Source organism: Metabacillus idriensis (assembly GCF_009674765.1).
GTDB classification, from domain to species: Bacteria; Bacillota; Bacilli; order Bacillales; family Bacillaceae; genus Bacillus_P; species Bacillus_P idriensis.
This window is the reverse complement of record NZ_WKKF01000001.1, coordinates 1,325,390-1,556,075: the sequence shown is the minus strand read 5'-3', so window position 1 is coordinate 1,556,075 and position 230,686 is coordinate 1,325,390. Positions and strand designations below refer to the sequence as shown.

At 40.6% G+C, this 230,686-nt stretch carries 247 protein-coding genes, 2 pseudogenes and 1 riboswitch (2 of these 250 cut by a window edge); of the genes and pseudogenes, 59 read left to right on the top strand and 190 right to left on the bottom strand.

Annotated elements, in window-relative coordinates; genetic code table 11:
* From GJU41_RS07745 to sspL, 3 genes are all read right to left on the bottom strand, one after another.
* On the bottom strand, positions 1-63 hold the 5' portion of the coding sequence (locus tag GJU41_RS07745; protein ID WP_070877425.1) for a hypothetical protein. Its footprint begins 294 nt before the window's first position; only the first 63 of its 357 coding nucleotides appear in the window; its start codon is at positions 61-63; the stop codon falls past the left edge of the window.
* A gap of 68 nt (positions 64-131) precedes the next feature.
* Positions 132-311, bottom strand: a complete 180-nt coding sequence (locus GJU41_RS07740; RefSeq protein WP_070877424.1) for a hypothetical protein — start codon at positions 309-311, stop codon at positions 132-134.
* Between the two features lie 276 nt (positions 312-587).
* The gene (gene sspL / locus GJU41_RS07735; protein WP_070877423.1) at positions 588-731 is read right to left on the bottom strand and encodes a small, acid-soluble spore protein L; all 144 of its coding nucleotides are present in this window, start codon (positions 729-731) and stop codon (positions 588-590) included.
* Positions 732-849: 118 nt separating this feature from the next.
* Between sspL and GJU41_RS07730 the strand changes: the two genes are divergently transcribed.
* Entirely contained in the window at positions 850-1,014 is a 165-nt protein-coding gene (locus tag GJU41_RS07730) for a hypothetical protein (protein ID WP_170292737.1), read from the top strand.
* A 354-nt stretch (positions 1,015-1,368) separates the two neighbouring features.
* Complete coding sequence (locus tag GJU41_RS07725; RefSeq protein WP_070877422.1) at positions 1,369-2,148, top strand: hypothetical protein; 780 nt, start codon at positions 1,369-1,371, stop codon at positions 2,146-2,148.
* Between the two features lie 38 nt (positions 2,149-2,186).
* Here GJU41_RS07725 and GJU41_RS07720 read toward each other — a convergent pair whose 3' ends face one another.
* Positions 2,187-2,489 carry a hypothetical protein gene (locus GJU41_RS07720; RefSeq protein WP_070877540.1) on the bottom strand — a complete coding sequence of 101 codons (303 nt, stop codon included), beginning with the start codon at positions 2,487-2,489 and terminating at the stop codon, positions 2,187-2,189.
* Between the two features lie 119 nt (positions 2,490-2,608).
* A complete protein-coding gene (locus GJU41_RS07715; RefSeq protein WP_212031433.1) occupies positions 2,609-2,941 on the bottom strand; it encodes a hypothetical protein in 333 nt (110 codons plus the stop codon).
* 137 nt (positions 2,942-3,078) lie between these two features.
* Between GJU41_RS07715 and GJU41_RS07710 the strand changes: the two genes are divergently transcribed.
* The 5 genes from GJU41_RS07710 to GJU41_RS07690 all read left to right on the top strand — a co-directional run bounded on the left by GJU41_RS07710 (position 3,079) and on the right by GJU41_RS07690 (position 6,054).
* A complete protein-coding gene (locus GJU41_RS07710; RefSeq protein WP_154318222.1) occupies positions 3,079-3,642 on the top strand; it encodes a cysteine dioxygenase in 564 nt (187 codons plus the stop codon).
* A gap of 55 nt (positions 3,643-3,697) precedes the next feature.
* Positions 3,698-4,015 (top strand): hypothetical protein, encoded by a 318-nt coding sequence (locus GJU41_RS07705; protein ID WP_070877420.1) that lies wholly within the window; start codon positions 3,698-3,700, stop codon positions 4,013-4,015.
* A gap of 117 nt (positions 4,016-4,132) precedes the next feature.
* A complete protein-coding gene (locus GJU41_RS07700; RefSeq protein WP_070877419.1) occupies positions 4,133-4,507 on the top strand; it encodes a nucleotide excision repair endonuclease in 375 nt (124 codons plus the stop codon).
* A 309-nt stretch (positions 4,508-4,816) separates the two neighbouring features.
* Positions 4,817-5,095: a DUF1292 domain-containing protein gene (locus tag GJU41_RS07695; protein WP_070877418.1), complete on the top strand. Its 279-nt coding sequence runs from the start codon at positions 4,817-4,819 to the stop codon at positions 5,093-5,095.
* Between the two features lie 173 nt (positions 5,096-5,268).
* Positions 5,269-6,054: a phosphatidate cytidylyltransferase gene (locus GJU41_RS07690; protein ID WP_070877417.1), complete on the top strand. Its 786-nt coding sequence runs from the start codon at positions 5,269-5,271 to the stop codon at positions 6,052-6,054.
* A 68-nt stretch (positions 6,055-6,122) separates the two neighbouring features.
* Here GJU41_RS07690 and GJU41_RS07685 read toward each other — a convergent pair whose 3' ends face one another.
* Positions 6,123-7,244 carry an NAD(P)/FAD-dependent oxidoreductase gene (locus GJU41_RS07685; protein ID WP_070877416.1) on the bottom strand — a complete coding sequence of 374 codons (1,122 nt, stop codon included), beginning with the start codon at positions 7,242-7,244 and terminating at the stop codon, positions 6,123-6,125.
* Positions 7,245-7,381: 137 nt separating this feature from the next.
* Between GJU41_RS07685 and GJU41_RS07680 the strand changes: the two genes are divergently transcribed.
* The 3 genes from GJU41_RS07680 to GJU41_RS07670 are packed head-to-tail and all read left to right on the top strand — an operon-like array spanning position 7,382 to position 9,099.
* Positions 7,382-8,365 carry a hypothetical protein gene (locus GJU41_RS07680; protein WP_224771368.1) on the top strand — a complete coding sequence of 328 codons (984 nt, stop codon included), beginning with the start codon at positions 7,382-7,384 and terminating at the stop codon, positions 8,363-8,365.
* Between the two features lie 29 nt (positions 8,366-8,394).
* Positions 8,395-8,775, top strand: coding sequence for a DUF948 domain-containing protein (locus GJU41_RS07675; protein WP_070877415.1), 381 nt, complete (start codon positions 8,395-8,397; stop codon positions 8,773-8,775).
* Between the two features lie 33 nt (positions 8,776-8,808).
* Positions 8,809-9,099: a hypothetical protein gene (locus GJU41_RS07670; RefSeq protein ID WP_070877414.1), complete on the top strand. Its 291-nt coding sequence runs from the start codon at positions 8,809-8,811 to the stop codon at positions 9,097-9,099.
* A 147-nt stretch (positions 9,100-9,246) separates the two neighbouring features.
* Here GJU41_RS07670 and GJU41_RS07665 read toward each other — a convergent pair whose 3' ends face one another.
* Positions 9,247-9,696 (bottom strand): cupredoxin domain-containing protein, encoded by a 450-nt coding sequence (locus tag GJU41_RS07665; RefSeq protein WP_070877413.1) that lies wholly within the window; start codon positions 9,694-9,696, stop codon positions 9,247-9,249.
* Positions 9,697-9,827: 131 nt separating this feature from the next.
* Between GJU41_RS07665 and GJU41_RS07660 the strand changes: the two genes are divergently transcribed.
* Entirely contained in the window at positions 9,828-9,992 is a 165-nt protein-coding gene (locus tag GJU41_RS07660; RefSeq protein WP_154318221.1) for a hypothetical protein, read from the top strand.
* A gap of 37 nt (positions 9,993-10,029) precedes the next feature.
* On the opposite strand, the gene GJU41_RS07655 is transcribed toward GJU41_RS07660, so the two are convergent.
* On the bottom strand, positions 10,030-10,311 hold the full coding sequence (locus GJU41_RS07655; protein ID WP_070877412.1) for a hypothetical protein: 282 nt from the start codon (positions 10,309-10,311) through the stop codon (positions 10,030-10,032).
* Between the two features lie 217 nt (positions 10,312-10,528).
* Here GJU41_RS07655 and GJU41_RS07650 point away from each other — a divergent pair, with 217 nt between their 5' ends.
* From GJU41_RS07650 to GJU41_RS07530, 26 genes are all read left to right on the top strand, one after another.
* On the top strand, positions 10,529-11,785 hold the full coding sequence (locus tag GJU41_RS07650; protein WP_070877411.1) for a M20 family metallo-hydrolase: 1,257 nt from the start codon (positions 10,529-10,531) through the stop codon (positions 11,783-11,785).
* Positions 11,786-11,806: 21 nt separating this feature from the next.
* Positions 11,807-12,028: a DUF3311 domain-containing protein gene (locus GJU41_RS07645; RefSeq protein WP_070877410.1), complete on the top strand. Its 222-nt coding sequence runs from the start codon at positions 11,807-11,809 to the stop codon at positions 12,026-12,028.
* Positions 12,028-13,494, top strand: coding sequence for a sodium:solute symporter family protein (locus GJU41_RS07640; protein WP_070877409.1), 1,467 nt, complete (start codon positions 12,028-12,030; stop codon positions 13,492-13,494). Before GJU41_RS07645 ends, GJU41_RS07640 begins: the two co-directional genes overlap by 1 nt.
* A gap of 79 nt (positions 13,495-13,573) precedes the next feature.
* The gene (locus GJU41_RS07635) at positions 13,574-15,223 is read left to right on the top strand and encodes an amidohydrolase (protein ID WP_070877408.1); all 1,650 of its coding nucleotides are present in this window, start codon (positions 13,574-13,576) and stop codon (positions 15,221-15,223) included.
* A gap of 208 nt (positions 15,224-15,431) precedes the next feature.
* On the top strand, positions 15,432-16,109 hold the full coding sequence (locus GJU41_RS07630; protein WP_070877407.1) for a Dph6-related ATP pyrophosphatase: 678 nt from the start codon (positions 15,432-15,434) through the stop codon (positions 16,107-16,109).
* A gap of 65 nt (positions 16,110-16,174) precedes the next feature.
* Positions 16,175-16,358: riboswitch (cobalamin riboswitch) on the top strand.
* Positions 16,359-16,487: 129 nt separating this feature from the next.
* A complete protein-coding gene (locus GJU41_RS07625; protein ID WP_070877406.1) occupies positions 16,488-17,036 on the top strand; it encodes a cob(I)yrinic acid a,c-diamide adenosyltransferase in 549 nt (182 codons plus the stop codon).
* A complete protein-coding gene (locus GJU41_RS07620; protein WP_070877405.1) occupies positions 17,020-18,561 on the top strand; it encodes a cobyric acid synthase in 1,542 nt (513 codons plus the stop codon). Before GJU41_RS07625 ends, GJU41_RS07620 begins: the two co-directional genes overlap by 17 nt.
* Positions 18,554-19,609: a nicotinate-nucleotide--dimethylbenzimidazole phosphoribosyltransferase gene (gene cobT / locus GJU41_RS07615; RefSeq protein WP_070877404.1), complete on the top strand. Its 1,056-nt coding sequence runs from the start codon at positions 18,554-18,556 to the stop codon at positions 19,607-19,609. Before GJU41_RS07620 ends, cobT begins: the two co-directional genes overlap by 8 nt.
* Before the next feature lie 34 nt (positions 19,610-19,643).
* Complete coding sequence (locus GJU41_RS07610) at positions 19,644-20,633, top strand: ABC transporter substrate-binding protein (RefSeq protein WP_070877403.1); 990 nt, start codon at positions 19,644-19,646, stop codon at positions 20,631-20,633.
* On the top strand, positions 20,596-21,663 hold the full coding sequence (locus GJU41_RS07605; protein WP_070877402.1) for a FecCD family ABC transporter permease: 1,068 nt from the start codon (positions 20,596-20,598) through the stop codon (positions 21,661-21,663). The genes GJU41_RS07610 and GJU41_RS07605 overlap by 38 nt, the downstream gene beginning before the upstream one ends.
* A gap of 17 nt (positions 21,664-21,680) precedes the next feature.
* The gene (locus GJU41_RS07600) at positions 21,681-23,024 is read left to right on the top strand and encodes an ABC transporter ATP-binding protein (protein WP_070877401.1); all 1,344 of its coding nucleotides are present in this window, start codon (positions 21,681-21,683) and stop codon (positions 23,022-23,024) included.
* Positions 23,008-23,970, top strand: a complete 963-nt coding sequence (cbiB, locus tag GJU41_RS07595; RefSeq protein WP_070877400.1) for an adenosylcobinamide-phosphate synthase CbiB — start codon at positions 23,008-23,010, stop codon at positions 23,968-23,970. The genes GJU41_RS07600 and cbiB overlap by 17 nt, the downstream gene beginning before the upstream one ends.
* Position 23,971: 1 nt before the next feature.
* Positions 23,972-25,033, top strand: a complete 1,062-nt coding sequence (locus GJU41_RS07590) for a threonine-phosphate decarboxylase (RefSeq protein WP_070877399.1) — start codon at positions 23,972-23,974, stop codon at positions 25,031-25,033.
* Positions 25,030-25,605 (top strand): bifunctional adenosylcobinamide kinase/adenosylcobinamide-phosphate guanylyltransferase, encoded by a 576-nt coding sequence (locus tag GJU41_RS07585; RefSeq protein WP_070877398.1) that lies wholly within the window; start codon positions 25,030-25,032, stop codon positions 25,603-25,605. Before GJU41_RS07590 ends, GJU41_RS07585 begins: the two co-directional genes overlap by 4 nt.
* On the top strand, positions 25,602-26,360 hold the full coding sequence (cobS, locus tag GJU41_RS07580) for an adenosylcobinamide-GDP ribazoletransferase (RefSeq protein ID WP_070877397.1): 759 nt from the start codon (positions 25,602-25,604) through the stop codon (positions 26,358-26,360). Before GJU41_RS07585 ends, cobS begins: the two co-directional genes overlap by 4 nt.
* Complete coding sequence (locus tag GJU41_RS07575; protein WP_070877396.1) at positions 26,312-26,929, top strand: histidine phosphatase family protein; 618 nt, start codon at positions 26,312-26,314, stop codon at positions 26,927-26,929. Before cobS ends, GJU41_RS07575 begins: the two co-directional genes overlap by 49 nt.
* Entirely contained in the window at positions 26,881-27,288 is a 408-nt protein-coding gene (locus tag GJU41_RS07570) for a bifunctional adenosylcobinamide kinase/adenosylcobinamide-phosphate guanylyltransferase (RefSeq protein WP_070877395.1), read from the top strand. Before GJU41_RS07575 ends, GJU41_RS07570 begins: the two co-directional genes overlap by 49 nt.
* 308 nt (positions 27,289-27,596) lie before the next feature.
* The gene (locus GJU41_RS07565; RefSeq protein ID WP_070877537.1) at positions 27,597-28,877 is read left to right on the top strand and encodes an MFS transporter; all 1,281 of its coding nucleotides are present in this window, start codon (positions 27,597-27,599) and stop codon (positions 28,875-28,877) included.
* Between the two features lie 127 nt (positions 28,878-29,004).
* The gene (locus GJU41_RS07560) at positions 29,005-29,529 is read left to right on the top strand and encodes an SRPBCC family protein (protein ID WP_070877394.1); all 525 of its coding nucleotides are present in this window, start codon (positions 29,005-29,007) and stop codon (positions 29,527-29,529) included.
* Positions 29,530-29,639: 110 nt separating this feature from the next.
* Entirely contained in the window at positions 29,640-30,422 is a 783-nt protein-coding gene (locus tag GJU41_RS07555) for a nucleotidyltransferase domain-containing protein (RefSeq protein ID WP_070877393.1), read from the top strand.
* 75 nt (positions 30,423-30,497) lie between these two features.
* A complete protein-coding gene (locus GJU41_RS07550) occupies positions 30,498-31,172 on the top strand; it encodes a GNAT family N-acetyltransferase (protein WP_070877392.1) in 675 nt (224 codons plus the stop codon).
* Positions 31,173-31,326: 154 nt separating this feature from the next.
* Complete coding sequence (locus GJU41_RS25370; protein WP_318185329.1) at positions 31,327-31,740, top strand: hypothetical protein; 414 nt, start codon at positions 31,327-31,329, stop codon at positions 31,738-31,740.
* Between the two features lie 59 nt (positions 31,741-31,799).
* Positions 31,800-32,549: a hypothetical protein gene (locus tag GJU41_RS25365; protein WP_318185328.1), complete on the top strand. Its 750-nt coding sequence runs from the start codon at positions 31,800-31,802 to the stop codon at positions 32,547-32,549.
* Positions 32,550-32,673: 124 nt separating this feature from the next.
* On the top strand, positions 32,674-33,030 hold the full coding sequence (locus tag GJU41_RS07540; RefSeq protein WP_070877391.1) for a hypothetical protein: 357 nt from the start codon (positions 32,674-32,676) through the stop codon (positions 33,028-33,030).
* Positions 33,002-33,454 (top strand): LAGLIDADG family homing endonuclease, encoded by a 453-nt coding sequence (locus tag GJU41_RS07535; protein WP_154318219.1) that lies wholly within the window; start codon positions 33,002-33,004, stop codon positions 33,452-33,454. The genes GJU41_RS07540 and GJU41_RS07535 overlap by 29 nt, the downstream gene beginning before the upstream one ends.
* Before the next feature lie 20 nt (positions 33,455-33,474).
* Positions 33,475-33,846: an rRNA methyltransferase gene (locus GJU41_RS07530; protein ID WP_070877389.1), complete on the top strand. Its 372-nt coding sequence runs from the start codon at positions 33,475-33,477 to the stop codon at positions 33,844-33,846.
* Between the two features lie 533 nt (positions 33,847-34,379).
* Here the strand turns inward: GJU41_RS07530 and rbsK are convergent.
* The 16 genes from rbsK to GJU41_RS07450 all read right to left on the bottom strand — a co-directional run bounded on the left by rbsK (position 34,380) and on the right by GJU41_RS07450 (position 49,159).
* Positions 34,380-35,261, bottom strand: a complete 882-nt coding sequence (gene rbsK, locus GJU41_RS07525; protein ID WP_139149131.1) for a ribokinase — start codon at positions 35,259-35,261, stop codon at positions 34,380-34,382.
* Positions 35,262-35,295: 34 nt separating this feature from the next.
* The gene (locus GJU41_RS07520; protein WP_070877387.1) at positions 35,296-36,576 is read right to left on the bottom strand and encodes a TRAP transporter large permease; all 1,281 of its coding nucleotides are present in this window, start codon (positions 36,574-36,576) and stop codon (positions 35,296-35,298) included.
* Positions 36,577-37,077, bottom strand: a complete 501-nt coding sequence (locus GJU41_RS07515; protein ID WP_070877386.1) for a TRAP transporter small permease — start codon at positions 37,075-37,077, stop codon at positions 36,577-36,579.
* Positions 37,078-37,141: 64 nt separating this feature from the next.
* Complete coding sequence (locus GJU41_RS07510) at positions 37,142-38,068, bottom strand: TRAP transporter substrate-binding protein (RefSeq protein ID WP_170292736.1); 927 nt, start codon at positions 38,066-38,068, stop codon at positions 37,142-37,144.
* Between the two features lie 151 nt (positions 38,069-38,219).
* Positions 38,220-38,696 (bottom strand): RpiB/LacA/LacB family sugar-phosphate isomerase, encoded by a 477-nt coding sequence (locus GJU41_RS07505; protein WP_070877384.1) that lies wholly within the window; start codon positions 38,694-38,696, stop codon positions 38,220-38,222.
* 104 nt (positions 38,697-38,800) lie between these two features.
* Positions 38,801-39,820, bottom strand: a complete 1,020-nt coding sequence (locus tag GJU41_RS07500) for a LacI family DNA-binding transcriptional regulator (protein ID WP_083328258.1) — start codon at positions 39,818-39,820, stop codon at positions 38,801-38,803.
* A 348-nt stretch (positions 39,821-40,168) separates the two neighbouring features.
* On the bottom strand, positions 40,169-40,474 hold the full coding sequence (locus GJU41_RS25360; RefSeq protein ID WP_070877383.1) for a Zn-ribbon domain-containing OB-fold protein: 306 nt from the start codon (positions 40,472-40,474) through the stop codon (positions 40,169-40,171).
* Positions 40,475-40,479: 5 nt separating this feature from the next.
* A complete protein-coding gene (locus GJU41_RS07490; RefSeq protein ID WP_139149130.1) occupies positions 40,480-41,616 on the bottom strand; it encodes a thiolase domain-containing protein in 1,137 nt (378 codons plus the stop codon).
* A complete protein-coding gene (locus GJU41_RS07485; RefSeq protein WP_070877382.1) occupies positions 41,613-43,094 on the bottom strand; it encodes a class I adenylate-forming enzyme family protein in 1,482 nt (493 codons plus the stop codon). The genes GJU41_RS07490 and GJU41_RS07485 overlap by 4 nt, the downstream gene beginning before the upstream one ends.
* On the bottom strand, positions 43,082-43,570 hold the full coding sequence (locus GJU41_RS07480) for a PPC domain-containing DNA-binding protein (RefSeq protein ID WP_154318218.1): 489 nt from the start codon (positions 43,568-43,570) through the stop codon (positions 43,082-43,084). The genes GJU41_RS07485 and GJU41_RS07480 overlap by 13 nt, the downstream gene beginning before the upstream one ends.
* Positions 43,571-43,597: 27 nt before the next feature.
* Positions 43,598-44,368 carry an SDR family NAD(P)-dependent oxidoreductase gene (locus GJU41_RS07475; protein WP_070877380.1) on the bottom strand — a complete coding sequence of 257 codons (771 nt, stop codon included), beginning with the start codon at positions 44,366-44,368 and terminating at the stop codon, positions 43,598-43,600.
* Positions 44,369-44,403: 35 nt separating this feature from the next.
* Positions 44,404-45,738, bottom strand: a complete 1,335-nt coding sequence (locus tag GJU41_RS07470) for a TRAP transporter large permease (RefSeq protein ID WP_154318217.1) — start codon at positions 45,736-45,738, stop codon at positions 44,404-44,406.
* Complete coding sequence (locus GJU41_RS07465) at positions 45,735-46,226, bottom strand: TRAP transporter small permease (protein ID WP_070877378.1); 492 nt, start codon at positions 46,224-46,226, stop codon at positions 45,735-45,737. Before GJU41_RS07465 ends, GJU41_RS07470 begins: the two co-directional genes overlap by 4 nt.
* A 17-nt stretch (positions 46,227-46,243) precedes the next feature.
* Positions 46,244-47,245, bottom strand: coding sequence for a DctP family TRAP transporter solute-binding subunit (locus tag GJU41_RS07460; protein ID WP_070877377.1), 1,002 nt, complete (start codon positions 47,243-47,245; stop codon positions 46,244-46,246).
* Positions 47,245-48,021 carry an IclR family transcriptional regulator gene (locus tag GJU41_RS07455; protein WP_170292735.1) on the bottom strand — a complete coding sequence of 259 codons (777 nt, stop codon included), beginning with the start codon at positions 48,019-48,021 and terminating at the stop codon, positions 47,245-47,247. Before GJU41_RS07455 ends, GJU41_RS07460 begins: the two co-directional genes overlap by 1 nt.
* A 319-nt stretch (positions 48,022-48,340) precedes the next feature.
* Positions 48,341-49,159, bottom strand: a complete 819-nt coding sequence (locus GJU41_RS07450) for a glycerophosphodiester phosphodiesterase (RefSeq protein WP_070877534.1) — start codon at positions 49,157-49,159, stop codon at positions 48,341-48,343.
* Between the two features lie 214 nt (positions 49,160-49,373).
* On the opposite strand from GJU41_RS07450, the gene GJU41_RS07445 reads away from it, so the two are divergent.
* Complete coding sequence (locus GJU41_RS07445) at positions 49,374-49,820, top strand: hypothetical protein (RefSeq protein WP_154318215.1); 447 nt, start codon at positions 49,374-49,376, stop codon at positions 49,818-49,820.
* Positions 49,821-50,024: 204 nt separating this feature from the next.
* Positions 50,025-50,381 carry a hypothetical protein gene (locus GJU41_RS07440; RefSeq protein ID WP_154318214.1) on the top strand — a complete coding sequence of 119 codons (357 nt, stop codon included), beginning with the start codon at positions 50,025-50,027 and terminating at the stop codon, positions 50,379-50,381.
* A 47-nt stretch (positions 50,382-50,428) separates the two neighbouring features.
* Here GJU41_RS07440 and GJU41_RS07435 read toward each other — a convergent pair whose 3' ends face one another.
* Positions 50,429-51,850 carry an alanine/glycine:cation symporter family protein gene (locus GJU41_RS07435; RefSeq protein WP_070877374.1) on the bottom strand — a complete coding sequence of 474 codons (1,422 nt, stop codon included), beginning with the start codon at positions 51,848-51,850 and terminating at the stop codon, positions 50,429-50,431.
* Between the two features lie 173 nt (positions 51,851-52,023).
* On the opposite strand from GJU41_RS07435, the gene GJU41_RS07430 reads away from it, so the two are divergent.
* The gene (locus tag GJU41_RS07430; RefSeq protein WP_070877373.1) at positions 52,024-52,332 is read left to right on the top strand and encodes a hypothetical protein; all 309 of its coding nucleotides are present in this window, start codon (positions 52,024-52,026) and stop codon (positions 52,330-52,332) included.
* 199 nt (positions 52,333-52,531) lie between these two features.
* Here GJU41_RS07430 and parC read toward each other — a convergent pair whose 3' ends face one another.
* Positions 52,532-54,952 carry a DNA topoisomerase IV subunit A gene (gene parC, locus GJU41_RS07425; RefSeq protein WP_070877372.1) on the bottom strand — a complete coding sequence of 807 codons (2,421 nt, stop codon included), beginning with the start codon at positions 54,950-54,952 and terminating at the stop codon, positions 52,532-52,534.
* A 4-nt stretch (positions 54,953-54,956) separates the two neighbouring features.
* A complete protein-coding gene (parE, locus tag GJU41_RS07420; RefSeq protein ID WP_070877371.1) occupies positions 54,957-56,924 on the bottom strand; it encodes a DNA topoisomerase IV subunit B in 1,968 nt (655 codons plus the stop codon).
* A gap of 332 nt (positions 56,925-57,256) precedes the next feature.
* On the opposite strand from parE, the gene GJU41_RS07415 reads away from it, so the two are divergent.
* The 3 genes from GJU41_RS07415 to GJU41_RS24910 are packed head-to-tail and all read left to right on the top strand — an operon-like array spanning position 57,257 to position 58,645.
* Entirely contained in the window at positions 57,257-57,853 is a 597-nt protein-coding gene (locus GJU41_RS07415) for a PadR family transcriptional regulator (RefSeq protein WP_070877370.1), read from the top strand.
* Positions 57,854-57,872: 19 nt separating this feature from the next.
* Entirely contained in the window at positions 57,873-58,172 is a 300-nt protein-coding gene (locus GJU41_RS24915) for a hypothetical protein (RefSeq protein ID WP_070877369.1), read from the top strand.
* A complete protein-coding gene (locus GJU41_RS24910) occupies positions 58,166-58,645 on the top strand; it encodes an MFS transporter (protein WP_070877368.1) in 480 nt (159 codons plus the stop codon). The genes GJU41_RS24915 and GJU41_RS24910 overlap by 7 nt, the downstream gene beginning before the upstream one ends.
* 125 nt (positions 58,646-58,770) lie before the next feature.
* Here the strand turns inward: GJU41_RS24910 and GJU41_RS07405 are convergent, their stop codons facing one another.
* Positions 58,771-59,184, bottom strand: a complete 414-nt coding sequence (locus GJU41_RS07405; protein WP_070877367.1) for a CoA-binding protein — start codon at positions 59,182-59,184, stop codon at positions 58,771-58,773.
* A gap of 115 nt (positions 59,185-59,299) precedes the next feature.
* Here GJU41_RS07405 and plsY point away from each other — a divergent pair, with 115 nt between their 5' ends.
* The 3 genes from plsY to GJU41_RS07390 all read left to right on the top strand — a co-directional run bounded on the left by plsY (position 59,300) and on the right by GJU41_RS07390 (position 61,489).
* Complete coding sequence (plsY, locus tag GJU41_RS07400; RefSeq protein WP_070877366.1) at positions 59,300-59,884, top strand: glycerol-3-phosphate 1-O-acyltransferase PlsY; 585 nt, start codon at positions 59,300-59,302, stop codon at positions 59,882-59,884.
* Between the two features lie 113 nt (positions 59,885-59,997).
* Positions 59,998-61,116, top strand: a complete 1,119-nt coding sequence (locus GJU41_RS07395) for a CapA family protein (RefSeq protein ID WP_428842544.1) — start codon at positions 59,998-60,000, stop codon at positions 61,114-61,116.
* A gap of 70 nt (positions 61,117-61,186) precedes the next feature.
* Positions 61,187-61,489, top strand: a complete 303-nt coding sequence (locus GJU41_RS07390) for a HesB/YadR/YfhF family protein (RefSeq protein ID WP_070877364.1) — start codon at positions 61,187-61,189, stop codon at positions 61,487-61,489.
* Positions 61,490-61,501: 12 nt separating this feature from the next.
* Here the strand turns inward: GJU41_RS07390 and GJU41_RS07385 are convergent, their stop codons facing one another.
* The 7 genes from GJU41_RS07385 to acnA form a co-directional block, all read right to left on the bottom strand.
* Positions 61,502-61,804, bottom strand: a complete 303-nt coding sequence (locus GJU41_RS07385; RefSeq protein WP_070877363.1) for a hypothetical protein — start codon at positions 61,802-61,804, stop codon at positions 61,502-61,504.
* 8 nt (positions 61,805-61,812) lie between these two features.
* Positions 61,813-62,229, bottom strand: coding sequence for an acyl-CoA thioesterase (locus tag GJU41_RS07380; RefSeq protein ID WP_070877362.1), 417 nt, complete (start codon positions 62,227-62,229; stop codon positions 61,813-61,815).
* 126 nt (positions 62,230-62,355) lie between these two features.
* A complete protein-coding gene (gene tlp, locus GJU41_RS07375) occupies positions 62,356-62,586 on the bottom strand; it encodes a small acid-soluble spore protein Tlp (RefSeq protein ID WP_070877361.1) in 231 nt (76 codons plus the stop codon).
* A gap of 94 nt (positions 62,587-62,680) precedes the next feature.
* Positions 62,681-62,824, bottom strand: a complete 144-nt coding sequence (locus tag GJU41_RS07370; protein WP_070877360.1) for an acid-soluble spore protein N — start codon at positions 62,822-62,824, stop codon at positions 62,681-62,683.
* Positions 62,825-62,892: 68 nt separating this feature from the next.
* Positions 62,893-63,033, bottom strand: coding sequence for an FbpB family small basic protein (locus tag GJU41_RS07365; protein ID WP_375142520.1), 141 nt, complete (start codon positions 63,031-63,033; stop codon positions 62,893-62,895).
* Positions 63,034-63,138: 105 nt separating this feature from the next.
* Positions 63,139-63,651, bottom strand: a complete 513-nt coding sequence (locus GJU41_RS07360) for a TlpA family protein disulfide reductase (protein ID WP_070877359.1) — start codon at positions 63,649-63,651, stop codon at positions 63,139-63,141.
* 158 nt (positions 63,652-63,809) lie between these two features.
* Positions 63,810-66,536, bottom strand: coding sequence for an aconitate hydratase AcnA (gene acnA, locus GJU41_RS07355; protein WP_070877358.1), 2,727 nt, complete (start codon positions 66,534-66,536; stop codon positions 63,810-63,812).
* A 242-nt stretch (positions 66,537-66,778) separates the two neighbouring features.
* On the opposite strand from acnA, the gene sspO reads away from it, so the two are divergent.
* On the top strand, positions 66,779-66,928 hold the full coding sequence (gene sspO / locus GJU41_RS07350; protein WP_070877357.1) for a small acid-soluble spore protein SspO: 150 nt from the start codon (positions 66,779-66,781) through the stop codon (positions 66,926-66,928).
* 34 nt (positions 66,929-66,962) lie between these two features.
* On the opposite strand, the gene GJU41_RS07345 is transcribed toward sspO, so the two are convergent.
* A complete protein-coding gene (locus GJU41_RS07345; RefSeq protein WP_070877356.1) occupies positions 66,963-67,226 on the bottom strand; it encodes a hypothetical protein in 264 nt (87 codons plus the stop codon).
* Between the two features lie 130 nt (positions 67,227-67,356).
* Here GJU41_RS07345 and GJU41_RS07340 point away from each other — a divergent pair, with 130 nt between their 5' ends.
* From GJU41_RS07340 to GJU41_RS07315, 6 genes are all read left to right on the top strand, one after another.
* Complete coding sequence (locus GJU41_RS07340) at positions 67,357-67,503, top strand: small acid-soluble spore protein P (RefSeq protein WP_070877355.1); 147 nt, start codon at positions 67,357-67,359, stop codon at positions 67,501-67,503.
* Positions 67,504-67,764: 261 nt separating this feature from the next.
* Positions 67,765-68,169, top strand: coding sequence for an Hsp20/alpha crystallin family protein (locus GJU41_RS07335; RefSeq protein WP_070877354.1), 405 nt, complete (start codon positions 67,765-67,767; stop codon positions 68,167-68,169).
* Positions 68,170-68,303: 134 nt separating this feature from the next.
* Complete coding sequence (locus GJU41_RS07330; RefSeq protein ID WP_070877353.1) at positions 68,304-68,483, top strand: hypothetical protein; 180 nt, start codon at positions 68,304-68,306, stop codon at positions 68,481-68,483.
* Positions 68,484-68,610: 127 nt separating this feature from the next.
* The gene (locus GJU41_RS25355) at positions 68,611-68,898 is read left to right on the top strand and encodes a YflJ family protein (protein WP_318185314.1); all 288 of its coding nucleotides are present in this window, start codon (positions 68,611-68,613) and stop codon (positions 68,896-68,898) included.
* 147 nt (positions 68,899-69,045) lie between these two features.
* On the top strand, positions 69,046-69,240 hold the full coding sequence (locus GJU41_RS07320; protein ID WP_070877352.1) for a hypothetical protein: 195 nt from the start codon (positions 69,046-69,048) through the stop codon (positions 69,238-69,240).
* Between the two features lie 71 nt (positions 69,241-69,311).
* Positions 69,312-69,737: a DUF2621 domain-containing protein gene (locus GJU41_RS07315; RefSeq protein WP_070877351.1), complete on the top strand. Its 426-nt coding sequence runs from the start codon at positions 69,312-69,314 to the stop codon at positions 69,735-69,737.
* A 62-nt stretch (positions 69,738-69,799) separates the two neighbouring features.
* Here GJU41_RS07315 and GJU41_RS07310 read toward each other — a convergent pair whose 3' ends face one another.
* From GJU41_RS07310 to GJU41_RS07300, 3 genes are all read right to left on the bottom strand, one after another.
* On the bottom strand, positions 69,800-70,282 hold the full coding sequence (locus tag GJU41_RS07310) for a CcdC family protein (protein WP_070877350.1): 483 nt from the start codon (positions 70,280-70,282) through the stop codon (positions 69,800-69,802).
* 108 nt (positions 70,283-70,390) lie between these two features.
* On the bottom strand, positions 70,391-70,750 hold the full coding sequence (locus GJU41_RS07305) for a response regulator (RefSeq protein WP_070877349.1): 360 nt from the start codon (positions 70,748-70,750) through the stop codon (positions 70,391-70,393).
* 113 nt (positions 70,751-70,863) lie between these two features.
* Positions 70,864-71,571, bottom strand: a complete 708-nt coding sequence (locus GJU41_RS07300; protein ID WP_070877348.1) for a cytochrome c biogenesis CcdA family protein — start codon at positions 71,569-71,571, stop codon at positions 70,864-70,866.
* A 268-nt stretch (positions 71,572-71,839) separates the two neighbouring features.
* Here GJU41_RS07300 and GJU41_RS07295 point away from each other — a divergent pair, with 268 nt between their 5' ends.
* Positions 71,840-72,019 carry an aspartyl-phosphate phosphatase Spo0E family protein gene (locus GJU41_RS07295; RefSeq protein WP_083328251.1) on the top strand — a complete coding sequence of 60 codons (180 nt, stop codon included), beginning with the start codon at positions 71,840-71,842 and terminating at the stop codon, positions 72,017-72,019.
* 70 nt (positions 72,020-72,089) lie between these two features.
* On the opposite strand, the gene GJU41_RS07290 is transcribed toward GJU41_RS07295, so the two are convergent.
* The 6 genes from GJU41_RS07290 to yneA form a co-directional block, all read right to left on the bottom strand.
* Positions 72,090-72,308, bottom strand: a complete 219-nt coding sequence (locus tag GJU41_RS07290; RefSeq protein ID WP_070877347.1) for a YneF family protein — start codon at positions 72,306-72,308, stop codon at positions 72,090-72,092.
* Between the two features lie 85 nt (positions 72,309-72,393).
* The gene (sirA, locus tag GJU41_RS07285; protein WP_070877346.1) at positions 72,394-72,840 is read right to left on the bottom strand and encodes a sporulation inhibitor of replication protein SirA; all 447 of its coding nucleotides are present in this window, start codon (positions 72,838-72,840) and stop codon (positions 72,394-72,396) included.
* A gap of 140 nt (positions 72,841-72,980) precedes the next feature.
* The gene (tkt, locus tag GJU41_RS07280; RefSeq protein ID WP_070877345.1) at positions 72,981-74,987 is read right to left on the bottom strand and encodes a transketolase; all 2,007 of its coding nucleotides are present in this window, start codon (positions 74,985-74,987) and stop codon (positions 72,981-72,983) included.
* 176 nt (positions 74,988-75,163) lie between these two features.
* Positions 75,164-75,394 carry a DUF896 domain-containing protein gene (locus GJU41_RS07275; RefSeq protein WP_070877344.1) on the bottom strand — a complete coding sequence of 77 codons (231 nt, stop codon included), beginning with the start codon at positions 75,392-75,394 and terminating at the stop codon, positions 75,164-75,166.
* 63 nt (positions 75,395-75,457) lie between these two features.
* Entirely contained in the window at positions 75,458-76,108 is a 651-nt protein-coding gene (locus GJU41_RS07270) for a YneB family resolvase-like protein (RefSeq protein WP_070877533.1), read from the bottom strand.
* A 13-nt stretch (positions 76,109-76,121) separates the two neighbouring features.
* Positions 76,122-76,436: a cell division suppressor protein YneA gene (yneA, locus tag GJU41_RS07265; RefSeq protein ID WP_070877343.1), complete on the bottom strand. Its 315-nt coding sequence runs from the start codon at positions 76,434-76,436 to the stop codon at positions 76,122-76,124.
* A gap of 158 nt (positions 76,437-76,594) precedes the next feature.
* Here yneA and lexA point away from each other — a divergent pair, with 158 nt between their 5' ends.
* Together lexA and GJU41_RS07255 are read left to right on the top strand one after the other, a co-directional pair.
* Complete coding sequence (lexA, locus tag GJU41_RS07260) at positions 76,595-77,215, top strand: transcriptional repressor LexA (protein ID WP_070877342.1); 621 nt, start codon at positions 76,595-76,597, stop codon at positions 77,213-77,215.
* A 97-nt stretch (positions 77,216-77,312) separates the two neighbouring features.
* The gene (locus tag GJU41_RS07255; protein WP_070877341.1) at positions 77,313-78,770 is read left to right on the top strand and encodes a magnesium transporter CorA family protein; all 1,458 of its coding nucleotides are present in this window, start codon (positions 77,313-77,315) and stop codon (positions 78,768-78,770) included.
* 65 nt (positions 78,771-78,835) lie between these two features.
* Here the strand turns inward: GJU41_RS07255 and glnA are convergent, their stop codons facing one another.
* From glnA to hflX, 4 genes are all read right to left on the bottom strand, one after another.
* Positions 78,836-80,170 (bottom strand): type I glutamate--ammonia ligase, encoded by a 1,335-nt coding sequence (gene glnA, locus GJU41_RS07250; protein ID WP_070877340.1) that lies wholly within the window; start codon positions 80,168-80,170, stop codon positions 78,836-78,838.
* Between the two features lie 66 nt (positions 80,171-80,236).
* Positions 80,237-80,641: a MerR family transcriptional regulator gene (locus GJU41_RS07245; protein WP_070877339.1), complete on the bottom strand. Its 405-nt coding sequence runs from the start codon at positions 80,639-80,641 to the stop codon at positions 80,237-80,239.
* 87 nt (positions 80,642-80,728) lie between these two features.
* A complete protein-coding gene (locus GJU41_RS07240) occupies positions 80,729-81,997 on the bottom strand; it encodes a methionine gamma-lyase family protein (protein ID WP_070877338.1) in 1,269 nt (422 codons plus the stop codon).
* Positions 81,990-83,273 carry a GTPase HflX gene (gene hflX / locus GJU41_RS07235; RefSeq protein ID WP_154318213.1) on the bottom strand — a complete coding sequence of 428 codons (1,284 nt, stop codon included), beginning with the start codon at positions 83,271-83,273 and terminating at the stop codon, positions 81,990-81,992. The genes GJU41_RS07240 and hflX overlap by 8 nt, the downstream gene beginning before the upstream one ends.
* Positions 83,274-83,454: 181 nt before the next feature.
* Between hflX and GJU41_RS07230 the strand changes: the two genes are divergently transcribed.
* Positions 83,455-84,057, top strand: coding sequence for a trimeric intracellular cation channel family protein (locus GJU41_RS07230; RefSeq protein WP_070877337.1), 603 nt, complete (start codon positions 83,455-83,457; stop codon positions 84,055-84,057).
* Between the two features lie 119 nt (positions 84,058-84,176).
* Here the strand turns inward: GJU41_RS07230 and spoVK are convergent.
* The 4 genes and pseudogenes from spoVK to GJU41_RS07210 all read right to left on the bottom strand — a co-directional run.
* Positions 84,177-84,995 (bottom strand): annotated as a pseudogene (spoVK, locus tag GJU41_RS07225) (stage V sporulation protein K); the annotation flags it as partial.
* A gap of 610 nt (positions 84,996-85,605) precedes the next feature.
* Positions 85,606-85,830, bottom strand: coding sequence for an RNA chaperone Hfq (gene hfq / locus GJU41_RS07220; RefSeq protein ID WP_070877335.1), 225 nt, complete (start codon positions 85,828-85,830; stop codon positions 85,606-85,608).
* Between the two features lie 27 nt (positions 85,831-85,857).
* Entirely contained in the window at positions 85,858-86,808 is a 951-nt protein-coding gene (gene miaA, locus GJU41_RS07215; protein ID WP_070877334.1) for a tRNA (adenosine(37)-N6)-dimethylallyltransferase MiaA, read from the bottom strand.
* Positions 86,809-86,920: 112 nt separating this feature from the next.
* The gene (locus GJU41_RS07210; protein WP_070877333.1) at positions 86,921-87,298 is read right to left on the bottom strand and encodes a YmaF family protein; all 378 of its coding nucleotides are present in this window, start codon (positions 87,296-87,298) and stop codon (positions 86,921-86,923) included.
* A 176-nt stretch (positions 87,299-87,474) separates the two neighbouring features.
* Between GJU41_RS07210 and GJU41_RS07205 the strand changes: the two genes are divergently transcribed.
* Positions 87,475-87,954 (top strand): RIP metalloprotease, encoded by a 480-nt coding sequence (locus GJU41_RS07205; protein WP_070877332.1) that lies wholly within the window; start codon positions 87,475-87,477, stop codon positions 87,952-87,954.
* Positions 87,955-87,989: 35 nt separating this feature from the next.
* Here the strand turns inward: GJU41_RS07205 and mutL are convergent, their stop codons facing one another.
* From mutL to GJU41_RS06555, 130 genes and pseudogenes are all read right to left on the bottom strand, one after another.
* Positions 87,990-89,831 carry a DNA mismatch repair endonuclease MutL gene (gene mutL, locus GJU41_RS07200; RefSeq protein WP_070877331.1) on the bottom strand — a complete coding sequence of 614 codons (1,842 nt, stop codon included), beginning with the start codon at positions 89,829-89,831 and terminating at the stop codon, positions 87,990-87,992.
* 16 nt (positions 89,832-89,847) lie between these two features.
* Positions 89,848-92,436, bottom strand: a complete 2,589-nt coding sequence (mutS, locus tag GJU41_RS07195) for a DNA mismatch repair protein MutS (protein ID WP_070877330.1) — start codon at positions 92,434-92,436, stop codon at positions 89,848-89,850.
* Positions 92,437-92,726: 290 nt separating this feature from the next.
* Positions 92,727-93,272 (bottom strand): outer spore coat protein CotE, encoded by a 546-nt coding sequence (gene cotE, locus GJU41_RS07190; protein ID WP_070877329.1) that lies wholly within the window; start codon positions 93,270-93,272, stop codon positions 92,727-92,729.
* 581 nt (positions 93,273-93,853) lie between these two features.
* A complete protein-coding gene (locus tag GJU41_RS07185; protein ID WP_070877328.1) occupies positions 93,854-94,285 on the bottom strand; it encodes a YlbF/YmcA family competence regulator in 432 nt (143 codons plus the stop codon).
* A gap of 3 nt (positions 94,286-94,288) precedes the next feature.
* Positions 94,289-95,818: a tRNA (N6-isopentenyl adenosine(37)-C2)-methylthiotransferase MiaB gene (miaB, locus tag GJU41_RS07180; protein ID WP_070877327.1), complete on the bottom strand. Its 1,530-nt coding sequence runs from the start codon at positions 95,816-95,818 to the stop codon at positions 94,289-94,291.
* Between the two features lie 254 nt (positions 95,819-96,072).
* A complete protein-coding gene (locus tag GJU41_RS07175) occupies positions 96,073-97,251 on the bottom strand; it encodes a glycine C-acetyltransferase (RefSeq protein WP_070877326.1) in 1,179 nt (392 codons plus the stop codon).
* A gap of 154 nt (positions 97,252-97,405) precedes the next feature.
* Positions 97,406-98,446 carry an L-threonine 3-dehydrogenase gene (tdh, locus tag GJU41_RS07170; protein WP_175443518.1) on the bottom strand — a complete coding sequence of 347 codons (1,041 nt, stop codon included), beginning with the start codon at positions 98,444-98,446 and terminating at the stop codon, positions 97,406-97,408.
* Between the two features lie 199 nt (positions 98,447-98,645).
* Positions 98,646-99,512: a 2-oxoacid:ferredoxin oxidoreductase subunit beta gene (locus tag GJU41_RS07165; RefSeq protein WP_070877325.1), complete on the bottom strand. Its 867-nt coding sequence runs from the start codon at positions 99,510-99,512 to the stop codon at positions 98,646-98,648.
* On the bottom strand, positions 99,513-101,252 hold the full coding sequence (locus GJU41_RS07160) for a 2-oxoacid:acceptor oxidoreductase subunit alpha (RefSeq protein ID WP_154318212.1): 1,740 nt from the start codon (positions 101,250-101,252) through the stop codon (positions 99,513-99,515).
* A 237-nt stretch (positions 101,253-101,489) separates the two neighbouring features.
* Entirely contained in the window at positions 101,490-102,407 is a 918-nt protein-coding gene (locus GJU41_RS07155; RefSeq protein ID WP_070877323.1) for a dipeptidase, read from the bottom strand.
* 197 nt (positions 102,408-102,604) lie between these two features.
* A complete protein-coding gene (gene spoVS / locus GJU41_RS07150) occupies positions 102,605-102,865 on the bottom strand; it encodes a stage V sporulation protein SpoVS (RefSeq protein ID WP_029281188.1) in 261 nt (86 codons plus the stop codon).
* Between the two features lie 199 nt (positions 102,866-103,064).
* On the bottom strand, positions 103,065-103,859 hold the full coding sequence (locus tag GJU41_RS07145) for a TIGR00282 family metallophosphoesterase (RefSeq protein WP_070877322.1): 795 nt from the start codon (positions 103,857-103,859) through the stop codon (positions 103,065-103,067).
* 93 nt (positions 103,860-103,952) lie between these two features.
* Positions 103,953-105,515, bottom strand: coding sequence for a ribonuclease Y (gene rny / locus GJU41_RS07140; protein ID WP_070877321.1), 1,563 nt, complete (start codon positions 105,513-105,515; stop codon positions 103,953-103,955).
* Positions 105,516-105,882: 367 nt separating this feature from the next.
* The gene (recA, locus tag GJU41_RS07135) at positions 105,883-106,920 is read right to left on the bottom strand and encodes a recombinase RecA (protein WP_070877320.1); all 1,038 of its coding nucleotides are present in this window, start codon (positions 106,918-106,920) and stop codon (positions 105,883-105,885) included.
* 454 nt (positions 106,921-107,374) lie between these two features.
* Positions 107,375-108,631: a competence/damage-inducible protein A gene (locus tag GJU41_RS07130; RefSeq protein ID WP_070877319.1), complete on the bottom strand. Its 1,257-nt coding sequence runs from the start codon at positions 108,629-108,631 to the stop codon at positions 107,375-107,377.
* 25 nt (positions 108,632-108,656) lie between these two features.
* Complete coding sequence (gene pgsA, locus GJU41_RS07125) at positions 108,657-109,235, bottom strand: CDP-diacylglycerol--glycerol-3-phosphate 3-phosphatidyltransferase (RefSeq protein ID WP_070877318.1); 579 nt, start codon at positions 109,233-109,235, stop codon at positions 108,657-108,659.
* A 72-nt stretch (positions 109,236-109,307) separates the two neighbouring features.
* On the bottom strand, positions 109,308-110,201 hold the full coding sequence (locus tag GJU41_RS07120; protein ID WP_070877317.1) for a helix-turn-helix domain-containing protein: 894 nt from the start codon (positions 110,199-110,201) through the stop codon (positions 109,308-109,310).
* A gap of 18 nt (positions 110,202-110,219) precedes the next feature.
* On the bottom strand, positions 110,220-111,011 hold the full coding sequence (locus GJU41_RS07115; RefSeq protein WP_139149129.1) for a DUF3388 domain-containing protein: 792 nt from the start codon (positions 111,009-111,011) through the stop codon (positions 110,220-110,222).
* 242 nt (positions 111,012-111,253) lie between these two features.
* The gene (locus GJU41_RS07110; protein WP_070877316.1) at positions 111,254-111,511 is read right to left on the bottom strand and encodes a DUF3243 domain-containing protein; all 258 of its coding nucleotides are present in this window, start codon (positions 111,509-111,511) and stop codon (positions 111,254-111,256) included.
* 80 nt (positions 111,512-111,591) lie between these two features.
* Positions 111,592-112,314, bottom strand: a complete 723-nt coding sequence (gene ymfI / locus GJU41_RS07105; protein ID WP_070877315.1) for an elongation factor P 5-aminopentanone reductase — start codon at positions 112,312-112,314, stop codon at positions 111,592-111,594.
* 84 nt (positions 112,315-112,398) lie between these two features.
* Positions 112,399-113,685, bottom strand: a complete 1,287-nt coding sequence (gene yfmH, locus GJU41_RS07100; protein ID WP_154318210.1) for an EF-P 5-aminopentanol modification-associated protein YfmH — start codon at positions 113,683-113,685, stop codon at positions 112,399-112,401.
* Positions 113,682-114,965, bottom strand: coding sequence for an EF-P 5-aminopentanol modification-associated protein YfmF (yfmF, locus tag GJU41_RS07095; protein WP_070877313.1), 1,284 nt, complete (start codon positions 114,963-114,965; stop codon positions 113,682-113,684). Before yfmF ends, yfmH begins: the two co-directional genes overlap by 4 nt.
* A 276-nt stretch (positions 114,966-115,241) precedes the next feature.
* Positions 115,242-116,459, bottom strand: a complete 1,218-nt coding sequence (gene bcbE, locus GJU41_RS07090) for a bacillibactin exporter BcbE (RefSeq protein ID WP_070877312.1) — start codon at positions 116,457-116,459, stop codon at positions 115,242-115,244.
* A gap of 147 nt (positions 116,460-116,606) precedes the next feature.
* Complete coding sequence (locus GJU41_RS07085) at positions 116,607-117,551, bottom strand: ABC transporter permease (RefSeq protein WP_154318348.1); 945 nt, start codon at positions 117,549-117,551, stop codon at positions 116,607-116,609.
* 15 nt (positions 117,552-117,566) lie between these two features.
* The gene (locus GJU41_RS07080; protein ID WP_070877310.1) at positions 117,567-118,613 is read right to left on the bottom strand and encodes an ABC transporter permease; all 1,047 of its coding nucleotides are present in this window, start codon (positions 118,611-118,613) and stop codon (positions 117,567-117,569) included.
* A complete protein-coding gene (locus GJU41_RS07075) occupies positions 118,610-120,139 on the bottom strand; it encodes an ABC transporter ATP-binding protein (protein WP_070877309.1) in 1,530 nt (509 codons plus the stop codon). The genes GJU41_RS07080 and GJU41_RS07075 overlap by 4 nt, the downstream gene beginning before the upstream one ends.
* 257 nt (positions 120,140-120,396) lie before the next feature.
* Positions 120,397-121,443 (bottom strand): BMP family lipoprotein, encoded by a 1,047-nt coding sequence (locus GJU41_RS07070; protein WP_396653188.1) that lies wholly within the window; start codon positions 121,441-121,443, stop codon positions 120,397-120,399.
* A 103-nt stretch (positions 121,444-121,546) separates the two neighbouring features.
* Positions 121,547-122,272: a GntR family transcriptional regulator gene (locus GJU41_RS07065; protein WP_070877307.1), complete on the bottom strand. Its 726-nt coding sequence runs from the start codon at positions 122,270-122,272 to the stop codon at positions 121,547-121,549.
* 492 nt (positions 122,273-122,764) lie between these two features.
* Complete coding sequence (locus GJU41_RS07060; protein WP_070877306.1) at positions 122,765-125,122, bottom strand: DNA translocase FtsK; 2,358 nt, start codon at positions 125,120-125,122, stop codon at positions 122,765-122,767.
* 377 nt (positions 125,123-125,499) lie between these two features.
* Positions 125,500-125,724, bottom strand: a complete 225-nt coding sequence (locus GJU41_RS07055; RefSeq protein ID WP_070877305.1) for a YlzJ-like family protein — start codon at positions 125,722-125,724, stop codon at positions 125,500-125,502.
* Positions 125,721-126,473, bottom strand: coding sequence for a ClpP family protease (locus GJU41_RS07050; protein ID WP_070877304.1), 753 nt, complete (start codon positions 126,471-126,473; stop codon positions 125,721-125,723). Before GJU41_RS07050 ends, GJU41_RS07055 begins: the two co-directional genes overlap by 4 nt.
* A 128-nt stretch (positions 126,474-126,601) precedes the next feature.
* A complete protein-coding gene (locus tag GJU41_RS07045; protein WP_154318209.1) occupies positions 126,602-128,266 on the bottom strand; it encodes a ribonuclease J in 1,665 nt (554 codons plus the stop codon).
* A gap of 173 nt (positions 128,267-128,439) precedes the next feature.
* Entirely contained in the window at positions 128,440-129,312 is an 873-nt protein-coding gene (gene dapA, locus GJU41_RS07040) for a 4-hydroxy-tetrahydrodipicolinate synthase (RefSeq protein WP_070877302.1), read from the bottom strand.
* Positions 129,313-129,347: 35 nt separating this feature from the next.
* Positions 129,348-130,562: an aspartate kinase gene (dapG, locus tag GJU41_RS07035; RefSeq protein WP_070877301.1), complete on the bottom strand. Its 1,215-nt coding sequence runs from the start codon at positions 130,560-130,562 to the stop codon at positions 129,348-129,350.
* A 70-nt stretch (positions 130,563-130,632) separates the two neighbouring features.
* Positions 130,633-131,676: an aspartate-semialdehyde dehydrogenase gene (asd, locus tag GJU41_RS07030; protein WP_070877300.1), complete on the bottom strand. Its 1,044-nt coding sequence runs from the start codon at positions 131,674-131,676 to the stop codon at positions 130,633-130,635.
* Between the two features lie 139 nt (positions 131,677-131,815).
* Positions 131,816-132,415, bottom strand: a complete 600-nt coding sequence (gene dpaB / locus GJU41_RS07025; RefSeq protein ID WP_070877299.1) for a dipicolinate synthase subunit B — start codon at positions 132,413-132,415, stop codon at positions 131,816-131,818.
* Positions 132,412-133,314 (bottom strand): dipicolinic acid synthetase subunit A, encoded by a 903-nt coding sequence (gene dpaA, locus GJU41_RS07020; RefSeq protein ID WP_154318208.1) that lies wholly within the window; start codon positions 133,312-133,314, stop codon positions 132,412-132,414. The genes dpaB and dpaA overlap by 4 nt, the downstream gene beginning before the upstream one ends.
* Positions 133,315-133,570: 256 nt before the next feature.
* On the bottom strand, positions 133,571-133,828 hold the full coding sequence (locus tag GJU41_RS07015) for a YlmC/YmxH family sporulation protein (RefSeq protein WP_070877297.1): 258 nt from the start codon (positions 133,826-133,828) through the stop codon (positions 133,571-133,573).
* An 81-nt stretch (positions 133,829-133,909) separates the two neighbouring features.
* Positions 133,910-135,151 (bottom strand): M16 family metallopeptidase, encoded by a 1,242-nt coding sequence (locus GJU41_RS07010; protein WP_070877296.1) that lies wholly within the window; start codon positions 135,149-135,151, stop codon positions 133,910-133,912.
* Positions 135,152-135,207: 56 nt separating this feature from the next.
* Positions 135,208-136,167: a polysaccharide deacetylase family protein gene (locus GJU41_RS07005; protein ID WP_070877295.1), complete on the bottom strand. Its 960-nt coding sequence runs from the start codon at positions 136,165-136,167 to the stop codon at positions 135,208-135,210.
* Between the two features lie 127 nt (positions 136,168-136,294).
* On the bottom strand, positions 136,295-138,412 hold the full coding sequence (gene pnp / locus GJU41_RS07000; protein WP_070877294.1) for a polyribonucleotide nucleotidyltransferase: 2,118 nt from the start codon (positions 138,410-138,412) through the stop codon (positions 136,295-136,297).
* Positions 138,413-138,678: 266 nt separating this feature from the next.
* Positions 138,679-138,948 (bottom strand): 30S ribosomal protein S15, encoded by a 270-nt coding sequence (gene rpsO, locus GJU41_RS06995; RefSeq protein WP_070877293.1) that lies wholly within the window; start codon positions 138,946-138,948, stop codon positions 138,679-138,681.
* A 124-nt stretch (positions 138,949-139,072) separates the two neighbouring features.
* The gene (gene ribF, locus GJU41_RS06990; RefSeq protein ID WP_070877292.1) at positions 139,073-140,023 is read right to left on the bottom strand and encodes a bifunctional riboflavin kinase/FAD synthetase; all 951 of its coding nucleotides are present in this window, start codon (positions 140,021-140,023) and stop codon (positions 139,073-139,075) included.
* Between the two features lie 41 nt (positions 140,024-140,064).
* The gene (gene truB / locus GJU41_RS06985) at positions 140,065-140,979 is read right to left on the bottom strand and encodes a tRNA pseudouridine(55) synthase TruB (protein WP_070877291.1); all 915 of its coding nucleotides are present in this window, start codon (positions 140,977-140,979) and stop codon (positions 140,065-140,067) included.
* A 75-nt stretch (positions 140,980-141,054) separates the two neighbouring features.
* Positions 141,055-141,411, bottom strand: coding sequence for a 30S ribosome-binding factor RbfA (gene rbfA, locus GJU41_RS06980; RefSeq protein ID WP_070877290.1), 357 nt, complete (start codon positions 141,409-141,411; stop codon positions 141,055-141,057).
* Positions 141,412-141,426: 15 nt separating this feature from the next.
* The gene (locus GJU41_RS06975; RefSeq protein WP_070877289.1) at positions 141,427-141,705 is read right to left on the bottom strand and encodes a DUF503 domain-containing protein; all 279 of its coding nucleotides are present in this window, start codon (positions 141,703-141,705) and stop codon (positions 141,427-141,429) included.
* On the bottom strand, positions 141,702-143,891 hold the full coding sequence (infB, locus tag GJU41_RS06970) for a translation initiation factor IF-2 (RefSeq protein ID WP_154318206.1): 2,190 nt from the start codon (positions 143,889-143,891) through the stop codon (positions 141,702-141,704). Before infB ends, GJU41_RS06975 begins: the two co-directional genes overlap by 4 nt.
* Before the next feature lie 19 nt (positions 143,892-143,910).
* Positions 143,911-144,213 (bottom strand): YlxQ family RNA-binding protein, encoded by a 303-nt coding sequence (locus GJU41_RS06965; RefSeq protein WP_070877287.1) that lies wholly within the window; start codon positions 144,211-144,213, stop codon positions 143,911-143,913.
* Between the two features lie 4 nt (positions 144,214-144,217).
* The gene (gene rnpM, locus GJU41_RS06960) at positions 144,218-144,493 is read right to left on the bottom strand and encodes an RNase P modulator RnpM (RefSeq protein WP_170292734.1); all 276 of its coding nucleotides are present in this window, start codon (positions 144,491-144,493) and stop codon (positions 144,218-144,220) included.
* A gap of 13 nt (positions 144,494-144,506) precedes the next feature.
* A complete protein-coding gene (gene nusA, locus GJU41_RS06955) occupies positions 144,507-145,640 on the bottom strand; it encodes a transcription termination factor NusA (RefSeq protein WP_154318205.1) in 1,134 nt (377 codons plus the stop codon).
* A 36-nt stretch (positions 145,641-145,676) separates the two neighbouring features.
* A complete protein-coding gene (gene rimP, locus GJU41_RS06950) occupies positions 145,677-146,150 on the bottom strand; it encodes a ribosome maturation factor RimP (protein WP_070877284.1) in 474 nt (157 codons plus the stop codon).
* 320 nt (positions 146,151-146,470) lie between these two features.
* Entirely contained in the window at positions 146,471-150,772 is a 4,302-nt protein-coding gene (locus tag GJU41_RS06945) for a PolC-type DNA polymerase III (protein WP_154318204.1), read from the bottom strand.
* A 125-nt stretch (positions 150,773-150,897) separates the two neighbouring features.
* Positions 150,898-152,601, bottom strand: coding sequence for a proline--tRNA ligase (locus GJU41_RS06940; protein WP_070877282.1), 1,704 nt, complete (start codon positions 152,599-152,601; stop codon positions 150,898-150,900).
* Between the two features lie 105 nt (positions 152,602-152,706).
* A complete protein-coding gene (rseP, locus tag GJU41_RS06935) occupies positions 152,707-153,969 on the bottom strand; it encodes an RIP metalloprotease RseP (RefSeq protein ID WP_070877281.1) in 1,263 nt (420 codons plus the stop codon).
* A 15-nt stretch (positions 153,970-153,984) separates the two neighbouring features.
* The gene (gene dxr, locus GJU41_RS06930) at positions 153,985-155,130 is read right to left on the bottom strand and encodes a 1-deoxy-D-xylulose-5-phosphate reductoisomerase (protein WP_070877280.1); all 1,146 of its coding nucleotides are present in this window, start codon (positions 155,128-155,130) and stop codon (positions 153,985-153,987) included.
* Between the two features lie 36 nt (positions 155,131-155,166).
* Positions 155,167-155,961 carry a phosphatidate cytidylyltransferase gene (locus tag GJU41_RS06925; protein WP_070877279.1) on the bottom strand — a complete coding sequence of 265 codons (795 nt, stop codon included), beginning with the start codon at positions 155,959-155,961 and terminating at the stop codon, positions 155,167-155,169.
* A gap of 15 nt (positions 155,962-155,976) precedes the next feature.
* On the bottom strand, positions 155,977-156,750 hold the full coding sequence (gene uppS, locus GJU41_RS06920; RefSeq protein WP_070877278.1) for an undecaprenyl pyrophosphate synthase: 774 nt from the start codon (positions 156,748-156,750) through the stop codon (positions 155,977-155,979).
* Between the two features lie 124 nt (positions 156,751-156,874).
* Entirely contained in the window at positions 156,875-157,432 is a 558-nt protein-coding gene (gene frr, locus GJU41_RS06915; protein WP_070877277.1) for a ribosome recycling factor, read from the bottom strand.
* A gap of 2 nt (positions 157,433-157,434) precedes the next feature.
* Positions 157,435-158,157: a UMP kinase gene (pyrH, locus tag GJU41_RS06910; protein WP_070877276.1), complete on the bottom strand. Its 723-nt coding sequence runs from the start codon at positions 158,155-158,157 to the stop codon at positions 157,435-157,437.
* A gap of 148 nt (positions 158,158-158,305) precedes the next feature.
* Complete coding sequence (gene tsf / locus GJU41_RS06905; protein ID WP_154318202.1) at positions 158,306-159,187, bottom strand: translation elongation factor Ts; 882 nt, start codon at positions 159,185-159,187, stop codon at positions 158,306-158,308.
* A 172-nt stretch (positions 159,188-159,359) separates the two neighbouring features.
* A complete protein-coding gene (gene rpsB, locus GJU41_RS06900; RefSeq protein WP_029281282.1) occupies positions 159,360-160,058 on the bottom strand; it encodes a 30S ribosomal protein S2 in 699 nt (232 codons plus the stop codon).
* A gap of 152 nt (positions 160,059-160,210) precedes the next feature.
* Positions 160,211-160,684, bottom strand: coding sequence for a DUF6115 domain-containing protein (locus GJU41_RS06895; RefSeq protein ID WP_070877274.1), 474 nt, complete (start codon positions 160,682-160,684; stop codon positions 160,211-160,213).
* Positions 160,681-160,821 (bottom strand): hypothetical protein, encoded by a 141-nt coding sequence (locus GJU41_RS06890; protein WP_154318201.1) that lies wholly within the window; start codon positions 160,819-160,821, stop codon positions 160,681-160,683. Before GJU41_RS06890 ends, GJU41_RS06895 begins: the two co-directional genes overlap by 4 nt.
* A gap of 149 nt (positions 160,822-160,970) precedes the next feature.
* The gene (locus GJU41_RS06885; protein ID WP_070877529.1) at positions 160,971-161,738 is read right to left on the bottom strand and encodes a FliA/WhiG family RNA polymerase sigma factor; all 768 of its coding nucleotides are present in this window, start codon (positions 161,736-161,738) and stop codon (positions 160,971-160,973) included.
* 48 nt (positions 161,739-161,786) lie between these two features.
* On the bottom strand, positions 161,787-162,284 hold the full coding sequence (locus tag GJU41_RS06880) for a chemotaxis protein CheD (RefSeq protein WP_070877273.1): 498 nt from the start codon (positions 162,282-162,284) through the stop codon (positions 161,787-161,789).
* Between the two features lie 4 nt (positions 162,285-162,288).
* Entirely contained in the window at positions 162,289-162,918 is a 630-nt protein-coding gene (locus tag GJU41_RS06875) for a chemotaxis protein CheC (RefSeq protein ID WP_070877272.1), read from the bottom strand.
* A gap of 11 nt (positions 162,919-162,929) precedes the next feature.
* Positions 162,930-163,391 (bottom strand): chemotaxis protein CheW, encoded by a 462-nt coding sequence (locus GJU41_RS06870; RefSeq protein ID WP_070877271.1) that lies wholly within the window; start codon positions 163,389-163,391, stop codon positions 162,930-162,932.
* A gap of 27 nt (positions 163,392-163,418) precedes the next feature.
* Complete coding sequence (locus tag GJU41_RS06865; protein WP_070877270.1) at positions 163,419-165,419, bottom strand: chemotaxis protein CheA; 2,001 nt, start codon at positions 165,417-165,419, stop codon at positions 163,419-163,421.
* Between the two features lie 15 nt (positions 165,420-165,434).
* Positions 165,435-166,481 (bottom strand): protein-glutamate methylesterase/protein-glutamine glutaminase, encoded by a 1,047-nt coding sequence (locus GJU41_RS06860; RefSeq protein ID WP_070877269.1) that lies wholly within the window; start codon positions 166,479-166,481, stop codon positions 165,435-165,437.
* Entirely contained in the window at positions 166,482-167,351 is an 870-nt protein-coding gene (locus GJU41_RS06855) for a MinD/ParA family protein (RefSeq protein ID WP_154318199.1), read from the bottom strand.
* Positions 167,351-168,451, bottom strand: coding sequence for a flagellar biosynthesis GTPase FlhF (gene flhF / locus GJU41_RS06850; protein ID WP_070877267.1), 1,101 nt, complete (start codon positions 168,449-168,451; stop codon positions 167,351-167,353). Before flhF ends, GJU41_RS06855 begins: the two co-directional genes overlap by 1 nt.
* Positions 168,448-170,481: a flagellar biosynthesis protein FlhA gene (gene flhA, locus GJU41_RS06845; protein WP_154318198.1), complete on the bottom strand. Its 2,034-nt coding sequence runs from the start codon at positions 170,479-170,481 to the stop codon at positions 168,448-168,450. The genes flhF and flhA overlap by 4 nt, the downstream gene beginning before the upstream one ends.
* A gap of 42 nt (positions 170,482-170,523) precedes the next feature.
* Positions 170,524-171,606: a flagellar biosynthesis protein FlhB gene (gene flhB, locus GJU41_RS06840; RefSeq protein ID WP_070877265.1), complete on the bottom strand. Its 1,083-nt coding sequence runs from the start codon at positions 171,604-171,606 to the stop codon at positions 170,524-170,526.
* Between the two features lies 1 nt (position 171,607).
* A complete protein-coding gene (fliR, locus tag GJU41_RS06835; RefSeq protein ID WP_154318197.1) occupies positions 171,608-172,381 on the bottom strand; it encodes a flagellar biosynthetic protein FliR in 774 nt (257 codons plus the stop codon).
* 3 nt (positions 172,382-172,384) lie between these two features.
* On the bottom strand, positions 172,385-172,654 hold the full coding sequence (gene fliQ / locus GJU41_RS06830) for a flagellar biosynthesis protein FliQ (RefSeq protein ID WP_070877263.1): 270 nt from the start codon (positions 172,652-172,654) through the stop codon (positions 172,385-172,387).
* Positions 172,655-172,670: 16 nt separating this feature from the next.
* On the bottom strand, positions 172,671-173,336 hold the full coding sequence (fliP, locus tag GJU41_RS06825; protein ID WP_070877262.1) for a flagellar type III secretion system pore protein FliP: 666 nt from the start codon (positions 173,334-173,336) through the stop codon (positions 172,671-172,673).
* Positions 173,333-173,989, bottom strand: coding sequence for a flagellar biosynthetic protein FliO (gene fliO / locus GJU41_RS06820; RefSeq protein WP_224771179.1), 657 nt, complete (start codon positions 173,987-173,989; stop codon positions 173,333-173,335). Before fliO ends, fliP begins: the two co-directional genes overlap by 4 nt.
* 21 nt (positions 173,990-174,010) lie before the next feature.
* On the bottom strand, positions 174,011-174,373 hold the full coding sequence (gene cheY, locus GJU41_RS06815) for a chemotaxis protein CheY (protein ID WP_070877260.1): 363 nt from the start codon (positions 174,371-174,373) through the stop codon (positions 174,011-174,013).
* Between the two features lie 21 nt (positions 174,374-174,394).
* Positions 174,395-175,516, bottom strand: a complete 1,122-nt coding sequence (gene fliY / locus GJU41_RS06810) for a flagellar motor switch phosphatase FliY (protein ID WP_224771175.1) — start codon at positions 175,514-175,516, stop codon at positions 174,395-174,397.
* Complete coding sequence (gene fliM, locus GJU41_RS06805) at positions 175,509-176,507, bottom strand: flagellar motor switch protein FliM (RefSeq protein ID WP_070877259.1); 999 nt, start codon at positions 176,505-176,507, stop codon at positions 175,509-175,511. Before fliM ends, fliY begins: the two co-directional genes overlap by 8 nt.
* A 36-nt stretch (positions 176,508-176,543) precedes the next feature.
* Positions 176,544-176,969: a flagellar basal body-associated protein FliL gene (gene fliL / locus GJU41_RS06800; RefSeq protein ID WP_070877258.1), complete on the bottom strand. Its 426-nt coding sequence runs from the start codon at positions 176,967-176,969 to the stop codon at positions 176,544-176,546.
* Positions 176,962-177,183, bottom strand: coding sequence for a flagellar FlbD family protein (locus tag GJU41_RS06795; RefSeq protein ID WP_070877257.1), 222 nt, complete (start codon positions 177,181-177,183; stop codon positions 176,962-176,964). The genes fliL and GJU41_RS06795 overlap by 8 nt, the downstream gene beginning before the upstream one ends.
* A 45-nt stretch (positions 177,184-177,228) precedes the next feature.
* Positions 177,229-178,182: a flagellar basal body rod protein FlgG gene (flgG, locus tag GJU41_RS06790; protein ID WP_070877256.1), complete on the bottom strand. Its 954-nt coding sequence runs from the start codon at positions 178,180-178,182 to the stop codon at positions 177,229-177,231.
* An 84-nt stretch (positions 178,183-178,266) separates the two neighbouring features.
* Positions 178,267-178,632 (bottom strand): TIGR02530 family flagellar biosynthesis protein, encoded by a 366-nt coding sequence (locus tag GJU41_RS06785; protein WP_070877255.1) that lies wholly within the window; start codon positions 178,630-178,632, stop codon positions 178,267-178,269.
* 8 nt (positions 178,633-178,640) lie between these two features.
* Positions 178,641-179,078 (bottom strand): flagellar hook assembly protein FlgD, encoded by a 438-nt coding sequence (flgD, locus tag GJU41_RS06780; protein ID WP_070877254.1) that lies wholly within the window; start codon positions 179,076-179,078, stop codon positions 178,641-178,643.
* Between the two features lie 14 nt (positions 179,079-179,092).
* A complete protein-coding gene (locus GJU41_RS24905) occupies positions 179,093-181,330 on the bottom strand; it encodes a flagellar hook-length control protein FliK (protein ID WP_224771366.1) in 2,238 nt (745 codons plus the stop codon).
* A gap of 32 nt (positions 181,331-181,362) precedes the next feature.
* Positions 181,363-181,959, bottom strand: coding sequence for a MotE family protein (locus GJU41_RS06770; RefSeq protein ID WP_070877252.1), 597 nt, complete (start codon positions 181,957-181,959; stop codon positions 181,363-181,365).
* Positions 181,960-182,403, bottom strand: coding sequence for a flagellar export protein FliJ (gene fliJ / locus GJU41_RS06765; protein ID WP_070877251.1), 444 nt, complete (start codon positions 182,401-182,403; stop codon positions 181,960-181,962).
* Entirely contained in the window at positions 182,400-183,722 is a 1,323-nt protein-coding gene (fliI, locus tag GJU41_RS06760) for a flagellar protein export ATPase FliI (RefSeq protein ID WP_070877250.1), read from the bottom strand. Before fliI ends, fliJ begins: the two co-directional genes overlap by 4 nt.
* A gap of 7 nt (positions 183,723-183,729) precedes the next feature.
* Positions 183,730-184,488, bottom strand: a complete 759-nt coding sequence (gene fliH, locus GJU41_RS06755) for a flagellar assembly protein FliH (protein WP_170292733.1) — start codon at positions 184,486-184,488, stop codon at positions 183,730-183,732.
* Positions 184,481-185,499, bottom strand: a pseudogene (gene fliG / locus GJU41_RS06750) (flagellar motor switch protein FliG). The gene fliH and the pseudogene fliG overlap by 8 nt, the downstream one beginning before the upstream one ends.
* Positions 185,500-185,512: 13 nt before the next feature.
* A complete protein-coding gene (gene fliF / locus GJU41_RS06745) occupies positions 185,513-187,105 on the bottom strand; it encodes a flagellar basal-body MS-ring/collar protein FliF (RefSeq protein WP_154318196.1) in 1,593 nt (530 codons plus the stop codon).
* An 81-nt stretch (positions 187,106-187,186) separates the two neighbouring features.
* Positions 187,187-187,492 (bottom strand): flagellar hook-basal body complex protein FliE, encoded by a 306-nt coding sequence (gene fliE / locus GJU41_RS06740; protein WP_070877246.1) that lies wholly within the window; start codon positions 187,490-187,492, stop codon positions 187,187-187,189.
* 12 nt (positions 187,493-187,504) lie between these two features.
* The gene (gene flgC / locus GJU41_RS06735; protein WP_070877245.1) at positions 187,505-187,957 is read right to left on the bottom strand and encodes a flagellar basal body rod protein FlgC; all 453 of its coding nucleotides are present in this window, start codon (positions 187,955-187,957) and stop codon (positions 187,505-187,507) included.
* 2 nt (positions 187,958-187,959) lie between these two features.
* Positions 187,960-188,349 carry a flagellar basal body rod protein FlgB gene (gene flgB, locus GJU41_RS06730; RefSeq protein WP_070877244.1) on the bottom strand — a complete coding sequence of 130 codons (390 nt, stop codon included), beginning with the start codon at positions 188,347-188,349 and terminating at the stop codon, positions 187,960-187,962.
* A gap of 285 nt (positions 188,350-188,634) precedes the next feature.
* Positions 188,635-189,414, bottom strand: a complete 780-nt coding sequence (gene codY / locus GJU41_RS06725; protein WP_070877243.1) for a GTP-sensing pleiotropic transcriptional regulator CodY — start codon at positions 189,412-189,414, stop codon at positions 188,635-188,637.
* Between the two features lie 27 nt (positions 189,415-189,441).
* Positions 189,442-190,845: an ATP-dependent protease ATPase subunit HslU gene (gene hslU, locus GJU41_RS06720; protein ID WP_070877242.1), complete on the bottom strand. Its 1,404-nt coding sequence runs from the start codon at positions 190,843-190,845 to the stop codon at positions 189,442-189,444.
* A 19-nt stretch (positions 190,846-190,864) separates the two neighbouring features.
* A complete protein-coding gene (gene hslV, locus GJU41_RS06715) occupies positions 190,865-191,407 on the bottom strand; it encodes an ATP-dependent protease subunit HslV (RefSeq protein ID WP_133311073.1) in 543 nt (180 codons plus the stop codon).
* 25 nt (positions 191,408-191,432) lie between these two features.
* Positions 191,433-192,341, bottom strand: a complete 909-nt coding sequence (gene xerC / locus GJU41_RS06710; protein ID WP_070877240.1) for a tyrosine recombinase XerC — start codon at positions 192,339-192,341, stop codon at positions 191,433-191,435.
* A gap of 62 nt (positions 192,342-192,403) precedes the next feature.
* Positions 192,404-193,711 carry an FADH(2)-oxidizing methylenetetrahydrofolate--tRNA-(uracil(54)-C(5))-methyltransferase TrmFO gene (gene trmFO / locus GJU41_RS06705; protein WP_070877239.1) on the bottom strand — a complete coding sequence of 436 codons (1,308 nt, stop codon included), beginning with the start codon at positions 193,709-193,711 and terminating at the stop codon, positions 192,404-192,406.
* A gap of 53 nt (positions 193,712-193,764) precedes the next feature.
* Positions 193,765-195,840, bottom strand: a complete 2,076-nt coding sequence (gene topA / locus GJU41_RS06700) for a type I DNA topoisomerase (RefSeq protein ID WP_154318195.1) — start codon at positions 195,838-195,840, stop codon at positions 193,765-193,767.
* A 222-nt stretch (positions 195,841-196,062) separates the two neighbouring features.
* On the bottom strand, positions 196,063-196,887 hold the full coding sequence (gene dprA / locus GJU41_RS06695; RefSeq protein ID WP_224771365.1) for a DNA-processing protein DprA: 825 nt from the start codon (positions 196,885-196,887) through the stop codon (positions 196,063-196,065).
* A gap of 173 nt (positions 196,888-197,060) precedes the next feature.
* The gene (sucD, locus tag GJU41_RS06690; RefSeq protein ID WP_070877236.1) at positions 197,061-197,963 is read right to left on the bottom strand and encodes a succinate--CoA ligase subunit alpha; all 903 of its coding nucleotides are present in this window, start codon (positions 197,961-197,963) and stop codon (positions 197,061-197,063) included.
* A gap of 18 nt (positions 197,964-197,981) precedes the next feature.
* Positions 197,982-199,142 (bottom strand): ADP-forming succinate--CoA ligase subunit beta, encoded by a 1,161-nt coding sequence (gene sucC, locus GJU41_RS06685; protein ID WP_070877235.1) that lies wholly within the window; start codon positions 199,140-199,142, stop codon positions 197,982-197,984.
* 157 nt (positions 199,143-199,299) lie between these two features.
* Positions 199,300-199,602, bottom strand: coding sequence for an EscU/YscU/HrcU family type III secretion system export apparatus switch protein (locus GJU41_RS06680; protein ID WP_154318193.1), 303 nt, complete (start codon positions 199,600-199,602; stop codon positions 199,300-199,302).
* Complete coding sequence (locus tag GJU41_RS06675; protein ID WP_154318192.1) at positions 199,599-200,870, bottom strand: hypothetical protein; 1,272 nt, start codon at positions 200,868-200,870, stop codon at positions 199,599-199,601. The genes GJU41_RS06680 and GJU41_RS06675 overlap by 4 nt, the downstream gene beginning before the upstream one ends.
* 13 nt (positions 200,871-200,883) lie before the next feature.
* Complete coding sequence (locus GJU41_RS06670; RefSeq protein ID WP_154318191.1) at positions 200,884-201,660, bottom strand: ribonuclease HII; 777 nt, start codon at positions 201,658-201,660, stop codon at positions 200,884-200,886.
* A gap of 97 nt (positions 201,661-201,757) precedes the next feature.
* The gene (ylqF, locus tag GJU41_RS06665; protein WP_070877231.1) at positions 201,758-202,615 is read right to left on the bottom strand and encodes a ribosome biogenesis GTPase YlqF; all 858 of its coding nucleotides are present in this window, start codon (positions 202,613-202,615) and stop codon (positions 201,758-201,760) included.
* An 80-nt stretch (positions 202,616-202,695) separates the two neighbouring features.
* Entirely contained in the window at positions 202,696-203,229 is a 534-nt protein-coding gene (gene lepB, locus GJU41_RS06660; RefSeq protein WP_070877230.1) for a signal peptidase I, read from the bottom strand.
* A 132-nt stretch (positions 203,230-203,361) separates the two neighbouring features.
* Positions 203,362-203,706 (bottom strand): 50S ribosomal protein L19, encoded by a 345-nt coding sequence (gene rplS / locus GJU41_RS06655; protein ID WP_029281375.1) that lies wholly within the window; start codon positions 203,704-203,706, stop codon positions 203,362-203,364.
* Between the two features lie 165 nt (positions 203,707-203,871).
* Positions 203,872-204,603: a tRNA (guanosine(37)-N1)-methyltransferase TrmD gene (gene trmD, locus GJU41_RS06650; RefSeq protein WP_070877229.1), complete on the bottom strand. Its 732-nt coding sequence runs from the start codon at positions 204,601-204,603 to the stop codon at positions 203,872-203,874.
* Positions 204,600-205,124 (bottom strand): ribosome maturation factor RimM, encoded by a 525-nt coding sequence (gene rimM, locus GJU41_RS06645; protein WP_154318190.1) that lies wholly within the window; start codon positions 205,122-205,124, stop codon positions 204,600-204,602. Before rimM ends, trmD begins: the two co-directional genes overlap by 4 nt.
* 12 nt (positions 205,125-205,136) lie before the next feature.
* A complete protein-coding gene (locus GJU41_RS06640) occupies positions 205,137-205,517 on the bottom strand; it encodes a YlqD family protein (RefSeq protein WP_070877227.1) in 381 nt (126 codons plus the stop codon).
* A 92-nt stretch (positions 205,518-205,609) separates the two neighbouring features.
* On the bottom strand, positions 205,610-205,840 hold the full coding sequence (locus GJU41_RS06635; protein ID WP_133311086.1) for a KH domain-containing protein: 231 nt from the start codon (positions 205,838-205,840) through the stop codon (positions 205,610-205,612).
* 11 nt (positions 205,841-205,851) lie between these two features.
* Complete coding sequence (rpsP, locus tag GJU41_RS06630; RefSeq protein ID WP_070877225.1) at positions 205,852-206,124, bottom strand: 30S ribosomal protein S16; 273 nt, start codon at positions 206,122-206,124, stop codon at positions 205,852-205,854.
* Positions 206,125-206,218: 94 nt separating this feature from the next.
* Entirely contained in the window at positions 206,219-207,562 is a 1,344-nt protein-coding gene (ffh, locus tag GJU41_RS06625; RefSeq protein ID WP_070877224.1) for a signal recognition particle protein, read from the bottom strand.
* A gap of 12 nt (positions 207,563-207,574) precedes the next feature.
* On the bottom strand, positions 207,575-207,907 hold the full coding sequence (locus tag GJU41_RS06620; RefSeq protein ID WP_139149128.1) for a putative DNA-binding protein: 333 nt from the start codon (positions 207,905-207,907) through the stop codon (positions 207,575-207,577).
* Between the two features lie 665 nt (positions 207,908-208,572).
* A complete protein-coding gene (ftsY, locus tag GJU41_RS06615) occupies positions 208,573-209,562 on the bottom strand; it encodes a signal recognition particle-docking protein FtsY (RefSeq protein ID WP_070879149.1) in 990 nt (329 codons plus the stop codon).
* A gap of 14 nt (positions 209,563-209,576) precedes the next feature.
* The gene (gene smc, locus GJU41_RS06610) at positions 209,577-213,143 is read right to left on the bottom strand and encodes a chromosome segregation protein SMC (RefSeq protein ID WP_154318189.1); all 3,567 of its coding nucleotides are present in this window, start codon (positions 213,141-213,143) and stop codon (positions 209,577-209,579) included.
* A gap of 422 nt (positions 213,144-213,565) precedes the next feature.
* Positions 213,566-214,297 (bottom strand): ribonuclease III, encoded by a 732-nt coding sequence (gene rnc, locus GJU41_RS06605; RefSeq protein WP_070879147.1) that lies wholly within the window; start codon positions 214,295-214,297, stop codon positions 213,566-213,568.
* Between the two features lie 99 nt (positions 214,298-214,396).
* Positions 214,397-214,630 (bottom strand): acyl carrier protein, encoded by a 234-nt coding sequence (gene acpP / locus GJU41_RS06600; protein ID WP_070879146.1) that lies wholly within the window; start codon positions 214,628-214,630, stop codon positions 214,397-214,399.
* Between the two features lie 93 nt (positions 214,631-214,723).
* A complete protein-coding gene (gene fabG / locus GJU41_RS06595; RefSeq protein WP_070879145.1) occupies positions 214,724-215,464 on the bottom strand; it encodes a 3-oxoacyl-[acyl-carrier-protein] reductase in 741 nt (246 codons plus the stop codon).
* Complete coding sequence (fabD, locus tag GJU41_RS06590; protein ID WP_154318188.1) at positions 215,464-216,408, bottom strand: ACP S-malonyltransferase; 945 nt, start codon at positions 216,406-216,408, stop codon at positions 215,464-215,466. Before fabD ends, fabG begins: the two co-directional genes overlap by 1 nt.
* A 3-nt stretch (positions 216,409-216,411) precedes the next feature.
* Positions 216,412-217,422 carry a phosphate acyltransferase PlsX gene (plsX, locus tag GJU41_RS06585; RefSeq protein ID WP_070879143.1) on the bottom strand — a complete coding sequence of 337 codons (1,011 nt, stop codon included), beginning with the start codon at positions 217,420-217,422 and terminating at the stop codon, positions 216,412-216,414.
* On the bottom strand, positions 217,406-218,005 hold the full coding sequence (fapR, locus tag GJU41_RS06580) for a transcription factor FapR (protein ID WP_070879142.1): 600 nt from the start codon (positions 218,003-218,005) through the stop codon (positions 217,406-217,408). Before fapR ends, plsX begins: the two co-directional genes overlap by 17 nt.
* 112 nt (positions 218,006-218,117) lie before the next feature.
* Positions 218,118-220,151, bottom strand: a complete 2,034-nt coding sequence (gene recG, locus GJU41_RS06575) for an ATP-dependent DNA helicase RecG (protein ID WP_396653203.1) — start codon at positions 220,149-220,151, stop codon at positions 218,118-218,120.
* Between the two features lie 7 nt (positions 220,152-220,158).
* Positions 220,159-221,046, bottom strand: a complete 888-nt coding sequence (gene sdaAA, locus GJU41_RS06570) for an L-serine ammonia-lyase, iron-sulfur-dependent, subunit alpha (RefSeq protein ID WP_070879140.1) — start codon at positions 221,044-221,046, stop codon at positions 220,159-220,161.
* 36 nt (positions 221,047-221,082) lie between these two features.
* Positions 221,083-221,745: an L-serine ammonia-lyase, iron-sulfur-dependent subunit beta gene (gene sdaAB / locus GJU41_RS06565; protein ID WP_070879139.1), complete on the bottom strand. Its 663-nt coding sequence runs from the start codon at positions 221,743-221,745 to the stop codon at positions 221,083-221,085.
* 181 nt (positions 221,746-221,926) lie between these two features.
* The gene (locus GJU41_RS06560; RefSeq protein WP_070879138.1) at positions 221,927-223,603 is read right to left on the bottom strand and encodes a DAK2 domain-containing protein; all 1,677 of its coding nucleotides are present in this window, start codon (positions 223,601-223,603) and stop codon (positions 221,927-221,929) included.
* A 17-nt stretch (positions 223,604-223,620) separates the two neighbouring features.
* Positions 223,621-223,983 (bottom strand): Asp23/Gls24 family envelope stress response protein, encoded by a 363-nt coding sequence (locus GJU41_RS06555; protein WP_070879137.1) that lies wholly within the window; start codon positions 223,981-223,983, stop codon positions 223,621-223,623.
* 277 nt (positions 223,984-224,260) lie between these two features.
* Here GJU41_RS06555 and rpmB point away from each other — a divergent pair, with 277 nt between their 5' ends.
* Complete coding sequence (rpmB, locus tag GJU41_RS06550) at positions 224,261-224,449, top strand: 50S ribosomal protein L28 (RefSeq protein WP_070879136.1); 189 nt, start codon at positions 224,261-224,263, stop codon at positions 224,447-224,449.
* Between the two features lie 208 nt (positions 224,450-224,657).
* Here rpmB and spoVM read toward each other — a convergent pair whose 3' ends face one another.
* From spoVM to rlmN, 7 genes are all read right to left on the bottom strand, one after another.
* Positions 224,658-224,738: a stage V sporulation protein SpoVM gene (gene spoVM, locus GJU41_RS06545; protein WP_003328987.1), complete on the bottom strand. Its 81-nt coding sequence runs from the start codon at positions 224,736-224,738 to the stop codon at positions 224,658-224,660.
* 138 nt (positions 224,739-224,876) lie between these two features.
* Positions 224,877-225,518, bottom strand: a complete 642-nt coding sequence (locus GJU41_RS06540; RefSeq protein WP_154318187.1) for a thiamine diphosphokinase — start codon at positions 225,516-225,518, stop codon at positions 224,877-224,879.
* A gap of 324 nt (positions 225,519-225,842) precedes the next feature.
* Positions 225,843-226,490, bottom strand: coding sequence for a ribulose-phosphate 3-epimerase (gene rpe / locus GJU41_RS06535; RefSeq protein ID WP_070879133.1), 648 nt, complete (start codon positions 226,488-226,490; stop codon positions 225,843-225,845).
* A gap of 2 nt (positions 226,491-226,492) precedes the next feature.
* Positions 226,493-227,377: a ribosome small subunit-dependent GTPase A gene (gene rsgA / locus GJU41_RS06530; protein WP_154318186.1), complete on the bottom strand. Its 885-nt coding sequence runs from the start codon at positions 227,375-227,377 to the stop codon at positions 226,493-226,495.
* A gap of 28 nt (positions 227,378-227,405) precedes the next feature.
* Complete coding sequence (gene pknB, locus GJU41_RS06525) at positions 227,406-229,382, bottom strand: Stk1 family PASTA domain-containing Ser/Thr kinase (protein ID WP_070879131.1); 1,977 nt, start codon at positions 229,380-229,382, stop codon at positions 227,406-227,408.
* Positions 229,376-230,137 (bottom strand): Stp1/IreP family PP2C-type Ser/Thr phosphatase, encoded by a 762-nt coding sequence (locus tag GJU41_RS06520; RefSeq protein WP_070879130.1) that lies wholly within the window; start codon positions 230,135-230,137, stop codon positions 229,376-229,378. Before GJU41_RS06520 ends, pknB begins: the two co-directional genes overlap by 7 nt.
* 4 nt (positions 230,138-230,141) lie before the next feature.
* Positions 230,142-230,686, bottom strand: partial view of a dual-specificity RNA methyltransferase RlmN gene (gene rlmN, locus GJU41_RS06515; protein ID WP_070879129.1) — the 3' portion only. It continues 547 nt past the right edge of the window; the window shows 545 of its 1,092 coding nt (coding positions 548-1,092); the start codon falls outside the window, past its right edge; its stop codon occupies positions 230,142-230,144.

The window sequence follows — 230,686 nt, the reverse complement described above, 5'->3', positions numbered from 1 at the left end:
AGCAGCGGCTTGAATTAGATTCATTTTCGTTCTATTTAGCATGTTAGAAAAATGAATATCCATATGGCTTCTCCTTTCATTTTTGTGATCAGGAGAACCCATCACAGTTCGTTCTCCCGATCAGCTGAATTTTACTGATTTTGATCCGGCTGTGCAGAAAATTGGTTATTTGCCCCTTGGCTGCTCATTCCCGTTAATTGCGGCATCATATTCTGAAGCTGTCCTCCGCGGCCTGTCATCAAACTGTATGCAGCTGCGCCAATGCCGATAGAAGCAATGATGGGAAGGATTTGGATATTATTTTTATTCATTTTCAATCACCCGTTTCATAATTACTTTTTTTAATGCAGTTATAGGTTCTGTCTTTTTCTAAAATCTAAAGCTAACAAATCCTTCCTGAGTGATTATTTCTTTAAAGCGGCAAAATAGTAAATAGCCTCTCTTTTTACAAGAGAGGCTTTATTGCATACTATTCATAAATTGTTTTAGTTGTCAGGTAAGCAACAATATATCGTTCAGGAGCTGAGCCAATCCTATAACAATTAATAGCTAAGGAAAGAGAAAGAGGCAGCATTGCCTCCCGTTTTCTAAATTTTCGTATTGGATTTTTTAGCTCTATTCTCAAGCTCGCTTTTAGGTTCAGATGAAAACTCAGTATCTTTTCCATGGCCCTGAGGATTCACGCTGGGTGCTGCTTTACCGCGGTTTGATCCTGTAAATTTACTGCTCATTCCATTCACCTCCACACATAATATGCCCTAAATAAAGGATTTAAAAAGCAGATTGTGGTGACCCTCGGAAAAACGTTCTTAAAAACGAATCATATATTAATTCAAATATAGGAGGACTATGATGAAAACGGTCATTTCAAATAAAGAATTAGCATTTTTAGTCGACATAGCGACAAAATCTGATGTATCAAAAGAAGACTTCAAGGTGTTCGTTCAATCAAAAAAACTTGAAAGAGAAATAAAGGTCTACGTAAATGATAAATTTATGTCCTTACTTAAATAGTCGGCTGTTTTTTCTGTGGATGAACAAATGAATTAAATCTCTTGTAAATTCAATTCATTTATTTTTTTGCATTAAAAAAATGAGAACCCTTACATTTTTCTGCATTGGTATCTTAATTTCGTTCACACCGAAATAAGGTGCCTGAAAAGTTTATCCCCGTTCTGAAGATTAGTTCTAAAAAAACGATTCATGGCATTCATGCTGCCAAAGAACTCTCCATTAATTCTCAATTTCCTTCTATTTTTCTGTTAACCAACACTTCGCTTAATTTTAAGCCCAAACATATGAGGGTCACATGGAAAAAGACACCTACATAGACTATAAAGAATGAATAGGAGAGGAAGGAGGGAAAACGTGTCCAATAACGACAGCCATAAAGGTCAATCAAAGGCTTATTTAACGATTCCTTCAACAGCGAGTACTTCAAATCAGGAATACTTCCGGGTCAATTATATGCAAGACTTTCTGAAACATCAGCAGCAAGTAAATACTGAACTTTCACATGCAGCAAATGCCTTAAACAGCTTACTGCATGAGTCCAGAACAGAGCAAACGCAGCACTTTCATGCTGTTTACCGGAAATTAGAAAAACAGGAAGCTGCGACATCACCGCTGCTGTCAAATATAGAAACACAGCAGTCTGCATCAAAAATAATGAGTGAACGATTAGAAATCCTGGAAAATTCAAACAAAGAAATGATGAGCAAGTTATTAAGTGAAGGTCATGTAAGCCAGGCAATTATTGATCAGCTTACATTGCAGGACCAGTCTATAAGAGAACTTTCAGGGAGATTTAAAACGTATGAGAGTTTACAGGGGAAAATAATAGACCAGCTGGATTCGCATGCTGAACTTAAAGAACAGATTAAAAACAGGCTTGAACTGCAAGAGGTGTTTCATCAGAGTGTAATCGAGAAAATCAATCATCAAGAAGCTTTGACCGAGAAAATTTCAAGAGATATAGCTCATTTAAAATCGGTTATTTTTGAAAGAGTTTCTTATCTCGCTGAAAAAGCAGAAGAGAATTTAAAGATAACAAAAGAGTATATATTTAATCTTTTTACAAAGAGTGAATCTTTTAAAGAATATACGATTACAAAGCCTTCAAAGAAAAAGGATCTTTCAAACCTTTAACACAAAAAAACCAACTTCTGTTGGGTTTTCTCATGTCATCATTTATTTTTCCATTTAGAAATCTCTTCCGTTGCCACAAAAGCAAGATCGTCATTTCCAAACAGGGAGAGTACACCAAGAAGTGTATCGTTTGAAATTTCGCCAGCTTCCTCTTTGGGGACAGTTAATTCGATTGCTTGCTTCAATTCATGATTTTCCGCCTGATTAGGGTATGCGCGTACATAAAGTTCTGCAGGGTCAAGATCATGATTGATGCACCATTGGGCAAAGACAAGTATCATCATTTGCTCGTCGCGCTGATAATTGCGGATGATTTGTTCTTGTGTTTCTTTAGAATTCATATCGAAAAGCTCCTTACTATGTACATTTCTTTCCCTATCATAGCACAGGATTTTACGCTTGTAATGATTAGAAAAAAGAGGCTTCATAAGGAAACCTCTTCGATTCATGAGTTTAGCTGTTAATAATAGAATGGATATGGGATGAAAAATGGAAAGATAAACGCGTAATACGGAAAACGGCGTCTTCGGAAACGGCGGAATCTTCTTCTATATCCATATTGCCTGTTCGCATCCATTTCACTTTCTTCCACTTCTTCAGGAATCATCATCGTGACACCCTCATTATCCATATCCTCGATAATTCCTTCAACTTGAGAGCCATCTGACATTCGTGCAATGACATAAAAATTCATATGCCTTCTGCAAGTGCTCATTGCATCTTCTCTAGTTTCATATGGTTCTTCCTGCGTCCAATTCCCAGGGTAATACCCATATTGGTAATTGTTCATCATAATCCCTCCTCTGCGGTTTAGGTTATTCACCCACATCGAAACATGTGACAAAGTTGCTAGAAATTTTTTTACATATGGATAAGATATCGAATCATAATGTTTAAAGTGATACTTGAACTTGAACGGAGGTTACTATTTTGAAGCTAATTGATAAAGTCCAAACCATTCTTGGAAGTATTCAAACTGCGTCAAAAATGGAATTATTGGAAGCTTTAAAAAATCTGAATATACAGCTTGAAGAATTAGAACCATTTCTTAACAATGAACTAAATAAACCATACTACCGAAAGCTCCTTTATAAAAATGAATCACTTGAGCTGCTTGTGATGAACTGGTCAGCACTGGAATGTGCGCCTCATGATCACGGGAAGTCGCATGGGTGGATTCAAGTCATTAACGGAGTTTCTGAAAACACTATATATGAGGTGAAAGAGAATCAAATGCCTTCTGAACTATTCACAGAGAAAGAAGAGAGCGGGAAGATCTTTTTTGCGCCAATAGGAGGCGTGCATAAAATGGGGGAGGCACAAGGCACCAACCTTGTCACTATCCACCTTTATTCTCCGCCAATTACAGGAATGAAGGTGTATGATCTGGAAAAATGTGCAGCATGTGTAGTTTCTGATGATTGCGGAGCATGGTGGCCAGATGAGGATTTTCAAAAGGTGAAAGAAATAAAACTGAAAAAAGCTGCGGAATGAATTCGCAGCTTTTTATTATGCTGAAATTGGATATAACTATATGGAGGTGATTTTAATGAAGCGGCCGACACACCTGATCATTTTCTTTATGGCAGGACTTTTCCTTTATTATGCCTGGACAGGCTTTGTAAAAAGCGAACTCACAATTACAACACATAAAGGGTCCATTTTGGAAAAGTACGAGACTGCAGACATTTTAGAATCAGGAATGAATGTCATGTCTCAGCCTGTCTATCATGTTAAACTTTCAACAGGTGCCCGTCTGCAGGTATCTGCATTTGTCTATAGCACCCTCAAGACAGGGGAATCAGCCGTTTTCGCAGAAAAACAAAACCATGTGTACCTTATAGCTGAAAACAAATTAATATATTGAATACTCTTTTTATAAGATTTGGTGGCATTTTCCGCTATACGTATGAGATAATACATAAGTTCATTTTTCGCACGAATTTGATAAGAACAAGTCACATAATATAGGAAGTGAATCTTAATGATTAAAATTGAAATCCCTAGAGCAGATGTTGTCCTGACAAGAAATCCGGTTAAAGGTCAGCCTGTTGAAGCTCCATTAAGCAGCGAATACGGTTTTACTGATTACAACAGAATTCCCCGCGATAAAGGCGGAATATTCATGTTTTACAATATCAATGATGAGCTTTTGTTTGTAGGCAAAGCACGCAAGCTTAGACAAAGAATCAAAAAACATTTTGAAGATACTGTATCTCCAATCAAAAACAACCGTGATGAAGTACATGAAATTGCCGTTTGCATCGTAGACAATGCAGTAGATCGTGAAATTTACGAGACATACATTATTAATGAGCTTCAGGCTAAATATAATGTAGATAAAGTATTTTATAAATAACGAAAGATAAGCATTCGGCCCTGCCGTATGCTTTTTTATTGGCTCGATTAATTTTGTTAAGGCTCTCATAAGTATTTTTGATAACCTGCCTGATCTATTTTATTAGAGCTATCTACTTTTTACATGTCTTTATAGAAAAGAAAAACAGCTTCGTTAATGAATCCGCTGCTGTAAAACGGTTAATAGGTAATTACCGTTTAAAGTGTTATAATAAATTGGTTTCAAAAGAGGATTATATTATTTGAGTTAGGGAAAATAACTAAAGCAAAGAATTCATCCAAATTTCAACTAATGGAAGGAGATTTTACGATGGATAAAATTGAAGTAGGCGAGATTTTTACAATCAGCGATGAGAACGATCAGGAGCAGGAAGTAGAAGTTCTTGGGGTATTAGAAGTAGACGGCACTGAATATGTTGCAGTTGGTTTTGTTGAAGAAATTCAGCAAGAAACAGACGAAGACATTGACATCTACTTCCTTCGTGTAGACGAAGAAGGAGACTTCACTGCCATAGAAAGCGACGACGAGTTCGATAAAGTATCGGCTGCGTTTGATAAATTGATGGAAGAAGAAGCAGAAGAAAACTGATCTACATAATTTTAAGACCAAGTGCTTTTATGCATTTGGTCTTTTTTATTTATCGATGGATTTTACTAGAAATACAGGAAATTTCTATTTAAAGATACAGATTTGTTTTTCGTTTTTCTTATCTTTATAGTACAATCAATTCTAATGGAAAAAAAGATAAGGAAGTGTAACAAATGAAAGAACGCATCATCACCGGCATTATTATCTTGATTTTATTCATGATTCCATTCTACATTGGAGCATTTTGGTTTACTTATTTAGCCATGATCTTAGCCATAATTGCCTTTCATGAATTGACAACCATCATTAAAATCAGAAAATACGGGACGAAATATTTTGTTGGCCTTGCAGGAATTGTGCTGTTATTTCTCCCGCTGCTTCCGTTTTTGAATGTAACGTTTGAGATTATCCAAATTAAAGTGCTGCTTGCACTCGTTTTATTTTTCCTGACATCCACCGTTTTTAATATTGAATATTCGATCGAAAAAGCTGGAACGCTGCTAATCGGTGTTCTCTACATTGGATTTGGCTTTGTGTTTTTGGCAGAAGCGAGAATTGATGAAGGCCTTATTTGGACACTGGCAGTATTAATTTCAATATGGGCAACTGACTCAGGGGCCTATTTTGTCGGCAGAAAGTTTGGCAGAACGAAGCTTGCTGAAAAGGTAAGCCCCAATAAAACCATTGAAGGTTCAATCGGGGGCATCATCATTGCTCTCATTATTGGTCTTGTCATGCAAATGAGTTTTCAGCCATTTGACAATTATGGTGAAACAGTCCTTCTGATCTTTGTCGTTTCTATTGCCGGTCAAGTTGGAGACCTTGTAGAATCAGCTTTAAAACGCCACTTCAAAGTAAAAGATTCAGGCAAGCTGCTTCCTGGACACGGAGGCATTCTCGACAGGCTGGACAGCTGGATCTTTGTTTTCATCGGATTGAAGTTAATAGGATTAATTTAGAGGATATACGATTATCGTATATCTTTTTTTATCCAAAAAATATAAAATTCAAAAAGGGAGGGAGATCTTCAGTCCCCCAAAGCCCCTTCAATTTTATATAGATCGAGGTCAATCTCAAGTTCCATGCCAAGTGCAAGCTTTGAAAGCTCTCGGCCAATAAAAGGACCCATCGTCAGCCCCGATGCTCCCAGTCCGTTTGCAGCTGCTAATCCTCTCCAGCCCGGTACGGAACCTACTACAGGCAAAAAGCCCGGTGTAAATGGCCTGAAACCTGTTCTGGCTTCAAGAAAGGTACTTTCATCTAGGCCTGGAGCCGTTTCTAATGCTTTATTAAAAACCTCCCGCAGACCGCCTGCTGTAATTCTGGTATCGAATCCTTCAATCTCATTTTCATGCGTGGCTCCGGCCACAATCCGCTGTTCATCAAATGCAAGTAAATATTGATCACTTGGAGGCATGACTACAGGCCAGGAATCCGTATTTGCGTCTTCTAATTTCAAATGGGCAATCTGAGCTTTTTGATAGGTAACCTTAAAAGTTATGCCAAGAGGTTTTAGTAATTCATTTGCCCAGGCTCCTGCGCAGATTATGACCGCATCTGCAGAAAAATCTTTCCCATTAACAAACACTCCTGTCACTTGGTTGCCTTCATATTGAAGTTTAGCATCCCCATGAATATAAACGGCTCCCTTTTTCTCGGCAGCTCTTAAAAGGGAGTCTCTTAAAGCACGGCCATCAACACGTGCAGCTCCTTCAATATGAACGGAGAAATAGTCATCTGACAGCGGAGGAAAGCTTTTTTTTGTTTCTATTTTGGATAATGGAGTGATTTTGCCGATTTCCGGTGCATCTTCTTTTCTTTTAATAGCCCGTTCTTCAATTTTCTTAATCTTATCTTCATCACGATGCAGGATAATCGCGCCTACCCGCTTATAACCCGTATCTGATTCACCTTCTTTTTCTAGTTCATCAATTAATTCTGGATAGTAACGGGCTCCGCCTTTGGCAAGCTTATACCAGGCTTGATTTCTGCGCTGTGATACCCAGGGGCAGACGATTCCGGCCGCAGCATCTGTTGCTTGTCCTGCATCTTTGCGGTCTACTATAGTGACCTCAGCTCCGAATTTAGCTAAATGATAGGCAGTCGAAGCTCCTAAGATTCCTGCACCGATTACGATGATTTTTTTCATTTACATTCATCCTTTTAAAAATTCATTACTCTTACTATACACGATTGTTCTCATCCTGCGATCGTTATGATTTCATCCTAACCAAAGATAAGAGCGCATAGAATAGTGTATCAAATGTTTCAATAAAGAGGTGCAGAATGAATCCGATAAATAACAATTATTTGCCATTGATAAAGCATTTTCTACCGCATGAAGCTGAAGTGCTGGAAATATTGCATCCAACGAACCGCCAGGCCATTCTTGTTGGTGATATTGACGGAGACCAAATCATGGAAATAGCCGCTGCCTATAGATACAAAGGGGAGCATTATGTTCTCATATTAAAAAATGTTCACAATTCATGGCAGCAGGCAGCAAATTTGAAGGGAAACAGTCCTTATTTTGCTGATTTTTATCTTAATACTCCTGAGATGAGCCGTTATATTGTGACCGAGGAAAAAGGAGACGTCACTGGAGATGGCATACCTGATACCGTCTATCTGACTGCCGATCAAACTCCGGACAGTCCATTTCTGCAGAATATCACGCTAAATGTTAAAAATGGAGGCACCGGACAAGTGCAGCAAATCACTTTAAAAGAGAATGCCGGATATGATCCATCTTTGTTTTTGGGTGATTTCACCGGCAATAAAGCAGAAGATATTTTAGTAGTCATAAACTCAGGCGGCAGCGGAGGCATTCTATTCACCTATGTTTTTTCCTATATGGACAGGAACTTCAAACAGATTTTCGACTCTGAAACGTTTAATGAATCAAATAAATACGAAGTTTTTTATCTAGATCAATTCAAGGCTCAAGTAAATAGTTTAAAGCCGGCTAAAACATATATTCTTGACCTTCAATATAAAGGGCAGGAGTACCTGAACGAAATTTATAATAAAGACGGCACTTTAAAGAAACCTGTTGAGGGCTGGGTAGCTCCGCTTTCAGGACTGTACCCGGTCGACTTTGAACGGGACGGCATTTATGAACTGGATGCGTATCAGAATATCCCAGGCAGGTACAGTGCAGATGGGTTAGGTTACATGATGAATGTTTTGAAGTGGAACGGACGTGAATTTGTGACGGATCGGCAAAGCATTGCGATTTTTGGGAAGGAAACTGAGCAGCAAATAACTTAATGACAAACGATTAATACAAGCTGCGATTTATGCAGCTTGTATTTAAATCAGAAGAAGAAGCTATTCGGATTGCTATTGAAAATTTTGGCGGTAAACAGAACATGATTAAAGGGTTATCTGAGTTTTTTAAAGTGCAGAAAAAATTCCTTAACTGCATAGGGGCAATTATTGTATTTGCATTCGTGCTGGGTTGTATTTTTCTCATTTTATCCATCATGGATCAAAAAGAGTTCAATGATGAAGCAGCACAATTGAATAATGTGCAAGAGGAACAAGAGCTCATCATGAATGATGTATTTGATGTACTTGAAGATTCAAATGACCTGACGCAAGCGGATGAAAAGAATCTTATCAAGGCTTTTGAAAAATATCAGGATAAACTAAATCTCATTGCCGTTTTTCCTGTATAAGGTTTAGAAGATTGGCTGCAAGAAAATCAGCAAGTGTTAGATGGGCCAGACAGACATTTTCCAATTGATTATGTAAGAGCTGCAGCGGTAATTGGCAAAGAGGGTGTGATTAATAATAAAGAACAAATTAAACCCGGTGATTATGATTTTGGTACTGTGATTATGGCGAACAGCAAATGGATTATTCAATACGAATATAAAACCTCTTATGAAAAGACGATTGAAAAGTATGTTCAATTAAAATATTATGGTCCCACTATTTGGATCTTTTATCAGATTCCCATTTTATTTTTCACTATATTCATCGTTCTCGGTGTAGTTTGACTGTTCTTTATGAAACAAAACAAGCAATTAAAAGGAGTCATCAGTTAATCCAACTTTAAGAATATAAAGCGCATTAATGAGGGAACTTCCAGTAAAATTGGAGTTCCCTTTTTATAGATCTTATCCTATAAAAAAATAAACCAATCCTTAATCCACAACGATATACGCAATCATCGGCACACCTTGTCCGTGATGGGAGTGTGTATCGCAAATGAGACGATAAATTCCTTCTTTATCGAATTTTAATGGAATGACTGTTTTGGTCCCTTTTTTCACTGTACCGGTAATGTCCGTTCCTTCAATTCTGAATGGATGCTCACTGCCATTCACTCCATGAATCGTTAATGTTACTTGTTTTCCTTCAGGCACATAGATCGTTCCCGGGTCCCATCTGTAGGCTTCAATCTCTTTTCCGTCATCCGTTTTTGATTTGAATTCCCCTGTGACCATATTGATTTCCAGGTTCCCGCTGTTATTTTCGATTTTCAAGGTCGGAGATGCTATCGGACTGAAATAATACCAAATGCCAATTCCTATTAAAGCAAAAAGTGCCGCTCCAAATAAAATCCACTTCTTTTTAATTAAGACAAAGCGCATGACTGTACCTCCTATCTCTATTTTTAAATTTATATGACAGGAGGGAGGTAAACTTGTCTGATCATTTCAAGGAAAAGGACGAATAGATACGTTTCCAAAAACAAACCCTTTAAGAAAAAGGAGGTTCAACCATGAAAAAAGAAAAAGATGAGTCGTTTTTGAAGCTGAAAGATGGCCAAGCACATCCCAATTTCAAGGACATATCAGGAGACTCCGTAGATGAACTCAGAAATACAGAGTCTGCCAACATCATGTTAGGCGGAGATGAAATCAAGCAGCAGAATGAAAATCTGTAAAACCAAAAAAGGTATGTCGCATGCGACATACCTTTTATTATTCCTCATTAAAGAACTCACTGCTGAACAGGTTATATGAATCCTCTTCTTCCTCTTCTTTATCAACCGAGCGCACAGTGTCAGAGTAAGATTTTCTTCTCCGGTTTAAATCTTTGAATTCCGCTTCTAAAAATTCTGCCTGATCGTGCGAAAGCTTAATGGTTACTTCATTATTATTTTTATCCGCAGCTTTTAAAAGCACATAGCTGTCTACCGAATCACGCAGCGTAACGTTGCTGAGCGTTAAATTCATATTAGTTAGTTCGTATCTTGCTTTCATTGATGAATGGACCTCCAGTGGCCGTATATATTATACATTCTATTTTATAGATATAAATAGAAAAGTACAACGAACCGGCAAAATAATTCTAAATAACCATTCTATTGGACAAAGTGTAAAAACATATCATGATTCATTTTACGTTAAGAAAAATGAAATAGAGAGAAATTTGCTATACTATTAATACAGAATATTCTATAAATTCACACAGGAGGGGATACGATTGACAGAAAAAACACTGACAATAAACAAAACCCGGCTGGAAGAAAGAATACATGCTCTATCACAGATAGGGAAAATAAGTGATACAGGTGTATGCAGACTTGCTCTGTCTCCTGAAGACAAAGCAGCAGTCGAAACGGTAAAAGGCTGGATGGAAGAAGCAGGATTAACGGCAAGAATCGATCACTTTGGAAATCTGATTGGCCGTCTTGAAGGAAGGAATCCTGAGGCTCCCGTATTAATGCTGGGTTCACATATTGATTCACAGCCGTATGCAGGAAGGTTTGATGGAGTAATCGGGGTCATAGGTGCGTTAGAAGCCGCTCAAACATTGAAAGAGTTGAATATTACTCCAAATATGCCGATTGAGATCGTCGCGTTTTGCGATGAAGAGGGCTGCCGTTTTAACAAAGGATTGTTTGGAGTTAGAGGAATCCTTGGCAAACTGGAAGATGGCGAGTTAGACCGGACAGATAAAAATGGCATCACTCGAAAAGAGGCATTAATTGAATTTGGATGTGATCCTGAAAAATTCAAGGAATCAGAATATTCTGCTGGAAGCATTTCCGCATTTATTGAGCTGCACATAGAACAAGGGCCCATTCTTGAAGCAAAAGATACACCCGTTGGAATTGTAACAGGCATTTCAGGACCCTTATGGCTGACGGTAGAACTGGAGGGCTTTGCAGGTCACGCCGGCTCTGTTCCTATGCACATGAGACAGGATGCACTGGTTGGAGCAGCCAAAATCGTTGTTGCGCTCAATGATTTAACAAGCGAGGATGTTTCGGCGCCAACAGTCGGCACAGTTGGAAGCATGAAGATCTTTCCTGACTCACGAAACATCATTCCCGAAAAAGTCAGCTTTACAATCGATTTAAGAGATATTGAGATTGAAAGACGCGATCTTATTGAACAGCAGCTGAGAAAAAAAATCCACACGATTTCAGAGCAGCATGGACTGACTTATACCATTTCAGAAGATACAAATAGTGAACCGCGCTATTGCTCTGAAAGAATAAAAAAATTGATGAGTAAAGAGAGCGCAAACATCGGGCTGAATGCGATTGAATTAATGAGCGGACCGTTTCATGATTCGCTGGCAATGTCGTATGAATGTGATTATGGAATGATTTTTGTCCGCTGTAAAGACGGCATCAGCCATAATCCTAAAGAGTTTTCAACTATTGAGGATATCTCGCTTGGAACGGAGCTATTATACAGAACGGCTATGAAAATGGCTTTAGATTAAAGAAAGAGGAGGAGATGAAGGATGAGCAGCCGTAAATTCACTGCCCTTTTTATAACTGTTGGACTGATTCCTTTTATGATGCTGGTTTTTCCATTTTTCGAACTTGGCAATCGGGCAACTCCCATTATCCTTGGACTGCCTTTTTCATTTTTTTGGGTCATCCTGTGGATTGTCATTACATTTGTTGCCTTAATAGGTTTATATTTTCTTGATCCTGAAAAAGACGCAGAGGAGGACCTATAATGCCCAACTGGCAAATCGCTTTAATCATGATGGTTGCTTACTTAGTAGTTGCATTAATTATTGGAGTTGCTGCAGGTAAAGGCAGAGATGGGGGCTCACTTGAGGAGTTTGCAATAGCTGGCGGAAAGCTGGGATTGTTCGTTATGTGGTTCCTGATGGGCGGAGCTGTATTCAGTGCCTTCTCGTTTCTTGGAGCTCCAGGATGGGCTTATTCAAAAGGTGCGCCGGCACTTTATATTATTACTTATACTGCCTTTGCAATCTTACCCTGGTATATTATCGGTCCAAAAATAGGGAAAATCGGGAGAAAGTACAATCTGTACACCGTTGCAGCCTTTATGAAAGGAAGGTACAACAGCCCTATTTTAGGCATACTTGTCGGCCTAATCGCATTATTTGCATCTGTTCAATATTTGGCCACTCAAATGACAGGTATGGCTCATATCTTTAATATCATGACAGAGGGCCGGATTCCATTTTGGCTTGGAGCCCTTGTATCATACGGGATTGTGGTGATTTATGTTGCAACCGGCGGACTGCGGGCTGCGGCATGGTCAGATGTTTTTCAGGGCTTATTGATGATTATTATTTCCTGGGTAGTCGGATTGTCCATCGTTAATCAATTGCACGGCGGGACAACAGACATGTTTGCTAACATCATAAAAGAGCAGCCTGAATTTCTCCAAATCGGAAAATCAGGCTCAACGATGGATCCGACTGCCTACTCAACAACTATCTTGGTATCCGTAATCGGCTTTATTATGTGGCCTCATTTATTTTCAAAATCATATGCATCTAATTCAAGAACCATTAAAAAGACGGTACTCGCTTACCCGATATTCGCCTTGTTCCTTGTGCCGCTATTACTAGTGGGATTTGCAGCAAAGGGTGTCGTAGATGCGGGTCAGCTTGAAAATGCAGATCAAGTTCTGCCATTCTTAATAACCACTGTCATGAATATGCCTGGATGGGTTTACGGGCTTGTCGGAGCCGGTGCTCTGGCTGCTGCAATGTCTACAGCTGATGCCATTACTCACAGCGCTTCACTCGAAGTGACAGATGGTGTCGTCAAAAACATCTGGAAAAACCTTTCTGATAAAAAGACGCTGCTTATTATGAGAATCGGTGTTTTTGTCATCGGTGCTCTTGCGTATTACATTACGATCTTTGGCGGTCAGGGATTAATAGCTCTATTATTGGGGGCATATGGCTCGATCGTCCAATTCGCACCAGGAGTTTACAGCGCTTTATACTGGAGACGGGCAACTGCAGCTGGCGTAATTTCCGGATTACTGGTCGGCACCGTTGTAAACTATTACTTCCAGCTCGTAGCAGCTTCAACTCCATTTGGCATCCATGCCGGCATCTTAGGATTGATGGCTAACGTAGTTGTCATGGTGACGGTTTGCTATTTAACAAAGCCTCAAGAAGCAGAGGACGCAAAACGATATATCGATGTTGCTTAAATTTTTATAAAAAACGCGCCGGTTTCCTTGTGTTCTAAGGTGCCGGCGATTGTTATTTCAGGCATGAAAGGAGAACATAATGAAAGCAGATTTTGTCTTTATAAATGGAGAGGTTCTCACAGTTGATGAAACAGATGGAATAGCTGAAGCCGCTGCAGTCCAAGGCAGCAGAATCATGGCAGTCGGATCAAATGACACAATCAGAGAGTATATCACTGATGAAACAACTGTCATTGATCTTAACGGAAAAACGCTTATGCCGGGCTTTATTGATGCCCATATTCATCTCACAATATACGGGACGAATTTATTGGGAGTAAGCTGCACAGACCCTTCTATTCAATCACTGTCAGATCTATTTGAAGCATTGAGAAAAAAAGCAAAAGAAACTCCTCCGGGACAATGGATTCGCGCCACTGAATTCAACGAAGGAAAGCTGACTGAACAACGTTATCCTACAAAACAAGAACTTGACCAACTATCAACTGAGCATCCAATCGTCATTGTCCGCACGTGCAATCATACTTCAATTGCAAACAGCAAAGCGTTAGAAATGGCCAAGATTTCAAGAGATACGAAAGATCCTGAAGGCGGAATCATCGAACGCTTTCCAGATGGAGAATTGACTGGAAAACTGATTGAAAATGCGCATATGCAGCTTTTTCAATATGCAGGTTTCAGTGAAAATGAAGTGAGAAAAGGAATGAAATTAGCTTCAGATGCATTTATTAAAGCGGGCATAACAAGTGTTCATGATGCAGGCGGATATGGCGACGGTGCTGACACGCTGCGCATCATGCAGCAGGCCGTCCAGTCAAATGATATTCGGGTAAGAGTCTATGCAATGATTGGTTCATTAACCAGCTCTCATGATTTCGTCCGCAAAATGCTTGAAGCAGGTCCGATTACCGGGCTTGGAAATGACCGCTTTAAAATCGGTCCTGCTAAGGTTTTTACAGATGGCAGCAGTGTAGGACCTACAATTGCAACACGGGAACCTTATACTCATAGCTCCAGTGATTATGGAATTCTATACTACACACAGGAAGAATTAAACAGGATCTTGGGGGAAGCACATAAAAAAGGCTTTCAAATTACGGCTCATGCACAAGGTGACAGAGCGATTGAAATGCTGCTTAATTGTTTTGAAAAGGCACTCAATGATTTCCCGCGGCACAATCACCGCCACCGGATTGAGCATGCGGGTATTGCTTCTAATGATCTTCAGGAACGAATAAAAGATCTAGAAGTTGTCGTAACACCAAATCCAGTCTTTATGTATGCCAACGGAGATAAGTATCTTGAGTATTACGGGGATCGTGTGAATGTTATGTACCCAGCACGCGGCTTTCTAGAAAAAGACATAATTGCTGCATTTGGATCAGATGCCCCGGTGACTTTTCTTGATCCGCTGCTCGGAATCCATGCTGCTGTTAACAGAGAGTCAAGCGGCGGTTCACCCGTTGGAAAAAACCAATGTCTTTCTGTGTTGGAGGCTATTCGCGCCTATACATGGAACGGGGCTTACGCAAGCTTTGAAGAAACCAGCAAAGGCAGCATTGAAGCTCAGAAATTGGCAGATTTCGTTGTGCTAAGCGAAAGTATATTAAAAGTGGATAAAAAAGAAATTAAAAATGTCAAAGTGGTATTAACAATGATTAACGGGGAGATTTTATATGATTCTCAAAACCTGCTAGAAAAAGGGAAAATCAGTAAAGTAATTCGATGATTCAGAAGCAAGAGACGCCGAAGTGGATAATTATTCATTTTGGTGTTTTTTGATAGAAAAATAGCCGTCTTAAGAAGCAACTTATTGTATATTAATACAACTTTATCATTTAAGACGGCAATTTCTTTTGACTTGTGATTTCTTTTGAATCATAATCAAAATGGAAAAAAGCAAAGCATACATAAAAAGAATGAAAGCGGTGAATCGAATGAAGAAAAAGATTGCCCTATCATGGAGCGGCGGCAAAGATGGCTGTATGGCACTCCATAAGCTAATTGCCCAGGGCCATGAAATTGCCTGTCTTGTAACCACTGTACCAGTGGAGCTGGAAAGAACGTTCGGACATGGCGAGAAAATGGAAGCGATTCTATTACAAAGTGAAGCATTAGGTATTCCTGTGCATTTTATTAGATGCACATTTAAAGGATATACTCAAAGTTTTATAGATTCACTTAGAGAGTTGAAGGAGAACTATCATCTTACAAGTGCAGCTTTCGGAGATTTGTATCTTGATGAACACCGCAGCTGGGGAGAGAATGCAGCGAACTCTGCCGGGTTAGAAGCACTGTATCCGCTCTGGATGGAGAAGAAGGAAGCAGCGCACGCCCTTCAAGCTTTTGTAAATAGCGGATACAAAGCTGTCATCATCAGAACTCAGGATGATGTGCTTGATAAAACATGGCTTGGCAAGGAAATTGATCAGCAGCTAATAGAAAAAATGAAGTCAATGCCTATCTGTCCTATGGGTGAGGCAGGGGAATATCATACCTTTGTGTATGATGGTCCATTATTCAAAAAGCGAATCCAGATGACATTTGGCGAGAAAACACAAATGGAAACTACGACTCGTTTGGAGCTTGAAGGTTTAACCCTCATCGTGAAATAGTCTGACTGACGTTTCAGAAAAAAGATTTTGATGACATATCCAGTTTTATAGATTACAATGAACAAAAAATATGATTCTTTAAAAGTGCCTGATGAGATCAGGATAATAGGGAAACCGGTTAGAATCCGGTGCAGCCCCCGCTACTGTAAGCGCAGATTCAGTTGAGATGCCACTGACTTTTTAAGTTGGGAAGGTTCAACTGGAAATGAAGCGTGAAGCCAGGAAACCTGCTTTTAAAGATTGATTGCTTGTTTTTCGGAGGGAAGAATAAGTCAGGTACCCTTAGTTTGTATGTTTTTGCTTATTAAAGGCCTTGACTGACTTCCATTCAGTTCAAGGTCTTTTTTATGTTTATAGACAAAAAGAGGAGATGCGGGAATGACAGGAAATGATCAAAAAGGAAGAGTGCTCATTTTTACGGGCAATGGCAAAGGAAAAACAACAGCGGCCATCGGTCTTGCTGTCAGGGCAATCGGAAGAGAAATGAGAGTCTCCATCCTTCAATTTATAAAATCACCCGAAAGAACCTATGGCGAAAAAAATGTGCTTGAAAAACTCAGCGGTGCAGAGATCCATCAGCTTGGCGCCGGATTCACTTGGACAAAAACACCTGATGTGCACCGAAAAGCGTTAAAATCAGCCTGGAGTATAGCTAAAGAAAAGATAGAAAGCGGCAAGTATGAAGTTGTCATTCTTGATGAAATCAATAATGCGCTAGCTATTCAGAAGTTCCCGGTTGATGACGTTCTGCCGATAGAGGATGTCATACATACGATTCAAAACCGCCCGAACCACGTTCACATCGTTCTGACAGGAAGGGATGCAAAAGAAGAAATAAAAGAAATCGCGGATCTCGTGTCTGTCATCAATGTGGAAAAGCACTACTACGAAGAAGGTGTAGATGCTATTTATGGAATTGAATATTGAAGCACAAAAAGCATTAAAACTCATGATTCAGGGCACTCATTCTGACGCAGGAAAAAGTATGCTCGTCACAGCACTCTGCCGGATATTCAGGCAGGACGGCTATCAAACAGCCCCGTTTAAATCGCAAAATATGGCTTTGAATTCTTATATTACGAGTGATGGCAAGGAAATCGGAAGGGCTCAGGGAATTCAGGCTGAGGCTGCCCAAATAGAAGCCACGACTGATATGAATCCCATTTTGATCAAGCCATCAAAAGACATGGAATCTCAGGTGGTTTTTCATGGGAAACCCTATGCAAATATGAGGGCAACCGAGTACAGAGAGGATTTTTATCATTTAGGGCTGCAGGCAATCAAGGATTCTCTGATGAAGCTGTCAAACAAATACGAAGTCATTGTGATCGAAGGGGCAGGTTCTCCTGCAGAAGTGAATTTAAATGACCGTGAGCTTGTGAACATGAGGGTAGCAGCAATCGCAGAGGCTCCAGTGATTTTAATCGGAGATATTGACAAAGGAGGCGTTTTTGCCAGCCTGGTCGGAACCCTGCAGCTGCTGAGCGAGGCGAACCGGAACCGGATTATCGGGGTCATCATCAATAAATTCAGAGGCGATCTTTCTCTGCTGCAGCCTGGGCTGGACTGGTTTGAGAAATATACAGGCCTTCCGGTACTTGGAGTTGTTCCCTTTTTGCCGGACCTGGAAATAGACGGGGAGGATTCTCTTGTTTTAAGCCAGTATTCAAACGGCACCAACCACGATGCAGAGCTTGATGTGGCGGTTCTTAGTTACCCAAGATTATCAAACTTTACAGATATTGATCCGTTAAGGCTTGAGCCTGATGTGAATATCCGTTTTGTTAAAAAAGCAGCGCATTTTGGAAACCCGGATCTCATCATTTTGCCTGGAACGAAAAATACTGCTGAAGACCTGCTGTTTTTAAAACAGACAGGACTCTATAACAAAATAATCTCAGCTTATGAAAAAGGCATTCAACTTGCAGGGATTTGCGGAGGTTTTCAAATGCTCGGGGAAAAGGTTATGGATCCACACGGAGTTGAATCAGATCATCAGGAACTGACTGGACTTGGGATTTTCCCTGTATGTACAACGATCTTTTCTGAAAAGAAAACCATCCGTTCTGAGGGATATTGCTCATTAAAAGATTTTGAAAAAATTTCTTTATCCGGATATGAAATACATATGGGACAAACAGCATCAACACAGAAAGTGAATCCTTTTTCAGTCCTTTCGGGAATCGAAGAAGGGTGTACTGCTCGAGATGGACAGGTGTTTGGCACGTATTTACATGATGTTTTTCATAATGATGAATTCAGAGGGATTTATTTGAACAAGCTGCGTCAGAAAAAAAGGCTCGAACCGATTGAGCGCTCGCTCCGCTTCCGTTTTTTTAAAGAAAGCGAGTATGACAGACTTGCTGCCCACGTCAGAGGCTCTGTTGATTTGAAAAAGATCTATGAATCAATGAAAACGTTTTATTTAAAGGAGGTGAAACAAAATGATTGATATTTATCAGCAGATAGATGCGATAGAACCTGTCAGCAAGCAAAAAGGGCTCGAAGCTTTAGCCTATATTCATTCCTTAACAAAGCCAATGAACAGCCTTGGAGAAATAGAAAAAATTGCTGTGCAGCTTTCTGAAATCACATCTAAAGTAAAACCTGAAGTCTTCCCCCCAGGTGTCATCGTTTTTGCTGCAGACCATGGAGTAACAGAGGAAGGAGTCTCTGCCTATCCTCAAGAGGTAACGGCTCAGATGGTAAATAATTTTTTGTCTGGAGGAGCAGCCATAAACGTTTTTACAAAACGGGTAAATGGGTTGCTGGAAATTGTGGACACAGGCGTGAAAACAGATATTCCCGGTGTCCGCTCTGAAAAGATCGCATATGGAACAAAGAACTTTGCGGTAGAGCCTGCCATGACAAGAAGGGAGGCAGTCCGCTCACTGGAAGTGGGAATGCAGCGGGCAGAAGCTATGATTAAAAATGGCGCTAAGCTCCTGATCCTCGGAGAAATGGGCATTGGCAATACAACTTCAAGCAGTGCCATTGCAGCTGCTCTGAGCGGATTAAAGCCTGAGGAGCTCACTGGCAGAGGAACAGGAATCGAGTCAAAACAGGTTGCTTATAAAGCAGAAGTGATTCAAAAAGCTCTAAATAAGCTGAAGCCTGACGCAAATGACCCGATTGATGTTCTTGCTAAGGTAGGCGGTTTTGAAATCGGGGCGATGGCAGGCGCCATGCTTTACGCGGCATCAAAAAAAATTCCGGTTATTTTAGATGGATTTATATGTACAACGGCTGCGCTCGTTGCTTCTGAATTAAATCGGCATGTGTGTGATTACATGATTGCAGGTCATTTATCGGTTGAACCGGGACATCTGCATGTATTGAATTTACTTGGGAAAAAGCCGCTTGTGTCCTTGGGAATGAGGCTTGGCGAAGGAACTGGAGCTGTCCTTGTCTACCCGCTGGTTGAAGCAGCCGCTGAAATGGTGAAGGGAATGGCAACATTTGATACGGCAGGTGTATCAAAGGAACGTACAATAAAATAAAAAACAGACAATGACATAAAAGGCGGAGAAAAAAATGAAAACATCTTTCGGCACTTATTTTCATCGTATTGCCCTTATCCTGCTTTTACTGGCAGGAATCCTTTCGGGATGTACACAGGGAGAACAGACTCAGCAAGCGAGCAAGAGCCAGGAACAAACACAGCAGGCTGAAAAAAAGGGGGAAGCTTTCCCGGTAACCGTTGCAGATGATGCAGGGAACGAAATAACACTAGAGGAAAAACCGGACAAAATTGTTTCGCTGCTTCCTAGCACGACAGAAATGCTTTTTGCCCTTGGACTTGACAAGGAAATCGTCGGTGTCTCCGATTATGATAACTATCCTGAAGCAGCTTTAAAAAAGGAAAAAGTAGGAGCACAGGATTTAAATGCAGAGAAAATCATTGCCCTGCAGCCGGATGTAGCTTTTCTGCAGGATTACCATGCCCAAAATCATGGTGAAATCATCAAACAGTTCGAAGCAGCAGGCATCAAAGTGTTTATTGTCGGCTCTCAAAATTCGTTTGATCAGGTATACACTGCCATCCGCACTGTCGGGAAGGCAACAGGAACGATAGATAAAGCAGACAGCATCATCGCAGATATGGATGCAAAAGTTGAGACCATCAAGGAAAAAGCAAAAGCTGTTAAAGACAAAAAACGCGTTTGGATTGAAGTCTCACCGCAGCCGGATATTTACACAACAGGTAAAGGAACATTTATGAATGAAATGCTTGAAATGATTGGAGCTGAAAATGTTGCAGCAGCTGAAGAAGGCTGGGTAAAAATGGACGAAGAGAAAATCGTCAGCAGCAATCCGGATGTCATCATCACTACATATGGCTACTACGTCGACAATCCAGCTGATCAAGTTCTAAACAGAAGCGGCTGGAAGGAAGTAAAAGCTGTTCAGTCAAAACAGGTGTTTGACGTAAACAGCGACATGGTGACCCGTCCTGGACCCCGGTTAGCAGATGGAGTTGAAGAGCTTGGAAAACTCATTTATCCAGATGTTTTCAAAAAATAAACATCGGTTTCTTATTTTATTTGCAGCAATCTTTGCCATCATCAGCATGATATCAGGAGTCTTTGTGGGGGCGGTAAATGTTACCGTCCCTGATATTTTAAACATCATTGCAGGCAAATTGTTTCATCTTCAGCTGTTTCAGGGAGAAAAGAGCACAGAAATGATCATCTGGGAAATCCGGTTCTCAAGAGTTTTGCTCGCTTTTTTTGTTGGAGCATCATTGTCGCTTGCCGGTGCTGCGTTTCAGGGATTGCTGCAGAACCCGCTTGCTGATCCGTATACGATAGGCGTTTCATCCGGAGCTTCTCTGGGAGCGGTCATCATTATTTTTTTTCAAATTCAAATCACAATTCTGGGCAGTTTTACCCTGCCGATCATCGCAGTTCTCTTTGGAATGTTGACGCTGCTCATCGTATTTGCTTTAACTCACTTGGCAAGCGGAAAGCTTACAAATGAAACCATTATCCTCGCAGGCATTATCATTTCTTCATTTATCAGTGCGTTTATTTCCCTGCTGATTGCCTTGATTCCGCGTGAGGATATCAGTCAGATTCTCTATTGGATCATGGGAAGCGTTGCGATGAGAGGATGGGGGCACGTTCAATTAATTGTCCCATTCTTTATACTTGGGGCTGCGATCATTCTTTTCCATTATCGTGAACTGAACAACATGGCACTGGGTGAGCAGGCCGCGCAATTTTCAGGAATGAATGTAAAAAAGAAGAAAACCATTGTCTTGATTGCGGCATCCATTTTAACAGGAAGCGCTGTAGCTGTGTCAGGAGCGATCGGTTTTGTAGGACTCGTTATTCCTCATCTCGTCCGTCTGTTGGCCGGAGCGAATCACCGTCATGTTCTTCCGCTTTCTATGCTGATAGGAGGAGGGTATCTTGTCCTCGCCGATCTGCTCGCAAGGTCCATTATCTCTCCTAAAGAACTTCCAATAGGAGTCGTAACAGCGCTGATCGGTTCGCCTATATTCACTTTATTGTTAATCAAAAATCGAAAACAGAAAAAGACACATCTATAAAGGAAGGAAGGATGCATATGCTGCAGGTCAATAATCTGACTGGAGGTTACGACGGAAAAAAAGCGGTCATCAAGGATCTATCTTTTTCCATCGAACAAGGACGTTTTTTTGCTTTAATCGGTCCTAACGGCAGCGGAAAAACAACAATCATCCGGCTGATTATGGGGGCATTGCCCGTACATGATGGGGAAATCCTTCTAGGTGCAAAGCCGCTAGGTTCATATTCACAAAGAGAACTCGCTAAAAAAGCTGCCGTTATGACCCAGGAAAACGAAGCAGGGCTTGATTTTTCAGTTGAAGAGATTGTCATGCTCGGCAGGTATCCTTATCAAAAAGCGCTGTTTTTTAAAGAAAACACGGTGGCGGACGTGCAGGCGGCAGAAACTGCCATGAAGCAGACTTCCGTCTGGGAATACCGCAAACGCCCTTATCATTCCTTAAGCGGCGGAGAAAAACAAAGAGTGCTTCTTGCAAAAGCGCTGGCTCAGGAACCGGAACTGCTTCTGCTCGATGAGCCAACAAATCATTTAGACGTAAAGCATACGAAAGAGCTTTTGGAATTACTGAAAAAATTGCAGAAAGACATGAATCTGACCATCCTCGCCATTTTGCACGACCTGAATCTGGCATCACTCTATGCAGATTCGATCGGATTGCTTAAGAACGGAGAGCTGGAAGGGAAGTATGAGAGCCTTCATCTGCAAAACGAGAACACATTTTCAAATGTCTATGAAGTTAAGCTCAATTTCACTTCTCATCCATCTGTTTCAAAAACGCAAATTTCTCTCTCTCCTGAATATATGGCAGAAAAACCTGTCAATCTCCTGTCTGCTGTCCAAATTCAGCAAACAGAAAGGTCAGCATACTTAAAAATGCAGAAACCTTTCAGAACACTTTCTGCAGGGGATGACGGAAAAGGTCTTCACTGGAGCAGACAGTGGATTTTTTCAAAATCTGAACTGCCAGAGAGCGGAGATTCCATCTTTTTCTCAAGCAAACAGCCTTATATTCTCTGGTCTTTAAATGAAAACTTGCCGCAAAAAGAGCTGCATCAGAATTCGTTTATCGTAAATCAGAGCGGCTTTACGTTCTGTGCCATAGTATCTCATTCTCCTTTTGAGGGGAAAGTGCACGCCGCTATCTTGACGGATGCACCTTTAGACGACGCACATTTAATTAATTTGGCATTAAAAATAAATGCTATCAAATGGCATTCTGAGCAGAACTTTGGAAAAATCGTAGTTGGCATTCAGAAAAAACAGCAAAATCCGGCTGATCTAGAACGGATCTTTGAAGCAGCCGAAGATCTCTTGCAGACTGCTCTAAAAAGACTGGAGACTCCTCATGCAGTCTTTCGATGAGCGAACTGCCCTGCTCATTTTGCTGAGTGTATTGCTTGATCTTGTAATCGGAGATCCAAAATGGCTGCCGCACCCTGTCATCTTCTTCGGAAAGGTTATCAGCACAATTGAAAAAGCATGGAATAAAGGGGACAGGAAAAAGCTTAAAGGCATCATGCTTGCTGGGTTTCTGCCTTTTTCTGTTTTCATTATTTCTCTGTTTCTGCTAAAACTGCTTTATGCGATTTCTTATCTGCTTGGAATTGCCATTGAAATCTATCTTATTTCTACAACTATCGCCATTAAGGGGCTGAGGGATGCAGCAATGGAAGTCTATCATCCTCTAAAGTCAGGAGATCTTGCTGAAGCGCGGAAAAAACTGGGGTTTATAGTGGGAAGAGATACTGACAAGCTTCCTTCACCTGAAGTTGTCAGGGGAACGGTTGAAACGGTGGCAGAAAATACGGTTGATGCCATCATTTCCCCGCTGTTTTTTGCTATTATAGGCGGTGCACCGCTAGCCCTTGCATACAGGGCAGTCAATACACTCGACTCGATGGTCGGATACAAGAATGAAAGATTTATAGACTTCGGCTTTGGACCTGCAAGACTTGATGATCTTCTCAACTTGATTCCAGCCCGTATCTGCGCAGGGTGTATGTGGACCGGCAGTTTTTTTATAAAAAAAATGAGAAGAATACATGCCTTATCCGTAACGATAAAAGATGCACCGAAGCATCCAAGTCCTAACGGCGGCTGGCCGGAAGCCATGACTGCGGGACTGCTCGGCATACAGCTGGGCGGTGTGAATGTATATGGCGGAATTGTCTCAGAACGGGCAAGGCTTGGTGATCCGCTCGAACCTTTGACTTTTATCCATATAAAAAAGGCAATTCTCATTATGAACAGTGCCTGGATTCTTTTTTTGACAGGTTATTTGATTCTTTTTGGATTAGGGAGGCAATAATATGTGGCCACAGCACGGCGGTAAAACTGCAAGTATTAAAGCTGTTCTAAGAAAGAAGGGAATTAAAGAGAAAGAGTTCATCGATTTTAGCGCCAACTTAAATCCACTTGGAACACCACCGGCAATACTTAAAGCCATGCAAGAAAGCATTACTCATACAAGTAATATTTATCCTGACCCTGAGTATCCGGAAGAAAGAGCTATACTGGCAGCGTTTGAAGGAGTAAAACCTGAAAACGTTCTCCTGACAAATGGCGGAGCAGAGGCTATTTTCCTTGCAGCAAGACTTTTCAAAAGTGGGAAAGCAGGCATCTTTCAGCCGACATTCAGTGAATATGAGCGTGCCTGCCTCAGTAATAATATTGAGGTGACATATCTGAGCTATGAGGAGTTAGAGACGGGGTCCGGACGGTTTAATAGCGATGTCCTGTTTTTGTGCAGACCCAACAATCCTACTGGAGAAATCATTTCTAAGAAAGTGGTGATAAAACTCTTGGATTCCGCATGCCTGAATGAACAAGCAGTCATCATAGATGAAGCCTTCATCCATTTTACAGAGAAAGACGAAAGTCTGGAAGGACTGCTGCAGCACTATTCCAATCTCATCATCATTCGCTCCCTCACCAAAATATATGCCGTGCCGGGAATAAGAGCAGGCTATCTATTGGCCAGTCATTCCATCATCAAGAAACTTGAAGCCATGTCCGTTCCATGGAGCGTCAATTGCGCTGCTCTTGGCATGATTCATGCTATGCCGCATACATACGATCATTTGGCAGAAACAAAAAAATGGCTTCAAGCAGAATGGAAGCAGATAAAAACGGAGCTTCAAGCTTTAAACTTCAGCGTTTCAGCCTCAAGTGTCAATTTTTATTTAGTAAACGATCCGCTGCTTGAAAACCATGAACCCCTGCTGTTATTTCTTGCAAATGAAGGGATTCTTGCAAGACATACGATGAATTTTCACGGTATAGGAGGGTCCTCTATCCGCCTTGCAATCAGGACAAGAGAGGAAAATGAAACATTGCTTACTGCCTTAAGGAAATGGAGAAAGCAATCATGATTACCTTTATCTCAGGCGGAGCACGGTCTGGGAAAAGCAGTTTAGCAGAAAGAATGGCATTGGATGCAGCTAAAGGTGAGAAACCCTACTATATTGCAACAGCAGCTAAAGATACGGGAGAAGAAATGGCTGAGAGGATAGCGTTGCATAGAAGAGACAGGGGACATGTATGGGTGACCATTGAAGAACCCTATTTTATTGATCAAACACTCAAACACCTTCCAAATAAAACTGTGGTTTTAATAGATTGTTTAACCGTCTGGACGAGCAGTTTAATGTTCAGTGAAAACCTTTCATCAAACGAAATAGTGAAGCGGTTAGAAAAGACATTATCTATTGCCCGAAAAAAGGAATTTAACCTTTTCATTGTGTCAAATGATGTAAACGAAGGATTTCCCATTCAGGACAAGTATGTTGCGAACTATATAAGCTGTCTTGAAGCTTTACATAAACGGACTGTCAAAGAAGCAGACACAGTACTTGAAGTCATCTGCGGAATACCAGTCGTCTGGAAGATCAAAGGCGACCTGACAAAAAATGTTTCAATGATTTCACCTGGAGGGATAGTATGAAAAAAATGATGTATGGAGCGATTCTTGCTCTTCAATTTCTGACAAGGATTCCTCTTCCGGTGAATTGCCCAATGGATCACAAAACCCTTAAATGGACCTTGCGGTTTTATCCCTTCGCAGGCTTCGCAATAGGAGGAACACTTTATCTCGTATATTATTTATTGAATGGACTACTTCCGCTCTATATGCTGACACTTATCCTCCTTACTCTGTGGGTTTTCCTGTCAGGAGGTCTCCATTTAGACGGTGTCATGGATGTGGCAGACGCCGTTGGTTCTAACGGAAGTACAGAAAAAAAGATTGAGATATTAAAAGACTCGCGGGCAGGAAGCTTTGCGGTGCTGAGCGCTGTCTTTTTGCTGCTTTGGAAAAGTGTGCTGTTGTATGCAGTTTTAGAGGTTAACGAGAACATTCTATTTCTGCTGGCAATCCCCATGATGGCACGGTTTCAGGCTTTATTGCAGCTATTCTTATTTCATCCTTTTCAAAACAAGGGAATGGCGCATTACTGGAAACAGCATTTATCAAAGCGGGACGTGATCATCGCTGCCTGCTTGCTTCTTCCATTTGCAGCCTTCCCAGTGACTTTTTCTATTATGTTTTGCCTGCAGATCTGCTTTTCTTATATCTTCGGAAAATGGGCTGTAAAACAGTTTCAAGGAATAAATGGAGACACAGTCGGTGCTTCAATTGAGGGGGCTGAGCTATGGAATCTTGCCGTTCTTTACAGCTTATTCTTATTAGGCATGGTATGACGGAATGGAATAAAGAAAAACGATATTTAGGCCACACGGACCTGCCTGTAATGGAAGATTCGTATTTAGAATATGAATCTCTAAAAAAATACCTGCTAAATCATCTTCCGGATGCTTTCTATTCGAGCGATTTGCTCAGGTGTCAGCAGACAGCAGCATTTTTATTCCCAGAAGTGTCCTTTATTAAAGACCCGCGCTTGCGGGAAATCAGCTTCGGGATCTGGGAAGGCAAAACCTATGAGGACCTAAAAAATGATTTCCATTATTCCAGCTGGCTCGATAACTGGGAAATTACCAGCACGCCTGACGGAGAAAGCGGCATCGCATTTCATGAACGGGTTTCATCTTTCTTATCCGAGGTTCTCAAATCCAAACTTAGCAGCGCAGCGATTATGACTCATGGAGGTGTGATTAGAAAAATCGTATCTGACCTTGTTCCCGAAGCTTCATTCTGGGACACTTCTGTATCTTTTGGAAAAGCCATAGTACTTGAGTTGAGAGCAGAAAGGGGGACATGGAAATGCATCTCATTATCGGAGGAGCCTTCAGCGGGAAAAGAGACTTTGTAAAAAGTAAATGGCACGATGTCTCGTGGATTTCAGCATATGAAGGCCACCAAATGCTGCAGTGGAAAGAAGATAATTCTTCAAAAGCACCGCTTGTATTGGAAGGATTCGAACAATGGATCATGGAAGACAACAATGATGCTTTTAAACTTAGAGAAAACTGGCGAATTTATTTGAATGAATTGGCCGAGCTAGAGAGAGAAGTTATTATGATCATGCTGGAGACGGGAAAAGGCATTGTTCCCATTTCAGAAAAGGAACGGAGGACGAGAGACCTTTTAGGCTGGATTCAGCAGGATGCTGCAGCATTATGCAAGGATGTTTACCACATCTGGCATGGGTTGGCGAAAAAAATTAAATAATCGATTAAAGAAGGGCAGCAGCCCTTTTTTTGTTTAAGAAAAATTAATATCTCTAAGTTCCAAAAATCGTATATAATTTTCTTTGTATCTTCTTAAGATCTCTTTTTTAATGAAAACCAGGAGGGGTTTATAGGGAAGGAACAGAATATAAATGACGAATGATTTTGAGAAATGACATTATATTTAGAAAGTGTGTGTTGTTTCTGGTCTGAAAAGATAGACGAAAGGGGAACATGAGGGTAAAAAGATTTTCAACCTATTCACATCACTAATGCATGAATTTTTCAAGCTGGAAAGGCATGATGAAAATGGAAAAAAACTTAACTGAAGCTTTGCCCGCACACAGGAAGACTTCAGGAAACTTATTTAAAAACAGGATCGTGCTTGCGATCATGGGCTCGAACTTTTTGCTTCAGCTTGGCATCTGGATCAGAAACTTTGCCATCTTATTGTACGTTACTGATCTTACCAACAATGATCCTGTATATGTATCCCTTATATCCATTGCAGAATTCGCACCGATATTTATTTTTTCTATTATCGGAGGAACATTTGCCGACAGGTGGAAGCCTAAACTTACCATGGTATGGTGTGACGTACTCTCGGCCGCATCGATCTTTGTTGTTCTGTTAACTCTGATTTACGGTTCATGGCATGCCATCTTCTTTGCAACATTGGTTTCAGCGATTCTTTCGCAATTCTCCATGCCATCAGCTATGAGGCTGTTAAAACAGCACGTGTCTGAAGAGCAGCTGCAATCTGCCATGGCTATTTTTCAATCCTTAATGGCTGTATTTATGGTCATCGGTCCAGTTATCGGAACTCTTGTTTATCAATCTTACGGCATCTACACGTCAATCATTGTGATGGGAATTATGTTCCTATTATCTGCTGCTGTTTTGACCTTCTTGCCGCGTGATCTTGAAAAAGTCAAAACTGAAGAAGAATCAAGTTTCAAGAAGGAACTTGCAGACGGCTTCCGATATGTCATCGGGAAAAAAGTTTTGACTACAATGGGCGGCGTTTTTGCAGCCTGCGGTCTGGCAGTCGGATTAATCTCTCCGCTGATGATCTTTATAACGATTGAGAATCTTGGTTTATCAAAAGATTATCTGCAGTGGCTGATTATGGCGAACGGAATTGGGATGCTTGCCGGAGGCGGTATTGTCATTGCCTTTTCTAAAAAAATCTCGCCTCAAAAGCTTCTTGCAATCGGCATTTTCTCAAGCATGATCTTTACCATCAGCATCGGATGGTCAACGAGCTTTCCGCTTACCATTGGTTTACAGCTGTTAAACGGCATGTTTTTCCCATGTATCCACATCGGAATCAATACGCTGATCCTTAAAAATACAGATGAATCATTTGTTGGCCGTGTTAACGGTGTTCTTAACCCGCTGTTTATGGGGATGATGGTTGCCGGCATGTCCTTATCAGGTCTCCTTAAGACACCGCTGACATTATCAGGCGTTTACACGGTGTCAGGCGTACTATTCTTACTGGGAACAATGCTGATTCTCCCGTTATTTAAAATAAAAGAAGATACTATGGTTTCTAATCAAGTTGTGCAAGTTGGCGAAGACAGATAATAATATAGTAGAAAAGTGCTTCCATCAGATGGGAGCATTTTTTATGTATACTTATACTTCATGCAGGAATTATTGAACAGCAGGCAGAATGACATAGGGTAAAATCAATTTCTGGGAGGAATCTGATATGTCATCAAACAAAGGGATCGTCAACATGACTTCACGTATTGAGGGCAAAGAATTGATTATGGAGAGAACCTTTCATGCACCAAGAGAACTTGTATTTAAAGCATTCTCAGACTCGAAGAATCTGGAAAGCTGGTGGGGGCCCCAAGGATGGAAAACAGAAAATAAAACGTTTGAATTTAAACAAGAGGGTGTTTGGCACTATTGCATGCGCTGCGAGGATAAAAACCAAGGAGAATTTTACGGGATGGAATCGTGGGGCAAAGCTATCTATAAAGAAATTGTCGTACCTGAAAAAATTGTCTATGCCGATGCATTCTCAGATAAAGACGGCAGCATATCAGATCAAATGCCTGAAATGATCATTACCATGCTGTTTGAAGATTCGGGCGAAAATACAAAACTCACAGTCCGTTCCCAATTCTCGTCAGAAGATGAACTGAAGAAAGTCGTTGAAATGGGCGTCGAGCAGGGTATGGCTTCTCAGTTTGACTGTTTGGATGAAGTGCTTGCAGAATGGAAATAAGAAGGTTAAGAAGAGGCTGCTGCGGCAGTTTCTTTTTTAATCTAAAAATCATGCAGAGGATGAAAATGGGCATGTATACTTAAAAGAAAAACCATTTAGGAGATTACAACATGAAAGAGAAAATACTTGAAGTGCTGAAAGATATAGAAGAAACTCATCAGGTGAAAATTCTTTATGCCTGTGAATCCGGCAGCAGAGCATGGGGCTTCCCTTCAAAAGACAGTGACTATGACGTTAGATTTATCTATATACATAAAGCGGAACATTACTTAAGCATTGATCCCATTGGAGTCGGCTCCAATCGTGATGTAATTGAACGTCCGATAAATGACATCCTGGATGTTTCAGGCTGGGACCTGACAAAGGCGCTTAAGCTATTCCGAAAATCAAATCCGCCTCTGATGGAATGGATGAGATCTCCGATTGTTTATTATCAAGCTTTTTCAACAATTGATAAAATGGCAGCTCTGCAAACAGAGGTATTCACACCGCATTCTGCCATTTATCATTACTTAAATATGGCGGGCAATAACTACCGCGAGTATCTGCAAGGGGATACCGTGCGAATTAAAAAATACTTTTATGTACTTCGGCCCATACTTGCAGCCAGATGGATTGAGCAGCTCGGCGATTTTCCTCCCATGGAATTTCAAGTGCTCCTGGATGAAATGCTGCAGGGCGGTTTGCTTAAAGATGAAATTTTGACTTTGCTTGAACGGAAAATAAGCGGAGATGAATTAGACAAAGAACCTAAAATTGATGTTATTAATGAGTTTTTAGATTCTGAAATCATTAGACTTAAAGAGTACGCAAAACAATTGAACTTAAAGAATGAAGATCCTACTTCAAAATTAAACATGATCTTCAGGGACACGCTTAAAGAGGTTTGGTAAGCTGATACTTGATATAAAAAAGCATTATACATCGTCTATAGCAATGTAAGTTTTTTTGAATGAAGGAAGGTATGTATGGAGATAAGATGGGAAGTAATCACAAGTAAGCAATTAAATCATTTAAGTGAGGTTTTTAAACTCTACAACAATACATTTCCGTTCGAAGTAAGAGAGCCAGAATCTACTTTTTTAAAGAGCTTAGCCTATGCAGAAAATGAAAAGCTTAACACGTTTCGGTTTTTAGCGGGATTCGAGGGAGAGGAGATGGTTTCCTTTGCAACAGGACATTATTTGGCTGACGTAAACTCGGGCTTTATCGTTTATATAGTTACTAATCCCTTTGTGAGAAGCAAAGGATTAGGGGCAAAAACACTATTGAAAATGGAAGAATTATTAAAAGAAGACGCTTTAGCAGCGGGGAATTTATCCCTTGAATCTTTGATACTGGAAACAGAAACAGAGGAAATGGCCCATACAGCAGAAGAAAAGGAAGACTGTATTAAGAGAAAGAGATTTTTTGAAAGAAACAGCTACATCCAGTTTGAAGAAATAAATTATCTTCAGCCTCCACTGCATACTGGTGACAGCAGTGTCCCATTGAATCTATATTTAAAAACCTTGGAAGGTGACGAAATAACGGCGAAAGAGGTTAAAGAAATTGTAAGAGCTATGTATAAAGAGAAATATGATAAAGTGAATGAGATTGATAAAGATGTGCTCACAAGTTGTTTAGATATGATGGAATGTTAAGATGAATTTAACATGTGGCATACTTTCAAAAACTCTTAGACGATTTCAGTCCGTCTGGGAGTTTTTTTATTTAATCGCATTTCCATCGAAGTGGATTTGATCGGCAACATGATTACTTTTAAACTGGACATCTTAGAAATAGGAGGGATGTTCAATGGGGATTAAAATTTTGTTTGTTTTCATCATAAGCTTTCTCACTTGTTTACCAATTGCTTCAGCCGAAGTCCCGCTTAAAGCTGCATTTATCCGAGATCAACAGCTTTGGATGATAGAGGACGGCCAAGAATATCAGGTAACAGCCGGGAGTTATGTTTATGACCCAAAGTGGTCGTTTGATAGCCGGTTTATTGCATATTTAGACGGGGACAAAAATGGTGAAAAGATGTATTTGTTTATTTATGATACAAAACAGAAAAAGTGCTATCAGCCCTATACAACAGTTGAAACAAGGAATTTCCAATGGTCACCATCCGCAAACCTGCTGGCTTACAACTCTTTCGGAGTACTAAATGTAACCAAAACAGAAACGGGATCCCGAAAGGCTTTGAAAATGTATCTCTTGGAGTAAGCGATTTTGGCTGGTTTCCAGATGGAAAGTCATTCATCGTATCTTCACAAGCAGATTTATTGCCTACAGGCTGGGGACCTGTTCATCTTTTCAAAGTACCGGTGGATGCTCAGCTTGATACAACCAAAATTAAGTCATTTTATACGATTAAAACAAACACTTCAGACCTATTTGCAATTGATGCTAACTTTTTTAAATGGAGTTCAGATCAATCCTGGCTGAGCTTTCTCGCAACACCTACAGCCTCATGGTCAGCTGATAGCAATACGTTGTGTGTCTTGTCGGCATCAGGGACCAATTTTCAATCTGTAGGAAAAATGCTGATATATGAAGATTGGATACAATGGGCTCCTTCAGAAAATAAACTAGCCTACATCTCCGGTGAAGGCAGGTTTTTTGTTCAAAATAAAAAAACGACCATAGCAGACATTCCAGCTGCAGCTATTCAAAAGAAATATACACCAGCAGGTTATGTAGATTTGGATATTGAATGGCTGTCTAAGGACGAAGTCATTGTTTCACGAGCAAAAGAAAATAAAGAGTGGGAAGAGGGTCCAGTCCCGGAAATGTATACCTCTCTCTATGTTGTTAACATAAGATCAGGAAAACAAAAGCAGCTTACATACCCTAAGAAACATGAATCAGATACAAATCCTCAAGTTGTTGCTCCATATATTGCTTGGTTCAGAAAAGGAAGAAATGGAGAAATTTGGATTAAAAATGGAATTCATGCACCTGAGCAGCTATGGTTAGAGAATGTGGATGGGGATTTGACATTTTATAATAAGAAACTGAATTATACTAACTGATTTTATCTGGCAAAGACAGTAAAAGAAGAGAATAAACTAAAAAATTTTTTAATAAATATTTACAGAACACTTGTTCTTTCGTGTGATAAAATAGAATTAAAGCTAAAAGAAAGGAGAGAATCTAATGCCAAGAAATCCAGGTATAACAGACGAAACAATAATTAATATGTACAAAAGCGGCATACCTTTTAAAGAAATGGTTCAAATAAGCGGGATCTCAGACCGTGCGATTCGAAATGTGATGTATAAACACGGTGTGTCAATGAATAGGGAACAATTCTCTGGACAACCCCGTAAGCATAAGTTGAACGAACATTTCTTTAAGAATTGGACACATGAAATGGCATGGGTACTGGGGTTATTTGTAACTGACGGCTGTGTTAATAATACTCTGCATAGTGTTACGTTTTCACAAAAAAAACGAAAAAATACTTCGCTTAATTGCAAAGTACATGGACGCGGATTACATACTGGCTCCTAAATATAAAACAAGACTAACCCCAACATTAATTATTAACTCAAAAATTATAAAAGATGACTTAAACAAATTAGGAGTTACTGCAAATAAGTCATTAAGTGTTCCTTTTTCCCATGTTCCAGATGAATTTTTACCATCTTTTATATGTGGAGTGATTGAAGGCGATGGCTGGGTACAAAAAACAGGATATGTTTTAAACATTACTACCGCAAGTAAGCATTTTGCTAATGGATTATTGTTAACGTTCCAAAATTGGGATTTGCGCTCTGAAATTACGACTGAATTTAGTCAATCTAAAAATGTCATATATCGTGTTTGGGTTAAAGGAAAGTATGAACTACCTAAACTGTCAAAAATTATATATAATAACAATACTGTAATATATGATTCTTTAAAAAGAGAAAGAATGACACAGCGTCTAAATTAATTGAGCGGGAGAGAAAAAATATGTGGAAATTAGTAAACGGAAAATTAATTCAACAAACTGATACTTCAAGGGTGAAATTTAGAACAAACGTCAGCAAATCTATCATTGATCAATTAAATACATTTGCTGCTGAATATAATACTCATCCTAATTACTTATTGGAAAGTGGATTACAAACTGTGCTGAATCAAGGCGTTATTACTTATAATAAAAAACTTAGACCAAAAGATAGAATTCAATTTAAAACAACTTACGATAAGGAATTACTAACAATGGTTAAAGAATTTGCTAAGACTCATGATTTATTTGTTAATGACGTATTAGAATATAGCGTAAACTTTATAAATTTTGATAACCTTAAAAAGATTGGCCATAAACACAGAATAGAGTAGGCTGGTTATTAACCGGTTTTGATTTATAACAACGCCCCCACCATAATATATATTATAGGTAGTTATATTATAAGGTATATAATCCGTCTCATAAGCTAAGTAAACTTAAGATAGTGAGACAAAATGAAAAATTTAAGCATTTCTACTTTAGCTTCATTAAAATTGTTAAATTGCTAAATTCATTTATTAACAACATTCAACTTTAAATTGATTTTTTATTAAATGATAGTTGTATTTCAAATACTCTGGTTCGCTCCATTAGTTTGCTGCAGTTGCCAAACACACAATTAGTTGTAAGTTTGATCTTTATAATTCTTATATGTCCTCTCTTGTTTAGTTTAATTAGTTTACATAATAAATCTGAATTTAACACATTTCTTGAGTCTGGTTCTTTTTTATTTTGTATACATCAGCTTCTCTAATATTTTGTTTTATCTCTTATTGTCTGAGAACAATGTTTATATGTTGTTTATTTAGAACATAGTTTAATTTGATTTTTGATAAATAAAAAAACACTGCTTTCAGCAATGTTCTTAATCAGGTCTATTATTCAATAAAATCTTTTTTACCTCTTCTATGAATGGCATTCCGCCTTGAGCCCCAAATTTCGTCACACTTAGAGCAGCTGCAGCATTTCCAAAACGGCATGCTTGTTCTAATGAATCTCCTATACTCAAAGATACTGCTAACGCTCCATTAAAGGTATCCCCTGCTCCTGTAGTATCAACAACTTTCACTCGGTGTGCCTCTATACATTTTTGTTCCCCATTTTCAGTAAAAATAACACCTTTAGATCCGTGAGTTACAATCATTTTTTTCTGAATTGGTTTATTGTTTTTAAAATATGTCATTTCATGTTCGTTTGGTGTTAAATAGTCAGCCATCTCTAGCAGTGAGTCAGGAAGCTTCTCGATTGGAGCTGGATTTAATAGGATTTTCACACTATGTTTTTTTGCTAATTCCGCAGCTTTAATCACTGAGGAGAGCGGTATTTCTAATTGAAGTAATAACAGATCACTTTCAGCTATTACCTCTTCTTTCTCACTTATCATTTCTGGGGAAAGAAGATCATTTGCTCCTGGAACAATTATGATGCTGTTATCTTGATTGCTTACTGTAATGGAAGCAATTCCGGTTGAACTTCCTTCTATTACATTCAGATGATCCACCTGAATATTTTCATTAAGCAAACGGTCTTTTAACTCTTTTCCGAAATCATCAGACCCAACGCAGCCTATTAAAGTGACATTTGCACCAAGCCGAGAGGCAGCAACAGCTTGATTTGCTCCTTTCCCGCCTGGAAATGTTTTAAATTTTGAGCCCTTTATTGTTTCTCCCTGGATCGGGAATGATGAAGCTGTTGTTACTAAATCCATGTTTATACTTCCTACAACGGTTATTCTCGGCGTAATCAATCTTCCACCTCCAATTAATACACAAGTAAAACGATCATTCTTTTAACAATAAATCAGGTAAAAAAGTAATGATTTCCGGCACAAACACAAACAATAGCAGCAATCCTAACAAGGTCAGTAAAAAAGGTATTATTTCTTTAGTGAATTCAATGATGCTGCTGTTTGATATTCCGGTTGCAACATACATAATAACACCTACAGGCGGCGTGATCGTGCCAATCATAACATTTATGGCAAGTATGACTCCATAATGCAGTGGATCAATTTGAAATTGAGCCAGCAAAGGAAGAACAACTGGCGTAGTAATAATAATAATTGCCGTACCATCTAAAAAGCATCCTAGAACTAGTAATATTATCATTAACAAAAGCAAGATAATGATAGAGGAATCCGATATGGATTGAAATAATTCAAGCAGTCTTTGCGGACCTTGTTCAAAAGCCATGATCCATGCAAAAGGTGCTGATGCCGCTATAATGATGCCGACACTTGCTGTCATTTTAACTGATTCTAATAATTTTTTCGGTATTTCCCGCCATTTCAGATCCCGATAGATAAAGATCCCGACAAATAAAGAATAGATTACTGCGATTACTGCAGATTCAGTTGCTGTAAATAATCCTGAGAAAATTCCATAAATGATGATTATAGGCATTAAAAGTGCCCAAATGGCCTCTTTAAAAGCGAACAAGATTTTTTTAAAGCCTGCCTTATTTCTTTTTTCAAGGTTTCTCTTTTTGGCAATAATATAGGCGATCACCATTAAAGACAAACTCATCATAAGGCCTGGAACGGCACCTCCTAAAAACAGTTTTCCGATTGAAACTCCTGCTATACTGCCATACAAAATCATTGGAATGCTGGGAGGAATAATGGGGCCAACTGTAGCACTGGCACCTAGTATCGCTGATGCAAAGCCTTTGCCGTATCCTCTTTTCACCATGGAAGGAATCAAAGCTGTTCCAGTTGCTGCAGCATCGGCAACTCCTGACCCTGAAACTCCTGACATAAAAACATTTGATACAACTGTCACGTGTGCCAAGCTTCCTCTTATGTGCCCAACAAGTGTTTCTGAAAAGTTAATTAACCTCTTTGTAATTCCACCCGCTTCCATTAGCCCTCCTGCCAGAATAAACAAAGGTATGGCTAATATCGGAAAAGAATCCAATCCAAGTGCAAGACGTTGCGGCAATGTCTCCAATGTTATTGATCCTCCAAAGATTACGGCTATAAAGGAAGAACCTAATAGAGCAAAACCGACCGGAACTCCAAGTATCAGCAACAGCAGCAGTCCGCATATCAATAAAATCAGCATTTAGATTTCAACACCTTTGTTTATATTGTTGTTCAGAGTCCAGTCGCCTTTCCAAACACTGCAAGCATCAATTAATGTATAAATAAACATTAGGCTGCAAGAAACAGGTACTGATAAATAGATGATTCCGGTTGGGATTCCTAAACTTGTCGTTGGTACCATCCAGGTTTGTTGTGTTATCGTCCAGCCGTACACAATCATAAATCCAAATAAAGTGAGTAACCCAATTTGTATGGAAAAATAGATGCTTTTTTGTATCTTCTTTGGCAGAATCGTTAATAAAAAATCAATGGCTATATGTTTTTTACTTTTTAATGCAGCTACAGATCCCAATAGTACGGTCCAAATAAAGCAATACCTGGCCAGTTCATCTGTCCATACGATTTGCACCTCAAAAAAACGGGCAAAAACTCCAAGTGCTACAGCTATGCACATGATGAGAAAAAATAGACAGGCTGTTATTTCTTCAATGTTTTTTAACATCCATTTTCCTCTAGTCATCTTTATATCTCCTTATTATTAAGCTGGATCATCTTATAAAAGGTGATCCAGCTTAATATGATATTTACTTTTGAGCATCCTTTATCTTTTCGTAATATCCATTTCCTAATTTATCCTCAAAAGCTTTATAAGTATCTTTTGTAGCAGCTTTATAAGCGTCAATATCAACGTCAACAACTTTCATGCCGCTTTCTTTTAAAAGATTTAATTCTTCTTCATTCGCTTTTAATTGCAATTCAGACATGTATTCACCAGATACAGCCATAGCATCAGTGATCATTTTTTTCTGATCCTCTGTTAATCCCTTCCACCAATTAAGATTAACTGCCGGCAATTCATTCTGTGTCATATGGCCAGTTAAATTGACAACATTCTGTACTTCCTGAAACTTATTTGTATAAATTTGATTAATGGAGTTTTCCTGAGCTTCAATAGTCCCCGTTTTAAGAGACATGTATACTTCGGTAATATTCATTGGGGTGACATTTGCTTTTAATAATCTAAATGGTTCTGTATGTGCAGTTGCATCTGGAGTCCGAATTTTTAAACCTCTTATTTTCTCTGGTGTTTCAATTGTTTTATCTTTTGTTGTCACATGGCGATCCCCAACCCACCAGACCGCTTCAGGGAATATCTCTAATCCAGCTTCATTGCTTTGTAAAGCAATTTCTTTATATACATCAGTTTTAGCAAGTTTGTGAAAGTATTCATATTTTTCTCTTTCATTTTTCCCTTCGATAATATATGGAAGTGTTAATACTGAAGCCTTTGGTACAAAATTTGAAAGAACGGCTGCCGAGGGGATGGTCATATGAATTGTTCCGATTTGTGTACTTTCCACTAAGTCCTTTTCATTACCAAGCTGACCTCCTGGTATGACCTGTACTTCCATTGTACCGTTTGATTCTTCTTCAATAATTTCTTTGAATTTTATGGACCCCTTATGAATGGCGGATTGGTCATTAGTTACATGTCCTAATTTAATGACCATTTTTTCTGAATCCTTTACTTTATTAGAAGAATCAGAGGGTTCAGATCCCGCAGAATTAGCACCGCACCCGGCTAAAAGCAATGCAATAAAAAGAGAGACAAATAAATAGATTCTATACCTTTTCATAGGATTGTTCATTTGGACTCCTCCTCTATTTAGTTTTCAGATTTACAATTTTTTGGGCATATTCATTCTCCATCAAATGCAGCTTCCGAACTCTTCTTCTAAATTCTTCTTCAGTACTGAATGCTGCGTTTAAAAAAGACTCAACAAGTTCTGACATAATAACTGGACCGATGATTTGAGCACCAATGCACATAACATTTACATCATCATGCTCAACGCATTGATGAGAAGAATAAATATCGTGACAAACAGATGCTCGGATTCCTGGAATTTTATTTGCTGCAATACATGCACCTACACCTGTTCCGCAAACTAAAATGGCTCTTTCTGCTTCACCGTTTAGAACTGCCTCACATACTTTTTTCGTAATATCGGGGAAATCAATCGGATCGCTGCTAAAACAGCCAAAATCCTCAACCTCATGCCCGAGATTTTTGATAGCGTTTACAACTTGTTGTTTTAATGGAAAACCTGCATGGTCTCCTCCTACAATAATTTTCATTTTTTATCCTCCTTAAAAAATTATAAGTAAACAATTAACTGATTTAATCGAAAATCGTGTCAAACCAGTTAATCGATTAACTAATTTCGCAAAAAATATATTTATTAAATCTTACAACCGCAAGATTCCCTGATGATCATAGTGGGTTCTAAATAGATGACCTTTTGGTTTGTAAGCTCTTTTCCATTAATATTAGCGATTACAAGCTCAGCTGCCTGTGTACCTTGTTCATATGCAGGCTGACTAATAGTGGATAAAGGCGGTTCAACTATGTCAGCCCAATCCGATTCGTCATAGCCGACAATTGCAAGATCCTGTCCTATCTTCAAGTTTGTTTCTTTAATGTATTTATAAGCTCCTAAAGTCATAGAATTATTTGCAATAAAACAGGCATCTGTTCTTTCACCGCTGTTAATAAGCTCCTTCATCAAATCATAACCGCTTTTGATATCAAAATTGCCTATTTTTATTAATTCCTCATCAATAGGCAGACCATAATCTTCCATAGCCCGTTTATATCCAATCAATCGATCTCTGCCAGTACTGTAGGTTTGAGGACCTGATATGATTGAGATCTTTTCATATCCATGATTAATTAGGTGTTCAGCTGCAAGATAAGACCCTCTTATATTATTTGTCATGACTGTTTTCATTAAAGCGCTTTCAGGAGATCGGTTTAAAAATACAATTGGAATATTGGCACTTTCAAGGTGTTTAATATATTCTTCTTTATTTCCTGATGATGAAATAATTAATCCATCAATTCTTTTGCCTATTAAGATATCTAAATACTCCTGTTCTTTCACTGCATTTGATTCAGTGTTGCATAGGAGGATATTATATCCATTTTTATTAGCTTCATATTCTATCCCTCTTACTACTTTTGAAAAAAATGGATTCGTAATATCAGATATTAGGACACCGATTAATTTTGTCTCTTGGACTCTTAAGCTTTTAGCTAAAGCATTAGGCCGGTAATTAAGCGTTTCCATTGCATCGAGTACTTTTCTTTTTACATCATCACTTACAAACTTTGTATTATTTGTAACATTTGATACTGTTGCAGTAGATACTCCTGCTAAATTTGCTACGTCTTTTAGTGTTGCTTTCATTTTCTTATCCAATTTGATCAACCTTCACTGTTATTTAATCGATTAACTAGAATTTATCTTATATTCTGAAAATTGTCAACACTGTAATTGTGGTTAACTTAAAATAAATTTGTTTTCTTAAATGATTTTCGCAGCTAAAGGTATAAAACTTGATTTGTCTGCAGTTTTGCATCTTACCTTCTTGAATACTGGTAAAATGAAAAAAAAACAAAAGATATTCTCTTTTTGTTTTCCCTTATAATGATTATTTAGAACATAACACTAATAGAGAAGATAGGTTTTAAAATATATAAAAACCTATGAACCACTTAATGACAGTGAGTCATAGGTTAAAACCTTTTATATTTCATATTTTTTTATTCACAAATTAAATGTATAAACTCCATCTTTAAATGAAGTCAATATTACACTGTTATTTATGTTTACGTCTTCTTTAATCCTCCCAGTAACCCGATCTCCAGAGGCTAAATCGACAACAACTATATAATAAGGTGTTAAATGTTTAAATTCTTCAGACGAGATATGAATCTTTGTGAACGAATAAACCTTGCCAATTCCTTCTGTTTGTTGCTGATTGAATTCTGTAGACTTGCATGCTGGACACACAACTCTTTCGCGGACCGATGATTTACCGCATGATGCACATACAAACTTTTCAAAGTTCACATTGATCACCGCCTATTCTCGAAAATATGGACTGTTGAATAAGAGCCTGTTCCGCCTAAATTTTGAGCCAGTCCGATTTTTGCCCCCGCTACTTGATTACATGCGTTTCCTCTTAATTGACTTACGATCTGATAAATTTGCGCAATTCCGGTAGCTCCGATTGGATGTCCGCGTGAAAGCAATCCTCCGCTGGTATTAACCGGTACATTGCCTCCATGTTTTGTTAAACCCTGTTCAATCGCTTTCCATCCCTCCCCTTTATTTGCAAATCCCAACGCCTCAATTGCCAGAATTTCAGTCATGGTAAAACAATCATGAAGCTCGGCAACATCGATATCATCCGGACCCAGACCTGCCAGTTCATAGGCTTGTCTGGCTGATTCTTTTATTGCTGTTATGGTTAGAAGGTCTTCGATTTCCTGCGCTTGAGTAGGTCCGGAAGCTTGGGATGATGAACGTACAATGATCCCTTTTTCTCCTCTGGTTAAAATAATTGCTGCGGCTCCATCTGTTATTGGCGAACAATCAAACAGTCCAAGAGGATCCGTTATCATCCTGGCATTCATCATTTCTTCAAGTGTTGCCGCTTCACGATATTGCGCTTTAGGGTTCTGAATGGCATAGTCCCGGTTTTTCTTAGCCACCATGGCTAAATGTTTTTTTGACGCTTCTGTTTCATAAAAATACCGATTTGCTAAAATACCAAAGAATCCAGGAAATGTAAGACCCGCTTTTTTCTCATTGGATTCAGTGTCCATAGCACCGTTTATTGCCTGCATAACCGTTTCAGTTGAAGCATGCTTCATTTTTTCGACTCCAGCGACTAATACCGTATCATAGACTCCAGCCCGTATCATTTCATAAGCATGCCTGAATGCGATTCCCCCGCTTGCGCATGCACCTTCCATCTTTGCAGTTGGAATTGGTCCTAAACCTAACTCATGCGCAATGACAGAACCCAGTATTTCTTGTTCAGCAAGAACACCCGACATGAAATTTCCGGCGAATACTGCGTCTATGCGTGGAAATTCTGCCTCCTTCAGAGCACTTAAACTGGCTTCTAACAGCAGATCTTTCACTGAACGGTCTCTATGTGTTCCGAACTTGGTCATTCCTATCCCTGATACCGCTGCTTGTTTCACGCATTAACACCTCCATAGAGCTGTTTTACTTCTCGTTTTAAAATTTTTCCGTATGAGCTTTTTGGAAGCTGATCCAAAATCTGAATGACTTTTGGCTTTTTAAAGCTTGCCAAATGCTGCATGCACAGATTGATGAGCTCTTCTTCATCTGCTGTTTCACCGTCTTTAAGAACGACGTATGCTGCGATCTTTTCACCCCATTGTTCACACGGCAGGCCGATGACACAGGTTTCTTTTACTGAAGAATGCTTATTTAAAACTTCTTCTATTTCACGGGGATAAATATTCAGCCCTCCTGAAATAATGACCTCTTTTTTTCTGTCAACAAGGTGGAGGAATCCATTTTCATCTGCCCATCCCAAATCACCTGTATAAAGCCAGCCATCCTTCAATGTTTCTGAAGTGGCTTCTGGATTATCCCAGTAGCCTTTCATAACGAGTGATCCCTTGCATATGATTTCACCGATTTTTCCCTGTTCAACGCTATTCCCATTGTCATCAACAATTTTCATATCCACAAATGAACCCGTTAATCCACACGATTCTAAGTGATTTTTAAGCTCTTTTCTCGGCATGACCGTAATGGTCATCGGAGCCTCAACTTGCCCATATGTCTCAACGAAAATGTCTCCCGCTTTTGATAAGGCTGCGCTCAGTTTGCTTGAAGCGATCGGAGAGCCTGCCATATTAATGGTTTTAACATACTGAAGTTTCTTAGGATCAAATGTCGAGCTTTGAAATAATAAATTTACAATCGTAGGAACTAAAAATAGGATGCTTACTTTGTCCTTGTATATATCCTCTAAAAAATCTTCAGGATCAAATTTGTCATAGACAATTTGAGTTAAACCAAAAATCCATGAAGCGTGAGAAAGAAAATTAGAGCCATGCGTCAATGGGGCAACATGGCCAATGACATCTCCCCATGTTATCTCACAAGCCATAGAAAGAGATAAGGCACTTGAGATAATATTGCGGTGTGTCAGCATAACGCCTTTAGGCTTTCCTGTTGTGCCAGAGGTGTACATTATGGCAAATACATCATCTTCATTTATTTGCTCGTAAATAACACTCTTTTCTGTTTCTGCAAGCAGTGCCTCATATTGGTTCCCGACACTGATTTTCCTAGAACCAGACTCTAACTGATCCAGAAGCTTATCTTCTCCAATGACAATTTTAGTCCCTGATTGCTTTAACATATACTCATGCTCTTTTGGATGCAGGCGATAATTAAGCGGAACTTTGATGAAACCGCCAAATGCACACGCCAGATCAAGTTCAATATGTTCAATGCGGTTTGACATTAACGCAGCTAACCGATCACCTTTCTTCATTCCCATGTTACTCAGAATATTTACAAGTTTGTAAGCACGTTCCCCTAATTGGGTATAAGTGAAGGAACGAAAACGATCTTTCACAGCCACTTTATGACCAAACTGAACAATGGCCTTTTGCGCATAGCCAGCTATTGTTTCCATTCCGGCAGCCCCTCTTTTCCATGAAAATTAAAAATACGGAAGCCCATTTCTGGATCTTTCTCTCTTTTAACAACAGCATTTGAAACAACAGAAACTGTAAATTCAATCGTAATGGCCACCTTATTTTCGCCTTCGATAAAGTGTCCTCCAGATATGGCTCCTGTCTCATCTATAAAAACACCATGAAAATGGATATCTAAACTTTCATCTTCTTTGGTTCCTATAAAGCCTGTTCCATTTAGCAGTTCAACAGGCCTAGTTTCAGTTATGGGTTCTGTATAAGAAAGTGTGCAGTTCTCATGCTTGAGTTTCATATAGCTTACTGTTTTCAATGAACCTATACACGAAAAACTGCCTGCCTTTATGCCGTGCAGTTCACACTGTCTTAAGATTCCTGTCAGCAGATCATCATCTTTTGAGAGCGCTCCTATCAGAACACCGCTCTCAGCATCATAAACTGAATGAGATTTCCGCATTTCATTCCTCCTGTTCTTATCTCTTTCCTACGCAAAGACAGCGCCGCCGCATACTCTCAGGACTTGTCCTGTCGTGTAGCCTGCTTCAGGAAGGCTGAAGTAGCATACCGCTTCAGCAATATCTTCAGGAAGTCCCATCCTTTTCACAACCTGGTTGTCGAGATTATATGCAATTCCTTTTGTGATTGCTGATTCCACTGCTCCGGGTGCTACACTATTGCATGTAATTCCAGTAGAGCCAAGCTCCTTTGCAGCCCATTTCGTAAGGGCAATGACTCCGCCTTTGCTTGCCGCATAGGCTGGACCTGATCTCCCTTTTAAACTATCAGCATCAAAGCTTGAAACATGCCCGCCATTCATCCCTGAAATCGAACTTATATTTATGATTCTTCCATAATTGCGTGAAATCATATGAGGGTAAACGACTTTTTGCATGAAGAAAAAAGTTGCTTTTAGATTTGTATTTAAATCCTGATCCCACATGTCTTCTGTCATTTCTTCCAAGTCGAACCTGCTGCATGTTCCTGCATTATTAACTAAAATATCTATACGGCCAAATTCTTGAATAGTCTCGTCTACTAGAGTTTGAATGGCCGCAATATCACGGATATCCGCTTGATGGGATCGTACTTGTATGTCCGGAAAATGATTCGTGACTTTATCAATCATTTCGCTTGCTTCAAGCACATCTGCAATTACGATATGAACTCCTTCTCCTGCAAGACGATAGGCTATTCCCGCTCCTATTCCTCTTGAACCTCCTGTTACGATGGCTACTTGACCTTTCAGCTTTTCCATAAGATAACCTCCTATTTAGTAATAAAAATGATTTTTCAAATTCCAAATAAATCCGGTAAAAATGTTGATATAGCAGGGATATACGTAATTAACAGCAGCACGATGACAGCTGCAATTAAAAATGGCAAAATAACTTTTGAAATACGATGAAGCTTTACATTGCCTATACCGCAGGCAACATATAGGTTTATTCCGACAGGTGGTGTAAATAATCCTATTGCGAGATTAACAGTCATAAAGATGCCGAAAACAGTGGGATCAATATTGAAATGAATGATGACTGGAATCAAGATAGGAACGAAGATGTAAAATGCTGAAATAGCATCTATAAAGGCGCCGGCAATAAGCAAAATAAGATTTAAAATCAATAAGATGACAATAGGATTTGAACTGATGGATAAAAGGGAATTAGCCATATTCTCAGCTATTTGTTCTGTTGTAATGATGTAGGCAAACAAAGAGGCAGAACTTACGATTAACATGATGACTGCTGTCTGAGCGGCTGATTCATAGAGGATGCGGTAAATATTTGATAATTTTAAATCTCTGTAAATAAAGATTCCTACAAAAAATCCGTAAAATACAGCTATTACTGCTGCTTCAGTCGGAGTGAAAATCCCGCCATAAATCCCGCCAAGAATAATAACCGGCATTAGGAGACCCCAAATCGCATCCTTGAAGGCCTGAAATGTTTCTCCAGGTGTTGCTTTTGCTCTAACCTCAAGGGCTGCAGCAACTTCATTTACTTCGATATTTTGTTTCAATAAATCGCGTTTTTTCACATAGATTGCAGCAGCTATAAAACCTGCTCCTAATAAAAGACCAGGTATAACACCTGCAATAAATAATCTTCCGATTGAAACATTTAATTGATCACCTGCTACAACAGCAAAAACAATCATTGCTATACTGGGCGGAATGACAATGCCGATCGCGCCTGAACTTGCTAAAAGAGCACTGGCAGATTCTTTCTTCATGCCATTCTTCACTAAAGCTGGAATCAGGATTCCTCCAATTGCTGCGACTGTAGCGGGGCCTGAGCCGGAAATAGCGGCAAAAAAGATAGCTGTAATGACAGTAACCAGAATAATGCCGCTTTTATAATGCCCCACACATACATTTGCAAAATGAATTAACCGCTGAGATATACCTGCATACTCCATAATGACACCTGCAAGGATGAAAAATGGGATCGCGAGCAGAGTAAACTTGGCTATACTGGGATACAAAACATCAGGAAGCAAGGTCAAGCTTGAAGGACCCCAATTTAATAAGAGAACTGAAATAGAAGATGCCGCAAGTGCAATTGCGATAGGGATTCTAATCAGGACCAATAATGCGAAGAGACCGAATAACAAAAGAGCATTCATGCTTTCATCCCTCTTTCTGATTGTTTAGTTATAGTTGCCCATTCAATTGCACCTGCCTCAATGGCCCGATAGAGACAGAACAGACAGCCTATAGGAAAAACAATTGAAAACATCCATTGTTTGAGTCCAAGAGAAGGAGTGATTAAGTTTCTTTCCATTTGAAAACGGACCATTTCATACCCATAGTATGCAAACAGGATGAAAACAGCCGAAATGAGAGCGGTTCCAAAAATGATCAGTATTTTTTGGCCTAATACGTTCGCTTTCTCAAACAGCAAGGAAAAGCCAAGATGAGCATTCTTTCTAAGTCCTGCAGCAGCCCCCAGGAAGGTGAGTAAGACAAAGAGGTTTATTGTGATCTCTTCTGTAAAGGATAGAGAGTAATGAAAAAAGTACCTGGTTATTACATTAGCAAACGTAATGACAGACATCGCCAGCATGGTTGCGGCAAGAAAAAAATTTTCAATGCAGCTGATCACTTTTGACATAACCATTCATCTCCTTTTTATTTTTTAAATGCATCAAGCAGTTCTTTTCCCCAAACATCTTCATACGCGTCATAAATGTTTTCAGATGCTTTTCGGAAGGCTTCTAGTTCTTCCTCTGAAGGATACACAAATTCCATTCCGGCTGCTTTTAATGCCTCAATTTGCTCTTTCTCTTTTTCTCTTGCAAGTTCAATTTGAAATTTATTTGCATGTTTCGCTGCTTCTTTTATGATTTTTTGGTCATCTGAGTGCATGCTGTCAAATTTTTCTTTGTTCATTCCGAAAATGAGAGGATCATAAGAATAGTTCCACATTGTAATATGTTGTTGAACCTCTTCCAACTTTGATGAACTGATGACATCAATTGGATTTTCCTGACCATCAATTGTGCCTTGCTGCAAGGCTGAAAATACTTCTGAAAAAGCCATTGTTGTAGGATCTGCTCCTAAGCCCCTCCAAAGATCTGAATACATCTTAATTCCTGGAATTCGTATTTTCATATTTTCTATGTCTTCAGGAGTTTGAATCGGTTTGACACCATTTGTTACCTGGCGAAAGCCATTTTGACCAAAGCCTAAAGGCTCAATCCCGTTTTCAACAAGAATCTCATTTAACGCCCCCCCACCTTCTCCATTCATTTTTTCATCCACTTCATTTAAATCTTTAAAAAGAAAAGGAGCGCTCACTACACCTAATCGCTTTTCAAAGACGGAATAAATAATCGGAGAATGATAACTGAAATCTGTTGAGCCTTTTAAAAGCATCTCTACCCCTTTTGCTGAATCACCTGCAGATAGCTGTTCGTTTGCATATATTTTTGTTTTAATGCGGCCATCTGTCTTTTCTTCCACTTCTTCAGCAAATTTTTCAGCTGCCAGGTACCAGGTGGATGAGTCATTAACAGTTACTGACATTTTTAAATTATAGGTTTTCTTCTCATTAGAGGTAATTACACTGCTGCAACCAGCTGCAGTTAAAAGAAAGATAGCGCTTACAAAAATAAACAGAATCTTTTTCATCAGATTAGAATTCCTCCTTTGCTCACATAACCCAATCTCTTTGAAATCTCTTGAGTGGCGCACAATGCAGGTTTGATAATATCCTCAATCTGTTCATCTGTAAAACGAAAAGCCAGACCGGCAATGCACAGCGCACCAGCCAGTTCTTTTCTTCCGTTAAATATCGGAAAGGATATCCCTTTTAAACCCTTCTCCCATTCTTCTTGATCTGTTGCATATCCCCTTTCACAAATCTTTTTTAATTCAGGAAGCAAGGATTCTTTTTCAGTTATCGTGTTTTCTGTAAAAGACTTTAACGGGTTTTTTGATAAATACCGCTCAAGAAGCTGCGGAGATAAATGAGCCAGGTATAATTTTCCTGAAGCTACACAATGGAGAGGCGCTTGTTTTCCTACGTCAAGAACAATTCGGGCTGCCAGATTTGTTTCAACCTTTTCTACATAAAGCACCTGATCTCCAAGATACTGAGCTAATAGAACGCTTTCCTGAACCTTGTTGGCTATGCTTTCTAAGAAAGGCCTTGCCGTTTCAACAATATCAAGCTGATCTTGTGCTTGAAATGTCAGTTGAAACCATTTCTGAGATAAGATAAATTTTTCTTGGTTGTTTTTTGTGATATATCCCAGCTGCTCAAGCGAAGATAAAAATCGGTGCACAGTTGCTTTATTGCTGTCAAGCTTCTCTACTAATTCAATAAATGTCATCGGCTTCTGTGCAATCACTTCTAAAATTCCGAAGGATTTTTCTACTGTTTTAATCACCTCGCTGAAGATCAAAACCCCCTTTTCAGTTTCACTATGTAAAACTTTAGTTCCAATATTAGGACAGGCTCTAAATATTGTCAATATTAAGAATATTTGTACTGAAACTTCTAATGCTCTTGTTATGTCTCCTTTTATTCTTGCAAAATAAGAAATGTTTGGAGTCTTCTTTCTGTTGACGATAAAGCATTACAAATCATAATTACTTTGCTGATTGCGTCTGAGCGGTGATTTTATAAATGATTTTTTAGAACATGGTTTAATTAAATTAAATTTGGTTTTTCTATTTCAAAAAAAGGATCGACCCTCATTAAAAAGGATCGATCTTTTTTTCTTATTTCGGATCCACATAATCCGGATAATCCGTAATAATTCCATCCACTTGCATCTCTAAAAGAAAATCAGCCGTTTCTTGGCTGCGGACTGTCCATGACTGAATTTTCATTCCTTCTTCATGTACTTGATTGACAAGCTCTTTTGTGACGATTGTATAGCTTGGGTTGAAATAGTCTGCGTAAGTACTGAATTCTTTTAATGCTTGCTGTGTTGTATGTAATCGGGATGATGTCAGGACTCCGATCGGTACTTTTGGAAGAAGATTATTCATTTTCTTCATCGATTCAAAATGAAAGGATTGGATAATTGTTTTTTCATTTTGAGGCTTATCTAAATTTCTCTCTTTCAGCTCAAGAGCAACGTTCTCTTCAATTCCTGGATATAGCTCTGGTGCTTTAAGCTCGATCAATATTCCTACTTTTCCATGATACCGATCAAGGATTTCATCAAATGACGGGATCTTTTCACCTGCAAATTCTGTGCCTTTCCAGCTTCCGGCATCAAGATTTCTTAATTCACTGTACGTTAAACTTTGAACGGGACCGCTGCCATCTGTGGTGCGGTCTACAGTCGTATCATGTATCACAACTAATTCACCGTCATTGCTTCTTTGAACATCAATCTCAATGTAATCAGCTTTCATTTCGACCGCTTTGTCGAAGGCTGCAATCGTGTTCTCCGGTGCATACCCTGAAGCTCCCCGATGCGCTACATTATCAATCTTTGTTTCCGCTGCTTCGGCAAGAGATGGCTGTGTGATTGGACTAATTAACAATGCGAGTGCTATACCCGCTCCCGCTGCCCACTTTTTATTCATTTCATCGTCTCCCATTCTTTTTTTTTCCAACACCTTTAGTTTAATAGATCATTGTATATGGAATGTGAAGAGGATATATCAGGATTGTATCATTCCTATGAATAAGTTTAGGAGAATTAGCATGCCTTCCTTTACAAACATTTATTGGGAAAATCATGCAGCCAAACAGCACCTTCATGCGTGATAGAATGAGTTTTGAGGAAGTGAATAGGTTATGAAAATGGTTCTAATTCTTCTACTCTCTTTTCCGCTTCTGCTGAGCCTCGACCCTTTGATCTATGATTCAGACTATCAGGCAAGCTATCAATCTCCTGAAGGAATTATGTTTCTAAGCTATACAGAAGCGTGGGATGAAAAGAAGCTCCAGGAGTTATACAAAGAGCTGATTCAAAATAAGCACGGAGATGAGCTTGCCTTGCTTCAAGAGGTGCGGATCAGAGGCGGTTCATTAGGAAAATCTTCAACTAAAGGCAGCTTTCATGCATTAACAGACAGTATTACATTGTATCAAGGTGATAAATATACCGAAGTTTCTTCATTCAGGGATACTCTTTCCCATGAGTATGGTCATCATTTTGCTTATCATTATGTGTTTTCTCACCATCTGCCTTTTTCTGAGTGGAGTAAAATCAGAGGCATTTCTGATTCTCCCGTTCGCTAGGATGCTTTTTGGCGTTATACAGAAGGTGATCACAAATGGTACCCTCAAGAAATTATTGCTGATGATTATGTTCTCTTATATGGATCTTCTGAAAAAACGGATGTACAAGAGGTCAAGGAAAGCAATGAACCTTTTTATTTAAGAACACAGCACGAAAATGAACGCATTCCAAATGTGCTTAATAATAAAAAGATGTTTCGCTACTTGGAAGAAGCAAGCGGTTTGAAAATCGAAGATTCCCGCTACCTCAAGACTCCTGAACTGCTTCAAATCAGGGATCAGGAACTGCGGTTTCGGATAGCGGAAAAAGATCAAATAGCTTATAAACTCAATCTTGTTTTTTATGAAAATGGCGTCAGAAAAGAATCAAAAGAGATTTTAAAGATTTCTTCCAATGAGACAGAGGAATTAGTAGTACCGTTAGAGGATGATTTAAGAGGATCAGCATATACAGATGTTTCTCTCTCGATTGATGTCCTTGATTTAAATATTTCCAGAGGCTTTGAAACTGAAACATATCGTCTCACTGTTGACCGTAATTTGATGCTTTCTAAAAGATAGACTTATTAAAAAATAAAACACCGATTTTTATAATCGGTGTTTTAAAATTATTTAGATTCTTCTATCTCATTGTCTCCCCAGCATTCCGTGTTTTTAAGCCCTTTAATGGCGCTTGCTCTGAATACTGGATTCTTTCCTTCTTTACGCTGGCGTCCATAATCTTTCAAAACAGCAAATGCAAGCTTTGATAAGAGCAGAATCGCAATCAGATTCGTAACAGCCATCAGACCCATGAATAGATCAGCCATGTCCCATATCAGCTGGAAACCTGAAACAGAGCCGAATATCACCATGCCGATGACGGCTAATCGGTAGATGAACAGCACTGATTTATTGCCGTTTAAAAATTCAATATTCGTTTCCCCGTAGTAGTAATTCCCGATAACCGAACTGAATGCGAACAGGAGGATTGCAACTGCAAGGAATGTCCCTGCCCAATCTCCGATATGCGATTGCAATGCAGCCTGGGTAATCTGAATACCGTCTAATGCGGAGTCAGGAGTCGTATCAAATAATAGAATGAGGAATGCAGTTGTACTGCAGATAATGATGGTGTCAAAGAAAACACCAAGTGTCTGGATAAAGCCCTGTTTTGCCGGATGAGTTACGCTTGCCGTTGCAGCTGCATTCGGCGCACTCCCCATACCTGCTTCATTTGAAAACAAGCCTCGTTTAATTCCGTTTTCAATAGCTGCTCCAATTCCTCCGCCGACTGCCTGCTCAAAACCAAATGCATTTGAGAAAATCACGGCGATTACAGATGGAACCTCAGTGATATTTGAGATTACAACAACAAGTGCGACACCTATGTAGATTAAAGCCATCACAGGAACAATAATTTGAGTAGCTGCAGCGATGCGCTTAAGCCCGCCGAAAATGATGATTCCTGTAAAGACAGCCAGGATGATTCCCATAACCGTTTTGTTCACGTTAAACGCACTGTCAAATGCAAGAGCGATCGTATTGGCCTGAACCGCATTGAAAATTAATCCGAAACATAAAGTGATCAATACAGCAAACAGAATACCCATCCATTTTGCATTAAGAGCTCTTTCCATATAGTAGGCTGGTCCGCCGCGGAACTGATCTCCGTCTTTTACTTTGTATACTTGTGCAAGTGTGCTTTCTACAAAGCTAGTTGCCATTCCTATTAAAGCAATAAGCCACATCCAGAAAATGGCTCCCGGTCCGCCGACTGCAATCGCAATCGCAACACCTGCCAGGTTTCCTGTGCCGACACGCGAAGCTGCGCTGATAAAGAATGCCTGCAGGGACGAAATGCCTCTTTTCCCTTCCTTTGATGTCATTCCAGGTTCTTTTAAAAGCCTGAACATTTCTCCAAAATACCGAAATTGCACAAATTTTGAGCGAACAGTGAAATATAATCCAAGTCCTACAAGCAAATAAATCAATAAGTAAGACCATAGAATTGTATTTCCGCCCGATATGATGGCATTAATAAAATCCATATAAAACCTCCTGAAAATAATGAATATTTCGTTTTCATGTCAGTTCATCTAACATGACAAAGGAATATTATATCACTTTTTGTCAATTTGCAGGGGAAAAACAATAAAATTTTCTCTATGCTTAATTGGAAATGTGCGTTATGATAGTTCTATTATAAAAAAGGAGGAGTGTCATGAGACAGTATCTCTTTCTTTTTCTCATTGCCCTGCTCCTGTCAGGTACAGTTCCGCACGTGCATCAACATCACAATGCTGCTCCTGCTTTTGATCTTGAGGAGCATGTAAAACCATCCTCTGCTGATGAAAAAGAGGATCAGAAGTTCCCTTTTTTCATAGAACACAATCTGGCAGAAACTGAATCTTCTCTTTTAACTGCTGTCTTTTCCATCGCCTTGCTGGCAGGGCGGCATTTCAGGAAGAAATTTATACTGGCTGTTTTTTACCAATCATCTTATTACGGCAAAACATCGCTTCCATCCTAGAGACTAAATGTAAAGGAGGGAGACGCGATGTTCTGGCTGAGACTTATTATGGTGACAGGTTTTTCATTAACAGCTGTCAGTCTATTTTTGTATCAGGGAATCGAGATTATGCATGCATTCAGTGATTACTTTACAAAAAACAAATAAAGAAAATGAAAAGACATCCTCTTTTTTCTGAGGATGTCTTTTTTATCATTCATTATTTAGTTAAGCGCCATACTTCTTTTACAGATCCCGAATCTCCTTCATCTATGAAAAATGAACCGTTGCTGTAACGATCATTTGCTCTTAAGGTTTGAGGTGCAATTTCTTCAATCTGACCTTTTTCTGTTTTGATCATAATCGTGTCGTCCGGCTGAATGATCTGCATGCCGACTAACCGGTGAGGGTTATTTTTAAGTTCGCGCAGCATAATCAGTCCCCGTTTTGCACGTGAGGTTCGTTCAAATTCCTTGAGTGACATTCTTTTTGCTGCCCCTCTTTGTGTCACAATGACAACTTGAGGAATTTCTCCAGCTCTAAATGCTGAGCCTCCGACTACAGAGTCTCCCTCTTTTAAATTGATGCCTTTCACACCCGCTGCTCTTGCTCCTACGATGTTCACTTCATCCTCTGAGAACCATAAGCCGTATCCGAACTGAGTAGCAATAAAGAGATCATCTTTTCCAGATGTAACATGCACATCAATCAGGACATCATCATTTTTTAAATTTAATGCCATTAATGCTTTAGAATATCGCTGTGCTTTGTAAAGCTTTAACTCCGTTTTTTTGACCATGCCGTTCTTAGTGACAAACAGCAAGTATTGTTCAGTTGTAAAGTCTTTAACCGGAATGGCTTTTATAAGCTGTTCATCCCGCTCAAGATTCACGATATTGGCGATATGCTGGCCAAGGTCCTTCCAGCGGATATCAGGCAATTCATGGACAGGGCAATAGATGTAATTTCCTTTATTCGTAAAGAGAAGAACGACTTCTGTTGTGTTGACGTCATACTTGGCAAGCAAACGGTCTGTTTCCTTCATTCCAAAGTCCTGTCCGTTTGATGCTGAATAGGATCGTCCGCTTGTGCGTTTAATGTAGCCGTCTTTCGTTACTGTGACGATGACATCTTCTGAAGCAATCATCACTTCAAGATTGATTTTAATCTCCTGGATTTCATTTTCAATCACAGATCTTCTTTCATCAGCATACGTTTTTTTGATTTTTTTCAAATCCGTTTTGATGACTTGGTACAACCTTTTTTCATTGTTCAAAATTTCAAGAAGGGCTGTGATTTTTTCATCAAGCTCTTTGGCTTCATTTTGAAGGGCTGTAATATCTGTATTAGTTAATCTGTAAAGCTGCAAGGAGACAATGGCTTCTGCCTGAAGCTCTGTAAACTGAAATTTAGAAATTAAGTTATCTTTAGCATCCCGCTTGTCTTTTGAAGCACGGATAGTCGCAATTACTTCATCAAGAATTGATAATGCCTTAATTAATCCTTCAACGATATGCTGTCTTTCACGCGCTTTTTGCAAGTCAAAGTTGGAACGGTTTGTGATGACTTCTTTTTGGTGAGCAATGTACGCATCTAAGATTGTCGGAAGAGTCATTAATGTCGGTCTTCTGTTATGAATGGCGACCATATTGAAATTGTAAGGCACCTGCAAATCACTGTTCTTATAAAGATAGTTTAAGATGCCCTGTGCATCTGCTTCTTTTTTCAGCTCAACCACGATGCGCATGCCTGTACGGTCTGTTTCGTCACGGACTTCTGCAATCCCGTCAAGCTTCCGTTCAATTCTGAACTCATCCATCCGTTTCACGAGATTCGCTTTGTTCACTTCAAAAGGGATTTCTGTGATGACGATTTGCTGCTTGCCGCCTCTTATGCTTTCTATTTCTGCTTTTCCTCTAATGATAATCTTGCCTTTTCCTGTCTCATAGGCTTTCTTTATACCTTCGATTCCCTGAATGATTCCTCCAGTCGGAAAATCAGGCCCTTTAATCACCGTCATCAGTTCATCCACCGAACAGTTCGGCTGATCGATTCGTTTCATGACAGCGTCTATGACTTCACCGAGGTGATGAGGAGGAATATCCGTCGCATAGCCTGCTGAAATCCCTGTTGAGCCGTTTACGAGCAAATTCGGGTACATCGCAGGCAGGACGAGAGGCTCCTGGCTTGTATCATCAAAGTTTGGCACAAATTCGACCGTTCGTTTATCAATATCCCGCAGAAGTTCGGATGCAATCGGAGAAAGTCTTGCTTCTGTGTAACGCATCGCAGCGGGAGGATCTCCGTCATTGCTTCCGTTGTTTCCGTGCATTTCAATCAGCAGATTGCGGACCTTCCAATCCTGGCTCATCCTCACCATGGCGTCATAAACGGATGTATCACCATGAGGATGGTAGTTGCCGATAACGTTACCGACTGTTTTTGCTGATTTTCGAAAGTTTTTGTCATTTGTATTTCCATCCACATGCATAGCATAAAGGATTCTGCGCTGAACAGGCTTTAGCCCGTCGCGTGCATCAGGCAATGCTCTGTCTTGAATGATGTATTTACTGTAACGCCCAAAACGGTCACCTATCACATCTTCAAGAGGGAGATCGCGAAATTTTTCTGGCTGTGTCATTTAGTTATTCCTCCTCTGCGACGGATAAGTTCTCGTTTTCTAAGATGTTGGTTTCTTCATCTAATCCAAATGCAACATTGCTTTCGATCCATTTCCGTCTTGGCTCAACCTTGTCACCCATCAATGTTGTGACACGTCTCTCAGCACGTGCGGCATCATCAATCCGGACACGGATCAATGTTCTCGTCTCTGGATCCATCGTCGTTTCCCAAAGCTGGTCTGCGTTCATTTCTCCAAGACCTTTGTAGCGCTGTATCATATAGCCTTTTCCTATTTTTTTCAGAACAACCTGAAGTTCTTCATCAGACCAGGCATATTCCACAATCGCTTTCTTTCCTGCCCCTTTGCTGACTTTGTATAAAGGAGGCAGTGCGATGAAAACTTTGCCTGCTTCGATGAGCGGCTTCATATAGCGGTAAAAGAAGGTCAAAATCAGCACTTGAATATGTGCTCCGTCTGTATCAGCATCTGTCATAATGATGACTTTATCGTAATTGCAGTCTTCCACATTGAAATCGGCTCCAACACCTGCTCCAATGGCATGAATGATTGTATTTATCTCTTCATTTTTGAAGATGTCGGCAAGTTTGGCTTTTTCTGTGTTAATGACTTTTCCGCGTAATGGAAGAACGGCCTGAAAGCGTCTGTCACGGCCCTGTTTCGCTGAACCTCCGGCAGAATCACCCTCAACCAGATAGATTTCATTTCGTGCTGGATTTCTGGATTGGGCGGGGGTAAGTTTTCCGCTGAGCGTTGCCTCTGAACGTTTTCTTTTCTTTCCGCTTCTTGCTTCCTCACGGGCTTTTCGTGCTGCTTCCCTTGCTTGAAAAGCTTTAATCGCTTTTCTGACGAGAAGCGTGCTTGTCTCCGGATTTTCCTCTAAAAAGTAGGCAAGGTTTTCCGATACGACAGAATCAACAGCAGATCTTGCCTCACTTGTGCCAAGCTTTCCTTTGGTCTGACCTTCAAATTGCAGGAGCTCTTCAGGAATCCGAACGGAAATGATAGCTGAAAGCCCTTCGCGTATATCCGATCCATCAAGGTTTTTATCTTTTTCTTTTAAAATGCCGACTTTTCTGGCGTATTCATTAAATGCGCGGGTCATCGCTGTTTTGGAACCCGCTTCATGTGTTCCGCCGTCTTTTGTCCGCACGTTATTTACGAATGAGAGGATGTTTTCTGAATAACCGTCATTAAATTGAAAAGCAAATTCAACTTCGATGCTGTTTTGTATCCCTTCAAAAGAAACAACATTGTGCAAGGAATCTTTTTCTTCATTCAAGTATGCGACAAAGGCTTCAATCCCTGTTTCATAGTGATAAACGTCTTTTGTTTGATTCCGTTCATCAATCAGCTCAATTTTCAGGCCTTTTAAAAGAAATGCTGATTCCCGTAAGCGCTCGCTTAATGTCTCAGCGTTATAGGTTGTTGTGCTGAATATAGAAGGATCAGGTTTAAAATGAATGATTGTGCCTGTCTTGCCTGATTTTCCGAGTTTCTCAAGTGTTGTTGCAGGTTTACCGCCATTTTCAAATCGCTGTTCATAGACAAATCCATCACGGTGGATGGTAACGACAACCCATTCAGACAGTGCGTTAACTACAGAGGCGCCAACCCCATGCAGGCCGCCGCTCGTTTTATAGCCGCCTTGTCCAAATTTTCCTCCGGCGTGCAGGACAGTCATAATGACTTCCGCTGTCGGTTTTCCAAGCTTGTGCATTCCTGTGGGCATTCCGCGCCCTTTGTCCTGAACAGACACACTGTTATCTTTATGTATTTTAACGATTATATGATCTCCAAATCCGCCAAGTGCTTCATCGACGGAATTATCAACGATTTCATAGACGAGGTGATGCAAGCCTCTCGCATCAGTGCTGCCGATATACATACCCGGTCTTTTCCGCACTGCTTCTAATCCTTCTAATACTTGAATCGCATCATCATTGTAATCAAACTGCTGCTGCTTACCCAAACGATTTAAGCTCCTTTCAAAAAAACAAATGTCACGTCAGAGATTGCTGCCCTTTAAGAACGTATGTTTCTATATCATATCTTACCATCAGGCAACGTGACAAGCCCTGCACCTTTACTCTCTTTCAAGTTTACCATTGTTTAGAAAAAGTGACGTATAAAAAATAAATATCCAAGCTATATTTTATCTGCTGCTAAGGATTTCGCAAACTAAATCTTAGCAGATGCAAGCTGAAATTGAAAATATTTTGGAAAAATGTTGAAAATGCTGCCGTTTATTTATATCATAATGATATATCAGTTTGATACATTAATCCATAAGGAGGCATCTCATTGTCGATTGAACACTCTATTTTAGCTGTGATCAGTTTTACTCCCGCTACAGGATACGATATTAAAAATGAATTTGAGACCAAAGCTTCAAGTCTTTTTTGGGGCATGAGCTATGGGAGCATCTATCCCAAGCTTAAAAACCTGGAGGAGAAAGGCTACATTTATTCTGTATTAAAAGAACAGGGCGGCCGGCAGAAAAAGCAATATGAACTGACGAAAAAAGGCTGGATTGAACTTGAAAACTGGCTGTCTGAAGCCCCGTCCTATCCTTCTGTGAAAGATGAATTATTTATGAAATTGGCCGCCTGGCATACAGAAATGGATGAAAATATTCTACTATCACATCTTGAGAAAAGAAAAGCTGAAAGTACGGAGCTTCTTCAATACGTCCGTCATTGGCAGCAAAACGGCACTTCATTTATTTCAAGTATCGGAATGATTGGCATCCGCTATGCAGAAATGAAATTGGAAACTGAAATCCGCTGGATAAATGAATCTGTTGAACAATTAAAAACGGATGCTCTCCCTCCATCACAAGACCCCCGCAGCATGGAAAAAAAGCTTCTTGAAAGGCGCAACAGCAAGTTGAATTCTTGAATTTACAGGAGGTTATGCTGTGAAGGCAGGTCTATTTAAACCTTTAAAAAACCCCGCTTACCGCTCGTTATTTAGTGCACAGGTTTTTTCCGACCTTGGCAATTGGCTTGATTTTATCGCCCTCCAGGTTATCATCGCCTATCACTGGCAATACGGGGAGGGCGCGATTGCTGCATTAATCACAATTATGGCCCTTCCCTGGGTCTTTATTGGACCTTTTGCAAGCGTCTTTATCGACCGGCGGCCGAAAAAGAGAAAAAGTCGTATTTGCATGAGCTTAAAGAAGGGATATGGCATATTAACAGGACTCCTTTGTTAAGAGCATCAATTCTCTTTGCTTCCATTTCTTTTTTTATCATTTTTTTGTATGATGGCCTGTTTATCTTCATCATTCAAAAACTTGGATTTGATGATGCCAGCTACGGGGTGGTTATAAGTGCAGTAGGTATTGGCAGTGTTATTGGCTCGCTTATTATGGGACAATGGAATGCATGGCAAATGAGTTCACTGCGATTTATGGCAATGGCCACATTCTTTAGCGGCATCATTATTGTTTTTACGGGGATCGGAGGATTAAAGATGTTTACAGCGGATCATTGGATTTGGTTTACCGGCGCGTTCATGCTTGGTCTGCTCGGTTCAATGTCTTCCATTCCTTTTGGTTATTTGCTGCAGTCTGAAACGCCTAAAGAATTGATGGGAAGGGTTTCTGCTGCAGCCATGGCAATGCAGACGCTTGCTATGCTTTCCGCTCCAACAGCGGGAGCGATTTTCTCCCAATGGACAGGGTAAGCAAGTGTACTTGTTTATGCAGGGGCTGCAACGCTTGTTTTAGGAGCGATTGCTGCATTTTACAAACCATCATCTTCTCTCAAGAATGAGAACATAGGAAAATCACAGGGCCATCCCCTGTGATTTCATTTTGTTAAAGCGTGTTCTACTTTAATGCAGCGGTCCATAATAACCGTGTAGCCTTTATCTTTTAACAAATGATACGCATCCTCATTTACCAGACCTAATTGAGCCCAGAAAACATCGGCATCAATTTGTAAAAACTCCTCTGCAACAGGAAGCAAATGCTCTGACCTGCGAAAAACATTCACAATGTCAATATGGCCGTCTATTTCTTTTAATGAACCAACTGCCTTCACACCCAAAGCTTCCTTAATCGTTGGATTCACCGGAATGATTTCATACCCTGCATCCTGCATTGCTTGACTGACCATGTAAGATGTGCGCTCAGGCTGATCTGACAGCCCAACGACAGCAATTCGTTTGCTCTTTTTTAATATTTTTCCGATTTCTTCTCTGGGTGGGATGGATATACTCATAGTAAAAACTCCTTTTGCATGATTTTTTTTCGTTTCTTTTTTATGACGTAGTCTTAAGTGCTAGTTACATGATAAAATAGTTTTATTCAATTATAGATTAAGGAGAGCGGATCCATTGATTATTGCAGCCATTATTATTTTAGCTTATTTACTCGGTTCCATTCCTTCTGGCCTTATTGTCGGGAAAGTGGGATACGGAATTGATATCCGTGAACATGGAAGCGGAAATCTGGGAGGAACGAATACATTCCGTACTCTTGGTGTAAAAGCAGGACTGCTTGTGACCATTGCGGATATATTAAAAGGAACGCTTGCAGCATCTCTCCCATACTTTTTTGGACTGGAAAACGTGCATCCGCTGCTGATCGGAATCTTCGCTGTCATCGGCCATACGTACCCGCTGTTCGCCAATTTCAAAGGCGGTAAAGCAGTTGCTACTTCAGGAGGAATTCTCTTGTTCTCGGCACCGCTTATGTTCGTGACGATGCTTGCTGTCTTTTTCCTCTTCCTATACTTATCAAAGTATGTATCGCTGTCATCCATGCTTACTGGCATCTATGCAATTATTTTCAGCATTTTCATCGGTGATCCGGTATTAATTGCAGTCGTCAGCATTCTGTCCCTTTTTGTTATATACCGTCATCGCGCCAATATTAAACGTATAAGAGAGAAAACAGAACCTAAAGTAAAATGGATTTAAAGCTGCCCCCGGGCAGCTTTTTTTAAATTTTCTACAGCATATATAGGATTTCCTTTTTTTATCCTATCGTTTATGATAAGAAAAAAAGAATAATTATAGGAGAAAACAACATGATGAAGAAATGGATCCTCTCAGCTGTCGTTCTGCTGGGCTTAATCGGAACGGCATTCTTTCTTTTGGCTGAACCAAAGGAAGATAAGGAATACCCTGTGAAAGCGCATTCTGGAATGAATGTGAATCAGCCGCCCAAATCCTTCAAATCAACCGTTACACTCTCGGCAATCGGAGATATATTAATTCACGGGCGCGTATACAATGATGCTAAAACAGGCAGCACTTATGATTTCAAACCAATGTTAAAAGAGGTAAAACCTTTGTTAGGCAAGAGTGACATCACATTCGCCAATCAGGAAACAATGATTGGCGGCACTGAAATTGGTTTATCCACTTATCCATCATTTAACAGCCCATTTGAGGTAGTTGATGCTTTTCAGGATGCAGGTGTTGATATAGCCGGGATTGCCAACAATCACACGCTTGACCGCGGCGAGAAGGCCATATTGAATGCGACAGACCGCTATGATGAAATCGGGATGCCTTATGTTGGCGGGTACCGCAACAGTCAAGATGCTGATACACCACGGGTCATCAACAAAAATGGCGTGAAATTAGGGTTTTTGGCTTATACATACGGCACTAACGGCATTCCGGTTCCAGAAGGAAAACCTCATCTCGTAAACTTAATTGATAAGCCGAAAATGATGAAAGATATTGAAGAAATGAAGAAGCTTTCAGATGCCGTTATTGTAAGCATGCACTGGGGAGTGGAATATATCCGGCTTCCTAATGAGGAGCAGCAGGAGCTTGCACAGTTTCTGGCTGATCAAGGCGTTCATTTAGTTATCGGTCATCATCCCCATGTCCTTCAGCCGATGGAATGGGTAAAAGGAAAAGATGGAAATAAAACATTTGTCGTATATTCTTTAGGAAACTTCCTATCAGGTCAAGTTGGTGAATACAAAGAAATCGGCGGAATTTTCTCCATAAATCTGACGAAAGCACTTACTAATGGAACTAAAAAAGTGGAGCTGACGGACCCAGGGTTCATTCCGACAATTGTCGTCAGTCAAAACAATCGGGCTTACCGTTTAAAAGAGCTGAAAAATGTTGATCAGACGCAAAATAAAGAGATTCAAGAGCACATGTTTCAGCATTTAAATGAAGAAAAATAAAAGTAATTTGCATCATTCTGTTTTTGAATTGTCTTTTCGTGGTATCGTATGAGAGAAGGAGTGATACTCATTGAATATACATATTAGTGACAAAGCTGCAGAGTGGTATCAGAAGGAAATGAATGTTGCAAGCGGAGATTCGTTTCGATTTTTTGTACGTTACGGAGGAAACAGCACCATTCAAAAGGGTTTTTCTTTAGGTGTAGTGAAAGATCAGCCAAAGGAAGCCGGCGCAAAAACAGAAAAAAACGGGATAATCTTTTTTATTGAAGAAAGTGACATATGGTATTTCGATCAGAACGACTTGGTCATTGACTTTGACGAAAAAAAAGGGGAACCCGTTTTTGATTATAAAAAAACCGCAGATAAATAATCTGCGGTTTTTTTAACGTAAACGGAAACGCTTAATATGTTCAACAAGGTTATGTGCTTCTAATACTCGAATTTGGACATCTCCCATAAGGTCAAAATGCGGAAAATCCTTGTCATGATGAATCCACTCTTTCCTTAATCCAAAGATTTCTCCCCATTCGATGAGTTTAGGCAAATCAGAGCAGCCTGCTTTTGTAACTGCGTGAGAGGCAGGAAATCTTGGATCTGTCCAAAAATGGGTCAGAAATGCAAGCTCTCCTTTTGCTACCTGCACTTTCCAATCAGCAAGTTCTTTGCGTTTAATTCCAAATGCCACTGAAATCCCTACTTTTTCGCTTTTTCATATGCCGCGTGCCATTCCGGATATTTTTTACGGATTTGAATCGGTTTGAAATTTTCTTTTTTGACGCACACATGGTTTGAAACTGCCTGAAGAGCCAGTTCTCCCTCAGGTGTGTACATTTCGTAGCCGTATGCCACTTTGAAGCCGTTATATTCTTCTATCCAAGTATGTACTCTGACTGTCTCCCCGTATTTCATCGGTTTTTTATACTGAACCTGCAGATCAATAACTGGTGAGATAATTCCTTCTTTCTCCATATCTGCATATGAAAAGCCCAGATCAGAAATCAGCTGCGTTCTGCCCACTTCCATCCATACTAAATAATTCGCATGATAAACGACACCCATCTGATCGGTTTCTGCATACCTTATTTCTATCTCTTTTTTTGAAACATGCATATGTGTTCCCTCTCCTTATGAAGCACCAAAATTTAGGTCAATGAATAAATATTATCATACCATACGCTCTCTTTTTCATACAAAAGATAAAGGATGTCCCTTTTTTAGGACATCCCTTGTTTTTAGTTATTTATAGCCATTCTCGCGTGCAGTGGCCTCATCCCTGATTTCAGCACGGAAACCTTCAAGACTTTCTTCACGGCGGTGGTTTTTAGCTTCAATGCGTGCTCTTTCTTCGCCGCTTGAAAACTCTGCCGTCTCTTGTGCCTTTTCAATATTTTCGATTGTATTTTGGACCATATCCTGCAGCTTTTCAACATTATCTGAACGATCGTCTGGATTTGCTTTATAACCCATGTGAACACATCCTTTTTTAAAATTTGATTAAAATAAGAAGAAATGCAAACAGACGGTAAGTTTACATAATAATTTTATGGAAACATTTTTTTGCTTACTCACCTTTTGTTTGCATTACCTGAGCATGTTCATGTGATTTATTTTGCATTTTTTTCCCTTTATTCCCGCCAAAACCTCTTGATTTTGTTCCAATGTGGTTTGGAGTGAAATGGCTTTGTTTATCATTCGAGTTTGTCATGATCTTTCGCCTCCTCACTTTTATCTTCACCAGTTGTGCGGCAATCATAACAGCCAAGTGTTGGGGATTTAGCTGAGCTTATCCAGCAGCCTTTGCTCTACTCTCTCTTCGAGCCGGTTTAAAGCTTCCTGGTCCTTCAGCAATTCCTTCTTATTTTCAAGAACTAATTCCTCAAATGTCATTTTTTTAATTTTTCTCAAGCGGGACACCTCCATACGTAATATATTCAGTTTTGCCATAATCAAGAAAAATAGTACAAGTTTTTAGAAAAAACAAAAAAAGACTGTTCAAATAATATGAACAGTCTCTTACAGTTACAGTTCCAGCAGCTTTTCCATTGTTTCCTTAGTCATTGCACCGCGGGAAATATTCATAATGTTTCCTTCTTCATCCAGAAAATAAGTTGTAGGATATGAATAAACTTCATATTGAACACTTACTCTTCCATCCTTATCCAAGGCTACAGGAAAGGTAAGTTTTCGTTTGGAGATAAATGACTCAACATCTTCTCTGCTTTTTTCAGCATTCGTCATATTTACAGCAAGAACAACCAGATTATCCGGATGCTCATTCTGCAGCTTTTGCATTTCAGGCATCTCCGCTTCGCACGGCGGACACCAAGTAGCCCAAAAATTCACCATCACTTTTTTGCCTTTAACGTCATCTAACTGAACGTTTTCTCCATTTAACATTTCAAGTTCGAATTCAGGCGGCTTGTTTCCAATCTCCAGCCCTTCTTTAGGTTCTTTAGGCAAGATGGCAAACCAGACTGCATAGCCCGCTAAAAATACCAGCAGACCAATGGCGAGTATTCGTTTCAATTTCATTTCCCCCTTGCTGCTTATCCCTTATAATTCAATTATATGTAAGTGTGATGGTATTAGGACAACCACCTAAATACGCTCTATTTTATTAAATCATCTCTTTTTAAAAAGAACAATAAAACCACGAAAAAAAAGGACGGAAACTCCGTCCTTTTCATCATTTAGCCTTTAATCTTTTCGCGCAGCACCATTTGAAGGATGCCGCCGTGACGGTAGTAGTCAACTTCAACATCACTGTCGAAACGGACAAGCACTTCAAATTCTTTTACACTGCCTTCTTCATCTATTGCTCTTACTTGAACATGGTCGCGAGGTTTAACTGTCTCATCAATCAGAACTTCGATTGTTTCTTTACCAGTTAAGCCAAGTACTTCAGCACTTTCACCTTGTTTGAACTGAAGCGGCAGAACACCCATGAAAACAAGGTTGCTTCTGTGAATACGCTCAAAGCTTTCAGCAATAACTGTTTTAATCCCTAGAAGGTTTGTGCCTTTTGCTGCCCAGTCACGTGAGCTTCCCATGCCATAATCTTTGCCGGCAAGAACGACAAGACCTGTTCCATCTTGTTTGTACTTCATGCAAGCGTCATAGATAGAAGTCACTTCGCCTGTTGGCCAGTAAGTTGTGTAGCCGCCCTCTGTTCCTGGTGCTACTTGGTTTTTGATGCGGATATTTGCAAATGTTCCGCGCATCATCACTTCATGATTTCCGCGGCGAGATCCGTATGAGTTAAATTCTCTCGGACTGACGCCTTTTTCCTGAAGGTAACGGCCTGCAGGAGTATCTTTCCCGATTGAACCAGCTGGCGAGATATGATCAGTTGTAACTGAATCTCCGAATTTTGCAACAACGCGCAAGTTCGTAAGCGGCTCAACTAGACCCGGCTCTGGATTTAAATTTTCAAAGAAAGGAGGATTTTGAATGTAAGTGGAATCCTGATCCCACTGATACAATGCCTCATCTGTCGTCTGAATCGCATTCCAGCGCTCGTTATCATCAAATACTCTGCCATATTCCTGACGGAAGAGCTCCGGTGTTACCGTTTGTTTTACAATCTCATTGATTTCGTCCATTGAAGGCCAGATATCGTTGAAGAAAACATCATTGCCATCCTTGTCTTTACCCAATGAATCATTTTTAAGATCAATATTCACTGTTCCAGCTAAAGCATATGCTACAACTAACGGAGGTGAAGCCAAATAGTTCCCTTTTACAAGCGGGTGAATTCTTCCTTCAAAGTTACGGTTTCCTGAAAGAACGGAAGTCACAAGCAAGTCATTTTCAGCAACTGCTTTTTCAATCTCTTCTGCAAGCGGACCAGAGTTCCCGATGCATGTTGTACATCCATAACCGACAACATTGAAGCCCAATTGGTTCATATATGGAAGCAATCCTGAATTCTCAAGGTAGCCTGTTACAACTTTTGAGCCTGGAGCTAAAGAAGTTTTCACATAAGCAGGAACCTTCATGCCTTTTTCGATTGCTTTTTTAGCTACTAAACCAGCTCCAACCAGTACATACGGGTTAGATGTGTTTGTGCAGCTTGTAATTGCAGCAATAGCAATTGCCCCAGTTTTCATTTTTGTTTCTTCACCGTTTGCAAGCGTTACGCTGATCTCTTTATTAGCTTCAGCTGCTTCTAAACCGAAGCCCTGGTTGCCTGCTGGAGCAGCAAGAGCTGTCTGGAACGATTTCTGCATAGCTGATAGAGGAATTAAATCTTGAGGACGCTTAGGACCTGAAAGATTTGCTTCAATCTGAGACAGATCAATTTCAACAACAGATGTGTAGACTGGCTCTACATCTGGTGAGAAGAACAATTCGTTTTCTTTGCAGTATGCCTCAACAACATCTACAAGCTCCTTGTCACGGCCAGTTAACTTCATGTATTCAAGTGATTCATCATCTACTGGGAAGAAACCGCAAGTTGCGCCGTATTCAGGTGCCATGTTGGCAATTGTTGCACGGTCTGCAAGCGGAAGCTGAGGTACACCAGGTCCGAAGAATTCAACAAACTTGCCTACAACGCCTTTTTGACGAAGGACTTGTGTTACTTTAAGCGCTAGGTCAGTAGCCGTAGTGCCATTTGGCATTTGGCCAGTCAATTTTACTCCGATTACTTCAGGAACAGGGAAATATGATGGCTGTCCAAGCATTCCAGCTTCAGCCTCAATGCCGCCGACACCCCATCCTAATACGCCGATGCCATTGATCATTGTTGTATGTGAATCCGTTCCTACTAGTGAATCTGGATATGTTTCAAATGTACCGTCTGCGCCTTCAACTGCATGAACAACGTTTGCCAGGTACTCAAGGTTTACCTGGTGAACGATTCCAGTTGCAGGAGGAACAGCGCGGTAATTATTAAACGCTTTCTTTGCCCAGCTCAAAAATTTATAGCGCTCAGCGTTGCGTTCAAATTCAAGTTCCATATTAAATTGCAGGGAGTCCATTGTTCCCGCTTTATCAACCTGTACAGAGTGGTCGATTACCAAGTCTACTGTAATTTCAGGGTTAATTACATCAGGGTTGCCGCCGATGTCTGCCATTGCCTTACGGAGTGAGGCAAGGTCTACTACAGCCGGCACGCCAGTGAAATCTTGCAGAATAACACGTGATGGCTTAAATGGCACATCAAGCTCTTTTTGCTCTGCAGTTCCCCATTTTGCTAAATTTTCAACATGTTCTTTTGTGATGACTCTTCCGTCTACTTGTCTTAATACAGACTCAAGCAGAACCTTAATTGAGTATGGCAATTTCGAAATATTGCCGACTCCTGCATCTTCTAATGCTTTTAATGAGTAATAGTTGTATGTTTTTCCGCCTACTGTAAAACTTTTACGCGCTTGGAAAACATCGTGATGTGATAATTGCTGTTGTTTCGTCATATGTTTTCTCCCCTTTTAAATCAAAATCGACGTGTGTCGAAACCTCGGTCTCTCCCACCAAATTATTCGCACAATTTCATCTTAATACATGTTTTAACATAAGTAAATAACAATGCTGTTATCAAACTACATAAGTAGTTCTTATAGTTGTAAACTTCAGTACTTTTTTAATATAAAGAATTGTAAACGCGCACATCATTTCCTCTAAGAAACAAACACTATATCCATGGGGGTGAAAGACAATGGCAAAACGTAAAGCAAACCATGTCATAGAAGGCATGAATGCTGCTTCTGCACAAGGAAAAGGGACTGGATATAATGAGGAATTTTCGAATGAGCCTCTAACTGCCGCCCAGAAGCAGAATAATAAAAAACGCAAAAAAAATCAGTAATCAAAAAACGACGGATTTCCCGTCGTTTTTTAACTTATTGTTCCTCAATATTCACTTCTGCAACAATTCTTGAGAGATCTTTCCTGTATTGCTCTAAAGTTGCACGCTGTGTTTCTGAAGCCACTTCTAGTGCATTGTTAATTTGTTCATATGCTTCATTCACTTCTTCTCTTAAGTGGCTGAGCTGAATACCGTAATCTGAACTGTCTTCTGAAAGCTGCTGATAAATATTTTCCGCCTGGGCGGTTCCTTGCTGAGCAGCCTGAAAAGCCTGCTGTTTATTCTTATGATAAGGCATATAATTCCCTCCTGTAGTAATGCTGATATGTAGCTTATTGTTGGACATAAATGGTCATATTATACAGCCTTTAACTTGTATGTTTGCACCGTAAAAGTTTCATCCTATTTAGAAAGGATGGTGAAAAAACATGGCCAATAAAAATGACAGCAAAGATATGCACAAAAATGCACCTAAAGGCGATAATCCGGGTCAGCCTGAACCTTTAAGCGGATCTAAAAAAGTGAAAAACCGCAACCATACCCGCCAAAAACATAATTCTCATCACGATATGTAAATACAGCAAAATGAACGGCTCTGCAGAAGGCATCCGTTCATGTATTTTTATTTTTATGGCCAAGCATGAACGCTCCTCACTAATAATAAAATATTTTATATAGCTCCCCTCAAATTTTAGATTACTTATGAAAACTCTTCTGCTGATCACTGTAAACCCTTTCAATGCTTAAACTCTTCTATATTTGTTTTACTTCCATTCACGCATTGTCTATGAACTGAATAAGATTTAAGTAGTATGGTTTTTGGAGGTCAATATGAGATGGATAAAAAAAAGCGTTCTAAGCCATCTGATCTAAGCTGTATTGAAGACTGGATGAATCAATTTTTCACAGATCCATTCTCAGCTCTGCTTGATTACCATTCTTTCCGTGTGGATTTATTTGAAACAAGTGATGAATATATCGTAGAAGCAGAATTCACAAATGTTAATCCAGAAGATATAAAAATAGTAACCAATCAAGAAACGCTAATTATCTCTGCCCATCCTTCTCTATCTGCAAATGAAGACAAAGATCAGCTGGAAAGATCCATTCTTCTTCCTTTTTCACTTGAGAAAAAAATGATAGAAGCCTTTTTTTCAAATGACATTCTGGAAGTCAAAATATGTAAAGAAGGCAGCTGTGCCCGTTCCGGGTGTCACATCCCTGTCCAATTTACAAATTAAAGCAAGATCTTGTCTTGCTTTTTGTTTTGAGTAAATCATTTTGAGAGAAATAGCACTTTTCCGTCTTAAGTAGGTGATGGTTTAGACAAGTCCTTTTCAATTCGCATATTAGTATTGAAAGGAGCGTGAAAGGTTTGGGTGTATATATTAAAAGTCTCGTCATTCATCAAATTACAGGCGGAGTAGTGAATTTCGGAAATTCCATTCATACAGGATCTAATGAAACAAGCAAAACCGTTCAGGATTCAGAGCAGGAAACGAGCGAAACGGCACCTGAAAAGATGCCGCCGTTAAGTGTCCGATTCCTTTTTTAATCCGGATTTTTTCGGGATTTGGGTTTGAACATTTATTTCAATTTTTTTTATCTCATTGTGCCCGCAGCGAGTGCATAGCTGGTTATCGTTTAAAAGCAGCATACAATTTGTACAATAATACTTCTCCATGTCTGAACCTCCTATAGAGCAATATATGTTAGGGAGGCTTGAAAGTTTCTTTATAATGGACTGTCCTTGTTCTGAAAAACTCCTTTTTATCATATTTTCTTCTAACTATACAAAAAGGGGTTTTCTTATGGCTTATTACGGATCTAAAGGATGGTATGTTAAAAAACTGAGAGAAATAGGGATCACAAAACACCCCATTGAAAGACGGAAATTGAAATTATACAAAACCTTCGTTCTCCGCAACCTCTATTTTCAGTTTACTCAAGAAACGGATGAAACTTCCTGATTTCGGGAGGTTTCTTTTCATGAGTAAATAGGACCAAAAAAATATGTTGATTCATCAAATTTTTACAATAATAAGGAAAATAATTCTTTTTTATAGTCGTTTTTAATCATATAATGAATATGAAACTGCTGATTAGGAGGAGCGTTTATGTCGTTACTGTATGAAATACTGTATCTTCCCACAAATTCCGGCACAATACGTATTGACCTGTCTTACAAGCGCTCTTTTTATATTGCACATGCTGAGCTGCTCGGACATATCTCATCAGGCAAAGACCGAAATAAACGCAATGCAATAAAAAAATCCCTGCTTGCGCTCTCAAAACAGGTTCAGTCCGGTTAAGACAACTTTTCAACCCCTTTTTCGTGGTGTATAATAAAGGCAGACTGCAGGCTGGATCGGGGGTTTGAAAGATGTTAGACGGCTGGTTTCTATGGTTTATCCTTTTTTGGGTCGTTTTCCTTGCAGGGATGCTCGGAATAGGCGGATTTTTTATGTTCCGGAAATTTTTAAAGCGTTTACCTAAGGAGGATGGAAAATCAGACCTTGATTGGGAAGATTACTATATACAGCAAACAAGGCACCTCTGGGATGCAAGGCAAAAAGAACTTTTAGAAGACCTTGTTGAACCAGTGCCTGAATTATTCAGAGATGTCGCAAGAGCTAAAATTGCAGGCAAAATAGGGGAAATAGCATTAAAGGAAAATGCAGATCAAATCACTCAGGACTTGGTCATTCGCGGATACATTACAGCTACGCCTAAACGAGATCATAAATTTCTGTTAAAAAGGCTTAAAGAAAAAGAAATCGATCATACACCTTACAGAGCTTTATTTTAAGAAAAACACAATATCCTTCCTATTCATTAAAAAAAACCCGCCGGAATCCTCTGGCGGGTTTTTCATGTAGCCTGGATATTTGGCGGGTTAAGCTGATTTTCGAGTTTCCGGTAGGAAAGATACATGGCAATACGCCAGGGCACAATCATTCCAAACGCTAGAATCCAGAACATACCGCTCAGTTCACCAACGTCAATCGTATTGCTCAAGTAAAATTTCAATGCGATTCTAATGATCAGCAGACCAATTAATATAAACGCAAAAGCTTTAGATCTTTTTAAATAAATCTTGTCGTCTTTCACTTCAAATGTTGATGTTTTAATTAAAAAAATAGAGAAAATACATCCGAGCGTGATCGCTTCCAAAAATTCAAGCGGAGTCACACGGAACATAGGATGCAAAAACATCAATGCACCAGTGCTCATAAAGATAGGCGGCAAGATAATCTTTCTGGCACTTGCAGGCTTTTTAGAAGCTCTCATGCGTATCATCATGACACCTAATGCCATAACTATTGCAATAATTGTTGAGTAAATGACCAACATGATCAATCCTTTTCACGGAGTTCCTTATATTATAATATACATTAGTCAAAAATAAAAAACCATCTCGTCAAATTTCCGATGGTTCTTCGATATAAATAGAGTTTGAATTTAACCCAGAACACGATTAATGGCGTTGTACACTCTCGTTTCATCAAATGGCTTAATGATGAAGTCCTTCGCTCCAGCTTCAATTGCTTCAACGACCATTTTCTGCTGCCCCATTGCTGAACACATGATAATCTTTGATTCAGGAAATTTTTTTGTAATTTCTTTTAATGCTTCAATCCCGTTCATTTCCGGCATTGTGATATCCATCGTAACCAGATCCGGCTGCAATATTTGATAAAGACGAACGGCTTCTGCTCCATTTTCAGCTTCTCCAGCAATTTCATGTCCATTGCTTGTCAGTATATTAGATAATGTCACTCTCATAAACTTGGCATCATCTACTATCAGCACTTTAGCCATGCAAGCTCCTCCTCACAGTGTTACCGAAAGAAATACTACTATTCTATGAGTTATTATATCAAAAAAAGGAGCAGAAGATAGTAAAAACGACCTAAAAAATAAAAATATTAGGTCTAAAATCCTGTAAACCCTCCAAACATTCTGCTGAAGACGATAATAATCTGTGTCATCCAGTTAAAAAAGAGCATGATACCGATCACAATCATCAGCAAGCCACCGAACTTCATGATTTTTAAATTATGTTTACGTATCCATCCAAGCCTTCCAATAAAAAACGCCAAAATTAGAAAAGGAATGGCAAAACCAAGCACATAAGCAAGCATGTAGAGCATAGCAGATCCTGGATTGCTTAATGTAAGAGCGAATACGGCTGTTAAGATCGGTCCTGTGCAAGGAGTCCATCCAGCTGCAAAAGCAAGTCCTATTAGAACAGAACCAAAATAACCGGATGGTCTGTTTTTCAATTCAAAACGGTGTTCTTTCATTAAAAACTTTGGCTGGAAAACACCAACTATCACTAATCCAAAGAAAATAATGAGAATCGCGCCAATTTGTCTGATTAAATCCTTATATTCAAAAAAGAATTCCCCGATAAATGAACTGCCAAAACCGAGCGCAATAAAAATAATTGAGAAGCCAAGCAAAAAGGATAGCGTGTGGAGAAAACTCCTTTTTTGCAGCATAGCATTTTCTGTTTTAATCTCACCGACCGATACTCCAGTTATGTATGATAAAAAGGCAGGATATAAAGGCAGGCAGCAAGGTGAAATAAAAGATAGAAAGCCTGCTCCAAATGCTAAAAACAAGTTCAAATCTGTCATTTGTGTGATTCTCCTCTCTTAGTTGAGTCACATTTCATTCTAGCAAATACATCCAAAGAATTATATGTTTCACTATGTGACATTTTTATGTCAATTCCTTAACATCTATGCAAAAGGATTTCTTCCTAGAGATGATACCTTTATAATAGTCATATATTAATTGGTAAAATCCTTATTTTCCCTTCGAATTTTTTTCCAATTTAGGATATAATAGAAATTATTAGCAAGCGGATCGGTTAGAACTTACATACAGAAAGGACAAGTTTTCGTGTCTAAACAAGAATTATTGAAACTTATTGAAAAAAAACGGGCGGAAATGATCGATATCGCAACGAAAAATGGAATAAACTCAAACGTGTCCATTCAATACAGTCAGGAACTCGATCACTTGCTGAATGAATACAATCGGTATAGCTACAGTTCAATAAAAAGAGTGACTTATTCTTAAAAAAACAAACAAAAAAGCACGCTCAGGGCGTGCTTTTTATCATATAAAAATCCCGCATCACACGGAATTTTTATTTTGCTTGATTGTTCATCATTTTCATCATTTGATTGATTTTCTTTTGGGATGGTTTCATTCCCATTTGCATCATCATCATTTTTAACATTTGCTCGTTAATTGGCGGATTTTTCTTCAAGTAACTCATCATATACTGGCGAGCAATGAAAAATCCTAGTGCTACCCCAGCAATTAATGCCAGAACGCCTACTAGAATGACTACCCACAGATCCATCGTATTTCCTCCTTCATGTTGTCTATTTTACAGTGTACTAAACCATAGGATATTATACAACAAATACTCCATAATTTCTGCCTTATTAGACAAATTTTCTTTCTTTTATCGGTTTTAGCCAGCCGTATCGTTTTGCTTCAAAATCCATAGCTAAAAAACAGGAGTCAATTTTCCTGAGTATTTCAAAAAAGATCGCTTCCATATCAAAGCTTCCAATTGAAGTGACTTCTATATATTGATCTCTTACTTGAAGCAAGGCATTCCCCTGCTTGGATTCACTGTCGATGCGGTGATGCCCTTCGATATGAGCATAATTGTATCTGTTCGTTAAACTTGATTCAATCATGTGATCTATAGATTCAGCCGAAATAGACTTCGTTACGTATCTGATTTGTTTATATAGGTGATTAAATTCCAGCTGCTCAGGGCTTGTCCGGAGATATTCCTGAAAAAGATGGAACAGTTTCGCTTCTCGGCCAAAAAAGTGGTTCGCAAATTCCTCTTCTATTAAATAGACATAATAGTGCCTCATTCTTCCACCCCTCCGAAATGACTGTTATCGTCAATTATAAGGGAACGAAGCGTTAGAAATTTGTCTAAATAACAGAGGGATGCATCACTTTTTTTGTCGAAAAAGAGAGAACGATCAAAATCGTTCTCTCTCAGAGGTGATTATTGTTCAAGCAATGCTTTTACTCTTGCCATTACGTTTTCAACAGTAAAGCCATATTCTTTCATAATTTTATCTCCAGGTGCAGATGCGCCAAACTGGTTGATGGCAAGTACATCGCCTTCATCGCCTGTATAGCGTTCCCAGCCAAGAGGAGCTGCCATTTCAATCGCAAGACGTTTCTTAACCGTCTTAGGAAGAACGGAATCACGGTATTCTTTTGATTGACTCTCAAATCGGTTCCATGATGGCATGCTGACAACAGCAACATCAATACCTTCTTTAAGAAGCGCATCCTGTGCTTCAACCGCAAGGCCTACTTCAGATCCTGTAGCTAATAACAGGGCATCCGCTGTTTCCTTTTTACTTGGTGAGATTGTATATGCTCCTTTAGAAACACCATCATAGGCAGTTTCAGAGGTGCCTTTAATTGTTTTTAAGTTTTGTCTAGTAAGAACAAGTGCAGTTGGAGACATTTCTGACTCCATTGCAATACGCCATGCTGCAGCAGTTTCATTACCATCTGCAGGACGAATAACGGATAAGTTAGGCATTGCACGTAGAGAAGGAAGCTGTTCAATCGGCTCATGAGTCGGTCCGTCTTCCCCAACAGCAATACTGTCATGTGTGAATACATACGTAACAGGAAGTCCCATAAGAGCTGCTAATCTGATTGCCGGACGGAGGTAATCAGAGAATACGAAGAATGTACCTCCATATACTCGCAGGCCGCCATGCAGGGCCATGCCATTTAATGCAGCACCCATTGCAAATTCACGGACACCAAACCAGATATTTCGCCCGCTGTAATCCTTAGCTGTGAAATCTGCCGCACCTTTTATCGATGTGTTGTTAGAACCCGCTAAATCAGCTGATCCTCCAAAGATATAAGGAATGTTTTTAGCAAGACCATTTAATACCTCACCTGAAGATGCACGAGATGCAAGTGCTTTTCCTTCTTCATATACAGGAACAGCTGCATCCCAGTTTTCCAGCAATTCGCCTTTAATGCCGGCGTTCAGCTGTTTAGCAAGCTCTGGATATTCTTTTTGGTAGCTATCGAATAGAGAATTCCATTCCTGCTCTTTTTTAGATCCGAATTGTTCGGCAGATTCCTTGAAATGAGCATAAACTTCATCTGGAACGTAGAAGTCTTCTTCAAATGTCCAAGCGTAAGCTTCTTTTGTCAATTTAATTTCGTCAATTCCAAGCGGCTTGCCGTGTACGTCAGACTTGCCTGACATATTTGGAGATCCGTACCCGATTGTTGTTTTCACTTCAATTAATGTTGGACGAGTTTCATCTTGTTTAGCGGCTTCAATAGCTTTAGAAATTTCATTTAAATTATTGCCGTCTTCAACACGGATAACCTGCCATCCAATTGACTTAAAGCGATCTTCAACATTTTCAGAGAATGAGCGATCTAAGTCGCCATCAAGCGAAATATCATTTGAATCGTATAAAACGACTAATTTTCCAAGCTTCAGGTGACCTGCTAGAGATGCTGCTTCAGAAGAAATACCCTCCATCAAGTCTCCATCTCCGCAAATAGCGTATGTGTAGTGATCTACTACAGGATATGACTCTTTATTGTATGTATGTGCAAGATGACGCTCTGCCATGGCCATACCAACAGCCATGCCGATACCCTGTCCCAACGGACCCGTAGTTGCATCTACACCTGCAGTGTGATGGAATTCAGGGTGGCCTGGAGTTTTACTTCCCCATTGTCTGAAAGATTTAATATCTTCCATTGAAAGATCATAGCCTGATAAATGAAGCAGACTATATAATAGCATCGAGCCATGACCTGCCGATAAGACAAAACGGTCACGGTTAAACCATTCCGGGTTTTTAGGATTATGATTCATATATTGTGTCCAAAGTGCGTAAGCCATTGGAGCTGCCCCCATAGGCATTCCAGGATGTCCTGAATTTGCTTTCTCGATTGCATCGATCGATAATGTTCGGATCGTAGCAATAGATAAGTCTTGAATTGAATGTGACATAATTTGATCCATCCTTTCAGAAATAACTTTCTACTTTCTTATCATAGCTGTACACTCTTTATCATACAACCATTAAGCATGAAATGTAATAGTGCATTAAGATGTGTAAGAAACTATTCTAATGTATTATGTGCAAATTGAAAAGGAATACATCACAAATTGACGTATTCCTTTTGTTAATGAAGGTTTCGCTTCTTCTCGTCTTTTAATTTTTGAGGTGTGACATCCGTTCCATTCGGATCGAGGATTGTAACGCCTTTTAATGTATTTTTCATAGAGCCGCGAAACACCTGCAGGTATTCCTGTCTAAGGCTTTGCTGTTCCTTTAATTCTTCAGCTGATAAAGCGGCTGATTTAGCCTTTTTGGAAAGTTCATTAATTCTGGCCATTTTTTCTTTTGAAAGCATGTTGGTAACTCCTTTTTGTAGATTCACTATGCTATCGTACTAAAAACGACCTAAAAAGACAACTTATTGGTCTCCTGTCTGTTTCATATATTCCTGATATCTTCTATGTACTGTTGCTTTTGAAACATCGTGGCCGAAGCCTCTTAAAGTTGCGGCGATTTCGGCAAAGGTCAGTTTGTTTTGCTTTAATCGGACAATTTCTGAAACAGGGAGCTCTTTTTTGTCCTTGCCGGGGCTTTCCTTAATATTAGAAAGGTTTTTTTGAGGCTTAAAGCCATTTTTGACTGCCCGCTGCATGCCTCTTTTGATTTTCAGATTGTGAATCTTTCTTTGGTATTCTTCTACAATGCTCACAATTTCAAGCACCATGGAATCAGCCTCTGATAGCAGAAGCCTGCCGTTATGAGTAACTGAGTAGAGGGTTATTCCCTCTTTAAGCAGAAAATGAATGAGTGCAATTCTGGCATTTCCTCTTCCAAGCCTTGTTTCATCCTGGATCAGGACTGCATCCACCTGCTGATTTTTGATGCAGTCGAACAGTTCAAATATCCCGTCTCTTTCTATATCATAGCCGCTGGCCTGTTCTTCAATCACTTTTACAATATTCATGCTGTTCTGCTCAGAAAGCTTGATTAATTCTTCCTTCTGCCTTAAAAGAGATGTTTCCTGTTCTTCTTTCACTGTGCTGACTCTGCAATAGATGATGGCGTTCAGTGTTCTCACTTCCCTATTTCTTGCTTGCTATTTGATTTACCTCATAATAAGCTGTCTTTTCAATTGGTATAAAGACTTGTTCTCCAGGTTTAATGACTGCTGTTTCCATGCCGTTTTTTTCCTGAACCCACTCGACAAAATCTGTCTTAGACAGATTATGATGTTCTTTAAATTTGTCTGCAATGCTCCAGATGCTGTCCCCTTCAATAACTTCTATATTTACGTAGTGATCCATGCTGTCTTTTTCACCAGTATAAGATAAAGCAAAGACAGCGACAATAACGACGATAAAAAATGAGAGTAAATAAGAAAATGATTCTTTCAACATAATCCCCACCTCGAAATAGAATGTTTGTTCGCACTTTTGATATTTTTAGTATAATGCGAACAAACGTTTCTGTCAACGGATTTTTTCGAACTTATGTTTGTATGCGCAGGAAAAACATGCTATAATCAACATAAATTACAGGACGCGAGGTGCAAAAGATGACAAAATTATCAAAAAGACAGCAGGATATCTTAAACTTCATCAAATTAGAAGTTCAAAAAAAAGGTTATCCGCCTTCTGTACGCGAAATTGGCGAAGCTGTCGGCCTTGCTTCTAGTTCAACTGTACACGGTCACCTGGCAAGGCTTGAGAGCAAGGGCCTGATCAGACGCGATCCAACTAAGCCGAGAGCAATTGAAATTCTTGAAGAAGAGACTTCACATATTCCGAGAGCAAGCGTCATTAATGTTCCGATTATCGGTAAAGTTACAGCAGGTTCTCCTATCACAGCCATCGAAAACGTCGAGGAATATTTTCCGCTTCCTGATACATTTGCAGCGTCAGATGATCAAGTATTCATGCTCGAAATTATGGGAGACAGTATGATAGAAGCAGGAATTCTGGATGGGGATATGGTTATTGTCAAGCAGCAGAAGACGGCAAATAACGGTGATATCGTAGTTGCCATGACAGAAGATGATGAAGCAACTGTAAAACGATTCTTTAAAGAAAAAGACTTCATTCGCCTTCAGCCTGAAAATTCAACAATGGAACCTATTATTCTGCGAAATGTAACGATTCTCGGAAAAGTCATCGGGGTATACCGTAATATCCATTAAAAAATCTTTGCTGCTCAGCAAAGATTTTTTATTTTGGGTTTTATGAGGTTCTATAAGGGGAAGATAATAGTTGATAAAAATTTAGAAGAGGTAGCCTATGATATCCGAACATCAATATAATGAAATGATCGTTCAGCGAACGAATTCCCAATTCGTTTTTCCTTTTTCGTGGGCTAATGACTCCATTAAACCTTTGACTAAGGAGCTTGAAACAAACGGATTTGAATTTTTTTCAATTGATAATTGCAGCCAGCAAACTAAATATTACGGCGGGAGTATTGAGATCCCGCATAAACGCTTAAATCATTATTTCATGCCCTACATCGAACAAATATTATTTCCGGATAAATATAAAGAGAAAGCCATAAACCGCTATTCCAAACAGTTAAATTTGGATTGCAGACTAGAGACAGCCCGAAATCTAATTTCTGTGAAGGTTCTTTCGATTGATATTTATCTTTGTCCATTCTCCATCGGCATGGTTACGATTCGAACAGAACCATACAGCAGCGGTACAGATTTCACTTTAAGTGATGCACTTGATTTTATGGACCATTTCAGAGTTCTCGAACCAGCAATAACGAAGGAAAAAGGGACTGTGCTTTATTCAGGTGAAAATCGGTTTGATAGAATCCAGGATTTTATCTTTCAGGAACTTTGCCCTTATATTGTTCCCTTCATTGAAAAAAGCGAAAATGATCAATCGGCCTATTTGGGCAGTCTTCCATATTTTATTGATGAAAGGATGTTTGTATCAAGTTTTTTAATGACTGCCCCTGATGTACAAATAACAAACAATGATTTATTTCGAATCGGCCATATGAATGGATATAATCACAATAAACAACCATATATTTCTGCTAGTAATCAAAAGTATATTGAAAAATACGTAAGTGACCATGTTTATGACAGATGGTCCCCCGACAGTTTTCATATAATCAGCGACCATACATTTACGTGTATTAGCAGAGACAGCGAAAATGAAAAACTGATGGCTGAAGAGATGTACGGCCAGCTCTATTACAATATGATTCTGCATTTATTTTATAAAATTGTCCTTTTAAAGCTTTCTTACAGCTATTCACAGCTATATATTGACCAAAAACAAGATAAAATGGACAAGTTGATCAGATCTATCACAAATTTCACCGCGAAATATATTTTTTCTGAAATCAGCAGCCGTTCTGAAGGTCAGGAGCTTTCTGTCATGATGAAAGATCGCTTTAAAATTGAAATCCTTTACAAAGAGGTAAAAAACACGATGGACAGCCTTTATCAAAATCAGGAAAAGCTTGCAAGCAAACGTCATAATTCTCTATTGCTGATCTTAACCACCTATACCGTAATTTCTGGGATTTACGGAATGAATCTGGTGATTGAGGACTGGCGGGGAAAAATTAAGTGGAGCAAGCTTGCTGGATATTCTGTCTTTGAATATATTTCCCTCGTTGTAGCTTTATCTGGTATTGCGGTAGGAAGTGTGCTTGCGGGGCTTGCAATCATAAGGCTGCTTAAAGACTATCTTGATAAGCGAAAATCGGAAAACCTCGACTGAATTATTCCGAATTTTTGAGTGAATGAATAAAACCCCTCAGCAGATGCTGAGGGGTTTTAGCGGTATTAATATTGAGACATATACTGTTCTCTTTCCCAAGGGTGAACTTGAGTTCTGAACATATCCCATTCAATTTCTTTTGCTTCCATGAAGTGCTCGAACAAATGCTCTCCAAGTGCATTGATGATGACTTCGTCTGTTTTTAATAGGTCAAGAGCTTGAGCAAGTGTAGCAGGAAGATCAACGATTCCGTTCTCTACACGCTCTTCTTTTGTCATTACATAGATGTTGCGGTCAATCGGTTTTGGAGCGGCAAGCTTGTTTTTGATTCCGTCAAGACCTGCTGCAAGCAATACGGACATTGCTAAGTATGGGTTTGCAGAAGGGTCAACGCTTCGTACTTCTACACGAGTGCTAAGGCCGCGTGAAGCTGGAATACGAATTAACGGACTTCTGTTTTGTGCTGACCATGCAACGTAGCAAGGTGCCTCGTACCCTGGAACTAAACGCTTGTAAGAGTTAACTGTCGGGTTAGTAACAGCCGTAAAGTTCGGTGCATGCTTAATGATGCCGGCAATGAAATGTTTAGCTGTTTCGCTTAATTCAAGGTCGCTGTTTTTGTCATAAAAAGCATTTACGCCGTCAGTGAACAATGATAAGTTCATGTGCATTCCAGATCCGTTTACACCAAACAATGGTTTTGGCATGAATGTAGCATGCAGACCGTGTTTGCGGGCAATTGTTTTAACAACAAGTTTAAACGTTTGGATGTCATCACAAGCTCTTACTGCACCAGCATATTTGAAATCAATTTCATGCTGTCCAGGAGCTACCTCATGGTGAGATGCTTCGATTTCAAAGCCCATCTCTTCAAGTTCAAGCACGATGTCGCGTCGGCAATTTTCGCCAAGGTCAGTAGGAGCTAAGTCAAAATAGCCGCCATGATCATTTAATTCAAGAGTAGGTTCGCCTTTTTCATCAAGTTTGAATAAGAAGAATTCAGGCTCTGGTCCAAGATTGAAATCCGTGAATCCAAGGTCTTCCATTTCTTTCAGCATACGTCTTAAATTGTTACGAGGGTCTCCGTCAAATGGAGTTCCATCCGGGCTGTAAATATCACAGATAAAACGAGCTACTTTTCCTTTTTCAGAAGTCCATGGGAAGATAACGAATGTATCGATATCAGGGAAAAGATACATATCAGACTCCTCAATGCGGACGAAGCCTTCGATTGAAGATCCATCAAACATACATTTGTTGTCTAAAGCTTTTTCAAGCTGACTTACCGGGATCTCAACATTTTTAATTGTTCCCAGGATGTCCGTAAACTGCAAACGGATATATTTTACGTTTTCTTCTTGTACTAATCGTACAATATCTTCTCTCGTATACTTTGCCATTTTGAAAAATCCTCTCCTAACAATACCAAGATATATTTATTTTAATTTAAGTGAAGCTTACGTTCATCAGTGAAAAAATCTCGACATATCACCCTGTCTGAGAGATGATCTTTGAAAACGCCCTGCTTGCATAAGCTCAGCTTTCAGCAATTTTCGCAGTTCAGCATCAGAAAGATCCGGTTTTTCCACTTTCTTAGGTTGTTCATCATTCGGCAATTCAAATCGTTCTTCTTTTTTAGAGAAGATTTGCTTTATGCCTGCCATATTGACGCCTTGTTCAATAAGACTTCTGATTTCAAGTAGTGTGTCTACATCATTAAATGAAAATAATCGTCTGTTTCCTTCTGTTCTTGCAGGAAAAATCAGGCCATTTTCTTCATAATATCGGATTTGTCTGGCAGAGAGATCTGTCAGCTGCATGACAATTCCGATCGGGAATAAGGGCATCGTGCGTCGTATTGTATCACCCATTGTATTCCCTCCTTTTCTTAACTTATTCTTATTATATTCCATGTCATATAATGTGTCAACAACATGTTAGGAAAAATGACATTGAATTTATATATGGAGTAGTTCTTTTTGCAGTAGATGGTCTATAGCTGAACATATGGCAATTTTCACATGGGAATAAGTTAATCCTCCCTGCACATAGGCTGTAAATGGCGCCCGCAGCGGTCCGTCTGCTGATAGTTCAATGCTTGCACCCTGAATAAATGTACCTGCAGCCATTATGACGTCATTCTCATAGCCCGGCATATAACTTGGGTATGGCGTGACATGTGAGTTAATTGGAGATGCGTACTGAATGGCCTGACAAAAAGCAACCATTAAATCCGCCTGATTAAATTGAACAGATTGAATTAGATCAGTCCTGGCAGCATCCCAGGAAGGATTTGTATTGAGCCCTGCCATTTCAAGGATTGCCGCAGTAAATACTGCCCCTTTAAGAGCTTGAGCGACTACATGAGGCGCGAGGAAGAAGCCTTGATACATTTCCTGAAGACTATATAATGAAGCACCCGCTTCTGCTCCGATGCCCGGTGATGTCATTCTGTATGAGCATGCCTCAATTAAATCCGTTCTTCCTACTAAATATCCTCCTGTCTTAGCGAGTCCGCCGCCGGGATTTTTAATTAAAGAACCCGCCATTAAGTCCGCACCTGCATGACATGGTTCAAGCTCCTCCACAAATTCCCCGTAGCAATTATCAACGAAAACAACAATATCTTTCTTAATTGATTTGACAAAATCAATCATTTCTTTAATTTCAGCAATTGTGTATGACGGCCTAGTTGCATAACCTTTTGAACGCTGAATCCCGATCATTTTTGTTTTGTCTGTTATTGATGCTCTGACTGCTTCGAAATCAACGCTTCCGTCGGCTTTTAGATCCACTGCCTTATAGCCAATTTTAAATTCACTGAGCGAACCGACTCCGCTCCCGCGAATTCCAACAATCTCTTCAAGGGTATCATATGGTTTTCCAGTTATGTAAAGGAGCTCATCAAATGGACGAAGAACTCCAAACAAGGCGATTGAGATTGCATGTGTGCCAGAAATAATTTGAGGACGCACAAGCCCCGCTTCTCCCCCAAAAACATCAGCGTATATTTTTTCAAGAGTGTCCCGTCCGTGATCATCATACCCGTAGCCTGTTGAAGGAATAAAGTGCGAATCACTGACTCTGTGATCTCTGTAGCTTTTTAGAACACGATATTGATTGATCTCCATTCTTTCGTCGATTTCTTTATGAACCTGAGCGATTTTTTCTTCTGCCTGTTTAGATAGCTGTGATATTTTCTCACCAAATTTTAGTTGTTTAAACATTGCTGCTGCCCTTTCTATTGTACATCTGTATATGCCCGGCAACTGAGTGTGTGGGCAAATAATGTCCTTGTATTTCGTAGTGATTTGTTTCTTCATTAAATATGAAATGCCCGACCATCGTTTCAGTCTTTATAAGCGATAGCAGTCTGCCTTCACTTGCAGGAACTTCAATGATGAATGGCTCCATTTGTTCGACGGAAACAGATTGTATCTTCTTTTTAAGAAGGCTGATGTCACTCTCACTGAAAGCACTGATTTGTACATGTTCAGCTTTTGGAGATGGGACGAACTCAACTGACTGCTTATCTTTTTTATTGTATACAGTCAGAACCGGTATGGCTGAAACCTTCAATTCATCAAGCAGCTTGTATACCGTTTTTTCATGATTTTGATAGTCATCGTTTGAACTGTCAACGATATGCAGAATGAGATCTGCTTCCTTCACTTCTTCTAAAGTAGAACGGAATGCTGCTACTAACGTAGTCGGCAAATCCTGAATAAACCCAACGGTATCTGTAAGCAAGGCTTGATACCCCGAAGGCAGCGTCATTTTTCTTGTCATTGGATCTAATGTAGCAAACAGTAAATCCTCTTCAAATGTGCCTGCATCTGTAATTCTGTTAAAAAGAGTGGATTTGCCTGCATTAGTATAGCCTACGAGAGCGATTTGGAATGCTTGATTCTTCTTTCGTCTTTCGCGGTACCGATTGCGGTGGCTCACTATAGCAGAAAGCTGCAGCTTGATTTCATGTATCCTGCTTCTAATATGCCTTCTGTCTGTTTCAAGCTGAGTTTCACCTGGTCCTCTAGTACCGATTCCTCCGCCTTGGCGGGATAGATTTATACCTTGTCCGCTCAGTCTCGGCAATAAGTATTGAAGCTGCGCAAGTTCAACCTGCAGCTTGCCTTCTCTAGATTTGGCCCGAGTCGCAAAAATATCAAGAATTAATTGCGTCCGGTCGATTATCTTTATATCAAGTGCAGCCGTCAAATTACGCTGCTGGCTTGGGGAAAGCTCATCGTTAAAAATAATTAAATCCGGTTCAAGTTCTTCTGATAGAGCAATCAGCTCCTCAACTTTGCCTTTTCCTATGTATGTAGCCGGATGTATTCTTTCTCTCTTTTGAGACAGCTGAATCATCACTTCACCATTTGCTGTTTTCGTTAATGAAGCAAGCTCGCTCATCGTATAATGAAAGGCCTCGTCATCTAATTTAGGAAGCTGACAGCCAACCAGAATGACTTTTTCGATTTCAGAATATATGTTCTCTTTCAAACGTGTATCATCCTTTTCAGCAATAATTTTGCCTTACCATCATAACAAAAAAAACAGAAATTCACTAATTGTTTCCTATATAGAAAGGTTTATGAAAGAAAATGGTTGCATTTCTCCATAACGCCATATAAAATCAAGACGGTTACATCTAGAGGGCGTATTAGCAAAGGGGATTCAGGCTATGACATGGGAAGTATTAAGCATCATTGGAACGATTGCATTTGCTGTCAGCGGAGCGATTGTTGCAATGGAAGAAGAATATGATATTTTAGGGGTATATATATTAGGAATTGTTACCGCGTTTGGAGGCGGTGCAATCAGAAATTTGCTGATCGGGGTTCCGGTATCTGCGCTTTGGGAACAGGGAATGCTTTTTCAAATTGCTTTGATTGCTATGACAACCGTTTTCTTATTTCCGAATAACTTACTTAAACACTGGCAGAAATGGGGAAATCTTACGGATGCCATTGGATTATCCGCATTTGCCATTCAAGGTGCCCTATATGCGACACAAATGAATCACCCTATAAGTGCAGTTGTTGTAGCCGCTGTCTTAACAGGCAGCGGAGGCGGAATTATCCGTGACCTTTTGGCAGGACGCAAACCGCTTGTGTTAAAATCAGAAATTTACGCAGTGTGGGCAATTCTTGCCGGTCTTGTCATCGGATTTGACCTTGCCGAGTCTGCCATACAACTATACACCTTATTTGTATTGCTTGTGGTTTGCAGAGTGCTCTCTTATACGAATAAATGGAGTCTGCCGAATAAATCTCTGCATCATTAAGAAAAGCAGCAATCCTTGGTCATATCCGTTCTCACAGTGGATCTGAGTGCGGGAGCTGGACATGGATTTTTTGAGAATAATTAAATCCTGTCACGATAATAAAGCCGCAGATTGCGGCTTTATTCTTTTATGACGAGATCCTGGCTTTTGATTGTCACCAGGTCATCCCGCTGATATTGATCTGCTGAAAGAAGTCTCATTGCCTGGGACCTGATTGATTTCTCAATGACATTTCGGACATATCTTCCGTTTGAAAACTTAGCAGGCGCCATGTTTGTTTTAATCATATTTAAATGATCACGAAGCTTCCACTCTGCTTCTTTGCTGAATGTGTATTCCCTTTCATTCATCATTCTTTTCGATATCTCCATCAGCTGTTCTACAGAATAATCCGGAAAATCCACGACAAGGGGAAATCTTGAATGAAGTCCTGGGTTAAGGGACAGAAAATGATCCATTTCTTTCGAATAGCCAGCTAAAATCAGGACAAATTCATGCTGCTTATCCTCCATATGCTTAACAAGCGTATCTATCGCTTCTTTGCCGAAATCCTTTTCTCCTCCGCGTGCAAGTGAATATGCTTCATCTATAAAAAGAATCCCGCCCAGCGATTTTTTTATCAGATCTCTTGTTTTTTGTGCTGTATGTCCAATGTATTCTCCGACTAAATCTGCCCTTTCAGCTTCAATCAAATGTCCTTTTGAGAGCACATTCATTTGAAAAAACAATTTGCCTATCAGCCTGGCAACTGTTGTTTTGCCTGTTCCGGGATTTCCTTTGAACATCATATGAAGGGATTGCTTTCCAGCCTTTAAGCCTTGTTCCTCACGCTTCTTGTTAATATAAATCCATGCATAAATTTCTTTTAGCATCCGTTTCATTTCATCCATGCCTACAAGAGTGTTTAATTCAGCTTCCATTTCATTAAGAATGACATGCTGAGGCTGTGTTTTCGGAATTTTTATTTCATAAGTTGATGTTTCGCTGATTTTCTCTTGATACGTCTTTTTTTGCCCATTCAAAATCACATTAATTTGACCATTGTTTTTAAATGTGACTGCTTGATCCAAAGATGTTCACCTCACATTCTTTTACTACTATACGTCGCACCGGGCAAAATCGTGACAAATGCCTATATAAAAATATGAAAATAATTTTACTAATTGAAAAAAATGTTGATACATGCGATGTTTTGTAGTATTATGCGCTTTCCCGAGAAATATTTCCGCTTTATTTGCTAATCCAATATAGATGTATTTGAATTTAAAATCAGGGCTGTTTTCGCATTGATTGTTGTTTTCGATGATAAATGTTGTCCGTTCCATTCCGCTGCAGAAAATTGCTTTCCCCGGTCCGGGTGGAAGCCTCCTCGGCGTTGCCTGCGGGGTCTCCCATTTCCCTCTATTTCCCGCAGGAGTCAAATTCCTGCAGCATAGATCCACTAATAGTTTTAAACATATCTAGTCTAAAGAGCAACAAAGTTTACGAAAAGTGCCAAAATCAAAAATAAAAGCAGCCTCCAATGTGCTGAAGACTGCTTTCATTTCTCTATTCTAATTCAAGTGATACATTTTTCTGAGGGGCAAAAGTTGAGATCGCATGCTTATAAATAAGCTGCTGCTTTCCTTCTGTTTCTAACAGAACCGTAAAGTTATCAAATCCTTTGACAAGCCCTCTTAATTGAAAGCCGTTTAACAGGAATACCGTTACAAAGGTACCGTCTCTACGGATATTATTTAATACTTGATCTTGAATATTTACTGTTGTTTTCATGTTTCGTCCTCCTCTTTTCTCTATGTGTTATGTATTCGCGCTTAAATTAAGCTTTCCTGCTATATATGTAAAAATTTCATTGAATCTCAGCTCCATATCCAGCGGCTGGCTCATATCAAACCATTTCACATCCATTTTATTGCGGAACCAGGTAAGCTGGCGTTTAGCATATCTTCTGGAATTTTGTTTAAGCTGCTCTTTTGCATCTTCAAGGGAAACAGCACCGTCAAAATAGGCATACAATTCTTTATAGCCTATCGCCTGAATGGATTGGCAATCCCTCAGCCCAAGATGATAGAGATTTTTCACTTCTTTAATCAGGCCCTGATCCATCATAAGGTCTACTCTTAAATTAATTCTTTCGTAGAGCTGTTCTCTTTCCATTGTAAGACCTACAACCACGACATCGTACAGCAGAACCTTCTCTTGTTCCGCAAGAAAATCTGTCATTGTTTTGCCTGTACAATGAAAAATCTCCAGCGCCCTGATAACACGCCTTACATTATTGGGATGAATTCTTCCGGCAGACACAGAATCGATTTCAGCGAGTTTATCATGTATCACTTCGTTGCCAAATTCAGCCGCTTCAGCTTCAAGCTGTTTCCTGAAAACTGGATCAGAGGCGATGTCAGTGAACTGATAGTCGTATATGACAGATTGTATATATAATCCAGTTCCGCCGACGATGATAGGCATTTTGTTCCTTGCGTGAATGTCTGAAATTAATGGACGGGCAATTTCCTGAAATTCAGCAGATGAAAAATCTTCTTCTGGATTTTTTATATCTATAAGATGATGCTGTATTCCGTCCATTTCATCCGGGCTTATTTTTGCAGTGCCTATATCAAGTCCGCGGTATACCTGCATGCTGTCACCGCTGATAATTTCGCCGTTAAGTTTTTTTGCGAGCTGTATACTCAAATTGGTTTTGCCAACAGCTGTCGGTCCAATAATTACGACCAGCTTCTCTTTCTTCAACTTGCAACCACTCTTTCATTCCTTATAGTCCGCTTTTCAACATCTTATCACTTTAAATCAGTGAATACCAGTTTATTATTTCCAGTTTTCTGTTCAGCCAAACGAATGATATTCAATAACCGATTGGCCCGCTAGTTCGGCCATTCAATAAATGCTGATGAACACGCTTCTGCTGCTCAGAATAGACAACACCGCCGAACTCGACAGGCTCCGCTTCTGTATAGTTCCTGTACGTTTTCCCGGAAAATAAGTGATAGTGGGTTCCATCCAGCATTGGAATAGGAGGCCCTGTTTTTACGTAAAAACGGTGATAATGCTGATTATCAAACGTTGTTAATCCTTCAACATAATGAAAATGCTTATCATAAGAATTTCCGTTCAGAGGTTTTGAAAAACCAAGTACATAATGATAATGATTTTCTTTATATTCTGTGACTCCCTGATAAAAGTGAGCATGCGGAACAGGAAGCTGCTGCCGGTAACAGTCCATGAAAACACTCCTTTTCTCTTTATCATTCAGACTATGAAGGAATAAGGAATTAGGCGCATGAATCAGGAAAATAAATGCAGCAGTCTAGGAAATAAAGGTTAATTATAATTTTTCAGTTTTAATCCGAAATTTGAGGGAATTTAATCAGTAATTCATTTAGTAGGAGGGTCTGTTGCATGTTTCAGCTAGAGGATATGATCACATTTTTTTGGGCTTTCTTTTTCGTGCTTCCAATCGTAGCATTTATTCATCAGCTGGGACATTTTGTCTTCGTTTGGATGTTTGGAGGCAAAGCCGTTTTTATTCTAGGCAGAGGGAAACTTCTTTTCAGAATAGGAAAACTTGAAGTCAATCAATACTATTTTTTAGATTCCTTTTGTCAATACGACAGTTTGAAATGGGATAATCGCTACACACACGCATTTGTCTATGCCGGCGGGTCTCTGTTTAACCTATCAGCCATTTTGATTGTTAATACATTGATTCACACAGGTATGCTTGAACCGCATATATTTTTCTACCAGTTTGTTTATTTTTCCGTTTACTTTGTTTTCTTTTCGCTGCTTCCATTTAAATACTCAGAAAATCACTCATCTGACGGGCGGTCTATATATGATGTGATCAAGTATGGCAAAAGCTGCAGTCAGCTTGATTAGAAATAGATAAAAGGAAAGCCGGCGGGCTTTCCTTTTTACATGATGCGCTTAAACATCTTTTCCATTTCATACGTTGAATAATGAATAATAATCGGTCTTCCATGCGGACAAGTAAAAGGATCTGTTGTTTTTCTAAGCGTTTCGAGTAAAGCAAACATTTCATCATTGCGGAGATGATGATTGGCTTTAATTGCAGCCTTGCAGCTCATCATGATCGCAGCTTCTTCACGCAGCTTTTTAATATCCGCCTGTTTATGACTTAGCACTTCCTGAATGATTTCCTCAATTAACTCCCGCTCGTCTCCGCGCGGGAACCATTGCGGATGAGAGCGCACGATAAAACTATTTCCGCCAAATGGCTCAAGGAAGATTCCCACTTCAGCCAGTGCCTGCATTTTCTCGCCTATGATCAAAGCTTCATCTGCTGAATAGTGAATCGTAATCGGAACAAGGAGCTCTTGGACTTCCGTTGCAACTTGTCCTACTTTTTCTTTGAAGTATTCATAGTTGATTCTCTCCTGAGCCGCGTGCTGATCGATAATATATAAACCAGTCTCATTTTGGGCAAGAATATACGTTCCGTGCATTTGGCCTATCGGATATAGAACTGGAACTCTTGGTTCAGCCTCTGCAGCTTTCGGTTCTTCTTCATCATAATCAGCTGACTGTTCATCGTAAGTTTCAAGTTCCTCTTCGATAACTGGAAGACTTTGTTCTGTGATATCCTCTTCTGGTTCCGAAGCTTCATCCAGTTCAATCTCCTGCTTTTCCAAGACCTGCTGAACAGACGCAGCTGACATCGGCTTTTTTTCAGCATGACTGAACGTAAATGTCTGCTGTTCATCAAAACTTTTTTCTTTCCGCTTTGGCAAAACAGCTTCAGGAATCAGCTTTTGATGTGAGAATGCTTCTTTAATGCCTGCTGTAATCAGTTCATTCAATTCAGTCTCTTTGCTTAACCTGACTTCCATTTTGGCAGGATGAACGTTTACGTCGACTAAAATAGGATCCATGTTGATTTCCAGAAAGACAATTGGAAACCGGCCGATTGGAAGCAGCGTATGATAGCCTTGCTGAATGGCTTTTACAAGCGGATAGTTTTTTATAAATCTGCCATTTACGATTGTTGATATATAGTTTCGGGATGCTCTTGTGATTTCAGGCAGAGAAATATAGCCTTTCACTTCAAAATCAAGAGACTGTAAGTTAATGGGAATCATTTTCTTTGCGATTGCCAGCCCATAAATGCCCGCAATAACCTGACGCACATCACCGTTCCCGCTCGTATGCAGCATTTGCTTTCCATTATGAGTCAGCTTGAAAGAAATGGACGGGTTTGACAGGGCCAGACGGTTGACAACATCTGTAATGTTCCCAAGTTCGGTATGAACGGTTTTCACATATTTTAAACGGGCTGGTGTGTTGAAAAATAAATTCGTCACAGTAAGGTCGCTGCCTTTTCTGCTTGAAGCAGCCTCGTGGATCTCTACCTTTCCTCCTGAAAGAACCATTCTTGTCCCTGCACCAGACCCTGTGCTTGTTTTTAATTCAATATGGGAAACAGACGCGATACTCGGCAAAGCCTCTCCCCTGAATCCCAAAGTCCTGATCCGGAAAAGGTCGTTTTCGTCTTTGATTTTGCTCGTAGCATGTCTGTGAAAAGCGTTCAGACAATCCTCAGGCAAAATGCCGTCTCCATTATCAAGGATGCGGATCTTGCTTAAACCCGCTTCTTCTATGTGAATTTCAATGACGGTACTGCCGGCATCAATGCTATTTTCCGTTAATTCCTTTACAACAGAAGCCGGACGTTCGACAACTTCTCCGGCGGCTATCTTATTTGATAGTGAATCGTCAAGGCGAATAATTTTCCCCATGCTGTTCACCTCTTCATTATTTTAATTTTTTTTGGATTTGATAGAGTTCATTCATTGCATCAAGCGGCGTCATTTCAAGCAGGTTAATGGCCCGCAGCTGCTCAAGCACCAGCATGTCTTTTTTGGGAACCTGTCTGCTCTCTTTCTTTGCAGGCTGTTCATTAAAAAAGGAGAGCTGAGCTTCATCGCTTTTAAACGTTTCCGGCTTCTCAATAACAGATGCAGGGACTTTTACTGTCTGCTCGGCTTCAAGACTTTCTAAAATCTCTTTTGCTCTCTCAATCAGCTCAGCCGGCAGCTCTGCAAGCTCGGCAACATGAATTCCATAACTTTTATCTGCGGGACCTTCCTCGATTTTATGCAGAAACACAACCTTGCCGTTTTCTTCTATGGCCGATACATGAACATTCTGAAGCTGCGGCAATCCGTCAGCAAGGCTTGTCAGCTCATGATAATGCGTGGAGAACAGCGTTTTGGCACCGATATGATGGTGAATATGTTCAATAATGGCCTGAGCAAGCGCCATTCCATCATAAGTAGAAGTTCCCCGCCCAATTTCATCAAATAGAATTAAGCTATTATCTGTAGCATTGACAATGGCATTTTTTGCTTCTAGCATTTCAACCATAAAGGTACTCTGTCCTGATATTAAATCATCAGCAGCGCCTATTCTGGTGAAAATCTGATCAAAGATCGGCAGGACAGCTTCTGAAGCTGGAACAAAACACCCGATTTGAGCCAGAATAGATGTCAAAGCAACCTGTCTCATATACGTGCTCTTACCGGACATATTCGGCCCTGTAATCAAGAGCATTCCGCGTTCATTTGAGAAATAACAATCGTTTGGAACATATTCCTGAGAATTCATTACTTTTTCAACGACTGGATGTCTGCCGTTCTTAATGAACAGCTCTTGATCTGAAAAAGAAGGTTTGGAATAATGTCTTTTTTCACTGATGACAGCAAAGCACTGCAGCACATCGAGCTCACTTATGCACTTTGATAAGGATTGAAGTCTTGGAATAAATTCCTTTACTTGTTCCCGAAGCTTTACAAACAATTCATATTCAATATCTACCATTTTTTCTTCTGCTTCAAGAATGAGCGTTTCTTTTTCTTTAAGCTCAGGTGTTATGAATCTCTCAGCGTTTGTCAGTGTTTGCTTTCGTGTATATCTGCCTTCTTCAAGCAAGTGGACATTCGCTCTAGTCACTTCAATATAATAGCCGAATACTCTGTTGAACCCAATTTTCAGCGATTTAATGCCTGTACGCATCCGCTCTTGCTGTTCAAGCTCTGCTATCCATGATTTGCCGTTTCTGCTTGCATCCCTGAATTGATCGAGCTGTTCATGAAAGCCGTCTTTCATGATGTTGCCGTCTTTAATAGACAGCGGCGGATTCTCTACTAAAGCTGCATCAAGCAAGTCTGTCAGTTCTGTACAAGGATCAATTTTTTCTGCCATTTCATTTATTTGGTTATGCTTTACTGATGTTAGCACTTCTTTTATTGCAGGCACTTGCTGCAATGATTTCTTCAGCTGGATTAAGTCTCTAGCATTAACATTGCCGAATGCTACTCTCCCGGCGAGCCGTTCAAGATCATAGACTTCTTTTAGCCGTTCTCTGAGATCTTCGCGTTCAAAATAGTGATCAAGTAAAGATTGAACCATTTGAAGACGGCTTTCGATTTCATTTTTAGACAGCAAAGGCCGATCAATCCATTGCTTGAGCATTCTTGCCCCCATTGCTGTTTTTGTCTCATCAAGCAGCCAGAGCAGCGACCCTTTTTTGCCTTTAGAACGGATCGTTTCCGTAAGCTCCAAATTGCGCTTTGAATACAAATCAATTTTCATGAAATCCTGCAGCTGATAGACTTTTACTTTTTGCAGATGATCAAGGCTTCTCTTTTGCGTTTTCTGCAAATAGTTGTGAAGTCTTCCGAAGGTTTCTTTTAATCTCGCATCTTCAAGGTGGTTGATAATCGATTCAAATTTCTCTGTGCCAGAATCGATTTCAAACGAAACGGTCACTCTGGATCTTTCGGCGATTTTTTTTATATATGATTCTGAAAAATCAGGATGTACTACTAATTCCTTTGCACCCAGAGAATACATTTCATTAATAATGTCATCTATATGATTTAATAAGGTCACTTGGTTTTCACCGGTGGATAAATCTGTAACTGCGAAACCAAACTTAGAAGGAAATTCAGTTACAGAAGCTAAGTAGTTATTTTCCCGCTCCTGCAGACCTTTTCCGTTCATAACCGTTCCAGGTGTGATCAGCTGCACAACTTCGCGGCGGACAACACCCTTCGCCTGTTTTGGATCTTCTGTTTGTTCACATATGGCAACCTTGTAGCCTTTTTCAATTAATGATTCTATATATCCGGGAGCAGAGTGATAAGGTACTCCGCACATTGGAATACGTTCGGCTCCCCCGCCATCTCTGCTCGTTAATGTAATTTCAAGTTCAGCAGATGCTCTTTTGGCATCTTCAAAAAACATTTCATAAAAATCGCCTAAACGAAAAAATAAAAAGGCATCCTGATACTCTGCCTTTATTTTTAAATATTGCTGTATCATCGGCGTATATGTAGCCATTGTAATCCCCCATTGCATTTGCGTACGTTTCAAAACAAACTTTATTATAACATACATAGGTTTTTTTTTGCTTTGGCGAATCCCGGAAGGTTGTCCCAGAAATAGCATGTGAATTATAGTGATTATTATTAAAGGCTGTTTTTCGCATAGATTGTTGTTTTCGATTATAAATGTTGTCCGTTCCTTTCCGCTCCACTAATGGGTTTAAACATATCTGTTCTAATAACAACAATTTGCGAAAAGAGCCATAAAAAAGAAAAACCAGGAAGATAATTCTCCCTAGTTTCCTCTTACTCTTCGTCTCCGCCTACTAAAAACTCCGGATTCAGATCTTCAAACTCATCATCGAGATCTTCTTCCCAGTCTTCATCCGCCTCAGCAAAGGCTTCTGTATTAATTGCGACAACGACCTTTGTCTCACCGACCACTTCCGCCAAAAACTCACGCTCAGCCGAAACAACAACCTTGCTTCCGTTTGGAGAAATATTGACCTCCATACAATTTGGCTGCTGCATCACTTTTGCGATGACTTCATGCTCATCGTCCAAAAAGTTGTTATCTTTATATTTCAACTTAATGACGTCTACATAAGAAACTTTTTCAGTGACAACTTCTGTTTTCGTATTATCAGCATACGAATACCATACATTGATGTCGTAAGTACCTTCAACCTCGACTGTTTTCCCAACCTTTTTTGCATCATATTTATGGTTGATCAACCAGCCTCCTAGAATGCTTGTTGGTTTTTGCGAAGGAGCAATGCTGTGCGTGGATTGAGTAAACTTTTTGCCTTTCGCAACTATCGCTTTCGTAATTATTTCTCTGTATTCAGCCATTCGTACATACCCTCCTCAATCAATCTTCATTTAATCCTATGCTGGGCTAGTATGGTTTGTGCTACTAATATAAAGGAATAAATAATATGTTCCACCAATACATGAATCGGTATAGTTCATTGTATGCGTGTACGCCCAGATATGTGCCTAAATTTTGAAAAGAAAAAGCGGAATTGTCCGGTAATCTTAGTTGTGCACAAAGGTTTTGGCAGAAAAGGCTGTTTTTGCCTTTTCTGCTGGGTGCAGAGGTTATTATGATTATTTAGAACATAGTTTAATTAAATATTAATTTGTTGAAATAGTGGTGTTTTCGGATGAGGTTGGAGATAACGGCGTAAAAATAAATCCTATTTCAATCCGGAATCATTATTTTGAAAGAATCTGCAGATTTGCTCTGTAACAAAATAAATGGCTCTTTTCGTAGACTTTGTTGAATTAGGCCTACATGTTTCACACCTTAAGCGGTTTGTAGCGGAAGGCATTTGACTCTTGGGGGAAATAGAGGGAAATGCAATGGACAACATTAATAATCGAAAACAGCCAAATAAAAAAACACACTGATTTAACAGTGTGCTCCTCTTTCAGTGACAGGCTGAACCTGGTGAATTATTTAGTTTTGAACCTGTTTCACCGCTTAACAGATCTCCGCCGGTTGTGCGGATAATTTCATCTGTCACATGGTTTGAAATCGTGACTGCAATCAATTGAAGCAAATCATTCACTTCAACTTGAGATTCTTTGAATTCCTGAATAATTGGAAGTTCATCTAATTCTGCCTGAATTTTATCGATCTTGTCTTCTACCTGCTTCAGTGCTTCCTGCTTGCTGTAATGCTGGAAGTTAACAGCCTGTTTTTGAAGACTTTTAATGCTTGCTACTTTTTCGCGGATTTTTTGGTTCTCATTGATTTGTTCTTCCGCTTTTTTGAAAAATTCAACTTCTTTCGTATCAGCAACCATTTGTGCTAATTCACGGGCTTTTGCTACGATTTCTTCTTTAGTATATAATGACATCCCCTATTTCACCTCTATCGCTTCTTCTACCATTTCCCCATCTAAAGACCACGTTTTTGCTTTGTTTATTTTCACTTTTACAATTTGGCCGACAGCAGACTTTGGACCTTTAAAGTTTACAAGCTTGCTTTTTGTTGTATAGCCTGCAAGTACTTCAGGGTTATTTTTGCTTTCCCCTTCTACAAGCACTTCTACAACCTGACCTTCGTATTCCATCATTTTTTTAGCTGAAATTTCTTTTACAAGATCATTCAGTTTTTGAAGACGTGCTTTCTTTACTTCCATTGGAACATTATCCTGCATTTTCGCAGCAGGCGTCCCTTCACGCGGAGAGTAAATGAATGTATAAGCACTGTCGAATTCAACTTCACGGTACATAGACAGCGTTTCTTCAAATTGCTCATCTGTTTCATTTGGGAAACCTACAATGATATCAGTAGTCAAAGAAGCCGTTGGAATCGCTTCCTTAATTTTTTTCACTAATGTCATATATTTTTCACGGTCATATTTGCGTGCCATCAGCTTTAGGATCTCAGAGCTTCCTGACTGAACAGGCAAATGAATATGATCAAGCAGGTTGCCGCCTTTAGCAAGCACCTCAATCAGATGATCATCAAAATCACGCGGGTGACTTGTTGTGAAGCGGACTCGGGCTACATCGATTTTGCGGATTTCATCCATTAAATCGCCGAGGCCGTATGAAATGTCCTCAAAATCTTTCCCATAGGCGTTTACATTCTGGCCAAGGAGTGTAATTTCCTTATATCCGCCGGCAGCAAGCTTTCGAACTTCCTGAATGATTTCCTCAGGGCGTCTGCTTCTTTCTTTTCCGCGTGTATAAGGAACGATGCAGTACGTACAGAATTTATCACAGCCAAACATGATATTGACCCATGCTTTAACATTCCCTTTACGCTCTCTGGGAAGGTTTTCGATAACGTCCCCTTCTTTAGACCAAACTTCAATGACCATTTCTTTTGACATGTATGCGTCTTTAAGAATATTAGGCAAGCGGTGAATGTTATGCGTTCCAAAAATCATGTCAACATGCTGATGTTTTTTCATGATTCTTGTGACAACTGATTCTTCCTGGGACATACATCCGCAAACACCGATTAATAACCCTGGTTTTTCTCTTTTTAAAGACTTAAGATGGCCGATTTCACCAAATACTTTGTTTTCTGCATTTTCACGGATGGCACATGTGTTCAGGAGAATCACATCTGCATCTTCTGTTGTGTTCGTAGCTTCATAGCCGAGTGCCATGAAAATTCCAGCCATGACTTCAGTATCGTGCTCGTTCATTTGACAGCCATATGTGCGGATCAGAAATTTCTTTCCGTTCCCAAGGCCTCTGAACTCTTCTGAAATACTGAAATCATTTTGGTATTTCACTTCCTCTTTACCGCGCTTTTTAGCATCCTTTAAGGAAGGAGGCATATAAACGGCTTGGAAATACTTACTGTAATCCTTTTCGGATTTTTTGTCCGCCGGATTTACCTGTGTATTTTCCAAACGCTGCTTTTCATTCATGTAAAACAGTCTCCTTTCAAGCCCTTCTAACCCTACTCTCCAAGTGAGAGTATACCAATTTTATAGTATATATGTTCTTAATGAACAAAACAATATAGAAATCAAGAAAGGACATACATCTATAGTAAATGAAACGGATAAAAAAGAAAAGCGGAGCCTCCCGATAGTTCCGGGTCCGGGCTAAAGGGAAATCAGGTCTCATCACTTTTAGCTTTTACAGCTCCAAAAAAAAGAGGCCAAAGCCTCTCTTTCCATTACTTCAAAATGTTTAACTCTTTTGCAGCTTTCTCAAAAATATCTAAAGCTTTCTGAAGCTCTTCTTTTGAATGCTCGGCCGTTACGATTGTGCGAACGCGTGCCTGTCCTTTTGCCACAGTCGGGAATGCAATCCCCTGTGCAAAGACGCCATATTCTCTGAGTTTATCAGAGAATTGATGAGACAGTGCTTCATCGCCCACAATAACAGGCGTTACTGGTGTTTCGCTTTTACCTGTATCAAAACCGAGATCTTCAAGGCCCTTTTTGAAGAATTTTGCGTTATCCCAAAGCTTATCAATCAGATCAGGCTCTTCTATAAGAACATTGATCGCTTCAATACAGGCAGCTGTTACTGCTGGAGGATGAGATGTACTGAATAAAAATGGACGTCCTTTTTGAATCAGATAATCAATCAGGGTACGCGTGCTTGCTACATATCCTCCCAGTACACCAACAGCTTTACTTAATGTCCCAACCTGAATATGTACACGTCCGTCAAGACCGAAATGGTTGACTGTGCCGCGGCCGTTTTGTCCAAGTACACCTGAAGCATGTGCATCGTCAACCATAACAAGTGCATCGTACTTTTCGGCAAGTTCAACTATTTCAGGAAGCGGTGCAATATTTCCATCCATCGAGAAGACGCCATCTGTTACGATTAAACGGACTCTGTAGTCTGCTGATTCTTTTAACGCTCTTTCTAAATCTGCCACATCAACATGGTTATATACTTTGCGTGCAGCCTTTGTTAAACGGATGCCATCGATAATAGAAGCATGGTTCAGAGAATCTGAAATCACTACATCTTCTTTTGTCAAAATTGAAGAAAGCACACCCTGGTTTGTTGTAAAGCCTGATTGAAACACAAGTGCTGCTTCTGTATGCTTAAATTCAGCAAGCTTTGTTTCAAGCTCTTCATGCATGGTAAAAGTGCCGGCAATCGTTCTTACAGATCCGGTTCCCGCTCCAAATTTCTCTGCAGCTTTGATTGATGCTTCTACCAGTCTAGGATGAGTTGTTAAACCTAAATAATTGTTAGAAGATAACTGAATTAATTCTTTACCATCAATAACAACTTTTGAAGCCTGGTCTGATTCGAGCGGAATCAGGGTCCGGAATGTTCCTTGCTGTTTCATTTCGTCAAGTTCTGCCTTCAAATATTCAAAACCTTTCATCATAGCCCCTCCATTTTCATTCTAATATTTTCACTTTACAGTCAGTATTGTCTCCGCTTTTATGGTTATGTATATTGTTTTGAAAACTGTGGCGGGTATACTGCCAGTAATAGCTTATCAGCAGGGGGATGAATCCCCCTGCTGGAAAAATATATTATGGGTGTAATACGACTTTACCACATTTTCCTTCGATCATTAAATCGAAGCCTTTTTTAAAATCATCTAAAGAAAAATGATGAGTAATCAACGGTGTAACATCAACTTGCCCTGATTTTAAAAGTCTTGAAACCTGCTGCCATGTTTCATACATTTTTCTGCCCGTAATTCCTTGTACCGTGATTCCTTTAAAAACGATGTCATTGGTAATATCAATTGCAACTGGACGGACAGGGAGGCTCAGGATCGAAACACGTCCGCCATTTGTGACCATTTTGAAACCTTGATCCATTGCAATTGGATGGCCTGACATTTCACAGACCACATCTACTCCGTTGCCGTCTGTTAATTCATTGATTTTCGCCAAAGGATCCTCATTTTTTGAATTAATGACAGTTGTTGCTCCCATTTCTTTTGCTAAATTCAAGCGATAATCGTTCAAATCAAGCGCAATGACCTGTGATGCTCCAGCTGCTTTTGCAACGCCGACAGCCATAATCCCAATTGGGCCGCATCCAATGACAGCAACACTTTTCCCTGCAACATCACCTGCTAAAACAGTGTGCACCGCATTTCCCATCGGTTCTTGAATGGATGCTACATCAAATGGCATTTCCTTCGGATTTTTCCAAAGATTCACTGCAGGCAAAGCCACATACTCTGCAAAGCATCCGTCTGTATCCACACCAATAATTTTCGTGTTTTTACAAATATGATACTGTCCTGTTAAACATTGAGAACATTCATAGCAGACTAGATGAGTTTCAGCGGAAACAAAATCTCCGATTTCAACACTTGTTACTTTACTTCCGATTTCAACGACTTCACCTGAGAATTCATGGCCAAATACATAAGGCGGATTCACTCTGCTTTCCGACCATGCATCCCAAGTATATATATGAACATCTGTGCCGCAGATTGAAGTAGCTTTAACTTTGATTAATACTTCATTTTCATTAATCTGAGGGATGTCTACTATCTGCAGCTCAGCACCAAAGCCTCTGTGGTGCTTAACGATTGCTTTCATTTTTCCATTCACAATGAACACTCCTTGTTCCAAAAAGCATCAATTTTTATGAGTATATATGAAATTCTATCATCCATAAATAATGGTGTAAAGGAGGCTGTCCACTCTGTGTAGACATTTGAACACATGAGGAAAAAACTCGATTATTTTTTTATAAAACGTAAACTCAGGTAAAAAAAACGCCTATCATTAAGATAGACGTTTTTTCCCATTACATAAACTCTGAAAGCAATTCGTTGAATTTCTCTTCGCTGATTTGCAGATCAGCATGGGATAAAGGCGTTTCACTGTAGTTATGAACTAGCTCCTGATAAGAAGGCTGATTCTTGTTCTGATAAATTAAACCAGTCACAAGTCCGTTTTTCTCCATCAGCGTCTGCATGGCAGTCATGCGGTTTGATGGATCATACCCTTCAATATCACTCAGCTTTGTAAGATTTTCTTTAAACCAGTCATATGTGTTGATTTTGTTGTAAGTGACACATGGACTGAATACATTGATTAATGAAAATCCTTTATGATTGATTCCTGCTTCAATGATGGATGTTAAATCTTTCAAATCAGTTGAGAAGCTTTGTGCTACAAACGTTGCTCCTGCCGTAAGGGCCATTTCCATCACGGATAAGGAGGATTCAATTGAACCTTTAGGCGTGCTCTTCGTTTTGAAGCCGACATCACTTCGCGGAGACGTTTGGCCTTTTGTTAATCCGTAAATTTGATTGTCCATTACGATATAAGTGACATCAATGTTTCTTCTGATTGCGTGAATCGTATGCCCCATTCCGATGGCAAATCCGTCGCCGTCACCGCCAGATGCAATAACGGTCAAATCTTTATTCGCCATTTTTACACCCTGTGCGATTGGAAGCGAACGGCCATGAATGCCGTGGAAACCGTAAGCGTTAATATAACCCGAAATACGTCCTGAACATCCTATTCCTGAAACTACAGCAAGCTGATCTGGTTCGAGTCCTGCGTTTGCAGCAGCACGCTGAATCGCCGCTTGTACGGAGAAGTCTCCGCAGCCAGGACACCAGTTAGGCTTTACATTGTTTCTAAATTCCTTAAACGTCGCCATTTAGAACAACTCCTTGCATTTTGAATGAACTTCATGCGGCAAGAGCGGATTTCCGTCATATTTTAGAATACTGGAAATTTTCTCAGCATGACCAACATTCATTTTTATTAGGCTTGCGAGCTGTCCAGTTGCATTATTTTCAACAACTACAACCTTTTTAGCTGCCTTCACAAGCGGAAGCATCTCATCAGCCGGGAATGGATGAAGCAGACGGACGTGAGCATGATTAACCTTTACACCGTCTTCTTCAAGTCGGACCATCGCTTCTTCAATTGTGCCTCTAGTAGAGTTGAACCCTACGAATAATACATCCGGCTCTGGGTGAGTCAGATTTTGGTGGACAGGTGTGTCAAAACGCATATACGACAGCTTCCGCAGACGTTTGTCCATCTGTGCTTTACGGTTCGTTGCCACCTCAGAAGGTTTGCCGGTTTCATCATGTTCAACCCCTGTAACATGATGTATGCCGTTTTTCATGCCTGGCACTACACGCGGTGAAACGCCATCTTCTGTTACTTCAAATCGTTTAAAGTATCCTTTATTTTCAATCTCAGGCAGCTCGCCGCCCTGTGCAAGCTTTCCTCTTCGGATTTGAATTTTATCATATTGAAGCGGTTCTACTGTCTGTTTTCCAAGTGACAGCTGAAGATCTGTCAGCAAAATAACAGGACATTGAAATTCTTCCGCTAAATTGAAAGCTTCGATTGTATCGTAAAATGCCTCTTGAACTGTGCTAGGCGCCATAACGATTTTCGGAATTTCTCCATGAGTTCCGTAAATCATCGCCATTAAATCAGATTGTTCCTGTTTCGTTGGAAGTCCTGTACTTGGTCCTCCGCGCTGCGTATCAATAATGACAAGCGGCTGCTCCGTAATACCTGAAAGCCCGATTGCTTCCATCATCAGAGACAGTCCCGGTCCTGCAGAAGCCGTTAATGTGCGTGTGCCTGCATAGTTTGCACCTATTGCCATCGTACAAGCCGCAATTTCATCTTCCGTTTGAATTACAGTTCCGCCGAAATAAGGCAGCTTCTTAATAAGATATTCCATGATTTCAGAAGCAGGTGTAATTGGGTAGGCTGCCATGAAACGTGCTCCGCCTGCAACTGCGCCGAGTGCGATCGCATCGTTGCCGATCATAAACATGCGTTTCCTGCCGTCTGCTTTTTCAAGATACATATCATCACGGTCAAAGTTCAGTTCTTGTTTCATATAAGTTGAGCCTTTTTCAATGGCTTCTAAATTCTTTTCAACAATTTGCTGGCCTTTTTTGCCGTATATCTCCTGCACAACATTTTGAAATTGTGCTGTTCCAAGATCAAGCACAGCACTGGTTGCGCCAATTGCAACCATATTTTTCATCAGTGACGTGCCTAACTCTGTTGCAATCTGGGTGAATGGAACGGAATACAATACTGCGCTGCAATCATCAGGTATGACTGGATTAAATTTTGAATCAGCAATAACAAGACCGCCTTTGCGGAGTTCATATACGTTCACATCGATTGTTTCCTGATCAAAAGCTACTAATATATCAAGATCGTCGGAAATGGCACGAACTTGAGTTGTACTGACACGGATTTTATTATTTGTATGACCGCCTTTAATTCGAGATGAGAAATGACGGTATCCATATAAATAATAGCCCATTCTGTTTAATGCGATTGAAAACACTTCTCCGGTACTTTCGATACCTTCACCTTGCTGTCCCCCAACTTTCCATGAAAGTTGACTGATCATGTGCCTTACACCCCTTCTTAAGAAACACTCATATATTTTTCGCCCTATTTTAGAGCTCTTACACACGTTATAAACTATTGTTAGAATATGTACTAAACGTTTACAATTGTAGAACGAACATGAGAAAAAAACAAGCGTTTAAAGGAAATAAACATGTTTTCTGTGTTATTTTTTTGATTTTTAAGAATTTTATATTCATTCATTCCTTTAACCCTAATATGCAATAGAAGCCTCCATCTAAAAAGGAATGGATTCAGCAAAATTTTTATACATAAATTTTTCAACCTGGCTTTCTGAATAATGCTTCAAGAGCGTATTTAATAAGTAAGGATATTGTTCATACCCTTCAAGCCCTTCTATCGTTTCATCTATCCCGTCAAAATCAGATCCAAGTCCAACTGCATTTTCTCCTGCAAGTCCGCATACATAATCTAAGTGATTAAGAAGATGCTTCATAGAAGCCTGCGGCCCTGAAGATGTGAATTGCGGCACGAACGTTATTCCGATCAGCCCTTTTTTAGCAACGATCGCTTTAATTTGATCGTCTCTTAAATTTCTTGGATGCGGACAAAGTGCATATGAATTTGAATGACTGGCAATCGGATAGTCTGCAAGCTGAATTACATCCCAGAAGCTTCGTTCAGAAAGATGTGATATGTCTGTCCACATATGATAATGATTTAGTTTCTCGACAACATGCCTTCCATAAAAGGATAAACCTGCATTTCTGGTCTCAAGCGCTCCATCAGCCAGTAAATTGGCAAAGTTCCAGGTCAGACCGGCAGACCTGACTCCAAGCTGCTGAAAAATAGAAAGAAGGCTTAAATCATGGCCAATCGGCTCACAGCCTTCAAGAGTCAAGATGGCTCCAATCTCGTCATCCTTTAAAGCAAGAAGATCCTGTTTTGTCCGAATATGGATCATCTTTTCATACCCATTGATAATCCGATTGAAAAAAATGGAGGCCTGAGCAAAAGCAGCTTCTAATTTATTTGTGACTTCAACAGGTATAAAGATGGCAAAACATTGGACTTTTGCTCCGAACTGAAACAGCTTTTCAATGGTGACATGCAGATTCAGATCATTCCATTCACTAATTTCAGGCCTGCGCCACAATTGGTAGAGCAAATCACAATGAGCATCAAAAATTCGCACGTCAGCATCTCTCCTAAAGATAAATAAAGGGCTGTGTTCGAAAAAAGATCGCATTCCATATAATGATCAGATCTCTGATCTTCTATTATATGTATAAAAAATCCGTGACCTATGATGGAATGCAAAATCCATGAAAAGATCCAAATAAAAACAAACCTGTTTGCGTGACCCGCAAACAGGTTGATCTTTTTGTCTATTTAACGTGGCTCAATAATTAATTTAATGGCCGTACGCTCTTCTCCATCGATGAGAATATCCGTAAAGGCAGGAATACAGATTAAATCTACACCGCTCGGGGCAACAAACCCTCTGGCAATAGCTACTGCTTTTACAGCTTGGTTAAGTGCTCCAGCTCCAATTGCCTGGATTTCGGCAGCGCCTCTTTCACGCAGGACACCTGCTAGTGCTCCCGCTACAGAGTTAGGATTGGACTTTGCTGAAACTTTTAATATTTCCATTTCTAGTATCCCCCTTATTTTTCAAAAGATCGTGAATGTACGTTGGATCATGCCTTATTAGATCTGTTCGGAGGGCCCATCCCCTTTATGAAGCCTTCTGAACCTCTTTCACAGCCATTCCATTGATACTATATTCACTAGAGGGAACTAGTATTCCTGCTTGTTTTACTATTTTTTCTAAAATTTCTAAATATATATTCTATTCAAAAAACATATGATCATCATTAATTAAAATGCGGTCAATTTTTGCAGCTTTGCCGGTTTTATCTTGAACATCAATGACGACAGCACTCAGCTGTGCCTTGCCTTCCGTCACTTCAAAACGCACAGGGAGGCTTGTCAGGAAGCGTTTTATAACAGCATCTCTTTCGACTCCCAGAATACCATCATAAGGACCTGTCATGCCCACATCTGTAATAAAAGCTGTCCCTTGGTCAAGGATTCTCTCATCTGCCGTTTGAACATGAGTATGTGTTCCGACAACAGCGGTTACTCTCCCATCCAAATACCAGCCCATAGCCTGCTTCTCACTCGTTGCTTCTGCATGAAAATCGACAAAAATAATAGACGTTCTCTTTTTTGCTTCTTCAATCAGCTCATCTGCTTTTTTAAACGGACAATCGATCGGCGCAAGGAACGTCCGTCCCTGTAAATTAATCACTGCGATTTCTTTGCCATCGCATGTTATATATGTAATGCCCTTACCAGGAGTGCCTTCAGGAAAATTCGCAGGCCGAATCAAGTTAGGGTAATTATCAATGAATTCAAAGATCTCCCGCTTATCCCATGTATGGTTTCCCATTGTAACTACCTGAGCCCCAGCCTGATTCAGCTCGTGATAGATCTTTTCAGTAATCCCTTTTCCGTGTGCCGCATTCTCCCCGTTTACAATCGTCAGGGACGGTCTATATTTTCGTTTCAGCTTCGGCAAATACTCTTTAATCATATCTCTACCTGGAGATCCGACTACATCTCCTACAAATAATAATTTCATGCTTCAATTAAACCTTCTCTCAAAATAGTCTATGTGTACCCTTAAGTTTTGCACAGTTTGCAAAAAAAATAAAGCGATGCAGAAGGCATCGCTTTATTTCGCATATTCAACAGCTCTTGTTTCACGGATAACTGTTACTTTAATATGACCTGGGTAATCTAATTCTTCTTCAATCCGCTTGCGGATATCCCGTGCTAAACGGTGTGCCTGAAGATCATCAATCGTATCAGGTTTTACCATGATACGCACTTCACGGCCTGCCTGAATGGCGAAGGATTTTTCTACGCCTTCGTAAGATTCGGAAATCTCTTCAAGCTTTTCTAAGCGGCGAATATAGTTTTCGAGCGTTTCGCTTCTTGCGCCGGGACGTGCTGCAGATAAAGCATCTGCTGCCGCGACCAGAACGGCAATAACCGAAGTCGGCTCCTGATCGCCATGATGCGAAGCAATACTGTTGATGACAACAGGGTGTTCCTTATACTTCGTAGCAAGTTCAACCCCAATTTCAACATGGCTTCCTTCTACTTCATGGTCAATCGCTTTACCGATGTCATGCAGTAAACCTGCACGCTTGGCAAGAGTGACATCTTCACCCAGTTCTGCAGCCATGAGTCCTGATAAATAAGCGACCTCCATGGAATGCTTTAATACATTTTGACCATAGCTCGTTCTGAACTTCAGACGGCCCATAATCTTGATTAAATCTGGATGAAGCCCGTGAACACCAACTTCAAATGTAGTTTGCTCACCAACCTCGCGGATGTACTCATCAACCTCACGGCGTGATTTTTCAACCATTTCTTCAATACGTGCTGGATGGATGCGTCCATCTTGAACAAGCTTGTCTAGGGCAATTCTGGCTGTTTCCCTGCGAATTGGATCAAATCCAGATAAAATAACTGCTTCTGGAGTATCATCAATAATGAGGTCAATACCAGTCAATGTTTCAAGCGTTCTGATGTTACGCCCTTCACGACCAATGATGCGGCCTTTCATTTCATCATTTGGAAGGTTAACGACAGATACCGTAGTTTCAGCTACATGGTCTGCAGCACAACGCTGGATTGCAAGGGAAAGAATTTCTTTCGCTCGTTTATCCGCTTCTTCTTTCGCACGGTTTTCGCTTTCTTTAACAGTGACAGCGATGTCATGCGAAAGCTCATTTTCAACCTTTTCGAGAATGATCTGCTTTGCCTCTTCGCGAGTCAAGCTGGAAATACGTTCAAGCTCTGATTGCTGTTTACGCACCATCTCGTCCACTTTGCTTTCCATCTCTTCAATATGCTGTTGTCTTTCATTTAGAGAATCTTCTTTTTTCTCAAGCATGTTCTCGCGCTTGTCTAAAGATTCATCCTTACGATCAAGATTCTCTTCTTTTTGTAATAAGCGATTTTCTTGTTTTTGCAGCTCATTTCGTCGTTCACGAATTTCTTGCTCTGCTTCTGTCCGAAGCTTGTGAATATCATCCTTTGCCTCAAGCAACGCTTCTTTCTTCGTCGCTTCAGCATCACGCTTCGCATCTTCAAGAATTTGCTCAGCAGTACCTTTCGCACCGGCAATTTTCGCTTCTGCAATGGATTTACGAACAAAATAGCCAACAACTGCACCGACGATTAGGCCAAGCAAAATGGAGATGATCATTGTAATGGGATCCATCATTTCACCTCCTCTTGCTATGAACTTGTTTCTTGCTAGATTTAAGTGTCGGCATGTATATTGCATAACGTTCTTCAACATACAGCACAAAGCTTAAGGGTTTCATGGAGACCTTGCAGCATCTGCTGCACAGATCAACATTTGCTTTCATAGTGCCTCGCTAAAAGTTCTAACAAAATAATAATACACCCTAATTGTAAATGTGTGAAATTTTCTTGTCAAGCCTGTCATTCTGGCGTTTTTAATGCAATTGGGAATTTTCAGGCATTGCCTTACATTTCTTGAACAGGAAAAGTCAGGATTGTCTATCGATTGTATCGTGGATTTTGACTTCTCATATACAAAAAAGAGGCGATAATCGCCTCTTTTAATCTTCCAGTAAATCTAATTCTTCTTGACCATCAGGAGCAACGGCAACTTCATCCAGCCCATAGTGGCTGCGGATCTTTTCATGAATCTCTAAGCGGATGCTAGGATTCTCTTTAAGGAAGATCTTTGCGTTTTCTCTTCCCTGGCCTAAACGCTCCTCATTGTACGAATACCATGAACCGCTCTTTTGAACAATATCAATTTCTGTTCCAAGATCGATGATTTCGCCTTCTTTAGAGATTCCTTCTCCGTACATAATGTCAACCTCTGCAACACGGAAAGGAGGAGCAACTTTGTTTTTGACAACTTTGATTTTCGTTTTATTTCCGACCATCTCATTGCCCTGTTTCAGTGTTTCGGCACGGCGCACCTCTAAACGTACAGAAGAATAAAACTTCAGCGCGCGTCCGCCTGGAGTTGTTTCAGGATTACCGAACATAACTCCTACTTTTTCACGGATCTGGTTAATGAAAATGGCAATTGTTTTTGATTTGCTGATTGCTCCGGATAATTTACGCAATGCCTGAGACATAAGACGCGCCTGCAAGCCAACGTGAGCATCTCCCATTTCGCCTTCGATTTCAGCTTTTGGAACTAAAGCTGCTACAGAGTCAATGACCAGAATATCCACTGCTCCGCTTCGAACAAGTGCTTCTGCAATTTCAAGCGCCTGCTCTCCGGTATCCGGCTGTGAGAGAAGAAGTTCATCTATATTTACACCCAGCTTTTGAGCATATACAGGATCAAGGGCATGCTCTGCATCTATAAATGCAGCCTGTCCTCCCTTTTGCTGTACTTCTGCAATTGCATGAAGGGCAACTGTCGTTTTACCTGAGCTCTCAGGTCCATATATTTCTATAATTCTTCCACGGGGATATCCGCCAACCCCAAGTGCTGTATCAAGAGCAAGTGAACCGCTTGGAGATGTAGAGATCTTCCGGTCAGTCTGTTCACCGAGTTTCATAATTGAACCTTTACCAAATTGCTTTTCTATTTGTTTCAGTGCCATATCTAAGGCAGCTTGACGATCGCTCACTGAGTTTCCTCCTTTAGTTATCAACCTATTAATAATATACCTTTTATTCGAACGTTTGACAAGTAAAAAACGAACATTTATTCGGTTTTTTTACATGCAATAACAGACTGAAAATTCTATTTTCTCTTAAAGATAATAAAAATTTGCTGCCTATAAAACAGCTAAAATACTAAATTGTCTTTTTCCCGGGGTTTCAAACGCAGATCTTATAAAAAGCTATTTTCGTAAACTTTGTTGCTTTTAGACTAAATGTTTGAAACGTTAAGTGGATCTACGCTGCAGGAACTTAACTCCTGCGGGAAATAGAGGGTAATGGGAAACCCCGCAGGCAGAGCGAGGAGGCTCCCGCCCGGACCGCGGAAAGCAAGTTCCTGCAGCAAAAAGGAACGAGCAACATATATAACCAAAAACAACAATCCATGCGAAAACAGCCTATAAAAAAGAAAAATACAGCTTATTCCGCTGTATTTTCCAATAGAGTTTTTATAAGCAAGTGACAGCCATATTTCACTGTGCGCCTGCGAATGGCGTTGCGGTTGCCTGCAAGGTGAAGGAGAACTGTCTTTGTCGGCTGACCAATACATGCCAGTCCGATATAGACGGTTCCAGGTTTTTTCCCTTCAACAGGATCTTCCCCCGCAATGCCGGTAAAGCTTATCCCGATATCACTATTTGTCAGCTTCCTGATTTGTTCAGCCATTTCTTTGGCACATTGTTCACTGACAGCTCCGTGCTGATCAAGCGTTTCTTTAGATACATTTAATATGGATTGCTTTACTTCATTTGTGTAGCAGACAATTGTACCTTTAAAGACATCAGATGTTCCTTTAACGGCTGTCAGCTGATCTGAAAAAAGTCCTCCCGTTAAACTCTCAGCTGCTGAAATCGTCATGTTGCTTTGTCTGAGATGTCTCAGCACTTCATCAGCCAGGGTTGTCTGGTCATATCCGTAGAAAAAGCCGCCAACCCTGCTGTTTATTGTTTTCTCCATTTCATTTATAAGCCGCACAGCCTCAGCTTCTTGTTGATGGCGGGCCGTCAATCTGAGTGTTACTTCCCCGTCACCCGCAAGCGGTGCAATGGTCGGATTGGTTTGAGCATCGATCAAATCCTGGATATCTGTCTCAAGCTGCGATTCGCCTATGCCGAAATAGCGGAGTACCCTGGATATAATTTTATCATTCTGGCCAAGCTTCTCCCTGAAGTAGGGAAGCCCGAACTTTATAAACATTGGTTTCATTTCGCTTGGAGGGCCAGGCAGCAGCATATAAATCCGGTCATCCGCTTCTATTGCCATTCCAGGCGCCATTCCGTGCTCATTTTTCAATACATGCGAATCCTCAAGGATCCAAGCTTGTTTTTTATTGTTTTCAGACATGCTTCTTTTTACTTTAACAAAATAGTCTTCGATGCTGCGAAGGGCCTCTTCATCCGTGACAAGCTTTTTGCCCAGAATATTCGCGATTGTTTCTTTCGTTAAATCATCTTTAGTCGGTCCAAGACCGCCTGTAAAAATAATAATGTTCGAACGCTCTTTTGCAATCTTTACTGCCTGCTCAAGTCTTGCAGGATTATCACCGACAACCGTGTGATAATAGACATTAAGACCATTTTCAGCCAGCTGCTGAGATAAGAACTGGGCATTGGAGTTAACAATTTGCCCGAGAAGCAATTCTGAGCCTACTGCGATAATTTCTGTTTTTGACGTCATGTGAACTCCCCCTGTGAATGAAAAATTACTTGGAATTCAGTAATGCGGCTTTGTTTTTTGCAAAATAGTCCCATCCTGAATAAACCGTAAAGAATAATGCTACCCATAATGCGATGTCTGCAAACGGGAATGAGATGAAGATAAATGGAATGTTGTGCAAAAGAAGGGCTGATATCGCGATAATCTGAGCCCATGTTTTAATTTTTCCGAGCATGTTTGCTGCAACTACTTCACCTTCGCCGGCCAGCACAAGACGCAAACCTGTAACAGCGAATTCACGGCTGATGATAATAATCACGATCCAAGATGGTGCAAGGCCAAGCTCAACTAAGATAATTAACGCTGCAGATACAAGCAGTTTATCGGCAAGCGGATCTAAAAACTTCCCTAAGTTTGTCACCATATTAAGCTTACGTGCATAATACCCGTCTACCCAGTCCGTTGTAGACGCTATAATAAATAATATTGCTCCTGCCAGGTGTGCCACTGGAATAGAAGCATCCCCGATATATAAGGTGCCCCAGTCAAAAGGAGCGAGCATAATCACCATGAATACTGGGATTAAGAGAATTCTTGAGATGGTAATGCGATTCGGTAAATTCATGTTTTTTCCTCCAGATTATAAAAGTATGTATCAGAAAATATAAAAGAAAGAAAAGCCATCTTGAAGATGACTTTACTCCTTAGTATATACAATCTGCATATCTTGTCTTACAGTTTTTTTTGGATCAATCTGATATTCCACAGGCTGTCCATTCACTTTAATTTCAGCAGCCGAAGCATTTCCGATGACGATAAATGCTTCTGTTTCATTCGTGAAGTCATGAGCCTCGGTTTGATCTTTCTTCAGCATGCCGCTGTAGAATTTTTTCCCTGATGCATTTCGGATCTCAATCCAAGTCTGCCCTTTAGAGGTAACTTCAAGCTTAAATTCTTTGGCTTTTTTCAGCTCGTATACCGCTTTTCTGGCTGTCTTTTCTTTAAATGCAAGTTCAGAAGCCTGCTCTTCAGGTTTCTCCTCTTCAGGCTTTTCTTCTTTGGCTTTTTCATCAGCTGCCGCTTTCTCTTCTTGCTCTTTGGAGTCAGCAGCATCTTCGCCATTATCAATTGAATCATATTCATTTTCGCCGTTTGAAATCTGCTGAGCCTGATCTTCCGTTTCTTTTGCACCACCAGGCTTGTCCTTTTGGACAAAAATCCAGATAACGACCGCTACTAATAATACCAATACGATTATTAAGATTCTAGGCAAAATTTCCAATGCCTTCGATGCTGACTTTGGCAGCTCTTTATGTGTTTTCACCCTTGAAAGTTCAGGAGTTTCCTCTGAATGAACAACCGGTATTTCATTCTTATACTCATCGAAAATCCGGTCCGGATCAAGTCCAACTGTTTCAGCATACTGTTTAATAAATGCCCGCACATAGAAATTCCCCGGCATAACGCCGTAATTGCCTTCTTCAATTCCAATCAGATACCGCTTTTGAATTTTTGTCATTGCCTGGAGATCGTCAAGACTTAATTTCCGCTCTTCTCTCGCCTGCTTAAGTCGATTCCCTAGTTCACTCAACCATAACACCTTCCATATCTAAAAATCAAACCCGGAAAAACTCGATTCATCAAACATTTGAGGTCCAGTTGCTTCCTCATATGTAATCTTTTCATCCGGATCGTTTCGAAGTTCAATTATATAGTCAAAATCATCAAGTGTATACTCTGTATTTTGTACAAACATATCCGGATGTTCGACAACTTTTGTAGCAGACAGCCTCATGATTTCTCTCACAAGCTGCAAATGTTTTTCAGAGCCTCTTCTTGTGGAAACAATCCCATCAATAATAAATACATTATCAACACTGTATTCATCTGCAATGAGCTGGCTTCTGATTGTCTGTTTTAATAAAGTTGAAGACACAAAAAGCCATCTTTTGTTTGCACATACACTTGAAGCAACAATTGACTCTGTTTTGCCGACGCGGGGCATGCCTCTTATGCCGATCAATTTGTGGCCTTCCTGCTTATATAATTCCGCCAAAAAGTCCACAAGCAGGCCAAGTTCGTCTCTGACAAAACGGAATGTCTTTTTATCATCTGCATCACGCTGTATGTATCTTCCGTGCCGGACTGCAAGTGTATCTCTTAATTTAGGCTTGCGCAATTTCGTTACTTTAATATGATCCATTGTATTTAGAATGGATTCCAGCCTCTGGATCTGCTCATTATTTGAGCACTTAAGCAGCAATCCCCTGCGGCTGTCATCCACACCATTAATCGTCACAATATTTATAGAAAGCATCCCGAGAAGCGAAGAAATATCGCCAAGAAGTCCGGGACGGTTTTTTTGAATTTCATACTCTAAATACCATTCCTGCATCTCCAAAAAAGGACCCCCTTCAAAAACCAGGTCTATAACACCTATATCCTTATCATAAAGCATTTTCATGAAAGAGGAAAGAATAATTCCTTGACAATAAAAAAGGGGGTATGAGGACCTAGAATGCACCGTCTTATTTTCCAGTTATTGGTCTACCACTGACGCCATCCATCAGAATGAATCGGGTAAAAAAGACTTTATTTATTGCTTTTTTTAAAATAAAAAAAGAGAGGACCTGCGTCCCCTCTTTATCTTGTACCGTTATTTTGCACGAGCTTAACCATCATGTTTGCAATGGCATGCTGCTCCTCTTTAGAAGCTACGCTCCAAAGATCAGCAAGTACTCTTTCCTGATCATTTTTAGGATCAACCTGTTTTGCTAAGTAATCGCCGATTTCGTAAGCTAAGTCATTAACAGCTTCCGTTTTCATCCCATCTCCTTCAGCGTGGTGCAGACGGTCGCCGAGGAAGTTTTTCCATGAATCCCAGTTTTCTAAAACAGACATTATAACCCCTCCTAATTAAGTGGAATACAATGTTAGTTTGTCTTGCATGAACCGATTTATACGGATTGACTGAGAAAAATTTATGTATGCCATCCCCCGTTTACAGAAAGCACTTGCCCTGTAATATAGCTTGCCCGATTGGATGATAAAAACAAAACAGCTTCCCCAATCTCCTCCGGCTTTCCAATCCGGCCTAAAGGGATTTCATCCTTAAGATCAGCCAGGTCCTCCTCTGAAAAAGCCTGCAGCATGTCAGTAGCAACCGCTCCAGGTGCTATCGCATTAACCCTGATGCCGGAAGGAGCCAACTCTTTTGCAAGAGCTTTTACAAATGTATTTTGTCCTCCCTTAACCATACTGTATAAGACTTCACATGAAGCACCGATTTCTCCCCATATGGAAGAAATAACAATGATGCTGCCGCTTTTTTTTCTTACCATTTCAGGAATTAATTCTTTAGAAAGCATATATGGACTTGTAATTTGAAGCTGCACCATTTGACGGATTTCCGCGTCTTTTATATCCGTCATTAACCCGAAAAAACTCTTCCCGCTGTTTAAAACGAGCAAGTCGATCGCATGATCAAGCTGATCGCAAAGCCGTTTTACGCCTTCCTCCTCTGAAAGATCTGCTTTTACCGGTCTGCATTCCGTTGTCAGTTCCAGTTCCTTCATAAGCTTTATCACACTTTCTTTATTCTTGTGATAATGCAGATATAATTGATATCCTTCCCCTGCAAGCTTTTTGGCAATAGCTTTTCCGATTCCGCCGCTTGCACCTGTAATTAGTGCTGTTTTTTCCATTTTTTTCTCCTTAAATATATAAGCTGTCATTTCTTTATGTACTGAAGATCAGCCAGATAAAAAAACATCCTTAAAAAGGATGCTTTACTTAGGTACTACTTGACAGACTGAAAATAACTTTTCATCAATCACTTCATTCAGCGTATGGTGAATATCATCATTTGTCAATTGTTCAAGCGTCGGAACAACATCAAACAAATTCATTTCGTTAAAGGAATAGCGTGTAAATTGGTTGGCAATGTATTCCGGTGAATTAATCGCTCTTAAAAAAGAACCGATTTTCTTTTTCTTGGCGTTCTCAAGACGTTCTGCAGGAATCCCGTCCTGTTTTGCCTTCAGCAGAGTGCTCTTTATTTCATCAGCAAGCTGATCGGGCTGATCAGTATCTCCGCCTATCATTGCAAATCCAAAACCGCTCTCTTCCGTGTAATCAAAACTGAACGTGTCATCAATAAGGCCATTCTCATAGAGCTGAGTATAGGTGTCTGTGCTCTTCCCAAAAACCATATCAAGAATCAGGTTCATGCACAGTTCGTGTTTTAAAAGCTCTTCACCCGACCGGTCTGCCTGTTTCGCCTTCAGCCCGACTAAACACTTAGAAGATTGAACATTCATTTTAAGCTTTTCTAATGGTTTTGCTACAGTATCCGGTTCATCCACTTCTGCACGCTTGATTTCAGACTGAGGTTTAAACACTTTTTTATCCTGATTTTCTCGGATTTGAGATAGAATTTGTTCAGGATCAATCGGGCCAACAACGAAAAGCAGCATATTGCTTGGATGGTAGAACGTATTGTAGCACTCGTAAAGAAGGTCTTTCGTAATTTTGGAAATCGATTCAACGGTGCCTGCAATATCAATTCCTACCGGGTGTTTATGAAACATGTTCTGAATTAGTCCAAAATAGAGTCTCCAGTCAGGATTGTCATCATACATATTAATTTCCTGTCCGATGATGCCTTTTTCTTTCTCAACCGATTTTTCAGTAAAATAAGGCTCCTGAACGAAATCGATGAGCGTTTCTAAATTTTTTTCAACATTTGACGTGCTTGAAAATAAGTAAGCCGTTCGTGTAAACGATGTAAAGGCATTAGAAGAGGCACCCTGTTTGCTGAAATCCTGAAAAACGTCGCCGTCTTCTTTTTCAAACAGCTTATGCTCTAAAAAGTGAGCGATCCCATCCGGAACTAATTTCATATCATTTTGATCAAGAGGCACAAATTGATTATCGATAGAGCCGTATTTTGTTGTAAACGTTGCATATGTCTTATTAAACTCTGTTTTAGGAAGGACATATACATCCAGTCCATTTTTCATTTTTTCATAAAAGAGCTCTTCCTGAAGCTGATCAAACTTTATGGATTTTGTCATTGTGCACCCTCCATTCCTTTTAAGAAATAGATCGTATCCAGCTGGATTTTTTTAGCCGCTGCGATGATTTCCTCTTTTGTTACCTTTTCAATTCCCTGCAGATACTTATCAAAAGGTTCATTAATATTGGAAATAACGTTATGATAGAGAACTTCAACAGAGCCGTAGGATGTATCGATTGTTTCAAGCAGCTGATTTTTAATAACTGCTTTAGTCTGATCGATATCTTTGTCTTCAAAATCTCCATTTTTCATTGCTTCGAGCTGTTCTTTAATAATAGTCACCGCCCGCTCGTAATTCGCAAATTCAATTCCTGACATGACCATTAAGAGTCCTTTATGACTCTCGACTCTGGATGCTGCATAGTAAGCAAGGCTCTCTTTTTCGCGGACATTAATGAAAAGCTTAGAATGCGAAAACCCGCCGAAAATGCCATTGAACACTTGCAGTGCATAATAGGATTGATCTCCATATGTGCAGTTAGTGCGGTAGCCGATGTTCAATTTACCCTGTTTAACATCTTGATCTTCAATCACTTCATTCGGCTCTTTAATCTCTTTTTCAGTAATGGATTTTTCTACAGCCTGATGTGCATTTTCGTTAAAAGTGAAAAACCTTTTTGTATATTCACTGACTTCATCAGCCGAGACATCTCCGACAACATATAAATCCATTTTATCTTCTTTTAGTGCCTTTTTATAATACTCATACAAACTTGAAGAAGTAATTTTTTCAAGATGATCAATCTCTCCATTGACATGCAGTCGATAAGGTTCATCTTTGCACATCTCCTGGACGAGTCTTAAATTGGAATACCTCATTTTGTCATCATAAACAGCCTGGATGCGCTGTTTCAATGTGCGTTTCTCCTGATTAATAATTTCATCAGGGAAAGATTCTTCTTTCACTACAGGAGACAGAATGATTTCTGACAGCAGCTGCAGCGCTTTTTCAAGCAAGGGTGTCTGATCTGATAAAAAGCGTTCATTTGCAACTTCAATCCGGATCGAAATGATATGATGATCGCCTTTTTTAGATAAATCTACAAATAAAGTTGCACCGTAAAGCTCATCAAGATGCTTCCTGAGCTCGGTGCTGGTCGGAAAAGAGTTTGTTCCCCGCTGCAGCACATAAGGAAGCAGCGCTCTGAATGTGACATCCTCTTCGTTCAGCGGTGCAAGCATTTTAAATACAAGTGAATTTGTTTTGAATTTATTCGTTTGAACGGTATGCAATGTTAACCCATTAATTGATTCTATTTGTTCTTTTAAAAATTCCATTGTGACCCTCCTCGCGTGGCAGATTCCATTTTATTTTTTCCTGTTTTCTAATTTAGCGTATGGATTCATTCTAGTAATTATATCAACTTTAGGATAATTAAGGAAATGTTAACCCTGATTTATAAAATAAGGCTATTTTCGCATAGGGTGTTGTTTTTAATGATATGGTGTCCGCCGCTTTCCGCTGCAATCCACTTAAGGTTTTATACCTAAAAGCAACAAAGTTTACAAAAGAGACTAAAATAAAGAAAAGACGCAATACAGCCAATTTGCGTCCTATGCTTGTTTTAAAGCTAGTTTTGATTGCTTTGAAGGTTTGATAAAGAAAAGGACAATTAAGACCGCAATTAAGCTCACACCTGCAGAAACATAATAAACCAGATGATCTCCTACAGACATAATGTAGGCATAAACAGGCGGTCCTGCCGCAACCCCTATAAACCTCATTGAACTGTAAATCGATGTAATCGTTCCCCGTTCTTCCTTTTCCACTCCTTCTGTAATCAGGGCATCAAGTGCAGGCAAAGAGACCCCAATTCCAATTCCGCTTATAATTAAAAAAAGAATTAAAAAAGTAAAGCTATGCTGTATTCGGATGGCAATAAAAGAGACAGTCAGGAGGACCATTCCAAAAGCAATGACAGCTTTCATAAGCTGTTTGTTCTGTCCGATTTTTCTGCCTGCTATAAAAGAGCTGATGGATAGGGCAAGCAGAGGAACGGCAAGCATGGCTCCTTTATAAATCCCTTTAATGTTATATTGCTTTTCAAGAGTATCAGACAAATAAAAAAGCACCCCAAATAAGATAAACATGATAAAGCAGCCTATTGCAAAAATGGCATAGAGCCATCTTCCCTTTTCCTTAAAAATAACTCTTACACAGCTTAAAAATTCTTTTATTGACTGTTTCTCTTTTTCCTGTTTTGGTATTTTCACCAAAAAAAAGACAAGTGCTACACTGATCAGACTGAAAAAAGGAATAAACCAAAATGGCAAAAACCAAACAAAGGTTGCAAGCAGCGCGCCGATGATCGGACTTAAGACTTTTCCTGCTGTATTTGCTGTTTCAATAAGCCCTAGTCCTGAACTCACTTCTTCATCTTTTTCAAACATATCGCCGATAAGAGGAATGACAACAGGAGCAGCTCCCGCTGAACCAATTCCTTGAAGAACCCGTCCGAGAAGGATCATCGTAAAAGGATCATCCAATGTCCATGAGGCCCATCCTGATACGGCCCCTCCTGCACCTGCTATTAGCAGACATGGAACCATGACTAATTTCCTTCCGAAACGGTCAGATAAATAGCCTGCAACTGGTATGAGGAGAATGGCAACAACTGAATATACGGTTATGATGAGAGACACTTGAAATGATGAAATCCCCAACTGTTTTTCAATCAGGGGCAATACCGGAATTAACATGGAATTTCCAAGAGTCATCACTAATGGCACGGATGACAATGCGATTAAATCAAACTTCTTTTTTGCTCCCATTCTTTTCACCTTTGTTTCGTAGTATCTTGCATTGATTAGATTTTGCCTCTAAATCAAAAAACTATACTCTGACCCTTTTATGACATACATTCTTTGATATAAAAAAGCGGCCTGGCCTCAATAAATGAGGCCAGGCCGCTTCTCTGATCAACGTTTTCCTTTTTCGTAAGGAGTTCCCAGCGCTTTTGGTGCATCTGCGCGTCCTATAAATCCAGTTAAAGCTAAGATAGTTAAAACGTAAGGTGTAATTAACAAGTACATTGTCGGTATGCCTTCAAGCAAAGGCAGCTGTCCGCCGATCACGCTCAGACCTTGAGCGAGTCCGAAGAATATGGCAGCTCCCATAGCACCAAGCGGATGCCATTTACCGAAGATAAGAGCAGCAAGAGCCATGAATCCCTGTCCGCTGATTGTTGCATGGCTGAAATCACGGGCAATGATTGTCGCATAAACAGCACCGCCGACACCAGCGAAAGCTCCGCTTAAAATAACGCCGATATAGCGCATTTTCACAACATTGATCCCCATAGTATCTGCTGCCATCGGATGTTCTCCAACTGCGCGCAGACGGAGGCCAAACGGCGTTTTATACATAACGAACCAAACAGCAAACGCAGTAATAATGGCAATGTATGTTGTAATATATCCGTTTGAGAAAAATAATGGTCCAATAACAGGAATATCACTAAGTAAAGGGATATCCATTTTGCTGAAACTTTCTGTGATGCGGTCTGTTTGTCCTTTTCCATAAAATAATTTTACGAGGAAAAGCGATAACCCAATGGCAAGAAAGTTAATAGCTACTCCGCTTACAACCTGATCGGCACGGAATGTGATGGATGCTACTGCGTGAAGAATGGAAAGCAAAGCTCCAGCAGCCATTGCAACTAAAATAGACAGCCACGGAGTTGCATCTCCAAATGCATCGGCATATGTCAGGTTAAAAACGATGGCAACGAAGGCTCCAATAACCATCAATCCTTCAAGCCCTATATTAACAACTCCTGACCGTTCACTGAACATGCCTCCAAGTGCAGTGAAAATAAGCGGAGCGGCAACGAATAACGCTGTAGGGATGATGAGTTCTAGCATCTGTAGTATGCTCACTTATTTCCCCTCCTTTTTGAAACGCAGTAAAATCCAGCGAATGAAATAGCTAGAAGCGACGAAAAGAATAATCAGAGCAATGACAATTTCAACAAGCTCATATGGCACACCGGCCTCAGATGGCATGTTCAGCGCTCCGACCTTCAATCCGCCGAATAAAGCAGCTGCGAAAATGATGCCAAGTGCTGTATTTCCACCTAAAAGGGCTACAGCGATTCCATCAAATCCAACACCTGTAAATCCGCCTTTGACAGAAACATACTGGAATGTTCCAAGCCCTTCCATTGCACCGGCGATTCCTGCAAATGCTCCGGAAATGACCATTGAAAGAATAATATTGCGGCTTACATTCATACCTGCATACTGGGCGGCATCCTGATTAAATCCTACCGATCTCAGTTCATATCCTTTTGTTGTTTTTTCAAGGATGAACCACATGACAAGTGCGCCAATTAACGCAAGGAATATTCCGTAGTGCATTCTGGAATAGTCAGTCATACTCTGGAAAAACTCAGAGCTTAATGAAGCAGAAGGGAAAATGTTTTCCGATTTATCCCCTTTATCAGATAAAACATACTGAATTAAATGATTTGTTAAATATAAGGCAATATAGTTCATCATAATTGTCACAATTACTTCGTGAACCTTGAATTTTGCTTTTAATAATCCTGGAATGAAACCCCATAGTGCACCTGCTGCTGCAGCAACGATGATTGCAAGCGGCAAATGAATGATTTTAGGAAGCTCAAATGCAACTCCCACCCAAACAGCTGCAAACCAGCCTACAATCAGCTGTCCTTCTACACCGATATTAAATAAACCTGTGCGGAATGCAAAAGCGACAGCAAGTCCGGCAAAAATATACGGAGTTAACTGACGGATTGTTTCACCGATATAATAGGTATCTCCAAAGATTCCGTTCCACAATGCTGAGTAGCCGGCAACTGGATCATATCCGGTTACGAGCATAATGATCGCTCCGCAGATCAATCCAAGCAAAACAGCAATTACGGGTACGATAATATTAAAATAGCGCGCTATATTCATGATGATGCACCTGCTTCCCTGCGGCTGCTTCCTGCCATGAGCAAACCAAGCTCCTGCTCGGTTGTTTCCTTCGGACTCACAATCGCAACGATTTTTCCTTCATAGATAACCGCAATTCTGTCACTTACATTCATTATTTCCTCAAGCTCAAATGAGATGAGAAGGACGGCTTTACCTTTATCTCTTTGCTCAATTAAGCGTCTATGAATAAATTCAATCGCACCGACATCCAGTCCCCTTGTCGGCTGTGCAGCAATTAATAAATCAGGATCTCTGTCAACTTCACGGCCGATGATGGCTTTTTGCTGATTTCCTCCTGAGAGAGCACGCGCAAGTGTTGAGCTGCTTGGGGTTCTGACATCAAATTCTTTGATCAGTTTTTCTGATTTGTCATAAATCGCTTTGAAATTCAGCACGCCTTTTTTTGAATAAGGCTTTTGATAATACGTTTGCAGCACCATATTTTCTCCGACCGGAAAATCAAGCACCAACCCATGTTTATGACGATCCTGAGGAATATGGCCAACACCGGCTTCAGTAATCTGACGGGGACGCTGATTTCTTATGTCTTTGCCATTTAAAAGAATGGAACCAGACTCTGAATTCATTAATCCTGTAATGGCTTCAATCAATTCAGATTGACCATTGCCGTCAACTCCCGCGATTCCTACAATTTCACCGGCTTTAACTGATAGATTCAATGAATCGATAACCGTTACATTTCTGCTGTCTTTGACTGTTAAGTCCTGAATTTTAAGTACTTCTTCCGCTGGAACAGCTTCTGTCTTTTGAGTAGTAAAAAGAACTTCTCTGCCCACCATAAGAGCTGCCAGTTCGTTTGGATTTGTCTCAGGAACATTTACAGTGCCAATGCCTTCTCCTTTGCGAATAACCGTCACGCGGTCACACACTTCCATAATTTCTTTCAGTTTATGAGTAATCAGTATGATTGATTTGCCTTCTTTGATCAGTGTTTTCATGATGCCGATTAATTCTTTTATTTCCTGCGGCGTAAGCACAGCAGTCGGCTCATCAAAGATTAAAATTTCAGCTCCCCGGTACAGCGTTTTCAAAATTTCTACACGCTGCTGCATTCCTACTGAAATATCACTTATTTTTGCAGATGGATTAACAGCAAGTCCATATCTTTCTGAGATTTCTTTTACTTGCTTTTCTGCATCCTTTAAGTTAATTTTTCCTGTTTTAACAGGTTCATTGCCGAGAATAATATTTTCAGTGACAGAAAAATTATTGACAAGCATGAAATGTTGGTGTACCATACCTATTCCCAGATCATTAGCAATGTTAGGGTTTGTAATGTTTACTTTTTTGCCATTTACACGGATTTCACCTTTTTCAGGCTGATATAGACCGAATAATACGTTCATTAAAGTGGATTTTCCAGCGCCATTTTCTCCCAGAAGCGCGTGAATTTCACCCTTTTTGACCTGTAAATTGATATTATCGTTTGCGACGATTCCCGGAAATTCTTTGCGGATTCCAAGCATTTCAATGACATATTCCAACATGATCACTCCTTTTCCTGAAGCTCATTGATGATTAAGATGATAGATGTTAGGAAATTTAGTTTACCCTTATATATCTAGTTTCATTGACTCCCTTTTTACTTTTAAAATCACCAACTAAAAATCTATAATTCCATTACTCAATGATGTGCATATCGAACTAGTTTTCGTTTATAGACTTTTAGTCAGGCGACTTTTCAGGCTAATAAAAAGGCTAGGATCAAACTAGCCTTTTTATCAGTAATATAGTTTAGTGCTTATTCAAATGGTACCTTAATTTCACCGTCAATGATTTTTTGCTTGTATTCATCAACTTTAGCGATAACTTCTTCAGAAAGGTTATCCTGTGTAGGGGCAATTCCTACACCGTTTTCTTTAAGACCGTATTCAATGATCTCTCCGCCAGGGAAGTCGCCGTCTTTAGCTTTTTCAGCTAAGTCTTTAACAGCAACGTCAACGCCTTTAACCATAGAAGTAAGTGTTACGTTGAAGCCGTCGCCTTCGCCAAGCTCATGCTGATCGCGGTCAACTCCGATAACCCATGCGTCTTTGTCCGGATTTTTCGTTTTCAAGTCAACTGCTGCAGTGAATACGCCGTTTCCAGCTCCGCCTGCTGCGTGATAAATTACGTCTGCGCCTTGACCGTACATGATTTCAGCAACTTGCTGCCCTTTAGCTGCATCACTGAACGTACCTGCATACTGAACGATTACTTCTGCGTCAGGATTAGCTGCTTTAACTCCTTCTACAAATCCAACTTCGAACTTTTTGATTAATGAACCTTCCATACCGCCAACAAATCCTACTTTGTTTGATTTTGTTGAAAGTCCTGCAGCAACACCCACAAGGAATGAGCCTTCATGTTCTTTAAATGTGATGCTTGCAACGTTAGGCTTGTCTACTACACTGTCAACGATTGCAAAGTTTGCATCTTTCTGCTGATCAGCAATTTTTGTCACAGCATCTGTCATCAAGTAGCCGATTCCATAAACTAAATCGAACTTTTGACGAACTAGTTTATTTAAGTTTGTTTCATAGTCTGCGTCGCTTTGAGATTGAAGGTAATCAAATCCGCCTGTCCCTTTTTCAAGGCCGTTGTCCTCACCGTAAGACTGAATGCCTTCCCATGCAGACTGGTTGAATGATTTGTCGTCAACTCCGCCTGTATCAGTTACCATTGCAACAGAGTAGCCTTCTTTTTTGTCTCCGCCTGCATTGTCTTTATCTTCAGATGATCCGCAAGCGCTCAGCAATGTTCCTGCAGCAAGTACAAGTGACAATGTTAAACCTAATCGTTTTTTCACTTTCATTTTCCCCCTATTATTCATTTGAAATGTTTGTTTACAAGAGCCTTTGTCCAAAACACCTTCGTCCTTGGAACCACCTCCTTAAAATAGCAAACGTTTATTACAAGCGCTTTCTTACTACATGGAAGCTAAATTGATCAGCGCGGAAATAATTCAGTGAGAATAAAACGGGTTGATCATTTTCATCAAAATGCATTTGTTTTAAACATAGCAAAGCGGTTTCAGGATCACATTCAAGGATCGGGGAAATCTTATCGTGATATCCGATTGGTTCTATGTGAGTTACTGCATACGAAATATAGCGTCCAGCCTCGTCATGGAGCAATTCAAACAGAGATTCCTGCTCATGAATGAATGACTGCGGAAGGATATGTCTTGGTATTTTGTCAAGGCAATAAACGACCGGCTTTCCATTCGCCGTTCTGACGCGTTCAAGCAAAAAGATATCGTCGTTTGAACGGCATTTAAAGCGTTTAACATCTTCCTCGGTAGGACTGTTAACTTGTGAGGATAAAAAGATAGTGCCAGGAACCATATTGGCCTGTTCGATCATTTCTGTGACACTATTTAATTGCTCAATTCCAGAAGTGAACAGCGGTTTGGAGTTGATGAACGTTCCGACGCCATGACGGCGAATGATAACGTTCTCTTCTTCGAGAATGCGAAGCGCTTCCCTCAATGTTGCGCGGCTGACTCCGAGTTTTTTTGAAAGCTCAAATTCAGATGGAAGTTTTTCTTTTTCTACGTATGTTCCATTTTCAATATCTTCTTTAATTTTATCAATTACTTGCAAGTATAAATGACGGTTATCTGTTTTTATGGTCATATTAAGCCTCCGTCTAATCGTTTCAATCCAGAGATCAGACATCTGATGTTATACCCTTTCTCTAATCGAAAATAATATACCATGTATTCTGAAATAAATAAATAGAAATTTATTAAATTTGTCGAAAATTGATAGCCCTTTCTCACTAGTTCTTCTTTTTTTCTAGAGATTTCATCACAAAGAAGACTCTATTATTCTATTCATTATTTACTATTTTCAGTTATTATTTTTTATTTATTGGCTGTTTTCGCACATAGATTGTTGTTTTTTATTATAAATGCTGTCCGTTCCTTTCCGCTCCAGGAACTTGCTTTCCGCGGGGAGCATGGGAGCCTCCTCGGCTTGGCCTGTGGGGTCTCCCATTTTGCTCTATTTCCCGCAGGAGTCAAGTTCCTTCCGCTGCAATCCACTTAAGGTTTTAAACATCTAGACTATTAGCAGCACAGTTTACGAAAAGAGCTTAAAAAAAAGAAAGGCCAAATGCGCCTTTCTTTACGAACTTACTTCATCATAATGATCTTTTGACAGCAGCACTTCTCTTGGCTTGCTTCCTTCATACGGGCCGACAACCCCGCGGTCTTCCATTGCGTCAATCAGTCTTGCGGCTCTCGTATAGCCTACTCTGAATCGTCTTTGCAGCATTGATACAGAAGCTGTCTGCATTTCCAGAACCAGCTGAACAGCGTCATCGTAAAGATCATCACTGACCTCTTCCTTTACATCCGGAGTTTCGCTCGGTATCATTTCCTCCTGATATTGTGCTCTTTGCTGAGAAATCACATAAGATACAACCTGCTCGACTTCTTCATCTGATAAAAATGCTCCCTGCACCCTGACTGGTTTTGATGCCCCTACAGGGAGAAACAGCATATCTCCGCGGCCAAGAAGCTTCTCTGCGCCGCCCATGTCAAGAATCGTTCTTGAATCTGTCTGTGACGAAACGCTGAACGCAATTCTTGATGGAATATTGGCTTTAATTACTCCCGTAATAACATCAACAGAAGGGCGCTGTGTGGCAATAATTAAATGAATGCCCGCAGCCCGCGCCATCTGTGACAGGCGCGTGATGGAATCCTCTACATCAGATGAAGCTACCATCATTAGATCTGCCAGCTCGTCCACGATCACTACGATATAAGGGAACTCAGGATTTTTTGTTCCTTCTTCCAAGTTGGATCTTCTGATATATTCATTGTAGCCTTCAATATTTCTTGTCCCTGTATGAGAGAAAAGCTCGTATCTTCTCTCCATCTCATTGACTACCTTTTTTAAAGCTTGAGAAGCTTTTTTGGGATCTGTCACAACTGGAGCAAGCAGATGCGGAATTCCGTTATACACATTCAGCTCTACCATCTTGGGATCAATCATCATCATTTTCACTTCATGAGGCTTTGCTCTCATCAGTATGCTTGTAATAATGCCGTTGATGCACACACTTTTCCCGCTTCCTGTAGAACCAGCAACAAGAAGATGAGGCATTTTATTCATTTCTGCAAGAACAGCATCACCTGAGATATCTCTGCCAAGCCCCATAAGAAGCTTAGCCTCCGGACGGTCATTTGCTTTTGATTCGAGCACCTCGCGCAAGGAGACCATGGCAATTTCAGAATTAGGAACTTCAATTCCAATAGCTGATTTCCCTGGAATCGGCGCTTCTATCCGAATATCTTTAGCAGCAAGTGCAAGGGCTAAATCATCGCTCAGATTTACAATTTTACTTACCTTTACGCCTACATCCGGATAAACTTCATATTTCGTAACCGCTGGGCCCAAGTGCACCTGCGTCACTTTTGCTTTTACGCCAAAGCTTTGAAACGTTTTTTCAAGCTTTCGCGCATTTTCATAAATGTTCTTTTTATCCGTTTGCTGGCTGTTGACCTTCGGCTGTGACAAAAGATCAAGGGAAGGCAGCAAATACGATTTATTTTCTACTTCAGTAAATGTAATCGGCGGCACTGCAGGTTCATCGGCCGTTTCGGTTTCAGCTTTCTTTTTCGGCGTTCTGACAGGAGGCTCGGGCTTAACCTGTTCCTGCTCCTGATCAAATGCTTTAATTTCGAGTTCATTCCTGTCTGCAAAACTTGAGATAATCGGCTCAACATGAATGATTTCTGCTTCTTCTTCCTCTGCAGGATCCTCTTCATGCCTTCGCTCTTTTTTAGCCTTTTTCGTCTTTGCAGCTTCTGCTTTTTTCGCATTTTTTATCGATTGCGGCAGATTTTTCATATCTTCGTAAAAGGCAATTGCCTGTGTTTTCATAAAACGAAGAAATGGCGCAATGATTTTCCCGAGTGTTGAACCGAGAGATCTTCCAGTAATAAGCACAATTCCAATTAATATTAAAATAAAAGAAATGATGCGGGACCCCGCTGCTGCAAATAAATAATAAGATGCTGCAAAAAGAATGGCTCCAATCATTCCTCCCCCAAGATCAGGCGTTCTTATCTGTCCATTAACCTCCATGAAAAAAAGTTCCCATGTATTGGTTATGACGCTAGGCGAAGAGAGGGCGCCTTTTTTGGTAAGCATCTGAAACAGCGTGACATGACTGAGAAGCAGGATAGCAGAAAGGATGCAATACAGGCCGACAATCTGCCTTGAAAATAAGGACGGCCATCTTCGGTTCCACATCACATAACCTGATAAAACAAGCATGCCGATTAAGGCTGCCATATACCATTCCCCAATAAAAAATCTGAATAAGTAAACGAACGTTTTTCCGACAAAACCTAAATTTGAAATCGCGATCAGCGAAATAGCGAGCAGGACTAGCCCGATGAGTTCAAATTTCAGCGTTTGCCGCCAGTCATCCCCTGTTTTTTTCTTTTGTCTCCGTTTTTGTTTTGCCATTAGTTATCACCTATGTATAAAATTTGCTAATGGCTGATTTCGCATAACAGCTGTGAATCAGTCCCAGCATTTTAGTAAATATCGAGCTCTTTCTATCAGAAAAAGATAAACGTATATCTTTATAAAAGGCTCTTTTCACATTGATTGTTGTTTGAGATTATACATTTCACAAGTGGATCTCCGCTGCAGTCCACTCATGGGTTAAACATTCTTTCTAAAAGCAACAAACGATATAAAAAGAGCCATTATAAAAAACTGACCATTTATCAATTTAAGACCGAAAACAGCAAGTTTCACGAAAAAAGCCTTTTATAAACAAAGAAAGCAGCCAAATGCAGGCTGCGGTCATGTTTGTGTAAAGTTAGTATAGCATATTATCAGGAAAACGAGAATGTCATAGATATTTTTTGTCCGGGAGAATATTGCTCGTTTAGAAAATCCTGCGGATCTGTGCTTAAAAGCCGGACAATTTCATATTGGTTCTGTTCTGTCTGTCTTACTACCATTTGCATTCCATTCATTTCAATGGTTGAAACACTTTCAAAATCAGCTGTTTGTACTGGGAATATGAGTTCCTCAGGCATGGATGTGTATAAAATCATTGCAGCATTTGCTCCTCGCCGGATTCGTCTTTTTTGCCGATCATTTCATTTAGTTTCATGATCGCCTGGCCTACACCGCCGACTCCGTCAATAAGTCCATAATCGACAGCATCATTTCCGACAACATTCGTACCAATATCCCTTGTTAAGTTGCCTTTTGAAAACATAAGCTCTTTAAACTTTTCTTCCGTAATATTCGAATGTTTGGTAACAAAATTAACAACGCGGTCCTGCATTTTGTCCAAATACTCAAACGTCTGCGGCACTCCGATGACAAGCCCTGTTAATCTGACTGGATGAATCGTCATAGTCGCTGTTTCTGCAATAAAAGAATAGTCGCATGAAACGGCAATCGGCACGCCAATGGAATGGCCCCCGCCTAAAACAATGGAAACAGTAGGCTTGGATAAGGATGCAAGCATTTCTGCTATGGCAAGACCTGCTTCCACATCTCCCCCAACTGTATTCAGCACAATCAGGAGTCCTTCTATTTTAGGATTTTGCTCAATGGCCACGATTTGCGGGATGACATGCTCATATTTAGTCGTTTTATTTTGAGGTGGAAGCTGGATATGCCCTTCAATTTGCCCGATGATTGTCAGGCAATGAATTCTTGCATCCTGGGATAATTGCGGAACATTTGTCGATCCAAGCTGCTGAATTTTTTCAACTAAAGAAGGTTCCTTCCCCTCTTGTTTATCCCCATTCGGTTCTGAATTTTCCTGTATGTAGCGGGAATCTTTGCTCATGTGGCTTCACCCTTCCTTTCATGAATGTGTTTATTATTCGCAGATCTTCCTGAAAACATTCGAAAGGGGGTAAATTTAGGCAAGGCAATTCAGACAAAAAAAAGAGCCTTAAAAAAGGCTCTTTTTGATTAAATCTCCATGATGATCGGTAAAATCATCGGTCTGCGCTTCGTTTGTTCAAATAAGAAACGATTCAGCGCCTCGCGGATGTTTAATTTCAATGCAGACCATTCAATACCGTGGCCCTGCATGCTCTTTTCTACAATTTCTGTAACCATGTCAGAAGCTTTTAAAATAAGTTCTTCCGATTCCCTAACATAGACAAATCCTCTCGAAATAATCTCAGGACCTGATATCATTACTTTTTTAGAGCGGTCGAGGGTGACAACGACAATGAGAATGCCATCCTGGGAAAGAAGTCTGCGGTCTCTCAATACGATGTTTCCGATATCACCTACGCCTAAACCGTCTATCAATACATTTCCTGAAGGAACTTTGGAGATGGATTTTACTTTATGCTGAGAGAACTCAATGACATCGCCTTTTTCAACAACGAAAATATTTTCTTCTTCCATGCCGGCGGATTTAGCAAGTTTAGCATGTGCTTTTTGCATTTTATACTCACCGTTAATCGGAATAAAGTATTTCGGCTTCATCATATTCATCATTAATTTTAATTCTTCCTGACTGCCATGGCCAGATACATGGATTTGCTTTTGTCCGAAAATGACATTCGCTCCAGCACGGTAAAGCTGATCGACTGTTTTAGAAAAATGAAGCTCATTTCCCGGTACAGGTGTTGCAGAGATGATGACTGTATCATCTTTTTCAATACGAATTTGTTTATGAGCACCTTTTGCCATGCGGGTTAAAACCGTGAGGGGTTCTCCCTGATGACCTGTTGTCAGAATGGATACTTCATTTTTAGGATATTTATCGATATCTTGGACGGGTATGATTAAATTTTCACTTTCAGTGATGTATCCTAAATTTTTCGCAATTTCATAAACATTTTTGATTGAATTTCCAAGCAGGACAAGTTTTCTCTTATTATCAGATGCAGCTTCAATGACTTGGACGATGCGATTGATGTTTGAAGCATAAATCGCCACAATCGTTCTTCCATTTGCATTGTACATCGCATCTGAAATTTCATGGCCTACAACTGTTTCAGATGCTGTAAACCCAGGACGCTCCGCATTTGTACTGTCTGATAAAAGACAAAGGACGCCTTCTTCTCCTATCAGGGCCATTTTGCCTAAATCAGAGCTTGTATTAAGCACAGGTGTTGTATCAAATTTAAAATCCCCTGTATGCACAATCGCTCCAAGTGAAGTGTGGAAGCATACTCCGACTGAGTCAGGAATGCTGTGAATCGTTCTGAAGAAAGACACATTCACCCCATCAAAATCTAAAACAGTGGAAGAATCAACTTCCTGGTAATCTGCTTTTTGCTTCGGATTTAGTTCTTTTACCTTTTGGGACACTAACGCAAGAGTCAATTTCGTACCATAAACTGGAATCGACAGATGTCTCAGCACATAGAAAACGCCGCCAATGTTCTCGTCGTGACCGTGTGTTAAAAAGATGCCCTTCACGCGATCTGCATTCTCCCGCAAGTATGTAATGTCAGGAATGACCATATCAATCCCTAACATCCCGGCTTCTGGATACATTAATCCAGCATCAACGATAAAGATGTTATGATCGATTTCAATGACATACAAATTCTTGCCAATTTCTCCAACTCCGCCTAGGGCAATAATCTTGATGTTTTCTGTCTGTTTATTCAATTGGTAATCCTCCTTGAACCCGTCCAATACAACTACTGCCTATTATAACTGATGAAAGAAATGGAATACAAGGAAATAATCTCTTGGGAGCTGAGTAAATGAAAAGAAAACGAATCAATTTTCATATATTGAGATCAAAAAAAGGACCAATCCTGTGACTGGTCCTCTTGTTTTTAGATGGAATTGATGACGTTCGTTAATTCATTTCTTTCTGTTTCAGTTAATGAGATGAGCGGCAATCTTACAGGTCCTACGTCAAGACCTTTGAGCTGAAGAGCCGTTTTAACAGGTGCCGGATTTGGTGCTTTGAAAAGCTGTTTCATTACAGGAAGCAGCTGACGGTGAATCGCGCCTGCTCTTCCATTTTCACCGGTGTTAAAAGCAGCAATCATTTCCTGCATTTCGTTTCCGATCACATGTGATGCTACAGAGACAACCCCTGCACCCCCGATAGAAAGAACAGGAAGTGTCAAGCCGTCATCTCCAGAATATAAAGCGAAATCTTCCGGCGTTTTTGAAATAATTTCAGACATTGCATCCAAATCACCGCTCGCTTCTTTCACAGCAACCACATTTGGAAGCTCTGCGAGGCGGGCGATGGTATCCGGAGAAATGCTTACTACTGTGCGTCCTGGTACATTGTAAATCATAACAGGAAGCTCAGTGGCCTCTGCAATCGTTTTAAAATGCAGGTAAAGACCCTCTTGATTTGGCTTATTGTAGTAAGGTGCTACAAGCATCACTGCGTCCACTCCTGCAGCTTCTGCTTTTTTTGTCAAATCAATTGATGCTTTAGTGTTGTTGCTGCCTGTGCCGGCAATAACAGGCACTCTGCCGTTTACTTCAGAAACAACATGCTTAAATAAAGCGATCTTTTCTTCTGATGTAAGTGTAGGAGATTCACCTGTCGTTCCTGCCACAACTAATGAATCTGATCCATTTTGAATTAAGAAATTCACTAGCTGTGATGTTTTAGCAAAATCAATGTTTCCATTTTTATCAAATGGGGTTACCATGGCTGTAGATATCTTACCAAAGTCAATCATTGTGACACTCCTCTTTTTTCACTTGAATCTTAGTGTTAGTCCGAGAGATCAAATGCTTCATGCAAAGCGTTGACTGCATTAATCATATCCTCTTCTTTTACCAATACCCAAATTGTTGTATGACTATCTGCCGATTGAAGAATTTGTATGCCCTGTTCAGACAGTGCGGTTACAATTTTAGCCGTTACACCGGGCACTCCGGCGATACCCGCTCCAACTGTCGAAACTTTTGCACAATGCCTTTTGACGGCTGGTTCATAATCCATGCCTCTTAAAATTTCAATCGCAGCATCTGTTACATCTTCCGCAACCGTATAGATGACAGATCTTGGCGTGATATTGAAGAAATCGACACTGATTCCTGCGCGCGCCATTGCTTTAAATACTTCAGTCTGCACCTCGTATTGCCCTTCTTTGGCAGAGACATGAATCTGTGTGACATTTGATACGTTGGCGATGCCTGTGATCAGTCTGTCATTGATGTCGCTGCCCAGATTTTCAGAATGATGGGAGGTAACAAGTGTGCCAAGACCTTCTGAATAGGTCGAACGGATTCTGATTGGGACTTTAGCCTGCATGGCAATTTCAACAGCCCGCGGGTGAATCACTTTTGCCCCCTGATAAGCAAGGTTGCAAATCTCAGTATACGTAACCGTTGTAAGAGGCTTTGCTTTTTCAACTATTCTTGGATCAGCTGTCATGACACCTTCTACATCCGTAAAAATATCAATGAATTCTGCTTCAAGAGCTGCTCCAAGCGCTGCTGCGGATGTATCGCTTCCGCCTCTGCCGATCGTCGTTATGTCTCCGCTTTTAGTTGCTCCCTGGAAGCCTGCAACAACGACCACATCATTGTAGTCCAGCTCTCTTCTGAGACGTTCGCATCTCATATCAAGGATCTTTGCATTTGTATAGTCTTCATTTGTTAAAAATCCTGCCTGTGCTCCGCTCAGTGAAGAAGCTGCAATTCCTTCTGACTTCAGCATGCTTGTGAAAACAACAGAAGAGATTGTTTCGCCGCAGGATAACAGCATATCCTGTTCCCGCTTTGAAATCGAAGCTGTGCCGCCGTATAGAAGATTTAAAAAAGAATCTGTCGCGTACGGGTCTCCGTTTCTGCCCATTGCTGAGACAACTACAACTACTTTATACTGCTCTTTTAATGCATCACTTATATGTTTTAATGCCATTTTCCGGCCGTGATCATCTTTGACAGATGTTCCGCCGAATTTTTGAACGATTATTTTCATCCTTACACCCCGACTCTATACGTAAGAGAAGAGAGCAGGTATTATGTACCCTCGCTCTCTCCGACCCTGCTTATACTAATTTCAATTTAACAAGACTTTCTGCAATCTGAACAGAGTTCCATGCAGCACCTTTTAAGAGATTATCAGAGACGATCCACAAATGGAAGCCATTTGCACGATCAGGATCTTTGCGGATGCGTCCGACAAATACATCATTTTTCCCTACACAGTCAGCAGGCATTGGATATGTTTGTGTAAGCGGATCATCCTGAAGAGTAACACCAGGTGCATCTTTTAATAATTCATGAATGTCCAGTACACTGACAGAATCCGAATCAAGTTCAATATAAACAGATTCAGAATGACCAGTCTCAACCGGAATTCGCACACATGTAGCGGCAATTTCAAGGTTTGACATGTGCATGATTTTTTTCGTTTCATTCATCATTTTCATTTCTTCGAAAGTAAAGCCATTTTCTTCAAATTTATCAATTTGAGGAATGGCATTAAAAGCGATCTGGAAATGCTTTTTGTCGCCCTTTACCGGAAGAATTTCAGGAGTAAACTCTTCGCCTTTCAAGATTGCTTCCGATTGAGTTTTTAATTCTTCAATTGCAGCTGCCCCGGATCCTGATACTGCCTGGTATGTCGATACGATTACTTTGTTTAAGCCGTGAGCCTGGCGCAATGGTTCGAGAGCAACAACCATTTGAATAGTAGAGCAATTTGGATTGGCGATAATGCCGTTATGTTCGTTTAAATCTTCCTCATTTACTTCAGGAACAACAAGCGGAACATTTTCATCCATGCGGAAGGCACTTGTATTATCAACAACAATTGCCCCGTGCTTGACAGCTTCAGGAGCAAATTCTTTAGAAACACTGCCCCCTGCGCTGAAAAGGGCGATTTGAACACCTTTAAAGCTGTCAGGGCTTGCAGCCTGAACTTCATATTCTTCACCTTTAAACATAACTTTTTTGCCTGCTGATCTTGCTGAAGACAATAAAGTCAGTTTAGAAATAGGAAAGTCCCGCTCTTCCAAAGTCTGAAGCATTTGCTGTCCCACTGCGCCTGTTGCGCCAAGGACAGCAACATGATAACCATTAGTATTCATCAATCAAAACTCCTTCCGCGATTATCCGTATACAAGCCGGATTAACTTCATATCATATTGTGTATTAGTTTATCATAGACTAGGTGTATTCATTATACAACCATGATTTTTCTTGCCTTCTATTCTATCAAGAAGCAGGCTATTCGTCATCACGAAATTTTTCAATAATCACCGGCTGAAATTGTGAATGCTCTAATGCTGCTTCGACTGTTTCCAATAATAAGTCCATTTTAGCCACTAAAGAATTCGGCTTTTTAAAAGGAGCATCCTGGCCAAATGGAATAAAGTAAATATTCTTTGCCGCCATCAGCTTCATCAGATTTGCACCGTTTAAACCAAGCCCGTCATTCGTCGAGATGCCAAGTACTACCGGTTTGTGGTTTCTTAAAGTAGCCTTCGCAGCCATCAGCACCGGTGATTCTGTCATTGCATTTGCAAGCTTGCTCATTGAATTGCCGGTCATAGGTGCAACAACCATGCAGTCAAGCGGAATTTTCGGCCCAAGGGGTTCTGCTCCTACAATTGAATCAATGACTTTATGGCCCGTCAGTTCTTCAATCTTCTTTATCCACTCCTCACCTTCGCCAAATCTTGTATTAGTGAATTTTACTGTATTTGTGACGACAGGCATGACATCTGCTCCTTCGTCAATCAACCGTTTAATCTGCGGATAAACTGCATCATATGTGCAGTGAGACCCCGTTAGTCCAAAACCGATTCTCTTGCCTTTAACCTTCATGATGATGACCCCTTCCTTTTGGAGAATTCCTCTGTAAGCAGCGCCGCCAATACGTTCGCCACAATCTGACCGGCCGTTTTCGGTGCGACTATCCCCGGAAGACCCGGTGCGAGCAATGCTTTTATGCCCCTTTTTTCAGCATATTTAAAATCCGTTCCCCCCGGCTTTGATGCAAGGTCAATTATCAATGTGTGAGCAGGCATTTTCGAGATGACTTTTGCCGTCACGATGTGATAAGGAATCGTATTAATGCAAATGTCTATTTGAGAAACTTCGTTTTCAAGATCCTCTAGCTGAAAAGACTCAAGTCCCATTTCAATAATTCTTGCTATATGCGAAGACTTTCTTGCTCCCACCTTCACTTTTGCCCCAAGTGCTGAGAATGTGCGCGCTACGCTCATTCCTACCCTTCCAAGTCCGAGTACAGCAATTCTTGAACCGTGGATCGTAAAATCGGTGTGCTGAATAGCCATCATAATTGTTCCTTCTACGGTCGGAATTGAATTGTAAATCGCTACATCATCTCTTTCAAAAAGCTGAACAAGTTCTCGGTTTGTTCCATCAATTATTCCATCTAAGTATGGATTGCTGATTCCAGAATAAATGATGCAGTGAGGAGGTGTTCTTGCAATAATCTCCTCCGTTAACACTACTTCCTCATTAGAGAAGATTGTATCGACGTGCCCTTCTATATTCGTTCCGGGAACAGGAAGAATAATGACATCTATTCCTTCAAATTTCACTTCGGCAAGCTTTAATTTCGCGGCTCCGGTAAATCCATGATCCAGCTGGTCAAAGCCTACTAAAAAAAGCTTTGCATCAAGTTCAGTCAATTTCCGTATGACCTCCAGCTGCCGAGCATCTCCTCCAATGACTGCTATGTTAAGTCCTGTTAACATACGACCCTTTCACCTACTTTTTCGCGATGTATATATTCATAATGATTAAATCCTGAGTGAACTTACTTAAACATCTTATGTAATATCTGCGGGCGGGGTGATAGACTTTCCTGCATATAATTATGAGTCAGGCAGTTAACTTTCAACATTTTAAAATCAGCTGCAGATCAGCCTCTGCACAGAAATAATGAATCATTTTGCAGCTCGCTCTTAGAAGCTGATCCCATAAAAAAAAGCGATTGGCGTCCAATCGCTTTCACTCTAAAAGTTTTATTTGATCATCTTCAATGTCTAAGATAATCATATCTGTGCCGATCTTTTTAATGTGAAGCCAGGGGACTCTTATTTCACCTCCCTGCTTTCTGAACCCAAACCATTTGACAGACGGAATGACAAGGGCTGTTATTTGACCGGTCTGTTCATTAATCTCAAGGTCCGTCTGCCCTAAAATTCCCAATCTCTCAGCTCTTTTCACATCCACGATTTCTTTTCCGCTCAGCTCGCTCAGCCGCATGGAATCACCATCCTTTTTATCATATATATCCATTTGGACATAAAAAAGACCTGCAGGAAAATCCCTGCAGGTCTTAACTGATTATTGTTTTAAAGCAGAAGGAAGCTTTCCGTCCGGGCTGATCAGAGCAATAGAATAGTCATCTGTAAATAATTGTTTTGCAAGTGCATTTACATTATCTGCAGTAACTTCATTAATCTTTTCAATCATTTCATCGAGGCTGCGGTGACGGCCAAGAAGAAGTTCATTCTTACCGTTTCGGCTCATGCGGCTGTTGGTGCTTTCTAAGCTGAGCATCAAATTGCCCTTCATTTGCTCTATGCTGTTTGTAAGCTCTTTTGAAGTAATGCCTTCTTTTTTTAATGTAGCAAGTGTTTCCTGGATCGTTTCAAACAGAACATCAAGCTGTGCACGTCCTGTGCCGCCGTAAATCGTCAGCATGCCATTGTCCTGATAAGAAGAGTGATAGGAAAAAACGGAATAGGCTAACCCTTTTTGCTCACGGACATCCTGGAACAATCTTGAGCTCATGCTGCCGCCAAGTACGTTATTTAATACAATCAGATCATAAATTTTCTCGTGGCCGACTTGAAGTCCGTCAAAGCCTATGCAAAGATGAGCCTGCTCTGTATCTTTTTTCCGGGCAAGCTTATGAGTCATGAATTCAGGTGCACCAATTTCAGTTCCCTTTTGAGACGTCTCAAATGAACCGAATTGTTTTTCGACTTCCGCAATAAAGCTCTCTGAAATATTGCCGGCTACAGAAATCACGACGTTCTCTGGAGTGTAATATTGATCCATATACTCTCTCAATGTGTCGCTCTCGAATTTAGCAAGCGTTTCTTCTGTTCCTAAAATAGGATACCCCAGCGGATGATCGCCGTATGTAGCTTTGCTGAGTAAATCATGTACGATATCGTCCGGAGTATCTTCATACATTTTAATTTCTTCGTACACAACATTTTTCTCTTTTTTCAGCTCAATGTCATCAAACGTTGAGTTGAAGAACATATCTGCAAGCACTTCGAGTGCATAGTCAGAATGTTCATCAAGCACTTTTGCATAATAACATGTGTATTCTTTTGAAGTAAAAGCGTTTACTTGACCGCCGATGCTGTCAAATGATTCAGCAATTTCCCGTGCTGATCTTGTTTTTGTGCCTTTAAAAAACATATGTTCTAAAAAGTGGGAAATCCCATTGTTTTTTTCATTTTCGTTTCGTGAGCCAGTGCCAATCCATACCCCGATTGCAACTGATCTTACGTGGGGGATATTTTCGAGCACGATTCTTACACCATTTTGGCATGTATACTTTTTAATCAAACTTGTTCCTCCTATCTATCTGTAAGCTCCAAGGATCTGTAATTGATGAGAATATGTTATTTAGATGCAGGCAGCCGTTCTTCATCCATGAGCATTGAGACAGAACCGAAAGAATAGCCCTTCTGTTTTATTGACTGAATCAATGTTTCTAAACTTCTAGACGTGGAATCAGTAGGATGCATAAGAATCATAGCACCATTATGAACCTTTTTTAGGACGCGTTCAACTAAAACGCTGGGTTCGGGCTTTTGCCAGTCAATCGTATCAACTGACCAAAGGACCGTCTCCATCTTAAATTCATCTGCTGCTGTAATCACGTCCTGCCTGAAGCTTCCGCTTGGAGGTGCGAACCAGACTGGGGCGGCGCCTGTTATTTCTTTGATGACTTCATTTGTTGAACCAATCTGTTTACGGATTTGGTCTGTTGTGATTCTTGCCATATCAGGATGGGAATAGGAATGATTCCCGATTTCATGACCTGCTTCTTTTATTTTTTTGACAAGTCCCGGATTTTCTTTTGCCCATCTTCCTTCAAGGAAAAAGGTAGCTTTTACTCCATGCTTATCAAGCACTTCAAGCATACCTGGAAGATATTCATTTCCCCAGGCAACATTAATGAGAAAAGAAACCATTGATTTATCAGGGTGCCCTCTGTAAATGGGAGCAGGCGGCAGGTCACCTAAGTGAACTTTTGGCTTAACCTGTCTAAAGACAAGCTGCTTTTCATCGAACTTCCCTTTTTTCTTCATTTTTTTATACGACTCATCAATATCAACAGATATGCCATTGTAGCCGGGAGTAGCTTTCCAGACTGTATGTATTTGAGCATCCTGTGCCGGCTTTTCATAGTCCTTTGCCTTTGCAGCTATCGCCTGATAGAGCTCATCAGGCTGTTTTACAGCTGAAACATCTTCAACTTTCATTGTAGAAACATAGGCTGATGTATATGGATTCTGTATAACAGCACCAGTTACGATTATGATGAGCGCAATGCTTAATAAATGGAACCTCTTCATGTTTGTCTTCCCCCTTTTTACTAGAAAATATGTACGAAAGGGACAAGGTAGAACATGTTGCAAGAGATGCCAAGGTACCGTGAAAAATGCAAAAAGAAGCCAGACTAGCTTCTCTGGCTTCTACACTTTAAGAATTTTGCTTTTCTTTTTCTTTCTCGTCACGAAGAACTGCTTTTCTAGAAAGATTGACGCGACCTTGTTTATCAATTTCAGTTACCTTCACAAGCAACTCATCACCGATTTTAACAACATCCTCAACTTTTCCAACGCGCTCTTCTGCGAGTTCAGAAATGTGTACTAAACCGTCTTTGCCATTGAATATTTCAACGAAAGCACCGAACTTTTCAACGCGCTTCACTTTTCCTAAATACATTTGTCCGACAACAACTTCGCGGACAATGTCTTCAATAATTTGCTTCGCTTTTTGATTCATTTCCTCATTCGTTGACGAAATAAAGACCGTTCCGTCTTGTTCAATGTCAATTTTAACGCCAGTTTCTTCGATGATTTTATTGATTTGTTTACCGCTTGGCCCAATAACATCGCGGATTTTATCAGGATTAATCGCCATCATTAAGATTTTAGGAGCATATTGAGAAAGCTCAGTGCGAGGCTCTTTAATCGTTGCAAGCATTGATTCAAGGATTTCCATGCGTCCTTTTTTAGCCTGAAGAAGAGCTTCTTCTAAAATTTCACGGGATAATCCCTCGATTTTAATGTCCATTTGAAGGGCAGTTACGCCTTTAGCCGTTCCTGCTACTTTAAAGTCCATGTCTCCAAGGTGATCTTCCATTCCCTGAATATCAGTCAGCACTGAGTAATGCTCTCCTGATTTCACAAGTCCCATTGCAATCCCTGCTACAGGAGCTTTAAGAGGAACACCGGCATCCATCATGGCAAGTGTGCTTGCACAAATACTTGCTTGTGAGGTTGAACCGTTTGATTCAAGAACTTCTGATACAAGACGAACTGTATACGGGAAATCCTTTTCAGAAGGAATGACAGGCTCAAGAGCTCTTTCGCCGAGCGCGCCATGGCCGATTTCACGGCGTCCAGGTCCGCGCATAAATCCAGTTTCCCCTACGCTGAACAGCGGGAAATTGTAATGATGCATAAAACGTTTTGTTTCTTCAATGCCAAGACCGTCAAGAATCTGCACATCTCCAAGTGCTCCAAGCGTACAAATGCTTAGCGCCTGAGTTTGTCCGCGTGTGAACAGACCTGAACCATGTGTGCGGGATAATAAGCCGACTTCAGAAGAAAGAGGGCGGATTTCATCAATTTTACGTCCATCCGGGCGGACTTTATCTTCAGTGATCAGACGGCGGACTTCTTGTTTAACTAATTTCGAGAGGATTTCTTTCACTTGTTTAAGAGTGTCAGCTTCTGCTTCCTGCTCTTCAAAATGAGCAACGACTGTTTTCTTCACTTCATTAATGGCTTCTTCGCGTGCATGTTTTTCCTGCACTTGAATCGCTGAAAGCAAGTCTTTTTCAGCCATTTCACGAATGCTTGTCTCAAGATCAGCATCAAGAACATACAGTTTCACTTCTGATTTTGCTTTCGCTACCTGAGCTGCAATTTCTTCCTGGAATGCAATCAGACGCTTGATTTCATTATGACCAAACATAATCGCTTCAAGCATGATTTCCTCAGGAACTTCATTTGCTCCTGCTTCTACCATGTTAATGGCATCTTTTGTGCCAGCAACAATTAAGTTGATATCGCTTTTATCCATTTGGTCAACTGTCGGATTGATGACAAACTCATTATCCACACGTCCGACAACAACGCCTGCAATCGGCCCTTCAAACGGAATGTCAGATACAGTTAATGCAAGGGATGAACCAAACATTGCAGCCATTTCAGATGAACAGTCCTGATCGACACTCATCACGATACTGACAACCTGTACTTCATTGCGGAATCCATCTGCAAACAATGGACGCAATGGACGGTCAATCAGACGGCTTGCAAGGATTGCTTTTTCACTTGGGCGTCCTTCGCGTTTAATAAATCCTCCTGGAATTTTACCAACGGCATACAGGCGCTCTTCGTAATTGACAGTCAACGGGAAAAAGTCAACCGTTTTAGGTTCTTTTGATGCTGTTGCTGTACTTAATACAGCTGTTTCTCCATAGCGGATCAGTGCCGCGCCGTTAGCCTGTTTTGCCAGCTGGCCAACTTCTACGGTCAATTCTCTTCCAGCCCAATCAATGGAGAACACTTGTTTTTCTTGTCCCATATAAGAATGAACTCCTCTCGTCATATAAGTCACAACATACAATTATGTATTATTATGAACCATTTAAATTCAACATATCAATGTTATTCCGGTATGTAAATAGATCGCGTGAAAATCTTATTGTTTATTCGTATAGAATATTTAAATTTCCGCATTCATGCAAGCTCCAGCGCCTGGATCCCCGATCTGAAATGATCAGGTCAAAACGCTCCTGCTTTCTTATTTTAATACACTAAAAAAGCGGGAATTCTCCCGCTTTTCAAAGATTATCGGCGTAAACCAAGCTTGTTGATTAGATCGCGATAACGAGTTACGTCATTATTGCGCAGGTACGTCAAAAGATTACGGCGTTTACCTACCATTTTCAAAAGACCGCGACGTGAATGGTGGTCTTTCTTGTGAACACGTAAATGTCCATTAAGATTGTTAATATCCTCAGTTAGGATAGCGATTTGAACTTCTGGAGAACCAGTGTCCGTATCATGCGTTCTATACTCAGTGATAATTTCATTCTTACGTTCTTGAGTGATTGCCATCCTATTCACCTCCTTCATTTAAAAACCCCAATTACCGAGCAAACGTTGGTGAATCGTTTTGCCAAGCAATGGTTATAAAAGTTACAAGTATTAGAATACTATTTTTCGTGGAATAAGGCAAGTGTTAATCTTGCAGATCTTGAAAAAATTGCTCAGCGGAAGCTTTGTCTTTTCCGATCTGCTGGATCAGTTCGTCAATGGAACCGAATTTTTGCTCGCTTCTAATCCGTTTATACCAGAATATAGAAACATTCTTTCCATATATAGATTTATTAAACTCAAAAATATGGACTTCTATGCTTGGTTTTAGTTTTTTTTCATCGTAAAAGGTAGGTTTGTAGCCAATGTTGCATACTCCATTGTAAATCTCATCGCCAATTTGAAATCTGACGGCATATACCCCTGTAGGGGGGATGATATATGCCCCGTCAAGCTCTATATTAGCCGTTGGAAACCCGATTGTTCTTCCGCGCTTATCTCCGTGTATCACAGTTCCGTTTACCTTGTGAGGCCTGTTCAGAAGGCGTGATGCATACTCCACATCCCCGTTTCTCAGTACCTCCCTGATCAAAGTTGAACTGATTTTCCGGTCATGATCTGTCTGCTTGCTGATTGTCGTTTGTTCAAAAGCGCTTCTTGAATGAAACGGCAAGGTTTCCATCGTTCCTTTGCCAAGTCTTCCATAGGAATAATCAAAGCCTGCAATCACATGCTTTACATTCAGGCGGATAATATATTGGTCTACAAATTCCTGGGGAAGCAATGCTGCAAATTCTTCGGAAAATTGAACGATAAAAAGATAATCAATTTCAAGCTTCGCAACTAAATCAATTTTGTCCTGGAGGGTTGTAATCGCTTCGACGTGCTGAATATTTTTTCTTAAAACGACCGAAGGATGAGGATCAAACGTCATAACTGCACTTTTTAATCCTTTTTCTTCTGCTGTTTTTTTGGCTGTCAATATAACTTCCTGATGCCCACGATGAACGCCGTCAAAATAGCCAAGCGCCATTGCCAGCTGGGGCATTTCTATGTCGTTTAAAGAGTGCGGATGCGTTAGTTTGATCGTTTTCACTCGTGTTTCACCTTTTCTGTATCAGCTTTCTTCCCGCCAGGTCAGATGACAAGGACTTTGGAAGGTTTAAGGAAGTGGGGTTTTTCAGGGTGCTGCTTATATATCGCAAGGCAAGTTCCCTGTTCATCATATACGGCAATAGAATCTTCAGCCGCATACTGTTCAAAACCAGGCGGAACCTCAAGCACAGCACCATTTTTCACTTTCTTTGCTAATGTATCATTTATGGACAATTTGGGCAAATGATTTAAAGCTGTACTGATCGGGATGAGTTCATCCTGCAGTCTGCCCTCTTCTGCCATTTCCTCGATGTCTTCAAAGGTGTGGCATTGATCAATTAAAAACGGTCCTGAAGCTGTTCTGATTAAATGCGACATATGGGCAGGAAAGCCTAATTTTTCGCCGATCATCACAGCAAGTGTTCTTACATATGTACCCTTGGAACATTGAACTTTAAAACGGAAAGAAACGGTATCTTCATTGCTTACTATGTCAGATAAAAGGGTCATTTCGTGAATCGTGATTTTTCTGGATGGCCGCTCAATTGTCTGCCCTGCTCTTGCATATTCGTACAGTTTTTTCCCGCCTATTTTCACCGCTGAATACATCGGAGGCACCTGATCGATCTCACCTGTAAGAGACTTCAGCGCTTCTAGAACATCTTCCTTAGTAATAACCGATTCCACTTTCTTCTTTTCAACAACTTCACCGGAGGAGTCCTCTGTCGTTGTTGAGAAGCCAAGGGTAACTTCTGCTTCATATGTTTTTGATGCTGCCGTTAAATATTCAACAATCTTAGTTGCTCGTCCAAGGCAGACAGGAAGAACTCCTGTGACATCTGGGTCGAGCGTTCCGGTATGACCGACTTTTTTTGTCCTGGCAATTCGTCTCATTTTAGCAACACAGTCATGTGATGTCATTCCGGCAGGCTTATTTATTAATAAAACACCTTCCATTGCACGCTTTCCGCCCTTCTTCATCCAGTAAGATTACATAAACGAAAAGGATAGACTGATGTCTATCCTCTCCCGTTAATCTTCCTGCTTGTTTTCTTGATTAATTTCATGGATCAATGTTTCGATCCGGTTTCCATAATCAACGGATTCATCAAATTCAAAAAGGATTTCAGGTGTTTTTCTCAGCCTTATGCGCTGGCCGATTTCAGAACGGATAAAGCCTTTTGCTTTTGCAAGGCCTTTTAAAGTGTTTTCTCTCTTTTCTTCATCTCCAAGAACTGAAATGTAGACTTTTGCAATTTGCAGATCTCCTGACACTCTTACATCTGTAACAGTAACAAATCCAATCCGGGGATCTTTAATTTTCCGGCTGATAATCTCGCCTAATTCTTTTTTCATTTGTTCGCCGACTCTGTTCGCTCGTAAACTCATGCTATCACCTCACTGTTAAAGCCAATCAAACGAGGTTACAGTGCGTTCAATCTCCGGAAAAGAATCAATCATAGCCAGAGCTTTGTTTAATTCTTTTTCTGTTTGAACTTTATTTGATGTGATGGCGACGATGCCAATCTTGGTTCTCTGCCATGTGTCCTGAAAATCAATTTCTGAAACAGAGACATTGTGCCTCTGCTTCAGTCTCATCAAAATGCGCTGTAAAACAGCCCGTTTGTCCTTCAATGATTGTGCATCATAAATCATGCACTCACATTCTGCATATCCAATCACTTGCGCTCAATTTCTTCCATGACGTATGCTTCGATGATATCTCCTTCTTTGATATCATTGAAGTTTTTAATCGTAATCCCGCACTCATAGTTTTGAGCAACTTCTTTTACATCATCTTTAAAACGTTTCAGAACGTCCACTTCACCTTCGAAGACAACGACTCCGTCGCGAATAACACGGATGCTGCTGTCGCGGGTGATCTTCCCGTCTGTTACATACGAACCGGCAATTGTACCGATTTTAGATACTTTAATTGTTTGACGGACTTCAACTTGACCAATGACTTTTTCTTCAAATTCAGGGTCAAGCATTCCCTTCATTGCTGCTTCAATTTCTTCAATTACTTTGTAGATGATGCGGTGGAGACGAATGTCTACTTTTTCTGCATCAGCCGTTCTCTTAGCATTCCCATCAGGACGCACGTTAAATCCGATGACAATCGCGTTTGAAGCAGAAGCTAAAATAATGTCAGATTCCGTGATTGCTCCAACGCCTGTAAGGATGATTTTCACTTTAACGCCTTCTACATCAATTTTTTGAAGAGAAGCAGCCAAAGCTTCAGCAGATCCTTGAACATCTGCTTTGACGATCAGGTTGATGTCTTTGATATCGCCTTGTTTAATTTGTTCAAACAGATCATCAAGGCTTAATTTCGCGCCTTCTTTACGCTGTTCATCAAGCTGCTTGCTCGCACGCGCTTCTCCAACCTGGCGGGCTTTTTTCTCATCAGTGAAGACCATGAACTGATCTCCTGCCTGCGGTACATCGTTAAGACCTGTAATCTCAACAGGAGTTGAAGGTCCTACTTCTTTCACACGGCGTCCAAGGTCATTGACCATTGCACGGACACGTCCGAATGTATTACCCACTACGATTGAGTCACCTACACGAAGTGTACCATTTTGAACAAGAAGTGTTGCAACTGAACCGCGGCCTTTATCAAGCTGAGCTTCAATAACCGTTCCTGTTGCAGCACGGTTTGGATTTGCTTTCCATTCTTCTACTTCACTAACAAGAAGGATCATTTCAAGCAATTCATCGATTCCGTCGCCTGATAAAGCTGAAAGCGGAACAAAGATTGTGTCCCCGCCCCATGCTTCAGATACTAGACCGTATTCAGTCAGTTCCTGCATTACGCGGTCAGGGTTTGCCGATTCTTTATCCATTTTGTTTACAGCTACAATGATTGGAACCTCAGCCGCTTTAGCATGGCTGATTGCTTCCACTGTTTGAGGCATAACGCCGTCATCAGCTGCTACGACAAGGATTGTAATATCTGTTACTTGAGCACCGCGGGCACGCATTGTTGTAAACGCAGCATGTCCGGGAGTATCAAGGAATGTAATTTTTTTGTTGTTTACAACAACCTGATAGGCACCGATATGCTGAGTGATTCCGCCAGCCTCGCCTGCTGTTACTTTTGTATTTCGGATTGAGTCCAGTAAAGTTGTTTTACCATGGTCAACGTGACCCATAATTGTAACAACCGGAGGACGGATTTGAAGCTGATCTTCTTGATCCTCTGTTGCATAGCCTTCAAATTCAGTTACGTCAAATACGATAACTTCTTCAACTTCCACACCATACTCGCCTGCAATCAATTCGATTGAATCTTTATCAAGATCCTGATTAATTGTTGCCATGACGCCAAGCATAAATAATTTTTTAATGATCTCAGAAGGCTCTTTATGAAGCTTTCCTGCCAATTCTCCTACTGTAAGGCTGCCTGTAAAAGTAATTTTGCTTGGCATTTCCTTTTTAGGCTGAACAGGTGCTGCTCCCTGAGGTCTGCGCTGATTATTATTGCTGTTGTTTTTCTTGTTGCCGAAATTTTTCTTGTTATTATTGTTGCGGTTATTGTTGTTATTATTTGATTTTCCCTGCTGGCTAAAAGGCTTGCTGCCGCCTTTTGCTGCTGGTTTAGTTGGATTAGCCGGTTTTGTGTTGTTAGTATTCTCTTGTTTTTGCATAGGCGTTTTGTGATCTTCCCTTTGTTTGACAGAAATGGATTTAGTTGTTTCTTTCTTATCTGCCTTGTATTTTCCGTCCAGTTTGACAATTATATGATCGTCAATTGTTGACATGTGGTTGCTGACTTCAACATTCATACTCTGCAAGGCTGTAATAACATCCTTGCTTGATATGTTTTGTTTTTTTGCATATTCGTAAACTCTCATTTTCGTCATATGGTCACCCCCAAGAAATTTAATCGAGCAAGGTTTTCATTTTTGCAGCAAAGCCTGCATCAACTAATGCCACAACTACTCGAGCATCCTTTCCAATCGCCTGACCTAACAGGTACCGATCCGGGACCGAGACAACCGGAATGTTGTAAAAACTGCATTTATCATGAACCTTTTTAGCAGTATTTTCTGATGCATCTTTTGAGAGCAGAACAAGTTTTGCACGTGATTGTCTAACTTCTTTAATGACAAGTTCTTCTCCTGAAACAATCTTTCTTGCCCGATTTGCTAAGCCCAATAAGGACATCCATTGATGCTTTACCATACCATTAATGTTTCTCCTTCTCAGCTAGCTGAAGCAATTCTTCGTAGATGGCATCTTCAATTTTTACTTGCAGGTGATTAGCCAGTACATTCTTCTTTTTAGCTTGTAAAATACAGTCTTTATCAAGTGAGAGGTAAGCTCCGCGTCCGTTCTTCTTGCCTGAAGGATCAACGGAAACTTCACCTTCTTTTGAACGCACAATACGAACAAGTTCTTTTTTCGGCTTCATTTCCCCAGTTGCCACGCATTTGCGCAGCGGGACTTTTCTTTGATTGTTCACATTGCCTCACCTCTTACTTGTCTAATTCATCTTGATTGAAAGAAAAAAGCGGCTCATCTTCATCGCTTTCGTCAAGCGGAACATTCGCTCCTGCACGAGGATAAATGCCCATTTGCAATGCGTCTGTCTCGCTCTTAATATCAATCTTCCAGTTTGTCAATTTTGCAGCCAAACGTGCATTTTGGCCTCTTTTGCCGATAGCAAGCGATAATTGATAATCAGGAACTACCACTGTTGTCGCTTTATCATCTTCGTTCACATTAACATCAAGAACTTTAGATGGACTTAAAGCATTAGCAACAAACAGAACAGGATCGTTTGACCATTTAACAATGTCAATCTTTTCGCCTTTTAATTCATTTACAATTGCCTGAACACGCTGGCCTTTAGGACCTACACATGACCCGACTGGATCAACCTCAGGATTGTCTGAGTGCACAGAAATTTTCGAACGGTCGCCAGCTTCGCGTGCCACAGATTTAATTTCTACCGTTCCGTCATAAATTTCAGGAACCTCAATTTCAAATAATCGTTTTAATAAGCCAGGATGAGTGCGTGAAACGAAAATTTGAGGTCCTTTTGTTGTTTTTTCAACCTTTGTAATAAATACTTTAATGCGGTCATGAGGCTTGTATTTCTCATTTGGCATCTGTTCACTTACAGGAAGCAGCGCCTCGATTTTGCCAAGGCTCACATAAATAAATTTAGAATCAATTCTTTGGACAATGCCAGTCATGATATCTTCTTCGCGATCTACAAATTCAGAGTAGATCACGCCGCGTTCTGCCTCGCGCACACGCTGCGTTACAACCTGCTTGGCTGTCTGAGCTGCAATGCGGCCGAAGTCTTTAGGCGTAACTTCCATTTCAAGAACATCATTTACTTGATAGCTTGGATTTACGCTTTGAGCTTCTTCAACAGAAACTTCAAGTCTTGGATCATATACTTCATCAACTACATCTTTTCTTGCAAAGACTCTCATTGTTCCTGTGTCGCGGTTTAAATCAACGCGCACATTTTGAGCCTGATTAAAATTTCGCTTATAAGCTGAGATCAAAGCAGCTTCAATGGCTTCTATGATCACTTCTTTACTGATGCCTTTTTCTTTTTCAAGAATCGTTAAGGCATCTAAAAGTTCATTACTCATTTTAACGGTTTCCCCCTTATCCATCTGACAGTTTATTTAATTGAATGTGACAGCGAGCCGGGCACTGGCGATTTTTTCGTAAGGTATTTGAATTTGTTTTTTGCGTGTTTTAATTAAGATCGTCACAATAACATGCTCACCGTCAAAAGCAGTAAGCTCTCCTTCAAATACTTTTGAGCCTTCAAAAGGCTCATATGTTTTAATATAAACATTTTTGCCGATTGATTTTGTGAAGTCAGAGTCCTTCTTAAGCGGACGCTCAGCCCCAGGCGATGAAACTTCAAGAAAATAATTTTGTTCAATTGGATCTGTTTCATCTAATTTTTCACTTAGTTTTTCGCTGACAATCGCGCAATGCTCAATGTCGATTCCATCACTTGAATCTATGAATACGCGCAAAAACCATTCTTTTCCTTCTTTTACGAACTCGACATCCACTAATTCCAATGTTAATTCATCTAAAATCGGCATAGCTAATTCTGCTACGATTTCAGTAACTTTTTTGCTCATCCCGTTCCTCCTTGTGAAATAGAAGCAAATATGACACTATTAGTTGCTGAAAAACCCTGCTTCATATTGAGCAGGGAATGTATGTACACAACACGCGATCCGAATGAAGAGACAATAAAATCTCTACTCAATACGAAAGAGTGGGTTGCCCCACTCTCTGCCTCTAACTATCGTTAGCATTTCCATAAAAAATATAACATAACCGGCCATTTATTGCAAATTAAAATCAAACTGCGTAAGGCATTTCAGGAGATATTGCAAGATTTTTCTCCTGAAAAGATTCAGTGAATATTTCCCAATTCACAGGTCTGTCAAAAAAATTAAAACAGAGACAGCTGATTTTGATCAGGAAGCGACTCGAGACAGCCTTGCTTGTCAAGATACTCAATAATTGTCTTAGACACCTTGCCGCGCTGCTGAAGGTCCTCTTTGGAGAGGAATTCTCCGTTCTGTCTTGCCTTCACGATATTTATAGCAGCATTTGTTCCGAGCCCTGGAATGGAATTAAAAGGCGGGATTAAAGAGTTCCCGTCAATCAGGAAATCCGTTGCGCTGGATCTGTACAGATCTACTTTTTGGAACGAATAGCCGCGCTCGCACATTTCAAGGGCAAGTTCAAGAACTGTCAGTAAACTTTTTTCTTTAGGAGATGCCTCAAGTCCTTTTTGATTAATCTCAACTATTTTCGCTTTAATTGGCTCCGACCCTTTTACCATCGTTTCGATGTCAAAATCATCGGCACGGACTGTGAAATAGGCAGAATAATAAAGCAGGGCATGATGCACTTTAAAATAAGCAATGCGGACAGCCATTAAAACATAGGCTGCGGCATGGGCTTTCGGAAACATGTACTTTATTTTGAGGCATGAGCTGATGTACCAGTCAGGCACCTCATTCTTTTTCATTTCTTCCACCATTTCCGGTGTAAGTCCCTTCCCTTTACGCACAGACTCCATAATTTTAAAGGCAAATGAAGGTTCAAGCCCCTGATAGATTAAATAAACCATAATATCATCACGGCACCCGATTACTTCGCTCAGCGTACAAGTATTATCGTGAATTAATTCCTGGGCATTCCCAAGCCATACGTCCGTTCCGTGGGATAGTCCGGATATTTGCACGAGCTCAGAAAATGTAGTCGGCTTTGTGTCTTCAAGCATTTGGCGGACAAAGCGTGTTCCGAATTCCGGAATTCCGAGTGTACCGGTTTTACACATAATCTGTTCTTCTGTTACGCCAAGGGATTCTGTCCCGCTGAATATTTTCATTACCTCTTTATCATCAGTCGGAATCGTTTTCGGATCAATTCCGCTAAGATCCTGAAGCATCCTGATTACTGTCGGATCGTCGTGTCCCAGAATATCAAGCTTCAGCAAATTATCATGAATGGAATGAAAGTCAAAGTGAGTTGTTTTCCATTCAGAACCTGTGGCATCAGCTGGAAACTGAATCGGTGAAAAATCATATATATCCATATAATCAGGCACAACGATGATTCCGCCCGGATGCTGACCGGTATTTCTTTTTACGCCTGTACAGCCTTGAACAAGACGGTCTACTTCTGCATTTCTGAGCATTAAGTTGTTGTCGCCCGCATAGCCTTTCACATATCCGTATGCTGTTTTCTCAGCGACTGTACCGATGGTTCCGGCGCGGAACACGTTATCTTCCCCAAAAAGGTCCTTCGTGTAATTATGCGCTCTCGGCTGATATTCTCCCGAGAAGTTCAAATCGATATCAGGTACTTTATCTCCTTTAAAACCAAGGAACGTTTCAAACGGAATATCATGTCCATCTTTATGGAATTTAGCTCCGCATTCCGGACAGTCCTTATTCGGCAGGTCAAACCCTGAACCTACTGATCCATCATTAAAGAATTCTGAATGCTTGCAGTCAGGACAAACATAATGCGGAGGCAGCGGGTTAACCTCTGTTATCTCCGTCATGGTTGCAACAAGGGATGATCCGACAGAGCCCCTTGATCCAACAAGATATCCATCGTCAAGAGATTTTTTAACAAGCTTGTGCGAAATCAGGTAGATAACAGCAAAACCATGTCCGATGATACTTTTCAGTTCTTTTTCAAGTCTTGCTTCGACGATATCCGGAAGCTGGCCGCCATAAATGCTTCTGGCCATGCTGTAGCTCATTTCACGGATTTCATCGTCTGCACCCTCAATTTTTGGTGTATAAAGGTCATCTTTAATAGGTTTAATTTCTTCAATTAAATCTGCTACACGATGCGTATTGTCAATGACAATTTCACGTGCTTTCTCTTTCCCGAGAAAACTGAAGCAATCGAGCATTTCATTCGTTGGTCTGAAATGAACGTTTGGAAGCTCGTGGCGGTTCAGCGGATTCGCACCGCCCTGAGAGTTTACTAGAATCTTGCGGTAAATTTTATCTTCCGGCTGAAGATAGTGTACGTTTCCGGTTGCAACGACAGGCTTTTCAAGCTTTTCGCCAAGATTCACCAGGTTCGTGATGATTTCTTTAAGAGCCATTTCGTCCTTGATATACTCCATCTGAATTAAGTGGCGGTATACTTCAGGAGGCTGCACCTCAATGTAGTCATAGAAAGCTGCTATATCTTCAACTTCCTCTGGAGACTTTTGCATCATGCCTTCAAACACTTCCCCGCGGTCGCAGGCTGAGCCGACAAGGATCCCTTCGCGGTGCTTTGTGAGCTGAGATCTCGGCACTCGTGCAACACGGTAGAAATAATCAATATGAGAAAGCGAAACAAGTTTAAACAAGTTCTTTAAGCCAATTTCATTTTGGGCAAGCAGAATCGCGTGATAAGGACGAGCTCTCTGATAAGCATTGCCCTGCCCCATATTATCGTTAAGCTGGTTATGGTTCTCAATTCCTTTTTCAGCAGCATCCTTCAGCATTCTGAGCAGGAGATACCCTGTCGCTTCTGCGTCAAAAATAGCACGGTGATGCTGAGTCAGCTCAATATCAAACTTTTTGGCAAGTGTATTTAATCTGTGGCTTTTCAGCTCAGGGTATAAAAATCTGCCGAGTTCAAGAGTATCGATGACAGGGTTGGCTGCTTTCCCAGTACCAAGCAGCTGTTTGTAGCCAACGTTTAAGAAGCCCATATCGAAACTTGCATTATGTGCAACCAAAATGTCGTCTCCTGCCCACTCTTTGAACCTGCTGAGCACTTCGTCTACATTTGGAGCGGTTGCCACCATATCATCTGTAATGCCGGTTAACTCTATTGTTGTCGCTGATAGACGGTGATGAGGATTTGCAAACGACTCAAAACGGTCGATGATTTCGCCGTTTCTGATTTTAACGGCTGCAAGCTCGATAATCGTATCGTATACAGCTGATAAGCCGGTTGTCTCTACGTCAAATACGACATAGGTTGCTTCAGGCAAAAAGCGATCCTGCTCGTTATAAGCAATCGGCACTCCGTCATCAACCAGGTTAATTTCAACACCGTACAGGACTTTGATGCCATTTTTCTTGCCTGCAGAATACGCTTCAGGGAACGACTGTGCAACAGCGTGATCAGTGATTGCTACAGCAGGATGCCCCCATTTACTTGCCTGTCCGACTAAAGAACTGACAGATGATACAGCATCCATTTGGCTCATTGGAGTGTGCAAGTGAAGCTCTATTCTTTTTTCATCAGATGTATCCTGACGAATTTCAGGCTTAATTTCATTAATATCATTTGCAATCATGACTAAATCTCTTACAAATGTATCATTTTGAATGCTGCCGCGAACTTTAACCCACATCCCTTTTTTCAGTGTTTGCAGAAGAACTGCGTCTTCTTTATCACGAGCAAACATTTTTACTAAAATGGAGTTTGTATAGTCCGTTACTTTAAATGTGCTTAATGTTCTTCCGCTGCGAAGCTCTCTTGTTTCGGCATCGAATACATAGCCTTGAATGGTGATGCGGCGTTCCTCATCTTCAATCGTGTTGATCTGTTTGATTTCTTCGTCATTCTTAATGGCATAGCCGATCATCAGAGGACCCTGAGGAGCCTCCTGTTCTTGATCTTTCTTATCCATTTCTGTAATGGCAAGCATCATTTTTTCTTGATCTTCAAGCTTCTTCTGCTCTTGGAACTTTTGAATTTCTTCTTTTGATATATTTACGGTCGTATCCAGCTGAATGAGCGGAAAGCCATATTGTGCAAAGCTGTCCTGAAGAACCGATGTGTATTTTTTCTTGATGGCCATTGCTTCGGTTTCATTTCTCGTTTTTACAATCAGCTTTAATCCTTGTACTTCAGGAATTTGCTCATTTAACAAGGAGAGCATTGGAGGAGAAATCCCCTGCATTTCCTGGACACAAACCGACCAATAGTCTGCAATTAAATTCTCATCAAATGTTTGATCATTAACGGTAATTTTAAATGATACATCAGCTATATGCGAAAACGCTTTTGTTAATTTCGCATAAAAAATCCGGTACACTTCAAAAGGTAGGATCCGGTCAAATGAAAATTGAAATTCCCATTTCTTTGACAGCTTATGGACCGTCAGTTTTGTGATCGCACCGTTTTTAAAATGATTAAAAACAGCATCGTCTGTTAAATCGATTTGCTGAAGCAGCAGCTGAAATCGCTCTTTTTGAGCTTTCGAAAGTTCGTCCATTCTAACCGTCCCCTCTTACAATAATCGATCCTCATAATTGAAGGTACCTCGCTCTTTGCGAGGTACCTTTAAATGTTTTATTCACTTACTAATCATAACATGAATAAAACAGAGCTTCATGTTTTTTAATTGGATAATAAATTGGAAATGGTGCCAGTTAAATCAGACAATGCAACATCCATTCCTTCACCTGATTTGCGGACCTTCACTTCAACAATTCCGTCAGCCGCCTGTTTTCCTACCACGACTCTTACTGGAATGCCGATGAGATCTGAATCTGCAAATTTAACGCCTGCACGTTCAATGCGGTCATCGTATAGGACTTCAAATCCAGCTTCTTTAAGATCTGCATATAATTTATCACTTAATTCAGCCTGAACCTCATTTTTAGCATTGGCACTAATTAGGTGAACCTGGAACGGAGCAACCGCTGCAGGCCATACAATACCCTTTTCATCGTTGTATTGCTCGACTATGGCAGCAAGTGTTCTCGAGACACCAATTCCGTAGCAGCCCATGATCATCGGCTGCGATCTGCCATTTTCATCCAGGAACGTAGCATTCATAGCTTCACTGTAGCGTGTGCCAAGTTTAAATACATGACCTACTTCAATGCCTTTTGCAAATTGAATGATGCCTTGTCCATCAGGAGATAAGTCTCCTTCTTCAATAAATCTCAAATCAGCAAATTGAGATACGTTTGCATCACGTTCAATATTCACGCCTGTGTAATGATAGTTCTCTTCGTTCGCTCCGCACACACCGTTTACGATTGCCTGAACGGCCATGTCTGCAATAATCTCCACTTCTGAGCTAACTGCAACAGGACCTACATAGCCCGGCAGTACTCCGACTGCCTGCTTTGTCTCTTCAGCCGATGCAAGCTCTACAACAGAAGCTCCATATAAGTTTTTAATTTTGATGTCATTAACCTCATGATCACCGCGCACTAAAACTAAGACGAATTTCTCATCCACTTTGAAAAGAAGAGACTTAATTATTTGATCTTTAGCTGTATTTAAGAACGCAGAAACTTCCTCAATTGTTTTTTGATCGGGTGTTTCCACCTTTTCAAGACTCTGGGCTTCTTCGCCGCTTTTTTCATATTGATTAATGACAGGAGCCATTTCAATGTTTGCAGCATACTGGGAAGTATCAGAGTATGCAATCGTATCTTCTCCTACATCTGAAAGCACCATGAATTCATGCGTATCTTTCCCGCCCATTGCACCGGAATCTGCGATGACTGCTCGGTAATTTAACCCACAGCGTGAGAAGATATTGCTGTATGCCTGGAACATTTTTTCGTAGACATCATCAAGACTTTCAAAAGATGCGTGAAAAGAATAGGCGTCTTTCATAATAAATTCACGGCCGCGAAGCAGACCGAAACGAGGACGTTTTTCATCTCTGAATTTAGATTGAATTTGAAATAGATTCAAAGGGAGTCTTTTATACGATTTTACCTCGTCTCTAACAAGAGAAGTAATAACTTCTTCATGTGTTGCGCCAAGAGCAAATTCACGGCTGTGACGGTCTTTCATTCGCATTAGTTCAGGGCCGTACGTATACCATCTGCCAGACTCCTGCCAAAGCTCTGCCTGCTGAAGTGCAGGCATTAACAGTTCGGATGACCCGGCACGATTCATTTCTTCACGCACAATTTGCTCAATTTTTTTCAGGACAATGGAAGCAAGCGGCAAGTAACTGTAAATCCCGCTTGCATTTTGCCGCATGAAGCCTGCACGCAATAAAAGCTGATGGCTTTTAATATCAGCGTCTGCAGGCACTTCTCTTAAAGTAGGAATAAATGTCATACTCTGTTTCATCTTCAAGCACCTCTATCTATTTATACATTTTAAAAGTCTGGTTTAAGAAAAAGAGAGGACGGTCTGAATAAGAATGACAACGCCCTCTCAGGTCATAGCTAAGCCTTATAAAAAGAATCTTTGAATATCATTCCATGTGACTACCAGCATCAACAGCATCAATAAGGCAAAACCGATAAAATGGACGACGCCTTCTTTTTGGCGGTCAATCGGTTTCCCTCTCAGCGCTTCTACAAGGAAAAATAATAGTCTTCCTCCGTCCAGTGCAGGAATCGGAAGCAGATTGACAATACCTAAGTTGATGCTCAGAATGGCAGCCCAGCTCATTAAATTGATGATGCCTGTTTTTGCGACCTGGTCTGTCATGTCATAAATTCCTACCGGACCTGAAAGCATATCAATCGAAAACTGACCAGTTACCAATTTTCCAAGTCCAAGCACAATTTCCTTCGTCCAATTGAATGTTTCCGTTACTCCATATTTCAAAGAGCCAACGAATGATTTTTCAACAGGGTTATAAGCTCCGATTCTGCCAATCGTTTCTTCCCCTACTTTACTCGCTTCAGGGACTACTTCCACTTCAAGGTTTTGACCGCCGCGGTTAATGGCAAAAGTCAGTTCTTGTTCTGGATTTGCCTGAATGACAGAAACGACCTGTTTCCATGAAGACATTACTTTTCCCTCAATGGATGTAATTTCGTCGCCTTCTTTAAGTCCAGATTCTACAGCTGAACCGTCCGGCGTCAGCTTACCTAAAATCGGTTCATCAATTGGAGCCCCTTGAATAAATCCAAGGGAGAATAATAGTACAAAGGCTAAAATAAAATTCATCAGCGGTCCAGCAATAATCGCCGCTGTCCGCTGTCCAAGCGTTTTCGAGCCAAACTGACGATTATAAGGGGCAATTTGAACTTCAGAACCATCAACAATGAAGAAAGATTTTTCGCTCACTTCAAAGTTTTTCAGCATTTCCTCCTCTTCGCCCTGTTCATAACCTGAAATGAACATTTTGTGTTCCAGATCAGCCTGTTCTACTTCAATGACTCTTGCACGCGGATATTTTTCCTTATTATTAAGGATGATTTTTTCAACTTTATTTTCTTTATTAAACAGCAAACCTACATTATATCCAGGCTTCACTTCTATCATTTCTGGATCTTCACCAGCCATGCGGACAAATCCGCCAAGGGGAAGGAGTCTGATGGTATAGACAGTTTCATCTTTCATGAAAGAAAAGATCTTCGGTCCAAACCCAATTGCAAATTCACGGCATAAAATACCTGCCCGTTTTGCTAAAACTAAATGTCCCAGCTCGTGAAAGAATACGAGTGCTCCAAAAATAATAACAAACGCTAAAACGGTATTCACGTTTCATGACCACCTTTATGAATATAATGTTTGAACAAATTGTCTTGTCTCTTTGTCCACTTCTTGAATGATATGCAAATCCGGGCTTGATATCACACTATGTTTTGTTAAAGCTTTATCTATGAGATCTTCAATTTGGAGGAAGGCAATTTGTCCTTTTAAAAATGCTCCGACTGCTTCTTCGTTTGCGGCATTCAGCACAGTTGGCATTGTACCGCCTATTTTACCTGAATCATACGCAAATTGTAAGCAGCGGTATCTTTCAAAGTCCGCTTTCTCGAAATGAAGCTTGCCTACTTCCCACAAATTTAATTGCTTGGTTGATGAAAGCGGCAATCGTTCTGGATAGGATAAAGCATATTGAATGGGTACTCTCATATCAGGAGATCCAAGCTGCGCGATCACACTTCGGTCATGAAACTCTGCCATAGAGTGAATAATGCTTTCTTTATGAAGCAGTACCTCTATCTTTTCGTACGGCAAGTCAAAGAGCCAGTGTGCCTCAATCACTTCAAGACCTTTGTTCATCATAGTAGCAGAATCAATTGTGATTTTAGCACCCATCGACCAATTCGGATGATTGAGTGCCTCGTCGACTGTTACATCTGCTAACTCTTCCCGTTTTCTGTCGCGGAAGCTTCCGCCGGATGCTGTCACAATCAGTCTTTCCAGTGATTTAGGATTTTCACCCTGCAGACATTGAAAAATAGCGGAATGTTCGCTGTCAACCGGAAGAAGATCCACACCATATATTCTTGCATGTTCTGTTACAAGATGTCCGGCGGTAACCAGGGTTTCTTTATTTGCAAGCGCAATCGTTTTTTTGCATTCAATGGCTTTTAAAGTCGGCAATAGACCGACACTTCCAACAACTGCATTAACCACAATTTCAGCTTCGGAGATAACAGCTGCTTCAATAAGACCTTCGGCACCGTATGTAAATGTTATGTTCTGAAATTCTTCTTTCAGCTGTGAATATGCGTTAAAATCATTAACAGCTACAAGACTAGGAGAAAAATTAGAAATCGCTTTTCTTCCAAGCTCCAAATTACTTCCAAAAGACATGGCAACAAGCTGAAATTGATCGGGATGACATTTAATTACATCCAGCGTTTGCTGACCAATTGAACCTGTTGCACCCAATAAGCTAATCTTCTTCACCATGTCACTCCCATTCGTTTGTCACAGATAATCTATTCAGTTAAAAAACAAAAACAAGAAATGCATGATCGGCAATACAAAGATCAGACTGTCAAAGCGATCCAAGATCCCCCCGTGTCCAGGCAAAATATGCCCTGAATCTTTCACTTGATAATGACGCTTTAACGCTGATTCGGCCAGATCCCCAATTTGTCCAAAAATGGACAGCAAAACAGTAATAAGCGTGATGCTAAAATACGAATCTGCAAAGGCAGTAAAATATTGAAAGATCCAGGCGATGATGACCGCGCAGAAGATTCCTCCAATAGATCCCTCTATCGTTTTGTTTGGACTTATTTCCGGCCACAGCTTTCTTTTACCTGCTGATTTCCCGATAAAATAAGCGCCTGAATCCGTAGCCCAAATAATCAGCAGTGCATAAAAGATTGAATAAAGGCCAATGTTTCGCATTTCAATAAAATAAAAAAATCCGATCCCGATGTACATGGTTGCTATAATGGTGAACCCTACATCGTCAAAGGAAAATCTGTTCTTAGTCACCACGGTATAACATAGGAAAAACAGTACACCAAGCAATGCAATTTCTATTTTAGTTATGCTGTATTCATCTAATAAGTTTATGTAGTTACTGGGGATTAATAGAACCCAAAGCAATAATAAACTGAGCAGCCCCGGTACACTATATATCGTAATTCGCTTCATCTTCAGCAGTTCATAAAGGGCGATGGAAGCTAATAAGTATATAAAAATAGTAAAAGGAGCGCGTCCATAAATAACGGCCGGCAAAAAAACGGCCAAAGCGATTACGGCAGTTATAATTCTTTGTTTCACTCTGTCACCTTCATCTTATAAGCCGCCAAATCTTCGCCCTCTATGCTGGTATTCATCAATGGCTGCAAGTAAATGATCTTCGCTGAAGTCCGGCCAAAGCACGTCTGTAAAGACAAATTCAGAATATGCAAGCTGCCATAGCATGAAATTGCTCAGCCTGATTTCTCCGCTTGTTCGAATCAGCAAATCCGGATCTCTCATGTCTTTTGTCATTAAGTATTGTGAAAATAATGCTTCATTAATGTCTTCAGGGCTGATGCTTCCCTTCTCAACATCCTGCACTATTCCCTGAACCGCAAGAATCATTTCAGCCCGGCTGCCATAATTCAGGGCGAAATTCAGGATAAGACCATTATTATTTTTCGTATCTTCCTTTGCCTTTTGCACAGCGCGAAGTGTATGTTCAGGAATTTTTGATTCTTCTCCTATAATTCTCACTTGCACATTTTCTTCTACAAGTTCAGGAAGGAATGTTCCCAAAAATTCTTCAGGCAGCTTCATCAAGAAATCTACTTCCGTTTTTGGTCTCTTCCAGTTCTCTGTAGAAAAAGCATATAAGGTTAAGGCTTTTACTCCAAGTTCATTAGAAAGCTTCGTTATTTTTCTGACAACTTTCATGCCTTCATGATGTCCTGCAATTCTGGGAAGAGCTCTTTTTTTAGCCCAGCGGCCATTTCCATCCATAATAATTGCAATATGTTCCGGAATTTCCCGTTTCAGAATTTCTTCTTTTGAGAATTCCGATTGCTCGCGGTTAGGATTTCTCCATTTTTTCAGTTTCCCAAGCATGTGATTCCTCCATCACCATTCTGCGGTCTCATATACTGCAACAATGTTAACAGTATTAACAAAAAAACCCCCTGTAAACATTAGAGGGTCTTTTAAGCACAATTCCATTGTACAGAGTTTTTTCTTAAACTTCCATGATTTCTTTTTCTTTATCTTTTGCAATTACATCAATTTTACTGATGAAATCATCTGTTGCTTTTTGAACATTCTCATTGTTGCTGCGAAGCTCGTCTTCCGTGATTTCGCCATTTTTTTCAAGCTTTTTCAAGTCGTCGTTTGCATCGCGGCGAACATTGCGGACAGCAACTTTCGCTTCTTCAGCATATTTTTTAACAAGCTTTGCAAGCTCTTTGCGTCGTTCCTCAGTAAGTGCAGGAATAGCAAGACGAATTAAAGATCCGTCATTTGTCGGGTTTAAACCAAGATCTGATTTTAAAATTGCTTTTTCAATTTCGCCTAAGACTGTTTTGTCATAAGGCTGGATAACAAGCAATCTTGCTTCAGGAATATTGATGGAAGCTAATTGATTTACAGGTGTTGGAGCACCGTAATAGTCTACAACGATTTTATCAAGCAATGATGCATTCGCACGTCCGGCACGAACAGTAGAAAGCTCTCTGTTAAATGCAGATACTGCTTTTTCCATTTTGTCTTTCGCTTGTGATAGCACTTGTTTTGCCATGATTATTTCCCCCTTACAATAGTTCCGATATTTTCGCCTAATACTGCGCGTTTAATATTTCCTTCTTCCATAACAGAGAAGACAATAAGCGGAATATCATTATCCATACATAGTGATGAAGCAGTTGAATCCATTACTTCTAATCCTTCTTTTAAAACATCCAAATAAGAAAGTGTTTCATATTTAACAGCTGTAGAATCCTTTTTAGGATCAGCTGTATAAACTCCGTCGACATTGTTTTTTGCCATCAGAATGACATCAGCTTCAATTTCTGCAGCACGCAGTGCAGCTGTTGTGTCCGTAGAGAAATACGGATTTCCTGTACCGGCAGCAAAGATGACAACCCGTTTTTTCTCAAGGTGTCTGATTGCTTTTCTTCTTATGTACGGTTCAGCCACTTGACGCATCTCAATGGAAGTTTGAACGCGAGTTTGAATCCCAAACGTTTCAAGGCTGTCCTGAAGAGCAAGTGAATTCATGACAGTAGCAAGCATCCCCATATAGTCTGCTGTCGCACGGTCCATGCCCATCTCACTGCCGATTTTACCGCGCCAAATGTTTCCGCCGCCGACTACTACAGCAACTTCAACATCCAGTTCTGCTATTTCCTTTACTTGCTTAGCAATGGATTGAATAACGGCAGGCTTTATGCCAAAGCTGTCGTTTCCAGCTAAAGCTTCACCGCTTAGTTTAAGTACAATACGCTTATATTTAGGTTTGCTCATAATGACCTCCAAGTCTTTTCCAATAGATCTAAGTACCGTGTAAATGATTTTTTAAAAAGAGGGAACACAGATGTGTGTTCCCTGCCTTTCATTTACTCATTTCTGTCTTCTGCTGAAGCTTTAGCTTCAGCAGGCGGATCAGACTTGATTATTTTTTGACTTGGTTCATAACTTCTTCAGCGAAATTATCCTGGCGTTTTTCAATGCCTTCTCCAACTTCGTAGCGAGTAAAGCTCTTCACTGAAGCGCCTTTAGATTCTACGAATTGTTTAACTTTTAAATCAGGGTTTTTAACGAAGCTTTGCTCAAGAAGGCAAATGTCTTCGAAGAATTTGCCAAGACGGCCTTCTACCATTTTCTCAACGATGTTAGCAGGCTTGCCTTCGTTTAATGCTTGCTGAGATAATACTTCGCGCTCGCGAGTTACTTCTTCTTCGCTTACAGCGTCGCGTCCGATATATTTAGGGTTAACTGCAGCAACATGCATAGCAACATCTTTCGCAGTTTCTTCTTCAATTGTTCCTTCAAGAACAGTCAATACAGCAATGCGTCCGCCCATGTGCAGGTAAGCACCAAATGCGTCGCTGTCTGTTTTTGTCACAATTTCAAAACGGCGAAGAGTGATTTTCTCACCAATTTTTGCGATTGCAGCATTAATGAAATCAGCAACTGTTGATCCGTTATCCATTGTTTGAGTCATAGCTTCGTCAAGGCTTGCAGGTTTTTTAGCAAGCAGGTGAGAAGCAAGTGCATCAAGAAGTTCTTTGAAGCCTTCGTTTTTAGCTACGAAGTCAGTTTCTGAGTTTACTTCAAGAATAACAGCTTCGTTGCCTTCAGACTTAACAAGTGCTAAGCCTTCTGCAGCAACGCGGTCTGCTTTTTTAGATGCTGAAGCGATTCCTTTTTCACGAAGGAAGTCGATTGCTTTTTCCATGTCACCGTTTGTTTCTGTTAAAGCTTTTTTGCAGTCCATCATGCCTGCACCAGTTTTTTCGCGAAGTTCTTTTACCATTTGAGCAGTAATTGCCATGAGAGTTTTCCTCCTTATTATGTGGCCGTTTTCGGCGTTATGTATTGTTTTCATTCATAAATGAATGCTGTTTGCTTTTGCATTATTAAAGGGCGGCTCCTCCCGAAGAATGGAGCCTCTTTAAAAAAGGTGATAAAAGGCATTCCCCTCTTATCACCTTTACTTTACCTAATTAAGCAGTTGTTTCTTCACCTTGTTTAGTTTCAAGAATTGCATCAGCAATTTTAGAAGTTAAAAGCTTAACTGCACGGATTGCATCATCGTTTGCAGGGATAACGTAATCAATTTCATCTGGATCACAGTTCGTATCAACGATACCAACGATCGGAATGTTTAATTTACGAGCTTCAGCAACTGCAATACGCTCTTTGCGAGGGTCAATGATGAACAATGCATCAGGAAGACCTTTCATGTCTTTGATTCCGCCTAAGAATTTTTCAAGACGCTCAAGCTCTTTGTTAAGCTGAACAACTTCTTTCTTAGGAAGTACTTCGAAAGTGCCGTCTTCTTGCATTTTTTCGATGTCTTTAAGACGTTTGATGCGCTTTTGAATTGTTTCAAAGTTTGTTAACGTTCCGCCTAACCAGCGTTGGTTAACGAAGTACATGCCTGAACGCTCAGCTTCTTCTTTAACAGAATCTTGAGCTTGTTTTTTTGTACCAACGAATAGAATTGTACCGCCGTTTGCAGCAAGTTCTTTCGTGAATTGGTAAGCTTCTTCAACCTTTTTAACTGTTTTTTGAAGGTCGATGATGTAGATGCCGTTACGCTCTGTGAAGATGTAACGTTTCATTTTAGGGTTCCAGCGGCGTGTTTGATGACCGAAGTGAACACCTGCTTCAAGTAGTTGCTTCATTGAAATGACTGACATGATATTTCCTCCTAAATGGTTTTTGCTCCTCCGCACATATCATCTTTAGGCAAAACTGTTTTAAACAGCACCATTGCCCAAATCTATGGCGTGTGTATTAACACCAAAAATTAATATATCATAAGGATTGATCATAAGCAAGCAAAAATCGACTAGTTTTGACGGAATTTAAGCAAAAGCTCAACTTCTGTTTTCCCTTTATTTAATTCTCTCGCTATTTCCTCAGTAGAAAACCCTTTTTGATAAAGGGAAATGATCTTTTTCTCTTCTGATTCAGGCTGACCTTTTTTTATCGGGTCTGATAACTCCAGCTGATCTTCATGGGCTATTCGGAGAACCGGAAATTCCGGATCTTCCGGTTCTGACACTGATTTTTCCGGGTGAGAGCTGTTTCTACCTATATTAATATCTTTTTCCTGAGCCATTTTCATTCCGGCTATCAGTTTTTCATTCTCTTCCTTAAATTCAATCAAATAAGCTGCTAGCGATTGCTCTGCTTCTTCAAGCATGGCTGCTTGCTTTTCTTCTGATTGTTTAACTGATTGATATTTGAAATATAAAAGGGCAATAAAATAAAATCCTGCAGCATGGAGAATCATGCTGATGATCAATAGAACGGCTGTCATATATTTTTTTCACTCACTTGTTTTAAGACGTATGGCGCTTTCATTAATGAAGGCTGTTTTCGCATTGATTGTTGTTTTTCATGATAAATGTTATCCGTTCCTTGCAGCGAGAGGAACTTGCTTTCCGCGGGGAGCATGGGAGCCTCCTCGGTGTTGCCTGTGGGGTCTCCCATTTTGCTCTATTTCCCGCAGGAGTCAAGTTTATCCGTTGCAATCCACTAAAGGTTTTTATCATTTAATCCTTTTAACATTTAGTCCATTAGCAACAATATTCACGAAAAGAGACTTAATGAATGATTTTCTCAAGTAAATTTTTCAGTTTAAACAGCGCTTTAGAGTGAATTTGGGAAATGCGCGATGTCGAAAGCCTCATCACATGTCCGATTTCTGTAAGCGTCAGTTCTTCTTTATAAAATAAACTGACCACAAGCTGTTCTTTTTCAGAGAGGCCGATGATGACTTCACTTAATTGACGAATCAGCTCATCCTTCACGATTTTTTCCTCGGGAGAAATTGACTTCTCGTCTTTCAGAACCATTTTCGAATGGTGCTCCTGTTCATCGTGATCATGATTTTGGTCATCTATAGAAAGAACATTTGCAAAGAAACCCTCATTCATAATGTGAGTTACTTCATCTTCTGACATTTCAAGGTCCTTTGCAACTTCGCGGGGCATCACGTTCCGCAAATACTTTTGCTCAAGACGCTCTATACTCGCATCCACTTTTTTAGCTTTTTCTCTTGCGCTTCTCGGCAGCCAGTCTTCTTTTCTGAGACCGTCTAAAATGGCGCCCCTTATCCGGAATGAAGCATATGTTTCAAACTTTAGATCTCTTTTGTAATCAAATTTTTCAAGGGCGTCATATAAACCGATCATTCCGATGCTCTTTAAATCCTCTTTATTCACTGATTTTGGCAGACTGACTGAGATGCGCTGCACATGATAGCTTACAAGCGGCATGTATCTCTTAATCAGCGCATCGCACGCATCATTGTCGCGGCAGTGAATCCATTTGTCCCAATGCTCTTGTTCTTCGATTTTTGCTGCTTGTATCATTTTTCTCCCCTTCTGTTTTGTGATTTTTATCTTCTGGTGTGTTTTTTATATCGTTTTAGATCCTTGATTGACCGTTCTTATATGCATCATGCAGGTTGCGGGATCAAATTCGATTGTTCTCCCGCTGCTCCCCCCTACATCCATGCTGACAACGGGAATGTGCAATTGATGAAGCTGTTCGAGTACGGCTTCGACATTTCTTGGACCGATGCGCATCGTGCTGTTTGCAGAGTGAAATTGAAACATTTGCGCACCGCCTGCAAGTTTTGCTTTTAACAAACCTCGGCGTCCTCCGCATGAAATAATTTGTCTGATTAGTTCTTTGACTGCGGTGTCTGCATACTTAGAAGGATTTTGTACACCTGACTTGGCGAGAGCTGAATCCGGAAGCATAACATGCACCAATCCTGCTATTTTTCTGAACTCATCATAAAGTACAAGCCCCACGCAAGAACCAAGGCCTGAGGTGCGAATCCACTTTGGCGGCTCTACAACATCTTTTTCGGCTATTCCGACTTTTACAATCTCCACTATTTGATTCATGCTGTTATACCCCTATGGATTTGAAGAGTTTGTCAAAAGAGTCCGGGTCCGGCATCAGGAAAAAATGACCTTGAATCACTTCAGTGCTCTCATCGCCGCTTTCTTGGATAGCTGTATCAATGACAATGGCGTAATCGCTCACATGCGAGAGCTCGATCAGCCCATGTGTAATGACGGCTGCGAACATATCAATGGAAAGGCCTGGAACAGATGGATAAAGACTGAGACCTGTAAAGTCTGACAATGCAGTCAAATATGATCCCGTTACGATATTTCCGAGCTCCTTAAGGGCAGAGGTTCCGATTTCTTCCTGTTCAATATTTTCTATGTTAAACCATGGATCCTTCGTCAAATTCCGGATGAATCTTTCAGCCTGTTCAATCGATAAAATAAAATACATGGAACCCGGCAGATCCCCCTCAATTCTTAAATAAAGGCCAGCCACAGCCATTTCCGGTCCGCCTAAACGTTCTGTAAGCTCATTAAATGAAAGCAGGCTGACATCAGGAATCTTCATTTCTATTCTTTTATTTAAAAGAGCCGAAAGAGCTGTAGCCGAATGGCCGGCTCCTATATTGCCCGCTTCTTTTAAAATATCTAAATGCAGAGCTGTAAGCTGATTGAAATCATTCATACATAAGAACCTTAAGATTGAAGGGCAAACGTTTTGTCTGCTGCCAGCACTTTATTCAAATCAAGAATGATAATCAGGCGTCTGTCGATTTTTGCAATACCTTCTACATAGTCTGCCTCTACTGCACCGACAACCTCAGGAGCAGGTTCCACATCATTCAAAGCCAAATCGATGACATCATTAGCGGCATCGACGATCAATCCAACCTCAAATTGATCTAAAGAAGCAACAATTATCCTGGTACTTTCAGTAAATGGCTTCTGCTCCAGATTAAATCTTGTGCGCAAATCAATAATTGGCGTGACAATACCCCTTAAATTGATAACACCTTTAACAAAAGGCTCTGTGCCGGGAACACGTGTAAAGGTCTGTATTTTTTCAATAGAGCGCACTTTATCGACTGGAATTCCGTATTCTTCATGATTTAATTGAAAAACAATCATTTTCATTTGTTTTTTGATTGTATCCGTCATTTCTACATCCCCTATTCGATAAATAAACTATTTGATAAGAGCGTTGCAATCTATGATTAAAGCCACTTGTCCATCGCCAAGTATTGTTGCACCTGATACAGCAAAAACCGAGTTCAGGTAATGACCCAGTGACTTTAGAACAATTTCCTGCTGGCCAATAAACGAACTCACTGTCAATGCAGCCGTTTTATCTCCTTTTTTTACAATAACAATTGCAAGATGTGAGTCTTCTTCTTTTTCAGCAGGCACTTCAAAAACTTCTGAAAGGGAGATAAGCGGAACAATTCTGCCTCTGAAGTCAATGACTTTCTGATTATGTGCACTCATGACTTCATCTTTGCTGATTACGGCCGTTTCAATTATTGAAGAAATCGGAATAGCAAATGTCTCATTCGCAAGCTTAACAAGCATGACAGATATGATAGAGAGCGTGAGGGGAAGCTGAATGGAAAATAGGGAACCTGCTCCTTCTCTTGAATCGATCGAAATCGAGCCTCCAAGAGCTTCAATGGTGTTTTTGACTACATCAAGTCCTACTCCTCTCCCGGATATATCTGATATCGTTTCTGCTGTAGAAAACCCCGATGAGAAAATCAATTCATATACCTGCTTATCAGAAAGTGTCTCAGCCATTTTTTCTGATACAATCGCTCTGTCAATTGCTTTCTTTAATACTCTTTCTCTGCTGATGCCATTTCCGTCATCTTCAATCTCAATGAAGACATAATTTCCGCTGTGATAAGCTCTCAGGACGACTTTGCCTTCTTCGCGCTTTCCTTGCTTAAGGCGCGTTTCAGGCGATTCAATTCCATGATCAATGGCATTCCTTAAAAGATGTACGAGCGGATCTCCGATTTCGTCAATCACAGTCCGGTCAAGCTCCGTTTCAGCACCGTTAATCTCAAGATTGATTTTTTTATTTAAGTCTTTAGCCAGCTGTCTGATCATGCGGGGGAAACGGTTGAAAACAGTCTCAACAGGGACCATCCTCATGTTCAGGATAATCGTTTGAAGATCTCCTGATATACGCGACATGTGCTCCACTGTCTCATTTAGCTCGCTATTTTTCAGCTGCTTTGAAATCTGCTCAAGCCTTCCTCTGTCAATCACAAGTTCTTCAAAAAGATTCATGAGGCTGTCAAGTCTGTCAATATTCACGCGGATCGTTTTTGAGCTTGCTTGTACGGCTCCTTTAGAAACAGCTGCTTCTTTCTTTGCAGCCATCAGTTCGGAATTTGCAGCACTTTCCCCATGTTGACCAGGTTCTATTTCTATCAATCTTTCATCAATCGATAGCGGAGAAACATCAACAGATTGAATTTCAGACACCTTCATAATTTGTCTTTCAATCTCATTTGCAGATTCCTTTGTGACAAAAGCGAGCTGAAATTGCTGATCAAATTTTTCTTCTTCAAGCAAATCAACAGAAGGAACAGATTTTATGACTTCTCCAAGCTTTTCAGCTATTTCAAAAACCATAAAAACACGCGCTGCCTTCAAGAGACAATCTTCTCTTAATCTAATCGTCAGTTTATATGTATGAAAGCCTTGCTCTTTTGACTGCTGCAGGACAGTTCGCTCAAAATCATCGAACTCTTCCATAGTTGTGAGGGCTGATTCTTCGTCTGTATGTTCCATTTTCTCAGGTTCACCCGTTTCGATCTTTTTCAGCTTGGCAATCACGCTGTTTACATCTTTCTTTCCGTCTCCGCCTTCTGCAATGGATAAAACCATTACTTCAAGGTCATCAACAGCCTGAAAGACGGCATCAAGCAAGACATCAGATACTTGCAGTTTCTCATTGCGGATGGCATCGAGCACGTTTTCCATCTGGTGGGTCAAATTTGCTAAATCACTGTAACCCATCGTCGCACTCATGCCTTTTAATGTGTGGGCTGAACGGAAAATTTCATTAACGATGAATAAATCTGCAGGATTTTTCTCCAGTTCCAGCAGCTTTTCATTACAAGACTGCAAATGTTCTTTACTTTCTTCAATGAAGACCTCTAAGTATTGACTCATATCCATTTAAGTTTACTCCCCTTAGCCTCGAATAAATTTCATAATAGAAGCAGCAATTTCCTGTACATCTAAAACTGCATCAATTGCTTTTGTCTGAAAAGCGTTCTTCGGCATTCCAAAAACAATCGACGTTTTTTCAGATTCTGAGATGGCATGCAGATCTCCTGACTGCTTTAATTTCTTTAACCCTTCTGTTCCGTCTGCCCCCATGCCTGTCATAATAACAGCCACTTTATGAATATTTTCAAGCATGCTTATTGATTCAAATAACGTGTCAACAGAGGGTCTGTGGCCTTTCCGCGGATTTTCTTTATTCAGCCTGATGATCATCCCGTCATTATCCCCTGCAATTTTCATATGAAATCCGCCTGGCGCAATATAGGCTGTTCCATTTAAAGCAAGTTCACCATCTTCTGCTTCTTTCACATTTATGGCTGAAAGAGCATTCAGTCTTGCAGCCAAAGAAGAAGTAAATCCTTCTGGCATATGCTGTACGATAAAGACTGGTGCTTCCAGATCTTCCGGCAGCCTTGGCAAAACCTGCTGGAGAGCTCTTGGGCCGCCTGTGGAAGTTCCGATGCAGACGAGATGTTTACTGTACCTATGTACGCAAGTCTTCTTATTTAGTTTAATGGGTTCAATTTTTATAGAACTAATTTTTCTAACGCCTGAACGACTTGCCGTCTGTACTTTTTGAATTAATTCCTGTCTCACTTTATGAAGATCAAGAGAGATCGCTCCTGAAGGTTTTGTGATAAAGTCTATCGCGCCAAGCTGCAAAGATTGAATGGTATGATCTGCCCCTTCTTTTGTGGTGCTCGACAGCATAATCACAGGTTTTGGGAAATCCTCCATGATCCGTTTTAATATCTGAAGACCGTTCAGCCCCGGCATCTCGATATCAAGTGTAATGACATCAGGATCCAATTGGCCGATTTTAGACAGGGCATCTTGACCATTGCGCGCTGCACCCACCACTTCTATAAAGCCGCTTTCTTCTAAAAAGTCGGTGATCAGCTTCCTCATAAAGGCAGAGTCGTCTACTACCAGAACCCTAATCTTGGTCATTTAATAACTGCCTCCTCTGATGAATTGCGACATTTTAAAGAGAAACGAAGCAGCTTTTGGATGGATTGCCGAATCCTTTTTCCCGCGGCCCAAAAATTTAGCAGTAATCTCATGCAGTGCCCTGCTTGCGGCGCTTTTGGGAAATAATAAAGTAAATGGTATCTGTCTCAGTACAGCCTGTGAAACAAAACCGTCATCCGGCATCCATCCTGCGTATGACGATTTCATATCAAGAAACTGTTCTAATGCAGCCTTCATTCTCACAGATGTCTGATGTGCAGCTTTTGCATGATCAGCCTTGTTCACAACAATGGAAATTGGGATGCTTTTATCATGCATGCTTATCTGCTTGATGGCTGAATAGGCATCCATAATGGAAGTTGGTTCAGGTGTTGTGACCATGATCAGCTCATCAGCTGACAAAACAAATTTCAAGCTTTCCTCTGTCATACCGGCACCCATATCAAAAATGATGTAATCGTATCTTTTAAACAGCGCTTCAAGCTTAGCGGAGAAAGAATCGAATTGAGATTTCTCCATTTTGAACAAATAAGACAATCCGGTTCCTCCGCATATATAATCAAAACCTCCGGGGCCCGAATGTATCAGTTCATCCAGCTCTTTTTTTTGATTAAAAAAGTCTAAGCTTGAAGAATGGCTAGATTGCCCAATAAGGATGTCTATGTTTCCATATCCAATATCCAAATCAAAAACAAGCACACGTTTTTCGTTTTCTGCTAACTTGATAGCGAAATTGATTGTAAAATTCGATTTGCCGACTACGCCTTTTCCGCTGATGACAGCAATGGATTTTGCATCATTTTTATTCAGTTGCTGTAAATGCAGTCTTAACTGCTCTGCCTGATCCATTACCTCAAAATCTCTTCAGCTGTCAGTCTTGCGGTAGCCATCAGGATATCATCCGGAACGTTCTGCCCATTTGTCATATAGGCAACGCCTTTATCAGCAGACAGGATCAAATCATACATCGATCCTCTTGAATTGGTTTCATCAAGCTTTGTAAAAATGATTTTATCGATTTGAATGGAAGAGAAATTATCGTAAATTTCAAGCATGTCATTTAGTTTAGAAGTAACCGACAGCACGAGGAATGTTTCCACTTCTTCGGTGAAATCAATCAGCTTTTCTAAATCTGAAACAAGCTCCCGGTTCCTGAAATTCCGGCCGGCGGTATCAATAAAAACCATATCCATTTCCTTGAATTTTTCTTTTGCTCTCAAAAAGTCTTCAAGCGAATAACAGACTTCAAGCGGGGCATTTAATATTTTGGCATACGTTTTGATCTGTTCGATTGCTGCGATTCTGTATGTATCCGTAGTGATAAAGGCAATTTTTTTTTGATTTTTCAGCATGCTTTCAGCTGCGAGCTTAGCCAGTGTAGTTGTTTTTCCGACACCGGTTGGACCGACAACATTAATATATTTCTTTTGATAGGAGATTCCGCCAAACGCCAGGTGTCCCATCTTTTTCTCCATCACCTTAACTGCTTCTGAATGCAATTCAGGCGGTGATGGCTCTGGTGTGTCACCAGAATAGTCTGATAGGATGTCATTTCTGCCTGCAGAACCTACTTCTTTTTCTTGAAGAAATTGATTAAGCTTTATCAGATGAGAAGGAAGATTCTTTTGCTGTTCATTTATATTTATGGATGTCACAAGTTTTTTCAGTTCAAGAACTTCTGCCATCAAGGATTGCTCATGATTCATCTCATATGCCGCTGTTTCTGCAGGCTCGCCTTTTACGTATCCGCTTTTCAAATGACTTCTATTAATCAGCGGATCCGGATCGTGCCCGGCAATCACTTCTATCTTTTTTTTCGTAAAAAGACCAAAGACTCCACCGGTATGAACGACCTTTGAGTTTAAAATCACGGCATCATGACCAAGTTCACTTTTTATTTTTTTCATCGCTTCCTGCATATTTGGAGCAATATATTTCTTTACCTTCATGCGATATTCACCACCCCGACACTTTGAACTTCCACATTGGCCTCAAGCTCGTTATAGGAGAGCACAGGCAGCTGAGGAAAATAGCGGTCTATTAATTGTCTGACATACATTCTTACAGCCGGCGAGCATAGAAGGATCGGTGACTGCTCCTGCAGGGCTAATTGTTCGATCTCTTTTGCAATCGATTCAATAATAGCTTGCGAGATGTCCGGTTCAATAGACAGGTAATTTCCATGCTCTGTTTGCTGCACTCCTTCTGCAACAGCTTTTTCGACTCTTCCTGAAAGAGTCACTACTTTTAGCGTTTCACAAGATGAATACTGGCTTGTAATTTGTTTTGCTAATGCTTGTCTAACGTATTCTCCTAATAATTCTGTATCTGACGTCATTTTTCCGTAATCAGCTAAAGATTCAAAAATCACCGGTAAATTCCGAATCGACACCTTCTCCTTTAATAGCTTTGCAAGCACTTTTTGAATTTCGCCGATTGAAAGCGGAGACGGTGTAACCTCCTCTGCCAGAATCGGATATGACTCTTTCAAATGGTCAATAAGCTGTTTCGTCTCCTGACGCCCAAGGAGCTCATGGGCATGTTGTTTTATCGTTTCAGTAATATGTGTAGAAACAACTGACGGAGGATCAACGACGGTATAGCCGAACATTTCAGCCGCATCCTTGTTTTCTTCATTAATCCATTTGGCTGGAAGCCCAAACGCGGGCTCGATCGTATCAATTCCCTCAATGGAATCATCTTCAATTCCAGGCGCCATTGCCAAATAATGATCCAGAAGAACCTCACCTTTGGCTACTTCATTTCCTTTTAGCTTTAGCCTGTATTCATTTGGCTGAAGCTGGATGTTGTCACGTATTCGCACAACTGGAATAACAAGTCCAAGTTCAATCGCAAGCTGCCTCCTGATCATCACGATCCGGTCAAGCAGATCACCTCCCTGATTCGTGTCAGCAAGCGGAATAAGGCCATATCCAAATTCAAATTCAATGGGATCCACATTCAGCAGCTGTACGACACTCTCAGGTGTTTTCATATCATCAATCTCGACTTCCTCTTCCACTTCTTCTTCCAATTTCAGCTGATCCTGTTTCGTTTTAGAAATAAAATATCCTCCGAAACCAAATGCAGAGGCAATCGGCACTGTAACAAATAAACCAATCGGTGTAAATATTCCGAGCAGGAGAATGGTTCCTGCTGCGACATACATCATTTTAGGATAAGCAAACAATTGACTTGTAATATCTGTACCTAAATTGCCGTCAGAAGCAGCTCTTGTCACAACTATGCCGGTTGCGGTTGAAATAAGCAGCGCTGGTATTTGACTGACAATACCGTCACCGACTGTTAGCATCGTAAAGTGAGCTGCAGCATCTCCAAAACCCATGCCAAGCTGCATCATTCCGATAATGATTCCGAAAATCATATTGATAATCACGATAATGATCCCTGCAATCGCATCTCCCTTTACAAACTTGCTCGCACCGTCCATGGCTCCGTAGAAATCTGCTTCTCTGGACACTTTTTCACGGCGTGTGCGGGCCTGCTGCTCAGAAATGACGCCTGCATTTAAATCAGCATCAATACTCATCTGTTTCCCGGGCATCGCATCGAGAGTAAATCTTGCCGCAACTTCAGATACCCTTTCAGATCCTTTCGTGATAACCACAAACTGAATGATAATCAAGATAAGGAAGACAACAAAACCTACTAATACATTTCCGCCTACGACAAACGTTCCAAACGTTTCAACAACACCGCCTGCTTCTCCTTTTGATAAAATTGAACGCGTCGTGGATACATTCAGTCCAAGACGAAAGAGAGTGAGCAGCAATAATAAGGATGGAAAAATGGCAAAATCAAGGGGCTCCCTCATATTCATTGAAGTTAGTAGAACGAGAAGTGCGAGGGTTATATTCAACATGATCAGCAGGCTCAAAAGCCATGTTGGAAACGGGATAATCAGCATTGCAACAATCAATATAACGCTTAATAAAACAGATAAATCACGAGCTTGCATGGTTAACCTCTCTTTCAAACTGAACCAGTATCCTATAAAACGTTAAATCTTATTTTTCAGCTGATAAACATAAGCCAATATTTCTGCAATGGCTTTAAAAAATTCTTCAGGCACCGCTTTTCCGATTTCAACTTGATCGTAAAGCGCTCTAGCTAAAGGCCGATTTTCAACCATTGTCACTTCATTTGCTTTTGCCGTTTCTTTGATTTTTTGAGCAACAAAATCGACTCCTTTAGCGACAACGAACGGTGCATCCATTTTGTCTTCGTCATATTTTAAGGCGATAGCAAAGTGCGTCGGATTTGTAATGACTACATCTGCATTCGGCACTTCCTGCATCATGCGCCTAGCAGCCATTTCTCTTTGCTTCTGTTTTATGCGGGATTTTATTAAAGGATCTCCCTCTGACTTTTTGTACTCATCTTTAAGATCCTGCTTTGACATGCGGATGTTCTTTTCAAAATCGAATTTTTGATAAAAATAGTCAAGCAGTGAAAGAAACAACAAAGCGATAGAAGCGAACAAACCCATTTGAAAGGTTAGTTTTGCTATGAAGATGAATGCTTTTTCTACTGTTAATTTTGAAAGAGACAGAATTTCCGCCATCTGAAACCAGATCACAGAAAAGGTTACAGCTCCGACAAATGATATTTTCAATATCGATTTAAGGAGTTCAACAATCGCCCTCAGAGAGTAAATGCGTTTGAAGCCTTGAATCGGATTGATTTTCTCAAGCTTCATCTGAATAGCTTCTGTTGAAAATAAAAAACCGACCTGCATGTAGTTTCCTGCGACTCCTGCAACTAATGCAACCGCCATAATAGGAGCACTTATATAGGCTGATTCAATCACCATTTCAACCATCAGCTCATGAACATTTTTTTCTGTCAGATTCATTAAAATTGTCTCTTGCAAAGACGCGTTCATCATTGTCATTATCCTTTCAAACATGAAAGGCCCGATAAACAGCAGGGATAAAAAAATGGCCAGCAGGCTGATTGCCGTATTTACATCTGCACTTTTTGCAACCTGCCCTTTTTTTCTGACATCATCGCGTTTGCGCGGTGTAGCTTTTTCTGTTTTTTCACCTGAAAAAAACTGCAGATCAAGTTTAAGAAATTCCATTTCATGCTCCTCCGATTAACTCCATTAAACCCCGCATCGTATAAATCATCGTTTCGAACACATCCTGGATGAGCATGAACATCGCTCCCATTACCAATATGAGCATAATAAAGCTCACGCCTATTTTCAGCGGCAGGCCTACAACAAAAATGTTCAGCTGAGGCACTGTGCGCGCAACAATGCCAAGCGCCAGATCCACCAGGAACAGCGATGCTACAACAGGAAAGGACATTTGAAAAGCGATCAAAAACATCGCGCTAAACAATTTTATGATCATTTTGGCGATATTCCCATCTCCAAAAGGAAAAGCAGCACCCTCAAGCGGAATGTATTGAAAACTGTAAAAAACACCGTCCAGCAAAAGATGATGGGCGTTTACACTCAGCATGAAAAGCAAGGCCAAGATATTCAGGAATTGACCAATAAGCGGACTTTGCGCCCCTGTTTGCGGATCGATAATATTGGCAATCGCAAAACCCATTTGAAAATCAATCAAGCTTCCTGCTATTTGGACAGCAGCCATCATAAGATAGGCAGAAAAACCGATGAAAAGACCGATCATGACTTCTTTTACTGCAAGGAGTATAAATGCTCCGCTCAGTTCCATCGGTTCTGGATTTATTGCAGTGAATACTATAAGAGATAGAAAAAAAGAAAAACCGATTTTATGCGAAGACGGAATTGTGCGATATGAAAAGAGCGGCAGTGTAACAAAAAAGGCACTCAATCTCGCAAATATAAGCAAAAATGCCGGAAAACTTTCAATTACATTCATGCTTTAACCTACAAATCTATTAAGATTGCCGAAAATATCCTGTGCATACGATATGATGATTGACAGCATCCACGGTCCGAAAAAGACGAGCCCGATCAGCACTCCCACTATTTTAGGAACGAACGCCAGCGTCTGCTCCTGAATTTGGGTTGTCGCCTGAAAAACACTGACAACTAATCCAATGACCAGTGCGATCGCCAAAAGAGGACCGCATATGATCAAAGTTGTGTAAATCGCTTTTTCAGCAATCGAAATGACAAATTCTGAACTCATATGTTTAATCTCCTACTCAGAAACTTTGAAGAAGTGATTTCACAACCAAATACCAACCATCTACAAGGACAAACAGCAGAATTTTAAATGGCAGTGAGATCATCACCGGCGGCAGCATCATCATTCCCATTGACATTAAAATACTTGCTACAACCATATCGATGACTAAGAATGGGATAAAGATCATAAATCCTATTTGAAAAGCCGTTTTTATTTCACTGATGGCAAACGCAGGAACAAGTGCTGTAAGTGGAATATCTTCTACCGATTCAGGCTTGTCCATCTTTGCATATTCAAGAAACAGAGCTAAATCCTTTTGCCTTGTATGCTTGCTCATAAATTCCTTCAAAGGGAGAGCAGCTTTCTCATAAGCTTCCTCGAGGTCAATTTCTTCATTAAATAATGGCGTCAGAGCCTGCTCATTGATTTCTGAAAAAGTCGGGGCCATAATGAAAAATGTCAGAAACAGGGCAATGCCGATCAGCACCTGGTTCGGCGGCATCTGCTGTGTTGCAAGCGACGTTCTTACAAATGACAGGACAATTATGATTCTTGTAAAACATGTCATTAAGATTAAAATGCTTGGTGCGAGAGAAAGGACAGTCAGCAGCAGCAGCAATTTGACAGACGTACTGACATTTTCTGCATCGCTATTGCTGAAAATTTCCACAAATTCATTCATTTTGTGTAATCCTTTCCAGCTATTTCCTCTAAACTGCTTCGTCTTTCTTTTTTTAATTGCTCCAGCTGTTCTTTAAAGGAAAATGAATGCCCGTCCTCCAACCCATTATTTTTATGCCTAAATAACGGAGCTGATACGGTTTTAAGCCAGTCCTTCGTATCGATTGCGGCAGCAAACCTCTGCTGATGTTCCTCTGTAATCTCCCTGCATTCATCTTCATCGTCTATCTCTTTTAACAGCTGAACAGAATCTGAAACACCTACTACAAGGATTTTTTTTCCTACTTTTATTAATTGGATGGAACGATTCTGTCCGACGTTTGTCCCGCCAAGGTTTTCAATGTATTTTGATGAAGAAGTGAATTTGTTTCTTTTACTCACAAATTTCAGCAGGATGTAAATTAAAAATATGATAAATGCAGTTGCCAGGATCATCTTAATGAAATCCCACGCTGACACAGATGTGTCAGCAGCTTGGTATTCAACATCCGATTTCACGCTGTTTTTTTCATTTTTGCTGTCAGCCGTTTTTTCATCTGACCCGACCCAGTCTGCCACAGATTCAGCCCCCTGCTCCGCATGAACAGCTGACTCACTATGCGGCAGCAGGAAGATAAGAAGAATCGCAGCTATTGGTATCCATTTTATTTTCACTTGCAAGTGGAAAGACTCCTTTTAGCTTAATGTTTTATTGATAGCTTCAAGCACTCTGTCTGCCTGAAAGGGCTTCACGATAAAATCTTTTGCACCTGCTTGAATCGCATCAATGACCATAGCCTGCTGTCCCATTGCAGAACACATGATGACTTTAGCGTGAGCGTTGATTTTTTTAATTTCTTTAAGGGCGGTAATGCCATCCATCTCTGGCATTGTGATATCCATTGTTATTAAATCCGGAAAGTGCTCTTTATATTTCTCTACAGCTTGTGCACCGTCAGCTGCTTCAGCTACGACATCAAATCCATTTTTTGTTAAGATATCTTTGATCATCATTCTCATAAATGCTGCATCGTCCACGATCATTATTTTATGTGCCATTCCAGTCACTCCTATAATTGATTACTTTAGTTTATTTAAACGCTCAGACTGACTTAAAATATCCGTCACCCGCACACCGAAATTCTCTTCTATTACTACTACTTCCCCTTGAGCGACGATTTTGTTGTTGATCAAAATATCAACTGGTTCGCCTGCCAGTTTATCCAACTCAATGATAGAGCCGGATGATAATTCCAGAATTTCTTTCACTGAACGCTTCGTGCGGCCCAGTTCAACCGTGACCTGTAGCGGGATATCCAGCAGCATATCAAGATTTTTCATTTCATTTTGATACATGGGGACAGATTCAAAAGACGAAAATTCTGCCGGTTTTACATCGACGGGCGGACTCTCATTTCTTTGCTGAGCAGGCTTAGGAGCATAACTGCGCTGTTTCTCTGAATAAGCAGGTGCAGATTCAATCTGAACTTCTTCTTCTATAGCTTCAATAGTAGCCGCTTGCTGCTTCGGGTTCATCAGCTCTTCAACAAGATCTTTTCCAAATTGCAGAGGCAGCAGCTGCATAATCTCTGAATCTATCAAAAGTCCCACTTTGAGTCTGAACGCAACTTTTAAGAACAGATCTTCTTTCGGAAATGCTCCTGTTCCTTCTCCTTCTTTTATGTCTAAAAGCTCAATAGATGGCGGAGAGATATCTACTTTTTTGTTAAAAATTGTAGACATTGAAGTTGCTGCTGAGCCCATCATTTGATTCATTGCTTCCTGAACAGCACTGATCATGATGTCATCCAAAGATGAATCGTCAATCTCCCCGTTGCCTCCTATCATTAAGTCCGCGATAATTGCTGCATCACTTTGTTTAATTACTAGTAAATTACTGCCTATAAATCCTTCTGTATAATTCACTTCGATCGCTACATAAGGATGAGGAAACTCATCGGAAATTCTTTGTCTTTGGACAACCGAAACAGTTGGAGTCGTAATTTCCACTTTTTGTTGAAGCAAGGTAGAAAGCGCAGTAGCAGAACTGCCAAATGAAATATTGCCTATTTCTCCAATTGCATCTTTTTCCATGTCATCCAAATAATCTTTTGTATCTATCGTATAATCTTCTTCATCGTTTGAATCTGTACCCTTTAAAAGAGCATCAATCTCATCCTGAGATAACATCCCATTACTCACCTTCTTCGTGCCCCCTCTGATAATGGCCGATTACTTGCACTGCAGCTTTTCTTTTTAGTTTACCTGGCTGACCATAAAATTTAGGTTTATCCCCAATTTTAATAACCAAAGGCTGATCAATGGCTTTTTCCAGCTGTATGACATCTCCTGCTTGAATGTCTAAAAATTCTTGAATCGTGATCTCTGATATCCCCAGTTCTGCAATAATTTGAAGTTCTGCTGAATGAATTTTCCTTTCCAGAGCTTCAACTTCATTTGGCTTCGGTTCTTTTCTTTCAGACTGCATCCAAAAGTGAACACTCAGACGCGGGATGATAGGCTCTAAAATGACATGAGGAATACAGAGATTTATCATGCCGCTGATTTCGCCGATCTGTGTATTCAGCGATATGACAACCACCGTTTCATTTGGGGAAACCATCTGCAAAAACTGCGGATTGACTTCTAAATTATTCATGACCGGGTCTATATCAAAGATGGAACTCCATGCCTCTTTGTAATTATCAAGAGATTTTTCAAAGAGATTTGACATAATTCTGCTTTCAATTTCCGTTAATTGATCCGTTTTGCTTATACCGGTACCCAGTCCGCCCATCAGCCTGTCCATCATCGAATAAGCAATATTCGGATTGACTTCCATTAAAATCCGCCCATTTAAAGGGCGTACTTCAAATACATTAAGCACTGTCATCTTTGGAATAGAGCGAATAAACTCTTCATAAGGCAGCTGATCTACAGATCCAACGCTGATTTGCACATATGTTCTCAGCTGAGCTGAAAAATAGGTTGTCAACAGCCTTGCAAAATTCTCATGTATCCGTGTTAAACTTCTAATTTGATCTTTTGAAAACCGGAGTGCTCTTTTAAAATCGTAAACTTTCACTTTCCGCTCTGTCTCTTCTTTTTTTAATTCATCAGCATCCATTTCACCTGACGAAATAGCTGAAAGCAAAGCATCTATTTCATTTTGAGACAGTATTTCAGTTGACATGCATTCACACCTCCTGTGCATGGGATTTATGCCGAATTATTGAATGATATAGGAGGTTGTGTAGACCTTCTGAATTTTGCCTTTTTGCATCAATTCGTTTGCACGCTTTTTCACAGTCTCTTTAAATGCGTTCATACCGTCTTTTCCATCCAATTCTGCCGCAGAAATATTTGAAAGCTCTGAAATGATAATGTCTCTAATTTGAAATTCTCTTTTTTCGAGCTCTTCTTTCGCTTTCTTGCTGTCCGTTTCTAATTTAAATGACAGACGGACAATGTTCTCACTGGCAAGATTTGTCGTGATTTCTGGAAGATCAAAGGAATACTCGATGACTTCATCGATGGTCGGCTCTTTTGCTTCAGCTGTTTCCATAAAATTTGTTACGATAACTAATGCGGTTACGCCTATTAACGTAATAGATGTAATGATGACAAGCATGATGGTTAATAATTTTTTATTCATGATCATCCACCCCCTGAGCACCTGATGCATGTAATAGATGAATGTCCTTATAAAAGTTGCGGGTTAATGACGAAACGGCGGATTCTGATTCTTTTACAACAAACTTTTTGCCGTTGGTAAGCGTGATAGTTGTGTCAGGAAAAGACTCGACCTGCTCTATGTAAATCGCATTTAATGTAAAAGACTTTCCGTTTAAACGAGTTAATAAAATCAATTGCTGCGGGGGTCATATATAGTTATGAGCCCCCTGCCCCCTAACTTATCGTTTTAAATTCATTAATTCCTGTAAAATTTCATCAGAAGTCGTAATAATTTTTGTATTGGACTGGAAACCTCGCTGAGCCACAATCATTTCTGTGAATTCATCTGCAAGGTCTACGTTTGACATTTCAAGCATTCCGGCCATGATTGTGGCTGAGCCGTCTTGTCCAGGGATTGAAAGTTCGTCAATTTGTATACCTGCAGTGCCGTTATTATTTAGAGTTCCTGAATTACTGGATTCTTTGTATAAATTTCCTCCAACTTTTTCAAGACCGCCTTCGTTTGCAAAATTGGCAACTCTAATTTGACCGGCCGTGTTTAAATTTCCTCCAGCGTCTACAAAGCTAACTTTTCCATCTGGACCGATATTAAAGCTTTTTGCATCAAGAGGGATTTGAATAAGACCTGCAGCGTTACTCAGCTGATTATTCCATGTTGAATTTGCCGGATTTTTATTACCTGTTTCTCCCACTAAGTAATAGCCATCTGAAGTTACTAAATAACCCTTATCGTCTAAATAGAAATTCCCTGAACGTGTGTAGCTAAGATCCATTGCAGTATCAATTGGTCCAATTATTTTATTGTCGCCTTTTGCAGTTTGCGTATCTTCGTTAACTAATGCGGGAGCTTTAATCGTCCCAACCACAAAAAACCCATCACCAGCTAAAGCAAGGTCAAGCGTTCTGCCTGTCGTCTGATTTGAACCTGCTGTGTGAATCGTATCAATCGAACTTAGTGCTGAACCAAGTCCAACCTGCTTGGCATTCATACCGCTTGTATTTCCAGTAGCTGCACTTGCACCGGCAATCTGCTGATTGATTAGATCTTTATATGTGACACGGCCTTTCTTAAAACCGTATGTATTAACGTTTGCGATGTTATTTCCGATCACATCAAGCTTTGTCTGGAAATTTTTCATACCGCTGACACCTGAGTACATTGAACGCAACATATTTTTTTCTCTCCCTATTGGATCTATTTTATTTGCTGCTTCGCTCGTTCCGCAGCAATGGCCTCCATTAAAGGTCCAGCCAGTTTAATTTAAGATGATGGTTCCGTTAATATTTGTAAAAATTTGATCATTTGCTTCTTTTCGATTCATTGCTGTAATAACGATGTTGTTTTTAACGTTTACGATGAATGCAGCCTGTTCTAATAAAACCAGCGAATCGTTAACACCTTTAGATCTTGCTTCAGACATTTTTTCTTTCATTTTGCTCCATTGATGTTCTTCTACCACAATCCCCCGATCAGACATTCTTTGTTTGGCATGTTTGCTTATTTTAATAGATGAATGCTCGTCATTAAGCAGTTCCTGAAAGGTTGGCTTGTGAGCTGTTTTTACTTCAGTTATTTTTGGTATGAAAGACAGGGGATGCTTATTTAAATGACTGATTTTCATTGAAATGTTTAGCTTGGTTCATTCTGAGCTGTTACTTTTGTAATCAAAGCACTCGGTATTTCTTTCCCGCTTTGCATTTCAAGGATAATATCAGTACCGGATTGTTTGATGGATTTAACTGTGCCTTTTTCCGCTGCCCCGTCTTCAGTGCTCCATTCAACTTGTTTGCCAATCATTTCTGAATATTTTAAGATTCCATCGTTTACTTGAACCTGTATAAAGTTGCTTAGCTGTGTATTCATGTTTGTCATTTGCTCAAGAGATGAGAAGCTTGCCATTTGGGAAATAAATTCTTTATCCTCCATCGGGTTTAAAGGATCCTGATTTTGCAGCTGGGCTATCAAAATCTTCAAAAAATCATCCTTGCCCAGATTTGATTTACCGCCAGATCTTTCAGAGGTCGTAGATGATAAAAGCAGCCCTGTGTCAATCGTGTTTTGTGTCATAAGAAACCTCCTTTTTAAGTCAGCATATTTAAGTGAGCCTTAAAGGAATCTTTTTCTTCTTCGATTTCAGTTTCCTCTTTTTTACTGTCTTGTTCATAGCGATTATGATTATTTTCTTCTTGCCTGCGATTAAATGATGTCTCCATTTGCTCTCCGTAAACTTCAAACCTGTCTACTTGAATATTTAATGAAGGCAGTGCCTGCTTCAATTGATGAATGCTTTGTTCAACAAGTTCTTTAGCGGACTTTGTGGAAGTGATAATTTTAGCTGTCATTTCACCATGCTGCTGTTGAAGCTTAACTGTGAGCATTCCTAAATGTTCAGGAGCCAGCCTAATTGTCATTTGTGAAAAACCGCTGGATATAAACCTGGTTTTCGAACTTTTAAAGGCATCTGTCAACTGACTTAAAATAAGTTGATTACTAGAATGGAACGGTTTTTCTTTTATAGATGGGATATCATTATTTATTTTCAATAAATCTGTTTGTAAGATATTTTCCATTGACGTCTGATTACTTAAGCGATTATTTCTATAGTCATTTACAGCTATATTTGGTTCCTTTGAAATGTGAAGTTCGTTATCAGCAGGAATCATTTGATCAGGTACCTCAATACGTGTTTCAGGAAAGATATCTTGGCTGGTGAATTGATTTTGCTTATTAGTGTGACTATCTGTTTTTATATTGCTATGCAGCCAGCTTTTATGGCCATTCGCTATCTGGCCTGCTGCTTTCTGTTTTATCTCTTTTATAAGAGTTTCTGAAATCATGCTGTCAATTTTTGAGAAGGCTCCAGTCATTTTATTGTTTTCCGGTGTCTTATCAATATTGCTACCTGTACCATCTGACACTTCCATCAATAACTGTTTTGACAGTTGCACTTGAAGATGCAGAATATTTTCAGCATTTTTTATTGAAACTTGTATTTCCTTCAATGATGGAATGGAAAGTGATAATGCCGATTGATCTAATTGTTGAATCACTTGTGCGTACTGTGGTCTGCTTTCTAATCTGTTCAGCCCTATATCCGTCATCCCTTTAAAGAGAGTCTGTTTATTAAGATATTTTATTAATTCCAGCATCTGCGAAGTTTGCGCAGCTTCTTTCGAAGTCATTTCCGACAAGTATGCCTGAAGCGGCTTTATGGCAGATGAAATTTTTTCAAATAATCTCAATCTGACACCTGACAATTCATCCAAAGATAATTTCCCGCTAATTAATGAAACAAATTTTCCATCATCCAAAGAAATCATCTCATTTGAAAATCCTGCTTTAGATTCAGGAATTGCATCCTTCATCCAATCGCTCATTGCATCCTGAACTGCAGCAATCATTGATTGAAAGCTAACCGCTTTTAACGCAGACTTGTTATCGATAAAACTTGGAGAAATGGTTTCAAGCTTGCTTACCAATGGGAAATTACCAGTGTTATTAGCTTGAAATTCATTCTCTATATTCAATATATTTATCAGCTTTTGAACATCATGTAAGAAATCACCAACTGATTTCGAATCAGAATCTAATTCATAATTCTTGGTTTGTTCATTGGAGTGTTCTCTCTTATTTATAGCTTGAGTTATTACACCGTTTAGTAAAGATACAGAATCATTGATTATTTGAGTCTCTTTATCTTCTGCTAGATTATACTCAAGCAATTTTCCTGAATCTCCTGCCTGATAGTTGTTCGTATTTTCAGCTTGACGATTCAAAAAAATTGGAATGGCTTTTTCAAAGAGGGGTTTGTCTTCATCATGTTCTGGGTATTTTTGAGATATATAATGACTAAGTTCAGCTTCAATCTGTTTTTTTTGCTCGGTGTCAGGCAGCTGAATGACTCCAGCCATCACAGATATTATTTTCACTGTTTCAGGTTGATCAGAGAGCTGAGAAAGAATTCCTTCCATTGACACAGCTTTACTGAGAATTCCTTGTACAGCTTTTATTTCAACCTCATTTCCTAAGACCAATAGTTCATTGACTTTCTCATTAGTACTAGGAGTTTCTTTAAAAAAACCTTCGTCTATCGGAATTTCCTGCAAGGCGTTCATAATACCCTCTTCTAGGTTCTGAAATTCAAATTCTATTTTTTCCGCTTCAGGCAATGCTTCGGCTTCGGCTGTAAAAGAATTTTCTCTTCCGGTTATGGACGGAACTTGATCTAAGAACATTTGAAAAGAAGCTGAATTTCTGCTTTTTTCAGTGCTGTTTTGCACAATCGGCGCAGTACCAAATACTGCAAATGGAATTTTCATTTTCACACCCCCTCTCAGAACCTTATCTCGGGTTAGGAATCAGCAAGCATCTTTGTATATCTCGCAGCATCTTCAGCAGACATTTTTTCCAATACTGCAATAACCTGATCGTCATTAATAGACGTTAAAATCCTTAATGCCTCTTCATCTGATAGAAAAGGAATGATTTCAGCCGCTTTTTTGCTGGACATCTTATCATAGAGTGTGGCAATGTCTTTGCCTTCTTTTTCTTTGTTGTCAGATGCCTGAAGCTGTTCTTTGAGAGACTTTATTTCTTGACTGAGCTGCTGAATTTCTCTGACTTTAAGGTCAGCTTCATTTTCCAAAGCTGAGATTTCCTGCTGCTGTTTATCAATTGTGGTTTTCTGAAGTTTATTTTCTTCCTCAAGCTCTGCTGCAGGGGCGGTATTTGCATTTTCGCTGTTATTTTTCTCTTCAACACTCGTAAGCTCGGCAGTTCCTGGTATATGCGAGATTGCTTCTTTCATTTTCTCAGCCACATCAACGCCTGCGACTGTTAGAATGACTGTAATGAAAGTGACTGTAAAAAGGACGGGAATAACAATTACAAATAACATCCATTGAAGCTTGCTTGAATCATTCTCATTGTTTTTCACAGTATTTTTCACCTAATTCCCCCGAAGTGCAAAGGCTTGAATCGAGAGATCATCCATGAACTTTGATTCTGACGCTTTCACATGTTCGAGATGTACTTCATAATGCTTTTCTTTCATTTTTTCATATTTCTTTACTTCGATATTTTTCTCAGTAAGCTCAAGCTGTCTTTCTTGCATGTTGTCCCGGGTAATGACCACAAGCCTCTGATAATGAGTGATCGTTTTTTCTAAGTTTGTAACAAACTGCTGAAAGTGGCGGATTTCCTGAACAGGCATGCCTGTGTTCAGCTCTCTTGCTGTTCTCTCCTCGAGCACTTCTTTTTTCTTCAGGCAGTCATACAGCTTTTCTGCTGCTTTTTCAAACTCAGTAACAGAGCGGTTATAGTCTTCAAGAGACTTTTCTTTTTCATTTTCTTTTAATTCGAGCACTTTTTGAAACCGGTATGTATATTTCACCCATTCTCACCTTTTTCAATCAATCGTTCTAAGGATGCCACACTCTCTGCAAACGTGATTTTATCGTGCACATTCTGTTTTAAAAACGAAAGAATCTTTGGATAAAACCGGATGGCATCATCAATTTCTCTGTTCGAACCTCGCTTGTATGCGCCAATGTTAATCAAGTCTTCAGAATTCATATAAGTGGCAAGGTATTCTCTAAGTTTTGCCGCGTTCTTTTTCTGAGGATCCGAAACAATTTGATTCATGACTCTGCTTATGCTTTTTAATACATTGACTGCGGGAAACTGGCCTTTGTTAGCTAAACCTCGGTCAAGCACGATGTGCCCATCAAGAATTCCCCGCACCGTATCCGCAATCGGCTCATTCAGATCATCACCATCAACAAGCACAGTATAAAAAGCAGTGATGGTTCCTTTTTCATTTGTCCCAGTCCGCTCTAAAAGCTTGGGCAAAACGGCAAAAACGCTTGGTGTATAGCCTTTGGTTGTCGGAGGCTCACCAACTGCGAGCCCTATTTCTCTCTGGGCCATGGCAACCCTGGTCACAGAATCCATCATGAACATGACATTCATGCCTTTATCACGGAAATATTCAGCGATGGCTGTTGCAGTATAGGAAGCTTTCATTCTCATTAAAGCTGGCTGATCTGAGGTTGCAACTACCACAATTGAACGTTTCAGCCCTTCTTCTCCCAGATCCTTTTCAATAAATTCCCTTACTTCGCGCCCCCGCTCTCCTATTAGAGCAATCACATTCAGGTCCGCTTTAGTATTTCTTGCAATCATTCCCATGAGTGTACTTTTACCCACACCGCTTCCTGCAAATATGCCTACACGCTGACCTTTCCCTACAGTCAGCAGGCTGTCAATCACGCGAACGCCTACTTCCATCGGTTCATGAATTGGAGGTCTTTTCATTGGGTTTGGAGGGCTTTGTTCAGCAGATATTGGTGTTAATCCTTTTGGCAATGGAGATTGATTAAGAGGATGGCCATAGGCATCTACAACTTGACCGATCAAACCGGAACCTGCTTTTATTTTCAGAGAGTCCTTTGTTGCTTCAACAATACTCCCCGGTGAAATTTGTGATAGATGTTCAAAAGGCATCAATAGAACATTTTCTCCTTTGAATCCCACCACTTCAGCAGGAATTCTTGATTCTTTTTTTGAACCTGCATGGATATAGCATAAATCTCCGATTGAACTTTCCGGACCTCGAGACTCAATCATCAGTCCAATGACTTTGTTAACTTTTCCATATCTCTTATAAGAGTCCAGAGTTTCTATTTTCGAAATCAAATCCTCTGCTTTCAAAAAGTTCTCATTCCTCTCCAATCAATTCGAGCATTTGCTGCTGCAGCTGCTGAAGCTGTGCATCGATTCCAGCATCAATCTTTCCGAAAGGAGATTCAATCTGACAGCTGCCTTCAGGCAATGCTTCATCAGGAAAGATATATAATTCTGATTTAGACATAAGCATATTCTCCAATTCATTTTTCTGTTTCAATACATAACCATAATGAACAGGATGGACAAAAATTTTAATTTCAGGATACTCCCGTACTTCGTGCAAAGCTTTTTTAACTAGCTCCAAAAACCAATCAGGATGTTCATCCAGTTCAATAAAAATCAGTTTTTCGGCTAATTTAACAGCAAGATTGACAATCGTTTCTTCAGAGCTGACAATTTTGCTGATATAGTCTTCCTTCGACTGCTCAACAATTTTCCGTGCTTCTTCCAGATGGGAGCTGTACTGCCTGAAGCCTTCTTCTTTTCCGGCATCCAGACCAGCCAGGAATCCTTCTTGCCTGGCTTGTTCTCTTTGCCTCTCCCGCTCCGTTTCCCATTCCTGCTGCTCAGCCGCCATTTTGATGCGGATGCCGTCTGCTTCTGTTTTAGCGCTTTGAATAAGAGCCTCAGCTTCCTTGCTTGCCTGCTGTAAATACACGTTTGCTTTCATTGACAGTTCTGGATTTTCTATTTCATTTGATGAAGGAAGGAAGTCCGTTGTCTGTATTAAAATTGATTGTTTCGCTTCTTCCGGCTGGATGGCATGGGCCGATTTAATCAATTTAGACAATAATATCATCTCCTCCGCCCCGGGCAATGACGATTTCGCCCGCATCCTCAAGTCTGCGGATAACAGCAACAATTCGTGATTGAGCTTCTTCAACATCCCGAAGTCTTACTGGACCCATAAATTCCATTTCTTCTTTAAATGTCTCAACCATTCTCTTAGACATATTTTTATAGACAACTTCTTTTACTTCCTCGCTGGCAACTTTCAGAGAAAGCATTAAATCATCGTTCTCCACGTCGCGGATTACGCGCTGAATCGCTCTGCTGTCAAGTGTCACAATATCTTCAAACACAAACATTCTTTTCTTTATTTCCTCTGCAAGTTCCGGATCCTGAATTTCAAGAGAATCAAGAATGGTTTTTTCTGTGCTGCGGTCTACACCATTAAGCACTTCAACTACAGCTTCTACTCCGCCTGTTTGTGTATAATCCTGCGTGACAGTGGATGATAATTTCCGCTCAAGAATCTGTTCAACTTCATTAATAATTTCCGGCGATGTGCGGTCCATTTTTGCGATGCGCCTTGCGATGTCAGCCTGCTGTTCGTGCGGTAAGCCTGATAAAATCTGCCCCGATTGTACAGGGTCTAAATAAGATAAAATAAGGGCAATCGTTTGGGGATGCTCCCCCTGAATAAAATTAAATATTTGTGCAGGATCAGCTTTTCTTGCAAAATCAAAAGGTTTTACCTGCAGGGAAGAAGTCAGACTTGAATAATACTTGATGCCCGTTCTGCTCCCAAAGCTTTTTCCAGGATTTGTTTCGCGTAAGAGATGCCTCCTTGCGAAATAAATTCCTGAGCCATGGCAATTTGATGAAACTCTTCAATGATCTCTTCTTTATTTTGAGAATCTACTTTTCTGACTCCTGAGATTTCAAGAGTCAGTTTTTCGATTTCCTCTTCAGATAGATGCTTATAAACGGATGCAGCTGTATCCGGACCAAGGGAAATCAGAAGGATGGCGGCTTTTTGCTTCCCAGTAAGTCTTCCATTGTTTGCTCTTCTTACCATCACTTAAAACCTCCTATTCTTCCGTCAGCCAAGATCTGAGCAGCTTTGCAAAGTCTTCTGGTTTTTCTCTTGCCATTTTCTCTAATTGCTTTTTCCTTACAGATGTTTCGCTTTCATGTTCGGCGTTTACATCAGGCAATATGATTTTCTCTTGCACAAAAATATCTTCCTCTTCATATTCCTCGTCCGCTTTGCGGTTTTTTCTAAAAAGCAGGAAGAGCAGGATGATAATGATCAGCAAGAGAATTCCTCCTGCTGCATAAAGCCAGACTGGCAGAGACGTTTTAGTTTCATCCAGCATGTTTATTTTCCCTGCAAACGGTTGTACAGAAACGGAGATTTTCTCCCCTACCTGTTCATCTGTAAGCGGCTCTTCTGATTCATCTTTATTGATCGATGTGCGGATGATTGTCCCAAGGAGCTGTTCAATGTCATTTACACTTTCAGCAGATAATGAATTCGGATCCTCTGCTTCAGGCGGTTCCACCATGACCTGAATTCCTAAATCACGTACTTTATATGGACTCTCAACAATCTCTTTTTTCACTCGGTTTACTTCATTATTTATGCGTTCTTCGATTTTTTCGTAGTCGCCTGTTCCCGCGCCTTGAACAGCTTCGTATCCGGGTACATCATCTTCACCAGCACCCGTTACGCCGCCTTCAGGTGCGCCTTCGCCTGTGTACGTTTCGGTAATTCTTTCTACACTCACCGCAAGACCTTCCATATTTTCCTTGTCTACAGGCTCAACGATGTTTTCTTCTCTGTTTTCTTGGGTAAAGTCTAAATCAGCTGTAACAGATACAACTACTTTATCCTGCCCCATCATTGTTCCGAGCATTTTTTGAACTTGACGCTGAATATCCCTCTCAATTTTCGTTTTCAAATCATGCTGGGTGGAAATATTTTCTACAATAGGAATATTTTTATTACTTTTTAAATCAAAATACTCAAAATCTTGATCCATAATGACGATATTATCTGTAGATAAACCAGGAACGCTTTTTGAAACGAGATGGTAAAGAGCATTTACCTTAGTCTGATCAAGCTGTATTCCAGGCTTCATACTTAATACAATCGAAGCGGTAGATGTGCCATTGTCTTCATTAACAAAAACAGATTCTTTCGGAAGATTAATCATGACTTTAGCGTCATGAACTCCCTCAATGCCCTTCATTAAATTTGAAAGTTCTGTTTGGGTGGCTTTCAGTTTCAAAACATCAAATTCATTATCGGTCATCCCAAATCCAATATTTTGACCAAAGAAAGAATAATCGATCACACCGCTGTTCGGGATGCCCTCAGCCGCCAGCTCAACTTTTAGTGTGTCAACCATTTCAGAGGGCACCATGATTGTTGCACCATTGTCAGCGATTTTTGATGTAATCCCTTGAGAATCCAGCGTTTCTTTTATTTGACCCGTCTCCTGGGGTGACAGGTCCTTATAAAGCGGCACAAGATTGGGGTTTGATGATAGATAAGCACCTAGTGCAGTAAAGAGAAGCAAAGCAGCCACCCCGCCAATGATTAATCCCTTTTGAGCTTTCGTGCGTTCCGCCCATACCTGTTTTAGTTTGTTTCTAAGTTCCGTTAACTTCTGATTCATTCCTGGAAATCCCCCGATAATGACGACATGAATGCTGCATTTAGAAGTCGGCATCCATCGCTAGTTTTATACATATTTAGGTTATATTTGCATTCTCATCATTTCCTGATATGCTTCTACTGCTTTATTTCTGATTTCAATTGTTGTGAGCATGGTTACACTCGCCTTTTCAGCAGCAATCATGACATCCTGCAATTGAACATTTTTCCCTTCTGCTAAAGCAGCGGTCATTTGATCTGATTTGATCTGCATGGAATTTACTTCATTTATTGATTGATTTAAAAAATCGGAAAATGAGGTCTGCTGATTTTGCTTTGGACTTTGAACGTCTTGAGATTGACTGTCCTGTATACTCTGGGCCTGGAAGGGTGAAATGGCATTAATCATAGATCCTCAATCCTACTTTCCTAATTCTAATGTTTTCATCAGCATATCTTTAGAAGCGTTAAAAACTGTTACATTTGCTTCGTATGACCTTGTGCTGCTGATTAAATCAACCATTTCTTTTAAAGGATCAACATTCGGCAGTTCTACATATCCTTGATCATTCGCATCCGGATGTTCCGGGTCAAATACAAGTTTAAATGGAGTCAGGTCCTCTCTGATTCCAGAAACTTTTACACCTGATAAGTCACTTGACTCTTTCCCTTGCGCTCTATGTAAGTGAGATAAAAACGTATTTCCATTGGGCTCTGTCACGACCATTTTGCGGCGGTAAGGCTGCCACTCCCCATTTTCAAAAACTGCTCTTGTTGTATCGGCATTTGCCATGTTGGATGAGATGACATCCATTCGCAGTCTTTGTGCTGTCAAAGCTGAAGCAGTTGTGTTTAACTGACTGAAAATATTCATAATCAGCTTCCTCCTCTAATCACCGTTTTGAGTGAATTAAATTTACTGCTTAAACGGTCGATAAGTGCATTGTAGTAAATTTGATTTTCAGCCAAGTCTGACATTTCGCGATCTACGTCAACATTATTGCCGTTTGCCTGGTAGGATGTGTTCGCTTTGGATTTAATCAAATAGGATTCTTGTCCTGATCCGAAAGAAAGATGCCGCTGATCTGTCTTAGCAGCTTGAAGCCTGCTCACTTCAGAATCTAAGGACTGTTTGAAGGTGATTTCTTTCGATTTATAATTCGGAGTGTCAACGTTGGCAATATTTTGACTAATTACTTTTTGCTTAACTGCGGAACGATTCACAGCATTTTCAAGCGAATTGATTGTTTCAGAAAAAATTTTCATTTAGTCCCCTCACAAAATCCTTATACCTTTCGAATGGTATATTGTCGAATTATGTTAAATCTATACTGTAATTGTAAGAAATAATAGTCTTAAAGTCTATGAAGGTTTTGTAAAAAAAGGTCGGAATTTGTATCTATTTTTATTTAGGTTCTTTTTACCTAGTATTTTTACACTATTTACCACGATAATGTAATAGTCATGGGAACTTTTACACTCAAACACATAAATGAAATCGGCAAAACAAAAAAAGCACTTCAAATGAAGTGCTTTTTTGTAAACATATTGTTAATTTGTTTTTAATTTCTCAAGTTCAAATAGGAATTTATCATTTAAGACTTTAATGTATGTGCCTTTCATACCAAGAGAACGTGATTCGATTACACCCGCACTCTCAAGTTTGCGCAATGCATTAACGATAACCGAACGGGTAATTCCTACTCTGTCAGCAATTTTACTCGCAACCAGTAGGCCTTCATTGCCGTTTAGTTCTTCAAAAATGTGCTCGATTGCTTCTAACTCACTGTAAGATAATGAGCTGATCGCCATTTGAACGACTGCTTTGCTTCTTGCTTCATCTTCAATTTCTTCTGCTTTTTCGCGCAGAATTTCCATACCAACTACTGTTGCTCCATATTCTGCAAGGATTAGGTCATCATCCTCAAATTGAGCCTGCAGACGAGCTAAGATAAGTGTGCCCAGACGCTCTCCTCCGCCAATGATCGGTACAATTGTAGTCAAACCGCTTTTGAACAGTTCGCGGTTCTCCACAGGGAAAGCTGTATATTCACTGAAAACATCAAGGTTTGATGATGTTTCATTCACGTTAAACAAATTCTTAGTGTATTCTTCTGGGAATTGTCGATCTTCAAGCATTTGAATCATGCGTTCGTTTTCAATCTGCTGATTGATAGCAAATCCCAAAAGTTTGCCGCGGCGGCTGACGACGAAAATATTTGCTTCGATAACGTCGCTTAATGTTTCAGACATTTCTTTGAAATTAACTGGTTTACCTGCTGCCTTTTGAAGCATAGCATTAATTTTTCTTGTTTTTTGCAATAAAGCCATTAGTAAGTTCCTCCTGGAAATATGTAATTATAAGATAAATTGACTCAAGTCTTTGTTTTTAGCAATTTTGCTTAATTTATCCTCAACGTACTGAGGTGTAATCGCTATTTTATCTAGCGTAATTTCGGGTGCTTCAAATGAAAGATCTTCAAGGAGTCTTTCAAGAATCGTGTGAAGTCTTCTTGCCCCGATATTATCTGTGTCTTGATTGACCTGGAATGCAACTTCCGCAATCTTACGAATAGCATCGTCAGAAAATTCAAGTTGTATACCTTCTGTTTCCAATAAAGCAGTATATTGCTTAAGCAAAGCATTGTCTGGCTCAGTTAAAATCCGTACGAAGTCTTCGACGTTTAACTTTGTCAGTTCCACGCGGATTGGGAATCTTCCCTGCAGCTCTGGAATTAAATCAGAAGGTTTTGCAATATGGAATGCACCTGCAGCAATGAAAAGGACATGATCTGTTTTGACAGAACCATATTTTGTTACAACTGTTGATCCTTCAACAATTGGCAGAATATCGCGCTGAACTCCTTCTCGTGAAACATCGGCTGAAGAACCAGCTTGATTCTTCTTTGCGATTTTGTCAATTTCATCTATGAAAATGATGCCCATTTGTTCTGCGCGCATAACAGCGTCCTGTGTAACATCATCCATGTCGATCAGCTTTTGTGCTTCTTCACTAGTCAGGACCTTACGGGCGTCGCGCACTGTTAGCTTGCGTTTTTTCTTCTTTTTAGGCATAAAACTGCTTAAAGCATCCTGCATGTTCATCCCCATTTGTTCCATACCCGATCCCTGAAGCATATCAAACATGGAAGCATTCTGTTCTTCTACTTCCACTGTAACGTGATGGTCTTCAAGTTCGCCTAAAGCAAGCTGATGAGCGATTTTGCGTCTTTTTTCTTCCACAGAATGCTCTTCCGCTGAATAATCATCTTGATCCTGTGAGGTGTTGCCTTGAGCACCGCCGAAAAGCATTTCTAAAGGGTTTTTATAAGATGTTTGCTTTTTTCTGCCCGGAACTAATAATTCTACAAGTCTTCGATTGGCATTTTCTTCAGCAGCGGATTTTACTTCTGCCATTTTTTCTTCTTTGACTAAACGGACAGATGTTTCAACCAGATCTCGGACCATCGATTCAACATCGCGTCCAACATAGCCCACCTCAGTGAATTTTGTTGCTTCAACTTTAATGAAAGGAGCTCCTACAAGTTTTGCAATTCTTCTTGCTATTTCTGTCTTTCCTACACCTGTAGGTCCGATCATTAAAATGTTCTTCGGCACAACTTCATCACGGAGATTTTCTGACAGCAGGCTTCTGCGATAGCGGTTTCTTAATGCTACAGCAACTGCTTTTTTTGCGTCTTTCTGACCAACAATATACTGATCCAACCGTTCAACAATTTGTCTTGGCGTCATTTCTTTCATTTGATCATTACTCCTCACTTTATAACTCTTCTACTGTTATATTCAGATTTGTATAAACGCAAATTTCACCGGCCATCTGAAGAGCTGCTTCTGCAATTTCTTTTGCTGTCAGAGTCTCTCCGGAATATCTTTTAAGAGCTCTTCCTGCTGAAAGGGCATAATTCCCGCCAGATCCAATTGCTAAAATTCCATCATCAGGTTCAATCACTTCACCGGTACCGGAAATGAGAAGGATATCATCCTCGTTCATGACGATGAGCATAGCCTCAAGTTTGCGGAGCACCTTATCACTGCGCCATTCCTTTGCAAGCTCGACCGCTGCACGCTGGAGGTTTCCGTTGTACTCTTCAAGCTTGCCTTCAAACATTTCAAATAAAGTGAACGCATCTGCTACTGAACCGGCAAATCCTGCGATTACCTTGCCGTTAAATAGTTTTCTCACCTTTTTAGCAGTGTGTTTCATAACAACTGCATTGCCGAATGTTACTTGACCATCGCCTGCCATCGCACACTTGCCGTTGTGCTGAATCGCAAAGATGGTCGTCGCATGAAATTGAGACATACAAATACCTCCGTTATCTTTTTCTTTATGCACGCGGATGATGAGACATATAGATATTCCGCAAATGATCTTTTGTTACATGAGTATATATTTGTGTAGAAGATAAATGAGAATGACCTAAAAGCTCCTGAACACTCCTCATATCAGCCCCTTCATTCAGAAGGTGTGTTGCAAACGTATGCCTGAACATATGCGGGCTGATATTCATTGTAGATGAAGTCTTCTTAATCATTTCATTCAGAATGTGCCGGACTCCCCTTACTGTCAAAGGACCACCGCGCAGATTAACAAATAAATGATCATGATCACCGGCTTGTTTATCTTTAAGAAGAAGCTGCTTTCTGCCTGAAGATAAATATAGCTCCAAAGTGTCCTGTGCAAAGCTTCCAAAGGGAACATAGCGCTGTTTTCCGCCTTTGCCGTTTACAAGGACCGTTCCAATCTGCAAATCAAGATCGGTCAGCTTGATTTGACACAATTCGCTTACCCTAATACCTGTGCCATATAAGACTTCAAGGAGCGCCTGATTTCTCTGCCCTGCTGCAGTTGCAGAATCTGAGAGAGTAAAAAGCTGCTCAAGCTCTTTTTCATACAAGAACTGAGGGAGCCTGTGTTCTTTCTTTGGAAGAGAAACACTTGCAAAAGGATTTTCTGAAGCGATCTTTTCCCGGTTAAGAAACCTGTAAAAACTTCTTAATGAAGAAATTTTTCTTGAAATTGTTTTTCTGGCAAAATTTTTTTGATGCAGCAGAGTTAAGTATAATCTTGTATCAGAATATGTAATGAGCTGAAGATCAATCAATGATTGTTCCTTCATAAATATAAAAAAATCTTCTATATCAGCAACATAATTCACAATTGTATATTGTGAATAGTTTTTCTCAATTTGTAAATATTCTACGAACAAACTTAAAGAATTCTTAACATTTTCCATCTTAACACCTCACAAGGGCTACTAAATGTTATCACACATTCAGCAGCCCTTGCAAATGATTTCTATGATTTTTTCGAAATTTTTTGAATTGTTTCAATCGCTCTATTTGCGTATCTTTCGTAGCGTTCTTTTTTATTTTTAATACGCTCCGGAAGCTCTGCAAAAATGCCAAAATTCGCATTCATCGGCTGGAAATTGTCAGGATTTGCTGTTGTAATATATCTTGCCATGCTTCCCATTGCTGTCTCATGCGGCAGTACGAGCATTTCTTCTCCGAGAACATAATTAGCAGCATTGATGCCAGCTAATAAGCCAGAAGCAGCGGATTCTACATAGCCTTCAACGCCTGTCATTTGGCCTGCAAAGAACAGATCCTCTCTCTCTTTATACTGATAAGTCGGCTTCAGCATTTTAGGTGAATTAATGAATGTATTCCGGTGCATCACACCGTATCTGACAATCTCTGCATTCTCTAAACCTGGGATCAGCTTCAGTACTTCTTTTTGTGGCCCCCATTTTAAATGTGTCTGAAAACCGACAATGTTATAAAGGGTGCCGGCAGCATCATCCTGTCTGAGCTGAACGACCGCATGAGGTCTTTTTCCAGTCTTCGGATCTTCAAGTCCCACTGGTTTAAGCGGGCCGAAAAGCATGGTCTTTTTCCCGCGTTTTGCCATAACTTCTATCGGCATGCAGCCTTCAAAGAAAATTTCCTTTTCGAATTCTTTAAGAGGAACCGTTTCGGCTTCAACAAGCGCATCATAAAAACGATCAAACTCTTCTTCTGTCATTGGGCAGTTTAAGTATGCTGCTTCGCCCTTATCATAACGGGACTTCAAGTACACCTTGTCCATGTCGATGCTGTCTTTTTCAAGAATAGGAGCAGCAGCATCATAGAAGTAAAGATATTCTTCACCCGTAAGTGCCTTTAATTGCTCAGATAACGCTTTAGAAGTAAGCGGTCCTGTTGCAATGATTGTTGGACCAGCCGGAATTTCAGTTACTTCGTCTGTGATGACAGTTACATTAGGGTGCCCTTTCACACGATCCGTAACAAGTGCTGCAAATTCATGACGGTCAACTGCGAGTGCGCCGCCCGCTGGGACAGCACAGTCATCAGCAGATTTAATAATCACTGAATCGAACATTCTCATTTCTTCTTTCAGAACGCCGACTGCATTCGTTAATCCATTTGCACGAAGCGAGTTGCTGCAGACTAATTCTGCAAATTTATCTGTGTGGTGTGCCGGAGTCTGTTTAACCGGTCTCATTTCATAAAGGTTTACGTGGACTCCGCGACTTGCAAGCTGCCATGCAGCTTCACTGCCGGCAAGACCGGCTCCAATTACATTTACTGTTTTGTTGTTCATTTATTTAACCTCCATAAAACACATAAAGAAGGTGAGCAAGACTTCGCTCACCTTTACTTTTGCTGTTCTTCTTTATAATCACAGTTCACGCACTGTACCTGCATGCCCTTTTTGAGTTTTTTCTCAACTAGCATATTATCACACTTTGGACATGATCTTGCAATCGGTTTATCCCATGAGAGGAAGTCACATTCTGGAAACTGATCACAGCCATAGAAAATGCGGCGTTTCTTTGATTTTCTTTCGACGATATTCCCTTTTTCACACTTCGGACAAGGTACACCGATTTCTTTTACAATCGGTTTCGTATTGCGGCAGTCAGGGAAGTTCGAACATGCCATGAATTTTCCGTAGCGACCCATCTTAAACACCATCGGGTTGCCGCACTCTTCACAGTCAACGCCAGCCGGTTCATCTTTAATTTCGATTTCTTCCATTTCATTTTCAGCGACTTCCAGGCGCTTGGCAAAATCTTTATAGAAATCGTCAATGATATTAACCCATAAAACATTCCCATCTTCAATTTCATCCAGACTGTTTTCCATTTTAGCCGTGAATTCAACGTTGATGATTTCCGGGAAAAATTCCATAATCAATTCAAGGACGATCTCACCAAGCTCTGTCGGAATAAAACGTTTATTATCAAGTGCAACATAGCCCCTTTTCTGAATGGTATCAAGTGTGGGTGCGTACGTTGACGGTCTGCCTATTCCCAGTTCTTCAAGCGTTTTCACAAGTCTTGCCTCTGTATAGCGCGGAGGCGGCTGAGTAAAATGCTGAGCAGGTTCGATATCTTTAGAATACACCACATCTCCATTTTGCAGATCCGGAAGCATGCGGTCCTTCTCTTCCACTCCATCATCATTTCCTTCGACATAAACTTTCATAAACCCGGGAAATTTAATTTTGGACCCATTCGCTCTGAACATCACGTCGTTATTGTTTAAATCCACGCTCATTGTATCGAGGACGGCTGAAGCCATTTGACTTGCCACAAATCGTTCCCAGATCAATTTGTACAAACGAAGCTGATCTCGGCTTAAAAACTCTTTTAAAGAAGAAGGGTCTTTCAAAGTTGAAGTAGGACGGATCGCCTCATGGGCATCCTGTGTATTTGAATTTTTCTTCGCAGCCTTCTTTGCTGTGTTCGTAAATTCTTTTCCGTACTTCTGTTCGATGTAAGTAAATGCTTCTTGCTGAGCTGTTTCAGAAATTCTTGTAGAGTCTGTACGCATATAAGTAATCAGACCGACAGTCCCTTCTTTTCCAAGGTCCATTCCCTCGTATAACTGCTGAGCAATCATCATTGTTTTTTTCGCTCTGAAATTCAATTTGCGGGCTGCTTCCTGCTGTAATGTAGATGTAGTAAATGGTACCGCAGGATTGCGTTTTCGTTCCTTTTTCGAAACGTTTGTAACTGTAAAATTGTTGCCTTTGATTTTATTTAGCACTGCTTTAACATCATCTTCGGTTTTTAATTCCGCTTTTTTTCCATTAATCCCGAAAAATGCGCCATCGAACAGATCCTTGTCTTTTAGAAATTGACTCTCGATAGTCCAGTATTCTTCCGGAATAAACGCTTTTATTTCTTTTTCGCGGTCAATAATCAGACGAACTGCTACAGACTGAACACGGCCTGCACTTAAGCCTTTTTTAACTTTTTTCCAGAGAATCGGGCTGATTTTATAACCGACTAATCTGTCCAGAATCCGTCTAGCCTGCTGAGCATCAACTAAATCCATGTTGATCGGGCGCGGATGTTTAAATGATTCTTTTATGGCATCCTTTGTAATCTCATTGAAAACAACACGGCAGTCTGACAAAACGTCAACGTCCAGACTATGAGCCAGATGCCAGGCAATGGCTTCCCCTTCGCGATCCGGGTCAGCTGCGAGATAAACTTTTTTTGCTTTTTTTGCCGCTGTTTTTAATTCTTTAAGTACTGGCCCTTTTCCCCGAATGGTAATATATTTCGGTTCGTAATTCCCCTCAGTGTCCACGCCAATCTGACTTCTCGGAAGATCGCGGACATGCCCCATTGAAGCTTTAACTTTATATTTTTTCCCTAGATATCGTTCGATTGTTTTCGCTTTTGCCGGCGATTCAACAATCACTAAAAAATCCGACATACATGATCCTCCTTAAAGAGGTGTTCTCTCTCTTTATTTTCATACTTTCACTTTTTCAATTTATGTGTTTATCTTTTAAATGAAATGATATTCCTGCCTGCATACAAAAAGAATCGCATACATTCCATGATTTGCTTAAACAGGTTAAATCTCCACTATTATTAAATATAGTTATGCAGTTTGTCAAACAGTAAATGAACATAAGAAGGAAAATCACACTTATTATACCTGTAAAATGAGATCATTTATGATATCGCTTCCGTCTTCTGCGAGGTAGGCGCCCTGCTTAATCAGCTGATTTGCTCCTGCAGAAAAATCGTCAAAAATAGACCCTGGTACAGCAAAAACCTGTCTTCCCTGATCCAAAGCGGTGTTTGCTGTAATCAGCGAGCCGCTTTTTTCTTTTGCCTGCATGACAACTGTACCAAGACTCAAGCCGCTGATAATTCGGTTCCTTTGAGGGAAGTGCCATTTTTGAGGTTTTATATTTGGAGGATGTTCCGAAAGTACAAGTTGTTCAGTGCACATTTGTTCAAACAGAGCTTTATTTTCCTTAGGATAAAAATGATTCAGTCCCCCTGCAATAACACCGATTGTTTTCCCGTTTTCGCTTATTGCAGCACGATGAGCAAGCGCGTCTATGCCTTTTGCCAGCCCGCTTACAATCGTCCATCCATCTCTGACTAAAGGATTCACGATTTTCCGGAGCGCATTGGAGCCGTAAGTGGTTGGATTCCGTGTTCCGACAATGCTGATTATTTTTTTCATTTTTAGTCGAGTCATGTCACCTATATAAAATAGAATTGGAGGAGGGTCTGGTATTTCACGGAGCAGCTCTGGATAGTTTTCATCAAAAAGAGTGAGCATATGAAGGTTTTGTTCACTATATTGAGAGATAACTTCATGAAGGTTGAATGAGTGGAAATCCTGAAGGAATTGGGGGAGAGCTTGATCTGACAGGCGGAAAAGCTGCTGTATCTCTTGATCTGTAAGTCTATATAGAGATTTTAAGGTTGGATCGGCTTTCAGCAGGTTGAAAAAATTCATATGGCGAAAGCCCCGGCAGTGGGATAAATGAATAATTTTATGGTGAATTTCGAGCATTTTTTGTCCCTTTCTACTATTATATATAGTTTTATTAGAAAGCTTTTTAAAGCATTTTAAAATTGTGTTCAGGTAGAAAGAAGGGAATAGCATGAAACGCTATTCCCAGATCTTTTTTAATGTGTTTTACATTTTTCAAGTAAATTGTTTTCTTTTAGTGCTTCAATCAATGTTTCACCCATAACGGATGGAGTGTCAGCTACTTTGATGCCGCACTCATTCATTGTTTTGATCTTTTCAGCCGCAGTACCCTTGCCGCCTGAAATAATCGCTCCAGCATGGCCCATGCGCTTTCCAGGAGGTGCTGTTTGTCCGCCGATAAATCCTACAACTGGTTTCGTCATGTTTTCTTTAATCCATAACGCTGCTTCTTCTTCAGCAGTTCCGCCGATTTCGCCGATCATGATGACTGCATACGTGTCCTCATCTTCATTGAAAGCTTTTAAAACATCGATGAAGTTTGTGCCGTTTACAGGATCTCCGCCAATACCTACAGCTGTAGATTGACCGATGCCTGCTTGAGTAAGCTGATGAACAGCTTCGTATGTTAATGTTCCAGAACGTGATACAACCCCAACATGGCCTTTTGTATGAATATATCCTGGCATGATGCCGATTTTACATTCATCAGGTGTGATAACACCAGGGCAGTTTGGTCCCACAAGGCGTGTTTTCTTGCCTTCCATGTAACGCTTCACATTCACCATATCAAGAACCGGAATGTGCTCAGTGATGCAGATAACAAGATCAAGTTCAGCATCAACAGCTTCCATGATAGCATCTGCAGCAAATGGTGCCGGAACATAAATGACTGATGCGTTCGCACCTGTTTCTTTAACAGCATCTTCAACTGTATTAAAGACAGGAACTCCTTCTACTTCCGTGTTTCCTTTTCCCGGTGTAACTCCGCCTACTATTTTTGTGCCATACTCAAGCATTTGCTTCGTATGGAATAGAGCAGTAGATCCTGTAATTCCCTGTACAATCACTTTAGTATCTTTGTTAATAAATACGCTCATCTTAGTCCCCTGCCTTTCTTACCCTACTAAAGATACAATTTTTTGTGCGCCATCAGCCATTGATTCTGCAGATGTGATATTCAAACCGGATTCATTTAAGATATTTTTGCCAAGCTCTACGTTAGTTCCTTCTAAACGGACAACTAAAGGAATTTCAAGTCCAACTTGTTTCGTTGCCTCAACAACTCCCTGAGCGATAATGTCACATTTCATGATACCGCCGAAAATGTTGACGAAAATCCCTTTTACGTTTTGATCTGAAAGGATAATCTTAAACGCTTCTGTTACCTTCTCAGCCGTTGCACCGCCCCCAACGTCCAGGAAGTTTGCGGGATCCCCACCATAGTACTTGATGATATCCATTGTAGCCATAGCAAGTCCTGCTCCGTTAACCATACAGCCGATATTTCCATCTAATGAAATATAGCTTAAGTCATATTTAGAAGCTTCGATTTCTTTCGCATCTTCTTCGTCAAGATCACGGTATTCAAGAATATCTTTTCTGCGGTAAAGGGCATTTGCGTCAAAGTTTAATTTTGCATCAAGCGCCATTACTTTTCCGTCTCCTGTTACAACAAGAGGATTGATTTCTGCAATCGAACAGTCTTTTTCAGTGAATGCTTTGTACAGGCTCATCATGAATTTAACAGCCTGTCCCACTAATTCTTTTTGAATATTAATATTAAAAGCAATTCTGCGGGCCTGGTAAGCTTGTAAACCTACAGCAGGATCGATTACTTCTTTGAAAATCTTTTCAGGAGTCGCTTCTGCAACTTCTTCAATTTCCGTTCCGCCTTCTTCAGATGCCATTAAGACAACACGTGAAGTTGCACGGTCTAGTACAAGTCCGATATAGTATTCTTTCTTAATATCGCAGCCTTCTTCAATCAGTAAGCGTTTTACTTCTTTGCCTTCCGGACCTGTCTGGTGAGTAACCAGCGTTTTGCCTAAAATTTCTTTCGCATAAGTTTCTACTTCTTCAATATTCTTTGCAACTTTTACCCCGCCAGCTTTACCGCGGCCGCCCGCATGGATCTGAGCTTTTACGACAACTACTTCAGTACCTAATTCTTTTGCTGCTGACACAGCTTCTTCAACTGTGAAGGCAACTTTGCCGTTTGGTACTGCTACTCCATATTTTCTAAGGATTTCTTTTCCTTGATACTCATGGATATTCATTTCCCATCCTCCTAACTTATGTACGAAAAAAATAGACTGCGCTTTCATTTTATAAAATAGTTGATTCCTTGTCTACTATTCTGCAGAAATTCGTCGAATCCTTCATTTTTTTCAAACTTTTTCACAAAAATTATTTTTCTAGTAATATAAAATATTATCAATCTCTGCATTTATCGTTCGTTTGCTTCGTTTCGGCTTCTTTATCCACCTGATAAAGAAATGAAAAAATTTCAGCGACTGTCTGATAAAGTTCTTCCGGAATCTGCTCGTTCACTTCCATCTTATGGAGAACTTCGATTAATGAAGGGTCCTTTTGAACTGGTACATCATTAAGTTTCGCAGCTTCAATAATCGTGTCAGCCAGATGCCCTTTGCCTTTAGCAGTGACACGGGGAGCAGCATCCTTTTTATCTTGATACCTGAGTGCTGCCGCTTTCTTTTGCTTATTTTCTTTTTTCATATTTTCAGATCCACTTCCTGCACTGCACGATGATTACGGTACATGACCCTGTTCATAAATTGAGAATGATGATCTTCAGCTTCTTTAAACTGTTCAATTTTGATTAAACTCACTGAATAATGATGCTGCTGCAATTTTTGTTTTAACGCATCTGCATGTTTGCGTAAGAGCGAATGAAACGGCAAAGACTGATTATAAATCGTGACGTTCATAATGCGGTTTTGAATATGTAAATCAATCATAATGTCTTTAAGAACATTCATATTTAAGTAAAAAAGGATCCGGCAATAATCCGGGTCAATTTCTCCCTTATCATTCTTTCTGCCCGTCCATTCGATGTTCAGGTCAGATTGAAAATCCCCATAATGAAGCGGTATCTGCATGAAGTGGTTTTGAGTGAATCCTTGGTCAGCACTTAACAAAGTTTGTCCGTTCAGCTTTGAAAGCAGCTGATCGATTTTTTCTTTTACAGCCGGATCAGACTGTTTGAGACTTGCAGACAGCAATAGAAGCTTCAGATTCTCCTCTTGCCGGATAGAATCAGCACCTTTTGCAAGCTGCTGTAAAATGGAAATTTCCGCCTTTATTCCAGCCTTCTTTTGAAAGAAAGATAATACTCCGGCCAGGGCGTCAGCATTTTTTTCGGTATCCCGAGCGATTATGGAGCCAATTTGAGTCTTAAGGGCTTCTTCAGTCTCCAGTACACTGTGAAGCTGTTTTAATTGATCATAGAGGGTTTCCCTGCTTTGCACATCAAAAAGGGCATTTAAGACCGCTGCAGACAGAGGAATGTTATTTTTCAAAGCGAATGATATGGACGCCATCAGTGTTGCCGGATCTCGTCTTCCTGTTTCAGCAGCATGCTTCAATGTCTGCTGCAGCTCTGTTCGCTTGATTCCAGGGTGCTCCTGCAGCAGCTGATGCATGAAATCAACATTCTCTTTAGTACGGGGAACATTAGCTTGCTTTAAAAGATTCAGGATAAATGCCGGTGCATCTGAATGCTTTCCGGACATCTCTGCAAACGACCGCATTTTCAGCTGAATGGCATCGTTCTCTTTACTGGATTTCACCTCAAACCAATAGCTGCCTGAAGAAGGAAAACTGCTGTCGATCCTTGCATGAAGTTTAGTTTCTCCAATTTGTATAACAGCTCGATCCCCCTTTTTATCAAGGATTTTCCCATAAACGATATCATTCTTCCTGAAACCAGGCATTTCTTCTTTTTGACTGAATACCTGAGGTTTACCAGTAATGATAGGATCCATTAGCGCTGCCCCCTTATTTAATGAGTGCCATTTCTTTCACTGGAGAAAAACTCTTGCGGTGATAATCAGTTATCCCATCCCTATTTAAAGCTTCAAGATGCAGTTTTGTACCATATCCCATATTTTGATCGAAGCCATACTGCGGAAATGTTTCTGCCAGCTTTTTCATGATTCGATCTCTCGTTACCTTTGCCACGACAGAGGCCGCAGCGATGCTCACGCTTCTTGCATCCCCTTTTATCAATGATTCTTGAGGGATTGGGAGGGCAAGCTCCATCGCATCAATAAGCATGTACTCAGGGCTCACAGCGAGCTCATCAACAGCCTTCAGCATCGCCGCTTTTGTAGCCTGATAGATGTTCAGCTCATCAATTTGCGCAGGTGAAATAATGCCGACTCCATAAGCAACAGCCTCACTCAGAATGGTCTCGTAAAAAAGGTCTCTTTTTTCTGCAGACAATTTTTTGGAATCAGTTAACCCCGGCAGATAAAATTCTTCAGGCAGGATAACTGCTGCAGCCACAACAGGGCCTGCGAGAGGTCCTCTTCCGACTTCATCAATTCCGCATATGTATTTATATCCCTTGTCTCTTGCCTGACGCTCAAATGTCATCATGTCTTCAAACATCTGCATATCTTTTTTCTTCTGTTCAAACTTGCGCATCCATTTATTGACGAGTGCTTGTACACTTTTTCGTTCATCTTTTATGCATTCGAGTAAAAATGGGTCATCTGAATGCTGTACTTGAATCAATTTTTGCCTGATTTGATCAGTTGATTGCTTTTTCATAGATATCACTGCCTTTATTTATCAATATGTACGGACTAAAAGAGCCTAACCTTTTACAAAAAAAATAAAGACGCGCCATTTAGCGAGTCTTCTTTTCTTATTGCTGAATGCTTTCTGTCGTTTCAAAGCTCAGGCGTCCAAGCTTTTCAGAACGGATTTCTCTCAGAAGAAGCTCGGAGGTTTTATCATAGTCCACCCATCCGCCTGACATGATGCATCCTCTTTTTTTCGCTACAGCATCAAAAAGCTCTACACGATCTTCAGGAATTTCTTCAAGTGCATATCTTTCTTTAAGCCGGTGCGGATACTTTTCCCCCAAAAATCCCAATGCATAAAAAGCAACTTCCTGGAGATTTAAGATAGCATCTTTTATGGCACCTGTAGTTGCAAGCTTGAGCCCGACAAGCTCATCTTCAAATTTAGGCCATAGAATCCCTGGAGTATCAAGCAGTTCAAGCTCTTTGCCTACTTTCACCCACTGCTGCGCAGTAGTAACACCCGGACGGTCTCCGGTTTTTGCCATATTCTTTTTTGCCAGACGGTTAATAAGCGTCGACTTTCCTACATTTGGAATGCCGATAATCAATGCGCGAATCGCTCTTGGTTTAACTCCTCTTGCAGCCAGTCTGTCAAACTTTTCTTTCAGGACTTCTTTTGACATCGAAACAATCTGCTTCATGCCTGTACCCGTTTTAGCATCAATCGGCAATGCGTGAATGCCCTGCTCTTTGAAATAGGCAAGCCATTGCTGGGTCGCCTTCGGATCAGCCATATCTGCTTTATTCAGCAGCACAATTCTCGGTTTACTTGAAATAATCTCATCGATCATCGGGTTCCTTGATGAAACTGGAATTCTCGCATCGACAAGTTCAAATACGATATCTATTAACTTTAATTTTTCGGTTACTTGACGTCTTGCTTTGGCCATGTGGCCGGGAAACCATTGGATAGTCATTCTTTACACCTGCTTTATTTCTTTACTCATTCGCATGTTTTCTGTGCACTTGCTGAGAAACATAGACTGCGAAAAGAGCATTACTTAACAAATCGAATATCATTTAATGGCCAGTAGATCAGGCTGGTTTGTCCCATAACCTCATCTTTGGGCACCGGGCCGATATGGCGGCTGTCTTTGCTGTACCTGCGGTTATCCCCCATTACAAACAACTGGCCTTCCGGAACTTCTTCTACTGTAAACGGTTCTGTTAAAGGTCCGTCAATCAGCGTATTTTTATACTCATCTAAATAAGGCTCAGCGTAGGCTTTTCCGTTAATGTAGAGCGTATCATCACGGTATTCTACACGGTCACCCGGAAGTCCGATGACTCTTTTGATGTAATCCTTTTCCTCTGTTGCATGAAACACGACAATATCAAACCGTTCCGGTTCACCTATTTTGTAGCCAATCTTATTAACGATCATACGGTCCTGATCGTGCAGAGTAGGCATCATGGACAAGCCATCCACAACAATTGGCGCAAATAAGAAAAAACGGATAACAGCTGCGAGTATTACTGCAATAGCGAGTGCTTTAATCCATTCGAACAACTCGCTCTTTTTTCGGGTCATCTTTTTAGTTCACCTTCTCATACACGTTTTTGTCATGAATCTTTTATAGTCGGGCTGCGCAGAGCCATTGTTTGTTTACATTAAGAAAAAAGGGCTTGTTCAAAGTAGACAAGCCCTTTTAGGTACGATCGATTATCGAATTTCTTTAATACGAGCCGCTTTACCGCGTAGTTCGCGCAAGTAGTAAAGTTTCGCACGGCGTACTTTACCGCGACGGATAACTTCTAACTGTGCGATTTTAGGTGTGTGAACTGGGAATGTACGCTCAACGCCTACCCCATAAGAAATTTTGCGAACTGTGAAAGTTTCGCTGATTCCACCACCACGACGCTTAATGACAACACCTTCAAAAATCTGAATACGCTCACGAGTTCCCTCAACAACTTTAACGTGTACACGTACAGTGTCTCCAGGACGGAAAGCAGGAAGATCAGATCTTAATTGTTCTTTAGTGATATCTTCAATTAGTTTTTGCATCGTTTTCAACTCCTTCCAACAGATGCTCATTACAAAATAAATCATGCAGCGGAACACCGTTTTAGTGTGACGAGCGCCAAATGCCTTTCAAGGAAAAACACTTTATAGGCAACCAAATCACAAGAAACATCATATCATATCGAAACAGCTCACGCAATACTGCATTTAACCTTTTTTAAATTCTTCTATCCACTTTTTCTGCTTGTCTGATAAATCGAAGGAGCTGAGCAAATCAGGTCTTCTGTTAAACGTCCTTCGCAGCGATTCTTTTTCCCGCCATTCATCAATTTTAGCGTGATTGCCGGAGATTAATACATCCGGAACCTTCATGCCGCGGAATTCAGATGGACGAGTGTAGTGAGGATGCTCCAGGAGCCCTGTACTGAAGGAATCAAGCATTGGAGAGTCCTCATTGCCCAAAACGTCCGGAAGCAGCCTGACGACGCTGTCTGCAATAACCATCGAAGCTAATTCACCGCCAGTAAGGATAAAATCTCCAATCGAAATTTCATCCGTTACTAAATGCTCTCTGATTCTCTCATCATATCCTTCATAATGTCCGCAGATAAAAACCAAATGCTCTTCCTTTGCAAGTTCCTCTGCTTTTCTCTGGGTATACGTTTCACCCTGAGGGCATACGAGAATAATTTTAGGAGCAGATCCGCTTTCTTTTTGAATATCCTCTACAGCATCGAATATTGGCTGCGGCTTCAAAACCATGCCCGCTCCTCCGCCATATGGATAGTCATCCACAATTGAGTGTTTATGGTCAGAGTAATCTCTGAAATTGGTTACTTTAAAGCTGACGGCACCTTTTTCTTCCGCTTTTTTCAAAATGGAATTGCCGATCACTCCATGAAACATTTCCGGAAAGAGAGTTAAAAAGTCAATTCTCATTCGTCAATTAGTCCTTCCATTAGTGAAATAACAATGCGCTTTTCTTCTACATCAATCTCCTTAACAACATCATCAATGAAAGGAATTAAGGCATCCTTTTTGTTTTTTCTTTTGACAATCCATACGTCGTTGGCCCCTGTTTCGAGAATTTCTTTAATCGTTCCAATTTCTTCTCCTTCGTCCGTTAAAACCGTACAGCCGATAATTTCGTGAAAATAGTACTCACCTTCATCAAGATCTGTTAACTGGCTTTCAGGGACTTTAATAAGAGAATTTTTAAATTTCTCGACATCATTGATAGAACCATGTCCTTCAAATGTAAGGAGATCGAATGTTTTATGAAAACGATGTGTTTTAATTTTTACTTCTACAGGCTCTTTCTGTTCATTTTGAAAGAGATAGAGAACATTTCCTGTCTGATAGCGTTCTTCAGGAAAATCCGTCGTCGATAAAACTCTGACTTCTCCTTTTACACCATGAGTATTTACGATTTTCCCTACATTAAACCATTTTTCTGCCATTCCTATTCACCTCTAGCGTATTTCGACTACTATTCCATCTTTAATCACAATTGTCTTTTCTTTTATTAGATCATCCCAGCGGTCCCCGACTTGAACCTCCAGGATGGCATTCATCTCTTTTTCTTTCATTTCGCTTCCAAGCGGCAGAGTATGTAATTGCTGTATTTGAAAGTCGGCTATTTTTATTTTATCCATCCGCTTTGATATTTCCCGCTGATATTGTTTGCGCATTTCTTCTGTCTGATTCGTTTTTTCTTTTTTCTTCAGCTGAAAAGAAAGCTGATCAATTTCCCGTTCCAGCTGCTGTTTGGTTTGCATGAAATGATTTAAAAGCTGTTCCCTGCTCGTTTCTGTCAATATTTGTTTGACCATAACTGTCTGGAAGATTTCCATCGCCATTCCTCCGGTAACCTATTCTAAAAACAGCATTTCTTTATCACTTTCATTGTACAAAAAAAAGGGAGGTTATACCTCCCCTTTTTTGCTTAATCATTAATTTCCAACTGGACTCTTTTTTTAGAGTTAGATCCTGCTGCGTATACAACAGTCCGAATCGCTTTCGCTATCCGGCCGTGTTTTCCAATCACCTTGCCGATATCATCTTGATGTAAGGTTAATTCGTAGACAATTTGATGTTCACGTTCATTTTCTACAACAGACACATCTTCAGGATGGTCAACAAGCGGCTTCACGATCGACTCGATTAACTCTTTCATCGAATCAGCCCTTACTTGCTGTGTTTAGCGTTATGGAATTTTTCCATAATGCCTTGGTTTGAGAACAAGTTGCGAACTGTGTCAGATGGTTTTGCACCATTTTGCATCCATTTAAGAGCAAGCTCTTCGTTGATGTCAACGATTGCCGGGTTAGCAACTGGATTGTAAGTTCCAACTGTTTCGATGAAACGTCCATCACGTGGTGAACGAGAATCTGCAACTACGATACGATAGAAAGGAGATTTGTTAGCTCCCATGCGTTTTAAACGAATTTTTACTGCCATTTTATAAAGCACCTCCGAAAATATTTCAACAAGATAGTATGATATCAATGAAAAAGCACTTTGTAAAGTGTTTTTTCTTAACACCTAAAAATTGTTACATAAACGGAAATTTCATTCCGCCTTTTTTCTTGCCTTTTGACATGCTCGTCATTTGTTTCATCATCTTTTTCATGTCTTCAAATTGCTTTAAGAGACGGTTTACTTCCGGGACGGTCGTTCCGCTTCCTTTTGCAATCCGCTTTCTGCGGCCAGAGTTGATGATTTCAGGATGCTGTTTTTCTTCCTTCGTCATCGAACGGATGATGGCTTCAACAGATCCGATCTGTTTTTCATCGACTTGAGCATTTTTTAACCCTTTAATTTTGTTTGCGCCAGGGAGCATTCCAAGAAGCTCATCAAGCGGTCCCATGCTGCGGACTTGTCCGAGCTGTTCGAGGAAGTCGTCAAATGTAAACGAAGCAGTCCTCATTTTTTGTTCAAGTTCTTTTGCTTTATCTTCATCCACATTGGCCTGTGCCTTCTCAATCAATGTGAGAACATCGCCCATGCCTAAAATACGGGATGCCATGCGTTCTGGATGAAATGCTTCAATTGCATCCAGTTTTTCACCAAGACCTACAAACTTAATTGGTGTTTGGGTTACAGATCTGATGGATAGTGCAGCCCCGCCCCGTGTGTCGCCATCAAGCTTTGTCAGGACTACGCCTGTTAAGCCGAGCTGATCATTGAAGCTTTGTGCTACATTTACGGCATCCTGTCCTGTCATTGCATCAACAACGAGGAAGATCTCATCAGGTTTTGATAATTCTTTTACCTGCTGAAGCTCATCCATCAGTGTTTCATCAATATGAAGACGGCCCGCTGTATCAATCAGAACGTAATCAAGATGTTCTTTTTTTGCATGCTCAATCGCCTGCTTGGCAATTTCAACAGGACTTACTTGATCACCCAGGGAAAAGACAGGCATATTCAGCTGTTTTCCAAGTGTTTCAAGCTGTTTGATGGCAGCAGGACGGTAAATATCTGCAGCGACCAACAGAGGATTGCGGTTATGTTTCTTTCGAAGCAGATTCGCAAGCTTTCCTGTTGTCGTTGTTTTACCGGCACCTTGCAGACCAACCATCATAATAACGGTTGGCGGTCTATTGGCGACGGCAATTTTGCTCTGTTCGCCGCCCATTAAAGCAGTCAGCTCTTCTTTAACAACTTTAATGACCTGCTGGCCAGGAGTTAAGCTTGTCATAACTTCCTGTCCTACTGACCGTTCGCTTACTTTTTTCACAAAATCTTTTACGACTTTAAAGTTAACGTCTGCTTCTAAAAGTGCTAATCGCACTTCACGCATCATTTCTTTTACATCAGACTCCGACACTTTGCCTTTGCCGCGGATTTTTGCGATTGTATTCTGCAGTCGGTCGGCTAATCCTTCAAATGCCATACATGCCGCCTCCTAATCTAATTTCTCCAGCGCCTCAATCAGCGTCAAAAGTGAACGTTCCTGATCAATCTTGAACGCTGCAGCTTTTAATTGTTCAATCAAATGTTGACGCTCTTGAAATTTTTGAAAAAGCAATAATTTGGTTTCATATTGCTCTAACATTGCCTCAGTTCGTTTTATGTTATCATACACGGCCTGCCGGCTAATGTCGTACTCTTCAGCAATTTCTCCCAAGGAGTAATCATCAAGATAATAAAGCGACATATAGCTTTTTTGCTTTGGTGTCAACAACGATTGATAAAAGTCAAACAGATAATTTACTCTCGTTGTTTTTTCAAGCATCACTCAGCGTCTCTCCTTTGTTAAGGGAATTGCCTTTACAAGTCATTAGTTTACAAGCTATTGAAATACATGTCAAGTTTTTTTCTTAACACTTAGAAAAGAGGAATCGCCCGTTTAGCGCAGGCAGACAGATAAGGATCAGCCAGTGAAGGCGCTTTTTGCCTTTGCTGGCGGAGCCGTTCTGGCCGAGGGGCTAGGAGGTGGAGCTGGACACCGAGAAAAGCGGAACCGACTGGTCAGACCCGACAGACAGATAAGGATCAGCCAGTGAAGGCGCTTTTTGCCTTTGCTGGATGATCCGTTCTGGCCGAGGAGTTGGGCGATGGAGCTAGACACCGAGAAAAGCGGAACCGACTGGTCAGACCCGACAGACAGATAAGGATCCGACAGAAAAGACGCTTTTTGCCTTTACTGGCGGATCCGTTCTGGCCGAGGGGCTAGGAGGTGAAGCTTGCCACCATGAAATGCGGAACCGTTCCCGAAACTCGTTTGCGGATAGCGGAAAGGAAGCCAGATAAAGTCCAGATACATCAACTAAATGCCATTTTCCTGTGATTTACAATGATTTCTTGGTCATTTTTCGGTATGCAGCCTACCATTTCTCAAGATAAGAAAAAACTGCCTCACCACAAGCCGTATTCACGGCTTCATGAGACAGTTTTCTCTGATTAGGCTTCTTCCACTAAATCAGCAAATAATCCATATACATACTGTTCAGCATCAAATTCCTGAAGGTCATCCATTTTTTCGCCGAGGCCGACAAATTTCACCGGTATGCTCAGTTCATTGCGGATGGCGAGAACGATGCCGCCTTTTGCCGTGCCATCAAGCTTCGTCAGGACGATGCCTGATACATCTGTCGCCTGAGAAAATTGTTTCGCCTGGACCATGGCATTTTGGCCAGTTGTTGCGTCAAGGACGAGCAGCACTTCATGAGGAGCGAAAGGAATTTCACGTTCGATCACGCGCTTCACTTTTTCGAGCTCTTTCATGAGGTTTACCTTATTTTGCAGACGTCCTGCTGTATCGCACAATAAGACATCTACTTTTCTTGCTTTAGCTGCCTGGACTGCATCAAACATGACTGCTGCGGGATCAGATCCGGCTGACTGCTTAATAACATCCACTCCTGTGCGCTCTCCCCAAACTTCCAGCTGTTCAATCGCACCAGCGCGGAATGTGTCTCCTGCAGCGAGCAGAACGGATTTGCCCTCGCTCTTAAGCTTGTGTGCAAGTTTTCCGATTGTCGTTGTTTTTCCAACACCGTTTACTCCGACAAACAGGACGACGTTTAATCGGCCTTCCTGAATATCAAGTTTTGGAGATTCAGCATCTTCCCCTTGATAGATGTCAACGAGCTTTTCTGAAATGACAGAACGCACATCTTTTGAATCTTGGATGTTGCGGCGCTTTACTTCTGTTTTCAGCTCATCAATCAATTCCATGACCGTTGATACGCCAACATCGGCACCGATCAAGACTTCTTCAAGCTCTTCAAAAAACTCTTCGTCTACTTTGCGGTAGCGGGCTACAAGATTATTCACCCGTTCTGAAAATGAAACCCGTGTTTTTGTCAGGCCGTCTTTAAATTTTTCCGGCGAAGAATCCGGCTCTTGCTGCTGTGTAAATTTCTCTTTTAATTTTTTTAAAAAACTCATTCAGCTTCTTCCTTTCATCCTGATTGCACAAATTCTTTTGTTTCTTCCAAGCGGACTGAAACCATCTTGGAAACGCCTGACTCCTGCATGGTGACGCCATACAGTACATCAGCATCTTCCATCGTGCCTTTGCGGTGTGTAATAACGATAAATTGTGTGTCTTTGCTGAATTTCTTCAGATATTGAGAAAACCTGTGGACATTTGCTTCATCAAGCGCTGCTTCGACCTCATCAAGGACACAAAATGGCACCGGACGGACTTTTAAAATAGAGAAAAGCAATGCAATTGCTGTTAATGCACGCTCTCCGCCTGATAAAAGACCGAGGTTTTGAAGTTTTTTTCCTGGAGGCTGAGCAACAATATCTACCCCTGTGTTCAGCAGATCATCTGGATTTGTAAGCCTGAGCTCTGCTCGGCCGCCTCCAAATAGCGCTTGAAAGACAGACTCAAAATGAGATCTGATTTGGGTGAAGGTATGATGAAATCTCTTTTTCATTTCTTCATCCATTTCCCCAATAACCTGATAGAGAGTGTCTTTGGCTTCTTGAAGGTCATTGCGCTGATCAGTCAGAAAATGGAATCGTTCTGAAACCCTTTCATATTCATCAATTGCTCCAAGATTGACCGTTCCAAGCTCTTCAATCGCAAGTTTAATGAGTTTTACCCGCTTGCGTGCCTCACCCGCATCAAGATCCAGAACATATTTTTCTTTGGCAGCTTCAAATGAAAGCAAGTATTCCGCGCGTAAATGATTCAGTCGATTATCAAGTTCTACATCGAATCGGTTTAATCTGACCTCTTCATCTTTTAGCAGATCTGAAAGCTGCTTATGCTGCCTGTTTAATTCTTTCACTTCCCGTTCAGAAACCTCAAGCTGATCCTGAAGTTTCAGGCGCTGATTTCGTCTGACGGAAATCAGTTCAATCGTCTTGTTTTTGTCTTCGCGTTTTTGACGGGCTGTTTCCTCTAATTTTTCTTCACCTGAAAAATTGGAATTCATTTCATCGTGCAGGAAATTCAAATCTTCCCGCGCTTCTGTCAGCTTTTTATGCTGATTATCAAGCTCAAGCTTTGTCCGATCTGCTTTTTCAAGCTGATTTTCGAGTGATTGCTTTTTGCTTGCTAAAACAACTTTCAGATCGGTCATCTCGTTTTGTACTTCTTCTTTTGAAGATTGCTGGGTTGTTTTTTGTGCAGATAATTCAGCAATAAGCTGATCAAGATTCTTCATTTTTTCCTGTGAAGCATCCAGCTGCACCGAAAGCTCTTCTTTCCGCTTTATCATTCTGGCCTCTTCAATCTGATATGATTCTTTTTCGGCATCATAAAGAGAAAGATGATTGTTTACATTCTTCTCGTTCATTTCCATCTCTCTCAGTTCGGACCGGACTGACTGTGTTTCAATCCGCAGCTGCTCTCCTTTTTCTCTTTGAAGTTCAACCTGCTGATCCAGAGCTGAAATTGAGTGCTTCAGTGATTTCACGTCTTCTTCAAGCTGACTTGTTTTGTCGCTCATTTCATTAAATTGCTTTTCAATTGTTTCTAATTCGCGGCTGCGGCTTAAGAGTGAATTGTTTTTTTGCTTGACGGCTCCGCCTGTCATCGATCCCCCGGGGTTTACGACGTCTCCGCCCACGGTAACGAAGCGAAAACGGTAGTTTAGCAGTTTAGCAAGTTCATTTGCACCCTTTAAATCTTCTGTGACAACGACTGTGCCGAGCAAATTAGATACAGCCTTCTGGTAGCGAGGGTCAAAAGAAACCAGATCTGAAGCAATTCCTTTAAAAGCACTGTGGCTTCTCAATGTTTGGAGATCATGCGCTGAAACGGCGCGTTCCTTCATGACAGTTAATGGCAGGAATGTCGCACGTCCAAACGCATTTTTCTTCAGATAAGAAATCGCTGTTCTTGCAGCTTGTTCGTCTTCAACTACCACATGCTGCGCAGCACCGCCAAGGGCAATTTCTACTGCTGTTTCATACTGCTTGTCCGTTGATATAAGCTCTGCAATGGCTCCATGAATGCCTTGAAGCTGATGGCGCTGCTTCAGGACTTCCTTTACACCTTGGAAAAATCCTGCGTAATCCTCCTGCATAGCCTCAAGCATTTCTTTGCGCGATTTTGTCTGCTGCAAATATTGATAGGCTTGATAAAGTGCCGTTTCTCTTTTTTGATAAGCTGCTTTGTCCTTCTCTAATTTTGCCTGTGCGGCACGGAAGGTTTTAATTTGTTCATCCAGCTGATCTTCAAGTAAAGAAAGCTTTGCTTTAAGTCTTCTCTTTTTCTCTTCAATTTCATTTCGTTCGTTAATGTACTTTTGATTTGCTTCTTTTAACCGGCCGGTTTTTTTTGTTTGCTGATCCATTTGATCATCTATGTACGTCATTTCATTTCTTGCCTGTGCCTGTGCATTCAGCAAATCAAAATATTCACTTTTGAGAGATTCAATTTTCTCTTCAATGTTCTGATCGTACGTTGACAGCAGTGTTTGTTTCTCCTGAAGCTGCTTTTTAAGATCGCTGACTTCTTTTTGGAGCTTTTCCAATAATGCTGACTGGGTTTTCTTTTCATTCTCAAGAGCTGCTGTCCGTTCAGATGCTTCTTCTATTATTTTTTGCAGCTGAGATTTATTCTGATGAGCATTTTTTTTGCGCTCTTTAAGAACTTCTTTGCGGCCTTCAAGCTTTTCGAGGTCCTCGCTTGCAAGAAGCAGCACTTGCTGAAGATCATTGATAGATTCGTCGAGTGCCTGGGACTGATCTCTGGTTTGTTCAATTTCAGCTTCTTTCTTTTGAACAGAGGCAAACAGACTGCTTTCTTGCAGTCTTCCATTCTCAACAGTCTGTGATAAAGACTCCCATTTTTTATGAAGCTCTTCAATTTCATAAACAGTGAGAGCTACTTCAAATTGCTCAAGCTCTTCTTTTTTTTCCAGAAAATCCTTTGCAATCGATGCCTGAATTTTAAGAGGCTCGACCTGGCCTTCAAGTTCATGAAGTATATCTTGAACACGATTAAGATTTTCCTGCGTTTCTGCTAATTTGAATTCTGCTTTTTTCTTTCGTGTTTTATATTTTAAAACACCTGCCGCTTCTTCAAAGATGCTGCGTCTTTCCTCCGCTTTGCTGCTGAGAATTTCTTCCACTTTTCCTTGGCTGATGATTGAAAAAGCTTCTTTGCCAAGTCCGGAATCCATAAAAAGATCGACAATATCTTTCAGCCGGCAAGACTGATTGTTAATATAAAAATCGCTTTCACCAGATCTGTATACTCTTCTCGTAACCGATACCTCATGATAATCGATCGGCAGAAACTGCTCCTCGTTATCAAGAGTGAGTGTAACCTCCGCCATATTTACGCCTTTTCTTGAGTCGCTTCCGGCAAAGATAATATCCTCCATTTTCGTTCCACGGAGTGACCTTGCCGACTGCTCGCCAAGCACCCATCTAATGGCATCGGTAATATTGCTTTTCCCGCTGCCGTTTGGTCCGACTACTGCGGTCACGCCTTTTACAAAATCTACATTCACCCGCTCTGCGAATGATTTAAATCCTACTATATCCAAACGTTTGAGGAACATTTAGGATCCTCCCTACTATTCTTTAAAATCAACCATATTCTATCATAATTCAGGGCAGTTTGTTTGAAAAGATAAAGCCCCTTCCCGCAATCCATCCAGATGCAGCGAACTATTAATAGAAATCTTGCACGAAACCTTTATTTGAAAAGCTGTTTTCGCATAGATTGTTGTTTTCGATTATAAATGTTGTCCGTTACTTTCCGCTACAGGAACTTGCTTTCCGAGGTCCGGCTGGGAGCCTCCTCGGCCCTGCCTGCGGGGTCTCCCATTTCCCTCTAATTTCCCGCAGGAGTCAAGTTTATCCGCCACAATTCACTTAAGATTTTAATATCTAGTCAAAAAGCAACAATGTTTACGAAAAGAGCCATTTGAAAACTGCCGGACATAAAGAGAACCCCCTGATTTCCGGGGGTTAATTCATCTTAATGAGGTTTCAGTTTTGTTAATGCTTCTTGCGCGGCATGCTGTTCAGCCGCTTTTTTTGATTTGCCGTTTCCGGTTCCGAGGATTTCTCCATTTAGAGAGACAGTGGCCACAAACTCGCGATTGTGGGCAGGGCCCTTCTCCTGAAGAATTTTATATTCCAAAGAACCTTTGCTGTCTCTTTGAACAAACTCCTGAAGCTGACTTTTAAAATCCATCACATGAGAAAAAGCACCATCATTAATTTTAGGAAATACACATTTTTCTAAAAAGGCAACGACAGGATCAAGCCCTGAATCCAAATATAATGCTCCAATAAATGCTTCAAAAACATCTGCCAGCAGAGCAGGTCTTGCTCTTCCGCCAGTCATTTCTTCACCTTTACCAAGCAATATAAGCTTTCCAAATGATAATTCATTTGCAAATGCTACAAGCGAAGGCTCACATACAATAGCCGCTCGGACCTTAGTTAAGTCCCCTTCGCTCATTGTTGGATATTTCTTAAATAAAAACTGAGAAATCGTTAATTCTAAAACCGCATCTCCTAAAAATTCCAGTCTTTCATTGTCCTCGTAAGGCTTTTTGCGATGCTCATTCACATAGGATGAATGTGTGAAGGCTTGATACAAAAGTCTTTCATTTTGAAATGTATGGCCAATTTGTTCTTGAAATTGTTTGAATTCTGCTTTTTTGACAAACGATCTTCTCTCTCTGTAATTCATCTTCGGCATAGGTACCTCCATCACTTAAACAACCGCATCTTTTCATTTTTGTTCCCATGTTTTAAAAGGGATAAAGCCCCGCTTTAAAACGGGACTTTAAATGCAACATTACTGTTGACTTTGTATGTAGTTCACAGCGTCACCCACTGTTGCAATTGTTTCTGCATCTTCATCAGAAATCTCCATGTCGAACTCATCTTCAAGTTCCATTACAAGTTCTACTACATCAAGGGAATCCGCACCTAAATCGTCTTTAAAAGAAGCTTCCATTTTTACTTCAGCCTCATCAACACCAAGACGGTCAACGATAATTTTCGTTACGCGAGCTAGTACATCTGCCATAACATTTCACCTCCCCTCAAAGTATTATAGTGTATATCCTATTAAAAAACTAGCCGAAATCAGAGAATCCAAAGCAAGACACAAAATTCTTTTTTACATGACCATTCCGCCATCAATATGGATCGTCTGCCCTGTGATATAGCTGCTTTTATCAGAAGCTAAGAACGTGACCGCATTTGAAATATCAGATGGCTCACCAAAGCGGGCAAGCGGAATTTGCTTCAGCATTTCGGTTTTTACTTCTTCAGTCAGTTTATCCGTCATATCGGTTGTGATAAACCCGGGTGCGATCGCATTGACTGTAATATTTCTCGATGAAAGCTCTTTAGCTGCTGTTTTTGTTAAACCGATTACACCTGCTTTAGCCGCTACATAATTCGCCTGGCCAGGATTTCCGCTTACACCGACGATCGATGCAATATTGATGATTCGGCCTTGACGCTGCTTCATCATTTGGCGTGTTACCGCTTTTGTCGTCAGAAAAACACCTTTCAAATTGATGTTGATGACATCATCCCACTCAGAGTCTTTCATTCTCATCAGAAGATTATCTTTTGTAATGCCGGCATTGTTTACTAGTATATCCAGTCTGCCAAATTGCTCAACTGTTGCTTTGACCATCGCAGCTACAGCCTCACTGTCGCTGACATCTGCCTGAACGGCAAATGCTTCTCTGCCGAGCGCTTTTATTTCATCGACAACTTCATTGGCTTTCGCTTCGCTTCCTGCGTAATTCACCGCTACATTTGCACCGTTTTGAGCCAGTTCAAGTGCAATTGCGCGGCCGATTCCTCTTGATGCACCAGTAACTAATGCCACTTTACCTTCAACCATTATTTGACCTCCCTGAGCTTTTCGATTGCAGCTTCGATTGATGCCAAGTCAGATACAGCAATCGTGTTTACCTTGCGATCGATTTTTTTCACTAATCCTGAAAGAACTTTTCCAGGCCCGATTTCAACGAAAGTCGTTACACCCTGTTCAATCATTTTACTTACTGATTGCTCCCATTTTACCGGAGAAAACAATTGTTCGACGAGCAGGTTCTTTATGTCTGCACTGCGTGTTACAGGTGCTGCTGTAACATTTGCCACTACAGGGACAGCTGCATCACTAAGGCTGACTTCATCAAGTATGCTTTTGAACTTTTCTACAGCAGGCTTCATCAGCTCTGAATGAAACGGTCCGCTCACATCAAGCGGGATTGCTCTTTTAGCGCCATTCTCTTTTGCTAATGCTGACGCCTTTTCTACACCTTCTGCCGTTCCTGAAATGACAATCTGTCCAGGGCAATTCAAATTCGCCAGCTGCACAGAGAAGCCATCGTTTGTGATTTGTTCTGTCACTTCATGCAGATCCTCTGAATTCATTCCAAGGATCGCCGCCATCGCTCCGACGCCAGCAGGAACAGCTTCGTTCATATATTCTCCGCGTTTTCTGACAGCATATACAGCATCTTCAAAGGAAAGGACTCCGCCTGCAACAAGTGCCGTGTATTCTCCAAGACTGTGTCCGGCAACAAAGTCAGGCTGAATTCCGCTTTCTTTGAATCTTTCCAAAACAGCGATGCTTGCTGTCAGCAGCGCAGGCTGTGCGTTGTATGTCAATGTCAGCTTTTCTTGCGGACCTTCAAAGATGATTTCAGAAAGCTGAAAACCAAGCTTTTCATCCGCAGCTGCAAACACGCTGCGCGATGCTTCCACTTCATCATATAAATCTTTCCCCATGCCGACAGTCTGTGATCCTTGACCTGGAAAAATAAAGGCTAGTTTACTCATATTCTATCTCCTCTCGAGGCCCCGAACAGAGTTCGTTTTCTCAATTGTTTGCTGAATTGTCTTGCAGACATCGTTGTTTACCATCTCGCGCGCCTGGCGGATTGCATTATAAACAGCGTTAGGGTCTGAAGAGCCGTGCGCTTTAATAACAGGAGCTTTCAGTCCGAACAATCCGGCACCGCCGTACTCGGAGTAATCCATTTTCCCTTTGATTTCTTTTAATTGCGGCTTTAATACAGCGGCTGCGAGTTTTGATTTCATATTGCTGGTTAAAGCTGACTTCAGCATTTTAAATACGGAAAGCGCCGTTCCCTCTACCGTTTTTAAAGCAACATTGCCGGTAAATCCGTCTGTTACGACAACATCTGCTACTCCGTCGAGCAAATCTCTCGCTTCAACGTTTCCAATAAAGTTAAGATCAGATTCTTTTAATAATTGAAAAGCTGCTTTTGTCAGTTCATTTCCCTTTTTGTCCTCTGTGCCGACATTCAGCAATCCTATTCTTGGATTTGCAAGTCCGCGGACCTTTTTGGCATAAATGGAGCCCATGATCGCGTATTGCTGCAAATGCTCAGGCTTTGCGTCAACATTTGCCCCAACATCAAGCATGAGGAATCCCTGTCCTTGGGTGGTAGGAAGTGTCGGCGATAATGCAGGCCGTTCAATTCCGTCAATTCTGCCTACAATAAATAGACCAGCTGTCATTAATGCTCCGGTGTTGCCTGCAGAAATACAGGCATCAGCCTGTCCTTCTTTTACAGCGTTTGCCATCAGCACCATTGATGCATCTTTTTTTCTTCTCACCGCTCTGACAGGTTCGTCTGTTGCTTCAATGACGGTATCCGTATGTACAATTGTGATTCTTTCCGGATTAGAAAGATGTTCTTTAATAAGAGTTTCTCTGCCGTATAAGGTAATCTCAATATCTTTAAATAGAGTGACAGCTTTCATTGCACCTTCTACGATAGCTTTAGGAGCGTTGTCCCCTCCCATTGCATCAATTGCGATCTTCATTGCTGAAACCTGCCTTTTTCATTGTTTTTGACCGGTACATTTCAAATGTGCCGGAGAAGACCAGCTCAGTTCCGACATAACTGTTTACATCGACCGTGGTTCTTCCTTTGTCTTCATCCATTTTTATCACTTTAGCTTTAGCAATTACTCTCTCTTTTTCTTTAACCTGCCTGGTAAAACGAATATTTGCCTTAGCTGTTAAAGCCAGTTCATCATCTATGACCGCAACTGCCAGTGAATTCGCCTGAGCAAATAAATGGTGGCCGCGGGCGATTTGGTTCCGGACAAACACGTGCTCTTTTTTCACTTCAAAGATAGAAATGGCAGAGGAATCAAGATCAAGGTCGATAATTTCGCCGATTACTTCTTCTAAAGGAAGTGATTTCACTTCATCGTCAAGCTGCTTGACGGCTACATGCTTAATCCGTTCACGAAGCTCCGGAATGGAAAGCTCAAGCCGGTCAAGCCTGATTGTCTGAATGCTGACACTGAATTTATCTGCTAACTCTTCGTCAGTAATAAAGGGTGTTTCATTTATAGTCTGCTGCAGCATCGACTGCCGCTCTTTTTTGGATTTTCTCATTTAGTCTGACACCGTCCGCACTCTTAAGACTAGGTACTAATAGTAGTATATAATCAAATAAAGCAGATTGCAAGGTCCAAATGCAATCTGCTTTCTCTATTGAAGTATTCTATTAATCTAATTTATCTCCATCAACAACCCCTGTTTGTTCAAGATACTCCCTGAGTTCCCTGTATTCTTCTGAGTGCCAGAAAGCATCGGATTGAACGAGCTTTGCCGCATCACTCCTTGCGGTTTCAAGCGCACGGTAATCATGAACCATATCAGCCACTTTAAACTCAGGCATTCCGCTTTGCTTCCTGCCAAAAAAATCTCCTGGCCCTCTGAGTTCCAGGTCTTTCTCTGACAGCTCAAAACCATCCGCTGTTTCTGTCATCACACGCATGCGTTCTTTGCCTGTTTCTGATTTCGGATCAGCAAGCAGGATACAGTATGACTGGGAGCTTCCTCTTCCTACCCGGCCTCTTAATTGATGGAGCTGTGAAAGTCCGAAGCGCTCTGCGTCATAAATCATCATTACTGACGCATTCGGTACATTGACTCCTACTTCAACAACGGTTGTGGAAACCAAAATTTGAACCAGGTTTTCACTGAACTCCCTCATCACTTCGTCTTTTTCCGCACTTGTCAGTCTGCCGTGCATCAGTCCCACATTCCATTTATCTTTATAAAAATGAACGAGTGTGCTGTGAACGTCGATTGCATTTTGAACATCAAGCTTATCGGATTCCTCAATAAGCGGGCAGATGACATAAGCCTGTCTTCCTGCCTGCAGTTCTTTATGAATGAAACGAAGGATGCGGTCCAGCATTTCGTGCTTCACCCAATACGTTTCTATTTGTTTTCGCCCAGCCGGAAGTTCGTCAATCACAGAGACATCCATTTCGCCAAATGCCGTGATGGCAAGCGTCCTTGGTATGGGTGTAGCTGTCATAAACAGGACATCCGGGTTTTCTCCTTTAGCGCGCAGCACTTTTCGCTGCTCAACACCAAAGCGGTGCTGTTCATCTGTAATCACGAGTCCAAGCTTTGCAAAATGGACATCTTGCTGAATCAGGGCATGCGTTCCGACAACAAATTGGATTTCGCCATCTGCAACTCTCTGAAGGAGTTCTCTTCTTTTTTTTCCTTTCACCGAGCTGGTAAGCAAGGCGACAGTGACAGGGAAGCGTCTGAAGATTTCCGCAAGCGATTCTGCATGCTGCTCTGCCAGAATTTCTGTCGGCACCATCAATGCAGCTTGATAGCCGGATAAATGAGCGGCATACATAGCAATGGCCGCAACAACTGTTTTACCTGAGCCCACATCTCCCTGAAGGAGGCGGTTCATGCGGTAGTTTGACTTCATGTCAGTTAAGATTTCTCCGACTACCCTCTGCTGAGCATTAGTTAGAGGAAAAGGAAGAGATTCAGTAAATCCATCTAATTGCAATGGATCGATCTGATGGATAATTCCATGAGACTGCTCACGCTGAAATTTTCGCAAAGCCTGCATTTTCAGCTGAAAAAGAAGGAATTCCTCATAGACAAAATATCTTCTTGCATGCTTTAAATCCTCGTGCTTCAAAGGGTGATGCATCGTAAAAATGGCTTCTTTTTTTGCAGGCAGACGATACGCGGCCATCAGCTGCACAGGAATCATATCCGTGATGGCAGATGCGTATTGACTAAGAGCCTGATTGATGAACTTTCTCATCGTTTTGACCGTGATCTTTTCTTTTACTGAGTACACCGGTTCGATTTCATGCTGCTTTGCCTGAGGACCAAATACGATTTCACTGACTGAAATCGTCTGGCGGTGCTTGTCCCATTTTCCCGAAATCGTGATGGTGGACTGCAGCGCAAGCTTCTTTTTGTAATACGGGCGGTTAAAAAACACCGCACTGATTAAGTATCTTCCAACAAGAACCCGGACAGTCAGCCTTGATTTCTTTTTGCCGAAAAAGGCAAGAGAAGGTTCACTATGAACCTTCCCCTCGACTGTCACCCGTTCATCATGCTGTACTTCCGCTAAGTCCTTCAGGCGATAATCTTCATAACGATATGGCAAATATTCAATTAAATCTTTTACAGTATAAATGCCCATTCCATTCAAGATTTCTTCTGACTCAGCTCCTATCCCCTTTACGGCACTGACAGGCTGCATGAGGGTATTAGCCGCGTTCATTAAGCGAGATCCCAAAAATTTTCGCCTCGAGTTCACGGCCGGTCGGAGTGGCCGCGAGTCCGCCCTGAGCTGTTTCTTTAAGAGCAGTCGGCATCGATTGGCCGATGCGGAACATTGCATCAATCACCTCATCACACGGGATGCGGCTCGTAATGCCTGCTAAAGCCATGTCAGCCGCGATCATAGCATTTGCTGCACCCATAGCATTTCTTTTTACGCATGGAACTTCTACTAAACCGGCAACCGGATCACAAACAAGTCCAAGCATATTTTTCAGAGTAATTGCCATCGCCTCTGCAGCCTGACTAGGCGTCCCGCCTGCCATCTCAGTTATTGCAGCCGCAGCCATGCCTGAAGCAGATCCGACTTCAGCCTGACAGCCGCCGGCAGCTCCGGAAATAGATGCGTTATTGGCAACCACAAAGCCAAAAGCACCAGAAGTAAACAGAAAATCAATCATTTGTTCTCTGCTTGGATTTAATTTCGCTTTTACCGCAAAAAGAGTTCCCGGAACAACGCCCGCCGATCCTGCAGTAGGGGTTGCGCAAATGGTTCCCATTGCTGCATTCACTTCGTTTGTGGCAACCGCTTTACTGACGGCATCCAGAATAATTTCTCCTGAAAGGAAATTCCCCTTTTGGATATATGCCTGCATGAGAACGGCGTCTCCTCCAGTCAGCCCTGAATGAGATTTCACACCTGCAAGTCCCTTTTCAACAGCTTGTTCCATGACCGTTAAATTCTGATCCATCATGGACAAAATATGCTCGCGCGTTCTGCCGGTCATTTCCATTTCCTGCTGAATCATAATTTCTGCTATTTTAACGCCCTTGCTTTCAGCAAGTTCGACTAGTTCTGCTACATTTCGAAACATGTTTTTTCCCCCAGTCACATCACTGCTTATATTGGCTTAATCTGCTATTTTTGTTACTTGAAGAATATTCGGCAGTGTTTTAAGTTCATCCAATACAGCGATATCGATGTTTTGATCCACTTCAATTGTCATTAGAGCAAGCTTGCCTTTTTCCTTGCGCGCCACATTCATATGCCCAATATTAATCGCATATTTTGCGAGAACATTCGCTACAGCAGCAATGGCGCCAAAACGGTCGTTGTGAACAACTAATATGGCAGGATGATTTCCTGATAATTTCAGTTCAAACCCATTCAGTTCAGTGATTTCAATTTTCCCGCCGCCGATCGAGATTCCTACAAGCTCAAGCTGGCCTTGATCATCACCGATAATGACACGCGCCGTATTCGGGTGATCCGTTATCGCTTCTTCTTCTGTGAAGGTTACTTTCATTCCTTTTTGATCTGCAATCTCTAAAGATGTTTTGATTCTTTCATCAAATGTATCAAAGTCAAGCAAGCCGCCGATAATGGCTACATCTGTGCCATGGCCTTTAAATGTTTTGGCAAACGAGCCGTAAAACGAAATCGCCGCCCACTTCGGCTCTCTTCCAAACAGGCTCCGTGCCACTCTCCCGATTCTTGCAGCCCCTGCAGTATGCGAGCTTGACGGGCCGATCATAATGGGTCCAATGATATCAAATACACTTCTATATTTCATAAAATCCCCCTAAGCTTAGAAAAAAGTTACTGAAAAAAAATCTTATTCTCCCCCCTGCTCAGTTTACCAGAAAATGATCCATTGCGAAAACGTAATCATAATGGAAAAAAAGTTCAGGAAAGCTAATGAAATTTCAGCTTACATAAGAAATAGAAGGGGGATCCCCTTCTATATTTTTGTTTTATTCAATTGAAAAAATGTAAGAATATAAAGGCTGTTCACCTTTATGAACTTCTACTTCTATTTCTTCATAAGTTTCTTCGATGAATTGCACCAATTCCTGCAGTTCATCATCAGCAGCATCTTCACCTTGAAGAATTGTAAGAATTTCATCATCTTCTGAAATCATCGTTTCAAGAAGCTTTTTCGCAGAGGCTAATTGGTTTGTGTCTTTTGTAACAATTTTGCCATTTGCAATTCCCATGAAGTCTCCCTTTTCAATATCAAGTCCATCAATATTCGTATCGCGGACAGCGTACGTAATTTGACCTGTTTTGACAGAGCCAAGGGCATCTTTCATGATTTCTTCATTATCTTCTGCAGATCCCGCGGGATTGAATGCAAGCAATGCAGCCATTCCTTGAGGCACTGTTTTTGAAGGTATAACGATTACGTGATCATCAACAACAGAAGCCGCCTGCTGAGCAGCCATGACAATATTTGAATTGTTAGGCAGAATGATCACATTCTCTGCATGAACATCTTTAATGGCCTGAACAATATCTTCAGTGCTCGGATTCATCGTTTGTCCGCCTTCAATGACAGAATGAGAGCCGATGCTTCTGAAAAGATCAGCAATGCCTTTTCCCATTGTCACGGTAACGATGCCGTATTTTTGTTTTTCTTTCTTTGTGGAAACAGGTTCAGCAGCAGGCATAGACGGAGCGTCATCAAGCAAGCTTGTGTGCTGCTGGCGCATGTTTTCTATTTTCATGTTGATCAGGCTTCCATAACGCTGTGCATATGTAAGAACCTGGCCAGGATATTCTGCGTGGATATGTACTTTAACGATTTCTTCATCAGCAATGACTAATAAAGAATCACCGTGCTCGCTGAGATCCTGTCTGAACGTCTCTTCAGTAAAAGCGTCTTTATCATCTTCAAACCGCACCATAAATTCCGTACAGTAGCCAAATTCAATGTCTTCTGTATTGATGTGGGAAGCTACACTTTTGTGATGTTCAGCACTTACGAGATCCGTCATCGAAGCAGTAACCTTAATATTTGACACCTTTTCGCCTCTTAGTTCGGCAAGGAAACCTTCATAAACAAATACAAGTCCCTGGCCGCCGCTGTCGACTACTCCAACTTCTTTAAGGACAGGCAATAAATCCGGCGTTCTCTCCAAAGATGCTTTAGCTTCTGTTAAAATCGCTTCCATTAATAGATCGATTGAAATAGATGAATCAGCTTCAATTGTATCAACCGCTTTTTTGGCAGAGTCTTTCGCAACGGTTAAAATCGTACCCTCAACAGGTTTCATTACCGCTTTATACGCAGTATTTACACCAGCCTGAAGTGCGTTTGCAAAATCAGCGCTTGTAATCGTGCTTTTTGATTCGATCGCTTTTGAAAAACCTCTGAACAGCTGAGACAGAATAACACCTGAATTTCCGCGGGCTCCCATTAATAAACCTTTTGAGAGTGCTGCACCGACTTTGCCGATGTGTTCAGATACATGATTTTGAACCTCTTTCGCACCTGAAGTCATCGAAAGGTTCATATTTGTTCCAGTATCTCCATCCGGAACAGGAAAAACGTTTAATGCATCAACGTATTTTGCATTGTTAGACAGGTGTCCTGCCCCCTGCAAAATCATTTCTGCAAAACGTTTTCCATCTAAAGTTGTAATTGACACGGACTTTTTCCTCCTTACTACGGGTTCGTTACACGAACACTCTGAACAAAAATATTGACTGAATCAACAGCTAGTCCAACTGTTTTATCCAGTGTGTACTTCACTTTCGTTTGAACATTATGAGCCACTTCAGAGATTTTAGTTCCGTAGCTGACGATAATGTACATATCAATATTGATATGATCCTCTTCTTGACGGACAATAACTCCGCGGCTGAAATTTTCTTTTCTTAAGATCTCAGTGATTCCGTCTTTGATCTGATTTTTTGACGCCATTCCGACAATGCCATAACAGTCTATTGCTGCACCGCCTGCAACCGTTGCAATGACTTCGTTGGATATGTCAATTTGTCCGTACTTTGTTTTCATCTCAATGGACATGATTGTTCCCCCTTTGGAATTGTTCGCATAGGCTAAAGCTATTTTACTATATTCAAGCGATTTTTAAAAGTCATTCTATATCACTGACGCGGGACATCTTACCCTATAGTATTATTCAGCATCAATTATTCATGTATGTCAAGGAAAAATTCTTGAAAGCAAAAGCAAGAACTATTGCATTCCGAAAGGAGTTGTGATAAATTATTAAAGTATCTCATGACAAACAAGATTAGTATGTTTGAATTGGAAAGGTTTTTTGCAGTTAGGAGGGAATACGATGGCACGTAAATGCGTAATCACAGGTAAAAAAACACGTTCTGGAAACACACGTTCTCACGCAATGAACGCTTCAAAACGTACTTGGGGTGCTAACCTTCAAAAAGTACGTATCTTAGTTGACGGCAAACCAAAACGCGTATATGTATCTGCTCGAGCTTTAAAATCTGGTAAAGTTGAGCGTGTTTAATCAAAAGCTTTAAGCTTTTGACCCGTTCATTTCTATAGATTTTCGAAACGAATTCAGGACGGGATTTAAAACATATGAAAAAAGCACCGCTTTGCGCGGTGCTTTTTTTATATTCTCAAAGCCTTGGGAAATGGCCCAACAAGGCAAAAAGCGCCTTCTTAGGCCATTTATATATACCTTAATGACCAGGGCGCTTTGCTTTAGGTATTTAGTCTTTTTTAAATGATCCCAGCATCGCCCGAACGATGCCACCTAAAAACTTCGGTAATTTAATCGTATAAAATTTCATACTTTCCCTCCTCAGCCATTCGTTCAAAATGATGATGAAAGATTCAGCGGATCTGTTTTTTCATTCTTCATCGTATGCGAAGCAAGTGCAGCCCCGATTATTTTTTTAAACATCATAGTTTAAAAAACGCTTCAGAAGTTATTCATCAGTACTTCTTACCATCATTAATATGCCTTGCTCAAACGAAAAAGTACCGAACGAAAGAATAAGTTCATTACTAATACATAGTGTAGAGCCAAGCTTAATATGACAATTTGAAAGCGGATATTTAAAGCCAAGAAGGGTAATGCCTTTTACTTCACCGCTTACAGGAAGAAACGAAATATACGGATGACTGCTTTCTCTTTCAATATGATAAGTGCCTGGCAAATGCACTGTTATTTCATTCGTATGATCAATGATTTTAATCGGTGCATCCGGATACTTTGCAAGCAGCTGGGTATTTGCAAGAAAATGATCCAGTCTTCCCCCTGTTGAACCGAATAAAAAAACTTCATAGGGTTCCTGCAAAATTGCCCATTCTAAAGCAATCTCCGTATCGGTTTGATCTTTTTCTGACGGAAACAAGTCCATTTCAAGAGACGATTGCGCTAAATCCTCACGTTCATGATCTGAAATGGAATCAAAGTCTCCAAAAGCTCTGTCGGGGTTAATGCCTGCTTCCTGCAGGAAGATGACTCCCCTGTCAACACCAATCCAGATAACAGAATCCTTGTCATAGCTTGCTAAAGATGGAATATACCTTTTCGGTCCGCCTGCAACAATGTAGATTGATTTCATTTCACTCACCTTACCTAATTTACATAATAATATTATTTTATAATGCGCAAACTTTCAAAAAAGAGGCTGTCCAGAAAGTCTGGTTTCACAAAAATTGTTGTTTTCGATTATAAATGTTGTCCGTTCCTTTCCGCTCCAGGAACTTGCTTTCCGCGGGGAGCGTGGAAGCCTCCTCGGCGAGCCTGCGGGGTCTTCCATTTCGCTCTAATTCCCGCAGGAGTCAAGTTCCTTCCGCTGCAATCCACTAAGGTTTACAACATTTAGTCTCAAAAGAAAAATGTTTACGGAAAGAGCCTTTAAAAAAAGAACCGCAAAAAGCGGTTCTTAAGCATTTCTTATTTCACGAATGGCTTTCATGCGATCCTGCTGATTGTATATAGCGGAACCGGCAACAAGGACATTTGCTCCTGCCTCAATGCAAAGCTTGGCTGTCTCTGCATTTACTCCGCCATCCACTTCAATTTCCGTATGCAATCCGCGGTCCTTCACCATTTCTGCTACTTCAGTGATTTTCGGCAGTACAGAATGAATAAAGGATTGACCGCCGAACCCTGGATTCACGGTCATAAGAAGAACCATATCAAGTTCGTCTAGGACGTGTTTAATGACATCGACCGGTGTATGAGGATTAAGAACTACCCCCGCTTTTACACCTTCAGACTTGATCAGCTGAATGGTCCGGTGCAGATGAGGGCATGCTTCTGCATGAACAGTAATGATATCCGCACCCATTTTAGCAAATGTACCGATGAAAGCGTCAGGATTCTCAATCATTAAATGAACATCTAAAGGGAGCTTTGTAACCGGTCTGATCGCTTCAACAATCAGCGGTCCGATTGTGATATTAGGTACAAAATGGCCATCCATCACATCGACATGAATATAATCCGCTCCCCCTCTTTCAACATCCTCAATTTCTGCTCCAAGGCGGGAAAAGTCAGCTGAAAGAATCGATGGTGCAATTTTAATCATGGTTAGTACCTCGGCTTTCTATCCTTAATTTCTTCAATAAAACTCAAATAATGGTCATACCGGTATTTCGGGATTTCTCCATTTTCCACTGCCGTCTTAACCGCACATTTCGGCTCTGACACATGTGTGCAGGCTCTGAATTTGCATTGATCGCTTTTTTCTCTCATTTCCGGAAAGCAATACGAAAGATCTTCAACTTCAATATTCATAAATTCCAATGAACTGAAGCCAGGTGTATCTGCAACTAGTCCAGATCCGACAGGAATAAGCTCTACATGCCTTGTCGTATGCTTTCCTCGGCCCAAATGGGCAGAGATATCGCTCGTTTTAAGGGCAAGTTCAGGGCGCAGCACATTTAAAAGAGATGATTTTCCCACACCGGACTGTCCGGCAAATACCGAGATGCGGTCATTTAACAATGGCAGCAGCTCGGCAATGCCATCAGCTTCAAGTGTAGAAGTCAGCCTCACTTCATATCCCATTCTGCGGTAATCATCCGCATAGGCAAAAATCTCATTCTTTTGTTTCTCATCTTCAATCAAATCCGTTTTGCTGATGCAAATAATCGGCTCAATCTCGTTCGATTCAATAAGGACTAAAAAGCGGTCCAGCAGCACCGTGCTGAAATCAGGCTCAACAGCTGAAAATACAAGGATGGCCTGATCGACATTTGCAATCGGCGGACGCACTAGCTCGTTTTTTCTGTCCAGTACCTCCTGGATGGTGCCTTCCCGTTCATTTTCGTAATCATAAATGACTTCGTCGCCAACGAGCGGAGTTACTTTATTTTTACGGAAGACTCCGCGTCCGCGGCACTGAATCGTCCGCTCTCCATCAAGACAATAATAAAATCCGCTTAACGCTTTAATAATTTTGCCTTTAGGCATACATTTCCTCCTTGATTGCTGCAGACAATTACTCAGGGTATGGAATAATTTCAGATTTCACTACCCTCTTGTCGATGATAACCTGATAAAACGCTTTATCACCAGGTGCAATCGAAAATTCTATTTCACGTGAAGTGTTCTCAGTGGTCGTAAACGTTTCGTACTCATCTGAAATAGAATGCTCCGCATCATCTATGTTGATACTGACCTCGGCTGGCTGTCCAGCAAGCTCGGGCGGATAAGGAATTTCGATTATTCTCTTCACTTTTTGGTTTGGTTTTTGTTCTGCACCAAGGGAGACTGTCACTTCAAGTGTCTCTCCAGGGAGAACTTTTTCAGATGGGGCAGGAGACTGGGAAATGACTTCACCTTTATTGACTGTGTCTGAATAAACATCTTTCCTGACTAATTCCAGATCATTTTCTTCAATATAAGCGTTCAGAGCTTCCTCTGAGTAACCTGTCAAATCCTGCAGTTCAAATTCCTCTGGTCCCTTGCTTACCGTTAACACCAGCTCATCTTCTCCTGGAATGACCTCAACTCCAGGTTCAGGGTCCTGTTCTAAAATCGTTCCCGCTGCTGCTTCATTAAATTCTTCTTCAATTTTTATATTTGTAAACCCTTTTCTTTCAAGAAGATCACGGACCCGGTTAATATCACGGTTCACATAATCATCGAGCTCTACCTTCTCTTTGCCGGAGCTTTCATAGATGATGATTGTATCTCCTTCTTTTACCGTTTTGCCCGCTTCAGGTTTTGTTTTGACAACATAACCTTCCTGTATTTCTTCATCTTCAATTAAAATAGGGTCATCCACGACAAATTTTTCAGCAAGGAGCTCTTTAACCGCATCTTCATACTGCATTCCCGATAAATCAGGCACCTCAACATCCTTTGGCATAAGCAGCGGTGGAACAACAGTTACAGCTGCAACGCTTGCTACTAAAAGCAAAAGAAAGATTGTCAGAATAATCATGCCGGCTTTGTTCTTTTTCTTCTTTTCTTTTTTGCCTTTTTTATTTGCCTCTTTTACCGGCTTTTTTGTTTCATCTGTTCCTATGTTCTCAGGAGCGCGGACCATCGTATCGTCGGTCTTTTCATACATATTAGAATCCGTTATGATCGGAATCGCTTTTGTGGCTTCATTATCTTCCGGAATGACGAATTTCTCTTCGTTAAGCCGTTCTGGCTTCAGGGCAGTTGTAATATCTTCTTCCATCTCTTCAGCGGATTCATATCTGTGAAAAGTATCCTTGGCCATTGCCTTTAAAATGATATTCTCCACACTCTGCGGGATTGTGGCATTCCACCGTTTAGCAGAAGGTGTTTCTGACTGCAGATGTTTCAGCGCAATGGAAATGGCAGATTCTCCGTCAAAAGGAAGTCTGCCTGTAAGCAGTTCAAAAAGAACGATACCGAGGGAATAAATATCTGATTTTTTATTCGCCATTCCTCCTCGCGCCTGCTCTGGCGATAAATAATGAACAGAGCCCAGCACAGAGTTCGTCTGGGTAATTGTCGTAGAACTGAGTGCCATCGCGATGCCAAAGTCAGTTACCTTCACATTTCCATGCGGATCGATCAGAATATTGTGCGGCTTAATGTCACGATGAACGATATGATTTTCATGGGCGTGTGCGATCGCGGATACGATCTGCTCCATGATATTTAAAGCTTCTCTTGGATGAAGGGGTGCATATTGCTGTATGTATTGTTTTAACGTATTGCCTTCAACGTACTCCATGACGATGTAATAGATGCCATCCTCTTCCCCAACATCAAAAATACTGACGATATTCGGATGGGCAAGGCTTGTTGCTGATTGAGCCTCTCGTCTGAATCGCTTAATAAATTCATCATCATTTGAAAAATCAAATCTTAGGACTTTCATTGCAACATCGCGATCTAAGATCATATCCCGCGCCAAATATACGTTTGCCATTCCTCCGCCGCCAATAACCCGAAGAATTTTATACCTGCCGCTTAATCGCTTGCCAATTAACACGTCTGATCACCCTCTTTGATTTCAGACGGCTGTTTGACGATGACGAGTGAAATATTATCCTCTCCTCCATTATCATTTGCCTGTTTGACCAAAGATAATGCGATTTCCTCAAGTGATCTGAGAGAGGTAAGCGTCTGCTTCATTTCACTCTCGCCAACTTTGTTGGATAGTCCATCGGAACATAAAAGCAGAATATCTGATTCCTCAAGACAAATGGATGTCAGATCAAGTTCAACGTGTTCTTCTGTCCCTAAAGCCCTTACAAGAACATTTTTTCGGGGATGATGTTCTGCATCTTCCTTTGAAATCTGTCCTGAACGCACGAGTTCATTTACAAGTGAATGATCCTCGGTTATTTGTTTAAAACCGTCAGTGTTGCATAAGTAACCCCGGCTGTCGCCGATATGACCGATTGTGGCAAAGCTTTCTGTGCAGATTGCCGCAACTACAGTTGTCCCCATTCCTTTGCAGTCTGGATGTGTCAATGCATGTTCAAGCAAAATAGCATTCACTTTTTCGATATGCTCTTTCAGCCAATGTACAGCAAGGTCAGGGGAAGAAATGCGGGAAGCTGATTCCCACATTTCTTTCAAAGTCGCAATGGTCATTTGACTTGCAACATCCCCTGCTAAGTGACCTCCCATACCATCTGCAACAACCGCGAGCACATCTCCGTCTTCATTTTTATAGACGCCAACACTGTCTTCATTATGCTGCCTTACTTTTCCCCTGTCTGTTACAATAACGGTTTCCATGAAGTCACCTCGTCTCTTCTTTGCGCTCCTTCGCTCTAAGCTGACCGCATGCTGCATCAATGTCGTGTCCCTGTTCACGTCTGGTCGTTACGTTTATGCCGCGTTTTTTCAATGTCTTCTCAAACAGATCAATCTGTTCTCTTGGCGTTCTGACATAATCACGTTCAGGCACATAGTTGACTGGAATTAAGTTCACATGACATTTGAGATGCTTAATAAGCTTCGCGAGCTCTTCAGCGTGCTCTACCTGATCATTTACTCCGCCGAATAAACCATATTCAAAACTCACGCGGCGGCCTGTTTTATTCACATAATACTCAATTGCTTCCATCAGTTCAGGAAGCTTGTATGCCTTGTTGATTGGCATTAAACGGCTTCTAAGCTCCGTATTTGGAGCATGAAGAGAAACGGCAAAGTTAATTTGCAGGTGTTCATCTGCAAATTTATAGATTTTTGGAATGATCCCGCTCGTTGAAACGGTAATATGGCGGGCTCCAATATTTAATCCATCATCATGATTAATGATTTTTAGGAATCCCATCATTTCAT

Coding starts and splice junctions, on each gene's coding strand:
- GJU41_RS07740 (WP_070877424.1), bottom strand. CDS start 311: ATGAATAAAAATAATATCCAAATCCTTCCCATCATTGCTTCTATCGGC.
- sspL (WP_070877423.1), bottom strand. CDS start 731: ATGAGCAGTAAATTTACAGGATCAAACCGCGGTAAAGCAGCACCCAGC.
- GJU41_RS07730 (WP_170292737.1), top strand. CDS start 850: ATGATGAAAACGGTCATTTCAAATAAAGAATTAGCATTTTTAGTCGAC.
- GJU41_RS07720 (WP_070877540.1), bottom strand. CDS start 2,489: ATGAATTCTAAAGAAACACAAGAACAAATCATCCGCAATTATCAGCGC.
- GJU41_RS07715 (WP_212031433.1), bottom strand. CDS start 2,941: ATGATGAACAATTACCAATATGGGTATTACCCTGGGAATTGGACGCAG.
- GJU41_RS07705 (WP_070877420.1), top strand. CDS start 3,698: ATGAAGCGGCCGACACACCTGATCATTTTCTTTATGGCAGGACTTTTC.
- GJU41_RS07700 (WP_070877419.1), top strand. CDS start 4,133: ATGATTAAAATTGAAATCCCTAGAGCAGATGTTGTCCTGACAAGAAAT.
- GJU41_RS07695 (WP_070877418.1), top strand. CDS start 4,817: ATGGATAAAATTGAAGTAGGCGAGATTTTTACAATCAGCGATGAGAAC.
- GJU41_RS07690 (WP_070877417.1), top strand. CDS start 5,269: ATGAAAGAACGCATCATCACCGGCATTATTATCTTGATTTTATTCATG.
- GJU41_RS07685 (WP_070877416.1), bottom strand. CDS start 7,244: ATGAAAAAAATCATCGTAATCGGTGCAGGAATCTTAGGAGCTTCGACT.
- GJU41_RS07680 (WP_224771368.1), top strand. CDS start 7,382: ATGAATCCGATAAATAACAATTATTTGCCATTGATAAAGCATTTTCTA.
- GJU41_RS07675 (WP_070877415.1), top strand. CDS start 8,395: ATGCAGCTTGTATTTAAATCAGAAGAAGAAGCTATTCGGATTGCTATT.
- GJU41_RS07665 (WP_070877413.1), bottom strand. CDS start 9,696: ATGCGCTTTGTCTTAATTAAAAAGAAGTGGATTTTATTTGGAGCGGCA.
- GJU41_RS07660 (WP_154318221.1), top strand. CDS start 9,828: ATGAAAAAAGAAAAAGATGAGTCGTTTTTGAAGCTGAAAGATGGCCAA.
- GJU41_RS07655 (WP_070877412.1), bottom strand. CDS start 10,311: ATGAAAGCAAGATACGAACTAACTAATATGAATTTAACGCTCAGCAAC.
- GJU41_RS07645 (WP_070877410.1), top strand. CDS start 11,807: ATGAGCAGCCGTAAATTCACTGCCCTTTTTATAACTGTTGGACTGATT.
- GJU41_RS07640 (WP_070877409.1), top strand. CDS start 12,028: ATGCCCAACTGGCAAATCGCTTTAATCATGATGGTTGCTTACTTAGTA.
- GJU41_RS07635 (WP_070877408.1), top strand. CDS start 13,574: ATGAAAGCAGATTTTGTCTTTATAAATGGAGAGGTTCTCACAGTTGAT.
- GJU41_RS07630 (WP_070877407.1), top strand. CDS start 15,432: ATGAAGAAAAAGATTGCCCTATCATGGAGCGGCGGCAAAGATGGCTGT.
- GJU41_RS07625 (WP_070877406.1), top strand. CDS start 16,488: ATGACAGGAAATGATCAAAAAGGAAGAGTGCTCATTTTTACGGGCAAT.
- GJU41_RS07620 (WP_070877405.1), top strand. CDS start 17,020: ATGGAATTGAATATTGAAGCACAAAAAGCATTAAAACTCATGATTCAG.
- cobT (WP_070877404.1), top strand. CDS start 18,554: ATGATTGATATTTATCAGCAGATAGATGCGATAGAACCTGTCAGCAAG.
- GJU41_RS07610 (WP_070877403.1), top strand. CDS start 19,644: ATGAAAACATCTTTCGGCACTTATTTTCATCGTATTGCCCTTATCCTG.
- GJU41_RS07600 (WP_070877401.1), top strand. CDS start 21,681: ATGCTGCAGGTCAATAATCTGACTGGAGGTTACGACGGAAAAAAAGCG.
- cbiB (WP_070877400.1), top strand. CDS start 23,008: ATGCAGTCTTTCGATGAGCGAACTGCCCTGCTCATTTTGCTGAGTGTA.
- GJU41_RS07590 (WP_070877399.1), top strand. CDS start 23,972: ATGTGGCCACAGCACGGCGGTAAAACTGCAAGTATTAAAGCTGTTCTA.
- GJU41_RS07585 (WP_070877398.1), top strand. CDS start 25,030: ATGATTACCTTTATCTCAGGCGGAGCACGGTCTGGGAAAAGCAGTTTA.
- cobS (WP_070877397.1), top strand. CDS start 25,602: ATGAAAAAAATGATGTATGGAGCGATTCTTGCTCTTCAATTTCTGACA.
- GJU41_RS07575 (WP_070877396.1), top strand. CDS start 26,312: ATGGAATCTTGCCGTTCTTTACAGCTTATTCTTATTAGGCATGGTATG.
- GJU41_RS07570 (WP_070877395.1), top strand. CDS start 26,881: ATGCATCTCATTATCGGAGGAGCCTTCAGCGGGAAAAGAGACTTTGTA.
- GJU41_RS07565 (WP_070877537.1), top strand. CDS start 27,597: ATGGAAAAAAACTTAACTGAAGCTTTGCCCGCACACAGGAAGACTTCA.
- GJU41_RS07560 (WP_070877394.1), top strand. CDS start 29,005: ATGTCATCAAACAAAGGGATCGTCAACATGACTTCACGTATTGAGGGC.
- GJU41_RS07555 (WP_070877393.1), top strand. CDS start 29,640: ATGAAAGAGAAAATACTTGAAGTGCTGAAAGATATAGAAGAAACTCAT.
- GJU41_RS07550 (WP_070877392.1), top strand. CDS start 30,498: ATGGAGATAAGATGGGAAGTAATCACAAGTAAGCAATTAAATCATTTA.
- GJU41_RS25370 (WP_318185329.1), top strand. CDS start 31,327: ATGGGGATTAAAATTTTGTTTGTTTTCATCATAAGCTTTCTCACTTGT.
- GJU41_RS07540 (WP_070877391.1), top strand. CDS start 32,674: ATGCCAAGAAATCCAGGTATAACAGACGAAACAATAATTAATATGTAC.
- GJU41_RS07535 (WP_154318219.1), top strand. CDS start 33,002: ATGGACGCGGATTACATACTGGCTCCTAAATATAAAACAAGACTAACC.
- GJU41_RS07530 (WP_070877389.1), top strand. CDS start 33,475: ATGTGGAAATTAGTAAACGGAAAATTAATTCAACAAACTGATACTTCA.
- GJU41_RS07520 (WP_070877387.1), bottom strand. CDS start 36,576: ATGCTGATTTTATTGATATGCGGACTGCTGCTGTTGCTGATACTTGGA.
- GJU41_RS07515 (WP_070877386.1), bottom strand. CDS start 37,077: ATGACTAGAGGAAAATGGATGTTAAAAAACATTGAAGAAATAACAGCC.
- GJU41_RS07510 (WP_170292736.1), bottom strand. CDS start 38,068: ATGGTCATTAAATTAGGACATGTAACTAATGACCAATCCGCCATTCAT.
- GJU41_RS07505 (WP_070877384.1), bottom strand. CDS start 38,696: ATGAAAATTATTGTAGGAGGAGACCATGCAGGTTTTCCATTAAAACAA.
- GJU41_RS07485 (WP_070877382.1), bottom strand. CDS start 43,094: ATGGAAACAATAGCTGGCTATGCGCAAAAGGCCATTGTTCAGTTTGGT.
- GJU41_RS07480 (WP_154318218.1), bottom strand. CDS start 43,570: ATGCGGAAATCTCATTCAGTTTATGATGCTGAGAGCGGTGTTCTGATA.
- GJU41_RS07475 (WP_070877380.1), bottom strand. CDS start 44,368: ATGGAAAAGCTGAAAGGTCAAGTAGCCATCGTAACAGGAGGTTCAAGA.
- GJU41_RS07470 (WP_154318217.1), bottom strand. CDS start 45,738: ATGAATGCTCTTTTGTTATTCGGTCTCTTCGCATTATTGGTCCTGATT.
- GJU41_RS07465 (WP_070877378.1), bottom strand. CDS start 46,226: ATGTCAAAAGTGATCAGCTGCATTGAAAATTTTTTTCTTGCCGCAACC.
- GJU41_RS07460 (WP_070877377.1), bottom strand. CDS start 47,245: ATGAAAAAGATTCTGTTTATTTTTGTAAGCGCTATCTTTCTTTTAACT.
- GJU41_RS07450 (WP_070877534.1), bottom strand. CDS start 49,159: ATGAATAAAAAGTGGGCAGCGGGAGCGGGTATAGCACTCGCATTGTTA.
- GJU41_RS07445 (WP_154318215.1), top strand. CDS start 49,374: ATGAAAATGGTTCTAATTCTTCTACTCTCTTTTCCGCTTCTGCTGAGC.
- GJU41_RS07435 (WP_070877374.1), bottom strand. CDS start 51,850: ATGGATTTTATTAATGCCATCATATCGGGCGGAAATACAATTCTATGG.
- GJU41_RS07430 (WP_070877373.1), top strand. CDS start 52,024: ATGAGACAGTATCTCTTTCTTTTTCTCATTGCCCTGCTCCTGTCAGGT.
- parC (WP_070877372.1), bottom strand. CDS start 54,952: ATGACACAGCCAGAAAAATTTCGCGATCTCCCTCTTGAAGATGTGATA.
- GJU41_RS07405 (WP_070877367.1), bottom strand. CDS start 59,184: ATGAGTATATCCATCCCACCCAGAGAAGAAATCGGAAAAATATTAAAA.
- GJU41_RS07395 (WP_428842544.1), top strand. CDS start 59,998: ATGAAGAAATGGATCCTCTCAGCTGTCGTTCTGCTGGGCTTAATCGGA.
- GJU41_RS07380 (WP_070877362.1), bottom strand. CDS start 62,229: ATGCATGTTTCAAAAAAAGAGATAGAAATAAGGTATGCAGAAACCGAT.
- tlp (WP_070877361.1), bottom strand. CDS start 62,586: ATGGGTTATAAAGCAAATCCAGACGATCGTTCAGATAATGTTGAAAAG.
- GJU41_RS07370 (WP_070877360.1), bottom strand. CDS start 62,824: ATGACAAACTCGAATGATAAACAAAGCCATTTCACTCCAAACCACATT.
- GJU41_RS07360 (WP_070877359.1), bottom strand. CDS start 63,651: ATGAAATTGAAACGAATACTCGCCATTGGTCTGCTGGTATTTTTAGCG.
- acnA (WP_070877358.1), bottom strand. CDS start 66,536: ATGACGAAACAACAGCAATTATCACATCACGATGTTTTCCAAGCGCGT.
- sspO (WP_070877357.1), top strand. CDS start 66,779: ATGGCAAAACGTAAAGCAAACCATGTCATAGAAGGCATGAATGCTGCT.
- GJU41_RS07345 (WP_070877356.1), bottom strand. CDS start 67,226: ATGCCTTATCATAAGAATAAACAGCAGGCTTTTCAGGCTGCTCAGCAA.
- GJU41_RS07340 (WP_070877355.1), top strand. CDS start 67,357: ATGGCCAATAAAAATGACAGCAAAGATATGCACAAAAATGCACCTAAA.
- GJU41_RS07335 (WP_070877354.1), top strand. CDS start 67,765: ATGGATAAAAAAAAGCGTTCTAAGCCATCTGATCTAAGCTGTATTGAA.
- GJU41_RS25355 (WP_318185314.1), top strand. CDS start 68,611: ATGTCTGAACCTCCTATAGAGCAATATATGTTAGGGAGGCTTGAAAGT.
- GJU41_RS07320 (WP_070877352.1), top strand. CDS start 69,046: ATGTCGTTACTGTATGAAATACTGTATCTTCCCACAAATTCCGGCACA.
- GJU41_RS07315 (WP_070877351.1), top strand. CDS start 69,312: ATGTTAGACGGCTGGTTTCTATGGTTTATCCTTTTTTGGGTCGTTTTC.
- GJU41_RS07310 (WP_070877350.1), bottom strand. CDS start 70,282: ATGTTGGTCATTTACTCAACAATTATTGCAATAGTTATGGCATTAGGT.
- GJU41_RS07305 (WP_070877349.1), bottom strand. CDS start 70,750: ATGGCTAAAGTGCTGATAGTAGATGATGCCAAGTTTATGAGAGTGACA.
- GJU41_RS07300 (WP_070877348.1), bottom strand. CDS start 71,571: ATGACAGATTTGAACTTGTTTTTAGCATTTGGAGCAGGCTTTCTATCT.
- GJU41_RS07290 (WP_070877347.1), bottom strand. CDS start 72,308: ATGGATCTGTGGGTAGTCATTCTAGTAGGCGTTCTGGCATTAATTGCT.
- sirA (WP_070877346.1), bottom strand. CDS start 72,840: ATGAGGCACTATTATGTCTATTTAATAGAAGAGGAATTTGCGAACCAC.
- tkt (WP_070877345.1), bottom strand. CDS start 74,987: ATGTCACATTCAATTCAAGACTTATCTATTGCTACGATCCGAACATTA.
- GJU41_RS07275 (WP_070877344.1), bottom strand. CDS start 75,394: ATGCTTTCAAAAGAAAAAATGGCCAGAATTAATGAACTTTCCAAAAAG.
- yneA (WP_070877343.1), bottom strand. CDS start 76,436: ATGTTGAAAGAATCATTTTCTTATTTACTCTCATTTTTTATCGTCGTT.
- lexA (WP_070877342.1), top strand. CDS start 76,595: ATGACAAAATTATCAAAAAGACAGCAGGATATCTTAAACTTCATCAAA.
- GJU41_RS07255 (WP_070877341.1), top strand. CDS start 77,313: ATGATATCCGAACATCAATATAATGAAATGATCGTTCAGCGAACGAAT.
- glnA (WP_070877340.1), bottom strand. CDS start 80,170: ATGGCAAAGTATACGAGAGAAGATATTGTACGATTAGTACAAGAAGAA.
- GJU41_RS07245 (WP_070877339.1), bottom strand. CDS start 80,641: ATGGGTGATACAATACGACGCACGATGCCCTTATTCCCGATCGGAATT.
- GJU41_RS07240 (WP_070877338.1), bottom strand. CDS start 81,997: ATGTTTAAACAACTAAAATTTGGTGAGAAAATATCACAGCTATCTAAA.
- GJU41_RS07230 (WP_070877337.1), top strand. CDS start 83,455: ATGACATGGGAAGTATTAAGCATCATTGGAACGATTGCATTTGCTGTC.
- hfq (WP_070877335.1), bottom strand. CDS start 85,830: ATGAAAACAACAGTAAATATTCAAGATCAAGTATTAAATAATATCCGT.
- GJU41_RS07210 (WP_070877333.1), bottom strand. CDS start 87,298: ATGGACTGTTACCGGCAGCAGCTTCCTGTTCCGCATGCTCACTTTTAT.
- GJU41_RS07205 (WP_070877332.1), top strand. CDS start 87,475: ATGTTTCAGCTAGAGGATATGATCACATTTTTTTGGGCTTTCTTTTTC.
- mutL (WP_070877331.1), bottom strand. CDS start 89,831: ATGGGGAAAATTATTCGCCTTGACGATTCACTATCAAATAAGATAGCC.
- mutS (WP_070877330.1), bottom strand. CDS start 92,436: ATGGCTACATATACGCCGATGATACAGCAATATTTAAAAATAAAGGCA.
- cotE (WP_070877329.1), bottom strand. CDS start 93,272: ATGGCTGAATACAGAGAAATAATTACGAAAGCGATAGTTGCGAAAGGC.
- GJU41_RS07185 (WP_070877328.1), bottom strand. CDS start 94,285: ATGTCATTATATACTAAAGAAGAAATCGTAGCAAAAGCCCGTGAATTA.
- miaB (WP_070877327.1), bottom strand. CDS start 95,818: ATGAATGAAAAGCAGCGTTTGGAAAATACACAGGTAAATCCGGCGGAC.
- GJU41_RS07175 (WP_070877326.1), bottom strand. CDS start 97,251: ATGAAAGGTTTTGAATATTTGAAGGCAGAACTTGACGAAATGAAACAG.
- GJU41_RS07165 (WP_070877325.1), bottom strand. CDS start 99,512: ATGGCGACGTTTAAGGAATTTAGAAACAATGTAAAGCCTAACTGGTGT.
- GJU41_RS07160 (WP_154318212.1), bottom strand. CDS start 101,252: ATGATCAGTCAACTTTCATGGAAAGTTGGGGGACAGCAAGGTGAAGGT.
- spoVS (WP_029281188.1), bottom strand. CDS start 102,865: ATGGAAATATTAAAAGTTTCAGCAAAGTCCAATCCTAACTCTGTAGCG.
- GJU41_RS07145 (WP_070877322.1), bottom strand. CDS start 103,859: ATGAAATTATTATTTGTAGGAGATGTAGTCGGATCTCCAGGTAGAGAT.
- rny (WP_070877321.1), bottom strand. CDS start 105,515: ATGGATCCCATTACAATGATCATCTCCATTTTGCTTGGCCTAATCGTC.
- GJU41_RS07130 (WP_070877319.1), bottom strand. CDS start 108,631: ATGACGTCAAAAACAGAAATTATCGCAGTAGGCTCAGAATTGCTTCTC.
- pgsA (WP_070877318.1), bottom strand. CDS start 109,235: ATGAATTTACCGAATCGCATTACCATCTCAAGAATTCTCTTAATCCCA.
- GJU41_RS07110 (WP_070877316.1), bottom strand. CDS start 111,511: ATGTCTGTTTTAGAAAACTGGGATTCATGGAAAAACTTCCTCGGCGAC.
- ymfI (WP_070877315.1), bottom strand. CDS start 112,314: ATGGAAAAAACAGCACTAATTACAGGTGCAAGCGGCGGAATCGGAAAA.
- yfmH (WP_154318210.1), bottom strand. CDS start 113,685: ATGACAAAATCCATAAAGTTTGATCAGCTTCAGGAAGAGCTCTTTTAT.
- yfmF (WP_070877313.1), bottom strand. CDS start 114,965: ATGGAATTTTTAAAAGAACAAATAGAATCAATTAATGGGTTAACATTG.
- bcbE (WP_070877312.1), bottom strand. CDS start 116,459: ATGGGAGCAAAAAAGAAGTTTGATTTAATCGCATTGTCATCCGTGCCA.
- GJU41_RS07085 (WP_154318348.1), bottom strand. CDS start 117,551: ATGCTAGAACTCATCATCCCTACAGCGTTATTCGTTGCCGCTCCGCTT.
- GJU41_RS07080 (WP_070877310.1), bottom strand. CDS start 118,613: ATGAATATAGCGCGCTATTTTAATATTATCGTACCCGTAATTGCTGTT.
- GJU41_RS07065 (WP_070877307.1), bottom strand. CDS start 122,272: ATGACCATAAAAACAGATAACCGTCATTTATACTTGCAAGTAATTGAT.
- GJU41_RS07060 (WP_070877306.1), bottom strand. CDS start 125,122: ATGGCAAAACAAAAACGGAGACAAAAGAAAAAAACAGGGGATGACTGG.
- GJU41_RS07055 (WP_070877305.1), bottom strand. CDS start 125,724: ATGATTTTATACACATCCATGCCTGAGGAACTCATATTCCCAGTACAA.
- GJU41_RS07050 (WP_070877304.1), bottom strand. CDS start 126,473: ATGAGCAAAGATTCCCGCTACATACAGGAAAATTCAGAACCGAATGGG.
- dapA (WP_070877302.1), bottom strand. CDS start 129,312: ATGATTGACTTTGGTAAGATATCTACAGCCATGGTAACCCCATTTGAT.
- dapG (WP_070877301.1), bottom strand. CDS start 130,562: ATGAAAATAATCGTTCAAAAATTCGGCGGAACATCTGTCAAAGATGAT.
- asd (WP_070877300.1), bottom strand. CDS start 131,676: ATGAATACTAATGGTTATCATGTTGCTGTCCTTGGCGCAACAGGCGCA.
- dpaB (WP_070877299.1), bottom strand. CDS start 132,415: ATGAAGGTTAAAGGCAAGAGAATCGGTTTTGGACTAACGGGGTCTCAC.
- dpaA (WP_154318208.1), bottom strand. CDS start 133,314: ATGTTAACAGGACTTAACATAGCAGTCATTGGAGGAGATGCTCGGCAG.
- GJU41_RS07015 (WP_070877297.1), bottom strand. CDS start 133,828: ATGCGGCTGAGCGAGCTGAGCGGAAAAGAAATCGTGGATGTGAAAAGA.
- GJU41_RS07005 (WP_070877295.1), bottom strand. CDS start 136,167: ATGAAGAGGTTCCATTTATTAAGCATTGCGCTCATCATAATCGTAACT.
- pnp (WP_070877294.1), bottom strand. CDS start 138,412: ATGGGACAAGAAAAACAAGTGTTCTCCATTGATTGGGCTGGAAGAGAA.
- rpsO (WP_070877293.1), bottom strand. CDS start 138,948: ATGGCAATCACTCAAGAACGTAAGAATGAAATTATCACTGAGTATAGA.
- truB (WP_070877291.1), bottom strand. CDS start 140,979: ATGGAAGGTGTTTTATTAATAAATAAGCCTGCCGGAATGACATCACAT.
- rbfA (WP_070877290.1), bottom strand. CDS start 141,411: ATGAGTTTACGAGCGAACAGAGTCGGCGAACAAATGAAAAAAGAATTA.
- infB (WP_154318206.1), bottom strand. CDS start 143,891: ATGACGAAAATGAGAGTTTACGAATATGCAAAAAAACAAAACATATCA.
- GJU41_RS06965 (WP_070877287.1), bottom strand. CDS start 144,213: ATGGTAAAGCATCAATGGATGTCCTTATTGGGCTTAGCAAATCGGGCA.
- nusA (WP_154318205.1), bottom strand. CDS start 145,640: ATGAGTAATGAACTTTTAGATGCCTTAACGATTCTTGAAAAAGAAAAA.
- rimP (WP_070877284.1), bottom strand. CDS start 146,150: ATGAGCAAAAAAGTTACTGAAATCGTAGCAGAATTAGCTATGCCGATT.
- GJU41_RS06945 (WP_154318204.1), bottom strand. CDS start 150,772: ATGGACGAACTTTCGAAAGCTCAAAAAGAGCGATTTCAGCTGCTGCTT.
- GJU41_RS06940 (WP_070877282.1), bottom strand. CDS start 152,601: ATGAAACAGAGTATGACATTTATTCCTACTTTAAGAGAAGTGCCTGCA.
- uppS (WP_070877278.1), bottom strand. CDS start 156,750: ATGCTTGGGAAACTGAAAAAATGGAGAAATCCTAACCGCGAGCAATCG.
- frr (WP_070877277.1), bottom strand. CDS start 157,432: ATGGCAAAACAAGTGCTATCACAAGCGAAAGACAAAATGGAAAAAGCA.
- pyrH (WP_070877276.1), bottom strand. CDS start 158,157: ATGAGCAAACCTAAATATAAGCGTATTGTACTTAAACTAAGCGGTGAA.
- tsf (WP_154318202.1), bottom strand. CDS start 159,187: ATGGCAATTACTGCTCAAATGGTAAAAGAACTTCGCGAAAAAACTGGT.
- rpsB (WP_029281282.1), bottom strand. CDS start 160,058: ATGTCAGTCATTTCAATGAAGCAACTACTTGAAGCAGGTGTTCACTTC.
- GJU41_RS06895 (WP_070877274.1), bottom strand. CDS start 160,684: ATGACAGCCGTTCTATTGATCATCAGCATGATTCTCCATGCTGCAGGA.
- GJU41_RS06890 (WP_154318201.1), bottom strand. CDS start 160,821: ATGCTCCCCGCGGAAAGCAAGTTCCTCTCGCTGCAAGGAACGGATAAC.
- GJU41_RS06880 (WP_070877273.1), bottom strand. CDS start 162,284: ATGAATCAAATAGTGGAGATTGTAAAAGTCGGAATAGCCGAAAAAGAT.
- GJU41_RS06875 (WP_070877272.1), bottom strand. CDS start 162,918: ATGAATGATTTCAATCAGCTTACAGCTCTGCATTTAGATATTTTAAAA.
- GJU41_RS06870 (WP_070877271.1), bottom strand. CDS start 163,391: ATGACGGATACAATCAAAAAACAAATGAAAATGATTGTTTTTCAATTA.
- GJU41_RS06865 (WP_070877270.1), bottom strand. CDS start 165,419: ATGGATATGAGTCAATACTTAGAGGTCTTCATTGAAGAAAGTAAAGAA.
- GJU41_RS06860 (WP_070877269.1), bottom strand. CDS start 166,481: ATGACCAAGATTAGGGTTCTGGTAGTAGACGACTCTGCCTTTATGAGG.
- GJU41_RS06855 (WP_154318199.1), bottom strand. CDS start 167,351: ATGGATCAGGCAGAGCAGTTAAGACTGCATTTACAGCAACTGAATAAA.
- flhF (WP_070877267.1), bottom strand. CDS start 168,451: ATGAAGGTAAAGAAATATATTGCTCCAAATATGCAGGAAGCGATGAAA.
- flhA (WP_154318198.1), bottom strand. CDS start 170,481: ATGCAAGCTCGTGATTTATCTGTTTTATTAAGCGTTATATTGATTGTT.
- flhB (WP_070877265.1), bottom strand. CDS start 171,606: ATGGAATTTCTTAAACTTGATCTGCAGTTTTTTTCAGGTGAAAAAACA.
- fliR (WP_154318197.1), bottom strand. CDS start 172,381: ATGAATGTAATTGAAAGTTTTCCGGCATTTTTGCTTATATTTGCGAGA.
- fliQ (WP_070877263.1), bottom strand. CDS start 172,654: ATGAGTTCAGAATTTGTCATTTCGATTGCTGAAAAAGCGATTTACACA.
- fliP (WP_070877262.1), bottom strand. CDS start 173,336: ATGAATGAATTTGTGGAAATTTTCAGCAATAGCGATGCAGAAAATGTC.
- cheY (WP_070877260.1), bottom strand. CDS start 174,373: ATGGCACATAAAATAATGATCGTGGACGATGCAGCATTTATGAGAATG.
- fliM (WP_070877259.1), bottom strand. CDS start 176,507: ATGTCAACTGAAATACTGTCTCAAAATGAAATAGATGCTTTGCTTTCA.
- fliL (WP_070877258.1), bottom strand. CDS start 176,969: ATGAATAAAAAATTATTAACCATCATGCTTGTCATCATTACATCTATT.
- flgG (WP_070877256.1), bottom strand. CDS start 178,182: ATGTTGCGTTCAATGTACTCAGGTGTCAGCGGTATGAAAAATTTCCAG.
- GJU41_RS06785 (WP_070877255.1), bottom strand. CDS start 178,632: ATGAAAATCAGTCATTTAAATAAGCATCCCCTGTCTTTCATACCAAAA.
- flgD (WP_070877254.1), bottom strand. CDS start 179,078: ATGACACAAAACACGATTGACACAGGGCTGCTTTTATCATCTACGACC.
- GJU41_RS24905 (WP_224771366.1), bottom strand. CDS start 181,330: ATGAAAATTCCATTTGCAGTATTTGGTACTGCGCCGATTGTGCAAAAC.
- fliF (WP_154318196.1), bottom strand. CDS start 187,105: ATGAATCAGAAGTTAACGGAACTTAGAAACAAACTAAAACAGGTATGG.
- fliE (WP_070877246.1), bottom strand. CDS start 187,492: ATGATTAATGCCATTTCACCCTTCCAGGCCCAGAGTATACAGGACAGT.
- flgC (WP_070877245.1), bottom strand. CDS start 187,957: ATGAATATTTTCAGTCAGTTAAACACAACTGCTTCAGCTTTGACAGCA.
- flgB (WP_070877244.1), bottom strand. CDS start 188,349: ATGAAAATTTTTTCTGAAACAATCAATTCGCTTGAAAATGCTGTGAAT.
- codY (WP_070877243.1), bottom strand. CDS start 189,414: ATGGCTTTATTGCAAAAAACAAGAAAAATTAATGCTATGCTTCAAAAG.
- hslU (WP_070877242.1), bottom strand. CDS start 190,845: ATGAAAGAAATGACGCCAAGACAAATTGTTGAACGGTTGGATCAGTAT.
- hslV (WP_133311073.1), bottom strand. CDS start 191,407: ATGTCTCAATTTCATGCGACGACCATCTTTGCGATTCAGCACAACGGC.
- xerC (WP_070877240.1), bottom strand. CDS start 192,341: ATGGAAAATGTTAAGAATTCTTTAAGTTTGTTCGTAGAATATTTACAA.
- trmFO (WP_070877239.1), bottom strand. CDS start 193,711: ATGAACAACAAAACAGTAAATGTAATTGGAGCCGGTCTTGCCGGCAGT.
- topA (WP_154318195.1), bottom strand. CDS start 195,840: ATGTCGGATTTTTTAGTGATTGTTGAATCGCCGGCAAAAGCGAAAACA.
- dprA (WP_224771365.1), bottom strand. CDS start 196,887: ATGAATTTTTTCAACCTGCTGAAAGCCGATCCAACCTTAAAATCTCTA.
- sucD (WP_070877236.1), bottom strand. CDS start 197,963: ATGAGCGTATTTATTAACAAAGATACTAAAGTGATTGTACAGGGAATT.
- sucC (WP_070877235.1), bottom strand. CDS start 199,142: ATGAATATCCATGAGTATCAAGGAAAAGAAATCCTTAGAAAATATGGA.
- GJU41_RS06680 (WP_154318193.1), bottom strand. CDS start 199,602: ATGAAAAAAGAAAATAAGCAAAAGAAAGCGGCAGCACTCAGGTATCAA.
- GJU41_RS06675 (WP_154318192.1), bottom strand. CDS start 200,870: ATGGATCCTATCATTACTGGTAAACCTCAGGTATTCAGTCAAAAAGAA.
- GJU41_RS06670 (WP_154318191.1), bottom strand. CDS start 201,660: ATGAAAAAGCAATCAACTGATCAAATCAGGCAAAAATTGATTCAAGTA.
- ylqF (WP_070877231.1), bottom strand. CDS start 202,615: ATGACTATCCAATGGTTTCCCGGCCACATGGCCAAAGCAAGACGTCAA.
- lepB (WP_070877230.1), bottom strand. CDS start 203,229: ATGACCCGAAAAAAGAGCGAGTTGTTCGAATGGATTAAAGCACTCGCT.
- rplS (WP_029281375.1), bottom strand. CDS start 203,706: ATGCAAAAACTAATTGAAGATATCACTAAAGAACAATTAAGATCTGAT.
- trmD (WP_070877229.1), bottom strand. CDS start 204,603: ATGAGAATTGACTTTTTAACTCTCTTTCCGGAAATGTTTCATGGAGTG.
- rimM (WP_154318190.1), bottom strand. CDS start 205,124: ATGGCAGAAAAATGGTTTAATGTAGGGAAAATCGTAAATACTCATGGT.
- GJU41_RS06640 (WP_070877227.1), bottom strand. CDS start 205,517: ATGGAAATCTTCCAGACAGTTATGGTCAAACAAATATTGACAGAAACG.
- GJU41_RS06635 (WP_133311086.1), bottom strand. CDS start 205,840: ATGAAAGAGTTAATCGAGTCGATCGTGAAGCCGCTTGTTGACCATCCT.
- rpsP (WP_070877225.1), bottom strand. CDS start 206,124: ATGGCAGTAAAAATTCGTTTAAAACGCATGGGAGCTAACAAATCTCCT.
- ffh (WP_070877224.1), bottom strand. CDS start 207,562: ATGGCATTTGAAGGATTAGCCGACCGACTGCAGAATACAATCGCAAAA.
- ftsY (WP_070879149.1), bottom strand. CDS start 209,562: ATGAGTTTTTTAAAAAAATTAAAAGAGAAATTTACACAGCAGCAAGAG.
- smc (WP_154318189.1), bottom strand. CDS start 213,143: ATGTTCCTCAAACGTTTGGATATAGTAGGATTTAAATCATTCGCAGAG.
- rnc (WP_070879147.1), bottom strand. CDS start 214,297: ATGCCGAAGATGAATTACAGAGAGAGAAGATCGTTTGTCAAAAAAGCA.
- acpP (WP_070879146.1), bottom strand. CDS start 214,630: ATGGCAGATGTACTAGCTCGCGTAACGAAAATTATCGTTGACCGTCTT.
- fabG (WP_070879145.1), bottom strand. CDS start 215,464: ATGGTTGAAGGTAAAGTGGCATTAGTTACTGGTGCATCAAGAGGAATC.
- fabD (WP_154318188.1), bottom strand. CDS start 216,408: ATGAGTAAACTAGCCTTTATTTTTCCAGGTCAAGGATCACAGACTGTC.
- plsX (WP_070879143.1), bottom strand. CDS start 217,422: ATGAAGATCGCAATTGATGCAATGGGAGGGGACAACGCTCCTAAAGCT.
- fapR (WP_070879142.1), bottom strand. CDS start 218,005: ATGAGAAAATCCAAAAAAGAGCGGCAGTCGATGCTGCAGCAGACTATA.
- recG (WP_396653203.1), bottom strand. CDS start 220,151: ATGCAGCCTGTCAGTGCCGTAAAGGGGATAGGAGCTGAGTCAGAAGAA.
- sdaAA (WP_070879140.1), bottom strand. CDS start 221,046: ATGTTTCGAAATGTAGCAGAACTAGTCGAACTTGCTGAAAGCAAGGGC.
- sdaAB (WP_070879139.1), bottom strand. CDS start 221,745: ATGAAATATAGAAGTGTATTTGATATCATTGGACCCATTATGATCGGC.
- GJU41_RS06555 (WP_070879137.1), bottom strand. CDS start 223,983: ATGTCCATTGAGATGAAAACAAAGTACGGACAAATTGACATATCCAAC.
- rpmB (WP_070879136.1), top strand. CDS start 224,261: ATGGCACGTAAATGCGTAATCACAGGTAAAAAAACACGTTCTGGAAAC.
- spoVM (WP_003328987.1), bottom strand. CDS start 224,738: ATGAAATTTTATACGATTAAATTACCGAAGTTTTTAGGTGGCATCGTT.
- GJU41_RS06540 (WP_154318187.1), bottom strand. CDS start 225,518: ATGAAATCAATCTACATTGTTGCAGGCGGACCGAAAAGGTATATTCCA.
- rpe (WP_070879133.1), bottom strand. CDS start 226,490: ATGATTAAAATTGCACCATCGATTCTTTCAGCTGACTTTTCCCGCCTT.
- rsgA (WP_154318186.1), bottom strand. CDS start 227,377: ATGCCTAAAGGCAAAATTATTAAAGCGTTAAGCGGATTTTATTATTGT.
- GJU41_RS06520 (WP_070879130.1), bottom strand. CDS start 230,137: ATGGAAACCGTTATTGTAACAGACAGGGGAAAAGTAAGGCAGCATAAT.